At 72.4% G+C, this 176,864-nt stretch carries 163 protein-coding genes; 95 read left to right on the plus strand and 68 right to left on the minus strand.

Translation table 11 applies throughout. From position 1 onward, the window contains the following. The 6 genes from VT52_RS16235 to VT52_RS16260 all read left to right on the plus strand — a co-directional run. Window positions 1–1,269: sensor histidine kinase (locus VT52_RS16235; RefSeq protein ID WP_240509774.1), on the plus strand; the 1,269-nt coding region annotated here is incomplete at its 5' end. A 19-nt stretch (window positions 1,270–1,288) separates the two neighbouring features. Next, a complete protein-coding gene (locus VT52_RS16240; protein WP_046425237.1) occupies window positions 1,289–2,044 on the plus strand; it encodes a response regulator transcription factor in 756 nt (251 codons plus the stop codon). Between the two features lie 125 nt (window positions 2,045–2,169). Next, window positions 2,170–2,367 carry a Flp family type IVb pilin gene (locus VT52_RS16245; RefSeq protein WP_037664603.1) on the plus strand — a complete coding sequence of 66 codons (198 nt, stop codon included), beginning with the start codon at window positions 2,170–2,172 and terminating at the stop codon, window positions 2,365–2,367. Further along, complete coding sequence (locus tag VT52_RS16250; protein ID WP_046425240.1) at window positions 2,364–2,981, plus strand: pilus assembly protein TadG-related protein; 618 nt, start codon at window positions 2,364–2,366, stop codon at window positions 2,979–2,981. The genes VT52_RS16245 and VT52_RS16250 overlap by 4 nt, the downstream gene beginning before the upstream one ends. A gap of 29 nt (window positions 2,982–3,010) precedes the next feature. Next, a complete protein-coding gene (locus VT52_RS16255; RefSeq protein WP_071387453.1) occupies window positions 3,011–3,586 on the plus strand; it encodes a hypothetical protein in 576 nt (191 codons plus the stop codon). Between the two features lie 8 nt (window positions 3,587–3,594). Further along, window positions 3,595–4,218, plus strand: a complete 624-nt coding sequence (locus VT52_RS16260) for an OmpA family protein (RefSeq protein ID WP_071387454.1) — start codon at window positions 3,595–3,597, stop codon at window positions 4,216–4,218. Between the two features lie 16 nt (window positions 4,219–4,234). On the opposite strand, the gene VT52_RS16265 is transcribed toward VT52_RS16260, so the two are convergent. Next, entirely contained in the window at window positions 4,235–4,618 is a 384-nt protein-coding gene (locus VT52_RS16265; protein WP_071387455.1) for a DUF192 domain-containing protein, read from the minus strand. Between the two features lie 169 nt (window positions 4,619–4,787). On the opposite strand from VT52_RS16265, the gene VT52_RS16270 reads away from it, so the two are divergent. The 5 genes from VT52_RS16270 to VT52_RS16290 all read left to right on the plus strand — a co-directional run bounded on the left by VT52_RS16270 (window position 4,788) and on the right by VT52_RS16290 (window position 11,458). Then, window positions 4,788–5,573 carry a class I SAM-dependent methyltransferase gene (locus tag VT52_RS16270; RefSeq protein WP_071387456.1) on the plus strand — a complete coding sequence of 262 codons (786 nt, stop codon included), beginning with the start codon at window positions 4,788–4,790 and terminating at the stop codon, window positions 5,571–5,573. A gap of 808 nt (window positions 5,574–6,381) precedes the next feature. After that, entirely contained in the window at window positions 6,382–7,155 is a 774-nt protein-coding gene (locus tag VT52_RS16275; RefSeq protein WP_046423451.1) for an isoprenyl transferase, read from the plus strand. Window positions 7,156–7,515: 360 nt separating this feature from the next. After that, window positions 7,516–8,841, plus strand: coding sequence for a PhoH family protein (locus VT52_RS16280; RefSeq protein ID WP_046423453.1), 1,326 nt, complete (start codon window positions 7,516–7,518; stop codon window positions 8,839–8,841). Between the two features lie 399 nt (window positions 8,842–9,240). Then, the gene (locus tag VT52_RS16285; RefSeq protein WP_206306527.1) at window positions 9,241–9,933 is read left to right on the plus strand and encodes an aggregation-promoting factor C-terminal-like domain-containing protein; all 693 of its coding nucleotides are present in this window, start codon (window positions 9,241–9,243) and stop codon (window positions 9,931–9,933) included. A gap of 142 nt (window positions 9,934–10,075) precedes the next feature. After that, window positions 10,076–11,458, plus strand: a complete 1,383-nt coding sequence (locus VT52_RS16290) for an AI-2E family transporter (protein ID WP_046423505.1) — start codon at window positions 10,076–10,078, stop codon at window positions 11,456–11,458. 30 nt (window positions 11,459–11,488) lie between these two features. Here VT52_RS16290 and VT52_RS16295 read toward each other — a convergent pair whose 3' ends face one another. Together VT52_RS16295 and VT52_RS16300 are read right to left on the minus strand one after the other, a co-directional pair. Then, window positions 11,489–12,022, minus strand: a complete 534-nt coding sequence (locus VT52_RS16295; RefSeq protein ID WP_046423457.1) for an alkyl hydroperoxide reductase — start codon at window positions 12,020–12,022, stop codon at window positions 11,489–11,491. 3 nt (window positions 12,023–12,025) lie between these two features. Beyond that, window positions 12,026–12,580: a peroxiredoxin gene (locus VT52_RS16300; RefSeq protein ID WP_046423459.1), complete on the minus strand. Its 555-nt coding sequence runs from the start codon at window positions 12,578–12,580 to the stop codon at window positions 12,026–12,028. Between the two features lie 133 nt (window positions 12,581–12,713). Here VT52_RS16300 and VT52_RS16305 point away from each other — a divergent pair, with 133 nt between their 5' ends. After that, a complete protein-coding gene (locus VT52_RS16305; RefSeq protein ID WP_046423460.1) occupies window positions 12,714–13,718 on the plus strand; it encodes a LysR substrate-binding domain-containing protein in 1,005 nt (334 codons plus the stop codon). A 65-nt stretch (window positions 13,719–13,783) separates the two neighbouring features. Here VT52_RS16305 and VT52_RS16310 read toward each other — a convergent pair whose 3' ends face one another. Genes VT52_RS16310 through VT52_RS16320 form a run of 3 tightly spaced genes read right to left on the minus strand, consistent with a single transcriptional unit; the run spans window position 13,784 to window position 17,327 of the window. Next, window positions 13,784–16,120, minus strand: coding sequence for an ABC transporter permease (locus tag VT52_RS16310; protein ID WP_046423462.1), 2,337 nt, complete (start codon window positions 16,118–16,120; stop codon window positions 13,784–13,786). Continuing rightward, complete coding sequence (locus VT52_RS16315; RefSeq protein WP_046423464.1) at window positions 16,117–16,806, minus strand: ABC transporter ATP-binding protein; 690 nt, start codon at window positions 16,804–16,806, stop codon at window positions 16,117–16,119. The genes VT52_RS16310 and VT52_RS16315 overlap by 4 nt, the downstream gene beginning before the upstream one ends. Further along, window positions 16,803–17,327, minus strand: coding sequence for a PadR family transcriptional regulator (locus VT52_RS16320; protein WP_046423466.1), 525 nt, complete (start codon window positions 17,325–17,327; stop codon window positions 16,803–16,805). The genes VT52_RS16315 and VT52_RS16320 overlap by 4 nt, the downstream gene beginning before the upstream one ends. 224 nt (window positions 17,328–17,551) lie before the next feature. On the opposite strand from VT52_RS16320, the gene VT52_RS16325 reads away from it, so the two are divergent. Beyond that, window positions 17,552–19,924 (plus strand): transglycosylase domain-containing protein, encoded by a 2,373-nt coding sequence (locus tag VT52_RS16325; RefSeq protein WP_046423468.1) that lies wholly within the window; start codon window positions 17,552–17,554, stop codon window positions 19,922–19,924. A gap of 58 nt (window positions 19,925–19,982) precedes the next feature. Here the strand turns inward: VT52_RS16325 and VT52_RS16330 are convergent, their stop codons facing one another. The 4 genes from VT52_RS16330 to VT52_RS16345 form a co-directional block, all read right to left on the minus strand. After that, window positions 19,983–22,079 (minus strand): ATP-binding SpoIIE family protein phosphatase, encoded by a 2,097-nt coding sequence (locus tag VT52_RS16330; protein ID WP_046423469.1) that lies wholly within the window; start codon window positions 22,077–22,079, stop codon window positions 19,983–19,985. A 296-nt stretch (window positions 22,080–22,375) separates the two neighbouring features. Further along, a complete protein-coding gene (fomD, locus tag VT52_RS16335) occupies window positions 22,376–23,065 on the minus strand; it encodes a cytidylyl-2-hydroxypropylphosphonate hydrolase (RefSeq protein ID WP_206306528.1) in 690 nt (229 codons plus the stop codon). Window positions 23,066–23,161: 96 nt separating this feature from the next. Further along, a complete protein-coding gene (locus tag VT52_RS16340) occupies window positions 23,162–24,547 on the minus strand; it encodes a class II fumarate hydratase (protein WP_046423471.1) in 1,386 nt (461 codons plus the stop codon). Window positions 24,548–24,622: 75 nt separating this feature from the next. After that, window positions 24,623–26,293, minus strand: a complete 1,671-nt coding sequence (locus VT52_RS16345; RefSeq protein ID WP_046423472.1) for a fumarate hydratase — start codon at window positions 26,291–26,293, stop codon at window positions 24,623–24,625. 156 nt (window positions 26,294–26,449) lie between these two features. Here VT52_RS16345 and VT52_RS16350 point away from each other — a divergent pair, with 156 nt between their 5' ends. Both VT52_RS16350 and VT52_RS16355 read left to right on the plus strand, forming a co-directional pair. Continuing rightward, window positions 26,450–27,148, plus strand: a complete 699-nt coding sequence (locus VT52_RS16350; RefSeq protein WP_046423474.1) for a DUF1707 SHOCT-like domain-containing protein — start codon at window positions 26,450–26,452, stop codon at window positions 27,146–27,148. Between the two features lie 120 nt (window positions 27,149–27,268). Then, complete coding sequence (locus VT52_RS16355) at window positions 27,269–27,643, plus strand: WhiB family transcriptional regulator (RefSeq protein ID WP_046423476.1); 375 nt, start codon at window positions 27,269–27,271, stop codon at window positions 27,641–27,643. Window positions 27,644–27,777: 134 nt separating this feature from the next. On the opposite strand, the gene glpX is transcribed toward VT52_RS16355, so the two are convergent. Then, a complete protein-coding gene (gene glpX, locus VT52_RS16360; RefSeq protein WP_046423478.1) occupies window positions 27,778–28,812 on the minus strand; it encodes a class II fructose-bisphosphatase in 1,035 nt (344 codons plus the stop codon). Window positions 28,813–28,938: 126 nt separating this feature from the next. Between glpX and VT52_RS16365 the strand changes: the two genes are divergently transcribed. Further along, complete coding sequence (locus VT52_RS16365; protein ID WP_079175074.1) at window positions 28,939–29,481, plus strand: DUF4245 domain-containing protein; 543 nt, start codon at window positions 28,939–28,941, stop codon at window positions 29,479–29,481. Window positions 29,482–29,545: 64 nt separating this feature from the next. Here the strand turns inward: VT52_RS16365 and VT52_RS16370 are convergent, their stop codons facing one another. The 3 genes from VT52_RS16370 to xseA form a co-directional block, all read right to left on the minus strand. Beyond that, window positions 29,546–30,136, minus strand: coding sequence for a malonic semialdehyde reductase (locus tag VT52_RS16370; protein ID WP_046423480.1), 591 nt, complete (start codon window positions 30,134–30,136; stop codon window positions 29,546–29,548). A 129-nt stretch (window positions 30,137–30,265) separates the two neighbouring features. Next, window positions 30,266–30,505: an exodeoxyribonuclease VII small subunit gene (locus tag VT52_RS16375; RefSeq protein ID WP_046423482.1), complete on the minus strand. Its 240-nt coding sequence runs from the start codon at window positions 30,503–30,505 to the stop codon at window positions 30,266–30,268. Then, a complete protein-coding gene (gene xseA, locus VT52_RS16380) occupies window positions 30,502–31,710 on the minus strand; it encodes an exodeoxyribonuclease VII large subunit (protein ID WP_046423484.1) in 1,209 nt (402 codons plus the stop codon). Before xseA ends, VT52_RS16375 begins: the two co-directional genes overlap by 4 nt. Before the next feature lie 92 nt (window positions 31,711–31,802). On the opposite strand from xseA, the gene VT52_RS16385 reads away from it, so the two are divergent. Next, window positions 31,803–32,810: a 4-hydroxy-3-methylbut-2-enyl diphosphate reductase gene (locus VT52_RS16385; RefSeq protein ID WP_046423486.1), complete on the plus strand. Its 1,008-nt coding sequence runs from the start codon at window positions 31,803–31,805 to the stop codon at window positions 32,808–32,810. Window positions 32,811–32,859: 49 nt separating this feature from the next. Further along, window positions 32,860–33,606 (plus strand): polyphosphate--glucose phosphotransferase, encoded by a 747-nt coding sequence (ppgK, locus tag VT52_RS16390; RefSeq protein WP_046423488.1) that lies wholly within the window; start codon window positions 32,860–32,862, stop codon window positions 33,604–33,606. Window positions 33,607–33,678: 72 nt separating this feature from the next. On the opposite strand, the gene VT52_RS16395 is transcribed toward ppgK, so the two are convergent. Further along, window positions 33,679–34,218 carry a DUF6542 domain-containing protein gene (locus tag VT52_RS16395; RefSeq protein ID WP_206306529.1) on the minus strand — a complete coding sequence of 180 codons (540 nt, stop codon included), beginning with the start codon at window positions 34,216–34,218 and terminating at the stop codon, window positions 33,679–33,681. Window positions 34,219–34,405: 187 nt separating this feature from the next. Between VT52_RS16395 and ychF the strand changes: the two genes are divergently transcribed. Continuing rightward, complete coding sequence (ychF, locus tag VT52_RS16400; protein ID WP_046423490.1) at window positions 34,406–35,494, plus strand: redox-regulated ATPase YchF; 1,089 nt, start codon at window positions 34,406–34,408, stop codon at window positions 35,492–35,494. Between the two features lie 84 nt (window positions 35,495–35,578). On the opposite strand, the gene VT52_RS16405 is transcribed toward ychF, so the two are convergent. The 4 genes from VT52_RS16405 to VT52_RS16420 form a co-directional block, all read right to left on the minus strand. Continuing rightward, window positions 35,579–35,842 carry a type II toxin-antitoxin system RelE family toxin gene (locus VT52_RS16405; protein ID WP_030207783.1) on the minus strand — a complete coding sequence of 88 codons (264 nt, stop codon included), beginning with the start codon at window positions 35,840–35,842 and terminating at the stop codon, window positions 35,579–35,581. After that, window positions 35,835–36,104, minus strand: a complete 270-nt coding sequence (locus VT52_RS16410) for a type II toxin-antitoxin system Phd/YefM family antitoxin (RefSeq protein ID WP_046423493.1) — start codon at window positions 36,102–36,104, stop codon at window positions 35,835–35,837. Before VT52_RS16410 ends, VT52_RS16405 begins: the two co-directional genes overlap by 8 nt. A gap of 486 nt (window positions 36,105–36,590) precedes the next feature. Beyond that, entirely contained in the window at window positions 36,591–36,983 is a 393-nt protein-coding gene (locus VT52_RS16415; RefSeq protein WP_046423494.1) for a type II toxin-antitoxin system VapC family toxin, read from the minus strand. After that, window positions 36,983–37,234 carry a hypothetical protein gene (locus tag VT52_RS16420; protein WP_046423495.1) on the minus strand — a complete coding sequence of 84 codons (252 nt, stop codon included), beginning with the start codon at window positions 37,232–37,234 and terminating at the stop codon, window positions 36,983–36,985. The genes VT52_RS16415 and VT52_RS16420 overlap by 1 nt, the downstream gene beginning before the upstream one ends. Window positions 37,235–37,380: 146 nt before the next feature. On the opposite strand from VT52_RS16420, the gene VT52_RS16425 reads away from it, so the two are divergent. Beyond that, complete coding sequence (locus VT52_RS16425; protein WP_206306530.1) at window positions 37,381–39,561, plus strand: DEAD/DEAH box helicase; 2,181 nt, start codon at window positions 37,381–37,383, stop codon at window positions 39,559–39,561. 477 nt (window positions 39,562–40,038) lie between these two features. Here the strand turns inward: VT52_RS16425 and VT52_RS16430 are convergent, their stop codons facing one another. Then, entirely contained in the window at window positions 40,039–40,596 is a 558-nt protein-coding gene (locus tag VT52_RS16430; RefSeq protein WP_046423498.1) for a hypothetical protein, read from the minus strand. A gap of 276 nt (window positions 40,597–40,872) precedes the next feature. Between VT52_RS16430 and VT52_RS16435 the strand changes: the two genes are divergently transcribed. The 6 genes from VT52_RS16435 to VT52_RS16460 are packed head-to-tail and all read left to right on the plus strand — an operon-like array spanning window position 40,873 to window position 47,044. Then, window positions 40,873–42,186 (plus strand): NAD(P)/FAD-dependent oxidoreductase, encoded by a 1,314-nt coding sequence (locus VT52_RS16435; protein WP_046423499.1) that lies wholly within the window; start codon window positions 40,873–40,875, stop codon window positions 42,184–42,186. Next, window positions 42,180–42,917 carry a DUF1365 domain-containing protein gene (locus VT52_RS16440; protein ID WP_046423500.1) on the plus strand — a complete coding sequence of 246 codons (738 nt, stop codon included), beginning with the start codon at window positions 42,180–42,182 and terminating at the stop codon, window positions 42,915–42,917. Before VT52_RS16435 ends, VT52_RS16440 begins: the two co-directional genes overlap by 7 nt. Further along, complete coding sequence (locus VT52_RS16445) at window positions 42,914–44,239, plus strand: class I SAM-dependent methyltransferase (protein ID WP_079175076.1); 1,326 nt, start codon at window positions 42,914–42,916, stop codon at window positions 44,237–44,239. The genes VT52_RS16440 and VT52_RS16445 overlap by 4 nt, the downstream gene beginning before the upstream one ends. Then, on the plus strand, window positions 44,236–45,549 hold the full coding sequence (locus tag VT52_RS16450; protein WP_046423502.1) for an SAM-dependent methyltransferase: 1,314 nt from the start codon (window positions 44,236–44,238) through the stop codon (window positions 45,547–45,549). Before VT52_RS16445 ends, VT52_RS16450 begins: the two co-directional genes overlap by 4 nt. Then, window positions 45,546–46,349 (plus strand): DUF1295 domain-containing protein, encoded by an 804-nt coding sequence (locus VT52_RS16455; RefSeq protein WP_046423503.1) that lies wholly within the window; start codon window positions 45,546–45,548, stop codon window positions 46,347–46,349. Before VT52_RS16450 ends, VT52_RS16455 begins: the two co-directional genes overlap by 4 nt. Before the next feature lie 11 nt (window positions 46,350–46,360). Next, entirely contained in the window at window positions 46,361–47,044 is a 684-nt protein-coding gene (locus VT52_RS16460) for an alpha/beta family hydrolase (RefSeq protein ID WP_046423510.1), read from the plus strand. Here VT52_RS16460 and VT52_RS16465 read toward each other — a convergent pair. The 7 genes from VT52_RS16465 to VT52_RS16490 all read right to left on the minus strand — a co-directional run bounded on the left by VT52_RS16465 (window position 47,014) and on the right by VT52_RS16490 (window position 52,801). After that, complete coding sequence (locus tag VT52_RS16465) at window positions 47,014–48,009, minus strand: YihY/virulence factor BrkB family protein (RefSeq protein WP_071387457.1); 996 nt, start codon at window positions 48,007–48,009, stop codon at window positions 47,014–47,016. The genes VT52_RS16460 and VT52_RS16465 overlap by 31 nt on opposite strands. Further along, window positions 47,999–48,598, minus strand: coding sequence for a hypothetical protein (locus tag VT52_RS36995; protein ID WP_046425908.1), 600 nt, complete (start codon window positions 48,596–48,598; stop codon window positions 47,999–48,001). The genes VT52_RS16465 and VT52_RS36995 overlap by 11 nt, the downstream gene beginning before the upstream one ends. Beyond that, window positions 48,598–49,554, minus strand: a complete 957-nt coding sequence (locus tag VT52_RS16475) for a DUF6286 domain-containing Asp23/Gls24 family envelope stress response protein (RefSeq protein ID WP_046425910.1) — start codon at window positions 49,552–49,554, stop codon at window positions 48,598–48,600. Before VT52_RS16475 ends, VT52_RS36995 begins: the two co-directional genes overlap by 1 nt. Next, window positions 49,551–49,712, minus strand: a complete 162-nt coding sequence (locus VT52_RS37995; RefSeq protein ID WP_167377707.1) for a hypothetical protein — start codon at window positions 49,710–49,712, stop codon at window positions 49,551–49,553. Before VT52_RS37995 ends, VT52_RS16475 begins: the two co-directional genes overlap by 4 nt. A 74-nt stretch (window positions 49,713–49,786) precedes the next feature. After that, window positions 49,787–50,290 (minus strand): Asp23/Gls24 family envelope stress response protein, encoded by a 504-nt coding sequence (locus tag VT52_RS16480; protein WP_046425912.1) that lies wholly within the window; start codon window positions 50,288–50,290, stop codon window positions 49,787–49,789. 155 nt (window positions 50,291–50,445) lie between these two features. Continuing rightward, a complete protein-coding gene (locus VT52_RS16485) occupies window positions 50,446–51,105 on the minus strand; it encodes a fasciclin domain-containing protein (protein ID WP_046425913.1) in 660 nt (219 codons plus the stop codon). 70 nt (window positions 51,106–51,175) lie between these two features. After that, window positions 51,176–52,801: a molybdopterin-dependent oxidoreductase gene (locus tag VT52_RS16490; protein ID WP_046425916.1), complete on the minus strand. Its 1,626-nt coding sequence runs from the start codon at window positions 52,799–52,801 to the stop codon at window positions 51,176–51,178. A gap of 215 nt (window positions 52,802–53,016) precedes the next feature. Between VT52_RS16490 and VT52_RS16495 the strand changes: the two genes are divergently transcribed. From VT52_RS16495 to VT52_RS16505, 3 genes are read left to right on the plus strand one after another with little or no spacing between them, the layout of a single operon-like run. Next, window positions 53,017–53,601 carry an RNA polymerase sigma factor gene (locus VT52_RS16495; RefSeq protein WP_046425919.1) on the plus strand — a complete coding sequence of 195 codons (585 nt, stop codon included), beginning with the start codon at window positions 53,017–53,019 and terminating at the stop codon, window positions 53,599–53,601. Continuing rightward, window positions 53,598–54,206, plus strand: a complete 609-nt coding sequence (locus tag VT52_RS16500; protein WP_046425921.1) for a hypothetical protein — start codon at window positions 53,598–53,600, stop codon at window positions 54,204–54,206. The genes VT52_RS16495 and VT52_RS16500 overlap by 4 nt, the downstream gene beginning before the upstream one ends. Then, window positions 54,203–54,559 carry a hypothetical protein gene (locus tag VT52_RS16505; RefSeq protein WP_046425924.1) on the plus strand — a complete coding sequence of 119 codons (357 nt, stop codon included), beginning with the start codon at window positions 54,203–54,205 and terminating at the stop codon, window positions 54,557–54,559. Before VT52_RS16500 ends, VT52_RS16505 begins: the two co-directional genes overlap by 4 nt. Window positions 54,560–54,603: 44 nt before the next feature. Here the strand turns inward: VT52_RS16505 and VT52_RS16510 are convergent, their stop codons facing one another. The 3 genes from VT52_RS16510 to VT52_RS16520 all read right to left on the minus strand — a co-directional run bounded on the left by VT52_RS16510 (window position 54,604) and on the right by VT52_RS16520 (window position 57,405). Further along, window positions 54,604–55,335, minus strand: a complete 732-nt coding sequence (locus VT52_RS16510; protein WP_046425996.1) for an anti-sigma factor — start codon at window positions 55,333–55,335, stop codon at window positions 54,604–54,606. A gap of 23 nt (window positions 55,336–55,358) precedes the next feature. Then, window positions 55,359–55,943 (minus strand): sigma-70 family RNA polymerase sigma factor, encoded by a 585-nt coding sequence (locus tag VT52_RS16515; RefSeq protein WP_046425926.1) that lies wholly within the window; start codon window positions 55,941–55,943, stop codon window positions 55,359–55,361. 229 nt (window positions 55,944–56,172) lie between these two features. Further along, on the minus strand, window positions 56,173–57,405 hold the full coding sequence (locus tag VT52_RS16520; protein ID WP_046425928.1) for a serpin family protein: 1,233 nt from the start codon (window positions 57,403–57,405) through the stop codon (window positions 56,173–56,175). A 260-nt stretch (window positions 57,406–57,665) separates the two neighbouring features. On the opposite strand from VT52_RS16520, the gene VT52_RS16525 reads away from it, so the two are divergent. The 5 genes from VT52_RS16525 to VT52_RS16545 all read left to right on the plus strand — a co-directional run bounded on the left by VT52_RS16525 (window position 57,666) and on the right by VT52_RS16545 (window position 63,060). After that, complete coding sequence (locus VT52_RS16525; RefSeq protein ID WP_046425930.1) at window positions 57,666–58,418, plus strand: GntR family transcriptional regulator; 753 nt, start codon at window positions 57,666–57,668, stop codon at window positions 58,416–58,418. 380 nt (window positions 58,419–58,798) lie between these two features. Then, window positions 58,799–58,990: an SPOR domain-containing protein gene (locus VT52_RS16530; protein ID WP_206306532.1), complete on the plus strand. Its 192-nt coding sequence runs from the start codon at window positions 58,799–58,801 to the stop codon at window positions 58,988–58,990. Between the two features lie 93 nt (window positions 58,991–59,083). Further along, window positions 59,084–59,494, plus strand: a complete 411-nt coding sequence (locus VT52_RS16535) for a (deoxy)nucleoside triphosphate pyrophosphohydrolase (protein ID WP_046425932.1) — start codon at window positions 59,084–59,086, stop codon at window positions 59,492–59,494. A gap of 251 nt (window positions 59,495–59,745) precedes the next feature. Next, a complete protein-coding gene (locus VT52_RS16540; RefSeq protein ID WP_046425934.1) occupies window positions 59,746–60,153 on the plus strand; it encodes an ATP-binding protein in 408 nt (135 codons plus the stop codon). Window positions 60,154–60,471: 318 nt separating this feature from the next. Next, the gene (locus tag VT52_RS16545) at window positions 60,472–63,060 is read left to right on the plus strand and encodes a SpoIIE family protein phosphatase (protein ID WP_046425936.1); all 2,589 of its coding nucleotides are present in this window, start codon (window positions 60,472–60,474) and stop codon (window positions 63,058–63,060) included. A gap of 91 nt (window positions 63,061–63,151) precedes the next feature. Here the strand turns inward: VT52_RS16545 and VT52_RS16550 are convergent, their stop codons facing one another. Then, window positions 63,152–64,828 carry a hypothetical protein gene (locus VT52_RS16550; RefSeq protein ID WP_046425938.1) on the minus strand — a complete coding sequence of 559 codons (1,677 nt, stop codon included), beginning with the start codon at window positions 64,826–64,828 and terminating at the stop codon, window positions 63,152–63,154. A gap of 80 nt (window positions 64,829–64,908) precedes the next feature. Here VT52_RS16550 and VT52_RS16555 point away from each other — a divergent pair, with 80 nt between their 5' ends. Continuing rightward, window positions 64,909–66,135: a glycoside hydrolase family 18 protein gene (locus tag VT52_RS16555; RefSeq protein WP_046425940.1), complete on the plus strand. Its 1,227-nt coding sequence runs from the start codon at window positions 64,909–64,911 to the stop codon at window positions 66,133–66,135. A 6-nt stretch (window positions 66,136–66,141) separates the two neighbouring features. On the opposite strand, the gene VT52_RS16560 is transcribed toward VT52_RS16555, so the two are convergent. From VT52_RS16560 to VT52_RS16575, 4 genes are read right to left on the minus strand one after another with little or no spacing between them, the layout of a single operon-like run. Next, on the minus strand, window positions 66,142–66,912 hold the full coding sequence (locus VT52_RS16560) for a succinate dehydrogenase/fumarate reductase iron-sulfur subunit (RefSeq protein WP_046425942.1): 771 nt from the start codon (window positions 66,910–66,912) through the stop codon (window positions 66,142–66,144). After that, window positions 66,909–68,894, minus strand: a complete 1,986-nt coding sequence (locus VT52_RS16565; RefSeq protein ID WP_046425944.1) for a fumarate reductase/succinate dehydrogenase flavoprotein subunit — start codon at window positions 68,892–68,894, stop codon at window positions 66,909–66,911. Before VT52_RS16565 ends, VT52_RS16560 begins: the two co-directional genes overlap by 4 nt. Next, window positions 68,894–69,715, minus strand: a complete 822-nt coding sequence (locus tag VT52_RS16570) for a hypothetical protein (RefSeq protein ID WP_046425946.1) — start codon at window positions 69,713–69,715, stop codon at window positions 68,894–68,896. The genes VT52_RS16565 and VT52_RS16570 overlap by 1 nt, the downstream gene beginning before the upstream one ends. Window positions 69,716–69,751: 36 nt before the next feature. Continuing rightward, window positions 69,752–70,039, minus strand: a complete 288-nt coding sequence (locus VT52_RS16575) for a hypothetical protein (protein ID WP_046425948.1) — start codon at window positions 70,037–70,039, stop codon at window positions 69,752–69,754. A gap of 288 nt (window positions 70,040–70,327) precedes the next feature. On the opposite strand from VT52_RS16575, the gene VT52_RS16580 reads away from it, so the two are divergent. The 7 genes from VT52_RS16580 (at window position 70,328) to VT52_RS16610 (ending at window position 81,284) form a co-directional block, all read left to right on the plus strand. Then, window positions 70,328–72,448: an ABC transporter family substrate-binding protein gene (locus tag VT52_RS16580; RefSeq protein ID WP_046425950.1), complete on the plus strand. Its 2,121-nt coding sequence runs from the start codon at window positions 70,328–70,330 to the stop codon at window positions 72,446–72,448. Between the two features lie 141 nt (window positions 72,449–72,589). Further along, entirely contained in the window at window positions 72,590–74,497 is a 1,908-nt protein-coding gene (gene typA, locus VT52_RS16585) for a translational GTPase TypA (RefSeq protein WP_046425952.1), read from the plus strand. Between the two features lie 546 nt (window positions 74,498–75,043). Further along, the gene (locus VT52_RS16590; protein WP_046425954.1) at window positions 75,044–76,072 is read left to right on the plus strand and encodes an ABC transporter permease; all 1,029 of its coding nucleotides are present in this window, start codon (window positions 75,044–75,046) and stop codon (window positions 76,070–76,072) included. A 155-nt stretch (window positions 76,073–76,227) separates the two neighbouring features. Then, window positions 76,228–78,036: an ABC transporter substrate-binding protein gene (locus VT52_RS16595; protein ID WP_046425957.1), complete on the plus strand. Its 1,809-nt coding sequence runs from the start codon at window positions 76,228–76,230 to the stop codon at window positions 78,034–78,036. Between the two features lie 83 nt (window positions 78,037–78,119). Further along, window positions 78,120–79,100: an ABC transporter permease gene (locus VT52_RS16600; RefSeq protein WP_046425959.1), complete on the plus strand. Its 981-nt coding sequence runs from the start codon at window positions 78,120–78,122 to the stop codon at window positions 79,098–79,100. A gap of 13 nt (window positions 79,101–79,113) precedes the next feature. Continuing rightward, window positions 79,114–80,136 carry an ABC transporter ATP-binding protein gene (locus tag VT52_RS16605; RefSeq protein ID WP_046425962.1) on the plus strand — a complete coding sequence of 341 codons (1,023 nt, stop codon included), beginning with the start codon at window positions 79,114–79,116 and terminating at the stop codon, window positions 80,134–80,136. An 8-nt stretch (window positions 80,137–80,144) separates the two neighbouring features. Continuing rightward, window positions 80,145–81,284, plus strand: a complete 1,140-nt coding sequence (locus VT52_RS16610; RefSeq protein WP_046425964.1) for an ABC transporter ATP-binding protein — start codon at window positions 80,145–80,147, stop codon at window positions 81,282–81,284. A gap of 36 nt (window positions 81,285–81,320) precedes the next feature. Here the strand turns inward: VT52_RS16610 and VT52_RS16615 are convergent, their stop codons facing one another. Next, window positions 81,321–82,064 (minus strand): class I SAM-dependent methyltransferase, encoded by a 744-nt coding sequence (locus VT52_RS16615; RefSeq protein WP_046425967.1) that lies wholly within the window; start codon window positions 82,062–82,064, stop codon window positions 81,321–81,323. A gap of 79 nt (window positions 82,065–82,143) precedes the next feature. Here VT52_RS16615 and VT52_RS16620 point away from each other — a divergent pair, with 79 nt between their 5' ends. Further along, window positions 82,144–82,527 (plus strand): VOC family protein, encoded by a 384-nt coding sequence (locus tag VT52_RS16620; protein ID WP_046425969.1) that lies wholly within the window; start codon window positions 82,144–82,146, stop codon window positions 82,525–82,527. A gap of 146 nt (window positions 82,528–82,673) precedes the next feature. Here VT52_RS16620 and VT52_RS16625 read toward each other — a convergent pair whose 3' ends face one another. The 5 genes from VT52_RS16625 to VT52_RS16645 all read right to left on the minus strand — a co-directional run bounded on the left by VT52_RS16625 (window position 82,674) and on the right by VT52_RS16645 (window position 88,774). Further along, on the minus strand, window positions 82,674–83,717 hold the full coding sequence (locus tag VT52_RS16625) for an ABC transporter ATP-binding protein (protein ID WP_046425972.1): 1,044 nt from the start codon (window positions 83,715–83,717) through the stop codon (window positions 82,674–82,676). Window positions 83,718–83,742: 25 nt separating this feature from the next. Then, the gene (locus tag VT52_RS16630; RefSeq protein ID WP_046425974.1) at window positions 83,743–84,780 is read right to left on the minus strand and encodes an ABC transporter ATP-binding protein; all 1,038 of its coding nucleotides are present in this window, start codon (window positions 84,778–84,780) and stop codon (window positions 83,743–83,745) included. 47 nt (window positions 84,781–84,827) lie between these two features. Beyond that, window positions 84,828–85,808, minus strand: a complete 981-nt coding sequence (locus VT52_RS16635; protein ID WP_046425976.1) for an ABC transporter permease — start codon at window positions 85,806–85,808, stop codon at window positions 84,828–84,830. A 99-nt stretch (window positions 85,809–85,907) separates the two neighbouring features. Continuing rightward, window positions 85,908–87,665, minus strand: coding sequence for an ABC transporter substrate-binding protein (locus VT52_RS16640; RefSeq protein WP_046425978.1), 1,758 nt, complete (start codon window positions 87,663–87,665; stop codon window positions 85,908–85,910). Between the two features lie 80 nt (window positions 87,666–87,745). After that, the gene (locus VT52_RS16645) at window positions 87,746–88,774 is read right to left on the minus strand and encodes an ABC transporter permease (protein WP_206306534.1); all 1,029 of its coding nucleotides are present in this window, start codon (window positions 88,772–88,774) and stop codon (window positions 87,746–87,748) included. A gap of 474 nt (window positions 88,775–89,248) precedes the next feature. Here VT52_RS16645 and VT52_RS16650 point away from each other — a divergent pair, with 474 nt between their 5' ends. The 5 genes from VT52_RS16650 to VT52_RS16670 are packed head-to-tail and all read left to right on the plus strand — an operon-like array spanning window position 89,249 to window position 94,815. After that, window positions 89,249–90,868, plus strand: a complete 1,620-nt coding sequence (locus VT52_RS16650) for a peptide ABC transporter substrate-binding protein (RefSeq protein WP_046425982.1) — start codon at window positions 89,249–89,251, stop codon at window positions 90,866–90,868. A gap of 5 nt (window positions 90,869–90,873) precedes the next feature. Continuing rightward, window positions 90,874–91,797: an ABC transporter permease gene (locus tag VT52_RS16655; RefSeq protein ID WP_046425985.1), complete on the plus strand. Its 924-nt coding sequence runs from the start codon at window positions 90,874–90,876 to the stop codon at window positions 91,795–91,797. After that, complete coding sequence (locus VT52_RS16660; protein WP_046425987.1) at window positions 91,790–92,770, plus strand: ABC transporter permease; 981 nt, start codon at window positions 91,790–91,792, stop codon at window positions 92,768–92,770. The genes VT52_RS16655 and VT52_RS16660 overlap by 8 nt, the downstream gene beginning before the upstream one ends. 7 nt (window positions 92,771–92,777) lie before the next feature. Beyond that, window positions 92,778–93,761, plus strand: coding sequence for an ABC transporter ATP-binding protein (locus VT52_RS16665; protein ID WP_046425989.1), 984 nt, complete (start codon window positions 92,778–92,780; stop codon window positions 93,759–93,761). Further along, window positions 93,745–94,815, plus strand: a complete 1,071-nt coding sequence (locus VT52_RS16670) for an ABC transporter ATP-binding protein (RefSeq protein ID WP_046425991.1) — start codon at window positions 93,745–93,747, stop codon at window positions 94,813–94,815. Before VT52_RS16665 ends, VT52_RS16670 begins: the two co-directional genes overlap by 17 nt. Before the next feature lie 128 nt (window positions 94,816–94,943). On the opposite strand, the gene VT52_RS16675 is transcribed toward VT52_RS16670, so the two are convergent. Continuing rightward, window positions 94,944–97,058, minus strand: a complete 2,115-nt coding sequence (locus VT52_RS16675; protein WP_046425992.1) for a S9 family peptidase — start codon at window positions 97,056–97,058, stop codon at window positions 94,944–94,946. 177 nt (window positions 97,059–97,235) lie between these two features. Here VT52_RS16675 and VT52_RS16680 point away from each other — a divergent pair, with 177 nt between their 5' ends. The 8 genes from VT52_RS16680 (at window position 97,236) to VT52_RS16720 (ending at window position 105,046) form a co-directional block, all read left to right on the plus strand. Beyond that, window positions 97,236–97,430 (plus strand): hypothetical protein, encoded by a 195-nt coding sequence (locus VT52_RS16680; protein ID WP_037659963.1) that lies wholly within the window; start codon window positions 97,236–97,238, stop codon window positions 97,428–97,430. Window positions 97,431–97,470: 40 nt separating this feature from the next. Beyond that, entirely contained in the window at window positions 97,471–98,349 is an 879-nt protein-coding gene (mshB, locus tag VT52_RS16685) for an N-acetyl-1-D-myo-inositol-2-amino-2-deoxy-alpha-D-glucopyranoside deacetylase (RefSeq protein WP_046425993.1), read from the plus strand. Beyond that, window positions 98,346–98,777, plus strand: a complete 432-nt coding sequence (locus VT52_RS16690) for a DUF6113 family protein (RefSeq protein ID WP_046425994.1) — start codon at window positions 98,346–98,348, stop codon at window positions 98,775–98,777. Before mshB ends, VT52_RS16690 begins: the two co-directional genes overlap by 4 nt. A gap of 198 nt (window positions 98,778–98,975) precedes the next feature. After that, a complete protein-coding gene (locus VT52_RS16695) occupies window positions 98,976–101,192 on the plus strand; it encodes a TrbL/VirB6 family protein (RefSeq protein ID WP_071387458.1) in 2,217 nt (738 codons plus the stop codon). A 377-nt stretch (window positions 101,193–101,569) separates the two neighbouring features. Then, window positions 101,570–102,502: an ABC transporter ATP-binding protein gene (locus VT52_RS16705; protein WP_206306535.1), complete on the plus strand. Its 933-nt coding sequence runs from the start codon at window positions 101,570–101,572 to the stop codon at window positions 102,500–102,502. After that, window positions 102,499–103,236 (plus strand): ABC transporter permease, encoded by a 738-nt coding sequence (locus VT52_RS16710; RefSeq protein ID WP_046428564.1) that lies wholly within the window; start codon window positions 102,499–102,501, stop codon window positions 103,234–103,236. The genes VT52_RS16705 and VT52_RS16710 overlap by 4 nt, the downstream gene beginning before the upstream one ends. 5 nt (window positions 103,237–103,241) lie before the next feature. Further along, window positions 103,242–104,435 carry a sensor histidine kinase gene (locus tag VT52_RS16715; protein WP_046428575.1) on the plus strand — a complete coding sequence of 398 codons (1,194 nt, stop codon included), beginning with the start codon at window positions 103,242–103,244 and terminating at the stop codon, window positions 104,433–104,435. Continuing rightward, complete coding sequence (locus VT52_RS16720; protein WP_046428561.1) at window positions 104,432–105,046, plus strand: response regulator transcription factor; 615 nt, start codon at window positions 104,432–104,434, stop codon at window positions 105,044–105,046. Before VT52_RS16715 ends, VT52_RS16720 begins: the two co-directional genes overlap by 4 nt. A gap of 17 nt (window positions 105,047–105,063) precedes the next feature. Here the strand turns inward: VT52_RS16720 and VT52_RS16725 are convergent, their stop codons facing one another. Then, window positions 105,064–105,930 (minus strand): SirB1 family protein, encoded by an 867-nt coding sequence (locus VT52_RS16725; RefSeq protein ID WP_046428558.1) that lies wholly within the window; start codon window positions 105,928–105,930, stop codon window positions 105,064–105,066. Window positions 105,931–105,969: 39 nt separating this feature from the next. Next, the gene (locus tag VT52_RS16730; protein ID WP_079175079.1) at window positions 105,970–106,989 is read right to left on the minus strand and encodes a GNAT family N-acetyltransferase; all 1,020 of its coding nucleotides are present in this window, start codon (window positions 106,987–106,989) and stop codon (window positions 105,970–105,972) included. A gap of 140 nt (window positions 106,990–107,129) precedes the next feature. Here VT52_RS16730 and fdxA point away from each other — a divergent pair, with 140 nt between their 5' ends. Together fdxA and VT52_RS16740 are read left to right on the plus strand one after the other, a co-directional pair. Next, window positions 107,130–107,450, plus strand: a complete 321-nt coding sequence (fdxA, locus tag VT52_RS16735) for a ferredoxin (protein WP_030746389.1) — start codon at window positions 107,130–107,132, stop codon at window positions 107,448–107,450. A 122-nt stretch (window positions 107,451–107,572) separates the two neighbouring features. Next, window positions 107,573–108,664: a bifunctional succinyldiaminopimelate transaminase/glutamate-prephenate aminotransferase gene (locus tag VT52_RS16740; protein ID WP_046428553.1), complete on the plus strand. Its 1,092-nt coding sequence runs from the start codon at window positions 107,573–107,575 to the stop codon at window positions 108,662–108,664. A 96-nt stretch (window positions 108,665–108,760) separates the two neighbouring features. On the opposite strand, the gene VT52_RS16745 is transcribed toward VT52_RS16740, so the two are convergent. Then, entirely contained in the window at window positions 108,761–109,177 is a 417-nt protein-coding gene (locus VT52_RS16745; RefSeq protein ID WP_046428551.1) for a hypothetical protein, read from the minus strand. A 290-nt stretch (window positions 109,178–109,467) separates the two neighbouring features. Then, on the minus strand, window positions 109,468–110,460 hold the full coding sequence (locus VT52_RS16750) for a VldE C-terminal domain-containing protein (protein WP_206306536.1): 993 nt from the start codon (window positions 110,458–110,460) through the stop codon (window positions 109,468–109,470). A 95-nt stretch (window positions 110,461–110,555) separates the two neighbouring features. Between VT52_RS16750 and dapE the strand changes: the two genes are divergently transcribed. Together dapE and VT52_RS16760 are read left to right on the plus strand one after the other, a co-directional pair. After that, entirely contained in the window at window positions 110,556–111,635 is a 1,080-nt protein-coding gene (gene dapE, locus VT52_RS16755; protein WP_046428547.1) for a succinyl-diaminopimelate desuccinylase, read from the plus strand. Between the two features lie 107 nt (window positions 111,636–111,742). Beyond that, a complete protein-coding gene (locus VT52_RS16760) occupies window positions 111,743–112,501 on the plus strand; it encodes an LOG family protein (protein ID WP_046428544.1) in 759 nt (252 codons plus the stop codon). 169 nt (window positions 112,502–112,670) lie between these two features. Here VT52_RS16760 and folP read toward each other — a convergent pair whose 3' ends face one another. Next, entirely contained in the window at window positions 112,671–113,531 is an 861-nt protein-coding gene (gene folP, locus VT52_RS16765) for a dihydropteroate synthase (protein WP_046428541.1), read from the minus strand. Between the two features lie 137 nt (window positions 113,532–113,668). On the opposite strand from folP, the gene VT52_RS16770 reads away from it, so the two are divergent. Continuing rightward, on the plus strand, window positions 113,669–114,025 hold the full coding sequence (locus VT52_RS16770; protein ID WP_046428538.1) for a DivIVA domain-containing protein: 357 nt from the start codon (window positions 113,669–113,671) through the stop codon (window positions 114,023–114,025). Then, window positions 114,022–114,603: a DNA-3-methyladenine glycosylase I gene (locus VT52_RS16775; RefSeq protein ID WP_046428534.1), complete on the plus strand. Its 582-nt coding sequence runs from the start codon at window positions 114,022–114,024 to the stop codon at window positions 114,601–114,603. Before VT52_RS16770 ends, VT52_RS16775 begins: the two co-directional genes overlap by 4 nt. Before the next feature lie 45 nt (window positions 114,604–114,648). Here VT52_RS16775 and chcB read toward each other — a convergent pair whose 3' ends face one another. Continuing rightward, window positions 114,649–115,452 carry a 2-cyclohexenylcarbonyl CoA isomerase gene (chcB, locus tag VT52_RS16780; protein WP_046428531.1) on the minus strand — a complete coding sequence of 268 codons (804 nt, stop codon included), beginning with the start codon at window positions 115,450–115,452 and terminating at the stop codon, window positions 114,649–114,651. Between the two features lie 372 nt (window positions 115,453–115,824). Between chcB and VT52_RS16785 the strand changes: the two genes are divergently transcribed. Beyond that, window positions 115,825–115,992, plus strand: a complete 168-nt coding sequence (locus tag VT52_RS16785; protein WP_018544333.1) for a DUF3117 domain-containing protein — start codon at window positions 115,825–115,827, stop codon at window positions 115,990–115,992. Window positions 115,993–116,121: 129 nt separating this feature from the next. On the opposite strand, the gene VT52_RS16790 is transcribed toward VT52_RS16785, so the two are convergent. After that, window positions 116,122–116,823, minus strand: coding sequence for an O-methyltransferase (locus VT52_RS16790; RefSeq protein ID WP_240509777.1), 702 nt, complete (start codon window positions 116,821–116,823; stop codon window positions 116,122–116,124). Window positions 116,824–117,056: 233 nt separating this feature from the next. Here VT52_RS16790 and sigE point away from each other — a divergent pair, with 233 nt between their 5' ends. From sigE to VT52_RS16815, 5 genes are all read left to right on the plus strand, one after another. Next, entirely contained in the window at window positions 117,057–117,770 is a 714-nt protein-coding gene (sigE, locus tag VT52_RS16795) for an RNA polymerase sigma factor SigE (protein WP_079175080.1), read from the plus strand. After that, complete coding sequence (locus tag VT52_RS16800) at window positions 117,767–118,840, plus strand: zf-HC2 domain-containing protein (protein WP_071387460.1); 1,074 nt, start codon at window positions 117,767–117,769, stop codon at window positions 118,838–118,840. The genes sigE and VT52_RS16800 overlap by 4 nt, the downstream gene beginning before the upstream one ends. 116 nt (window positions 118,841–118,956) lie before the next feature. After that, entirely contained in the window at window positions 118,957–120,486 is a 1,530-nt protein-coding gene (locus VT52_RS16805; protein ID WP_046423936.1) for a trypsin-like peptidase domain-containing protein, read from the plus strand. An 84-nt stretch (window positions 120,487–120,570) separates the two neighbouring features. Beyond that, window positions 120,571–121,044: a sec-independent translocase gene (locus tag VT52_RS16810; RefSeq protein ID WP_046423938.1), complete on the plus strand. Its 474-nt coding sequence runs from the start codon at window positions 120,571–120,573 to the stop codon at window positions 121,042–121,044. A 274-nt stretch (window positions 121,045–121,318) separates the two neighbouring features. After that, complete coding sequence (locus VT52_RS16815; protein ID WP_046423939.1) at window positions 121,319–121,981, plus strand: hypothetical protein; 663 nt, start codon at window positions 121,319–121,321, stop codon at window positions 121,979–121,981. A gap of 84 nt (window positions 121,982–122,065) precedes the next feature. Here VT52_RS16815 and VT52_RS16820 read toward each other — a convergent pair whose 3' ends face one another. From VT52_RS16820 to VT52_RS16830, 3 genes are read right to left on the minus strand one after another with little or no spacing between them, the layout of a single operon-like run. Further along, window positions 122,066–123,199, minus strand: a complete 1,134-nt coding sequence (locus VT52_RS16820; protein WP_046423940.1) for an Mrp/NBP35 family ATP-binding protein — start codon at window positions 123,197–123,199, stop codon at window positions 122,066–122,068. A gap of 43 nt (window positions 123,200–123,242) precedes the next feature. After that, window positions 123,243–123,839 (minus strand): DUF1003 domain-containing protein, encoded by a 597-nt coding sequence (locus VT52_RS16825; protein WP_046423942.1) that lies wholly within the window; start codon window positions 123,837–123,839, stop codon window positions 123,243–123,245. Further along, entirely contained in the window at window positions 123,829–125,127 is a 1,299-nt protein-coding gene (locus tag VT52_RS16830; RefSeq protein WP_046423945.1) for a magnesium transporter MgtE N-terminal domain-containing protein, read from the minus strand. Before VT52_RS16830 ends, VT52_RS16825 begins: the two co-directional genes overlap by 11 nt. 249 nt (window positions 125,128–125,376) lie before the next feature. On the opposite strand from VT52_RS16830, the gene VT52_RS16835 reads away from it, so the two are divergent. After that, a complete protein-coding gene (locus VT52_RS16835; RefSeq protein WP_206306537.1) occupies window positions 125,377–126,117 on the plus strand; it encodes a hypothetical protein in 741 nt (246 codons plus the stop codon). Window positions 126,118–126,280: 163 nt separating this feature from the next. Here the strand turns inward: VT52_RS16835 and VT52_RS16840 are convergent, their stop codons facing one another. Next, on the minus strand, window positions 126,281–126,796 hold the full coding sequence (locus VT52_RS16840) for a hypothetical protein (RefSeq protein ID WP_046423947.1): 516 nt from the start codon (window positions 126,794–126,796) through the stop codon (window positions 126,281–126,283). Between the two features lie 22 nt (window positions 126,797–126,818). After that, window positions 126,819–127,946, minus strand: a complete 1,128-nt coding sequence (locus VT52_RS16845; protein WP_046423949.1) for a magnesium and cobalt transport protein CorA — start codon at window positions 127,944–127,946, stop codon at window positions 126,819–126,821. Window positions 127,947–128,479: 533 nt separating this feature from the next. Here VT52_RS16845 and VT52_RS16850 point away from each other — a divergent pair. Continuing rightward, entirely contained in the window at window positions 128,480–129,064 is a 585-nt protein-coding gene (locus VT52_RS16850) for a suppressor of fused domain protein (protein WP_046423950.1), read from the plus strand. 21 nt (window positions 129,065–129,085) lie between these two features. Here VT52_RS16850 and VT52_RS16855 read toward each other — a convergent pair whose 3' ends face one another. Further along, a complete protein-coding gene (locus tag VT52_RS16855; protein ID WP_046423952.1) occupies window positions 129,086–130,309 on the minus strand; it encodes an MFS transporter in 1,224 nt (407 codons plus the stop codon). Between the two features lie 160 nt (window positions 130,310–130,469). On the opposite strand from VT52_RS16855, the gene VT52_RS16860 reads away from it, so the two are divergent. The 3 genes from VT52_RS16860 to VT52_RS16870 all read left to right on the plus strand — a co-directional run bounded on the left by VT52_RS16860 (window position 130,470) and on the right by VT52_RS16870 (window position 132,831). After that, a complete protein-coding gene (locus tag VT52_RS16860) occupies window positions 130,470–131,111 on the plus strand; it encodes a DUF6758 family protein (RefSeq protein WP_046423953.1) in 642 nt (213 codons plus the stop codon). A gap of 183 nt (window positions 131,112–131,294) precedes the next feature. Continuing rightward, window positions 131,295–132,152 carry a PHP domain-containing protein gene (locus VT52_RS16865; RefSeq protein ID WP_046423955.1) on the plus strand — a complete coding sequence of 286 codons (858 nt, stop codon included), beginning with the start codon at window positions 131,295–131,297 and terminating at the stop codon, window positions 132,150–132,152. 73 nt (window positions 132,153–132,225) lie between these two features. After that, complete coding sequence (locus VT52_RS16870) at window positions 132,226–132,831, plus strand: MarC family protein (RefSeq protein WP_046423956.1); 606 nt, start codon at window positions 132,226–132,228, stop codon at window positions 132,829–132,831. A gap of 75 nt (window positions 132,832–132,906) precedes the next feature. On the opposite strand, the gene VT52_RS38000 is transcribed toward VT52_RS16870, so the two are convergent. Further along, window positions 132,907–133,059 (minus strand): hypothetical protein, encoded by a 153-nt coding sequence (locus VT52_RS38000; protein WP_086805833.1) that lies wholly within the window; start codon window positions 133,057–133,059, stop codon window positions 132,907–132,909. Window positions 133,060–133,294: 235 nt separating this feature from the next. Between VT52_RS38000 and VT52_RS16875 the strand changes: the two genes are divergently transcribed. Continuing rightward, window positions 133,295–134,191: an NYN domain-containing protein gene (locus VT52_RS16875; protein WP_046423958.1), complete on the plus strand. Its 897-nt coding sequence runs from the start codon at window positions 133,295–133,297 to the stop codon at window positions 134,189–134,191. Here the strand turns inward: VT52_RS16875 and VT52_RS16880 are convergent. Together VT52_RS16880 and VT52_RS16885 are read right to left on the minus strand one after the other, a co-directional pair. Then, window positions 134,188–135,087: an alpha/beta fold hydrolase gene (locus VT52_RS16880; RefSeq protein ID WP_046423960.1), complete on the minus strand. Its 900-nt coding sequence runs from the start codon at window positions 135,085–135,087 to the stop codon at window positions 134,188–134,190. The genes VT52_RS16875 and VT52_RS16880 overlap by 4 nt on opposite strands. A gap of 104 nt (window positions 135,088–135,191) precedes the next feature. Then, window positions 135,192–137,744, minus strand: coding sequence for a DEAD/DEAH box helicase (locus tag VT52_RS16885; RefSeq protein ID WP_071387461.1), 2,553 nt, complete (start codon window positions 137,742–137,744; stop codon window positions 135,192–135,194). Between the two features lie 504 nt (window positions 137,745–138,248). On the opposite strand from VT52_RS16885, the gene VT52_RS16890 reads away from it, so the two are divergent. Continuing rightward, window positions 138,249–138,992 (plus strand): ferritin-like fold-containing protein, encoded by a 744-nt coding sequence (locus VT52_RS16890; RefSeq protein WP_206306538.1) that lies wholly within the window; start codon window positions 138,249–138,251, stop codon window positions 138,990–138,992. 139 nt (window positions 138,993–139,131) lie between these two features. Here VT52_RS16890 and VT52_RS16895 read toward each other — a convergent pair whose 3' ends face one another. From VT52_RS16895 to VT52_RS16910, 4 genes are all read right to left on the minus strand, one after another. Beyond that, window positions 139,132–139,395, minus strand: coding sequence for a hypothetical protein (locus VT52_RS16895; protein ID WP_046421386.1), 264 nt, complete (start codon window positions 139,393–139,395; stop codon window positions 139,132–139,134). Between the two features lie 173 nt (window positions 139,396–139,568). Next, window positions 139,569–139,796, minus strand: a complete 228-nt coding sequence (locus VT52_RS16900; RefSeq protein WP_046421387.1) for a DUF3107 domain-containing protein — start codon at window positions 139,794–139,796, stop codon at window positions 139,569–139,571. Window positions 139,797–139,938: 142 nt separating this feature from the next. Then, the gene (locus tag VT52_RS16905) at window positions 139,939–140,580 is read right to left on the minus strand and encodes a TetR/AcrR family transcriptional regulator (protein WP_046421389.1); all 642 of its coding nucleotides are present in this window, start codon (window positions 140,578–140,580) and stop codon (window positions 139,939–139,941) included. A 132-nt stretch (window positions 140,581–140,712) separates the two neighbouring features. Next, on the minus strand, window positions 140,713–140,937 hold the full coding sequence (locus VT52_RS16910) for a hypothetical protein (protein ID WP_046421390.1): 225 nt from the start codon (window positions 140,935–140,937) through the stop codon (window positions 140,713–140,715). 199 nt (window positions 140,938–141,136) lie between these two features. Here VT52_RS16910 and VT52_RS16915 point away from each other — a divergent pair, with 199 nt between their 5' ends. The 7 genes from VT52_RS16915 to moeZ all read left to right on the plus strand — a co-directional run bounded on the left by VT52_RS16915 (window position 141,137) and on the right by moeZ (window position 150,670). After that, window positions 141,137–142,186 (plus strand): alpha/beta fold hydrolase, encoded by a 1,050-nt coding sequence (locus tag VT52_RS16915; RefSeq protein ID WP_046421391.1) that lies wholly within the window; start codon window positions 141,137–141,139, stop codon window positions 142,184–142,186. Window positions 142,187–142,329: 143 nt separating this feature from the next. Beyond that, window positions 142,330–143,646, plus strand: a complete 1,317-nt coding sequence (locus tag VT52_RS16920) for a DUF3152 domain-containing protein (RefSeq protein WP_420856287.1) — start codon at window positions 142,330–142,332, stop codon at window positions 143,644–143,646. 390 nt (window positions 143,647–144,036) lie between these two features. Further along, window positions 144,037–145,680 (plus strand): DUF3492 domain-containing protein, encoded by a 1,644-nt coding sequence (locus tag VT52_RS16925; RefSeq protein ID WP_079175083.1) that lies wholly within the window; start codon window positions 144,037–144,039, stop codon window positions 145,678–145,680. Between the two features lie 779 nt (window positions 145,681–146,459). Beyond that, a complete protein-coding gene (locus VT52_RS16930) occupies window positions 146,460–147,596 on the plus strand; it encodes a hypothetical protein (RefSeq protein ID WP_046421425.1) in 1,137 nt (378 codons plus the stop codon). A 108-nt stretch (window positions 147,597–147,704) separates the two neighbouring features. Further along, entirely contained in the window at window positions 147,705–148,664 is a 960-nt protein-coding gene (locus VT52_RS16935; protein ID WP_046421394.1) for an NAD-dependent epimerase/dehydratase family protein, read from the plus strand. Beyond that, window positions 148,652–149,428, plus strand: a complete 777-nt coding sequence (locus tag VT52_RS16940; RefSeq protein ID WP_046421395.1) for a spherulation-specific family 4 protein — start codon at window positions 148,652–148,654, stop codon at window positions 149,426–149,428. Before VT52_RS16935 ends, VT52_RS16940 begins: the two co-directional genes overlap by 13 nt. 63 nt (window positions 149,429–149,491) lie before the next feature. Further along, window positions 149,492–150,670: an adenylyltransferase/sulfurtransferase MoeZ gene (gene moeZ, locus VT52_RS16945; protein WP_046421397.1), complete on the plus strand. Its 1,179-nt coding sequence runs from the start codon at window positions 149,492–149,494 to the stop codon at window positions 150,668–150,670. Window positions 150,671–150,757: 87 nt separating this feature from the next. Here moeZ and VT52_RS16950 read toward each other — a convergent pair whose 3' ends face one another. Next, window positions 150,758–151,225, minus strand: coding sequence for a MarR family winged helix-turn-helix transcriptional regulator (locus VT52_RS16950; RefSeq protein WP_046421398.1), 468 nt, complete (start codon window positions 151,223–151,225; stop codon window positions 150,758–150,760). 164 nt (window positions 151,226–151,389) lie between these two features. On the opposite strand from VT52_RS16950, the gene VT52_RS16955 reads away from it, so the two are divergent. Then, on the plus strand, window positions 151,390–152,364 hold the full coding sequence (locus VT52_RS16955) for an alpha/beta hydrolase (RefSeq protein ID WP_046421400.1): 975 nt from the start codon (window positions 151,390–151,392) through the stop codon (window positions 152,362–152,364). 21 nt (window positions 152,365–152,385) lie between these two features. On the opposite strand, the gene VT52_RS16960 is transcribed toward VT52_RS16955, so the two are convergent. Beyond that, complete coding sequence (locus VT52_RS16960; RefSeq protein ID WP_046421401.1) at window positions 152,386–153,975, minus strand: alpha/beta hydrolase; 1,590 nt, start codon at window positions 153,973–153,975, stop codon at window positions 152,386–152,388. A 130-nt stretch (window positions 153,976–154,105) separates the two neighbouring features. Then, on the minus strand, window positions 154,106–157,006 hold the full coding sequence (locus tag VT52_RS16965; protein ID WP_046421403.1) for a lysylphosphatidylglycerol synthase domain-containing protein: 2,901 nt from the start codon (window positions 157,004–157,006) through the stop codon (window positions 154,106–154,108). A gap of 186 nt (window positions 157,007–157,192) precedes the next feature. Between VT52_RS16965 and VT52_RS16970 the strand changes: the two genes are divergently transcribed. The 5 genes from VT52_RS16970 to nudC all read left to right on the plus strand — a co-directional run bounded on the left by VT52_RS16970 (window position 157,193) and on the right by nudC (window position 167,345). Next, window positions 157,193–157,576 (plus strand): MGMT family protein, encoded by a 384-nt coding sequence (locus tag VT52_RS16970; RefSeq protein WP_046421404.1) that lies wholly within the window; start codon window positions 157,193–157,195, stop codon window positions 157,574–157,576. A 206-nt stretch (window positions 157,577–157,782) separates the two neighbouring features. Continuing rightward, window positions 157,783–161,124: an ATP-dependent helicase gene (locus VT52_RS16975; protein WP_079175084.1), complete on the plus strand. Its 3,342-nt coding sequence runs from the start codon at window positions 157,783–157,785 to the stop codon at window positions 161,122–161,124. Window positions 161,125–161,217: 93 nt separating this feature from the next. Further along, window positions 161,218–164,793, plus strand: coding sequence for an ATP-dependent DNA helicase (locus VT52_RS16980; protein WP_046421407.1), 3,576 nt, complete (start codon window positions 161,218–161,220; stop codon window positions 164,791–164,793). Between the two features lie 47 nt (window positions 164,794–164,840). Continuing rightward, window positions 164,841–166,244, plus strand: a complete 1,404-nt coding sequence (locus tag VT52_RS16985) for a dipeptidase (protein ID WP_046421409.1) — start codon at window positions 164,841–164,843, stop codon at window positions 166,242–166,244. A gap of 156 nt (window positions 166,245–166,400) precedes the next feature. Further along, window positions 166,401–167,345, plus strand: coding sequence for an NAD(+) diphosphatase (nudC, locus tag VT52_RS16990; RefSeq protein WP_046421410.1), 945 nt, complete (start codon window positions 166,401–166,403; stop codon window positions 167,343–167,345). Between the two features lie 150 nt (window positions 167,346–167,495). Here nudC and VT52_RS16995 read toward each other — a convergent pair whose 3' ends face one another. Beyond that, window positions 167,496–167,738 carry a mycoredoxin gene (locus VT52_RS16995; protein WP_046421411.1) on the minus strand — a complete coding sequence of 81 codons (243 nt, stop codon included), beginning with the start codon at window positions 167,736–167,738 and terminating at the stop codon, window positions 167,496–167,498. A 240-nt stretch (window positions 167,739–167,978) separates the two neighbouring features. Here VT52_RS16995 and VT52_RS17000 point away from each other — a divergent pair, with 240 nt between their 5' ends. The 5 genes from VT52_RS17000 (at window position 167,979) to VT52_RS37570 (ending at window position 171,889) form a co-directional block, all read left to right on the plus strand. After that, window positions 167,979–170,183, plus strand: a complete 2,205-nt coding sequence (locus tag VT52_RS17000; protein ID WP_206306539.1) for an ATP-dependent DNA helicase UvrD2 — start codon at window positions 167,979–167,981, stop codon at window positions 170,181–170,183. A gap of 163 nt (window positions 170,184–170,346) precedes the next feature. Then, entirely contained in the window at window positions 170,347–170,670 is a 324-nt protein-coding gene (locus tag VT52_RS35695; RefSeq protein ID WP_079175085.1) for a hypothetical protein, read from the plus strand. A gap of 170 nt (window positions 170,671–170,840) precedes the next feature. Next, on the plus strand, window positions 170,841–171,209 hold the full coding sequence (locus tag VT52_RS17005; RefSeq protein ID WP_046421414.1) for a WhiB family transcriptional regulator: 369 nt from the start codon (window positions 170,841–170,843) through the stop codon (window positions 171,207–171,209). Then, window positions 171,206–171,529 (plus strand): hypothetical protein, encoded by a 324-nt coding sequence (locus tag VT52_RS17010; RefSeq protein WP_046421415.1) that lies wholly within the window; start codon window positions 171,206–171,208, stop codon window positions 171,527–171,529. The genes VT52_RS17005 and VT52_RS17010 overlap by 4 nt, the downstream gene beginning before the upstream one ends. Window positions 171,530–171,676: 147 nt before the next feature. Then, window positions 171,677–171,889, plus strand: coding sequence for a hypothetical protein (locus tag VT52_RS37570; protein WP_046421417.1), 213 nt, complete (start codon window positions 171,677–171,679; stop codon window positions 171,887–171,889). 406 nt (window positions 171,890–172,295) lie between these two features. Here the strand turns inward: VT52_RS37570 and VT52_RS17020 are convergent, their stop codons facing one another. Next, window positions 172,296–173,702, minus strand: a complete 1,407-nt coding sequence (locus VT52_RS17020) for an ABC1 kinase family protein (RefSeq protein ID WP_046421418.1) — start codon at window positions 173,700–173,702, stop codon at window positions 172,296–172,298. Next, a complete protein-coding gene (locus VT52_RS17025; RefSeq protein WP_046421419.1) occupies window positions 173,695–174,924 on the minus strand; it encodes a TOMM precursor leader peptide-binding protein in 1,230 nt (409 codons plus the stop codon). The genes VT52_RS17020 and VT52_RS17025 overlap by 8 nt, the downstream gene beginning before the upstream one ends. Before the next feature lie 328 nt (window positions 174,925–175,252). Here VT52_RS17025 and VT52_RS17030 point away from each other — a divergent pair, with 328 nt between their 5' ends. Both VT52_RS17030 and VT52_RS17035 read left to right on the plus strand, forming a co-directional pair. After that, a complete protein-coding gene (locus tag VT52_RS17030; protein ID WP_079175087.1) occupies window positions 175,253–175,825 on the plus strand; it encodes a M48 metallopeptidase family protein in 573 nt (190 codons plus the stop codon). Window positions 175,826–175,972: 147 nt separating this feature from the next. Then, the coding region (locus VT52_RS17035) for a TerD family protein (protein ID WP_206306540.1) at window positions 175,973–176,864 on the plus strand (892 nt) is incomplete at its 3' end.

Here is a 176,864-nt window from a genome sequence, read left to right on the forward strand (position 1 = left end):
GTCCCGTCCTTCGCCACTCCCGGTGCGGACCCCTCCCCCGAACCCCCCTCCGAGCAGCTCCAGATCCGCGCTCTCCAGGCCATGTGCAGGCAGGTCTTCGGGTTCCGGCTGGCCATGACCGTCGTAGCGGCGCCCGCCGCCCTGTTGAACGCCGCGCCCGGGGTCGGCGTGCGGCTCGTCGGGGTGGCCGTCGTCGTCACGGTCATGGTGTCGTACGTCCTGTTCCGGGACTGGGAGCGGTTCGGGCCGCTTCTGTTGCGCCACCCCGCGCTGCTCGCCGCCGACACCCTCGTCGGGTCGCTCCTACTGGTGTCGGCCGGGCCGGACACCACGCTCGCCTACGTCGGAGTCTGCACCCCGCTGCTCGCCGGACTGCTCTACAGCTGGCGCGGGGCGGCCTGCTTCGCCTCGCTCCAGGCGCTCATCCTGTTCGTCGTCCACCTCACCCTGAAGTCCGGCCGGTCCGCCCCTGTGGCGGAGGCCCTGCTGCTGCCCGGTCTGTGCGTCGTCGTGGGCGCCATGGGGTCGACCCTGCGCGGCCTGATGCTCCGCTTCGGTGCCGCCACCGAGGCGCTGACGGCGGTCCGCGCGCGGCTCGCGGCGGCCGAAGCCGTGAGCGCCGAACGCGCCCGGCTGGCCCGGGAGATGCACGATTCCGTCGCCAAGACCCTCTACGGCGTCGCCCTCGCCGCCGACGGCCTCGCGGCCACCGCCTCGGCCACCGCCCCCGACCCGGCCCGCATCCGCGAACAGGCCGGACTGGTCTCCCGCTCGGCCCGCCGCGCGGCGGCCGAGTCCCGGGAGCTGCTCGTGGACCTGCGAGACGAACAGCCCGAGCGGGGCAGGCCGTTCTGGTCCGGGCTCGCCGACTCCGTACGGGACTTCGCCGCCCGTACCGCACTCGACGTCACCTGCGCCTGCCCGGACCCACCGGCCACGCTGCCGCCGCTGCCCGCCGCCCCGGCCCGCGCCCTCCTCGCCATTGCCACGGAGGCACTGGAGAACGCCCACCGGCACGCCGAGGCGACCCGCGTGGACGTACGGCTCTGCGTCGACGGCACCCTGCTGCGCCTGACGATCCACGACGACGGCCGCGGTCTGCCACCCGGCACCACCCTCGAACAGCTGCGGGCCCGAGGCCACTTCGGGCTGCTCGGCATGGTCGAACGCGCCGCACAGGCGGGTGCCCGCATCCGCATCGGCCGCGGCACCCACCCCCGTGGCACCGAGGTGCGGGTCGAACTCCCCCTGCGAATCCCGGAGCCCTGAAAGGAGGCACGGCACGCCCATGCGGCAGCACACGAACGACCCCGGCATACCGGCCTTCCGGCCGCCCACCCGATTGAGGCTGCTGGTGGCCGACGACAACCCTGTGGTGCGGGCCGGCCTCACCGCGCTGCTCACGGACCGCGCGGACACCACCGTGGTGGCGCAGGCGGCGGACGGTCGCGAGGCGTACGAGGCAGCGCTCCGGCACCGTCCGGACGTCATCCTCCTCGACGTCCGCATGCCCGGTGCGGACGGCATCTCGGCATTGCCCCACCTGGTGCGCCTCGCGCCCGTCATGATGCTCACCTACAGCCATGAGGCCGAGACGGTGCGGGAGGCGCTGCGGCTGGGGGCGGGGGGATACCTGGTGCACGGCGAGTTCACGGCCGAGCAGCTGGGACGGGCCGTACGTGACGTCCACGAGGGCCGGCCGCATGTGACGCCGGGGGCGACGCGGGCGTTACTGGCCGAGTTACAGAGGAGTGCACCTGCACACAGAGAATCCCAACTCGCCCCAATGGTAGGCCAAAATACCTCCCTCGTGCCTTCACAACTGCAATCCACTGTGGGACAGTCGATCCGCTCGCGGTTCCGGCTGAGTGCCAGGGAGGCGGAGATCATGGACCTTATCGCGTCCGGTATGACCAACCAGCAGATCGCCGCCGTCTGCTTCATCAGCGAGAAGACCGTCAAGAACCACATCAACCGCATCTTCGCCAAGCTCCAGACCGCCACCAGGTCCCAGGCCACGGCGAAATGGCTGGGGGTGGCGTGAGATGCCGGAGCGGACCGGCGCCGACGCCGTTAAATGGGCCCGGGGTTGGGTCCTGGGACCCTCGGCCGATCGGGTGGTCGCCTCGTACGGTGCCCCGATCGGACGCGCAGCTGGAGGGGACAACCGTGAGCAAATGGTTCAACACCACCGTCACGTACCTGATGACCCGTGCCGCGCGCAACGACCGGGGGCAGACCGCGGTGGAGTACCTCGGCATCATCGCGGTGGTGGTGGCGATCGTGCTGGCGATCACCGGGACGAGCATCGGACAGACGATCTACGACGCGATCACCTCGAAGATCTCCGAGGTCACCGGCGGCTGACCCGGCCGGTCCGTGACGCAGGGCAGGCCTTCCCCATCTATCTCACGGTGGTGGCGGGCCTGCTCTTTCTTGCGCTCGCCTACCTCGCGGTCGGCCAGGCGGCGGTGAACCGGGGCGGCGCCCAGACGGCCGCTGACGCCGCGGCGCTCGCGGCTGCCCAGGACGTGCGGGACCAGCTCACCGCCCAGTGGCTGAAGGTGCTGCTCGACCCGGCCAAGTGGCAGGCCGTCCTCGACGGCGACGCGCCCCTCGACGGCGACCCCTGCGCACGGGCCGGGGAACTGGCCGGACGGAACGACGCCCGGCTGACCGGGTGCGGCCCGGACGGGCTGCTCAGGTACCGGGCCGAGGTGCGGACCGACAAGTCCGTCGGCCGCTCCGTCGTACCCGGTACGGAGAAGTTCCGATCGACGGCCTCCGCCACCGCCGAGATCGAGCCCCTGTGCACCTTCGAGCTGCCGCCGAAGGGCGCCGGGGGCGGTGCGGCGCGGGGCGCCGCGAAGGCGGATCTGCCCCGGCTCACCTGCAAGGACAAGGTGTGGGACCTGAATCCGGACGACCCGTCGGGGCTTCCCGGGCCCGAGGACCTCTTCGATGTGCATCTGGCCGACTGACGAACGATGAGTGACGAAGGAAGCGGACTATGACCATGCGGTTCACCGCGAAGACCCGCAGAGGGGTGGCCGCCCTGGCCGCCCTGGCCGCCCTGGCCGCCGGAGCGGCCGGGTGCGGCAGAGGCGGCGACGACGGCAAGCGGCCGGCGAAGACGGCATCCGCTTCCGGGACGGCCGGGGCCGGGCCCAGCACCCAGGAGGGGCAGTCGGACAAACCGCTGGCCGAACTGCGGGGCTCCGACGGCCTGAGCCTGCGGATCACCTCCGCGCAGCGGGACTCCGGCGGGTTCGTCACCGTCAACGGCACCCTGAAGAACGACGGCGCCCAGAGCGTCGTCATCCCCTCCGCGCTCAGCGGCAACGAGACCGAGATCATCAAGAACGGCAGGTCCCTGGGCGGGGCCACGCTGGTCGACCCGAAGGGCAAGAAGCGGTACTACGTACTGCGGGACACCGAGGGCCGGCCGCTGACCACGACGGGCTTCTCGACCCTGCGGGCCGGCGACACGCTCGCGGTCTTCATGCAGTTCCCGGCGCCTCCCACGAACCAGGTGGAGTTCCAGCTGCCGACCTTCTCCTCCGCCACCCTCCCCATCTCCGGCTGAGGCCCCCCGTGACCACCCGACCCCGTCTCGCGCTGACCCTCACCTCCGCCGCGTTCCTGCTGGCCGCCACGCTCACCTCCGCGCACGCCGACGGCACGGACCCCAACGGGCCCCCCGACACGGCGCCGTCGGCCGCCGCGCCCGTGAAGATCGACGCCAGGGACCCGGACCTCAAGCTGCCCGAGGGGGCCACGCTCGCCCAGCCCAAGGTGCTCGACATCAAGTCGGTCGTGGAGGACCAGAGCGGGGACGAGCGCCGCGAGGACACCAACGCGGACGTCACCTTCGCCCTCCAGGCAGAGGTCCTCTTCGGCAAGGACAGCGCGAAACTCGGCGCCGACGCCAAGGCCCGCATCGCCGCCATCGCCGGGGAGATCAGGAAGCAGCACGCCACCCAGGTCCGCGTCTTCGGCTTCACCGACGACCTCGGCTCCTCCAGCCACGGCGTCCTCCTCTCCCGGCAGCGTGCCAACGCCGTCCAGGCGGTCCTCGGCCAGGACCTCGACAGTCCCGACATCACCTTCGAGGTGCGCGGCTACGGCGAGCAGTACCCCATCGCCGACAACTCCACGGAGGAGGGCCGCAAGAAGAACCGCCGGGTGGAGGTGTCCTTCCCGCGCACCGCGGACTGACGGCCCGACCGACGGCTCACCCGGCCCCGCCCCCGTTCCCGTCCACCTCCACCCGCACCCCGGCCCGCAGCCCCCATTCCGCCATCGTTCCCGCCTCCGCCTCCAGCACATGCCGGGCCCGCGGGCGGGGCAGGCCCAGGCGGCCCGGCCGCATGGTGCGGACGGCGCGGACCGTCAGCCGGCGGTCCAGGTACGCGACGTCGATGGGGACGCGCATCCCGAAGGTGTGGATGCTGTTGGCCGGGGACAGGAGCAGCGCGCCGTCGATACCGGTGCGGCCGAGCAGGCCCCTGGTGCGGGCCCGGTAGGAGGCCGCGATCTCCAGGGGGATCTCCACCGCCCGGGTCTCCCCGGGGACGCGCAGCACTCCCCGGCCGTCCCGCCACCGTCGTCGCGCCATCGTTCCTCCACCGTCAACGGGCCTGCCCCGAAAAGCGTTCGTCCCCCTTCCCATCCCCCGCGCGGGGGGCGCCCATGACTCCACTCGGCGGGTGTTCCCGCCGGAGCCCGCGAAGCCCCGGGGCGGAAAAGGGGAGGACCGGGGCGCCGGAGCCCGCCATCATGGGGGCATGACTGCAGCGCGCCGGTCCTTCGCCGACCTCGTCGCCGAGGGCGCCGCGGTGCCCACCGAGGGGTGGGACTTCTCCTGGTTCGAGGGGCGGGCCACCGAGGCGCGGCCCTCCTGGGGGTACGCGCGCTCGGCAGGGGAGCGGCTGGCCGGTGCCGAGGCCGCGCTGGACATCCAGACCGGGGGCGGGGAGGTGCTGGCCTTCAGCCTCGGCGCGGCCGCCCCGGCCAGGCCCCGGCTGGTCGCCGCCACCGAGGGCTGGGCGCCGAACACGGCCAAGGCCACCGCCCTGCTGCGACCGCAGGGCGTGGTGGTCGTCGCCGCCCCGGACGACGCGCCGCTGCCGTTCGCCGACGGGGCCTTCGACCTGGTGCTCAGCCGGCATCCGGTGGTGCCGCACTGGGACGAGATCGCGCGGGTGCTCCGGCCCGGCGGCACGTACTTCGCCCAGCATGTCGGGCCCGCCAGCGTCTTCGAACTGGTCGAGTACTTCATCGGTCCGCAGCCGGAGGCCGTGCGCCGCGCGCGGGACCCGCGGCGGGAGCGGGCCGCGGCCGAGGCGGCGGGCCTGGAGATCGCCGCGCTGCCGGCGGAGCGGCTGCGGATGGAGTTCCGCGACATCGCCGCCGTTGTCCACTTCCTGCGCAAGGTCGTCTGGATGGTGCCCGGGTTCACCGTCGAGGCGTACGAGCCCCAACTCCGGGCGCTGCACGAGCGGATCGAGCGGGAGGGGCCGTTCGTCGCCCACAGCTCCCGGCACCTCTTCGACGCCCGTAAGCCCCTCTAGTGCCGCAACAGGCGACGTCCGCCCCGTCGCGACGCCCTGCACGCACTCTCGCCGCACCGAGAGCACGCACCGGACGCCGCTCCTTGACGGGCGAACGTTGCCTGCCGCGGCACTAGACCCCTCGGGGAGTCCGCAGTGTCCACATCGTTATCGGACACTGTTCACAACAGCCCCACCCGTCACGTAAGTTCAGACCAACGCAAATCGCGCAAGCAAAGCAGCGCGGGTGGTACCGCGCAGTGGAGGGGGCTGCGCGGTGCCGTGAAACGGGGAGATCGCCCCGTGGGTGCGCGCGCGGGCCGTCAAGCCGTCGTTCGCCGGACGAGTAGTCCGTCGGGGGGATCCAGGGGCAACACGCCGATGCGGCCCCGGATGGCGGCAAGTCTTCGAATTCCTTAGGTTTTCATCGCTTCCGGCCGAGTTTGCCTGGGATTCTCCGGTGGATCCCCCGAATGGACCCCCTGAATCCATCGTTCCACATTCATCAGGGCGTTCCCGGGCGACTCCGGAGAGTAGTTGTGGCACGCCGATGCCCCCATCCGCCCTTACGAAGGGTTATGGTGGAAACCCCCCCTCGGGCCGGTCCGTCTCCCCCCCACGGACCGGCCCGTTTTTTCTTGGCCACGCGAGAGGTCCCGACCGGGAACCGGTCACCGCCCGGCGTGCGTCCCTACGGAGGGGGCCGGATCCCCGATCCCGCCCCGCCCCGCCCCTCGTCCCCGCCGCACCAGGGCCGGACCAGGGCCCAGGCAGCGGTAGGCTCGACGGGCCCGGCAACGTACCCCGCGCCAACCCTCCGGAGGGCCACGTGAACCTGCGCGACAAACTGCGCGGCCTGCTGGTCAGGCTCTACGCACGCCGGGTGGAAGGCCACCTCGACCACGACCAGGTGCCCAAGCACATCGGCGTCATCATGGACGGCAACCGCCGCTGGGCGAAGGCGTCGGGTTCCACCGCGGTGCACGGTCACCGGGCCGGCGCGGACAAGATCGAGGAGTTCCTCGGCTGGTGCTCCGAGACCGATGTCGAGGTCGTCACCCTGTGGCTGCTGTCCACGGACAACTTCGACCGCCCGCAGGACGAACTCGGCCCGCTGCTCGGCATCATCGAGGACGTCGTGCGCACCCTCGCCGCCGACGGCCGCTGGCGGGTGCACCACGTGGGCGCCATGGACCTGCTCCCCGCGGGCATGCAGGCCACCCTCAAGGAGGCCGAGGAGACCACCGCCCACACCGAGGGCATAGTGGTCAACGTGGCCATCGGCTACGGCGGCCGGCAGGAGATCGCCGACGCCGTGCGCTCCATGCTGTTCGAGGCCCACGACGAGGGCGTCGCGATGGCGGACCTCGCCGAGTCCGTCGACATCGACATGATCGGCCGTCACCTCTACACGAGTGACCAGCCCGACCCGGACCTCGTCATCCGCACCAGCGGGGAGCAGCGGCTGTCCGGATTCATGCTGTGGCAGACGGCCCACTCCGAGTACTACTTCTGCGACGTCTACTGGCCCGCCTTCCGCAAGGTCGACTTCCTGCGCGCGCTGCGCGACTACGCCGCACGTCACCGGCGGTTCGGCGGCTGAGACACGCATGAGGGCCCCGTCGGTGCGAGCACCGGCGGGGCCCTCGCGCGTCCCCGTTCGAACTGCCGTCACCAGGAGTTCACGGCCGTGGCGGTGGCCGCTTTTGCATGGCGGCGCCCGTTCGAGGGCATAACCCAGGCAGGTCGACGCCCGAACCCCGGGCGTCGGATCTCAGCGGGCGGCAGGGGCCGTCCGCCCGGGAGGTCCTTTGCACCAGCACGACCGTGCGACAGCGCCGCGGAGGTCCGGCCCCGGGCCCGCCGTGTGCAGGGGCCGTCGGCCGTTCCGGTCCGCCCCGCCCTCCCGGCCCGGCTTCCACTTCGTCGCTCCCCGACCTCATCCGAGGGGGTACGTCCTTCCGTGGTGACCAGCACAAAGCGCCGCAAGCCCGACCGGCGCACCTATGTTCTCGACACCAGCGTCCTGCTGGCCGACCCGAGCGCCCTGACCCGCTTCGAGGAGCACGAGGTGGTGCTCCCCATCGTGGTGGTCACGGAACTGGAGGCCAAGCGGCACCATCCCGAACTCGGGTACTTCGCCCGCCAGGCCCTGCGCCTGCTGGACGACTACCGGGTGCGGTGCGGCCGTCTCGACTCCCCCATCCCGATCGGGGATCTGGGCGGGACCATGCGTGTCGAGCTCAACCACTCGGACCCCAGCGTGCTGCCCACCGGCTACCGCCTGGGGGACAACGACTCCCGCATCCTCGCGGTGGCCCGCAACCTCCAGGCCGAGGGGTTCGACGTCACCGTCGTGTCGAAGGACCTGCCGCTGCGCATCAAGGCCTCGTCCGTCGGGCTCCTCGCCGAGGAGTACCGGGCGGAGCTGGCCATCACGGAGAACTCGGGCTGGACCGGGATGACCGAACTGACGCTCCCCGGCGAGCAGGTGGACGTCCTCTTCGAGGCCGGGCACGTCTATGTGCCACAGGCGTCCGAGCTCCCCGTGCACACCGGTCTGACCATCCAGTCGGAGCGCGGCAAGGCGCTCGGCCGGATCACCGCGGAGGGCAACGTCCGGCTGGTGCGCGGCGACCGGGAGGCGTTCGGCATCAAGGGCCGCAGTGCCGAGCAGCGCATCGCCCTCGATCTGCTGCTCGACCCGGACGTCGGGATCGTCTCGATGGGCGGCCGGGCCGGCACCGGCAAGTCGGCGCTGGCGCTGTGCGCGGGCCTGGAGGCGGTCCTGGAGCGCCGCCAGCACCAGAAGGTCATGGTGTTCCGGCCGCTGTACGCGGTCGGCGGGCAGGAGTTGGGCTATCTGCCGGGCACCGAGGCGGAGAAGATGAGCCCCTGGGCGCAGGCCGTGTTCGACACGCTGTCGGCGGTCACCAGCCGGGAGGTCATCGAGGAGGTCACCGCGCGCGGCATGCTGGAGGTCCTGCCGCTCACCCACATCCGCGGCCGTTCGCTGCACGACGCGTTCGTCATCGTGGACGAGGCGCAGTCGCTGGAGCGCAATGTGCTGCTGACGGTGCTGTCCCGGATCGGCGCCAACTCCCGGGTGGTACTGACCCATGACGTGGCACAGCGGGACAATCTGCGCGTCGGGCGGTACGACGGCGTGGTCGCCGTGGTGGAGAAGCTGAAGGGGCATCCGCTGTTCGCGCATGTCACCCTGACCCGGTCCGAGAGATCCCAGATCGCCGCCCTTGTGACCGAAATGCTCGAAGACGGCCATATCTGAGCCGATCCAGCCCGGTTGGCGCCGTCCGGCAAAGGCATCAGAGCCTAGTCGGGCGGCGCCTTCGCGTGTGCGGGTTTCCGGAAATCCCCTGGGCCAAACGGGATGTGAGCTTTCACACTCAACTCGGAATTGCCTCCCGGCGTCCGGTTACGGCAGAGTCTCAGTCCTGTCAGGCCCCGCATACGACACAGCTGCACCCCCAGCGGTGCGGAACAACAGGAAGTGCACCAACTCCATAGCGTTCGTCGTATGCCGCCCGCGCACCACGCGGCGCTTCCCGCACGGGGAGTTGCCCACCGGGCCCGTGCCTCCCGTGACCCCGCAGTTGGGAGGCCAGTGCCAGGGGCACGATTGCGTCCGCCAGGGTCACCGAAGCGGGCGATGCTGGAAGGAAACCGTGTGAGCCGGATTTCGGTCCGGGGATTCGCAGTGGCGTCGGCCACCGCGGTCACCGCCGTCGGAAGCGTCGTCGGAGTTGCCTCGGGCAGCGTCGCGCAGAACAACGACGTCGAGCCGACGGCAGCAGCCGACACCACGCTCCTCGCGGACATACCGACGGGTCAGCAGGCCCAGGTCCAGTCCGCGACCCTGACGCAGCAGGCCGACTCCCAGGCCATCGCCGCGGACGCGAGCGCCAAGAAGGACGCCGAGGCAGCAGCCCGCAAGGCCGCCGCCGAGACCGCGGTCGCGAAGAAGGCTGCCGCCCAGAAGGCGGCCGAGGAGGCCAAGCAGCGCGCGGAGACCAAGGCCGCCGCCAGCCGTGGCGACGCCAATGCCAGCTTCCCCGTGCAGACCTCGTACACGGTCGCCCAGATCCAGGCGATGGCGCGCCAGATCGTGCCGTCCGGCCAGTACCAGTGTTTCAGCAACATCGTGAGCCACGAGTCCAGCTGGAACTACCGTGCGGTCAACGCCTCCTCGGGCGCCTACGGACTCGTCCAGGCGCTGCCCGGCGGCAAGATGGCCTCCGCGGGCGCCGACTGGCAGACCAACCCGGCCACGCAGATCAAGTGGGGCCTCAACTACATGAACCAGCGTTACGGCAGCCCCTGTGACGCCTGGACCTACTGGCAGGCCAACGGCAACTACTGAGTTCCGGCCACGCCACGCTCGACCCCGCGCAGCCCCTTCCCGTACTCAGGGAAGGGGCTTTCGCACTGTACGGTCGTAACCGCACGGCTCCTTGGGGGGAGTGGTGGCGAGCACCCGTGGACACGGGGGAAGAGGACGGATGATGTCGCGAGTGCCAGGGTGGCTCGGCAAGCTGGGCGCGAGTCTCACCGAGATGAGCGAACGGCTCGACGCCCGCCAGGCGGAGGTGGCCGAGGAGGACGCCGCGCCCGCGTCCGAGACGGTGCGCCCGGAGCCGGCCACGGCCGGTACCGCGCCCGGCACCGCGGGCGATGCCGTGGCCGCCGCCGAACCCGTCGCCGACGCACTGCCGCACGCCCGCCGTCCCCCCGTGTCCTCCCCGCCCGTCCCGCGCCCCGATCCCGCCCAGGCCGTGCCCTGGGGTGTACGGGTGGCGGCCGAGGCCGGCTGGCGGCTGCTCGTCCTCGCCGGCACCGTCTGGGTGCTGATGCGGGTCATCAGCGCCGTCCAGCTGGTGGTCTTCGCCTTCGTCATCGCCCTGTTGATCACCGCGCTGCTCCAGCCGACGGTCGCCCGGCTCACCCGCCGCGGGGTGCCGCGCGGCCCGGCCACGGCGCTCACCGCGATCAGCGGCTTCGTGGTGATCGGTCTGATGGGCTGGTTCGTGACCTGGCAGGTCATGGAGAACATCGACACGCTCTCCAACCAGATCCAGTCCGGCATCGACGATCTGCGCAACTGGCTGCTGAAGAGCCCCTTCCACGTCACCGACAAGCAGATCAACCAGATCGCCAAGAACCTGCGCGAGGCCATCGGCGCCAACGCCGACCAGATAACGTCGGCGGGCCTGGAGGGCGTCCAGGTCATAGTGGAGGCGCTGACCAGCATCCTGCTGGTGTTCTTCTCCACGCTCTTCCTGCTCTACGACGGCAAGCGCATCTGGAGCTGGTTCCTGAGGCTCGTGCCCTCCGCGGCCCGGGAGGGCGTGGCCGGCGCCGGCCCGCGCGCCTGGCGCACCCTGACCGCGTACGTCCGCGGCACCGTGCTGGTCGCCCTGATAGACGCGACCTTCATCGGCATCGGGATCTACTTCCTCGATGTGCCGATGGCGGTCCCGCTGGCCGTCTTCATCTTCCTGTTCTCCTTCATCCCGCTGGTCGGCGCGGTGGCCTCCGGCGCGCTCGCGGTGATCGTGGCCCTGGTGACCCAGGGTGTGTTCACCGCGGTGATGACCCTGGCCGTGGTGCTCGCCGTCCAGCAGATCGAGGGGCATGTGCTCCAGCCGTTCATCCTGGGCCGGGCGGTGCGGGTGCACCCCCTCGCGGTGGTGCTGACCGTGGCGGCCGGCGGCATGGTGGCCGGCATCGGCGGCGCGGTGGTCGCCGTACCGCTGGTGGCCGTGACGAACACGGTGGTCGGCTATCTGCGGCAGTACTCCGAGGAGGCGCACTGGTCGGCCGCCGTCGCCCCGGTGCCGGAGGAGACCGTGGCGGTGAACGCGGAGGACCCCGCCCACCAGGGGTGAGCGGGGTCCTCCGTCGAAGCGGCGCCGGCCTTACTCGGCGAGCACGGCCTCGGCCTCCAGGGTGGCGCCGACCGCCTGCACGACGGCAGCGATCTTGAAGGCCTCCTGGACGGTGTCGCGCTCCATGCCGGCCTTGCGCAGCACCTGCTCGTGCGAGTCCAGGCACAGACCGCAGCCGTTGATCGCGGAGACCGCGAACGACCACAGCTCGAAGTCGACCTTCTCCACGCCCGGGTTGCCGATGACGTTCATCCGCAGCCCGGCGCGCAGGGTGCCGTACTCGTGGTCGGACAGCAGGTGCCGGGTGCGGTAGAAGACGTTGTTCATCGCCATGATGGCGGCCGCGGACTTGGCCGCGGTGTACGCCTCCGGCGAGAGGTTCGCCTTCGCCTCCGGCTCCAGCTCACGCAGCACGATCGGGGAGCGGGAGGCGATCGCGGTCGCGAGCACCGTGCCCCACAGCTGCTGGGCCGGAAGGTCGGAGTTGCCGATGACCGAGCCCAGGTTGAGCTTGAGGTCCTTGGCGTAGTCCGGGACCCGGGACTTCAGCGAGTCGAGCGACATGGGTCACTCACCAGCCAGCAGCGCGACCGGGTCGAGGGTCTCGTCGCCCTTGCTCCAGTTGCACGGGCACAGCTCGTCGGTCTGGAGGGCGTCCAGGACCCGCAGGACCTCCTTGGGGTTACGGCCCACGGAACCGGCGGTCACCATCGTGAACTGGATCTCGTGGTTCGGGTCCACGATGAACACGGCGCGCTGTGCGAAGCCGTCCTCGCCCTCGATGCCCAGGTCACGCATGAGCTCGTGCTTGGAGTCGGCCATCATCGGGAAGGGCAGCCCGGTCAGGTCCGGGTGGTCCTTGCGCCAGGCGTGGTGCACGAACTCGGAGTCACCGGAGAAGCCGAGGATCTGGGCGTCGCGGTCGGCGAACTCGTCGTTCAGCTTGCCGAACGCGGCGATCTCGGTCGGGCAGACGAAGGTGAAGTCCTTCGGCCAGGCGAACACGACCAGCCACTTGCCCTCGTAGGACTTGTGGTTGAGCTGCTCGAACTCCTTGCCCTTCTCCAGCGAGACGCAAGCGGTCAGGTCGAACTCGGGGAACTTGTCACCGACAGTGAGCACAGGCTCTCCTTGCAGCGAAGAACCACCCCTTTTGAGGGTGATTCCCATGGGTTGGACTGTGTCGATGTTGGCATAGGGTGCATTGATTAAAGAAATAGCTACACTCGGTCAGGTTGATCGGAGGTGTCTATCAGTGACCATCAGTAACGGTAAGCGGAGGCAGCCGAGCCTCGCGCAGCTGCGCGCCTTCGCCGCCGTGGCCGAGTATCTGCACTTCAGGGACGCGGCGGCGGCCATCGGCATGAGCCAGCCCGCCCTGTCCGGCGCGGTCTCGGCGCTGGAGGAGACGCTGGGAGTGACCCTCCTCGAGCGTACGACGCGCAAGGTACTGCTCTCGCCCGCGGGGGAGCGGCTCGCGGTGCGGGCCAAGGCGGTGCTGGACGCGGTCGGCGAACTGCTGGAGGAGGCGGAGGCGGTCCGTGCCCCCTTCACCGGCACGCTGCGCCTCGGGGTGATCCCCACCGTGGCGCCGTATCTGCTGCCGACCGTGCTGCGGCTCGTCCATGACCGCTACCCGGACCTCGACCTCCAGGTGCACGAGGAGCAGACCTCCAGCCTGATCGACGGCCTCGGCACCGGCCGTCTGGACCTGCTGCTGCTCGCCGTCCCGCTCGGTGTCCCCGGCATCGCCGAACTTCCGCTGTTCGACGAGGACTTCGTGCTCGTCACCCCGCTCGACCACTGGCTCGGCGGCCGGGAGGGCATCCCGCGCGAGGCGCTGAAGGAGCTGAACCTGCTGCTGCTGGACGAGGGGCACTGCCTGCGCGACCAGGCCCTCGACATCTGCCGGGAGGCGGGGCGCGGACTGACCGGTGCGGGGCGGGGGCCCGCGGTGCAGGACGGTGGCGGGCGACGGGCGGCCGCCCCGGTCACCACCACGGCCGCCGGGCTGTCCACGCTGGTCCAGTTGGTCGCGGGCGGCCTCGGCTGCACCCTGCTGCCGCGCACCGCGCTCAAGCTGGAGACCACCCGCAGCAGCCAGTTGCTCACCGGCTACTTCGCCGATCCGGCCCCGAGCCGCCGGGTCGCCCTCGCGATGCGCGCGGGGTCGGCACGCGGTGCCGAGTACGAGGAGCTGGCGGGGGCGCTGCGGGAGGCGATGCGGATGCTGCCGGTGCGGATGGTCGACGGCGGCTGAGGGGCCCGCGCATGAACGCCGAGGGCCCCTCCCGGCCACGGGAAGGGCCCTGTGCCGTCAGGGAGTCACTCGGTCCGCAGCCCCTCCGGGCGCATCAGCCGCAGCAGCGGCGGCAGACTCAGCGCGGTGACCACGAGGACCACCGCCGCGCCGGCGCCGGTCATCGACAGCACGCTCCGCCAGTCCACGCCCAGCGGTGAGCCCACCATCTTCAGCAGCACCGCGCCGAGCGTCAGTCCGACGACCGAGGCCAGCAGCAGGCCGAGCGCGACCGGGATGGCGGTCTGCCAGAACACCGAGAGGCTCAGCGTGCGCCGCCGGGTGCCGAAGGCCATCAGCGAGGACAGCAGCTTCCGCCGCTCGCGCAGCTGTTCCAGCTGGGTCACCAGCAGGCTGGCGCCGATCAGCGCCAGGACGCACAGCGCGCCGACGTACAGACCGGTGCGGATGGAGGTGAAGTTCCTGGACTCCTCGGTGGTCGACCACACCATGACATCGGCGAACGGGTCGACCTTCGCCGCCGTGTTGCGGGTGTACTCGGACACGTCGGGCACGCCCTTGTCGAACATGACGTACACCGTGCCGTCCAGCAGCCGGTCCACCCGGTCCGGCACCGCCGCCGGGGTCAACAGGACGGCGCTGCTCCTGGTGCCGTTGGGGCTGGTGATCGCGTGGGCCGGCTTCAGGCCCGCCGGCACGGTCCAGCGCACGTCCGGGCCCTTTCCCGCCCCGTGATCGGCGTCGAGATGGAGCACCCGGCCCGGCCGGGCGAGCTTCGTGACGGCGGCGTCGTCCTCCCCGCCCGTCACCACGAAGGCATCCCCGTCGCGGCAGGACGGCAGCCGGGCCGTCTCACGCAGCGAGGCACAGGTGCCGGAGACCAGCAGGGTCGTGTCCCCGGGCCCGTTCTTCCAGTCCTTCTCGCCGAGGGAGGCGCTGCCGAGCGAGACCGCCTTGCGCACCCCCTTGGTCGTGCGGAACTGGTCTGCGGCCGTGCGGAACGGGGTGCCGTCCGACAGGTTGATCTGCATCTGCGCCCGGGTGACGTCCTGGCCGGTCCGCTTGGTGTAGTCGCCCTGGACCCCGGCGAACAGCATCTGGAGCGCGACCGCGCCGGCCACCGCGACGGCGATGCCGTTCACCATCCGGGCCGCCGAACCGCTGCTCAACTGGAGCCTTCGGACCGCCAGTTGCCAGGCCACCGAGCCGCGGTGCAGCCGGGCCACCACCGCCTCCACGGCCCAGGGCAGCAGCGCGGTGACACCGACGAGCAGCAGCAGCACACCGCCGGTCACCAGGTACTGGTTGAACTGGCCGTCCGAGCCGCCCTGGCCGATCATCGGAGCGAGCAGCGCGATACCGCCCAGCGGCAGCAGCAGCCGCCACCACAGCCGGCGGCGCGCAGGCTTGGCCGTACGCACCACGCCCAGCGGCTCGATGACCACCCCGCGCAGCGCGAACAGCGTGACCAGCACCGCCGCCGCGGGCACGGCGAGGGCGACCAGCGCGGCCAGCGTGGGCGAGGGGTTCAGATAGTCGGGGAACACGCTGATGCCCACGACCTCCATCGAGCCCGCGAACTGCCGGCCCAGCAGGAAGAAGGCGGTGCCGAAGACCAGTCCGACCAGCGATCCGGCCAGCGCCTCACCGGCCGCGATCCGCCGGGTCATCCGGCTGTCGGAGCCCACCAGGCGCAGTGCGGCCAGTCTGCGGTCGCGGCGCTCGCCGCCGAACCGCACGGCGGTGGCGATGAACACCGCCACCGGCATCAGCAGCACCACGAAGACCACCAGCACCAGCAGGATCAGGATCGGGTCCGCATGGCTCTGCGGGGGTGTGCCCGTCAACCCGTACATGTCGATCCGGGCGGTCCGGGAGCCGTCGATCTTCGGGGCCAGGTTCTTCGCCCCGGCGTAGTAGGCGAGTTCACGCGAGCCCACCAGCCCGTCCTCGGTGATCGTGCCGGTGATCCGGTACGGCAGCCGGGCCCGCAGCAGCCGGCCCTCGCTGGAGCCGAGCAGCTCCCTCAGGGCGGGGGAGACGACCATGTCGCCGGTCGCCGGGTACGCGGTCAGGCCCGGCGGGACCGGCGCCTCGGGGCCCTCCGGCTCCACCAGCCGGCCGCGCACGTCGTGGCCGTGGAACTCGGTGTCGGTGTCCGAGATCACCAGGGTGTTCGCGGCCTTCGGCCGTACCGGGCCATAGGTGTGGTCCGCGCGGTCGTTGTCCCGGGCGTGCCGGACCGAGAGCGCGTTCGGTATCGCGGTGGTGAGCAGCAGCAGCGCCACGCCGAGGCCGACCCCGACCGCCGTCAGCAGCACCCGGATCCAGCCCTCGCGCCCCCCGGTGAAGGCGAACCGGAAGCCCAGGCCGAGGTCCCTGCCCCACTCGCGGGTGCTCATACGGCGCGCTCCATGTCCCGGGACCTGCCGTCGCGTACGACGATCTCCCGGTCGGAGTAGGCGGCGACCCGGGCCTCGTGCGTGACCAGCACGACGGCCGCGTTGGTGGAGCGGGCCGCGTCGGTGAGCAGCTCCATCACGCGCTCGCCGTTGAGGGAGTCGAGCGCGCCGGTCGGCTCGTCCGCGAACACCATCCTGGGCGCGGTGACCAGTGCCCGCGCCACCGCGACCCGCTGCCCCTGGCCGCCGGAGACCTCGCCGGGCCGCTTGCCGCCCAGGTCGTCCACCTCCAGCCGCTCCAGCCAGGTCAGCGCGGCGCGCTCGGCCTTCTTGCGCGGGGTGCCGCTCAGCCGCAGCGGCAGGGCCACGTTCTCCACACAGGTCAGCTCCGGGACCAGCTGGCCGAACTGGAAGACGAACCCGAACTCGCCACGCCGCAGCGCGCTGCGCTCGGCGTCGCTCATGCCGGACAGCTCCCGGCCGTCGTACATGATCGACCCGGAGTCGGGCGGCACGATGCCGGCCAGGCAGTGCAGCAGCGTCGACTTGCCGGAGCCCGAGGGGCCCATGACGGCGACGACCTCGCCGGGGTGGATGGAGAACTCGGCGCCGTCCAGCGCGACCGTCGGGCCGTACGCCTTGCGGAGGTCCCGGGCGGTGAGCAGGGAACCGGGGGGAGGAGTCATGCGGCGACCTCCGCGCGCAGCTTGTCCAGACGGGCGGTGGCCAGTTCCAGCCAGCGCAGATCGGCCTCCAGATGGAACAGGGCGTGGTCGCAGATCAGCTGGTCGGCGAGGTCGCCCTTGCGCTTGCGGTCGGTCAGGATGCGCATGCTGCGCAGATGCTCGGAGCGCTGGACGTCGAGGACGCCGGCGGCGTCGCGGTGGGTGAGGAGGGCGAGGACGACCTTGGTGTACAGGGTCGACTGGAGGTACTCCTCCGGCTTCTCCGGGGTGGCGAGCCAGCGCTGCACGTCGGTGACGCCGGCCTCGGTGATGGCGTAGCGCTTGCGCTCGGGGCCGCCGCCGGTCTCGATGCCGTCGACCTCCACGAGGCCGTGCTTCAGCAGCCGGGACATCGTCGAGTAGACCTGGCCGTAGTGCAGGGGCCGGTCCTGACCGAACTTCTCGTCGAAGGCCCGCTTGAGGTCGTAGCCGTGGCGCGGGCCGGACTCCAGGAGTCCTAGGAGGGTGTGACCGATGGACATGCCCCGCACTCTACACACTGTGTATACCTGCTGTGTATACACGCCGGGTGCAGCTCGACGACTTCGGGACGCGGAGCAACCTTGGACCCCTGGTAACCGTCGGTTCCCTTGGGACGGGTGCTGATTCTCACGTCCGTAAAAGAGCGGATCGGTTGCCCTTTGTCATATAGGCGGGTGTTAGCTTTCGGAGCTGACCATCGAGACGGAAGCGGAGCGAAGGACCCATGGGACGAGCGGAAGAGAGACGCGCGCGACAGCGCGGCGGCCACCGCGCGGCGCCCCAGCGCCGCCGCTCGATATCCGGGACCGACGAGGGACCGGCGGGTCTCGCGTCCGGGGGCAAGCCCCGCAAGAGTCTGCTGCGCCGGATGTTCACGTGGAAGAAGGTCCTCGGCACGTTCTTCGGGCTGTGCCTGCTGTGCATAGGCGGCTTCGCGGCCGCGTACATGCTGGTGGACATCCCGGCGGGCAACGCCGACGCCCAGCTGCAGAGCAACATCTACAAGTACAGCGACGGCACGATGCTCGCCCGCACCGGCCAGCTCAACCGTGAGAGCGTCGACCTCTCCGAGGTCCCCAAGGACGTCCAGCTCACCTTCGTCGCGGCCGAGAACAAGAGCTTCTACCACGACTCCGGCGTCGACCTGCGGGGCACCGCCCGCGGTGTGCTCAACACCGTCATGGGGCGCGGTACGCAGGGCGGTTCGACGATCACCCAGCAGTACGTCAAGAACTACTACCTCGACCAGAACCAGACCGTCTCGCGCAAGCTGAAGGAACTGGTCATCTCGCTGAAGCTGGACCGCCAGAAGTCCAAGGAGTACATCCTCGCGGGCTACATCAACACCAGCTACTACGGTCGCGGCGCCTACGGCATCCAGGCCGCGGCGCAGGCGTACTACCACAAGGACGCGAAGAACCTCACGGTCGAGGAGGGCGCCTACCTCGCCGCGCTGCTCCAGGCGCCGAACGAGTACGACTGGGCGCTGGCGTCCCCCACCGGCAAGCGGCTGGCCCAGGCGCGCTGGAACTACGTCCTGGACAACATGGTCAAGCAGCACTGGCTGGACGCCGGCAAGCGCCGGGCCATGCACTTCGAGAAGCCGAAGGCGCCCAAGGCGGCGCCCGGCATGAAGGGCCAGAACGGCTACCTGGTGGACGCGGCCAACGCGTCCCTGGAGCGGCGACTGGTCGCCCAGGGCAGCGCCGCCACGATCGGGGACGCCGAGGCGCTGGTGAAGAAGGGTGGCTGGACCATCACCCTCAACATCGACAAGGGCAAGCAGCACCAGCTGGAGCAGGCCGTCAAGGAGCAGCTGACCAGCAAGCTCGACGCGAAGAAGCGCCCTGTCGACGGCGACGTCCAGCCCGGTGCCGTGTCCGTCGACCCGAAGACGGGCCGGGTCCTCGCCATGTACGGCGGCGCGGACTACTTCAAGCACTTCAGGAACAACGCCACCCGCACCGACTACCAGCCCGCCTCCACCTTCAAGCCGGTGATCCTCGCCGCGGCGCTCCAGCAGGGCTCCGTCACCCAGGACGGCAAGCCGATCAACGCCGACACGGTGTACGACGGCACCAGCGGCCGCCAGGCCGTCGACCACGGCGTCAAGGTCGGCTTCGGGCCGCCCAACGAGGACAACGCCAACTACGGCGACATCACCGTCCAGAAGGCCATGGACGACTCCGTCAACTCCGTCTTCGCGCAGATGGGCGTCGACGTGGGCATGGACAAGGTGATGAGCACGGCCAAGCAGCTCGGCATGGACACCACCGGCATGCAGGCGGTCCCCGCCCAGACGCTGGGCTCCATGGGCGCGAGCCCGCTGGAGATGGCCGGCATCTACGCGACGCTCGACAACCACGGCAAGAAGGTCACCCCGGCGATCATCAAGTCGGTCGAGCACAAGGACCGCGATGTCACGCTCCCCGACCCGATCGGCGACCAGGTGATCAGCAGGACGGCCGCCGACACGGTCACCTCCGTGCTCACCGGCGTGGTCGACGACGGTACGGCCAGGGTGTCGGTGGCGGCCAACTCGGCGCGTGACGGGCAGCAGGTGGCCGGCAAGACGGGTACGTCCGACAACAACAAGTCGGCCTGGTTCACCGGATACACGCCCGGTCTGGTCACCTCGGTCGGGCTGTTCGGCGAGAGCGCCAAGACCCACGCGCAGGTTCCCATGACGGGCGCCACCGGCCTGCTCCCGGGCACCGGCCGGGTCAACGGCGGCGGGTACCCGGCGGAGATCTGGGCCGCCTACACCTTCGACGCGATGGACGGCGTCAGCAAGTTCGACCTGGACACCTCCCAGGGCGCCGCCGTCGAGACGCCGAAGCCGTCGACCAGCGCCACCCGGAGCCCGACCCAGTCGCCCTCGCAGTCGCCGTCGGGTACGCCGTCGTCGTCCGGCTCCCCGACCCAGTCGCCCACCCAGTCGCCGACGCAGAGCCCGACGCAGTCGCCGACGCAGAGCCCGACCCAGTCGCCGACCACCGAGCCGCCGACCGGCGACCCCAGCCCGGACAACCCGCTCGAACAGCTCGGGGGACAGCGGGGGCAGGCGGGACAGCAGCAGCGGCAGAACCAGCCGTAGACGGAACCGAGGGAGGGCGCCCGGTACTCACCGGGCGCCCTCCCTCATGCGTGCCGCCTCAGCCGCGGTGCAGCTCGAACCACACCACCTTGCCGGTGCTCAGCCGCGTCGCACCCCACCGCCGGGCCAGCTTGTTGACGAGGTACAGCCCCCGGCCGCCCTCGTCCGTCGCGCGCGCCTGCCGCAGCCGCGGCAGCTGCGGCACGTCGTCGCCGACCTCGCAGCGCAGCACATGCGTGCGCAGCAGCCGCAGCGTCACCGGCCGGGACGCGTACCGCACGGCGTTCGTCACGACCTCGCTGACCAGCAGCTCCACCGAGTCGGTGAGGTCCTCCATGTCCCAGCGGGCGAGCGCCCGCCGGGCCAGCCGGCGGGCCTGGCCCGGGGCCGAGTCCTCCGGCTCCAGCGTCCAGTACGCCACATCGCTCGGCGCGATCCCGTCGAAGCGGGCCGCGAGCAGCGCGATGTCGTCGTCCCGGTCGCCGGGCCCGAGCATGTCGAGGACCTCGTCGCACAGGGCTTCCAGCGGCGGCGGATGGTCCGGACCGGTCAGCTGCGCGGTGGCGGCGAGGCGCTCGCGCAGCTGCTCTATGCCGGTCCACACGTCCCGCAGCCGGGACTCCACCAGACCGTCGGTGTACAGCAGCAGCGTGGCCCCGGCCGGCGCGTCCAGCTCGACCGCCTCGAAGTCCACCCCGCCGACGCCGATCGGCGCGCCCGGCGGCACCCGCAACACCTCGGCCCGCCCGCCCAGGTGCAGCAGCACCGGCGGCGGATGACCGGCGTTGGCGATGGTGATGCGATGGGTGACCGGGTCGTAGACGGCGTACAGGCAGGTCGCCATGCGGTCGGTGCCGAGCCGCTGCGCCTGCTCGTCCAGGTGGTGCAGCACCTCCTGCGGCGGCAGGTCGAGCCCGGCCAGGGTCTGCGCGGTGGTGCGCAGCTGGCCCATGATCGCCGCCGACGTCATGGAGTGGCCCATGACGTCGCCGACCACCAGCGCGACCCGGCTGCCGGGCAGCGGAATCGCGTCGTACCAGTCGCCGCCCACCCGCGCGGTCTCCGCGGCCGGCAGGTACCGGGAGGCCAGCCGCACGCCGGTCGGGCGGGGCAGCGTCTCGGGCAGCATGGTGCGCTGCAGCTCGTCGGCGATGTACGCCTCGCGGCCGTACAGCACCGCCTTGTCGATGCCGAGCGCGCTGTGCGTGGCCAGCTGGGCGGCCACCAGCAGATCGTCCGTCTCGAACGCGAGGCGCTCGGGCCGGCGCAGGAACAGGGCGGCGCCGATCACCCGGCGCCGGCCGCGCAGGGGCGCGAGGATCGCGTGCTGTCCGGACGGCACGAGCGCCTCCGCGCCGTCGCCGAGCAGTTCGGGCAGCGCGGCTCGGGCGGCCGGCGCGTCCGCGAACACCGGGCGCACCCCGCGCAGCACCTCGTTCAGCGAGCCGCCGGGGCGCACCTCGCACAGCTCGGTCGTCAGCGAGGACAGTTCCGCGAGCGCGACCGGCTCGGGCTCCGGCTCGAACGCGCCGGGCAGCAGGACGCCGTCGGTGTCCCGCTCCTCCGGGATGCGGTCGGTGCGGCGCAACCGCAGTACGACGGGGCCGGTGGGCCGCTCGTCGCCGACCGGCAGCGGGTCGCGCAGATAGACGAGGATCGCGTCCGAGAACGTCGGCACCGTGGCCCGGCACAGACCCATCACGATCTCGTCCAGGTCGAGGCCGCGGGCGATCCGCCGGGTGGCCGCGCCGACGAACCTGAGCCGGTCGCCGTCACGCCGCATGGGCATCGGCCGCCCCGGCGGCAGACCCTGCCCGGTGCGGCGCTCCGGACCGCCCGGCGCCCTGTCCTGGTCGGCGCCGCCTGGCTGCGGCGGAATGGCCTCCGCGGGACGTGGGCGGTGGGCCGCGCCGGCGTCCGCGGTGGCGGGCTGGGAGTGCTCCGGGCCGTTGACTGGGGGCTCCTTCCCCTTGCCGTCCAGTGGCTGGCCACACGAGGTGGCCGTCCCGGGCCCGGAGGGCGCTCCGTCCGCCCGTGCCTGCACGGGTAAGACGGGGGTGCCGACCGGTTCCGGGGCATGCGTCAGGGCCCCGCGGCCGTCCGCGGGGTCGGCGCCCGTCTCGGGGCGCTCGAAGGAGGTGGGCTGCTCCGTCACGCGTGTCGCATCCATCCGTCCGGGGCTGCGCGCCGGGCGCGCAGTCGGTCCCGCAGAAGTCCCGATACCCGCAATACGTGCCCCGGGAACGGATTTTCCGCGTGCCCGGAGGAAGTTCCCGTGCCACCGGCGTGGGCCGCGCGCCCGACGGTGCTCCCCTGATACCCCTCGTTCACGTCCCTGCCGCCCCTCGGTGACGATCGGTCAAGCCCGGCGCAAGCCGCGGAAGTTGTCGCTCCGAAGCGCCCTTGCGGAGGACGATCCTACGTTTCCTGCCCGGGGGCGCATCAAGAGTCTCATGAGGACACGTGCGCGGGCGTACGGTCCCAGTCCTCGGGGAGTGACGGTACCGTCCAGGACGCGTCAGGGCGCCACCCCGGCCAGCCTTCCGAGAACGGCGGTCCCCAGGCCGCGATCGCCTCCAGGGCCGCCTGCCCGGCCGCACGGACCCGTTCGGCGGTCCCGGCGGGCATCAGGCCGTCCCGCTGGGCCTGTGCGAACTCGTCCTCGTCACGCCATCGCCAGCTGCGGTCCGGATGCACGTCGATGTCCAGGAAGTGGTCCTCGGAGTCCACCCCGCCCGCCCAGCGGACCAGCGGCTCCTCCAGGTTGACGTACCAGTTCTTGAACCGCCAGCCCGGTTCCCAGAACAGCCACACCGACCAGGGCACGCCCGGCTGGGCCAGCTTCAGGACGCCGGTGCCGAGCCAGCGGTCCCGCCGCACCGTGCGCGGCTTGGTGTAGCGGGACTCCAGCGGCTCGCGGTGCACCGGCGTGCCGTCGGCCAGGGCCGGTTTCACGCACTCGGTGCCGGGTGCCAGCCAGACGGCGAGCAGTTCGGCGTCGTCGCGTACGACGGTGACGGGCCGCACGATGTGGAACCTCGCGCCGCCGTTCTCCCGGTAACGCCACAGGATCTGTGTCCCCGGCGCCCAGTACGCCGCAGGTCCCGCCGCCGCTTGCCGCATCGTTCCGTCGTCCGTCATGGACAGATATTAGGTGCCGGGCGGGGCGGGCGCTGCGGCGCGGGTCACGGTTCCCCCGTGCGCCCGCGGGGTGGCCGAAATGGTTCGCTCGGGGGGTTACGGGTGTGTCATCCGCAGCACGTCCAGCGCCTCGTCCAGCTGATCCGCGGTCAGCTCGCCGCGCTCCACGTACCCGCCGTCCAGCACCACCTGACGGATCGTCCTGTGCTCGGCGAGCGCCTTCTTGGCGACCTTCGCGGCCTCCTCGTAGCCGATGTACTTGTTGAGCGGGGTGACGACGGACGGCGACGACTCGGCGTACTCGCGGGCGCGTTCGCGGTCGGCGGTGATGCCGTCGACGGTGCGGTCCGCCAGCAGCCGGGTCACGTTGGCCAGCAGCCGGATCGATTCCAGGACGTTCTTGGCGATGACCGGGAGCATCACGTTCAGCTCGAAGTTGCCGGCGGCGCCCGCGGTGGCGATGGTCGCGTCGTTGCCGACCACCTGGGCGGCGACCATCAGCACGGCCTCCGGCACCACCGGGTTGACCTTGCCCGGCATGATCGAGGAGCCCGGCTGGAGGTCGGGCAGCCGGATCTCGGCGAGGCCGGTGCGCGGGCCCGAGGACATCCAGCGCAGATCATTGGCGATCTTCGTCAGCCCGACCGCGATGGTCCGCAGCTGCCCGCTGGTCTCCACGACGCCGTCCCGGGCGCCCTGCGCCTCGAAGTGGTCGCGGGCCTCGGTCAGCGGCAGCCCGGTCGCGCGGGCCACCTCCTCGATGACGGCCGCGGAGAACCCGGGCGGGGTGTTGATGCCGGTGCCCACCGCGGTGCCGCCCAGCGGCAGCTCGGCCAGCCGGGGCAGCGAGGCGCGCAGCCGCTCGACGCCGTAGCGGATCTGCGCCGCGTAGCCGCCGAACTCCTGGCCCAGCGTCACGGGCGTCGCGTCCATCAGATGCGTGCGGCCCGACTTCACCACGTCGGCGAACTCGGCGCTCTTGCGCTGCAGCGCGGCGGCGAGGTGGTCGAGGGCCGGGATCAGGTCATGGGTGACGGCGGTGGTGGCGGCGATGTGGATCGAGGAGGGGAAGACGTCGTTGGACGACTGCGAGGCGTTGACGTGGTCGTTCGGATGCACCGGGCGCCCGAGCCGCTCGCTCGCCAGGGTCGCGAGGACCTCGTTGGCGTTCATGTTGGACGAGGTGCCCGAACCGGTCTGGAAGACGTCGACGGGGAAGTGCTCGTCCCAGTCGCCCCGGGCCACCTCCCCGGCCGCCTCCTGGATCGCCTGCGCGACGTCCTCGTCCAGTACCCCGAGTTCCGCGTTCACCTTCGCCGCGGCCGCCTTGACCCGTGCGAGCGCCTCGATGTGCGCCCGCTCGATCCGCTGCCCGGACACCGGGAAGTTCTCCACGGCCCGCTGCGTCTGCGCCCGCCACTTGGCACCCGCCGGTACCCGGACCTCGCCCATGGAGTCGTGCTCGATGCGGTATTCGCTCATACCGGGTACAGCGGGCGGGGGCCCGTGGATGTTCCGGGGGCCGGGCCGTCGGCCGTGGCCCAGCCCCCGTACGGGTCAGGCCGGACCGGGGCCGCGCACCGGAATGGAGGTGAACGTCGGCTGGGGGGCCGGGTCCTGGAAGAAGTCGTTGCCCTTGTCGTCCACGACGATGAACGCCGGGAAGTCCTCGACCTCGATCTTCCAGACGGCCTCCATGCCCAGCTCCTCGTACTCCAGGACCTCCACCTTCTTGATGCAGTCCTGGGCGAGGCGGGCCGCGGGCCCGCCGATGGAGCCGAGGTAGAAGCCGCCGTGGGCGTCGCACGCGTCGGTGACCTGCTTGCTGCGGTTGCCCTTGGCGAGCATCACCTTGGAGCCGCCGGCCGCCTGGAACTGTGCCACGTAGGAGTCCATCCGGCCGGCCGTGGTCGGCCCGAAGGAGCCGGACGCGTAGCCCTCGGGCGTCTTGGCCGGGCCGGCGTAGTACACCGGGTGGTCCTTCAGGTACTGCGGCATCTCCTCGCCGGCGTCCAGGCGCTCCTTGATCTTGGCGTGCGCGATGTCGCGGGCCACGACCAGCGGACCGGTCAGCGACAGCCGGGTCTTGACCGGGTACTTGGTCAGCTCGGCGAGGATCGTGTCCATCGGCTGGTTGAGGTCGATCTCGACGACGTCGCCCTCGGTCCGCAGGTGCTCGTCCGTCGTCTCCGGCAGGAACCGGGCCGGGTCCCGCTCCAGCTGCTCCAGGAAGACGCCCTCGGCGGTGATCTTCGCGACGGCCTGGCGGTCGGCCGAGCAGGACACGGCGATGGCGACCGGGCAGGACGCGCCGTGCCGGGGCAGCCGGACCACGCGGACGTCGTGGCAGAAGTACTTGCCGCCGAACTGCGCGCCGATGCCGATCTTCTGGGTCAGCTCGAAGACCTTCTCCTCCAGGTCCTTGTCCCGGAAGCCGTGGCCGAGCGGCGAACCCTCGGTGGGCGCGTCGTCCAGGTAGTGCGCGGAGGCGTACTTCGCGGTCTTGAGCGCGTACTCCGCGCTGGTGCCGCCGACGACGATCGCCAGGTGGTACGGCGGGCACGCGGCCGTACCGAGCGAACGGATCTTCTCCTCCAGGAACTTCATCATGGAGGCCTCGTTCAGGACGGCCTTGGTCTCCTGGTACAGGAAGGACTTGTTGGCCGAGCCGCCGCCCTTCGCCATGAACAGGAACTTGTAGGCGCCGCCGTCCGTCGCGTACAGCTCGATCTGCGCGGGCAGGTTGGAGCCGGTGTTCTTCTCCTCCCACATGGTGAGCGGAGCCATCTGCGAGTAGCGCAGGTTCAGCTTGGTGTAGGCGTCGTAGATGCCGTGCGAGAGGTGCTTCTCGTCCGTGCCCTCGGTGAGGACGTCCTGGCCGCGCTTGCCCATGACGATTGCCGTGCCGGTGTCCTGGCACATCGGCAGCACGCCCGCCGCCGCGATGTTCGCGTTCTTCAGCAGGTCCAGGGCGACGAACTTGTCGTTCGCGGACGCCTCGGGGTCGTCGATGATGCGGCGCAGCTGGGCGAGGTGGGCCGGGCGCAGGTAGTGCTGGATGTCGTGGATGGCCTCCGCGGCCAGCGCCCGCAGTGCCCCGGGCTCCACCTTGAGGAACGTCCGTCCGTCCGGGCCCTCGACGGTGGACACGCCCTCGGACGTGACCAGCCGGTAGGGGGTGGTGTCCTCTCCCTGGGGGAGCAGATCGGTGTACGCGAACTCAGGCATCTCAGCCCATTCCTCACTCTGACGGACGGCGCCCGTCGACGCCGGCGGGCCCGTCCAGCGTAGAACCTGCCGCCGACGGCGGACTTGTGAGGTAAGGCTCAGTCGAGTCATCCACACCCCTAGTCGCGATCTATCGCGTTTCGGTACGCTGCTGCCGTGGACCTTCAGAAGCCCGCCCGTACCCAGGACGCCACCCCGAGCGTCTCCGCCCTGCGTGCCTCGGACGCCGACCGCGACCGGGTCGCCGACATCCTCCGCGAGGCCCTCGCCGAGGGCCGGCTCACCGCCGACGAGCACGCCGAGCGCGTGGACGGCGTGCTGAACGCGAAGACGGTCGGCGAACTGGAGGTCTTCATCCAGGACCTGCCCGCCGCCCACGAGCACCCGTCCCGTGCCGCCTTCACCCCCGCCCCGCCGCGCCCCACGGACGAGATACCCGGCGAGTCCGACGCCAACGTGGTGGCGGTCCTCAGCAGCGCCGTCCGCCGGGGCCGCTGGCGCGCCGGGCGCCGGCTGCACGCGTACTCGGTCTTCGGCAGCGTCGAGATCGACCTCAGCGAGGCGATCTTCGAGTACCAGCAGGTCGTGATCAAGGCCGTCTCGGTCTTCGGCGACATCCAGATCCGCGTCCCGGAGAACGTGTCGCTGCGCGGCACCGGCGGCGGCGTCCTCGGCAACTTCGACGTGGCGACCCTGGACTCGACCGAGACGGACGCGCCGGTCGTCTACGTCGACGGCTGGGCCGTCCTCGGCAACGTGGAGGCGCGGCCCAGGCGCGGCAAACTCGTCTCGGACATCCTGGAGCGGGTTCAGGACAAGGTCGAGCGGAAGCTGCGCAAGCGCCTCGACCGCTGACGGCCGCGAACTCCCCGGCGACCGCCCCGCCTTCGGGAACGCAGTGCATAGGCGCGCGTACAGCGGGTAGGGCTTGCTGCATCGTCTCTCGCTCGCGAAGCCGTCGTCAGGAGTAGACCCGTGCTGCAACCGCCGCATTCGTCCCTGCAGGTAGCTGCCGTACCGGCCCAGCGGGTGCCAGCGCGGGAGCGGGACCAGGAGGCACCCTGGCACACCGAGGCCGTGTGCCGGCGCGACGAGGCGGGGCTGTTCTTCGCCCCGTCCAAGGAGCCGACCGCCGCCCGGCTGTCCCGCGAGGAGGCGGCCAAGCGCGTCTGCGCCCGCTGCCCGGTCATGGTCGAGTGCCGCGAACACGCCCTCCTCCAGCCCGAGCCCTACGGCGTCTGGGGCGGTCTGACGGCGGCCGAGCGCCGCGTGGTCCTGGCGCGGCGCCGCCGCCGCGAACTGGACCTGAAGAAGACGGCCCGTGTGACGACGGACCGCATAGCCGGCTAGGGCCTCTCGTCTGGATCAGGTCGGCTCCGGGCGGCGGCACCTCGCCGCCGCTCCGGGACCCCGGCGAGATCCGGAGGAGAGGCCCTGGCGGACGAAGCGCCCCCTTTGCACAGGGGGCGCTCCCGCCGCTCTGCCTACTTGGCCCGCTCGAAGTCGATCGCGCTGTAGGCCCGCAGCTTGCTGAGCCGGTGCTCGGAGTCGATCCGGCGCACCGTGCCCGACTTCGAGCGCATCACGATCGACTCGGTGAGCGCGGTCTCCGACCGGTACCGCACACCGCGCAGCAGCTCACCGTCGGTGATGCCGGTGGCCACGAAGAACACGTTCTCCCCGGAGACCAGGTCGTCCGTCGTGAGCACCCGGTCGAGATCGTGCCCGGCGTCGACGGCCCGCTGCCGCTCCTCGTCGTCCTTGGGCCAGAGCTTGCCCTGGATCGTGCCGCCCAGGCACTTCACGGCGCACGCGGAGATGATGCCCTCGGGCGTACCGCCGATGCCGAGCAGCAGGTCGACGCCCGTGCCCTCGCGCAGCGCGTAGACGGACCCGGCGACATCGCCGTCGGAGATCAGCTTGATGCGGGCGCCGGCCTCCCGGACCTCCTTGATCAGGCCCTCGTGCCGGGGCCGGTCCAGGATGACGACGGTGACGTCCTCCGGGGTCGCCTTCTTCGCCTTGGCGATCCGCCGGATGTTGACGGCGACGGGCGCGTCGATGTCCACGAAGTCCGCGGCCTCGGGGCCGGTGACCAGCTTGTCCATGTAGAACACGGCGGACGGGTCGAACATGGCGCCGCGCTCGGCGGCGGCCAGCACCGCGATGGCGTTCGGCATGCCCTTGGCGGTCAGCGTGGTGCCGTCGATCGGGTCGACGGCGATGTCCACCTCGGGGCCGGTGCCGTCGCCGATGTGCTCCCCGTTGAAGAGCATCGGGGCTTCGTCCTTCTCGCCCTCGCCGATGACGACGACGCCGTTCATCGAGACGGTGGAGACGAGGGACCGCATGGCGCGCACCGCGGCACCGTCGGCGCCGTTCTTGTCACCGCGCCCGACCCAGCGGCCGGCGGCCATGGCCGCGGCTTCGGTCACCCGGACGAGTTCCAGGGCGAGGTTGCGGTCGGGAGCCTCGGCGGGAACATCGAGTTCGGAGGGCAGGTGATGATTTTCGGTCATCGGGGCGCACCTTTCTGATACGGCGACGGCCGGATGAGGGTCTGGGCCATGACTCTATCGTTAGGCAGACAAAATGAGCAGGGGACCCCACGTTTGAGCGCATGAGGCACCTGCGACGATAGGGGCGTGGCAGGTTCGAAAGGCAAGCAGAAGACGGCCCGGGACATGATTCTCTCCCTGGCCCTGATCGGTATCGCGGCGGCGGTCGTCTACCTCTTCGCCATCCCGCACGACAATCACGCTCCGGACCTCAAGCGGGTCGACTACCGGGTCGAGCTGATCACGGCCCGCAGGGCGGCGAGCTACCCGGTGGCGGGGCCCGAGGGCCTGTCCGACGCCTGGAAGGCCACCTCCGTGAGCTACGACGGCGCGAACGGCGACTACTGGCACCTGGGTTTCCAGACCCCGGATGCCCAGTATGTCCAGATCGAGCAGTCGGCGCAGAAGCGGGCCGACTTCATCGGCCAGGCCACCCAGGGCGCGAAGGCCACCAAGAGCACCGAGCGGATCGACGGCCGCACCTGGACCCGCTACACCGGCGGCCGCTACGACGCCCTCGTCCTGGAGGACACGCCCGGCTCGACCACGGTGGTCGCCGGCACGGCCTCCTTCACCGAACTGACGAAGATGGCGTCCGTGCTCCGGATGGAGAAGACGTCCGCGTCCTGACCGACCGGACACCGACGGAGAGGCCCCCGGCGATGCCGGGGGCCTCTCCGTCGTGCGGGGCGGCTCAGACGGTCGTGACGACGTCCTCGTACGCGAGCCGCGGGGAGCGCGGGTGCGACGCGTCCGGGCCCGGCCTGCCGATGTTGACGACCATCAGCGGGGTGTGGTCGTCGTCCAGGAACTCCTTGCGCACGCCCTCGGAGTCGAACCCGGTCATCGGGCCCGCGGCGAGGCCGGCGGCGCGCACGCCGACGATGAAGTAGGCGGCCTGGAGCGCGGCGTTCAGGGCGGCGGAGCGCTCGCGCACCGGGCGCTCGGCGAAGAAGGCGTCCTTGGCGGCCGGGAAGGCCGGGAACAGGGCCGGCAGCTCCTCGTGGAACTCGTTGTCCGCGGAGAGGATCGCGACCAGCGGGGCGGTGGCGGTCTTCGGCCGGTTGCCCTCGGCCATGTGCGCCACCAGGCGCTCGCGGGCCTCGGGGGAGCGGACCAGGGTGACGCGCAGCGGGGTCTGGTTGAAGGCGGTGGGGCCGTACTTGACCAGGTCGTAGATCGCCCGGACCTGCTCCTCGGTCACCGGCTCGTCGGTGAAGGCGTTCGCGGTGCGGGCCTCGCGGAACAGCAGGTCCTGGGCGGCGGGGTCGAGAACGAGAGACATCGTGACTTCCTCGGTGATGCGTACGGTCCGCTCCGGACCGCTGCTGACCGTACGACCCTACGGCAGTCGAGGTTTAACGTTCAACAATAATGAGGGTCGAGTGGTCCACCCCACAGTCCCGGGCGGGCCCTACTCGCCCTCCGCGCCCTCTTCCTCCTCCGCGAGCGCTGCGTCCAGGCGGGCGCGCGCCCCCTCCAGCCAGCGCCGGCACACCTTGGCCAGCTCCTCCCCGCGCTCCCACAGCGCCAGGGAGTCCTCCAGCGAGGCGCCACCCGCCTCCAGCCGCCGTACGACCTCGATCAGTTCGTCCCGCGCCTGCTCGTACGAGAGCGTCTCTCCCGCCCCGCCGGTCTCCGTCTTGCCGGTCATTCGCCCACCTTCACCGTGAATTCGCCGTCGGCGACGCGCGCTCGCAGCGCCTCGCCCTCACTCACCTCGCCCGCGGCGCGCACCACGTGCCCGTCGGAGCGTTGCAGTACCGCGTAGCCGCGCTTCAGCGTGGCCGCGGGGGACAGGGCCACCACACGCGCGTGCGTGTGCGCCAGCTCCGAGTCCGCCCGGTCCAGCAGATGGCCGAGGGTGCGCCGGCTCCGCCCGGCCAGGGAGGCCACATGGTCGGCCCGCTCGTCGAGCATCCGGTGCGGGTCCTCCATCGCGGGCCGGGCCAGCGCGTGCGCCAGCCCCCGCTCCTCGCGCTCCAGCAGCGTGTGCGCACAGCGCCGGGCGCGATCCCGCAGCATCCGCACCCGCTCCAGCTCCTCGCCCACGTCCGGTACGACCTTCTTGGCCGCGTCGGTCGGGGTGGAGGCGCGCAGATCGGCGACCAGGTCGAGCAGCGGACTGTCCGGCTCGTGCCCGATCGCGGACACGACCGGGGTACGGCACCCCGCCACCGCCCGTACCAGCTGCTCGTCGGAGAACGGCAGCAGATCCTCCACGCTGCCGCCGCCCCGGGCGACGACGATGACGTCCACGTCCTCGATCGCGTCCAGCTCCTCGACCGCCCGCACGACCTGCGGGACTGCGTGCACCCCCTGCACGGGGACGTTGCGCACCTCGAAGCGGACCGCGGGCCAGCGATGCCGCGCGTTCTCCAGCACGTCCCGCTCCGCCGCGGAGGCCCGCCCGCAGACCAGGCCGATCAGCTGCGGCAGGAACGGCAACGGCTTCTTGCGCTCCGCCGCGAACAGTCCCTCCGCCGCGAGCGACTTCTTCAGCCGCTCCAGCCGGGCCAGCAGCTCGCCGACCCCGACCGGCCTCATCTCGGCCGCGCGCAGCGAGAGCTGGCCCCGCGGCGCGTACCACTCCGGCTTGGCGAGCACCAGGACGCGGGCGCCCTCGCCGACGACGTCCGCCACGGCGTCGAACACCTGCCGGAAGCAGGTCACGCTGACCGAGATGTCGTACGACGGGTCGCGCAGCGTCAGGAACACGACGCCGGCGCCCGGCCGCCGCGACAGCTGGGTGATCTGCCCCTCGACCCACACCGCGCCCAACCGGTCGATCCATCCCCCGATCAGCCGGGAGACCTCACCGACCGGCAGGGGCGCCTCAGGGGTCGTCTTCAAAACCATGCGCCGAGCGTAATGGCCGCCACCGACAGGGAGGTCCGGACGAGCGCGGGCGGCTGATCCCGGTGCGGTCGCGCGCCCCCTACGATGGACCCATGACCGCTTCGCCTCGCCGCCGTGTCCTGCTCGCCGCCCCCCGAGGCTACTGCGCCGGCGTGGACCGCGCCGTGATCGCCGTCGAGAAGGCCCTGGAACAGTACGGCGCGCCGATCTACGTCCGGCACGAGATCGTCCACAACAAGTACGTCGTGCAGACCCTGGAGAAGAAGGGCGCCGTCTTCGTCGAGCGCACGGACGAGGTGCCCGAGGGCAACATCGTCATGTTCTCGGCCCACGGCGTGGCCCCCGTCGTCCACGAGGAGGCCGCCCGCGGCCGCCTCGCCACCATCGACGCCACCTGCCCCCTGGTCACCAAGGTCCACAAGGAAGCCGTCCGGTACGCGGGCGAGGACTACGACATCCTGCTGATCGGCCACGAGGGCCACGAGGAGGTCATCGGCACCTCCGGCGAGGCCCCCGACCACATCCAGCTGGTCGACGGCCCCGAGGACGTCGCCAAGATCGAGGTCCGCGACCCCGAGCGCGTCGTGTGGCTGTCGCAGACCACCCTCTCCGTGGACGAGACCATGGAGACCGTCGACGCCCTGAAGACCAAGTTCCCTGGCCTGGTCTCCCCACCCAGCGACGACATCTGCTACGCCACGCAGAACCGCCAGACCGCCGTGAAGCAGATGGGCGCAGACTCCGACCTGGTCATCGTCGTCGGCTCCCGCAACTCCTCCAACTCCAAGCGCCTGGTCGAGGTCGCGAAGCTCGCCGGTGCCCGCGAGGCGTACCTGGTGGACTACGCCGACGAGATCGACGAGACCTGGCTGGAGGGCGTGAGCACCGTCGGCGTCACCTCCGGCGCCTCCGTCCCCGAGGTGCTGGTCGAGCAGGTCCTGGAGTGGCTCGCCGAGCGCGGCTACGCGGACGTGGAGATCGTCAAGACCGCCGAGGAGTCCATCACCTTCTCGCTGCCCAAGGAACTCCGCCGCGACCTGCGCGAGGAGGCGGCCAACCTGGTGGCCGAGCGCGGCGGATCGGGCGCTTCCCAGGAGTGATCACGGCCGGGCGGACGTGACTGTCGGTGGCCCGTCGTAACGTGGAGCCATGCAGATCTTCGGCGTGGACATCGGCGGATCCGGGATCAAGGGCGCCCCTGTGGACCTCGACAGGGGCGACCTCGCCCAGGAGCGCTGCAAGGTGCTCACCCCCCACCCGGCGACGCCCGACGGCGTGGCCGACGGGGTCAAGCAGGTGATCGACCACTTCGGCTGGACCGGCCCGGTGGGCCTGACCTTCCCCGGAGTGGTCACCGGCGGCGCGACGGTCCGTACGGCGGCCAACGTCGACAGGAGCTGGGTCGACACCGACGCGCGCGCCCTGTTCGGCAGCAGACTGGGCGGCCTGCCGGTGACCGTGGTCAACGACGCGGACGCGGCGGGCGTCGCCGAGATGCAGTTCGGCGCGGGCCGGGGCCGCGGGGGCACGGTCATCCTGCTCACCTTCGGCACCGGCATCGGCAGCGCCGTCTTCGCGGACGGCGTCCTGGTCCCCAACACCGAGCTGGGCCACCTGGAGCTGGGCGGCCACGACGCCGAGCACAAGGCGTCCAGCAAGGCCAAGGAGGACCACGACCTGAGCTGGGAGCAGTGGGCGCGCCGCGTCCAGAAGTACCTGGCGCACGTGGAGATGCTGTTCTCGCCCGAGGTGTTCATCATCGGCGGCGGGGTCAGCCGCAAGGCCGACAAGTTCCTGCACCACATCGAGGGCATCAAGGCCGACATCGTCCCCGCGCAGCTCCAGAACAACGCGGGGATCGTGGGGGCGGCGATGCGGGCGGCGCAGCTGTCGTGACGGACGCGACGCGCGGGAGCGCGTCACCAGGCACCGCGTCCTGATCCCCTCCTCCGCGGGCGTTCGCCGCCCTCAGCGCTGCCGCCTCCGCCGCCGTACCCACCGCACCCGTCGTACGAGCACGATCACCCCGGCGGCCAGCGTCCCCCCGTACAGCCAGCCGGCCTGGGTGGCCAGCCCGGTCGCCAGGCCCATCAGGCGGCCGAGCATCCCCTCGCGCCCGTCGGAGACCACGAGCAGCCCGGTGGCGAAGGCGATGGGCACGGCGACGGGCGCGGTCAGCACGTCCCCGGGGCGCACCCACAGCGCGGTCAGCACGCACACGGGCAGGAACAGCGCGCCGTACACCGGCAGCGAGCCGTCGAGGAGCAGCTGGTCCAGGCAGCCCAGGAGGAACATCGTGGCGACGCAGAACAGCCCGCCGCCGAGCCCGGTGAGCCGGGGGCCCGGCAGTCTCGCACCCGGCACCGGCCGGGCCGGCCACGGCTGTCCCGGGCCGCGCCCCGCCTCCGGGCCCGGCGGGCGGCGCCGGGCCTGCGGCGGCAGCTGGGCGCGGGGCTGAGGGCCGCGTCGCCGTCCGTCGTTCGGGGGTCGCGTTCTGTGCTGCTCCATTGGACCAACTTAGGTCTGCTTATGTGCCCGATCGGCTCCCAGACACGCCGATGCGCGGACCTTGGCCGGGAGGGCGGCGCTCCCGGGAGAGGGGCGCGCGGAACGCCGTAGACTGGTGGATCGGCCAGTGTCCTCCGAGGGCCTGGCAGCCCCAGCTCCTGGCCCTCTCACCACGGGAAGTCGCAACGTGTCGCTCACGATCGGAATCGTCGGCCTGCCCAACGTCGGCAAGTCGACCCTGTTCAACGCCCTGACCAAGAACGACGTGCTGGCGGCCAACTACCCGTTCGCCACGATCGAGCCCAACGTCGGCGTGGTCGGCGTGCCCGACGGCCGGCTGGCCCAGCTGGCCTCGATCTTCAGCTCGGAGCGCATCCTCCCGGCGACGGTCGACTTCGTGGACATCGCCGGCATCGTGCGCGGCGCGTCCGAGGGCGAGGGCCTGGGCAACAAGTTCCTCGCGAACATCCGCGAGTCGGACGCGATCTGCCAGGTCATCCGCGCCTTCAAGGACGAGAACGTCGTCCATGTCGACGGCAAGGTCTCGCCCAAGGACGACATCGAGACGATCAACACCGAGCTGATCCTCGCCGACCTCCAGACCATCGAGAAGGTCCTGCCGCGGCTCCAGAAGGAGTCCCGGATCAAGAAGGACGTCGCGCCGAAGGTCAAGGCGGTCGAGGAGGCCAAGGAGATCCTGGAGAAGGGCGACACGCTCTTCGCGCACGGCATCCTCCAGGGCACCGAGCGGGCCGAGCTGCTGCACGACCTGCACCTGCTGACCACCAAGCCGTTCCTCTACGTCTTCAACGTGGACGAGGACGAGCTCACGGACGAGGACTTCAAGGACGAGCAGCGCGCGCTGGTCGCCCCCGCCGAGGCGATCTTCCTGAACGCCAAGCTGGAGGCCGACCTCGCCGAGCTGGACGAGGACGAGGCCCTCGAACTCCTCCAGTCCGTCGGCCAGGAGGAGCCCGGCCTCGCCACCCTGGCCCGCGTCGGCTTCAACACCCTCGGCCTCCAGACCTACCTCACGGCCGGCCCCAAGGAATCCCGCGCCTGGACCATCAAGAAGGGCGCCACCGCACCGGAGGCGGCCGGTGTCATCCACACCGACTTCCAGAAGGGCTTCATCAAGGCCGAGGTCATCTCCTTCGCCGACCTCGTCGCCACCGGCTCCGTGGCCGAGGCCCGCGCCAAGGGGAAGGCGCGGATGGAGGGGAAGGACTATGTGATGCAGGACGGGGATGTGGTGGAGTTCCGCTTCAACGTCTGATTTGACGTGCAGAAACGACCTGACCTGCGAGAACGTGGGTCAGGCCGTTGTGCTGTCCGTAGCGGTCCACGGAACCTGGAGCAGCTACGTGTCGTAGACCGTGGAGCGGTGTCCGACGTGTACGACCCACACCACCAGCTCCCCGTTGTCGATCGTGTAGACGACACGGTAGTCACCGACCCGAAGGCGGCGGCGCTCAGGCTGGGACACGAGTGCGGTGGTGTTGAAGCCGAAGGGGTCGCTCTCCAGCTCTGTCAGTTTGGCCAGGATGCGAAGCGCCATGTCACGCGGGATCTTGCGCAGCTCCGCCTGGGCCTCGGGCCGGAACACCGTGCGGTAGTCACTCACTGCGTTCCAGCGTCTCCCTCATCACGTCCTCGATCGGGACGCCGACGGCCGGCCTCGCCATGCGCTCGTCGATGATGCGGTTGATCTCGCGCTCCTCCCACTCCTGGTACTTGCGCAGCACGTCGATCGAGACCACGGCGGCGACCTGCTTGCCGCGACGGGTGATGACAGTGGGCACGTCGTCGCGGTCGGCCCGTTCGACGACTTCGGCCAAGTGGGCGCGTACGTCGCGGATGGACTCTATGGGCAGTGGCTGAGTCATGCTTCAAGGGTACCGAGTGTGCCATGTGTACACAACGTTTACGGGTCCCGACCGGGTGTCGGGGGTCAGCGGTAGCAGTATGCGGGGATATGGCGAGAGCAGGACACCACGGGCCGCGCGGAGTGTTACGGCTTCCATCTGACCGTGAAGGGCACGCCTGCTTCGATCGAGCTCGACGCCCGTGCCGCCCGGCTCCTGGGCGAGCGAGGGTTCGCCAGTCCCGCAGACGGTCCGCAGGATGCTCGTACCCGCCCGTCGGAGGTCAACGCGACCAAACGGTGAAATGCCTGGTCAGAGGCTCCGGTGGGACTCCATCGCTGGTCAGGATCGGCTCGCAGGCATTCCGCTTCAACGACTGACGCTATGTCAATACTTTTGCCCGACGCGCCTGTTGGCGAGTCGGGCGCAAGCGTGTGTCCGCGGTGAGCCCTCGATCCCGCGATGCGGTGACAGCGTTTGGCCGGGCGGCGTTGCCGCGACGCGGTCTCAGACCTTGACGACCTCCACGGAAGGGCCGCACAGGAGTGTCAGGTCCTCGGGGTCGGAGGTGAGGACGGTGACCGGCTGGGGCGCGCTGCGGGCGATGGCGGCGAGAACGGCATCGATGGCGTACTTGTGACCGTGAAGGTGATGGGTGCGAAGGAGGACGGCGGCCCGGTCGGTGATCTCCTTGGTGACGTCGTGAACGTCGACGCGGGAGAGGACCCACTTGATGCGGGCCGGGTGGATGCGCTCGTAGTCGGCCTCAAGCGTGGTCATGGCGCTGGCGGCGACGCGTACGCCCTCCTCCGACGCCGCCTGGACCAGAGCCACGACGGTGCGGTCCTTGCGGTAGAGCTTCGAGAGTCCTTCGCTGTCGAGCAGGAGGGTGCCGGGCATCAGGCGGCGGCCCCGCCGGCCTGCCGGTGGTCGTGGCGCAGCAGCGCCCGGGCGGCCTCGATCTCCTCGCGGGTGAGAGCTTCGTTGTCGGTCTCGAAGTCGGCGACGATCTCCCGCAGCTTGTCCATGGCGACCCTCTGTTCGAGGGCCTCGGCGACGTAGGCGGAGAAACCGCCGGGCCCGACATGGGCGCGTACGGCCTCGGCGAGATCTTCGGGCAGGCTGATCGAATACTTCCTGCTACCGCTCATGGTGCTGATCCTACCGGTAGTCGTAAGTCTGAGGGTGTGAATGACTGCCCCGAGTTTCGGTCCACCCGCAGGGAGCCGCGAACGTCTGTCGAGGCCCCGTGGGAGCGGTGGGAGGATGCGAGGAGGGTCAGAGAGGGGCGGGGAGCGTGGGGCGTGGGGAGCGGGACACGGTCGCGAGGGGAGCGCGACTGCATGAGGCGGCTCAGGCAGTGGTCGGTGACCACGGAAGGGCAGTGGAGGCGGTACGGGCGGCACTGAAGCCGATCCACGATGCGGCGGTGAAGCGGGAGCTCGACACCATTCCCGTCGCCCGGCTGCAGGACGTCACCGAAGGACGGCTGCGGCTGGGGAGCGTCGAGAAGAGCGGACTGCGCACCCTGGGCAGTGTTCTCGAAGCGGGCCCCTACCGGTTGCGGCAGATTCCCGGTGTCGGGCAGCGCACCGTCGACCAGATGCTCGCCGCCGCCCGCAGGCTCTCCGAGGCTGTGTACGAGACCGTGGCCGTCCACATCGACGTGGACCAGCCGGAGCCGCGCACCACCGCGCTCGTCATGGCCCTGCACGTCCTGGTGGAGGCCGGCCCGGACGCCCGGCGTGCGGTCGACAAGGCCACCGCCCTGGCGGAACGGCTCGGTCCGTTGCTGGCCGACGCGAGGCCCGCCGCCGGAAGGGTCAGGATGCTTCTGGCCGGCCGGGAGAAGAAGGTTCGCGCGTGGGCGGCGGTCGCCGAGATCCGGTCGCTGGTGGACGAGGCGGAGCGGGCCGGTCTGCCCGAGCTGCTCGCCCAGGCGTCCGTGGACCTGCTCCGGGGGCTCTCGTCCGACGTCGCGGCCTGGGTGGACTTCGAACTCCGCTCCGCGGAGTACTACAGCCTGCTCGCCGAGATCTCCGGGCGGCTGCCGGACGCGGCTGCCGCGGAGGGCTTTCTGCCGGACGAGATCGCGGAGCGGGTACGGACCCAGCACCTCGACGACACGCACCGGCGGGTCTCCCTGCGCGGATACCAGGCGTTCGGCGCACGGTTCGCGCTTGCGCAGCGCAAGGTGATACTCGGCGACGAGATGGGCCTCGGGAAGACCATCCAGGCGATCGCCGTCCTCGCCCACCTGGCTGCCGAGGGACAGAGTCACTTCATGGTCGTCTGCCCGGCGAGCGTCCTCGTGAACTGGACTCGGGAGATCGAGGACCGCAGCGCCCTGCGCGTCATGGTGCTCCACGGTCCTGACCGGCACTACGCGTTCGCCGACTGGAAGGGGCGGGGCGGGGTGGGGGTGACCACGTTCGACGCACTGCGCGGATTTCCGGCGCCGGGCGGCGGGGAGGTCGGACTCCTTGTCGTCGACGAAGCGCACTCCGTGAAGAACCCGAAGACCAAGCGGTCTCAGTCGGTCGCCCTGTGGACGGAGCGTTGTGAGCGCAGCCTCTTCATGACCGGGACCCCGATGGAGAACCGGGTCGTGGAGTTCCGCAACTTGGTCCAGATGCTCGACGGCGACGTCGCGGACTCCCTCGGTGAACGGGACGCGTTGGCCGGATCGGTCGCCTTCCGCAAGGCTGTGGCCCCGGTCTACCTGCGGCGCAACCAGGAGGACGTGCTGACGGAACTCCCGAGCCTTCAACAGACCGACGAGTGGGAGGAGCTGAGCGCTTCGGACGAGGAGGCGTACCGCGACGCCGTGCGCGCGGGCAACTTCATGGCCATGCGCAGGGCCGCCTACATGCGCCCTGAGAAGTCGGCCAAGTTGGACCGGCTCCGGGAGATACTCCAGGAGGCCGGCGAGAACGGGCAGAAGACGGTGGTCTTCTCCAACTTCAAGGACGTACTGGGCGTGGTGAAGGAGGCGCTCGCGGCCGGAACCGCCGGGGCCACTCCGGTGTTCGGTCCGCTGACCGGCGGCGTCCCGGCCCAGCGTCGCCAGGAGATCGTCGACGACTTCGCCGGTGTCCAGGGCCCGGCTGTGCTCCTAGGGCAGATCCAGGCAGCGGGCGTCGGCCTCAACATGCAGGCCGCCTCCGTCGTCGTCATCTGCGAACCCCAGATCAAGCCGACCATCGAACATCAGGCGGTGGCCCGGGCCCACCGTATGGGCCAGGTCAGGCCGGTTCGCGTGCACCGTATCCTCGCCGCCGGAGGCGTCGACGAACGCATGGTGAAGATGCTGGAGACCAAGACGCGCCTGTTCGATGCCTATGCCCGCCGCAGCGCCGTGGCCGAAGCCACCCCGGACGCGGTCGACGTGTCGGACACCGAGCTGGCACGTCGCATCGTCGAGGAGGAACAGGCACGTCTGGGTATGACGGACGAGAGGCCCCCGTCGTCCGAGTGAGGGTGTCCTCCGGTCCGCAGGCAGTCCGCAGGACACCCGTAAAAGGCTGTCGGAAGCCAACGCACGCCAACCAGGAAACCCCAGGTCAAAGCCCTGCGCGGGGCTCCGCCGCAGGTCTGGATCAGATCGCAGGTATTCCGCTTCAACGTGTAGCGGGTGACGTCGCACCTCGTCGACGATCTGGCGGGCATACAGGCCAGAAAGGGCCCGGCTCTTCGGAGCCGGGCTCTTTGCCTTTCCGCGCCGGATGGTGCTGGGACGGCATGAAACGCCCGTCGGGTCACGGGTCGCGGTCCTCGGCCGCCCAGTCCTCGAAGGAGGCGCGCGTCAGGTCGAGCCATGTTCGCGCCGTCGCCCATGGCCGGGCGGCGGGCTTCGCTGTCCGGGCGCCGCGGCCGGTTCGCGGCCGGTTCGCGGGACACCCGTGAACGGTTGTCGGGAGCCGAGGCGTGCCGGCGAGGCCGCCGGCCACCGGGGTCAGGGCCGGCTTCGCCGTGCGGGGCCGGTCGGGAACAGGGGTTCGTAGGGCAGGTGGTCGTCGTCCGGCACGCGCGGCACGTAGTCCGGGGCCGTGCGTGCGGCAACGGCCAGCAGGCGGGCGGCAGCCTCCTCCTCGGAGACGGAGGCAAGCCCGAGGGCGTGCAGAAGGTGGTCGCGCTCGGCGTCGAAGTCCGGGTGCTCCTCACGGAGTTCCTCGCCGAGTTCGCTGATCGTGAAGCCCTTCGCCAGGTCGCGCCAGAAGGGCAGCACGACGATGAGCGTGAGCGCCTCGACGAGGTCGGCGCCGATCAGTGTCGCCCGGCCCTCGGAGTCGGCGTACAGGACGGGCCGCTCCCCGGCCCCGGCTTCCCCGCAGAGGAAGTACGTGCCGCCCGCGCCGCATCCGGCTATCGGGTGCAGCGTGCCGCCGGACGGGAGTACGAGGTCCTCGACGGGGTCCCGGCGGTCGACGTCGAAGTCGCCGGGCCAGGCCAGCGTGGCAGCCGACGACGAGTCCTGTTCGAGGCGGCGGAGCAGAGTGTCCGATGCGGTCATGGGCGGGAAGGTAACAGCACCCTCCGACAGGGGGCCGACCGCTTCGGCCCGCGGCTTTGGCCGCTGAGGCCGTGACCGCCTTCGCTCGCAGGCGTGTGCGTGTGCGTGTGCGTGTGCGTGTGCGCGTCCCGGCCTGGATCCCGGTACGGGGCAGGTGGGCGTGCGGTCGGCCGGGTCACCGCTTCCGTGCCGATTGAACGGCGATATGGCCAATCCGCCGCCCGAGCCGCTCCGGATTACGCGCGGACCCTGATCACCGAGGGTGGGAGGAAGGCGATGGAGCGGACGTCGGCAGGTGCCGGGCACGATACGGGGGGCTCGGCCGGCCAGCGGCGCGGCACGGCCGTGGTGGGCTCCGGGGTGGCGGGGCTGACCGCCGCGTACGTCCTGGGCCGAACCCGTCGTGTCACCTTGTACGAGGCCGACGACCGGCTCGGCGGACACGCGCACACGCATGAACTGGTGTCCCCGTACGACGGTCGGGTGCACCGCGTCGACTCCGGGTTCATCGTGCACAACCGCCGTACCTATCCGAACCTGCTGCGGCTGTTCGGCGAACTGGGCGTCGCCACGCAGGAGTCGGAGATGAGCATGTCGGTGCGGTGCGAGGGCTGCGGTCTGCAGTACGCCGGTGCCCGCGGCCCGGCCGGACTGCTCGCCGGCCCCCGCAACCTGCTGCGCGGCAGCTATCTGCGGCTGCTGGCGGAGGTGCCCGCCTTCCACCGTGCGGCCCGCCGGCTGCTGGCAGGAGGGGGCGAACAGGGTCTCACCCTCGGCGGATTCCTCGACCGGGAGGGCTTCTCCCCTTATTTCCGCAGCCACTTCATGGCCCCCGTGGTCTCGGCGGTGTGGTCCTGCGACGCCGTCACCGCCGAGCACTACCCGGCCGCCTACCTGTTCCGGTTCCTCGCGCACCACGGGATGCTGTCGGTGAGCGGCTCCCCGACGTGGCGCACGGTCACCGGCGGTTCGCGGGAGTACGTCGACCGGATCGCCAAGCAGATCGCCGAGGTCCGCACCGGCTCACCCGTACGGGCCGTCCGGCGGCACGCCGACGGGGCCGACGTCACCACCGAGGACGGCACGACCGAGTCGTACGACGCCGTCGTGATCGCCGTCCACCCGGACCAGGCGCTACGGCTGCTCGCCGACCCGACCGAGCGGGAGCGCGAGGTGCTCGGCGCCTTCCGCTACTCCCGCAACACCACCCTCCTGCACACCGACACCCGGCTGCTGCCGCCCGCCCGCGGGGCCCGCGCCTCCTGGAACTACCTGATGCCCTCGTGCGCGGCCGCCGCCGACCGGGTGCGGGTCAGCTACGACATGAACCGGCTCCAACGCCTCGACGCCGCCGAGACGTTCGTGGTCACCCTGGGCGGCGAGGACCGCGTCGACCCCGGCCGGGTACTGGCCCGCATGGTCTATGAACACCCCGTCTACACGACCGAGTCGGTGGCCGCGCAGCGACGGCTGCCCGAACTGGACGGTCCCGTCTGCGCGTTCGCGGGCGCCTACCACGGCTGGGGGTTCCACGAGGACGGCTGCCGTTCCGGCGTCGAGGCCGCCGCGGCGCTGGGAGAGCGATGGTGACGACCGTACCCGCGCTCTATCCGTGCACCATCGCGCACGTGCGCACCCGCCCCCGGCGGTACGCGCTGCGCCACCGCACGTACCTGTGGCTCGTCGACCTCGACCGTCTGCCCCGACTTCCGTCCCTTCTGCGGCCGTTGGCCCGCTTCGACGCACGCGACCACTTCACCGGCGACCGGCCCTCGATCCGGGCCGGCCTGGAGGACTTCCTCGCCGCGCACGGTGTGTCCCTGGACGGCGGACACGTCCTGATGCTCACCCACGCCCGGGTGTTCGGGTACGTCTTCAACCCGCTCACCCTGTACTGGTGCCACGGCCCCGACGGCGACCCGCGCTGTGTGGTCGCCGAGGTCCACAACACGTACGGCGGCCGCCACTGCTATCTGCTGACCCCGGACGCGACCGGGAGCGCGCGTACCGACAAGGAGTTCTACGTCTCGCCGTTCTTCCCGGTGGACGGCCACTACCGCATGCGCCTGCCCCGCCCCGGCGAGCGGCTCGATCTCACCGTGCACCTGGACCGCGAGGGCGGACGGGCCTTCACGGCGACGGTGCGCGGCGGCCGGCGGGCGGCCACGGCCCGCGCGCTGCTGCGGCAGGCGCTGCGCCACCCCTGGTCCACCCTCGTCGTGTCGGCCGCGATCCGCGCCCACGGCATACGGCTCTACCTGCGGCGACTGCCCGTCCAGCGCCGCCCCGACAACCACCGCACCCCGGAGAAAACGACATGAGGACAGCTCAAGCCCGCCCCGAAGTCCCCGCGCCCGCCGTCGCCGTGGACCCCGGCTCCGGTCCCCGCGCCGTGGACCCCGGCTGCGCACCCCTCGCCGTGGACCCCGTCCGCTGGCCGGACGTCGCCGTGGTGCCGCCCGCGTCGTGGGCACGCAGGACGGCGACCGAGACCGTCGTCGGGCGGGCCCTGCGCGGGCTGCCGGTGCGGGCCCGGTTCGCCGGCGGCGACACCCTGGGGCTGGGCGGGCCGCTGCTGGAGGTGCGCGATCCGGCCGCCTTCCACGCGCGGATCGGGGCCGGCGGCCTGGTCGGGTTCGGCGAGTCCTACATGGCCGGTGAGTGGGACGCCCCCGATCCGGTCGCCGTCCTGACGGTGCTGGCCGAGCACGCCGCCGACCTGGTGCCCGCCCCGCTGCAGCGGCTGCGCCGGCTGTGGGCGCCGCGCCACCCGCGGGACGAGCGCAACACACCCGACGGGTCCCGCTCCAACATCAGCCGCCACTACGACCTGTCCAACGACCTGTTCGCGCTCTTCCTCGACAGCACCCTCACCTACTCCTCGGCCGTCTTCCGGGGCTTCCCGGCGAGCTGGGACCGGCTCCCCGCCGCTCAGCACCGCAAGATCGACCGGCTGCTCGACCTGGCCGGCGTCGGCGCGGGCACCCGGCTGCTGGAGATCGGCACCGGCTGGGGCGAACTCGCCCTGCGGGCCGCCGCCCGCGGCGCCCGCGTCACCTCGCTCACGCTCTCCCGCGAGCAGCGCGCCCTGGCCCTGGAGCGGGTGCGAGCGGCGGGACTCGACGACCGGGTCTCGATCGAGCTGTGCGACTACCGCGAGGCCCGCGGCACGTACGACGCCGTGGTCAGCGTGGAGATGATCGAGGCGGTCGGCGCGGAGTTCTGGCCGACGTACTTCCGCACGCTCGACGAACGGCTGGCACCGGGCGGCCGGGTCGCGCTCCAGGCCATCACCATGCCGCACGAGCGGATGCTCGCCTCCCGGCACACCTTCACCTGGATCCACAAGTACGTCTTCCCCGGCGGCCTCATCCCCTCCACGCGGGCGATCGAGGAGACCGCACGCGAGCACACCCGCCTCGGCCTGACCCGCCGGGACGCGTTCGGCGCCCACTACGCCGAGACCCTGCGCCTGTGGCGGGAGCGTTTCACCGAACGCGCCGCGGACGTCGGGGCCCTGGGCTTCGACGAGACCTTCCGGCGCCTGTGGACCTTCTACCTGGCCTATTCCGAGGCCGGCTTCCGGGCCGGCTATCTCGACGTCCAGCAGTACCTCTTCACGAAGGAGAACCCCGGCCGATGAGCACCACCGCGCCGACCGAGGCCCCCGGCGCCGCCCACCGGCTCGCCGCCCTCGCCGAGGACCTGCTCGGCGGGCCGCTGCCGGTGCGGCTGCGCGCCTGGGACGGCAGCGAGACCGGTCCGGCGGACGCCCCGGTGGCCGTCCTGCGTTCCCGGCGCGCGCTGCGCCGCCTGCTGTGGCAGCCCGGCGAGCTGGGCCTGGCACAGGCGTACGTCACCGGTGAACTCGACGTGGAGGGCGATCTCGCGCAGGGCCTGCGCACGGCGTGGGCCGCCCGGCGCGAGCGGGGGCCGCACCGGCCCAGGCCGGCCCCCGCCGACCTGGTACGTGCCCTCGCCACCGCCGCACGGCTCGGCGCGGTCGGCCCCCGCCCCGCCGCCCCCGCCTCCCAGGCGCGGCTGCGCGGCGGCCTGCACAGCCGGGCCCGCGACCGGGCCGCCATCAGCCACCACTACGACCTCTCCAACGACTTCTACGCCCTCCTGCTCGACGAGACGATGGCCTACTCCTGCGGCTACTGGGCGGGCGACGACCCCGGCCTCACGCCCGCCGGCGCCCAGCGGGCCAAGCTGGAGCTGATCTGCCGCAAGCTCGCTCTGAAGCCCGGCGCCCGGCTGCTGGACATCGGCTGCGGCTGGGGCTCGCTCACCCTGCACGCGGCCGAACGGCACGGAGCGATGGTCACCGCCGTGACGCTGGCCCGGGAGCAGGCGGCGTACGTGCGAGAGCGGGTGCGCGAACGCGGGCTGGCCGAACGGGTGGAGGTGGTGTGCCAGGACTACCGGGACATCGAGGGCGGCGGCTTCGACGCCGTCTCCTCCGTGGAGATGGGCGAGCACGTCGGCGACGCCGGGTACCCGGCCTTCGCCGTCGCGCTGCACCGCCTCGTGCGGCCGTGCGGACGGGTGCTGGTGCAGCAGATGTCACGCGGCCCGGACAACCCCGGCGGCGGTCCCTTCATCGAGGCGTACATCGCCCCCGACATGCACATGCGCCCGCTCGGCGAGACCGTGGCCCTGCTCGCGCGGGCCGGCCTGGAGGTCCGGCACACCGAGTCGCTGCGCGAGCACTACGTCCGCACCATCGCCGCCTGGCACCGCACCCTGGAGGAGCGCTGGGAGTCGTTCGTCCGCATGGTGGGCGAGGAGACCGCGCGGGTGTGGCGGCTCTACCTGGTCGGCGGGGCGCTGGCCTTCGAGGAGGGGCGCATGGGCGTCGACCAGATCCTCGGCGTCCGGCCGGGTACCGGCGGTGACAGCGGCATGCCGGCGACGACGAGCCAGTGGTACGAGGGGCTGGAGCGGGCGTGAGCGGCTTCGCGTGGGGCGCGTTCGCGCTCAACCTCGCCTGGGCCGCCGGCGCGGCGCTCGTGGTCATGCTGGTCACCTTCGCCGTCGCGGTGCGCTCGGGCCTGCATCGGATCGTGGACATCGCCTGGGGGATCGGTTTCACCGCCGTGGCCGTGGTGTCCTTCGCCGCGTCCGCCGGGCAGGGCGATCTGCCGCGACGGCTGCTGGTGACCGCGCTGACCGCCGTGTGGGGGCTGCGGCTCGCCACGCACATCGCGCGCCGGGGGCGGGGCCACGGCGAGGACCCGCGCTACGACGCGCTGCTCGCGAAGGCACCCGGCAACCGGAACACGTACGCCCTGCGGATGGTCTACCTGCTGCAGGGTGCCCTGGTGTGGCTGGTGTCGTTGCCCGTCCAGGCCGCGCAGTACGTGCCGGGCCCGCTGTCCGCGGTCGCCTGGTCCGGCACCGTGCTCTGGGCGGTCGGCCTCGGCTTCGAGGCGGTCGGCGACGCCCAACTCGCCCGTTTCAGGGCCGATCCCGCCAACAAGGGAAGGATCATGGACCGCGGCCTGTGGTCCTGGACCCGGCATCCCAACTACTTCGGCGACTTCTGTGTCTGGTGGGGCCTGTTCCTGCTCGCCTGCGACGCCCCGGCGGCGGCCGCCGTGTCCGTGGTCTCCCCGGTGGTGATGAGCCTCCTGCTGATCAAGGGCAGCGGAAAGCGGCTGCTGGAACGGCACATGGCCGGCCGGCCGGGCTACGCCGGGTACGTGGCGCGCACCAGCGGCTTCTTCCCCCGCCCGCCGAGGCACCGGTGAGGCCCGCCACGGTGTCCGCCACCAGCGCGCTCGTGCCGCTTCGGCTCCCGGCCCGTCCCCGGGCTGCCGTACTGGTGCTGCCCGGCGGGCGGGCGCACGGCCTTCGCCCGTCGCGTCCCTGGCACCTCGCCGTCCTGCGGATGCGCCCCTTCCACCGGGCCATCGCGGCCGCGCTGCCCCACGAGGACGTCCTGCTCGCCCAGGTGCGCTACCGGGTCCGAGGGTGGAACGACGGCCGTGCCGACCCGGTGCCGGACACCCTGGAGGCGCTGCGGCGGCTCGGGGAACTCGCCGGGCCCGTGCCCACCGTGCTCGTCGGCCACTCCATGGGAGGCAGGGCTGCCCTGCGCGCCGTCGGCCACCCCCAGGTCCGCGCGCTGCTCGCCCTGGCGCCCTGGTGGCCCCCGGACGAACCGTGGCAGCCCCTGGCGGGACGCCGACTCGTCGTCCTGCACGGCGAACGGGACCGGATCACCGCGCCCGCCGACTCGGCCGGCCTCGTGTGCCGTGCGCGCGGCACCGCGGACCGTTCGGCCATGGCCCTGGTCCGCGGCGGTGACCACGCGATGGTGCGTCGGCACCGGTTCTGGCACGAGACCGCGGCGGCCGTGGTGGCCCACTTCCTCGACCCCGGCACCCGTCCGGACCCCCTGCCGCCGGAGTGCTACGACGCGGGGCCGGCCCCGGTGCTGTGAGCGATGGAGCCCTTCCCCGGTCCCCTCCCCGGTCCCCTCCCCGGTCCCCTCCCCGGTCCCCTCCCCGATCCCTTCACCGTCTCCTTCTCCTTCCCCAGCTCCGCCGTGAACTGCGCCCCGGCCAGCAGCGCCAGGTTGGACAGCCACAGCCAGATCAGGAAGACGACGGCGCCGGCCAGGGAGCCGTAGAGCCTGCTGTACGCGCTCAGGGTGGAGGCGTACAGCGCGAAGCCGGTGGAGACGGCCAGCCACAGCAGGGCGGCCAGGACGCCGCCGGGCAGACTGTGGGCGCGCCGCCGGGCCCCGGCCGGGCCGGTGTGGAAGACGACGACGACCAGGAGCGCCACCAGGCACAGCAGCAGCGGCCAGCGCAGCACGCTCCAGCCCCAGGCCGCCGTGGCGCCGAGCCCCAGCACCCGGCCGAGGTCCTCGGCCAGCGGCCCGGTCAGCAGCAGGGCGAGGGAGCCGGTCACCAGCAGGAACAGCAGCACGAGTGCGGTGAGCACGATGCGGTGGGCCCGGCGCCAGGGAGAACGTCTGTCCTCGACCCGGTGCATGCGGTGCAGGGCGCGGCGGAAGACGGCGAGATAGCTGGAGGCGGACCACAGCGCGCTCACGGTACCGGCCACCAGCAGCGGCCACGCGCCGCTGTCGGCGCCCAGCATCCGGGACAGGACGGCGTGCAGGTCGCCCGCCGACTCGGCGGGCGCGTACGCGGTGACATGGGTGACGAACTCCTGCGCGGTGCCCGGACTGATCAGGCCGAACGCCAGGACCGTCACCAGCAGCGCGGGCAGCACGGAGAGGATGGCGTAGTACGTCAGGGCCGCCGCGTAGTCCGAGATGTCGTCCTTCCAGAGCGACACCGGGGTGCGGCGCAGCGCCGGCCACCAGGTGGCCGGCGGCCGGGCACGCACGACGGGGGAGACGGGGCGGGTGTCCCCGGGGTGCGGGTCAGCGGACATGCGGCACGCGGTGTGATCCGGCGCTGATGCGCAGACGGGTGTGCGCGCTGTACGGCGCGGCGGCCGCCTCGGCCTCGGCGGCCACCGCGCACAGGGCGGGCAGTACCGCCTGCGGGGAGGTGTCCGGCCGGAGCCAGACCCGCAGCCGCACCTCCAGACGGCGCCGGGAGCGGGGCAGGACGCGGGCGCGGCCGCGGGCGACGCCGGGCACGGCGCTCGCGCGGCCGGCCAGCGCCTCCGCCAGCGCCTGTGCCCGGACGGTGCCGCCCGGTGCGGCCAGCGGCAGCTGCCGGGCGGCACCGGAACGGAACTGCGCGAGGAACCAGCACGCGAAGAGCAGGCTCAGCGTGATCGCGGCGGCCGTGACGGAGGGCGTCCACCAGCCCTCGCCGCGCAGCCGGGACAGCCGGTCCGCGTCCAGCAGGACGCGGTGTCCGGCGGCCGGCTCGGGCCACCACGACGGCCACCACGCAGGCGGCCGGTCCTCGGGGTGGACGCCGCCGGTCGCGAGCCACCCGCCCGCGAGCAGGAGCACCAGACCGGTGCAGCCGAGGGCGAACCGGTTGACGGCGGTACGGGACTGCCGCATCAAGCCTCTCCTTCCGGGAGGGCGCCGAGGCCGGGAGCGGCCGGTCGTGGTGCGGTCGCCGCGTCCGGCGCCGGAGGCTGCCGGACGGCCGAGGGGGTGACGCGCACCCGCGGCCTGTGGGGCTGCCGCAGGCCGCAGGACGCCAGTGCTCCGCCGGCCGCGGCGGTGACGTCGGCCCGGACCCCCGCGCGGTCACCGAACAGGAGCCCGGCCCGTACCGAGACCCGGTGGCGGCGGACGCGCACCCGCACCGCGCCGACACCGGCCACCTCGCCCACCGCGTCCCGGACCAGGGCTTCGACGGCCGGGCGGTCCACCGCGACGACGACCCGCGCGGCGTGGGAGCGCACGGTCACTCGTCGGCGCAGTCCCGGGGTGACGGCGAGCACGATCATCCACAGGCCGAGCAGCGCCGCCAGACCACCCCCGACGGCCACCGGCCGGTCGCCAGGACCGTGCTCCGACAGCCAGTGCGCGGCCGCGACCCGCCAGCCGGCCGCCGGGCGGTGCGCGGCGTGCACCATGACCAGGTCCAGGGCGAGGGCGCCGCAGACCGCGGCGGCCAGGGCGGCCTGCGCGGCGGCCGGAACGCGACGCCGGGACCACAGGCGCCTGGGCGTACGGCCGGCGGGGGGAGCCGGACACGTCCCGGCCTCCCCGGTCCCGCCCGCCACGGGGGCGAGCGAGGTCACCCTGATCCGTGCGGCGGGCACGTCGAGGCCGGTCAGCTCCCTTGTGCGCGCCACGACATGTTCCCGCAGCCCGCGGACCGTCTCGGTCAGCGGCGCCGGGTAGGGGAGCGTCACGTCGAGGGCCACCCGGGCCCGATGCCCGTCCACGGACGCCGCCGCCTTCGACGTCCGCCCCGCCAGGGTCTCCTCGGCCGCCCGCTCGGCGATCCTGCGCACGGCCCGGTCCGTGACCGTGGTGGTGCCCCGCTGCGCGGCAGTGGTCATCGGCGGCTCCGCTCGCACGCGTCCCGTACGTCCCGGACGCCGCCGCCCTCGACCCAGCGGCCCGCCGCCCAGCCGAGGCCGCCGAGCGCCGCCACCAGCAGGAACGCGCCGAAGCCGCCGAAATACCCGGCGAACGCCAGGGCCATTCCCGTGATCATCCCTACGAACGGTGCGCGCACGCCCGTCCACCTCCCACCTGGATCCGCTGTCGTCCGCTCACGCGGGGGAACCGCTACTCCACGCGGGCCTCGGCGCCGGCGGAGGGCTCGTCCTCGTCGGGCAGCCGGACGTCGTTGACGGTGATGTTCACCTCGACGACCTCCAGGCCGGTGACCCGTTCCACCGCGGAGATCACGTTCTCCCGCACGTCCCGGGACACGTCGGTGATGGGCACGCCGTACTCCACGACCAGGTCGAGGTCGATGGCCGTCTGCCGTTCGCCCACCTCGACCTTCACCCCGCGCCCCACGTTGGGCCGGCCGCCGGGGACGCGGTCGCGGACGGCGCCGATGGTGCGGGAGAGGCCGCCGCCCATGTCGTACACGCCCGGGATCTCCCGGGCGGCGATGCCCGCCACCTTCACGACGACGAGGTCGGCGATCGACGTCCGGCCGCGGTCCGCGGCCGGCTGGTCCGCTCCGCCGGCGCCGCCGGAGACGGTCGTGGTGCCCTCGGTCCTGCCACCGGTCCGGTGCGCGGGGACCTCCTTGGCGGCTACCGCGGTCTGCGTGGTCATGGTGGTGTCCTTCCTGCCGTGACTCGTCCGTGAGGTGCCTGTACTCGTTTCGACCCGCCGTGGCCGCCGCTGTGACGCGGATGCCCGGAAAAAGTCCGGGGGAACACCGACGGGGGCCGCGACCGCGAAGGTCCCGGCCCCCGTGCGGTGTGCCGTCAGGAGCTCGGCATCAGCACCGTGTCGACGATGTAGACGTTGGCGTTGGCGGTCTTGACGTTGCCGCAGACGACCTTCGAGTCGCCGTCGACGGTGTAGGACTCGCCCGAGCCGGAGGTGGTGAGCTTCGACTTCTCCAGGGTGGCGAAGGAGCCGTGCTCCAGGTCCTTCGGCGTGAGCTTCTTGCCGACGACGTGGTAGGTCAGGATCTTCGTCAGCTGGGCCTTGTCGTTCAGCACCTTGTCCAGCGTCGCCTTCGGGATCTTGGCGAAGGCGTCGTTGGTCGGAGCGAACACGGTGATGTCCCGGGCGTTGTTGAGGGTGTCGACCAGACCGGCCTTCTTCACCGCGCTCACCAGGGTGGACAGGGCCGGGTTGTTGGAGGCGGCGGTGGCGACCGGGTCCTGGGCCATGCCGTCGAAGGAACCGGCACCGCTCGCGGGCACCGCCGAACAGGCGGAACCGAACGGCCGGTCCGCCGCGGCGGTGCTGCCGGAGCCCGTCATGCCGTCGTCCGAGGCGGAGGCGGACGCGGACGCCTTCGACCGGGAATCCGACGTGCCGGAGTCGCTGCCGCTGCCTGAGCAGGCGCTCAGGGCCATCGGCAGGACGGCCGCGGCGGCCACGGTCAGAGCGATGCGGCGGGCAGGGGTGTTCATGGATTTCTCCTGTCATGTCGTGGCAGCGGGTGCTGCCTTCGCGGGGGAAGGGGGAAAGAGGTCTCGGGGGTCAGTCGACGGTGACGACCACGGAGTGCCACCCGCTCGCGCCGTCGGGGATCGTGCGGGCGCGTCTCTCGGTCTGCACCGCGCCCGTGCGGTCGGTGGCCCGGACCGTGAGGGAGTGCCCGCCCCTGGTGGCCTGCCAGGGGAAGGACCACTGGCGCCAGGTGTCGCGGGTGTCCTCGGCGGCGAGCCGTGCCTCCTGCCAGGGGCCGTCGTCGACACGGATCTCGACCCTGTCGACGCCGCGGTGCTGGGCCCAGGCGACACCGGCGACCATGACCGTGCCGGCCTCGGGGCGGGCGAACGGCTTCGGTGTGTCGATCCGCGACCCGGTCTTGACCGGCGCCCGGCGGGCCCAGCCGCGCCTGACCCAGTACGGGTCGTAGGCGTCGAAGGTGGTGAGTTCGATGTCCTGGATCCACTTGCAGGCGGAGACGAACCCGTACAGGCCGGGTACGACCATGCGGACCGGGAAGCCGTGGTCGAAGGGCAGCGGTTCGCCGTTCATGCCGAGCGCGAGCAGGGCGTCGCGGCCGTCCATGACGTCCTCGACCGGGCTGCCGATCGTCATGCCGTCCACGGAGCGGGCCACGAGCTGATCGGCCGGCCCGCCCCGGGAGGGCGGCTTCACCCCGCACTCGGTCAGCAGGTCCGCCAGTCGCACGCCGATCCAGCGGGCGTTGCCCACGTAGGGGCCGCCGACCTCGTTGGAGACGCAGGTGAGGGTGATGTCGCGCTCGATCAGCTCGCGTCCCAGCAGGTCGTCGAAGGAGAGGGTGAGCGGACGGGTGACGCCCCTGCCGTGGACGCGCAGCCGCCAGGTCGTGGCGTCCACCTTCGGCACCACCAGCGCGGTGTCCACCCGGTAGAACGAGCCGTTCGGGGTGAGGAAGGGCACGGCACCGGGAATCCCCGGCCCGACGCCCGGGGGACCGGCGGGTGCGGGTGCGGGGGAGGCGGGCGCCGGCAGGACCAGCCGGTCGCGGGAGGCGACCGCGCCCCGGCCGCTCGAACCGCTCAGGGACCGGCCCAGGACGCCGGCTCCCGTGGAGGCCAGGGCGGCGGCGGAGGCCACGGCGATGAAACCGCGCCGGTCCCAGTCGCCTGCCGGCTCACCGGCCGTCGCGGCCGTCGTGGGCGTCGCGGCCGTCGCGGGCCGACGCCGTTCCAGGCGGCCCGCCAGGACGTACAGCAGGACCGCCCCGACGCCGGCGCCCACGAGTGACGGGAGCGTGTCGGTGAAGCCCCGCGTGTCGGGACGCGTGGCGGCGGCGGCCGCCCCGACCGCGCCGAACACCAGCACCCCGGCCGCTCCGGCGCGCCGGAACCGCAGCACCGCGATTCCCAGCGCCACCGCGAAAAATGCGAGTACCGCGAGAATTCCGAGCTGGAGAACGAATTTGTCGCCGGTGCCGAAATTCCGTACCGCCCAGTCCTTCACCGCGGCCGGAGTGCGGTCGATCGCCGCGCCGCCCACCGCGACCACCGGGCCGGCCTGTGGGCGGACCGCCGTCGACACCAGCTCGGCCACGGCGATCGCGGCGAATCCGCTCACCAGTCCGGCGAGGGCACCCGCGGCGAGCCGGACCGGGCCGGCCGGCCCGCGTGCTTTCTTGTCGTCGTCGGTCACGGGGGGAATCCGATTCCGGACCCGGGTCGGATTGGTCGTCCCCTCGATCGGGTGAATTTTCTTCCGCACCAATCCATGCGCTCTTCGGCTACGGATCAAAAGCAAAACTGACAGCCCGAAAAGGACCCGGCCGCCTTCGTCCCGGCCAAGTGTCGCGTCACAGGCACGGCACGCGCGTGTCCAACCCGAAGAGACCGGACGAGAGGAGCCGCCCAGTGGCGGGGGCCCGCAGACCGACCGCACCACCGGACACCGGGGAGGACACCGGTGACACCCTGCTGGTGGTCCGGGCCGCGGAGGGCGACGAGGATGCCTTCGCGGCGCTCGTGCGAGCCCACGCACCGGCGCTGATCCGGCTGGCCACCCGGCTGCTGGGCACCCCGGCGGAAGCGGAGGACGCGGTGCAGGAAGCTTTCCTGAGCGCATGGCGCCGGCTGCCGGAGTTCCACGGCCAGGCGTCCTTCGGCACCTGGATGTACCGCATCGTCACCAACCGCTGTCTGAACGTCCTGCGGGCCCGCAGACCGGTGGCTCCCCTGGAGTCGGCGGGGGAGGTGCCGGCCGCCGAGCACACCACCTCGCCGGCCCGCATCACCGAGGCCCGCGACGCCGTCCGTGAGCTGCGCGAGGCCCTCGACCTGCTCTCGGCCGAGCAGCGCGCCTGCTGGGTGCTGCGCGAACTGGACGGCCGGTCCTACGAGTTCGTCGCGGACGCGGTCGGCATCAGCCAGGACGCGGTCCGCGCCCGCGTCTTCCGCGCACGCCGCTGTCTGACACGAGCACTGGGGGCCTGGCGATGACCACCCACACCGACCCGCCCGAGGGCGCCCACGCCGACGGGGACGACGAGCGGCTGCCGTGCGGACGGCCGCTGTCCCAGGTCTGGGACGACCGGGAGCGGCGGACGGACACCCCGCACCTGGCCGGCTGCCCGCACTGCCAGGGTGCCGTGCGCGACCTCGAACAGCTGGAGACCGCCGTGCGCGGCCTGCGCGAGGAGACCCGGGAGACGTCCGCGTACGACGCCGAGCCGCTGACCCGTCGGGTCATGGACCTCGTCCGCCTCGAACTGCGGCCCGGCTGCCCGGTGCCCCTGGGCGATCCCGCCGAGGACCTGTGGATCATGGAGACGGTCGCCGCGCGTGCCCTGCGCTCGGCGGCCGAGACGGTCGAGGGGGTCCGCGCGGGTTCCTGCCGCGTCGTGGACGCCGCCGGCGCCGTGGCGGTCCGGCTCGACATCCACGCGCCCGCGAACGCCGGCCTGCGGCAGCTCGCGGAGCGGGTACGGCAGCGGGTGCGGGAGGCCGCCGACCGGGAACTGGGCATGGTCACGGCGTCCGTGGACATCCGCGTCACCGATCTCGTCGACACCCGGGCCGAGGGCCGGGAAGGGGACACCGCATGACCGCGCACACGCCGTCCGCCGCGCAGGCCGGGCTCGTCGAGGACGTCGCCCGGGTCGTGGAGGGCGTGCCGGGCGTCGCCTTCCTGAAGCCCGGACTGGCCGCCCGGCTCCGCTCGGCGCTGTCCCGGCCGGATGCCGGCACCGGCCGGGCGTCGATCGCCGGGGTACGGCTGACACCCGGCCCGGACGGCACCGCCGGCCGGCACGTCGACGTCCAGGTGGTCGTGGTGCGCGGGGTCAGGGCGGTCGACGTGGCCCGTGCCGTGCGTTCCGCGGTCGAGGAGCACTTGGCCGTCCGTTTCCCCGGAGGGCCGGGCTGCCGGGTGACGGTGACGATCAGCGGTCGGGTCTGAGCCGCTGTCCGTACGTCCCTCTCCCGGCCCTGCTCCCGCCCCCCTCAGGCCGGAAAGCCCAGCAGGGCGACCGGCGTGGAGGTGGGCTTCTTCGAGCCGCCGGCCGGTTCCACGGTGACCCCCATGCCCGAGGCCCCGTGGACCGCGCCGCGCAGCAGAACGGCCTGGTCGGTGCGGCCGGGATCCATCAGACCGGCGGAGCGCATGGTGCCGTCGTCGTCGAACCAGAGCTGATAGACCTTGCCCGCGGCGGGGCGGGCCATCCCGGAGACGAGGAACACGGCCCTGTCCCGGTCCCGGGAGACCACGACCGTGCCGGTGGCGCCGCCGCCCAGCGCGGCGGTGCGGGTCCTGGCGTCCGGCGAGGTCAGCACGGCCGCGATCGCCGCGCTGCCGCTCTGCGCGCGGTGCGCCTGGCGCAGGGCGTCCTCGGCCCGCTGATGCTGCCAGACGGTCGTGCCCCCGAGAGCGGCCGCCGCGGCGAGGCAGGCGGCCAGTGCCCACCGGGACAGCAGCAGCCGGGTACGCAGGGAGGCGCGCTCCGTGCGTACCGTCGTCAGCCCGCCCGGCGACTCCTGCCGGACGGACGAGACGCGCCGCAGCACCCGCTCGCGCATGGCCGCCGGAGGCGTCACGGTGGCGGCCAGCCCCAGCCGGGCCGCGGTGGCCGACAACTCGGCGGCCTCCTGCGCACACGGCTCGCAGCCCGCCAGGTGGCGCTCGAACATGACCAGCTCGTCCCCGGACAGGGCGTGCAGGGCGTAGGCCCCGGTCATGCGGTGCAGATCGGACGAGGTCGTCACGCGGTCACCCCCAGGCAGTCGCGCAGGCGGATCAGCCCGTCCCGCAGCCGGGTCTTGGCCGTCCCAAGCGGAAGTGTGAGCGCCTCGGCCACCTGACTGTAGGTCAGCCCGCGGTAGTAGGCGAGCGTGACGGCCTGGCGCTGGATCTCGGTCAGCGTGCGCAGGCACCGCCGCACCTGTTCCCGCTCCAGCCTGGCCTCGACCTGCTCGGTCACCTCGTCGAACTCGGGTGTCCGCGCCAGCAGCGCGGCCTTGTGGTCGCGGGCGGCCGCGGCCTCCACGGAGCGGACCCGGTCCACCGCGCGGCGGTGCGCCAGGGTGAGGATCCAGTTGACCGCCGTCCCGCGGTCGGGCCGGTAACGGGGGGCGGTCCGCCACACCTCCAACAGCACCTCCTGGGCCACCTCCTCCGACTGCGCCTGATCACGCAGCACGGCCCGCACGACCCCCAGGACGGAACCGGCCATGGCGTCGTAGACGGAGGCGAACGCCTCCTCGTCACCCAGAGCCACGCGGCCCACCAGCTCCTCGAAGTCCGGTTCCGACGCAGGATTTCTGCCGATATGCACGGCTTCTTTCACAGGGGCCTCCGCTTTCGAAACATCTCCGGACGTAATCCGGTCCCGATGCGGCCGCGGATTGGTCCCGACGGTGAGGAGACCGTACGCGTCCCGGTGGCGTCAGGGGCGGGCCCACCTGCCGGGGGCGGCGCGGAGCGGGGCGGCCGGTGGGCCTTCGACCGGTACGACCCGGCGGCTCCTCATCGGTGGCGAGCCGCCCGCGCCGGGGCCGGAGGGGTCCTCACGGACGTCACGGGCCGGGGCGCCCCGCGCTGCCCGCGTATCCCTGGGCCGGGTAGGGGGACGGGTCGGTCACCCAGCCGGAGAGCAGGGTCAGCCGGGAGTCGCGGTCGACGGCGAGGAAGGCGAAGGGGCGGTCGAAGGCGACGTGGACGACGGTGGTCTCGTAGCGGTACTGGGGCGGGGGGCCGCCGTACGTCTCGGCCGCGGCCGTCACCGCGGCCGCGCGGAAGCCGAGGGCGCCGAAGCGGGTCACGGCCGACTGGCGGGCCTCCGAGACGGCCAGGGGGTGGGCGCTCACGCCGGGGAAGTGACCGAAGCGGGGGTCCGTCGCGGAGCGGAGGCCGAAGAGGTCGGGCTGGGCCAGCAGATCGTGGTCCGCGCGGACCTCGTACGCCACCGTCCGCACGTCCAGCGAGGTCGGCTCCGGGGTCACGGCCCGCTCCCGTTCCACCCGCAGTCCGGGCCCGACCTCGCCGTACGGCAGGGCGCCGCCGGGCGTGAGCGCGAGCGCGCGCTCCACCACGGCCACGCCCGCGGCGATGACCTGGCCCGGCGTCATGCGCTCCTCGCCGAGGACGAGATGGACGTCGACGCCGTTGTCGCCGGGGACCGTCAGCGCGGTGACGAAGCCGTCCGGGGTGCCCGCCACGCCGACCCGGTCCGGGCGCACGCTCCGCCGGTGCAGTCCGCGCAGGGTGCGGCCCCGCCAGGGGCCCGCCGACGGGGTGAGCGGCTGTTCCGTGAAGGGCTGGCGCCAGGTGGTGTGCAGGGCGAGCGCGCCCGCCAGCACCATCCGGGTCTGCCGGTTCAGGGCCACCGGCATCCGCTCGACCAGTCCGCCGGTGTGCTCGGCCGCCCAGCGGTCCAGCCGTTCCTGCGCGGTGACCAGGTCGTCCCCGAACGAGCCGTGCGCGGCCGCCGGCAGCTTGGCCAGCCACTCCTCGCGCAGCGGCAGTTCCGCTTGCGTCCACAGGCCGAGCGCCGCGTCCAGGCCCGACACCGAACCCAGGGCCGCCGTCAACTCCCGTGCGGTGGCCGCCGCCCGGTCCGCGGGTACGCCGAGCGCGTCGGCCAGCTCCTGCCGGGCGGGACCCGCCGCGCCGTCCGCGAGGAGGGCCAGCAGGGGCCAGACCCCGGCCGCGGAGAAGGCCGTGCCGCCCCGCGCGGTGGCGCCCCACCGCGCGGTGAGTCCGTTCACCGTGCGTACGACGGCGCCGCCGACCCGGCTCTCCACCTTCAATTCCGCCCCCCGTGTCCCGCTTACCTGCGACAAGTCGTAAGAGGCACGGTACCGGGGTTCCCGGACTGCCGTTCGGGCGGCCGGAGTTGTCCGGGGCGCCCGGCAGGTGTGAAGGGGGGCGCGAGCGGGGGAGAAAGTGCTGGGTGGGGGCCTGACCGACCGAAGGTAATCACTTCGAGTGATTCTCTGGCCTTTACTTGCACGGCTCAACCCACGGTTGCCACGCTGTTGCTGTCTGTACAACCTGATGGGAGCGGCCAGTGACATTCGGTGAGCAGCCGGCGTACCTGCGTGTCGCGGGTGATCTCCGCAAGAAGATCGTCGACGGTTCACTGCCGCCCCACACCCGGCTCCCCTCGCAGGCCCGCATCCGCGAGGAGTACGGCGTCTCGGACACCGTCGCCCTGGAGGCCCGCAAGGTCCTGATGGCCGAGGGCCTGGTCGAGGGCCGCTCCGGCTCGGGTACGTATGTGCGCGAACGGCCCGTGCCGCGCCGGGTGTCCCGCTCCGGCTACCGCCCCAGCGGCGGCGCCACGCCGTTCCGGCAGGAGCAGGCCGACGCCGCGGTGCGCGGCACCTGGGAGTCCAGCAGCCGGCAGGCCGAGGCCGGTGCCGCGATCGCCGAGCGGCTCGGGATCGAGATCGGCGAGCGGGTGATGCGCACCAAGTACCTGTTCCGTGAGGCCGGTGAGCCGATGATGCTCTCCACCTCCTGGGAGCCCCTCGCCGTCACCGGCCGCACCCCGGTGATGCTGCCCGAGGAGGGGCCGCTCGGCGGGATGGGCGTGGTCGAGCGCATGGCGGCCATCGACGTGATCGTGGACAACGTCACCGAGGAGGTCGGCGCCCGCCCCGGCCTGGCCGAGGAACTGCACATCCTCGGGGGCGTCCCCGGCCATGTGGTGCTGGTCGTCCAGCGCACGTACTACGCCTCCGGGCGCCCGGTGGAGACCGCGGACGTGGTCGTTCCGGCGGACCGCTACCGGGTGGCGTACCACCTGCCGGTGCGGTGAGGGCCGTGCGCCGCGCACGGGTAGCGGAGTGAGCTAGCGCACACCGTTACCTCGCGCGGGAGGCGGACGCGCCGGTGGCGGGGTTCCGCGCGTCGTGCGGCCCGCGCCGTGGTCCCGGTGTTTTCGCAGGTGGGCGCCGATCCCCAGGCAATGCGTCCGGCTGTCGCGCCCAGGGCGCACTCGTTCTTGTGCGCCCCCGCCGGTCTGACTGGTTGCGTACCTCTTTGTGAAAAGGCGTATTCGCTGAGTAAAGGTTGGGCGTACGCTCGGGCATATGCGTAGTGCGGTTTCCTTAGGCGGGGCCCGACAGGGGCCCGGGGCGGGATGGGGGTCCCGTGGTGCCGGAAAGGGTGAAGGGCGCGATGGGGGCGGAGCGGACCATGAGTGAGGGCACGGCTTCCCTGCCCTGGATCGTCATACGGCAGGACGACAACGGCAACCGTTACCGGGTCGGCCGGTACGCGACCCAGGCCGAGGCGCAGAAGATCGCCGACAGCTTCGAGGATGGGGGGCACAAGCAGCTCTACATGGTCGAGCGCCTCGCGCAGAACGGGGACGGCGGGCGCGGCTGACCGGCCGCGTTCGCACCGGGCGGGCGGCCGTCGCGGCCGACCGGTGCCGAGGCGCGCCCCGGCGCCTCCCGTAGGCTCCGCTCCATGACGCCCATGACGGAACGCACGGTGGTGGTCGGCGCCGCCCTGCTCGACGGCGGCCGCCTGCTCGCCGCGCGCCGCAGCGCGCCCGCCGACCTGGCCGGACGCTGGGAGCTGCCCGGCGGCAAGGTCGAGCACGGGGAGCGGCCCGAGGACGCCCTGGTGCGCGAACTGCGCGAGGAACTCGGCGTGGACGCCGAGACCGTGGAGCGGGTGCCCGGCGAGTGGCCCCTGCGGGAGCCGTACGTCCTGTGGGTGTGGACCGCCCGGCTGCGCCCCGGTTCACCCGCGCCCCGGCCCCTCCAGGACCACGACGAGCTGTGCTGGTTGACCCCGGCGCGGCTGTGGGACGTGCCGTGGCTGGAGCAGGACGTGCCGGCGGTGCGGGAGGTCGGGGGGCGGATGGGGGCCGGGGCGCGCTGAGGTCCGGCACGTTCCGTGCCTTCCGGCGGGCGGCGTTCCGCGGTGTGCGGCGGTCGTGCGCCGGCCGTCCCCTCGCGCGGCCGTCCGGTGCCCCGTCGGACGCGTCCGCGCGGTGCCGCGGTCCGGTTCCGCCCTCCCGGCCCCGGGTACGCCGTTCGACCCACACTGCGACGATCCGGGCGGTATTGGCCATCACTTATGGGGTATGGGCCAATTAACCCCACGAAACCGGACAGCTTGCGGCCTGGGAAGTGATCGGCGTGATCGACACCGATGGCGACTGCGCCGAGTGGACCTTTCCCGCGGAACCGGGCGCCGTACGGACCGCCCGGACCGCGGTCCGCGGCCAGTTGCACGGCTGGGACCTCGACTGTGTCGCCGACCTCGCCGCGCTGCTGGTGAGCGAGCTGGTCACCAACGCGCTGCGCTACGCCACCGGCCCCATCGGCGTACGGCTCGTACGGCCGGTCGGTGCCCATGACTCACTGCTGGTGGAGGTCTCCGACCCGCTCCCCGATCCGCCGCGCGAGCGGGTCGCCCGGCCCGAGGACGAGAGCGGGCGCGGACTCCAACTGCTCGCGGGGTCCTCGCGTCGCTGGGGCACCCGGCCCGGCGCGAGCGGAAAGACCGTCTGGTTCGAGCTGGCCGTGCCCGGATGACGGTGCCGGGGGCGCATCGGGGTGGCGCGGGGGTGTCCGGGGTGAGGCAGGGGCGCCCGAGGGGGCGGAGGGGGTGTACGTCGACCGTCGTGCGGTTCACCGTGTGACCCCGGCTCGCGGACGGGCCCGGAGTGTGTGATTCGAGGCCGTGTTCCCTGGTTAGAAGAGTGGAAGTGTTGTCGCGGAGCGGTCCGAAAAACGTCTGGACCGAGCTGTGATCGTGAACACCGTGTCGCGTGGCGCCGTAGTGCTGGATACTGCGGGCAGCCGCCCCCGGTGACTGGTGCCGGGCGCGGTGAGCTGGAGGGGACGGTTCGCGTGAGCGAGATACCAGCGAAGGCCACGGAGTCCGAGGACCCGTCGGACGGCGCGAGGGACCAGACCGCCGCGGGTGCGGCGGCGGCCGGTGGCGCCCTGTGGCAGACCAGTCCGCCCGGCTCCATGTACGACTACATAAAGGTGGCCTCCTTCTCCATCGGCCCCGGCGGCCTGGTGGACCAGTGGAGCCTGCGTGCCGAGCAGCTCTTCGGCATTCCGGCCGCGCGCGCCGTCGGCATGGATCCCATCGAGGCGTTCATAGACCCCGACCTGCGGGAACAGGGCCAGCGCAAGATGGCGGAGATCCTCGACGGGCGCGAGTGGACCGGAGTCGTGCCCTTCCGGACGCCGGACCCGCCGGAGGGCGGGCGCGGCACGGACGGCCTGGCCGAGGTCTATGTGATGCCGACCCGGACCGCCGAGGGCGAGAAGGCCGCCGTCTGCATCGTCGTGGACGTGCGCACCCTGCGCACGATCGAGACCGATCTCGCCGCGTCCCAGGCGATATTCGGACAATCCCCCTTCGGTTTCCTGCTGCTCGACTTCGACCTGCGGGTGCGCCGCGTCAACCAGCGGTTCGCCAATGTCTTCGGCGGCAGCCCGGAAGACCACCGGGGCAAGGGCGTGTTCGACTATCTGCCGCGCGGCGAGGCCGAGCGGGTGTCGGCGACGCTGCGGCGGGTGCTGCAGAGCGGCGATCCCATCACCGACATGCACGTCACCGGGCATGTCCCGGGGGCCGAGGAGCGCCGTCACTGGTCGGTCAACCTCTATCGCGTGCACAGCGGCAGCGGCCGGCCCATCGGCGTGGCCTGGCTCGCCACCGACGTCACCTCCCGTCGCGCCGCCGCCCGGGAGGCGGCCGCGGCCCGGCGCAACCTGGCGCTGCTCAACGAGGCCGGGGCGCGGATCGGCAACTCGCTCGACCTGGAGACCACGGCGCGCGAACTCCTCGACGTAGTCGTCCCCGGATTCTGCGACCTCGCCACCGTCGACCTCTACCAGGGGCTGCTGACCGGCGACGAGACCCCGCCCGGGATGGCCGACGGCAGCGCCGAGCTGCGCCGGGTCGCCATCGCCAGCGCGGTCGCGGACGCGCCCGTGGGCCGGGTCACCGAGACCGTCAAGGTCGGTGCGGTCCACCACTTCCCCTTCAACTCCCCCTGCGCGGACGCCCTGCGCACCGCGCGGCCGCGGGCGGTGCCGGCCGAGGAGGGGAGCCTCGTGCAGTCCACGCTCGCCGTGCCGATGGTCGCGCACGACACGGTGGTGGGGCTGGTGCGGTTCGCACGCACCAAGGGCAGCGAGCCGTTCGGGGAACGGGACCGGGACCTCGCGGTGGAGCTGGCCGCGCGGGCCGCGGTCTGCATCGACAACGCGCGGCTGTACCGCCGGGAGCACGAGCGGGCGCTGATCCTCCAGCGCTCGCTGCTGCCGCCGGGCGACCCCGAGGCGTCCGGGCTGGACATCGCCTGCCGCTACCTGCCCGGCAACGCGGCGACCGAGGTCGGCGGTGACTGGTTCGACGTCATCGAACTGCCCGGCCACCGTACGGCGTTGGTGGTGGGCGACGTGATGGGCCGTGGGCTGCGGGCGGCGGTCGCGATGGGCGAACTGCGGACCGCCGTACGGACGCTGGCGCTGCTCGACCTCGAACCCGCCGAGGTGCTCTCCGCGTTGGACGAGATCGCGCGGGGGCTCGGCACGCCGGGGGGCGTGCAGCAGGCGACCCGTACGGCGCGCCAGCCCAGGGACGCGGACCTGTCGGAGGTGTACCTCGCGACGTGCGTGTACGCCGTGTACGACTCGGTGACCCGGCGGTGCACGTTCGCCAACGCCGGGCATCTGCCGCCGGTGCTGGTCGAACCCGGTGAGCCCGCGCTGATGCTGGACGTGCCGCCCGGGATGCCGCTCGGAGTGGGCGGCGAGCCCTTCGAGGAGGTGGAGGTCGAACTCCCCGAGGGCGCGCTGCTCGCGCTGTACACGGACGGTCTGGTGGAGTCCCGGGACCATCCGCTGGACGAGGGGCTGCACGCGTTCGTCGGCGCGCTCACCGATCCGGCGCAGCCGCTGGAGGACGTGTGCGACCACGTGCTCAACACCCTCGACACGCACCACGGCGAGGACGACATCGCGCTGCTGATGGCCCGGGTGCAGGGCCTGCCGGCGGAGTCCGTCGGCGACTGGACGCTGCCGCGGGAGCCGCGCAGTGTGGGACGGGCGCGGGAGTACGCCCGTACGCAACTGCTCGGATGGGGGCTGGAGACGCTGGTCGACACGACGGAGCTGCTGGTCAGCGAGCTGGTCACCAACGCGCTGCGGTACGGCGAGGGCGAGATCAGACTGCGGCTGCTGCTGGACCGGACGCTGGTGTGCGAGGTGTGGGACGGCGGGCTCGTGCAGCCCCGGCGCCGGCGGGCCCGGGACACCGACGAGGGCGGGCGGGGCCTGCAGCTGGTGCAGTTGCTCAGCGCGGCGTGGGGATCCCGGCGTACGCCCCGGGGGAAGACGGTGTGGTTCGAGTTGCCGCTGCCGGGGGCGGAGGCGGTCCTCACGGACCCGGCGGAGGCGCTGCTGAGCCTGTTCTGACGGCTCCCTCCCGCCCGCCCGCCGTACCCGGCCGGCTGGGCGGCTCCCGCGTCCCCGGCGCACGGCTCCGGGAGGATCCCGGCGGGCGGCCTCACGCGGGCGCGCGCAGGTGTCTTCGCCCCCGTGTCGCCGGGCCGCCGAACGCGGCCGGGGGGCCGCCGTCGGGGTCCTCGGCGAGGAGGACGCCGCCGAGGACGGCGCCGGGAAGGCCGGCCGTGGTGGCGTCGGGACAGGGGGTGCCGTGGGCGCGGACGTCGCGTTCGGCGAGGTCGCGGGCCTCGCGGGCGGCGGTGTCGGCCTCGAAGGCGGTACTGGTGCCGGCGGTCAGGGTGCGCGCCGCCTCCGCCAGCAGGGCGCGGGCCCGCGGGCCGACGGCGCCGCGGTGCACCGTGACGAAGTCGTCGGCCGAGTCCAGCGCGGTGCGGGCGACGAGGAGCGCGGCCGTGTCCAGGACACCGGAGCGGCCCACCTCCAGGCGGTCGACGGCGCGGGTGATCCGGCGCAGGGCGTCCAGCGGGTCGTACGGGAGGGCGCCGGTCAACTCGTCCCGTACAGCGGCCAGTACGCCGTCCGCGTGGGCCAGCCGGGCGTTCAGCTCGCCGGTGGCCAGGGGGACGCGGGAACGCCCGTGCCGGGCCGCCGTCAGCTCGGCCTCCGCACCGGTCAGCGCCGCCGGTACCAGTGCCGCGGCCTCCCGCAGCCGGGCGGTGAGCCGTTCCACGCCGGTCACCAGGACCTCGGCCTGGGCCACGGCGCCCTCGGCGGCGCGCAGGCTCCGGGCCGCCCCGTCGCCCTCGCCCGCGTCGATGGACCGGCGGGTCGCGCCGAGGTGTGCGGTGGCGAACAGGAGCCGGTCCTCGGCCTGTTCGACCGAGCCGGTGACCGGGTCCGTGGCCGGGGCCGCGTACCGCTCGCGCAGCGCGGCCAGGGTTCCGTGGGCCGCCACGGTGCGCACCGCCAGCCCCCGGACCCTGCCCTCCGCCACGTCCAGTGCCGCGCCGGCCCCCGGTCCCTCCAGCCCCCGCACCTGGTCCAGGGCCGCGGCCTCCGCGTCCAGCCGCCGTCCCGCCTCCGCGCACCGCCCGACCACCCCGGCCAGCGCCTGCCGCCGCGCCCCCGCTTCCCCGGGCGATCCCTGTTCGTAGCGCCGCCAGACCGCGAACGCCGCCGCCAACTCGGCCTCGGCGCCGCCCAGGGCACGGACGAAGGCCGCGGTCGCCGCCTCCGCTCCGTGCCCTTCTCCTGCCGTGCCCGTCTTCGCACCGGCTCCCGCCGCCCCGGCCGCCGGTGCCGCTGCGGTCCGCGTCCCGCCCTTGCCCATCCCGAACCTCTCCCGCACGAAGCCCAGTTCCTCGCGGCTCGTCCGTACGCAGTCGTCGGCCAGGACCAGCGCGATCCGGGCCTGGCGTTCCGCGTCGGCGAGGGTGGAGGGCGCCGGGCGTCCCGGCAGCGGCTTCCCCGGCGTCGTACGGGTCCGGGCGCGGCGGACGCGGCGCAGCCAGCCGTAGGCCGCCAGCACCGCCGCCGCGGCCACGGCGACGAGCGGGACCACGTAGTCCGCCGCGGAGGCGCCGCCCGCGCCCGGTGCCGCCGCCTCGGCCGGCGTTCCGGGAGGGACGGCGGGAACCGGACGGCGCGCGGCCACCGTCATCAACGGCAACATCAGCCACCCCGCCCCCACCAGGGCACCCAGCACGGCATGCGTCACCCGCACCCGTATGTGCGCCTTGGCACACCGGGGGCGGCCCCGGAACAGGGAGGACGTCACATTTCGGAGCGTATGGGGGAGCGGACCGCACCGCGAGCGGGGCGGATACGGGTGGGGGACCAGACGGACAGGGGGACGCAATGGACGCGGAATCCGAGCCGGAGAAGGTTCCGGGGACCGATCCGACGACTTCGACCGGTCCGACGGCCTCGAACGATCCGGCAGCCGGGACCGACCCCGCACCCGGGACCGACCCCGCACCCGGGACCGACCCCGCAGCCGGGACCGTCCCCGCACCCGGGACCGATCCGGCACCCCTGCCCCCGGAACCCCTCGCCGAGGACCGCCCCCGCCGCCCACGCCGTCTCCTCCGCCGCACCCTCACCGCCCTCTCCCTGACCCTTCTCCTCCTCGTGCTCGCCCTCCTCACCGCCGAGGGCGCCCTCCGCGTCGACTACTCCGGCGACCCCGCTCCGGGCACCCGTACCCGCGACCGGGACGCGCTCTGGCTGGGGCACGCCTGGGTGGACGGGCGGAAGACGCAGGCCGATGTCGAGGCGCTGGCACGGCGGTTGCGGGGGACCGGGGTCAGGGATCTGTACGTGCACTCCGGACCCCTGGAGGACGACGGGACGCTGCCCGACACCGAGTACCCCGACGCGCGCCGGCTGATCGGCGCCCTGCACAAGGAGCTGCCCGGTGTCCGGGTGCAGGCATGGCTCGGGGACGTGCTCGCGAGCGAGGGTCCCGAGGGGATGCGCCTGGAGCGCCCGGCGACCCGGTCCGCGATCCTCGCCTCCACCCGGCGGGTCCTCGCCGCCGGCTTCCAGGGCGTCCACTTCGACCTGGAGCCCCTGCACTCCGGCGACCGCGACTATCTGGGCCTCCTCGACGACCTGCGCGCCCTCACCCGAGCCCGCCACGCGCTGCTCTCCGTCGCCGCCCACCAGATCGACCCCCTGCCGGGATTCCACTCCTTCTGGGGCGCGACCACCGGCCACCCCAAGTGGTGGTCGCAGGCGTACTTCGGGCAGGTGGCCCGCCGGGTGGACCAGATCGCCGTGATGTCGTACGACACCATGCAGCCGCTGCCGAGCCTGTACGGCGGCTACGTCGCCCAGCAGACCAGCCTCGCCCTGGAGGTGACCCCGAAGTCCACCCACCTCCTCATGGGCCTGCCCTTCTACCACGAGAACCGGTTCGGGCACCGGGCCCGCGCGGAGACCGTCCCGGCCGCGGTACGGGGCGTACGCCTCGGGCTGTCCCGCACGGATGCCCGCCGCGCCCGCTTCGGTGTGGCCCTGTACGTCGACTTCGCAGCCACGGAAGCGGACTGGCGGGCGTACCGGGAGGGATGGGTGGGGTGAGCGGCGCTAGGAGGAGCGCCTTTTGATCTTCGAGCCCAGCCACACCAGCGGGTCGTACCGGCGGTCCACGACCCGTTCCTTCAGCGGGATCAGGGCGTTGTCCGTGATCCGGATGCCTTCCGGGCAGACCTCGGTGCAGCACTTGGTGATGTTGCAGTAGCCGAGGCCGTGTTCGTCCTGGGCGGTGCGCCTGCGGTCCAGCCCGGACCGCTCGGCCGCGTCCAGCGGGTGCATGTCCAGTTCCGCGACGCGCATCAGGAAGCGCGGGCCCGCGAACGCCCGCTTGTTCTCCTCGTGGTCGCGGACCACATGGCAGGTGTCCTGGCACAGGAAGCACTCGATGCACTTGCGGAACTCCTGCGAGCGGTCCACGTCCCGCTGGAACATCCGGTACTCGCCGGGGGCCAGCTCCGGGGGCGGCACGAACGCCGGGATCCCCCGCGCCTTCTCGTAGTTGAAGCTCACGTCCGTCACCAGGTCCCGGATCACCGGGAAGGCGCGCAGCGGGGTGATCGTGACGGTCTCCGCGCGGTCGAAGACCGACATCCGGGTCATGCACATCAGCCGGGGGCGGCCGTTGACCTCTGCCGAGCACGAACCGCACTTGCCCGCCTTGCAGTTCCAGCGCACCGCCAGATCCGGGGCCTGGGTCGCCTGGAGCCGGTGGACGATGTCGAGGACCACCTCGCCCTCGTTGACCGCGACCGTGAAGTCCCGCAGCTCGCCGCCGTGTTCGTCGCCCCGCCACACTCTGAATCGGGCCTCGTAGCCGCTCATTCGGACAGCTCCTCTTCCAGCTCCTCGTCGGTGAGGTACTTGGCCAACTCCTCCTTCTCGAAAAGGGCGAGCAGATCGGGGCGGATCGGGGGAGTGGTCTCCCTGGTCAGACGGATCCGGCCGGCGGCCGGATCGGTCAGTGCGCAGAGCAGGTTGACGTTGCGCCACTCCCGCTCCATCGCCGGGCAGTCCTCCCGGGTATGGCCCCCGCGCGACTCCGTACGCTCCCGTGCCGCCCGTGCCACGCACTCGCTGACCAGCAGCATGTTCCGCAGGTCCAGTGCGAGATGCCAGCCGGGATTGAACTGCCGGTGACCCTCGACGCCGGCCCGGCCCGCGCGCTCGCGCAGTTCGGCGAGCCTGGTCAGGGCCTGCTCCATCTCGCCCGCGCGCCGGATGATGCCGACCAGGTCGTTCATGGTCTGCTGGAGATCCTGGTGCAGGGTGTACGGGTTCTCCGGGCCGCCCCCGACGTCCCCGGCCGTCCCGACGTCCCCGGCCGTCCCGGCGCCCTCGGCCGTCCCGACGTCCCCGGCGGCCCCACCCTCGGCCCCGCGGGAGAACGGGCGCAGCGCCTCCGCCGAGGCCGCGCCGATCTGGTCGTCGTCCACGCGCGGCCGCTCGCTCGCGAGCGAGCGCGCGTACTCGGCCGCGTGCCATCCCGCGCGCCGCCCGAACACCAGCAGGTCGGAGAGGGAGTTGCCGCCGAGCCGGTTGGAGCCGTGCATGCCGCCCGCCACCTCGCCGGCCGCGTACAGCCCCGGCACCCCGCGGGCCGCCGCCGTGTCGGAGTCGACGGCGACACCGCCCATCACGTAGTGGCAGGTCGGCCCGACCTCCATCGGCTCGGTCGTGATGTCGACGTCCGCCAGCTCCTTGAACTGGTGGTACATGGACGGCAGCCGGCGCCGGATCACCTCCGCCGGCATCCGCGTGGAGACGTCCAGGAAGACCCCGCCGTGCGGGGAGCCGCGGCCCGCCTTCACCTCGGCGTTGATGGCGCGGGCGACCTCGTCGCGGGGGAGCAGTTCGGGCGGGCGGCGGTGGTGCTCGGGGTCGTCGTACCAGCCGTCGGCCTCCTGCTCCGACTCGGCGTACTTCTCCTTGAACACGTCCGGGACGTAGTCGAACATGAACCGCCGGCCCCCGGAGTCGCGCAGCACCCCGCCGTCGCCGCGCACCGACTCGGTGACGAGGATGCCCTTGACCGACGGCGGCCAGACCATGCCGGTCGGATGGAACTGCACGAACTCCATGTTCAGCAGCGGCGCCCCGGCGAGCAGCGCCAGCGCGTGGCCGTCGCCGGTGTACTCCCAGGAGTTGGACGTCACCTTGAAGGACTTGCCGATGCCGCCGGTCGCGAGCACCACGGCGGGGGCCTGGAGGACGAAGAACCGGCCGGTCTCGCGGTCGTAGGCGAAGACGCCGCAGACGCGGGAGCCGTCCTTCAGCACCCGGGTGACGGTGCACTCCTGGTAGACCTTCAGACCGGACTCGTGGTCCCCGGTCCGCGCGTGGTCCTCCTGCTGCAGCGCGACGATCCGCTGCTGGAGGGTGCGGATCAGTTCGAGCCCGGTGCGGTCGCCGACATGGGCGAGGCGCGGGTACTCGTGGCCGCCGAAGTTGCGCTGGGATATCCGGCCGTCCTCCGTGCGGTCGAACAGCGCGCCCCAGGTCTCCAGTTCCCACACCCGCTGCGGTGCCTCCCGGGCGTGCAGCTCGGCCATCCGCCACTGGTTGAGGAACTTGCCGCCGCGCAGGGTGTCCCGGAAGTGCGTCTGCCAGGTGTCGTGCTCGTTGGCGTTGGCCATCGCCGCCGCGATGCCGCCCTCGGCCATCACCGTGTGCGCCTTGCCGAACAGGGACTTGCAGATCACCGCCGTACGGGCGCCCCGCTCGCGCGCCTCGATCGCGGCCCGCAGCCCGGCGCCCCCGGCCCCGACCACGACGACGTCCCACTCCTGGCGGTCCACCACGGGCATCAGAAGAACCTCGGATCGTCGAAGACACCGGACGCGAGCAGATAGACGTAGAGGTCGGCGAGCGCAACGCCGAGCAGCGACGCCCACGCCAGCTGCATGTGCCGGGCGTTGAGCCGGCCCACGAAGCGCCAGGCCCGGTAGCGCACCGGGTGCCGGGAGAAGTGCTTGAGCTGGCCGCCGACGATGTGCCGGCAGGAGTGGCAGGAGAGGGTGTACGACCAGATCAGCGCGATGTTGGCCAGGAAGACCAGGGTGCCGAGGCCCATGTGGCCCCACTGGTGGTGCGCGTCGCGGAAGGTCAGGGCGGTGTCGTAGGTCAGCACGCCCGCGACGAGCAGGGCCGCGTAGAAGAAGTAGCGGTGGAGGTTCTGGAGGATCAGCGGGAACCGGGTCTCGCCGGTGTACCCGCGGTGCGGTTCGGCCACCGCGCAGGCGGGCGGGGAAGCCCAGAAGCCGCGGTAGTACGCCTTGCGGTAGTAGTAGCAGGTCAGCCGGAAGCCCAGCGGGAAGACCAGGATGATCACGGCGGGGGAGATGCCCCACCAGCTCCCGAGGAGGTCCGCGTTGGGACCGCCGCGCATGGACTGGCAGTCGTGCGCCAGGCAGGGGGAGTAGAACGGCGAGACGTACGGCGACGCGTAGTAGTCGGCGTTCGCGAAGGCCCGCCAGGTCGAGTAGACGACGAAGGCCAGCAGACCGGCCGCCGTGCCGGCGGGCGCCAGCCACCAGCGGTCGGTCCGTAAGTGGGCGGCGGTGATCGCGGCGCGCCCGGGGGCACGCACGCCGCCGACGTTGTGTCGGTGTTCCGTACCAGTGGCCAAGACAGCGCTCCGCTCGGCTCGGGGAACAGGGGCGTATCAGGGGGCGTGCCGGTCACGGGCGCCCAGGCCCTCGTCGTCCGAGTCCGTCCACAGGCTGATGTCGTACGGCGTGTCGGAGATGGTGACGAGGTCGGGCCGGGTGGCCGGGCCCTGGGTGGCGGCGGCCTCGCGCAGCAGCGCCACGCTCTCGCGCAGATGGTCGGCGTCCAGCCGGGCCCGGCGCATCTCCGGGCCGCCACCGAGTTGCCGCTCCAGCCGCCCCAGCGACCGCCGCAGGTCGTCGAGGCTGCGCTGGACCATGGTCAGGTCGTCGTGCACGGACATGATGTGCCCTCACTTCCGCGGATGCTGCGGGTCCCGGGCGGCATTGCTCATGCGCCTGAGAGTGTCGCGCGTCACACCCCGCGCTGTGAAGGGATCTGCGCCGATTGGACAGGCGTGCGGGCGCTCGGCCCGGTGTGTTTGCGCCGCACGGGTGGGCTTGCCGCCCGTCGCCGCCGTGTCGCTCGCGGTCGGCGGATCCTTTCCTCTTCAGTAGCCGCATAGATCTGATCAGCTCCAAATACCGCCAAACGTGATCATATCGCTCCCGGCTTCCCGGAGGTAGCAGAGATGTCCCACCACGGCGTCGGCCTGCGCGCGGTCCTGCGCTCGGCCGCCTTCCTCACCGCGGGCGCCCTCGCCGTACCGCTGATCGCGGGCTGCGGCTCGGACGACGACGTGGCCAAGCCCCTCGCCGCCCAGGACATCGCACTGGTCGCCCGCAGCCAGGTGGCCGACGGCGGCACCCTGAAATGGGCCGTGGACGACCTCCCGGAGACGCTGAACACCTACCAGGCCGACGCGGACACCGGGACCACTCGCGTCGCCCAGGCCACGCTGCCCTCGATGTTCCGGATGGACGCCACCGGCCGGCCGGCCGTCAACCCCGCCTACCTGGAGTCCGCCAAGGTCATCGAGACCGAGCCGCGACAGGTGGTGCTGTACAAGCTGAACCAGCAGGCCGTGTGGAGCGACGGCCGGGAGATCGGCGCCGCCGACTTCGTCGCCCAGTGGCGCGCCCTGTCCGGCAAGGACAGCGCCTACTGGACCGCGCGCAACGCCGGGTACGACCGCATCGAGAAGATCGAGCGCGGCGCCAACGACCTCCAGGTCCGGGTCACCTTCTCCCGCCCCTACGCCGACTGGAAGTCGCTCTTCTCGCCGCTGTACCCGAAGGACGTCATGGGCACCCCGGACGCCTTCAACGACGGTGCCCGCCGCAAGCTGGCCGTCAGCGCGGGTCCCTTCAAGGTGGACAAGGTCGACACCATCGCCCAGGACATCGTCCTCACCCGCAACCCCCGCTGGTGGGGCAAGCCGGCGAAGCTCGACCAGATCGTGCTGCACACCGTGCCGCGCGACAAGCGGGTCGGCGCGCTCGCCGACGGCACCGCGGACCTCGCCGACCTCGACCCGGCCGACGCCGAACGGATCGGGCTCGCCGCGAGCGGCAAGGGCGGCTCCTCCCCGCTCCGGGGCGGTGGCAGGACGTCCCTGTCGACGCTGCGCTCCTGGGCGCGCGCGCACGGGCTCGACCCCGCCGACGTCAAGGCGGGCCGCACCGAGCTCGCCAAGGCGATCACCGAGTACCTGGCCCAGCAGACGGCCCTCAAGTCCTACGGCGTCCGCAAGTCCCTGGAGCCCTCCTACACCCAGCTCGCCCTGAACGGCGCCTCCGGGCCGCTCGCCGACGAGCGGGTCCGCCGGGCCGTCGCGCGCGCCCTGGACCGCAAGGAGATCGCCCGCCTGGTGCTCACCCCGCTGGGGCTGCCCGCCGTACCCGTCGGCAGCCATCTCGCGCTGTCCGGGCAGCCGGCGTACGCCGACGACAGCGGGGCGCTGGGCGCGCAGGACACCAAGGCGGCGCAGGCGCTGCTCGCGGACGCCGGCTGGGTGGCCGGCGGCCCGGTCAAGGAGGAGAAGAAGGGGCAGAAGGCGGCGGGACCGCAGAGCGACCAGGAGGAGAAGTCGGACGGCGGCCACGACGGCGAGTACATCGTCGGCGAGGACAACAAGGGCGACGCCGGCGGCAAGCACCTCGCGGAGGAGGGCCGGCACGGAGGAGCGGCGGGCGCCTACGCCCCCAAGGGCACGGCGGCGCCGGCCGGGGCCAAGGCAGGGCCGCTCGCCAAGGACGGCAAGGCGCTCACCCTCCGCTTCGTGCTGCCCTCCGGGCCCGGCTCGGACACGCTGAACACCGTCGCCACGCGGATCTCGGCGATGCTGGACCGGATCGGGATCGTCACGACGATCACCAAGGTGTCCGACGAGAGCTACTTCAAGGACCACATCGCCGCGGGTGACTTCGATCTCGCGCTGTACTCCTGGCCGTCCTCCGCCTTCCCCGCGACGGACGCCCGGCCGATCTACGCCAAGCCGCTGCCCGGCGCGGACGGCTCGGTGAACGTCGAGCAGAACTACACGCGGGTCGGCACCGACAAGGTCGACCAGCTCTTCGAGCAGGCGGCGACGACGCTGGACGAGGGTGAGGAGAAGTCCCTGATCCGGGAGGCCGACACCCGTATCTGGGCCGCCGCCGGCTCGATCCCGCTCTACCAGCGCCCGCAGCTGGTGGGGGCTCGGAAGAACCTGGTCAACGCGGGGGCGTTCGGCTTCCAGACACCGGTGTACGAGGACATGGGATTCCTGAAGAAGGGGGCCAGGGTCTCGGCGAGCCCGTCCCAGGGCTGAGGGGGGACGGAGGCCCTGCGGAGGACGGCCCGGCCGGGGCCACGTACCATGGGGTGAGGCCGTGGCGTGTCAAGCCCGGCAGGCCCGCGTCACGGACGTACGCAGCAGGGCCTTCTCACCACTTCGGGAGTACGCCGCACTATGGCCACGCGCCACGACATCCGCAACGTCGCCATCGTCGCCCACGTCGACCACGGCAAGACCACCATCGTCGACGGCATGCTGAAGCAGGCCGGCGCGTTCGCCGCCCACCAGCTCGACCAGGTCGACGACCGGGTCATGGACTCGAACGACCTGGAGCGTGAGAAGGGCATCACGATCCTCGCCAAGAACACGGCGGTGAAGTACCACCCCAAGGACGGCGGGGAGCCCATCACCATCAACATCATCGACACCCCCGGCCACGCCGACTTCGGTGGCGAGGTCGAGCGCGGTCTGTCGATGGTCGACGGCGTGGTGCTGCTGGTGGACGCCTCCGAGGGTCCGCTGCCGCAGACCCGGTTCGTGCTGCGCAAGGCGCTCCAGCAGCGTCTGCCCGTCATCCTGTGCATCAACAAGACGGACCGCCCGGACGCCCGCATCGACGAGGTCGTCAACGAGACGTACGACCTCTTCCTCGACCTGGACGCGGACGAGGAGCAGATCGAGTTCCCGATCGTCTACGCCTGCGGCCGTGACGGCGTCGCGTCGCTGACCAAGCCGCAGGACGGCACCGTCCCGGCGGACAGCGACAGCCTGGAGCCGTTCTTCTCCACGATCCTGGAGCACATCCCGGCTCCGGCGTACGAGGAGGGCGCGCCGCTCCAGGCCCACGTCACCAACCTCGACGCCGACAACTTCCTCGGCCGTATCGCGCTGCTCCGCGTCGAGCAGGGCGAGCTGCGCAAGGGCCAGACCGTGGCCTGGATCAAGCGCGACGGCTCGATCGGCAACGTGCGCATCACCGAGCTGATGATGACCGAGGCGCTCACCCGCAAGCCCGCCGAGGTGGCCGGCCCCGGTGACATCTGCGCCGTCGCCGGTATCCCGGACATCATGATCGGCGAGACCCTGGCCGACCCGGAGAACCCGGTAGCGCTGCCGCTGATCACGGTGGACGAGCCGGCGATCTCCATGGTCATCGGCACCAACACCTCGCCGCTGGTCGGCCGCGGCGGCACCGGCAAGGGCGCCGACGCGAAGGCGGCCGTCAAGGACCGCAAGGTCACCGCCCGCCAGGTCAAGGACCGCCTGGACCGCGAGCTGATCGGTAACGTCTCGCTGCGTGTCCTGGACACCGAGCGCCCCGACGCCTGGGAGGTGCAGGGCCGCGGTGAGCTGGCGCTGGCCATCCTGGTCGAGCAGATGCGCCGCGAGGGCTACGAGCTGACCGTCGGCAAGCCCCAGGTCGTCACCCGGGAGATCGACGGCAAGGTCCACGAGCCGGTCGAGCGCATGACCATCGACGTGCCCGAGGAGCACATGGGTGCCGTCACCCAGCTCATGGGCGTTCGCAAGGGCCGCATGGACAACATGTCGAACCACGGCTCCGGCTGGGTGCGCATGGAGTTCGTGGTCCCCTCCCGCGGTCTGATCGGTTTCCGCACCGAGTTCCTGACCCAGACCCGCGGTACCGGCATCGGCCACTCCATCCACGAGGGCCACGAGCCCTGGTTCGGCACCCTCACGACCCGCAACAACGGTTCGCTGGTGGCCGACCGCTCCGGCGCCGTCACCGCGTTCGCGATGACGAACCTCCAGGAGCGCGGCGTGCTCTTCGTGGACCCGGGCACCGAGGTGTACGAGGGCATGATCGTCGGTGAGAACTCGCGCGCCGACGACATGGACGTGAACATCACCAAGGAGAAGAAGCTCACGAACATGCGGTCCTCGTCGGCCGACTCGTTCGAGGCGATCGTCCCGCCGCGCAAGCTGTCGCTGGAGCAGTCGCTGGAGTTCTGCCGCGACGACGAGTGCGTCGAGGTGACCCCGGAGGCCGTTCGCATCCGCAAGGTGAACCTCGACCAGCGTGAGCGCGCCCGCGCCGCGAGCCGCGCCAAGCACGGCTGATCCAGGGCCACTTGAACCCGGGTTCCCCCATGGTGGGGGGACCCGGGTTTTTTGCAACCCGTTTTCCAGTGGTGTATGTCCGACATGCGGAGATCGTTGCCCGATACCCATGTAACAAGTCCGTTTCGCGCCTTCTTCGGGCAGACGCTTTGTCCAGATTTTGAAAGGTCTGGGCGACAGCTGTGACTGAATCGAGATCTACGGGCAGTGGTCGCTGGTTCCGCCCATGGCAGATAGTTAGCCGCGTAGCGCTCGGGTCAATGGGTCACGCGCTGTGGGGACAGTTGCGTCGACTCACGAGCATCAAGGGGTGCCTGAGCCTCCGTCAGGGGTGTCGGAGGCAAGGCCGGAACCCCCTCCTGTAGGTGAACGCGTGCAGTCGTGAGGAGGAACACCCATGTGCGGTGTCATGAGCAGCAGCTGGATCGGTTCTTCGCTTCCCGTCGTGTGACCAGGTCTTTGAACTACGCGCGTCCGCCTTTGGGTTCGCGCGTCCTAGGAGTACCCGGGCACCACTCACACCCATAACTGTGAAACGGACGAACCGTGACAAGTCCTATCGATATGGGGGGCGGCGGAACCACGGTCGTCTCCGGCGAACCAGGGCCGAAGGCGACGGGCGGGGCCCCGCTGACGGGCCGGTCCCCCGGCCAGCTGATGTGGACGCGCTTCAAGCGTGACCGCACCGGCGTGATATCGGCCTACGTGGTGGGCTTCTTCTTCCTGGTCGGCCTGCTCGCGCCGCTGATCTCGAAGCTGTACGGCAAGAACCCGTACACGGTCTACGCGGACGAGCGCCCGGACCTCTTCGACAGCGCCGGCGTGCCGGTGCACCCCAACGGCGGAATCAGTGGCCAGTTCTGGTTCGGTCTCGAACCCGGCAACGGCTACGACGTCTTCACCAAGCTCGTCTACGGCATCCGCACCTCGCTGATGATCTCCGTCGCCGTCACCGTCGCGGTCGTCGTCACCGGCATCCTGCTCGGTGTCGCGGCCGGCTACCTCGGCGGCCGGACCGACTACTTCATCGGCCGGGTCATCGACTTCCTGCTCGCCTTCCCCGCGCAGCTGTTCTTCATCGCGAGCATGCCGGTCGTGGTCTCCCTGTTCGTCAGCCCGCGCGACGAGACGCCGACCTACGTCCGGGTGGTCGCGCTGATCATCGTCCAGTGGTTCCTGGGCTGGATGGGCCTCGGCCGGATCCTGCGCGGCACCGCACTCGCCCTGCGCGAACGGGAGTTCATCGAGGCGGCGAAGGTCAGCGGGGCCTCGCCCTGGCGGATCATCCGCAAGGAGATCCTGCCGAACATCGTCACCCCGCTGCTGGTGCAGGCGACGTATCTGCTGCCCAACTTCGTGACCGCCGAGGCCGGTCTGTCGTATCTGGGCGTGGGCATCGTCGAACCGACGCCGGACTGGGGGCAGATGTTCTCCAAGGCGTCCACCGAACTGGTGATGCAGAACGACATCACCTACATGTTCTTCCCGGGCATCTCGATGATCGTCTTCGTCGTGGCCTTCAACCTGCTCGGCGACTCGGTCCGCGACGCGTTCGACCCCAAGACCGCGCGCTGACCCACGGCCGAAGCCGCCGACGGGGAACGGGCCCGTTCGGCAACTCCTCAGTACCGCACGGCACTTCAGCACTCCTCGTACCACGCCAGAGTCCTTTTCGTACCGGTGGGGCACAGAACGCACTGGTGACACACAGATGGGTGGGAATCCTCGTGATGAGTAGGGGCGGACGCCACGCATACGGCGCACTCTCCGTGCTCGCGGCCGGAGCTCTTGTGCTCACCGGTTGCAGCAAGGGCGGCAGCGACGCGGGCGACAACAAGAAGCAGGACGAGCAGAACGCGCAGCGCCAGCAGGCCTCCATCAAGTTCGGCGACGCGGCCGACTCCACCGGGCCCGCCCCCGCCGTGCCCGGCGCCAAGAACGGCGGCAGCATGGAGGTCCTCCAGCGCGACAGCTACGCGCACCTGGACCCCGCGCAGATCTACGTCAACGACGAGATGACGGTGGCCCAGCTGATCCACCGCGGCCTCACCGGCTACAAGGCGACCAGCAACGACGGCAAGCAGCACGAGGTGGTCGGCGACCTCGCCACCGACTCCGGCACCACCACCGACGGCGGCAAGACCTGGAAGTACACGCTCAAGGACGGCATCAAGTTCGCCGACGGCACACCGATCACCTCCAAGGACGTCCGCCAGACCTTCGAGCGGCTCTTCGCCCCGTTCATCAACCAGGGCCCGACGTACATCCAGCAGTGGCTCGCGGACACCACCGGCACCGGCTACCGCAAGCTGCTGCCCGACGGTCCCTACAAGGGCAAGCACCTGCCCGACAGCGTCCTGTCCACGCCGGACGACAAGACCATCGTCTTCCACTTCCAGAAGCCCCACCCGGACCTGCCGTACGCCCTGGCCATGGCCGGCTACTCCGTCGTCTCCGCCAAGGGCGACACCAAGGAGAAGTACGACAAGAAGCCGGTCACCAGCGGCCCGTACAAGATCCAGTCGTTCAAGTCCGGCAAGTCGATGGTGCTGGTCAAGAACCCCGACTGGGACCCGAAGACGGACCCGATCCGCCACCAGTACGTGGACCGGTTCAACATCACCTTCAACCAGCAGTTCGAGGCGTCCACCAAGGCGCTGCTCGCCGACAGCGGACCCGACAGGACCGGCATCAGCTGGAACAACCAGGTCGACGCGGGCAACCTGTCCGAGGTGCTGCGGGACCCGAAGCTCAAGTCCCGGGTGGTCTCCGGCTACCAGCCGTACGTGGGCCAGATGAACATCAACATGAGCAAGCCCGAGATGAAGGACATCCGGGTCCGCCAGGCCATCGCGTACGCCCTGCCGGTCACCCCCTTCGTCCGGGCCTACGGCGGCACCGACGCCATGGAAGTCGCCGGCGGCCTGATCAGCCCGACCGTCAGCGGCTACGACCCCAAGTTCGACCCCTACGGCAAGAAGAAGAAGCCCGCGGGCGACCCCGCCAAGGCGCACGCCCTGCTCAAGGCGGCCGGCAAGCTCAACATGAAGCTGACCTTCGGCTACATCAACACCCCCGAGGGCCAGCAGTACTCCACCGCCATGGCGGCCGGTCTGAAGAAGGCCGGCTTCGACGTCCAGCGCCAGGAGATCCCGGCCGAGACCTTCTACGACCAGGTCTCCAAGCTGAACAACACCTACGACATCTTCCACACCGCCTGGGGCGCCGACTGGCCGTCCGCCTCCACGGTCCTGCCCCCGCTGTACGACGGCCGGCAGATCGCCGACGGCGCGGCGAACTACTCGCAGGTCAACGACCCGCACGTGAACAGCGAGATCGACCGCATCAACACCATCACCGACCCGGTGAAGTCCGCGGCCGAGTGGGAGAAGCTCGACAAGTACCTCCTGACCAAGGTCATCAACGAGGTGCCGACCGCCTACTACAAGCAGACCCAGATCGCCGGCTCCAAGGTCGGCGGCCTCGTCTACGACGACGTGATCGGCGGCGTCGACCCGCGTCGCCTCTACATCAAGTAACCGTCCTCCGCCGGTACCGGCGCGCCCCACCGCGGGGCGCGCCGGTACCGACCGGACCGCCGACGTCTGAGAGCTGCCCTGTCATGCTGCGCTTCCTCGTCCGCCGGATCATCGGTGCCGTCGTCATTCTGTTTCTGCTGAGCATCGTCACGTTCGTGCTGTTCTTCGGGGTGCCCCGGGACCCGGCGCTGCTGATGTGCGGCAAGACCTGCAACCCGGACAGCATCGCGAACATCCACCATGTGCTCGGCCTGGACAAACCCATCACCGAGCAGTACTGGATCTTCCTGCACAACCTTGTCGCGGGCAGCGACCAGTTCGCCCAAGGGCCCTGCCCCGCCCCCTGTTTCGGATACTCGTACCACACCAACGACCTGGTCTGGTCCACCCTGATGGACCGGTTGCCCACCACCGTCTCGCTCACCCTCGGCGCGGCCGTCTGCTTCCTGGTCGTCGGACTCGGCACCGGCCTGCTCGCGGCGTGGCGCCGCGGCACGCTGGTCGACAAGACGGCCACCGCGGGCGCCATGGTCATCAGTTCGCTCCAGATCTACTTCATCGGCCCGCTCGCCCTCGCGATCCTCGTCTACCAGACCCACTGGTTCGACAAGCCCGCCTACAACGAGTTCACCGGCGACCCGCTGAGCTGGTTCACCGGGCTGATCATCCCCTGGGTGGTGCTGTCCACGATCTTCGCCGCGCAGTACACCCGTATGGCGCGCTCCGCGATGATCGAGCAGCTCCAGGAGGAACACGTACGCACCGCACGCGCCAAGGGCATGTCCCGGAGTTACGTCTTCTTCCGCTACGCCTGGCGCGGCTCGCTGATCCCGATCGTCACCATCTTCGGCATCGACCTCGGCTCCCTGCTCGGCGGCGCCATCATCACCGAGTACACCTTCGGCCTGCCGGGTCTCGGCCAACTCGCCGTGCAGTCCGTGTTCTTCAGCGACCTGCCGCTGCTGCTCGGGGTGATGCTGTTCGCCGCCACCATGATCCTGGTCTTCAACATCGTCGTCGACGCCACGTACGCCTTCATCGACCCGCGCGTGCGGCTGTCCTAGAGGAGAGACACCCATGAGCACCCCTCTCCTGTCCGTGCGGGACCTGCACGTCAGCTTCAAGACCGAGGACGGCGTGGTGCGGGCCGTGGACCGGCTCTCCTTCGACCTGGATCGGGGCAGGACGCTCGGCATCGTGGGCGAGTCCGGCTCGGGCAAGTCGGTGACGAACCTGACCGTCCTCGGCCTGCACAACCCGATGTTCACCACCGTCGAGGGCGAGATCCTGCTGGACGGGCAGGAGCTCACCACCGCCCGCGAGTCCGAACTGGAGAAGCTGCGCGGCAACAAGGTCGCCATGATCTTCCAGGACCCGCTCACCGCGCTCTCCCCGTACTACACCGTGGGCCGGCAGATCGCCGAGCCGTACATGAAGCACAACGGCGCCACCAAGAAGGACGCCTGGGAACGCGCCGTCGAGATGCTCGGCAAGGTCGGCATCCCCAATCCCCGCCAGCGGGCGAAGGACTACCCGCACCAGTTCTCCGGGGGCATGCGCCAGCGCGCCATGATCGCCATGGCCCTGATCTGCGACCCCGACCTGCTCATCGCGGACGAACCGACCACCGCGCTCGACGTGACCGTGCAGGCGCAGATTCTCGACCTGTTGAAGGACCTGCAACGGGAGTTCGGATCGGGCATCATCTTCATCACCCACGACTTGGGGGTGATCGCCGACATGGCCGACGACATCATGGTGATGTACGCGGGCAGCGCGGTCGAGCGGGGCACCACCGCACAGGTGCTGCGCTCGCCCCGGCACCCGTACACCTGGGGTCTGCTGAACTCCATGCCGCGCCTGGACTCCGACACCGGCGTGCGGCTGTCCCCGATCCTGGGCACTCCGCCCTCCCTGCTCACCCCGCCGTCCGGCTGCCGTTTCCATCCGCGCTGCGCCTTCGCGGACCGGGTGGCGGGAGCGGGCCGCTGCACCACCGAACGCCCACCGCCGGCCACCGACCGGGCCTCCGCCTGCCATCTGACCGCAGACCAGAAGCGCACCATCTTCATCGAGGAGATCAAGCCCCGCCTGGGCTAGGAGGACACATGAAAGAGGACCTGGTCCTCCCGGCCCAGCGCACGCAGGGCCCCGGTACGGACGGGGAGCGGCTGCTGGAGGTCAAGGGACTGACCAAGCACTTCCCGGTCAAGGGCGGCTTCCCGATCCGCCGCACCGTCGGGCAGGTGCAGGCCGTGGACGGCATCGACCTGACCGTGCACACCGGCGAGAGCTTCGGGCTCGTCGGCGAGTCGGGCTGCGGCAAGTCGACCACGGGCCGGCTGATCACCCGGCTCATGGAGCCGACCGCCGGCACCGTCACCTATCGCGGCCGGGACATCAGCCACGCCTCGCGCAAGCAGCTGGCGCCGATCCGCTCCGAGATCCAGATGATCTTCCAGGACCCGTACTCGTCGCTGAACCCGCGGCAGACCGTCGGCTCCATCATCTCCGGGCCGATGGAGATCAACGGCATCGATCCGCAGGGCGGCCGCGAGAAGCGGGTCCGTGAGCTCCTGGAGATCGTCGGGCTCAACCCCGAGCACTACAACCGCTTCCCGCACGAGTTCTCCGGCGGCCAGCGCCAGCGCATCGGCGTCGCCCGCGCGCTCGCTCTGGAGCCGAAGCTGATCGTGGCGGACGAGCCGGTCTCCGCGCTGGACGTCTCCATCCAGGCACAGGTCGTCAACCTGCTCCAGCAGGTGCAGAACGACCTGGGCATCGCCTTCCTCTTCATCGCCCACGACCTCGCGATCGTGCGGCACTTCTCGCAGCGGGTCGCGGTGATGTACCTCGGCAAGATCATCGAGGTGGGCGACCGCGACTCCATCTACACCCGGCCCCGCCACCCCTACACGCACGCCCTGCTGTCCGCTGTGCCCGAGGTCAGCCTCACGGACGAGGAGACGGGCGGCCGCGAGCGCATCCGCCTCGCCGGTGACGTGCCCTCGCCCATCTCCCCGCCCTCCGGCTGCCGTTTCCGCACCCGCTGCTGGAAGGCGCGGGACCAGTGCGCGACGGAGGAGCCGGCGCTGGTGCGGATCTCCGGCAACCACGAGGGCCACCTGACGGCGTGCCACTTCCCGGAGGAGCCGACGACCGAGGGCCGGCAGGAGGACATCGTGCTGGATCCGGCGCTGGCGGCCCTGGAGGAGGCGGCGTCCGACGACGGGGAGGAACGGGCGTGACGACGGGGGGCGGGCCCGTCCGTGTGACCTTCGCGGTCAGGCGGCGGGCGTCGCCACGGTGATGATCTCGGGGGCGGCGGGCGTCAGCGGCCGGCCGTCCCAGTCGCCGTACTGCTCCACGACGGCGAGCCCCGCCGCCGCGAGGAAGCCGGCCAGCGAGCCGGGGTCCAGGAAGCGCAGCACGCTGCGGCTGACGCGGGGGACGGGCCAGCGGTCGCTCTCGTAGGTCTCCGTGAACCGCACCCGGTCACCCTGCGGGCCGCCGTCCAGCACCTCGTGCGTGACCCGTACGGGGGTCCCGTCGGCGGCGACGGCCTCGTACGCCCGGTCAGGCGTCCAGCGCTCCCAGGCCCGCGCGGCGGGGTTCCTGACCTCGAACACGAACCGCCCGCCGGGGCGCAGCGCCTCGCGCACGGCCCGCAGGCAGCCGCGGATCTCCTCGTCCCCGACCAGCGCCTGGAAGGCGTGCCCGGTCATCACGACGAGGTCGAACTCCGGGTCCCACCGGCGCACCCGGGTGTCCCCGAGCACCCACTCCACGTCCTGCCCGGCCGCGCGGGCCTGCACGAGCATGGCGGCGGCCGGATCCAGCCCCATCAGCCGCCCTCGGTGCCCCTCGGCCCGAGCCCTGCGCAGCAACTGCCCGGTACCGCAACCGATATCGAGCACATCGCCCGCCCGCCGGACGAGCCCCAGATAGAAGTCGTCGCCCGGCCCCCAGGGGTTGAGGCTGTCGTACAACGCGGCGAGCGAAAGATCAGCGAACGAGTGATCCACCACCGCGGCAGTGTGCCATACCTTGCTGGACGGCACACGTGAATTGGAGCGATGTGCCCTGAGGGGGGAGGGGAGTTGGGGCATGCTGCACCACGTCGAGCTGTGGGTTCCGGATCTGGACCGGGCGGTCGTCTCCTGGGGGTGGCTGCTGGGCTCCCTCGGCTGGGAGCCGTACCAGGAATGGCCCGCCGGCCGCAGCTGGCGGCTGGGGGAGACCTATCTCGTGGTCGAGCGGTCGCCCGCGCTGCGGCCCGGCGCCGGGCACGACCGGATGCGGCCGGGACTCAACCATCTGGCCTTCCGGGCCCCGGGGAGGGGGGCCGTCGACGCCCTCGCCGACCAGGCGCCCGCGCACGGCTGGACCCCGCTGTTCCCCGAGCGGCATCCCTACGCCGGAGGTCCCGGGCACTACGCCGTCTATCTGGAGGACGCGGACGGGTTCGAGGCGGAGGTCGTCGCCGGCTGAGCACCGGGGGGCCGGGTACGGCGAAGGCCCGCGTCTTGGGGAGACGCGGGCCTTCTGTTCCCGTGGAGCGGACGTTCGGGTGGCTCGGGTCAATGGGCCGGTGAAGTCCGTTCCGGCGAGGGAGCGGCCGACGGAAAAGGGGTGTGTCAGGCCGCCGCCTCGGGGTCCTTGGCAAGACGCGGAGCCGGGATGGTCTCCGGCGCCTCAGGATAGTGGCACGCCGTGAGGTGGCCGGGCTTGTTGCCCTCGACCTGGACCAGCGGCGGCGCGTCCGTCGCGCACTTCTCGGTCGCCTTCCAGCAGCGGGTGCGGAAGCGGCAGCCGGAGGGCGGGTTGATGGGCGAGGGCACGTCGCCGACCAGGCGGATGCGCTCGCGCGGCTCCTCGTCCACCGTCGCCTCGGGCACCGCGGACAGCAGCGCCCGGGTGTAGGGGTGACGCGGGTTGTCGTACAGGTCCTCGCGGTCGGCGATCTCCATGATCTTGCCGAGGTACATCACCGCGACGCGCTGCGAGAAGTGCCGCACGATCGCGAGGTCGTGGGCGATGAAGACGAAGGCGATGCCCAGCTCCCGCTGGACCTTCTGGAGCAGGTTGACGACCTGCGCCTGGATGGAGACGTCCAGCGCGGAGACCGGCTCGTCCGCCACGATCAGCTTCGGCTCCAGAGCGAGCGCGCGGGCGACGCCGATGCGCTGGCGCTGGCCGCCGGAGAACTCGTGCGGGAAGCGGTTGTAGTGCTCGGGGTTGAGCCCGACGATCTCCAGGAGCTCACGGACCCGCTTCTCGCGGCCGCCCTGCGGATCGATGCCGTTGATCTCCATCGGCCCGGAGATGATGGAGCCGACGGTCTGCCGCGGGTTCAGCGAGGCGTACGGGTCCTGGAAGATCATCTGGATCTCGGACCTGATCGGCGCCAGCTGCTTGCGGCCCGCGTGCGTGATGTCCTGGCCCTGGTACTTGATCGTGCCGGCGGTCGGCTCCATGAGCCGGGTGATCAGCCGGCCCGTGGTCGACTTGCCACAGCCCGACTCGCCGACGAGGCCCAGGCTCTCGCCCGCGGAGACCTGGAAGTCCAGCCCGTCCACGGCCTGCACGGCGCCGACGGTCCGCCGGATCGGGAAGCCGCCCTTGATGGGGAAGTGCTTCGTCAGCCCGGAGACGTCCAGGAGGGGGTTCGTGTTGCTCATGATCGTGAAGTCCCGTCTGCGTCCGTCAGTTGTGCCGGGTCGCGGCGAAGTCGGCGAAGAGTTCCTGCTTCTGCTCGGTGGTGAGGTGGCAGGCCGAACCCCGGCCGTCCACGATCTCCAGCAGAGGGCGCTCGCTTGAGCACTTGCCGCCCGACACCTTCTCGGCGAAGGCGCAGCGCGGGTGGAAGCGACAGCCGGACGGCGGGTTGAGCAGCGACGGCGGCGCACCCGGGATCGGCGTCAGCGGCACGTCGACCGGGCCGGTCAGGCTCGGCATCGAGTTCAGCAGGCCCAGCGTGTAGGGGTGCTGCGGGTCCCGCAGGACCTCCTTCTTGGTGCCGCGCTCCACGCACCGGCCGCCGTACATCACCAGCACGTCGTCGGCGATGTCCGCGATCACGCCCAGGTCGTGGGTGATGAAGATGATCGCGGTACCGAACTCCTGCTGGAGATCCTTGAGCAGGTCCATGATCTGCGCCTGCACGGTCACGTCGAGGGCCGTGGTCGGCTCGTCGGCGATCAGCAGCTCGGGGTCGCAGACCAGCGCCATGGCGATCATCGCGCGCTGGCGCATACCGCCGGAGAACTGGTGCGGGTAGTCGTCCACCCGCATGTCCGGCTGCGGGATCCCGACCCGGCGCAGCATCTCGATGGCGCGCTTGCGGGCCTCGGCCTTGCCGCAGCCCGTGTGCTTCCGGTAGGTCTCGGCGATCTGGATGCCGACCGTGTGGTACGGCGACAGCGAGGCCAGCGCGTCCTGGAAGATCATGGACATCTTGTTGCCGCGCAGCCGCTCCATCTCACGCTCGGTGGCGGTGAGCAGCTCCTGGCCGTCGAGGAGGATCTCGCCCTCGATCGACGTGCGGGCCGGGTCGTGCAGGCCGAGGATGGTCAGGTTGGTGACCGACTTGCCGGAGCCCGACTCGCCCACGATGCCGAGCGTCTGACCCTTAATCAGGTCGAAGCTGAGACCGTCGACGGCCTTGACGACGCCGTCCTCGGTCGAGAAGTGGACCTTTAGGTCCTTGATCGAGAGGAACGGCTGCTGATCGGTGCTCGTCACGGGGACGCTCCTGGGGGTGATGCGAGGGGTCGGGAATGGGGCGGAGGTCAGGCGAGCCGGATCCGCGGGTCGATAAGGGCGTAGACGGCGTCCACGATGATGTTGAAGACCACGATCGCACTGGCGGACAGCAGCGTGACACCGAGCACCATGGGCAGGTCGCTCTGGTCCACCGCCTTCAGCGCGAGCCGGCCCACACCCTGGAGGCTGAAGACGGTCTCGGTGATGATCGCGCCGCCGATGAGTGTGGCGAGGTCGATACCGAAGATGGTGACGATCGGACCCATCGCGCCGCGCCAGGCGAACCGGAAGAAGACACTGCGACGGGACAGACCCTTGGCGCGGGCCGTGCGCACGTAGTCCTCGCTCAGCGTCTCCACCAGCTGGGAGCGCGACATACGCGTGTAGTTGGCGGTCCAGATCAGCGCCAGCACCAGCCAGGGCAGCAGCAGGCCGGAGGCCCACTCGGCCGGGTTGTCGGTGAGCGGAGTGTACGACGGGTTGTTCAGGATGCCGAGCTTCGCGACGAGGAAGTACATCGCGATGTAGCCGACGAAGTAGATCTGCAGCGAGGAGGCGATCAGCGAGCCGGAGCTGGCGACCTTGTCCTGCCACTTACCCTGCTTGACGGCGGCGATCATGCCCGCGCCCACGCCGAAGATGATGAAGACGACGGCGGAACCGAAGGCCAGCGAGAGCGTCAGCGGCAGCCGGTCCAGGATGGTGCCGAGGACGGGCTGGCGGTTGGCGAACGAGTAGCCGAGGCAGGGCGCGGGGCAGTTGCCGAAGTCGCCGTAGCTGCGGCCGACGAAGATGCCCTTCAGCCAGTACCAGTACTGGACCGGGACCGGGTGGTCGATGCCCAGGTTGTGCCGGACCTGCTTGAGCATGTCGGGCGTGCAGTTCTTGCCGCACGACATCATGGCGGGGTCACGCGGAATGGCGTAGAAGAGCCAGAAGGTGACGGCGCTGATGACCAGCAGGATGACCAGCGCGCCGAGGGTTCGGCGAACAAGGAAGCGGAGCATGGGGCGTGACTTTCCGGACGGGGCGCCGTCGCCGGGATAGGGGGGTGGGCCGTAGGGGGGCGGCCAGATCGTGGCCGCCCCCCGGTGGGTACTGCGCGGTTACTTCATCGCGTACAGCTTGGTGAGCATGAGGCAGGTGTTGCCCGGGTCGTAGACGGCGCCGCCGACCTTGGAGCCGTGCATCCAGTTACGGATGGAGTGGTAGTCCGGGACCACCGGCGCGAGCTCCATGATCTGGCGGTCGACCTCGCCCCAGGCCTTGTTGGCCTGCGTGACGTCCGTGAGCTTCGCCGCGGCGTCGATCGCCTTGTTGACGCCCGGGTCGTTGAGCTGGGCGTAGTTGCTGCGGCCGTCACCGATGTTCTTGCCGTCCCAGCAGGGGTAGAACACGGAGTAGCCGTTCGGCCAGTCCGGGCTCCAGCCGGCGGCGAAGAGGTCGAACGTGTTGTCGACCTTGCCGATCTGGGTGTAGAAGGTCGACTTGTCGACCTGCTTGTTGACGACCTGGAAGCCGGCCGCCTCCAGCGCGTTCTTGATGGCGACGGCGCTCTTCACCGCGGTGTCCGAGGCCTGGTAGGCGATGACCAGCTTCTGGCCGACCTTGCCGGCCTCCTTCAGCAGGGCCTTCGCCTTGACCGGGTCGCCACCGGGCTTCTTCTCGGTGCCGTAGAGGTCGAAGTGCTCGTAGCCGGGGGTGACCGGGCTGAGGATCGTGGTCGCGAGCGCGCTGCTGGCCGCGCCGCCGCGGATGGTCTGGAGCTGCTGGTGCGGCCAGGCGTAGTTGATGGCCTGGCGGACCTTGAGGTCCTTGATCCGGGTCATGTTGATCGGCCAGTAGTAGGTGACCGTGTCGATCTGGGTCAGGACGCGCTTCTTCAGCGTGGCGTTGGTCATGACCTGCGCCATGCGCTCGGGCGCGACCTCGTTGAAGATCGACATCGCGTACTGGTCGTTGCCCTTGTCCGCGATGTAGCGGTCGGTGGAGGCGACGAGCTCGAAGCCGAACTGGAAGACGTACTTGTCCGGGTAGGCGTTGCGGATCGGGTCCGTCTTCGGGTCCCAGTGCTCGTTGCGCACGTAGGTCAGCGACTTGCCGATGTCACGGTTGCCGATCCGGTACGGACCGAGCGCGAACGGCTGCTTGTCGTACTTCTCCTTCGTGTCCTTCTTCTTGTTCACGAAGCTGTAGCCCGGCATGGCGAGCGTGTAGTTGAAGTCCGTGCGGGCCTCGGTCAGGTTGAAGGTGACCGTGTTGCCGGAGATCTCGAGCGAGTCGAGGTGCTTGCCGTCGTAGGGGCCCTTGTACTTGTCGCCGCCGACCAGCCACTGCTGCACGTAGCGCGGGCCCTCGGTCACGAAGGACGCGAAGAGGCGCTCGAAGGTGTGGCGGACGTCGTCCATGGAGAGGGCGGAACCGTCCTCCCACTTGATGCCGTCCTTGATGGTGAACGTCCAGGTCTTGCCGCCGTTCTTCATGGTGCCGGCGTCCGTGGCGACGTCACCGACGAGGACGGCGGCGCCCTTGTCGTCCACCTTGTAGCCGGTCAGTCCACGCAGGATCGGGCGGCTGATGGCGCCCTCGGTCGAGACGTAGACCTGCGCCGGGTCCATGTGGTCCATGTCGAACTGGTCGAGCGAGTAGAGCGTGCCGCCCTTGACCGCGCCCTTGACCTCGGGGGCCGGACCCGTCGAGTCGGCCTTGGTGCCGACCGGGATGTTCACGGTCTTGGCCTGGCTCATCGACGGGACGTTCTTGTCGGTGGAGCCCTTGTCGCCGCTGCTGCAGGCGCTCAGCACGGTCGTGGAGGCTGCGGCCACACCGGTGGCGATCAGGAAGTTTCTACGTGAAAAAGACATGCTGAGCCTGCCTATAGGGTTCGATTCGGACGGTCGTAACCAGCCGGACGCCATCGAGCCGGGCCGGGTGGAAGGAAGTGCTACCGCTTGGACTTGGGGTCGAGCGCGTCGCGCACGGAGTCGCCGAGCAGGTTGAAGGCGACCACGAAGAGCACCATCGAGATGCCCGGGAAGAGCATGAACGTGAGGTCCTGCGAGTAGAACGCGGCTCCTCGGGCGATCATCACGCCCCAGTCCGGGGTCGGGTCGATGATGCCGACGCCGAGGAAGGACAGGCCCGCCTCCGCGGTCACGAGCGTCGGGAGCAGCAGCGTGCCCTGGATGATGATCGGTGTCCACAGGTTGGGCAGCAGTTCCTTGAACACGATGCGCATCGGAGACGCGCCCGTGACCTTCGCCGCCTCCACGAACTCGCGTTCACGCAGACCGAGGACCTGGCCGCGCAGCAGACGCGCGATGGTGGCCCAGCCGAACGCGGTCAGCACCACGATGAGGGCGAGGGCGCGCAGCCATGTCGGGATGTTGTCGTCGGGGGCGACGAAGATGCCGTAGACGACCGGCATGAACGCGATGAAGAACAGGGTGGACGGGAACGACAGCAGGATGTCGATGACCCGGCTGACGATGTAGTCGGTCTTCCCGCCCAGGTAGCCGGCGGTGATGCCGACCACGACGCCGACGACCACGGTGAGGATCGTGGCGGCCACGGCGATGCCCAGCGACGTCCGGATGCCGTACAGCAGGAACGTGAAGACGTCCCGGCCGAGCTGCGGCTCGACGCCGAACCAGAACTGCGAGCTCATGCCGCCGTTCGGGCCGGACGGGTACGAGAACGCGTCCAGCAGGCTCGGGTCCTGGCTGGCGTACGTCGTGTACGGGTTCTTGCCGTAGAGCTTGGCGATCAACGGCGCCGCTATCGCGATCACGAAGAAGAAGATCACGACATAGGCGGATATGACGCCCGTCTTGTCGCGCTTGAAACGCTTCCAAGCGAGCCGGCCCGGGGAACGGCTCTCACTGCCCTTCGGACCGTTCGAAGTGGTCGACTTCGTGACGGTCTCGTCGGTCACCTCAAGCGGGGTGGCCGCGGATGGAGTTGGGGAGGTCATGGTGCTCCTGGCCCAAGGGAGGGTCTGATGACTCCGCAGGGCGCTCCCCTACGGGCTACGCCGGACTTTTTCAACGCAATTCATTCAAGGTCAATAAATTCTCGGCCGACTTGGGCTTGTCTTTACCTTCTTTGCTCCTGCTTGGTGGAACTGTAGCTACGCGGGTAGCGCGATGTAATCAATCCGTGCTTCACATTGGACTAATTGGACTAATCGGGCAAGAAGTTCGTTATGCGGACGCTCGAGTGTCGAAATACGTACATCGACCGCTTCGAATCCAACGTTTCGGCAACGTTACGCGGAGATCCGTTGCGTGTGCCGCACAAGATCAACCGGCACCCCGCGCGGGCTGCCTGCATTCGGCCGACGTGTCCCTCTAAAGGTCCCTCAATCCGGTAATGAGCATGCGGTATGTGTCGTATGAGCCGATATTGACCGGTAATGAATCCGGTGATCACGACGAGGGAGGCGCCCATGCGGGGACCGACGCGCGCCGGACGGGCCGCCTGTGCGATCGGCGCCGCGCTGATGATGGCCGGATGCGGTGGTGGCGGCGGCTTCGGAGGGGCGGGAGTGCTCACCTCGTCCTGGGGTGATCCGCAGAACCCGCTGGAGCCGGCCGACACCAACGAGGTCCAGGGCGGCAAGGTGCTGGACATGATCTTCCGGGGCCTGAAGAAGTACGACCCCCGCACCGGCCGGGCCGTGAACATGCTCGCCGAGCGCATCAGCACCCCGGACTCGCGCACCTTCACCGTCACCGTCAAGGACGGCTGGCGCTTCAGCAACGGGGAGCCGGTCACCGCCCGGTCCTTCGTGGACGCCTGGAACTACGGCGCGAGCCTGCGGAACAACCAGAGGAACGCGTACTTCTTCGGCTACATCGACGGCTACGACAAGGTCCACCCCGGCAGCGGCCGGCAGAGCGCCGACACCCTGTCCGGGCTCCGGGTGACCGGGCCGCGGACCTTCACCGTCCGCCTGGACCAGAAGTTCGCCGGCTTCCCCGACACCCTCGGGTACGCCGCCTACGCGCCCCTGCCGCGCGCCTTCTTCACCGACCACGCCGGCTGGCTGCGCAAGCCGATCGGCAACGGGCCGTACCAGATCGCGTCGTACAGCAAGGGCTCCGCGATGACCCTGAAGAAGTGGAACGGCTACCCGGGCCCCGACCCGGCCCGCAACGAGGGCGTGACCCTGCTCGTCTACACGGACAGCAACACCGCGTACACCGATGTGCTGGCCGGCAACCTGGACCTCGTCGACGACGTGCCGGCCACCCAGCTCAAGAACGTCCGCACCGACCTGGACGGCCGCTACATCAACACCCCGGCCGGCATCCTCCAGACCCTCGCCTTCCCCTACTACGACCCGAAGTGGAACACGGAGGGGGCGCGCAAGGTCCGCACCGGGCTGTCCATGGCGATCGACCGGGCGCAGATCACCGAGACCATCTTCCGCCGCACCCGCACCCCGGCCACCGACTGGACCTCCCCGGTGCTCGGCACGGCGGGCGGCTTCCAGGCCGGGCTGTGCGGACACGCCTGCGACTACGACCCGGCGGGCGCCCGCAGGCTCATCCGGGAGGGCGGCGGCATCCCCGGGGGCCGGCTGAAGATCACCTACAACGCGGACACCGGCTCCCACAAGCAGTGGGTGGACGCCGTGTGCAACTCCATCAACAACGCCCTCGGCAACGACAAGGCGTGCGTCGGCAACCCGGTCGGCACCTTCGCCGACTTCCGCAACCAGATCGGGCAGCACAGGATGAGCGGACCCTTCCGGGCCGGCTGGCAGATGGACTACCCCCTGATCCAGAACTTCCTCCAGCCGCTGTACTACACGGACGCCTCCTCCAACGACGGCAAGTGGTCGAACAAGCGGTTCGACCGGCTCGTGGACCAGGCCAACGCCGAGACCGACCGGGCGGCCTCCGTGCGGCTCTTCCAGGAGGCCGAGAAGGTCGTCCGCGACAACATGGCGGCCATCCCGCTCTGGTACCAGAACGGCAGCGCCGGCTACACCGCCCGGCTCTCCCACGTGGCGCTCAACCCGTTCAGCGTCCCGGTCTACAACGAGATCAAGGTCGGCTGAGCCGCATGGGCCGCTACGTGGCGAGGCGACTGCTCCAGATGGTCCCCGTCTTCATCGGGGCCACCCTGCTGATCTTCCTCATGGTGAACGTGATGGGCGACCCGATCGCGGGCCTGTGCGGCGAGCGCGCCTGCGACCCGGCGACCGCCGCCCAGCTCAAGCGGGAGTTCGGCCTCGACCAGCCGCTGTGGCGCCAGTACGTCACCTATATGGGGAACGTCTTCACCGGCAACTTCGGTACGGCGTTCAACGGGCAGCCCGTCACGGAACTGATGGCGGCCGCCTTCCCGGTCACCGTCCGGCTCACCGTCGTGGCCATCCTCTTCGAGATCGTCGTCGGCATCGCGCTCGGCGTCGTCACCGGCCTGCGGCGCGGCCACCCCGTCGACACGGGCGTGCTGCTGGCCACCCTGGTGGTCATCTCCGTGCCCACCTTCGTCACCGGCCTGCTGCTGCAACTGCTGCTCGGCGTCTCCTGGGGCTGGATCAGACCGTCCGTCTCACCGGCCGCCGGCTTCGGCGAGCTGATCGTGCCGGGACTCGTCCTCGCCTCCGTCTCCCTCGCCTACGTCACCCGGCTCACCCGCACCACCATCGCGGAGAACAAGCGCGCCGACTACGTGCGCACCGCGACCGCCAAGGGCCTGCCCCGGCGCCGCGTCATCACCCGGCATCTGCTGCGCAACTCGCTGATCCCCGTCGTCACCTTCATCGGCACCGACATCGGGGCGCTGATGGGCGGCGCGATCGTCACCGAGCGGATCTTCAACATCCACGGCGTCGGCTACCAGCTCTACCAGGGCATCCTGCGACAGAACACCCAGACGGTCGTCGGCTTCGTGACCGTCCTGGTGCTGGTCTTCCTGCTCGCCAACCTCCTCGTCGACCTCCTGTACGCCGTACTCGACCCGAGGATCCGCTATGCCTGAACAGCCGTACGAGCCCGAGGGCGCCATCGCCGGGACCGGCATGGGCGGCGCCATGGACCTCGGCGCGAGCGAGGCCACCACCCTGGAGAGGGGCCCCGGCGCACCGAGCGGCGGCGGGCCCGCAGGCCGGCCCCGCTCGCTGGGGTCGGACGCGTGGCGGGACCTGCGCCGCAACCCCGTCTTCCTGCTGTCCGCCCTGGTCATCCTCTTCCTGGTGTTCATCTCGCTGTGGCCCTCGGCGATCGCCCCCGGCTCCCCGCTGAGCTGCGACCTCGCCAAGTCCCAGGACGGCCCGGGGCCCGGCGCGCCCTTCGGGTACGACGGGCAGGGCTGCAACGTCTACACACGCACCGTCTACGGGGCCCGTACGTCCGTCACGGTCGGCGTCCTGGCCACCCTGGGGGTCGGCGTCCTCGGGTCCGTCCTGGGCGGTCTGGCGGGCTATTTCGGCGGATGGCCGGACGCGCTGCTGTCCCGCACCACCGACATCTTCTTCGCCATCCCCGTCGTCCTCGGCGGCCTCGTGCTGCTGTCCGTGGTCACCAGCAACACGGTCTGGCCGGTGATCGGCTTCATGGTGCTGCTCGGCTGGCCGCAGATCTCCCGCATCGCGCGCGGTTCGGTCATCGGCGCCCGCCAGCACGACTACGTCCAGGCGGCCCGCGCCCTCGGCGCCTCCGACTCCCGCATCCTGCTGCGCCACATCGCGCCGAACGCCGTCGCCCCGGTGATCGTGGTGGCGACCATCGCGCTCGGCACCTACATCTCCCTGGAGGCGACCCTGTCCTACCTGGGGGTGGGCCTCAAGCCGCCCAGCGTCTCCTGGGGCATCGACATCTCCGCCGCCTCCCCCTACGTCCGCAACGCCCCGCACGCCCTGCTGTGGCCCTCCGGCGCCCTCGCGGTCACCGTCCTGGCCTTCATCATGCTCGGCGACGCGGTGCGCGACGCCCTCGACCCCAAGCTGAGGTGACGGCGCCTTGCTGCTCGAAGTCCGTGATCTGCACGTGGAGTTCAGGACCCGGGACGGGATCGCCCGTGCCGTCAACGGGGTGTCGTACGCCGTCGGCGAGGGGGAGACGCTGGCCGTGCTCGGCGAGTCCGGGTCGGGCAAGTCGGTGACCGCGCAGGCCGTGATGGGCATTCTCGACACGCCGCCGGGCCGGATCACCGGCGGCGAGATCCTCTTCGGGGGCCGTGATCTGCTGCGGATGAAGGAGGAGGAACGGCGCGAGCTGCGGGGCGCCCGGATGGCGATGATCTTCCAGGACGCGCTGTCGGCACTCAACCCGGTGCTCTCCGTGGGCGATCAGCTCGGCGAGCTGTTCGTGGTGCACCGGGGGATGTCGCGCAAGGCCGCGCGGGCCAGGGCCGTCGAGCTGATGGACCGGGTGCGCATCCCGGGGGCCGCGCAGCGGGTGCGCGACTACCCCCACCAGTTCTCCGGCGGGATGCGCCAGCGGATCATGATCGCCATGGCGCTGGCCCTGGAGCCGGCCCTGGTCATCGCCGACGAGCCCACCACCGCCCTGGACGTCACCGTGCAGGCGCAGGTCATGGACCTGCTCGCCGAGTTGCAGCGCGAGTACCGCATGGGGCTCGTCCTCATCACCCACGACCTCGGGGTGGTGGCGGACGTGGCCGACCGGATCGCCGTGATGTACGCCGGGCGGATCGTCGAGTCGGCGCCGGTGCACGACATCTACAAGGCGCCCGCCCACCCCTACACCCGGGGCCTGCTCGACTCCATCCCGCGCCTGGACCTCAAGGGACAGGAGCTGTACGCCATCAAGGGCCTGCCGCCGAACCTGACGCGGGTGCCCCCGGGCTGCTCCTTCCATCCGCGCTGTCCGATGGCCCGGGGCGTCTGCCGCGCCGAGGTGCCCCCGCTGTACGAGGTGTCCGAGGTCCGCGGCAGCGCCTGCCACTTCTGGAGGGAGTGCCTGGATGGCGACGGGCGGTGAACCGGTCCTGGAGGTCAGCGGGCTCGTCAAGCACTACCCGCTGACCCGGGGCGTCCTGTTCAAGAAGCAGATCGGCGCGGTCCGGGCGGTCGACGGCGTCGACTTCACCCTCGGCCGGGGCGAGACCCTGGGCATCGTCGGCGAGTCGGGCTGCGGCAAGTCGACGGTCGCCAAGCTGCTGTGCAGCCTGGAGCGGCCGACCGCCGGGTCCATCCGGTTCAAGGGCGAGGACATCACCCGGCTGTCCGGGCGCGCCCTGAAGGCGGTGCGCCGCAACATCCAGATGGTCTTCCAGGACCCCTACACCTCCCTCAACCCCCGGATGACCGTGGGGGACATCGTGGGGGAGCCGTTCGAGATCCACCCCGAGGCGGCCCCCAAGGGCGACCGGCGCCGCCGGGTGCGGGAACTGCTGGACGTGGTGGGGCTCGACCCGGACTTCGTCAACCGCTATCCGCACCAGTTCTCCGGCGGCCAGCGCCAGCGCATCGGCATCGCGCGGGGGCTCGCGCTGCGCCCGGAGGTGATCGTCGCCGACGAGCCCGTCTCGGCGCTCGACGTGTCGGTGCAGGCACAGGTGATCAACCTGCTGGACCGGCTCCAGGCGGAGTTCGAGCTCTCCTACGTGTTCATCGCGCACGACCTGTCGATCGTGCGGCACATCTCGGACCGGGTCGGGGTCATGTACCTCGGCCGGATCGTGGAGATCGGCCGGGACGCGGAGATCTACGAGCATCCGACGCACCCCTACACCCAGGCGCTGCTGTCCGCCGTGCCGGTCCCGGACCCCGAGGCGCGGGAGGACCGCGAGCGGATCATCCTCAGCGGGGACGTGCCCTCCCCCGCGGACATCCCCTCCGGGTGCCGCTTCCGCACCCGGTGCTGGAAGGCGCGGGAGCGGTGCGCGGTGGAGGTGCCGGCGCTCGCGGTGCCGGCCGTCTTCCTGGAACGGCCGGCCGGGCCGGCCGCCCACGACTCGGCGTGCCACTTCGCGCAGGAGGGGCGGGTGGTGCCGCCGGAGTCCAGCCGGGCGAACGGCGACGGGCCGGGGTGACATGGTGCACCCCGGCCCGTCCACGGCACCCGCACGGCCGTACACCGTGCAGCCTGCCGTGTCCGTATATCGGTACCGCTTCCGTCAAGTTGCCCGGCTGTTAACGCGGTTGACGGATGCCGTCCGCCTCACCCCAGGGACCGCCGCAGGAAGTCCAGCTGGAGGTTGAGGAGGTTCTCCGCGACCGTCTCCTGCGGGGTCATGTGGGTCACCCCGGACAGCGGCAGCACCTCGTGCGGGCGGCCCGCGGCCAGCAGCGCCGAGGACAGCCGCAGCGAGTGCGCGACCACCACGTTGTCGTCCGCCAGGCCGTGGATGACCATCATCGGGCGGTGCGGCTCGGCCGCGTCGACCAGACCGGCGTCGTCGATCAGCGAGTTGCGGCGGTAGACGTCCGGCCGCTCGTTCGGGTCGCCCAGGTAACGCTCCTGGTAGTGGGTGTCGTAGAGCCGCAGATCGGTGACGGGGGCGCCGACCACGGCCGCGTGGAAGACGTCCGGGCGGCGCAGCACCGCGAGGGCGGACAGGTAGCCGCCGAAGGACCAGCCCCTGATCGCCACCCGGCCCAGGTCCAGCGGGAACCGCTCGGCGAGCGACCGGAGCGCGTCGACCTGGTCCTGGAGGACGATCTCGGCGAGGTCGTCCTTGATCTCCTTCTCCCAGGCGGGCGAGCGGCCCGGGGTGCCCCGGCCGTCGGCGACCACCACGGCGAAGCCCTGGTCGGCGAACCACTGGGAGGTGAGGTGGGCGTTGTGCGCGGCGACCACCCGCTGACCGTGCGGACCACCGTAGGGGTCCAGCAGAACCGGCAGGGGAGTGTCACCGTGGTAGTCCCGTGGCATAAGCACGGCGCACGGAATTCGGCGTGCGCCCCCCTCGGTGAGCGTGACCCGGGGGGACAAACCGGGGTCTTCGGCGTACGAGCGGACAGTCGCCGTCGGTTTCCCGTCAGTCAGCACCTGTGCACGTGTGCCCGGAGTGTCCGGAGTTGCGGACACCAGCACCGTCACGCCCCCGGCGCGCACCGCCGAGTGCACGCCGGGTTCCCGGGACACGCGCTCCACGCCCAGTTCGCTCACCCGGTACACATGGATCTCGCCGACCTCGGACGCCTCCGCGTCGGCTCCCGTGGAGGCCGAGACCAGCGTGTCGTCCGCACCCACGTCCAGAACCGCACGGATGTGCAACTGGCCGCTGGTCAGCGGACGTTCGCCCACGGCGAGGACTCGGGCGCCACCCTCGTCCGCGATCCGGACCAACTGCCCGGAAGGGCTCCAGCACGGCGCCCCGGCGAACAGTTCCAGCCAAATTGGGTCCTCGTCGGCGTGCACCATCCGGGTCGCCCCGGTGTCCGGGTCCACGGCCAGGTACAGCAGGCCGCGCTGGTCCCGGGACTGCACGAGGACCAGTGGCGCACCCGCCTCTGACCAGTGCACTCGGGCCAGGTACGGGTAGCGGTCGCGGTCCCAGAGCACCTCCGTGCGCTCCCCGTCGAGGCCCAGGACGAACAGCCGCACGTCCGCGTTAGGGGTGCCCGCCGCAGGGTACGCGACACTGTTCGGCTCGCGGTCGGGGTGGGCCGGATCGGAGATCCACCACCTGGTCACCGGCGTGTCGTCCGCGCGGGCCACCAGCAACCGGTCGGCGCCCGGCGCCCACCAGAATCCGCGGGTACGGCTCATCTCCTCGGCCGCGATGAACTCCGCCAGCCCGTAGGTGACCTGTTCCGTCTCCGGTTCGGCGAGCGCGCGGTCGCCCTCGCCGCCTGCGCCCACCACCCGCAGGGCACCCTGCGAGACGTACGCGATGTGCCGGCCGTCGGGGGCCGGGCGCGGGTCGATCACCGGGCCCGGCACGGCGAGTTCGCGGGTCTCCCCGGTCGTCAGGCTCGCCGTGAAAAGCCGCCCTGACAAGGTGAAAGACGCCAACTCCACGGCGGCGTCGGTGGCGTAGCCGACGATGCCGGCCCCGCCCTCCCTGCTGCGCTCCCGGCGGGCCCGTTCCTCGGGCGAGAGCTGTTCACGGGCGCCGCCCAGCAGGGCGCCCGGGTCGGCGGCGAGGCGTTCGGCGCCGTCCGGAAGGTCCAGCACCCAGAGGGAGTTGGCCCGGTCGGTTCCGGAGCTCGAACGGAGGAATGCGACACGTGCGCCGTCGGGCGCCACGGTGAACCCGCGCGGCGCGCCGAGGGTGAAGCGCTGGGTCCTGGCGTGTCTGCGGGGGAAGGAGTCGGACTCGGTCGTCATACCCCGACCATATTGGCCATGCGCCCCCTTGTGCGGCCGTGCGCCGAGCGATGCGCGAGCACGGATAGTTATGATCACTACCGCTGCGTGGGTATGAACCTGCCGGTGTCCGCATGGACTTGCTCTACCGATCTTTCCGAACAGCCGTGTCCCTGGGATCTTTGGAGGTGAGCCGCCGTGGCACTCTCGATTTCGGCGGTGGTGCTGCTGGCGATCATCGTCTTCCTGCTGATGAAGAAGTCGGGACTGAAGGGCGGCCACGCGGTCGTCTGCATGCTGCTCGGCTTCTACCTCGCCTCCTCGACCATCGCGCCCACGATCAGCCAGCTGACGACGAACGTGGCGAGCATGATCGGCAGCATCAAGTTCTGACGGCCGGGCGGCCGGCCCCGGGCCTGCGTAGGGTGGTGGCATGACGGAACTGTCCTCCTCCGGCCCGCGCGCCGCCCGGCGGCTGTTGCTGGTGCACGCGCACCCGGACGACGAGTCGATCAACAACGGCGCCACCATGGCCAAGTACGTGGCCGAGGGTGCCCATGTGACCCTGGTCACCTGCACCCTGGGGGAGCGGGGCGAGTCCATCCCGCCCGAGCTGCGGCATCTGACCGGCGCCGCGCTCGGCGCGTACCGGCGCGGCGAGCTGGACGCCGCCCTCGGCGAGCTGGGTGTCACCGACGCCCGGCTGCTCGGCGGCGTCGGCCGCTACGGCGACTCCGGGATGATGGGCATCGCCGACAACGAGGACCCCGGCTGCTTCTGGCAGGCCGATGTGGACGAGGCCGCGGGACACCTCGTCGAGGTGATCCTGGAGATCCGCCCCCAGGTGCTCGTCACCTACGACGACAACGGCGGCTACGGGCACCCGGACCACATCCAGGCCCACCGCGTCGCCATGCGCGCCGCCGATCTCGCTGCCGGGCGCGGGCACACGATCGACAAGATCTACTGGATCCGCACCCCGCGCTCCGTCGCCGAGGACGCCTTCGCCCGGCTCCAGGACGAGCTGCCGTCCCTGCCCTTCGAGAAGAGCGCGGCCCTGGACGACGTGCCCGGCGTGGTGGACGACGCGCGGGTCACCACCGCCGTCGACGGTACCGCCCACGCCGCCGCCAAGGCCGCCGCGATGCGCGCCCACGCCACCCAGGTCGAGGTCGCCGAGCCCTGGTTCGCGCTCTCGAACGAGCTGGCCCAGCCGCTGTTCACCACCGAGTACTACGAGTTGGTGCGCGGCACCGCCGTCCCCGGCGAGACCGACCTGTTCGCCGGGATCGCCGTCGGGGAGACGCCGTGAGCGGCGCCCAGGGAGGCACCGGCACCCCGGGCCCGCTGCTCGCCCAGCCGCTGCGCCCGCCGACCCCCGGCCGGGCCCTCGCCCACATCGGACTCTTCCTGCTCGGTGCGCTCATCGCGATCGCCGGCGCCCTGGTACAGGCCGCCTGGTTCCCCGGCGGGCTGCTGCTCGCCCTCGCGGGCGCCGTCGGGGCGTTCCTCGGCGGTGCCTACGCCACCCGGTCCCGGGGTGGCGCGATGGCCCCGGCGGCGGGCTGGATCGTCACCGTCATCCTGCTCACCACCTCCCGCCCCGAGGGCGACTTCCTCTTCGGCGCGGGCGGCGGCTCCTATCTCTTCCTGTTCGGCGGCATGGCCCTCGCTGTGATCTGTGCCACCCTCGGCGCGGTGCGGCAACCGCGCCCCGGCTCCGCCCGACTTGGGAAGTGACGTACCGCTTTCCGGTGCGGCCCACGTGCGAGTTGGGTGTGGGTTTCCTCAGCGGTCAGGGGATGTACGCCAGAAGCGGCCAGTATGGTGGTGCGCGCCGCCGAGCCTCCCCCGCGCTCTCGACCTCGTTCGAGTTGGGGGGACCGCCGAAGCAGTGAGGTCAGTGTCGGGCGGCGGAGCCAACTGGGAGAACCTGCCTTGAGTCGTGAAACTGACACTCCGTCCTCCGGGCCCAACGGGCGCGGCGGAGCCGCGTACCCGTCCGGCACCCCGCCGTACGGAACCCCCATGGCTTCCGACGACGGTGCGGACGCGGGCCGTTCGGGCGCGCGGTCCGAGGAACGCAAGACCGAGACCACGCTGACGACCCGGATCCGGATCAACATCCCCGGATCCCGGCCCATCCCGCCGGTCGTCGTGCGCAAGCCCGTCGCGGACGGCGAGTCCGCCGACGGCGAGCGGGACGACGCTCCCGCCGCCGAGGTGAGCGCCCCGGCCGCGCCGGCGCCCGCCCCCGAGGCCGCCGCGGCGCCCGCGGCCCCGGCCGAGGAGAAGACCAGCGACTGGTTCGCGCCCCGCAAGGCGGGCGCGCCCGCCAAGGGCGGCGCGAGCGCCAACGGGGCCGGGAACCCCGGCGGTTCCGGCGCCCCCGCCGGCGCGCCGGGCGCCCGCCCGGGTGCCCAGGGAACCGGGAACACGGCCGGTGGCACCGGCGCCCGCCCCGGTGGCGTGGTCGGCTCCATGAGTGTGCCCGGCCGCAACTCCGGCAAGACGAACGGCTCCGGCCTGCCCGGCGCCACCGGCGGCCCGGTGGCCCCCGGGCACGGCGGCGGCACCGGCTCCTTCGACGTCACCGAGGCGCTGGCCGCGGGCCCGCTCGGCGGCGGCTCCCGTTCCCCCGACGCGAGCGGCGGCGAGCCGCGCCGCGACGACCTCCCGTACTTCACGGAGAACGGCACCGCGGGCGGCCAGGACCCGTTCGGCACCGCGGGAGCGGGCGGCGCGAACGGCATGGGCGGGCAGGGCGGCCAGGGCGGCCGGGGCGGCTCGCGGGGGCCCGCCGGGCCGACCGGCGGCCCGGTCACCGGCGACAGCCCGCTGCGGCCGGGCGCCGAGGGCCCCTTCGGGCATCAGGGCGCCGAGCGCGGCGCGCTCACGGGCATCGCCGACCTCGACGGGCCGGCCGGGGTGCCGGGCGCCGGGCTCGGCCCCGGTGGCGGGCTCAGCGACGACACCGCGATCCTCACCCCGCAGAAACCGGCCCCCGAACCGGGCACGCCCGGCTACCGGGCCCCCGACAACGTCTCCGGACACACCGTCACCAGCGGTATCCCGGTGGTCCCGGCCGGGAACGGCGCCCCGTTCGGCACCGGTGCTCCCGGCGGCCCCGGGGGCCCGGCCGCTCCGGCGGCGCCGAAGCCCGAGCCGGCCGCGGCCGCGCCCAAGGAGGCGGCCAAGCCGAAGAAGAAGGGCCGCAGCAAGCTGGTCCTGCTCTGCGTCGGCCTGGTCGTGCTCGCGGGCGGTGTCTACGGCGCCGGCCTGCTGATGAACCACACCGATGTCCCCAAGGGCACCACCGTGCTCGGCGTCGACGTCGGCGGCGGCACCCGCGACGACGCGGTCAAGAAGCTGGACGACGTGTTCGGCTCCCGGGTCACCAAGCCGCTGAAGCTCTCCGTGGGCGGCCGTACGGTCATGCTCACCCCGGCCAACGCCGGTCTCCAGTTCGACTTCCAGGCCACCGCGAGCGCGGCGGCCAAGAGCGACTACAACCCGGTCTCCGTGGTCGGCACGCTCTTCGGGCAACAGCGCGTGGTCGAGCCGGTCATGCCGGTGGACGAGGAGAAGCTCCAGGCCGCGCTCCAGCAGGCGGGCGGCGGCTCCGGCTCGGGCGCGGTGGTCGACGGCGGCATCACCTTCGAGGCGGGCAAGGCCGTGGCCGTGCACGGCAAGGCGGGTACGGCCATCGACGCGGCCCGCTCGACGCAGACGATCGAACAGGCCTTCCGTACCGAGGTGGAGACGGGCGAGGCCGCGACGGTCACCGTGCCCACCGTCAAGCGGCAGCCGACGGTCTCCGACGCCGAGGTCGACCGCGAGATGAAGGAGTTCGCGGAGCCGGCGATGTCGGCCAAGGTGACCGTGATGACGGACTCCGCGCACGCGGTCGCGATGAGTCCGCAGAACTCGCTGTGGAAGTTCCTCCGTGTGACGGCTGTCAACGGCAAACTGGTCGACAAGCCCGATCTGGCCGCTCTGAAGCAGTTGTACGGCAAGACCTTCGACGGCGTCCTCATCGCCCGCGGCAACGGCCAGAAGACGCCGGTCACGCCGCAGGACGTCTACGGCGCCCTGCGCCAGGCGCTGACGAGCAGGACCAACCGGGTCGCGGTCATCTCCACGAACCCGAACTGACCCCCTCCCGCCCGGACGCCCGACGCGTGCGGGCCCGCCCCAGGACGGGGCGGGCCCGCACCGTCTCACGCGGTCGGGGACGCGTGACGCAGTACAGGGCCAGGCAGCCCCTGACGCTCTGGACGGAGACGGCGCCCGACGACGTGGTCCGGCGCGACGGGGCCGCCCGCGCCGGGGCGGCGGACACGAGACCGGTGAGGGCGACCGCGGCGGTGGCGGCACCGGCGCCGCCGTGCCACCGGATTCGCGCCGGGCCGCCGGAGCCGGCCGGCACCGGGCGACGGGTCCGGGCAGGCACCTGACATGACAACTGTCATGTGTCTCCCAGGACCTCCGACACTGCCTGGCACCCTCCCCCTACCGGCACGATGGACGGCATGACGACGACAGCGGTACCGGCCACCTCCACCGCCGAGGTGGTCGGGTTCGACCAGGTGACCAAGACGTACGGGACGGTGCGGGCCGTCGACGGGCTCTCGCTGCGGCTGCACCCCGGGGAGACCGTGGCCCTGCTCGGCCCGAACGGCGCGGGCAAGTCCACCACGCTCGACCTGCTCCTCGGCCTCAAGCAGCCCGACGCCGGCACGGTGTCCGTGTTCGGCACCAGCCCGCGCGAGGCGATCGTGGCCGGGCGGGTCGGGGCCATGCTGCAGAGCGGCGGCCTGATGGACGACGTCACGGTGGCCGAGCTGGTCAGGCTGTCCTGCTCCCTGCACCCGCGGCCGTACAAGGCGACCGACGTGATGGCCCGCGCCGGCATCGCGCAGATCGCCGACCGCAAGGTCAACAAGCTCTCCGGCGGCCAGGCCCAGCGCGTCCGCTTCGCCCTCGCCACCGCGGGTGACAGCGACCTGATCATCCTGGACGAGCCGACCACCGGCATGGACGTCTCCGCCCGCCAGGCCTTCTGGTCCACCATGCGCGAGCAGGCCGACCAGGGCCGCACCGTCCTGTTCGCCACGCACTACCTCGAAGAGGCCGACGCCATCGCCGACCGGGTCCTGGTGCTGCACCGCGGCCGGCTCCTCGCCGACGGCACCGCCGCCGAGATCAAGGCCCGCGCGGGCGCCCGGCGGATCGCCTTCGACCTGGAGGGCGCCTTCGACGCCGCCGCCCTGCGCGCCCTGCCCTTCCTGACCGGCATCGACGTGTCCGGGCAGACCGTGCGCATCCAGTCCTCCGACGCCGACGCCACCGTGCACGCCCTGTACGGCCTCGGCGTCTACCCCCGCAACCTCGAGGTCGCCGGCCTCGGCCTGGAACAGGCGTTCGTCGCCATCACGGAGGCCGAGGAGGCCAAGCAGTCATGAACTCCCTCATCAAGCTCGAACTGATCCGCGCCCTGCGGAACAAGAAGTTCCTGTTCTTCTCGGTGATCTACCCGGCGGTCCTCTTCCTGATCATCGCGGGCAACGCCGACGACACCAAGATCGACGGCACCGGGCTGACCCTGGCGACGTACATGATGGTCTCCATGGCCTCCTTCGGCGCCCTGACCGCCGTACTGATGGGCAACAGCGAGCGCATCGCCAAGGAACGGGAGAGCGGCTGGGTACGGCAGCTGCGGCTGACCCCGCTGCCCGGACGCGGCTACGTCCTCGCCAAGACCGCCGGCGCCGCCGTGGTGAGCCTGCCGTCCATCGTGGTGGTCTTCCTGGCCGCCGCCGTGATCAAGGACGTACGGCTGGACGCCTGGCAGTGGCTCGCGCTCACCGGGGTCATCTGGGCCGGCAGCCTGGTCTTCGCCGCGCTCGGCGTGGCCATCGGCTACCTCGCCTCCGGGGACGCGGTCCGTCCCATCACCATGATCGTGTACTTCGGCCTGTCGATCCTCGGCGGCCTGTGGATGCCCTCGACCACCTTCCCGCAGTTCCTCCAGGACATCGCCAAGTGGCTGCCCACCCACGCGTACGCGGCGCTGGGCCGGGCGGTCGAGCAGAGCCAGGCCCCGCACACCACGGACATCGCCCTCCTCGCCGTGTACTTCGTCCTCTTCGCGGGCGGCGCGGCCTGGCTGTACCGGAAGGACACGCTGAAGGCGTGAGCACCATGACGGAAGACCCGAAGGCGGCCGGGGCGCGGCCGGAGACGCAGGTGCGGATCGGACAGGGCGTGCAGGGCCGGCGCGAGCTGCTGGTGAAGGGGCTGTGGATCTGCGTCTGGCTGGTCTTCCTCAGCTCCCCGATCCAGGACCTGACCGGCGGCCGGCACACCACGGCCGGCACCGTGGCGGGCGCGGTCGGCCTCACCGTCTTCGTGGGCGCGTACCTGACACTGGTCTTCCGGCAGATGGGGCGGCCCTTCTCGCCGTGGGCCGTGGCGCTGCTGCTCGGCACCCTCCTCGTGCTCGCGCCCGCCCTGACCTACGGCCTCGGCACCCGGTGGAGCGGGCTGTTCGTCTACCTGTCGGTGGCCTGCGGGGCGACCCTGCCGCTGCGCCTGGCGTACTGGGCGATCCCGGGTTCCGCCGTCGCGATGTACCTGGTCGGACTGCGCTGGGGCGTCTACTCGGTCGACAACGACATGCTGATGGTCGTGCTCATCGGGTTCGCCATGGTCGGCGTGAGCCAACTGGTGCGCACCACGATCGAGTTGCGCAAGGCACGGGCCACCGTCGCCCAGCTCGCCGCCAACGAGGAGCGGCTGCGTCTCGCCCGCGACCTGCACGACCTGCTGGGCCACTCGCTCTCCCTGATCACGCTCAAGAGCGAGCTGGCCGGGCGGATGCTGCCCGATCACCCCGACAGGGCCGCCCAGCAGGTCGGCGACATCGAACAGGTCAGCCGCCAGGCCCTGGTGGACGTCCGGGAGGCCGTCACCGGCTACCGGCGCCCCCGGCTCGTCGTCGAGCTGGCCGGCACCCAGGTGGCCCTCACGGCCGCGGGCGTGGCGGCCGAGCTGCCGCCCGAGCCCGACCTCTCCGGGGTGCCCGAGGAGGCCGAGTCGGCGCTCGCCTGGGCGCTGCGCGAGGCGGTCACCAACGTGGTGCGGCACAGCGGCGCCGACCGGTGCGCCGTACGGCTCACGCACCGCCAGACGCTGGACGGGCCGATGCTCGAACTCGCCGTCGAGGACAACGGATCGGGCACCGGCAACGGCGGCTTCGGCAACGGCCTGACCGGGCTGACCGAACGCCTGGAGAAGGCCGGCGGGACGCTGGAGGCGGGCCGGGCCAGGCATGGCTTCCGGCTGGTCGCCCGCGTGCCCGCGGGCCCCGCGGGGGACGTAGGATCCGGGGCATGACGAGCACGATCAGGGTCCTGCTGGCCGAGGACCAGTCCATGGTCCGCGAGGCGCTGGCCGCGCTGCTCGGACTGGAGGACGACATCGAGGTCGTCGCCCAGGTCGCCCGCGGGGACGAGGTGCTCGCCGCGGTCGGGGCGCACGACGTGGACGTGGCCCTGCTGGACATCGAGATGCCGGGCCGCACCGGCATCGAGGCCGCGGCCGAGGTCCACCGGGACTTCCCCCGGGTCAAGCTGGTGGTGCTGACCACCTTCGGGCGGCCCGGCTATCTGCGCGGCGCCATGGAGGCCGGCGCCGACGCCTTCCTCGTCAAGGACGCACCGGCGGCCCAACTCGCCGCCGCCGTGCGCAAGGTGCTCGCCGGGGAGCGGGTCATCGACCCCACGCTGGCCGCCGCCGCGCTCGCCGAGGGCGCGAACCCGCTCACCGAACGCGAGCGCGAGGTGCTGCGCGCCGCGGCCGACGGCTCCACCAACGCCGAACTGGCCAGGGCCCTGCACCTGTCCCAGGGCACGGTCCGCAACTACCTCTCCACGGCCATCCAGAAGCTCGCCGTCCGCAACCGGGCGGAGGCGGTGCGCACCGCGCGGGAGAAGGGCTGGCTGTAGGCCACCCGCGGGGAAGGTCAGTTGAGCTTGGCGCGCGCGGTGCGGGCCTGGTGCCGCACCTGTTCGGCGGCCGGCTCGTCCACGACCTCGATCAGCTCGGCGTACGCGTCCAGTTCGTCCGCCCCGGCCGTGAACTGGCCGCGCTGCACCAGCAGTTGCCCGCGCTCGTAGCGCAGCCGGGCCGGGTGGGCCGGGATCAGCAGCGACAGCTCCACGGCGCGCAGCGCCACGTCCGAGCGCTCGGGACGGGCCGCGGCCCACGCGCGGACGTTGTTCAGGATGCGCCGGACGACCTCCAGCGGGGGAGCGGGCTCCAGCATCCCGGGGGCGGGCGGGGCGCCGGTCGCCCCGACCACGAGCAGCTCGGCGTCCGGCCCGGTGAGCACCCGCCCGCCCTCGAAGGGGTCGGCCAGCACCTGCTCCCCGGCCGGGCCGAAACCGACCACGAAGTGTCCCGGCAGCGCGACCCCGTGCACCGGGGCGCCGGCCCGCCGGGCCACCTCCAGCCACACCACCGACAGCAGGATCGGCAGGCCGCGCCGGCGCCGCAGCACCTCGTGCAGCAGCGAGGACTCCAGCCGCTGGTAGTCGCCGGGCGTGCCGTGGAACCCGTAGCGCCCGCCGAGCAGCCGCCGTACCGCCTCGGCCCAGGCGTGCGGTCCGCCGGGCCGGTACGGCAGCTCGCCCGCGAGCCGGTCCAGTTCCGCCTGCGCGGCGTCGGTCCCGGCCTCGTCCAGCGAGCCGTCCGTCTCCGCGCCGATCAGCAGGCACAGTGCCGCGAGGTCCGGCCGCTCCGACCGGGCCTCTTCGGCGAACCGCGCCCGCACCTCGGCGGACCGCTCGGGCGGGGGCGGGTACGGGGGCGGCAGGTACGGGTGGGGCATGGCGGGTTCTCGCCCTTCCGGGAAGGTGTCCACGACTGTCTACGACCGGCCGTCGGCGGGCTGTTCCCGCGGCTCCCGGAAGTGGTGGTAGGTGTGGTGCCGGGAGAAGCCCAGAGCGGCGTACAGCGCCCTCGCCGGCTCGTTGTCGCTCTCCACCTGGAGCCAGCCGGCCGAGGCGCCCTCGGTCAGCGCCCGGCGGGCGAGCGCGGCCATCACCGCGGTGGCGAGACCCTGCCGCCGCCTGGCGGGGTCCACCTCGACGGCGGCGAAACCGGCCCAGCGCCCGTCCACGACACACCGGCCGATCGCCGCCGGGGGCGCGCCTGGTTCGCCCGGCACGGTGGCGAACCACACCGAGGGCCCGCCCGTGAGCACCCGCAGGGCCGTCTCGCTCACCCCCTTGCGCCGGTACCGTGCGAGCCACGCCTCGTCCGCGTCGCGGGTGAGGACCACGTCCGCGTCCTCGGGCCGGTCCGCGAGCGGGGCCAGCGCGCCGATCCACATCTCGGCACTCACCTCCCGCACCCAGCCGCGCCGCTCCAGCTCGGCGCCGAGCAGCTCCTGCGTGCCCTCGGCGCCCGTCGCGGTCTGCACGTAGGCGGGCAGCCCGCGCTCGCCGTACCAGCGTCGTACGGCCGTCAGGGCCGTGTCGAGCGGGCACCCGGGATCACCCAGCGGCAGCACGCTGTTGGCGCGCCGCGTATACCCTCCGGCGGCCCTCAGCTCCCACTCGCCGAGCCGCTCGCTCTCCACCGGGAGCCAGCCGCGCGAGGCGACCCGCGCCAGCTCCTCGTAGCCCGCCGCCGGACCCCTGCGGCGCGCCGGTGCGGCCGGTACGATCTTTCCCGCCACGAGCGAGGTTTCCGGAAAACGGACACTCGTACCACCCCGCTGTGTGATCATGAGCACGCCATGATCCCAAGATGTGAGAACGCCCACCGTGTCGGTGAACTTCTCCCGCGCCGCACCGGGTTCGCTCAACCGCCGTACGGAGACGCGTTTTCCCACGTCAGCGGGGGTGATTCGGACTTCCAGGCGCCCTTGTGCCGAGATTTCCACCGGTCAGTTCACCCCTCCTGTTCGGATCATGCTCCGGAACGGAGATACTAGGGGCGGGCATCGACGACGCCGCGCTCCCGCGCGCCAGGCGGCGGAGCCTGGAGAGGCCCGCCAGCGCCCTATCGAGGAGGAACGACAGCGTGACCTACGTCATCGCGCAGCCTTGTGTCGACGTCAAGGACAAGGCGTGCATCGAGGAGTGCCCGGTCGACTGCATCTACGAGGGCCAGCGGTCCTTGTACATCCACCCGGACGAATGCGTCGACTGTGGTGCCTGTGAGCCGGTCTGCCCGGTCGAGGCGATCTTCTACGAGGACGACACTCCGGAGGAGTGGAAGGACTACTACAAGGCGAACGTCGAGTTCTTCGACGAGCTGGGCTCGCCCGGCGGCGCCAGCAAGCTGGGGCTGATCGAGCGCGACCACCCCTTCGTCGCCGCGCTGCCGCCGCAGGGCGAGTGACCGTTTAGCGCCCACGCGGCCCGCGAACGCGCCGCCTCGGTCCCGTACGGCCCCGATCGCCCTGATCACCGCCGTACGGGACCGAGGCGTTCGCCGCACCAGACGAAAGTGAGCCACTGATCGTGTCCGCAGTCTCCGACCGGCTTCCCACCTTCCCCTGGGACAAGCTGGAGCCGTACAAGAAGACGGCCGCGGCCCATCCGGACGGCATCGTCGACCTCTCCGTCGGCACCCCGGTCGACCCGGTCCCCGAGCTCGTCCAGAAGGCCCTGGTCGACGCGGCCGACTCGCCGGGCTATCCGACCGTCTGGGGCACGCCCGCGCTGCGGGACGCGATCTGCGGGTGGCTGGAGCGGCGCCTGGGCGCGCGCGAGGTGACCCACCGGCACGTGCTGCCGGTCGTCGGCTCCAAGGAACTGGTGGCCTGGCTGCCGACCCAGCTGGGCCTCGGCCCCGGCGACCGGGTGGCCTACCCGCGCCTCGCGTACCCGACGTACGAGGTCGGCGCGCGGCTCGCCCGCGCGGAGTACGAGACGTACGACGACCCGCGCGACCTCGACCCGGCCGGGCTGAAGCTGCTCTGGCTCAACTCCCCGTCCAACCCGACGGGCAAGGTGCTCCGCGCGCAAGAGCTGGCCGGCATCGTCGCCTGGGCCCGCGCCCACGGCGTCCTGGTCGTCTCCGACGAGTGCTACCTGGAGCTGGGCTGGGAGGCCGACCCGGTCTCGGTGCTGCACCCGGACGTCAACGGCGGCTCCCACGAGGGCATCGTGGCCGTCCACTCGCTCTCCAAGCGTTCCAACCTGGCGGGCTACCGCGCCGCCTTCGTCGCGGGCGACCCGGCCGTCCTGGGCCCGCTCCTGGAGATCCGCAAGCACGGCGGCATGATGACGTCCGCGCCGACCCAGGCCGCCGTCGTGGCCGCGCTGGGCGACGACGCGCACGTCCACGAACAGCGGGCCCGCTACGCCGCCCGCCGCGAGGCGCTGCGCTCGGCCCTGCTGTCCCACGGCTTCCGCATCGAGCACAGCGAGGCCAGCCTCTACCTCTGGGCCACCCGCGACGAGCCCTGCTGGACCACCGTCGCGCACCTCGCCGACCTGGGCATCCTGGTCGCGCCCGGCGACTTCTACGGCCCGGCCGGCGGGAACTTCGTCCGTGTGGCGCTGACGGCGACGGACGAACGCGTCCGGGCTGCGGTCTCGCGGCTGTAGCCTCCGCCCGCGCGAGGCGCGTCCCGCGCCCCGTGAACGCCGAACGGGGCCCAGGAGGGACATCCCCCCGGACCCCGTTCACCGGGCCGTGCCGGCTCAGGTGAGGGGCAGGCCCTGCATCGGCAGGTTGGTGGTCGGCAGGCCGCCCTTCGTGGCACCGGCGGCCGCGTCGCCCAGGGCGTTGCCCGCCGCGCCGGCGACGCCGCCGGCGGCCTGCTGGGCGGCGGGGGCGGTCTTCTTCACGGCACCGCCGGCCGTCTTGCCCGCGGCCGGCGCGGCCGACTTCACCGCGTTGCCGCCCGCGTTGCCCGCCAGCGAGGTGACGTGCTCCGCGGCACCGTCGACGGTGTCGCCGGCGTGCGCCGCGTCCAGCGCGGTCAGGCCGCCCAGGTTCGCGGTGGCCGGCAGGTTCGTGGCCGCACCGGCGGAGCCGGCCGCACCGACCCCGGCGGCCGCTCCCGCTGCGACGAGCAGCGCGGCACGGGCGATCCGGCGGGTCAGGGGGAGGGACATGATGCTCCATTCGACGGGAGAAGAACGATCTCTGTCGTCCGGACCCGGCTCCGGGCTCGGACGCCATGACTACCGCTCGAAGCCCCCGAAGGTTGCGGACGCCCCAGGTAAAGAACCGATAACGCATCGCATTATCAGGTGTGGATAAAAACGGGCAAAGGGCGTCCGTGAGAACGCCCGGCAGAATCCTTACGCCCCTTGAACCCCAAGGGCTCCCGGCCGTTTTCCGCCCCTCGCCCGTTCGGCCGCGTGTGAAACGCCGACGCCACCCGTCGGCGCGACGCCCCGTACTACTGTCCGGTCACGATCCGGACAACGCCCACGGACTTCTCCGCCCCCGCGGCCCCCTGCGAGCGCACCTGCTGCCACGCCCCGCCGTCGCTCCCGGCGGTCCACACCCGCCCCGCGTACGTCACCCGGTGGATGTGCAGCGCCGAGGAGTTGGCGACCGCCCAGTGCGCGAGCTGCCACCCCCGCTCCCGCTCGTCGCGCCCACTCGCGTCCGTGCGCGTCCCGAGCGGCACCGGCACGGTCACCGTCCGCCCGCTCGCCGTCGCCGTCACGCTCGGCGAGGGGGACGGCGACGGCACCGGGGCTCCGCCCACCTCGGCCCCGGTCTCCTGGAGTGCGTCCCGCCCGAAGTCCCGCACCAGCGCGGCCCGCACCACGTCCGGACCGATCGCCGTGGCCGTCGTGTCGAAGCGCCCGTCACAGGTCAGCGTGGCCGCCGCCCGCCCGGTCAGCGCCGCCGACAGCAGCTCGGCGTCCGGCTCGTGCTTGGCGTACGCCTCCGGGTAGCCGCTGCGCTGCACCTTCTGCGCGGCCACGGTGAGCGGCAGATCCGTGTAGTCGGGCACCTCGGCGAGATGGGCGTAGAAGATCCCGGCCGCGTACGTGGGGTCCATGATCTGCCGTTCGGTGCCCCAGCCCTGCGAGGGCCGCTGCTGGAACAGGCCGAGGGAATCCCGGTCGCCGTGCTCGATGTTGCGCAGCCCCGACTCCTGGAGCGCGGTGGCGAGCGCGATCGTCACGGCCCGCTCGGGCATGTTCCGGCCGGTGCCGACGGCGGCGATCGTCGCCGCGTTCGCCGCCTGCTCGGGCGTGAAGTCGTACGACGTCCCGGCGCCGGTGGCCGAGACCACCTTGCAGCCGTGCGAACCGCCGCCTCCGGTGACGTACTGCACCACGAGGTAGGCGGCGACGCCGCACAGGACCAACAGGGCCGCGCAGAACCGGAGAAGACGGCCGCGGCGCTTGGGACGGGTGGGGGACGGCTGTGACACGCGTACAAGGTACTGGAGCGATCACCACCGCACGCCAGGGGTCCGCCGCCGCGCGGGAACCCGGCGGCCGGCGGCGGCGCGCTAGGGTCGAGGCCATGGCCGACACCTCGCTTGACCTCACGCTGGACGCCGCCACGCTCACCGCGCGGCTCGTGGACTTCGCCTCCGAGAGCGGGACCGAGGAGCCGCTGGCGGACGCGATCGAGACCGCGCTGCGGGCCCTGCCGCACCTGACGGTGGACCGCTACGGCAACAACGTGGTGGCCCGTACGAACCTGGGCCGCGCCGAGCGGGTCGTCCTGGCCGGGCACATCGACACCGTGCCGATCGCGGACAACGTGCCCTCGCGCCTGGACGAGGACGGCGTGCTGTGGGGCTGCGGCACCTGTGACATGAAGTCGGGCGTGGCGGTCCAGCTGCGCGTCGCCGCCACGGTCCCGGCCCCCAACCGCGACCTGACCTTCGTGTTCTACGACAACGAGGAGGTCGCCGCCCACCTCAACGGCCTGCGCCATGTCGCCGAGGCCCGTCCCGAGTGGCTGGAGGGCGACTTCGCGGTGCTCCTGGAGCCCTCCGACGGCGAGGTCGAGGGCGGCTGCCAGGGCACCCTGCGGATGCTGCTGCGCACCGAGGGCGAGCGGGCGCACTCGGCGCGCTCCTGGATGGGCGCCAACGCCATCCACGCGGCCGCGCCGATCCTGGCCCGCCTGGCGGCCTACGAGCCCCGCTACCCGGTGATCGACGGCCTGGAGTACCGCGAGGGCCTGAACGCCGTGCGTATCGGCGGCGGGGTCGCGGGCAACGTCATCCCCGACGAGTGCGTGGTCACCGTCAACTTCCGCTACGCCCCCGACCGCACCGAGGAGGAGGCGGTCGCGCACGTCCGCGAGGTGTTCGCGGACTGCGGGGTGGCCGAGTTCGTGGTCGACGACCACAGCGGCGGCGCGCTCCCCGGGCTCTCCCACCCGGCCGCGGCGGCCTTCATCGAGGCGGTCGGCGGCATCCCGCGCCCCAAGTACGGCTGGACGGACGTCTCCCGCTTCGCCGCGCTCGGCATCCCCGCGGTCAACTACGGTCCCGGCAACCCGCACCTGGCGCACAAGCGGGACGAGCGGGTGGAGACGGCCAAGATCCTCAAGGCCGAGGAGCGGCTGCGTGACTGGCTGACCGCGTAGCGTCCGCCGCGCGCGGCGCACGCCTGGCGGACACGCGTATGTCCCCCCTGCTTAACCCGCGTAGATCTAGGCTGATGGCGAACCACCGGCAAGCGGAGGGAGCGCACATGCCTACCGGGAACCCCGAGGGGAAGAAGCAGCCGCCGGACGAGCAGCGGCTCGGGCCGGTCCTGCGCAGGCGGGGCCAGGTGACGCCGAGCACGACCGATCAGCGGCTGCTGGACGCGGGCGGTCCCTCCGACTGGGTCCACACCGATCCCTGGCGGGTGCTGCGCATCCAGTCGGAATTCATCGAGGGCTTCGGCACGCTGGCCGAACTCCCGCCCGCGATCAGCGTGTTCGGTTCGGCCCGCACCCCCGTGGACTCGCCCGAGTACGACGCGGGGGTGCGGCTCGGCCGCAGCCTCGCGCAGGGCGGCTGGGCGGTGATCACCGGCGGCGGTCCCGGCGCGATGGAGGCCGCCAACCGGGGCGCGTGCGAGGCGGGCGGCGTCTCCGTCGGGCTCGGTATCGAGCTGCCCTTCGAGCAGGGGCTGAACCCCTACGTCGACATCGGGCTGAACTTCCGGTACTTCTTCGTCCGGAAAATGATGTTCGTGAAGTACGCCCAAGGGTTCGTGGTGCTGCCCGGCGGCCTCGGCACCCTGGACGAGCTCTTCGAGGCCCTGACCCTGGTGCAGACGCAGAAGGTCACCCGCTTCCCGATCGTCCTCTTCGGCAGCGAGTACTGGGGCGGCCTGGTCGACTGGCTCAGGAACACCCTGGTGGCCAGCGGCAAGGCCGCGGAGAAGGACCTCCTGCTCTTCCACGTCACCGACGAGGTGGAGGAGGCGGTGGCCCTGGTCTCCAAGGAGGCCGCCCGCTAGTGCCGCGGCAGACAGCGTTCGCCCGTCAAGGAGCGGCGTCCGGTGCGTGCTCTCGGCGTGCCGGACGGAAGCCCTCGTACCGGACGTACTCGGGCTTTCGGCCGGTGCGGCGAGAGTGCGTGCAGGGCGTCGCGACGGGGCGGACGTCGCCTGTTGCGGCACCAGGACCTCAGGCCAGACCGCGTCGGGCCACCGCGGGGGGACGGTGGCCCGCGATGGACGAGACCATGTCGAGGACCTGGCGGGTCTCGGCGACCTCGTGCACGCGGTAGACCATCGCCCCGAGCCAGGAGGACACCGCCGTCGTCGCCAGGGTGCCGATCAGCCGCTCCTTGACCGGCCGGTCCAGGGTCTCCCCGACGAAGTCCTTGTTGGACAGCGACACCAGCACCGGCCAGCCCGCGGCGACCATCTCGTCCAGGCGCCGCGTCGCCTCCAGGCTGTGCCGGGTGTTCTTGCCGAAGTCGTGCCCGGGATCGATCAGGACCGACTCCCGCGGCACCCCGAGCGCCACCGCGCGCTCCGCGAGGCCCACGGTCACGTCCAGGACGTCCGCCATCACGTCGTCGTACGTCACCCGGTGCGGGCGGGTGCGCGGCTCGGCGCCGCCCGCGTGCGTGCACACCAGGCCCACCCGGTGCCGCGCCGCGACCTGCGCGAGGCCGGGGTCCGCGCCGCCCCACGCGTCGTTCAGCAGGTCGGCGCCGGCCTCGCACACCGCCTCGCCGACCTCGGCCCGCCAGGTGTCCACGCTGATCACCACGTCCGGGAACCGGCGCCGCACCTCGGCCACGAAGCCCACCGTGCGCCGCGCCTCCTCCTCGGCGGAGACCTCCTCGCCGGGGCCCGCCTTCACCCCGCCGATGTCGATGATCGCGGCGCCCTCGGCCACCGCCTGCTCGACGCGTGCCAGGGCCGGCTCGTCGCGGAACGTCGCCCCGCCGTCGTAGAAGGAGTCGGGGGTCCGGTTCACGATCGCCATGATCACTCGTTCGTGCGGTCCGAATTCCCGCCTGCCCAGCCTGAGCATCCGCTGTGACCTCTTCCTCGTGCGTCCGGCACTGCGACCGCCAGTGACCCTAACCGCCGGACGCGCATGGCACGATCGGAGCTGACAGATTCCGCGTCCGGCACAGCGCCGGCACCCGAGCTGGGGGCCTCCAGACGATGGTGATGTTCCTGTTCCTGGTCATCGCGCTGGCCGTCGTGGTCGCCGCGGTGACCCTGGCCGTGGTGGGCGGCGGCGAGAGCGGCCCGCTGCCCGACGTCGCGCCCGAGCGGCTCCAGGACCCGCTGCCCGACGACCGGCCGGTGGGCCGCGAGGACGTGGAGAGCCTGCGCTTCCCGCTCGCCGTGCGCGGCTATCGCATGTCCGACGTCGACGACGCCCTCGGCCGCCTCGGCGCCGAACTCGCCGAGCGCGACGCCCGGATCGCGGGCCTGGAGTCCGCGCTGGCCGGCGCCCGCGCCGCCGCCGCACGCCCCGCCCCGGACAAGTCCCGGCACCCGGAGGACCAGCAGTGACCGCCGCCGTCCCGGGCCCGGACGGCGCACCGCGCTGCCCCTGGGCCCTGTCCACCGACGACTACGTGACGTACCACGACGAGGAGTGGGGCCGCCCGGTCCACGGCGACGACGCCCTCTTCGAGCGGCTCAGCCTGGAGGCCTTCCAGTCGGGTCTGTCCTGGATCACCATCCTGCGCCGCCGGCCGGGCTTCCGTACCGCCTTCGCGGGCTTTCGCGTGGAGAAGGTCGCCGCCTTCACCGACGAGGACCGCGAGCGCCTGCTGGCCGACCCGGGCATCATCCGCAACCGCGCCAAGATCGACGCCACCCTCGCCAACGCCCGCGTCCTCGCCGGCTGGCCGGCCGGCGACCTGGACGACCTGATCTGGTCCCACGCCCCCGACCCGGCCGGCCGTCCGGTCCCCAGGACCCTGGCCGACGTCCCGGCGGTCACCCCGCAATCCACGGCTCTGTCCAAGGAGTTGAAGAAGCGGGGCCTGAAGTTCGTCGGCCCGACGACGGCGTACGCACTGATGCAGGCGTGCGGGCTGGTGAACGACCACCTGGAGACCTGCGTGGCGAGGAACAGAGGTTAGGGACGGGGGCCGGGGCAGCGGTCTCGGACGGCGGTCAGGGGGGCGTCACCGCCCCAGGTACTCCGGCTTCTCCTTGTCGACGAACGCCCGCACCGCGATCGCGTGGTCCTCGGACCGCCCCGCCCGCGTCTGCAGTTCGTCCTCCTTGCGGAGGGTCTCCTCCAGCGAGTGCGTCAGCCCGAAGGCCACCGCCTCCTTGATCGCCGCGTAGGCGACCGTCGGCCCCGAGGCCAGCTGGCGCGCCACCTTCCCGGCCTCGGCCCGCAGCTCGGCCGCGGGTACGACCCGGTTGGCGATGCCCAGCTCCAGCGCGTCCTGTGCGCCGATGCTGCGCGGGAACAGCAGCAGGTCCTGCGCGCGGCTCGGCCCGACCACCCGGGGCAGGGTCCAGGAGATCCCGGAGTCCCCGGTCAGGGCGACGCCCACGAAAGAGCTGTTGAAGGACGCGGTGTCGGCGACGATCCGGTAGTCCGCCGCGAGCGCGAACCCGAAGCCCGCTCCCGCCGCGACGCCGTTCACCGCGGCGACCACCGGCTTGGCCGCGCCCGCCAGCGCCCGCACGATCGGGTTGTAGTGCTCGCTGACCGTGCTCATGGTCTGCCCGGACCCGGTCTCCCGGTCCTGGGCCAGCAGCCCGATGTGCTCCTTGAGGTCCTGGCCCACGCAGAACGCGCGCTCCCCGGCGGCGGTCAGCAGGATCGCCCGTACGGCCGTGTCCCGGGCCGCTTCCTCGGCCGCCTCCCGCAGCGCGACCTTGGTCGCCACGTTCAGCGCGTTCATCGCCTCGGGGCGGTTCAGCGTGATCGTCGCGAGCCCGTCGCTCACCTCGTAGAGCACGGTGTCGGCCATGGCGCATCCCCTCCGGTTCGCGGTGGTGACGTACCGCTCGGTACGTCCCTGTCCGATCACAGCATGGCGGAGATCGCCGGCCAAGGGCCCGCGGGCGGGTGTGAGCTGCGTCAAAGAAAAACCGGCCCCTGGTGGCCGGGGGGCGTCCGTGCGGTGGCGAAGTATCGCAGCCACATCCCCGAATTGAGTGGTTTTGCTCGCGCGCGTTGCCCAAGCGATGCCTACCGATGTTGGTCATCGGGTCCTGAGATGCGGGATAATGGCTTGGAAGCAATGTGTTCGATGCCGGTGTCGCGTGTCCGGTTCGGTCCCGCGGGTGCCCGCAGGGTGCCATCGGCAGACGATGAGCTGGTTTCAGGAAGGGGAACGAGCATGGCGGCCATGAAGCCGCGGACGGGCGATGGTCCGCTCGAGGTGACCAAGGAGGGGCGGGGCATCGTCATGCGCGTTCCGCTCGAAGGCGGCGGTCGACTCGTCGTCGAGCTGACCCCTGACGAGGCCGAGGCGCTCGGCGACGCGCTCAAGAAGGTCGTCGTCTGACGCGCGCACGAGTCAGTCCTTACGGCTGCCCCGGCATCGAACGCGGTGCCGGGGCAGCCGTGTTCCCGGACACCGCGCGGCCGCCGGCGTCCGTCGGGGCGCCCGCCGCGGTGACGCCCCGCACCGCCGTCACCGCTTGACGGCGCACAGCAGCCCGTCGCCGACCGGCAGCAGCGAGGGGACCAGTTCCTGGCTCTCGCGCACCGTGCGCAGCAGCTCCCGCAGCCGCAGCACCTCCGAGGGCTGCGGCCCCGAGTCGACCGTACGGCCGCTCGCGAAGACGCCCTCGAAGACCACCAGGCCGCCGACCCGCAGCAGCCGCAGCGACTCGGCGAGGTACTCCGGGTACTCCTGCCGGTCCCCGTCGCAGAACACGAGGTCGTAGCCCGCGTCCGCGAGCCGGGGCAGCACCTCCAGGGCACGGCCGGGGATGAAGCGGGCCCGGTTGCTGGCGAAGCCGCAGGCGCGGAACGCCTGCCGGGCGAACTGCTGGTGCTCCGGCTCCGGATCGACCGTGGTCAGCACGCCGTCCGGGCGCATGCCGTGCAGCAGATGGATTCCGGACACCCCGCAGCCCGTGCCGATCTCCGCGACCGCCTTCGCGTCCACGGAGGCGGCGAGCAGGCGCAGCGCGGAACCCGTGCCGGGCGACACCGAGCGCAGTCCTGCTTCGAGGGCGCGGTCGCGGGCCCACAGCAGTGCTTCGTCCTCGGCGGCAAAGGCGTCGGCGAAAGCCGAGCTCGTCTGCCTGTTGCCGGTAATGACCCTCTCCTGTCGTCCCCATGGATGCCTCGGCGTGACTGTATCCGTTGGCGTCGGGAACCCGCAGATGGGACCGGGCGTTTACTGGGAAGAGACAGCTCGGGGGACGCTTCGGGGGGCGAGAGGTGGAGCAGGGCACCGCACAACTGCTGACGCAGCGGCACGAGCCGCGCCAGCGAGTATCAAATTCTCGTAAAAACGCTTATCCGGAGCTAACGGGCGAGGTGGCTATGGTAGGGGCTCCACTGGACACCACCAGAGCCGACAGGGGAGGTGCGGCTGCGCCCGAGGACCGGGGCGGAGTGCTACGGCGCTTCCTCGGATCGGCGGGCAGGCCGAAATCCGTGACCGACACCGCTGCTGACAGCCACGCCACCGGCATCGCCGGGCGCGACACCCAGACCGCGACCTTCACCAGTGACGCGGACGGGCAGGCGTGGACTCCGCCCAGCTGGGACGAGATCGTCAGCACCCACAGCGCCCGCGTCTACCGCCTGGCCTACCGCCTCACCGGCAACCAGCACGACGCCGAGGATCTCACCCAGGAAGTCTTCGTCCGCGTCTTCCGCTCCCTGTCGACGTACTCGCCGGGCACCTTCGAGGGCTGGCTGCACCGCATCACCACGAACCTGTTCCTGGACATGGTCCGGCGCAAGCAGCGCATCCGCTTCGACGCCCTCGGCGAGGACGCGGCCGACCGCCTGGCCAGCCGCGAGCCCACCCCGCAGCAGCTCTTCAACGACGCGCACTTCGACGCCGACGTCCAGCAGGCCCTGGACACCCTGGCGCCCGAGTTCCGCGCCGCCGTCGTCCTGTGCGACATCGAGGGGCTGTCGTACGAGGAGATCGCCGCGACCCTCGGCGTGAAGCTCGGCACCGTCCGCTCCCGTATCCACCGCGGCCGCTCCCAGCTCCGCAAGGCGCTCGCGCACCGTTCACCGGAGGCCCGCGCGGCCGAGCGGCGCTCGTTCATGGCCCGGGTCCCCGCACTGGGGGGAGGGGGCGCGACGGCGTGAGCGGATCACGGCAGAAACCGGTCGGGGCACACCTCGCCGAGCAGCATCTGGGAGACCGGCTCTCCGCCCTGGTGGACGGAGAGCTCGGTCATGACACGCGTGAACGCGTCCTCGCCCACCTGGCCACCTGCGCCCGCTGCAAGGCGGAGGCGGACGCCCAGCGCGCGCTGAAGAGCGTGTTCGCGACCGCGGCCCCACCCCCGCCCTCCGCGAGCCTGCTGGCCCGCCTCCAGGGCCTCCCCGGTGGCGGTGACGGCGACGCCGGCACCCCGCCCGAACCGCTCGGCGACGGCCCCGGGTCCCGGGCCCCCGGCGACCCGGGCACCTTCGGTATGCGCCGGGGCTTCTCCTTCGGCTACGTCCCCGCGCGCCCGCCGGGCCCCGGCCCCGAGCGGACCGGCTTCCACGGGGAGTCCGGCTTCGGCGGACCGGCCGGCCCGCTCGGCGGGGGCGGCTTCCGCGTCCATCCCGTCGGCCGCCCGGAGGACGCCCGCCCCGCCTCCCGCGGGCTGCGCTTCGCCTTCGCCGCCGCCGGCGCGGTCTCGCTGGCCGCGGTCGCCCTCGGCGGCGTGACCACCGCCATCCCCGGCTACCCGGCCGCGGACGCCCGGGGCACCGGCAGCAACGTGATCCCGGCCCGCACCGCCGGCACCGGCGGGGGCGGCGGCGTGACGACGTCCGCCGAGTCGCAGCGCCGCCGGCAGGGCCCGCTGACGGCCCAGGGCGGCGGGGCTCCGCTCGGGCGTACGACACCGTCGCCGACCGCCGTGACCGCGCCCCTGGTGCCGGGCGCGTCGGACGCCGTGGACGGGCAGCCCCAGGACGCCGGCGCGCGGCCTACGACAGGCCCGCTGATGGCGGGCGTGAACGCCGTGACCCCGCTGATACGCCCGCTGGACAAGGCCATGGACCTGCCGCTGGGCAAGTGGTCCACGGCGCCCATGGTCCCGGGCATGCTGTCCGACACCGGACCCGATCCGGCCCCGCACAACCCCATGCGCCCCGCCGCGTCCTCGACCCCTCTGGTGTCGCCCCCGGTGGTTCCGGCGACCCCCCGCCGGACGCCCTGACCCCGGCGCCGCGACGGGCCCTGCGCCGGGGCCCGCGACCTGGTTGAATCCGGGCAGGTAGCCGACGTTCCGGGGCCGCCGCCGAAGCGCGGGGCCGCGGTCAGCCTGGGGAGAGCATGGACGAGGGGAACGGCGTTCCGCCGGGGGCGGAGCCGGAGGGAGCGGCGGGAGCCGGACCGATACCGGACGGCGACTTCGAACTGGCCGGGCCGCGCCCCGGTCCGCTGCACGAACCGGACCCCTACAGCACCCCGCCCTACGGCGAACCGGGCCCCTGGGCCCCGGCCCCACCGGTCCAGCACCCGGCCGCGGCACCGGTCCACGGAGCGGTCACGGCAGCGCCGGCGGTGGGCGCCGTACCCCCGCGGCCCGCATCGCCACCCGCCACACCCGTGCCCGCACCCGTCGTACCCCCGGCGCCCGCCGCCGCACCCCTGCCCGCCCGGCAGCCCCCGGCGGACCCGTGGGGGCGCCACGCCCCCTGGGCCGCGGGACCGCTCCCGGTGCCCGGTGCCGTCCCGGTGCACGGGGGACGGCCCCGGCGGCGGCGCGTCGCCGCCGGCTGGACACTCGCCGTCGCCCTGGTCGCGGCCGGGACCGGCGGGCTCGTCGGCGGCTATGCCGAGCGCGCGGGGGCCGGGAGCGACGTGCGGCCGCCGCGGGCCGGGAGCGTGCCCGCCGGGCGCGCGCCGGACAGCGTGGCCGGGATCGCGGCCCGCGCCCTGCCCGGTGTCGTCACCCTGCATGTCTCCGGCTCCGGCGAGGAGGCCACCGGCACCGGCTTCGTGCTGGACGACCGCGGCCACATCCTCACCAACAACCATGTCGTGGCGGCCGCCGCGTCCGGCGGCGGGATATCCGCGACGTTCACCGACGGGACCTCCGCCAAGGCCACGGTCGTCGGCCGGGACAGCGGCTACGACCTCGCCGTGATCCAGGTCGGCGGGGTGCACGGGCTCACCCCGCTGCCCCTCGGCGACTCCGACGACGTCCGGGTCGGTGACCCCGTCGTAGCCATCGGCGCCCCCTTCGACCTGGCCGGCACCGTCACCTCCGGCATCATCAGCGCCAAGGACCGGCCCGTCACCGCGGGCGGCGAGAAGAGCGACGGCAGCGACGTGTCGTACGTGGACGCCCTCCAGACCGACGCGCCGATCAACCCGGGCAACTCGGGCGGTCCGCTGCTCGACTCCCGGGCCCGGGTCATCGGCATCAACTCCGCCATCCGATCCGCCGACAGCGGCTCGGCGACCGGGAGCGGGCAGGCGGGCTCCATCGGCCTGGGCTTCGCCATACCGGTCAACCAGGCGAAGCGCGTCGCCGAGCAGCTGATCGCCGACGGCCATGCCACCCACCCGGTCATCGGGGTCCGTCTCGACATGGGCTACACCGGCGACGGCGCCCGCGTCGGCGGTGCGGCCCCGGGCGGCGGCCCCGCCGTCGTCAAGGGCGGGCCGGGTGAGCGGGCCGGGCTCAGGCCGGGCGATCTGATCACCGGGGCCGACGGCGAGCCGGTGCACACCGGGGCGGAGCTGATCGTCAGGATCCGCGCCCACGAGCCGGGCGACCGGATGCGGCTGACGGTCCGGCGGGGCGGGACCGAGCGGGAGGTCTCACTCGTCCTGGGCACCGCGGAGCAGAACTGACACAAGTCTCACCTCGGGACGGTACCGGTCGGACCAGAACGCCGGGTACCGTTGAGCGACCGAGGACATCGCAAGGAGCGTCAGGTGTTCAATGACATAGGGCCAATGGAGCTACTGACGATCATCGTCATCGCGGTGCTCGTGTTCGGTCCGGACAAGCTCCCCAAGGTCATCCAGGACATCACCCGGACGATCCGGAAGATCCGCGAGTTCTCGGAGAGCGCGAAGCAGGACATCCGCAGCGAGCTGGGGCCCGAGTTCAAGGACTTCGACTTCGAGGACCTCAACCCCAAGACGTTCCTGCGCAAGCAGCTCGGCAACGACGAGCTGGGGCTCCAGGAGATCCGCAACGGCTTCGACCTGAAGAAGGAGATGGCCGAGCTCACCGACGCGGTGAACGGCCATGACACGGCGTCCTCGTCCTCTTCCTCGTCGTCCTCCGGCTCCGCGGGCTCCCCGCCGGCCGCGCCGTCCGCGGGCGGGAAGATCGACATGACCAAGCAGCCGGAGGAGTCCGAGAAGGACGACCGGCCGCCGTTCGACTTCGACGCCACCTGAGCCGCTCCCGGCGTCCGTCGGGGCGGCCGGGCACCGCGTGGGCGCCGGGTGCCGCGCACCGCGTGCCGACACGCGCACGTGACGCGCGTCATAGCGGGCGCCCGTCCCGAACGGCCTGAACAGGCCGTTGGCGCGACTTTGGCGACCGGCGCCTGCCCGGCGGTTCTCAGCGGTGTGGATATGCTGCCGAGTTGTTGTGCGGACCGGACGAGTACGCCCGAAGGGGGGCGGGCCGCCGCTTCGGTCCGACGAGCGCGAGGAGGCGTCCGGGCAGATGGAGACGACGAGTCGGGTGGGCGCGGCAGCGCCGGCCACGGAGGGCGGACAGGGTCTCGCCGCCGACCGGGGCACGGTCGACGGATACCTGCGGGCGCCCTTCCCCTGGTACGGGCTCGACGAGGCGTTCACGGGGCCGCGCTGGCTGATGCAGGTCGGCATGGCGTCCGACGGTGCCGTGGAGCACGGGTCGATCGGGCACGGCGACACACCGTCCGTGCTGCACGAGGGCGTCGTCGCCGAGCACCGGGAGAAGTTCGCGGCCGTGGTGACCGTCGCGGCGCATCCGTCCCGGCGGGTGGCCGACGGTTCGGGGCTGCTGGAGGCGACGTCCGTGTCGTCGGCGGCGTGGCTCGCGGGCGTGGGACTGCTGTCCTTCACCTGGCCCGGACAGATGGACCACACCCGGCGCGACGACTGGCTGGAGCAGCAGACCGAGACCGCCTGGGAACTGGCCGACGATCTCGACGGGCCGGAGTGGTCCAGGCTCTCGCTCCCGGTGGACGGGGCGGCCGCGTCCTTCCACTACCGCGAGTCGGAGTTCGGCTGGGTGCTGGCCGGCTCCACGGAGGCGGGGGTGCATCTCGGCGCGTACGGACGGGGGATGAGCGCCTACGGGCTGGGGTTCGCCGTGGTGAAGGACGTCTCCGCGTACGTGTGACCCGAGGGGCGCCGGATGGTTCCGGCGCCCCTTTCCCGTGCCGTACGGGTCAGGACGTGAGGTGCGGGGAACGCGCGGCGGGCCTCAGAACTTGTTCTTGGGGGTCAGCCCCAGCGACATGCCCGACAGACCGCGCTGGCGGCCGCCGAGCTTGCCCGCGATGGAGCGCAGGGCGTTGCCGGCCGGGGAGTCGGGGTCGGTCAGCACGACCGGCCTGCCCTCGTCGCCGCCCTCGCGCAGCCGCACGTCGATGGGGATGGAGCCGAGGACCGGGACGTTCGTACCCGTCGTACGGGTGAGGCCGTCGGCGACCAGCTGGCCGCCACCGGTGCCGAAGACGTCGACCATCTCGTCGCAGTGCGGGCAGGGCAGGCCCGACATGTTCTCGACCACGCCGACGATCTTCTGGTGGGTCTGCACCGCGATGGAGCCCGCGCGCTCGGCCACCTCGGCGGCCGCCTGCTGCGGGGTGGTGACGACCAGGATCTCGGCGTTCGGGACCAGCTGGGCCACGGAGATCGCGATGTCACCGGTGCCGGGCGGCAGGTCCAGGAGCAGGACGTCCAGGTCGCCCCAGTACACGTCGGCCAGGAACTGCTGGAGGGCTCGGTGCAGCATGGGGCCGCGCCAGACGACCGGCGCGTTGCCCGGGGTGAACATGCCGATCGAGATGACCTTCACACCGTTCGCCGACGGCGGCATGATCATGTTCTCCACCTGGGTGGGACGCCCCTGCGCGCCCAGCATGCGCGGCACCGAGTGGCCGTAGATGTCGGCGTCCACGACGCCCACCTTGAGGCCGTCGGCCGCCATCGCCGCCGCGAGGTTCACCGTGACCGAGGACTTGCCGACGCCGCCCTTGCCGGAGGCGACCGCGTAGACCCGGGTGAGGTTGCCCGGCTTGGCGAACGGGACCTCGCGCTCGGCCTGGCCGTCCCGCAGGGCCGCCGCCAGTTCCTTGCGCTGCTCGTCGCTCATCACGTCGAGCGTGACGTCCACGCCGGTGACGCCCTCGACGCGCGAGACCGCCTCGGTGACCCGCTGGGTGATGGTGTCGCGCATGGGGCAGCCGGAGACCGTCAGGTACACGGTGACCGCGACCGTGCCGTCCTCCCCGATCTCCACCGATTTGACCATCCCCAGTTCGGTGATGGGGCGGTTGATCTCGGGGTCGTTCACCGTCGCCAGTGCCTCGCGCACCGCGTCTTCCGTAGCCATAAGGACGATGGTACGGCGCGCCGAGGGCCCTCCGGGTAGCCCCTCAGCGGTCGTCTGCGTCACGTCCCGGCGGGCGTTCCGTCCGTTCCGCCGGGAATACGACCGGACCGCCGTGACCGCGCCGTTCCTCCATCTCCTTGAGCATGTCCTGGAGCTCGGCCCGGATCCAGTCGCGGGTGGCGACCTCGCCGAGGCCCATGCGCAGCGCGGCGATCTCCCGGGTCAGGTACTCCGTGTCGGCGATGGACCGTTCGTTCTGCTTGCGGTCCTGTTCCAGGTTGACCCGGTCGCGGTCGTCCTGCCGGTTCTGCGCGAGCAGGATCAGCGGGGCCGCGTAGGACGCCTGGAGGGACAGGGCCAGGGTCAGGAAGATGAACGGGTACTCGTCGAACCGCAGATGCCGGGGCACGCTCACGTTCCACAGCACCCAGACGATGATGACCACCGTCATCCAGACGATGAAGCGTCCCGTGCCGAGGAACCGGGCGATCCGTTCCGACAGCCGGCCGAAGGCCTCCGGGTCCCACTCGGGCAGGAAGCGGCGCCGGGGCGGTCGCGGCTGGTCGAGCCGGGGCGTGCGCGGGCGGCCGGCGGCCGTGGCACCGGTGGGCGTGCGCTCGCGCTCACGCTCAGAAGGCATGGCCGGCCCCCTTGCCGCCCTCGGGGCTCTCCTCCAGGTGGAACTCGGTCTCACGCCAGTCGTCGGGCAGCATGTGGTCCAGTACGTCGTCGACGGTCACCGCGCCCAGCAGCGACCCGGCCTCGTCCACCACGGGCGCGGCCACCATGTCGTAGGTGGCGAAGAACCCGGCGATCAGCGGGAGCGAGGCGTCCGGGGACAGCGGCTGGAGATCGTCGTCCAGGAGCGAGCTGACCAGGGTGTACGGGGGGTCGCGCAGCAGCCGCTGGAAGTGGGCCGTGCCGAGGTACTTGCCGGTCGGGGTCTCGTCAGGCGGGCGGCAGACGTAGACCTGGGCGGCGAGCGCGGGGGAGAGGTCGGGGTTGCGCACGCGGGCGAGGGCGTCGGCGACGGTGGCGTCCGGGCGCAGCACGATCGGCTCGGTGGTCATCAGACCGCCGGCCGTGTGCTCCTCGTACGACATCAGGCGCCGCATGTCGGCCGCGTCGCCGGGCTGCATCAGGCTCAGCAGCCGTTCCTTGTCCTCCTCCGGCAGCTCGGAGAGCAGGTCGGCCGCATCGTCCGGGTCCATGGCCTCCAGGACGTCGGCGGCGCGCTCCTCCTGGAGCTTGCCGAGGATCTCGATCTGGTCGTCCTCCGGCAGCTCCTCCAGGACGTCGGCGAGCCGGTCGTCGTCCAGGGCGGCGGCGACCTCGGCGCGCCGCTTGGGGGAGAGGTGGTGCAGCACGTTGGCGAGGTCGGCGGGGCGCAGCTGCTCGAAGGTGGCGAGCAGGTTCTCGGCGCCCTGCCCGTGCTCCTCCAGGGAGAAGCCGGAGACGCCCGCCCAGTCCACGGTCAGCGTCTCGCCCTTGACCCGGCGGAACGCGCTGCCCTTGCGGCCCTTGCGGACGAAGACGCGGTCGATCTCCCAGTCCCGGCGTGCGGGCAGCTGCTGCACGGACATGTCGAGGACGGTGGCCTCCTCGCGGGTCTCCACCAGGGTGACCCGCCGGTCCAGCAGCTCGCCGAAGACCAGCCGCTCGGTGGGCCGCTGCTCGAAGCGGCGCACGTTCATGACACCGGTGCTGATGACCTGCCCGGACTCGATGCCGCTGATCCGGGTCATGGGCAGGAAGATGCGGCGCCGGGTGGACAGTTCGACGACGAGGCCGAGCACGCGCGGGGGTCTCCTGCCCACGCGCAGCATCACGACGAGATCGCGTACCCGCCCCACCTGGTCGCCGTTCGGATCGAAGACGGGGACCCCGGCGAGGTGCGAGACGAAGATCCGGGGGGCGCCGGCTGCCATGGTTCTGCTTCCTTGTCAGGGGCGTGCGTACGAGGTCTGCATCGAGGTCTGCGCGAAGTGGTGTGCGACCGGGATTGCGTTTGTCGGTGAATTGCTCGGATTTGCCCGCACGGTTGCGCTTCAGGCTAGCCCGTACCGCCCGGATACGCCCTGGTGGGGGGTCCGGACGGACTGGCTCCGCCGGACGGCCGGGGCACCGGTACGCTGCGGTACGCCGCTGAAGGAACCGTCGGAAAGGCGACCTCACCTGTGACTGCGATTCCCCCCGGCCGTACCCGCCCGGTGACCGCGCTGTGCGCGCTGGCCGTGACGGGCGCGGCGGTGCTGAGCGGATGCGGCGGCGATCCGGACGCGGGCACGAACGGGGTCGGCAAGCTGTCCGCCGACAAGATCCAGGCGCGGACGCGGTCCGCGGCGCAGAGGGCCTCGGCGGTCCGGCTGTCCGGGACCGTGGTGACCAGCGGCCGCACGTACCGGCTCGACATGCGCCTCAAGGACGACGGCGGGACCGGCTCGGTGACCTCGGGCGCCGACACCTTCAAGCTGCTGCGGGTCGGCACCCAGCTGTACCTGAAGGCCGACGCGGACTTCTGGGCGCGGTCGGACGGCAAGGGCGGCGACGGGAACGGGGCGGCGGCCAAGCTCGACGGGAAGTACGTGAAGGTGCCGCAGGGGGACCCCGCGTACAAGAAGTTCAGCGGCTTCACGGACAAGGACGTCCTCCTCTCGGGTCTGCTCACACTGCACGGCTCGCTGGCGACCGACGGGCGGCACACCCGGGCGAGTACCCCGACGATCCGCATCACGGGCGACCACGGCTCTGGCGGCACCCTCGACGTCTCCCTCAAGGGCGCCCCCTACCCGCTCGCGCTCACCCGCGCGGGCGACGCGGGCACGCTCCGCTTCTCCGACTGGGGCGCCAACTTCACCGTCCGTGAACCCGAGGACTCGGAGACGGTGGACTACGGGCGGCAGCTGCCCACGTCGTAGCGGGGGAGGCGCCGGGACCACGGGCACCGGCGCACACCGGCACCGCGGTACACCGGTACCGGCTCGCACCGGCGCTTCGGGCAACGACGGCCCCGCCGTCCGCCGCGGCGGTGAGACTCGGCGGTGGTGCCCGGCGGCGCCGGGCGCTGCCCGCGCCCGGCGGTCACCGCCCCTTGCGGCGCCTCGCGAGGAGCTTCGGCAGGGCCGCCGGCACCGGTCGGCGCGTGGTCGCCGGGGTCGGCACCGGTCTCTGTGCCAGGTCGCCGTCGGGCAGCGCGGCCACCGCACCCGTCGGCGTCAGACGCAGCACCCGGCACTCACGCGCCCAGCGGTCCGTCATCAGCTCGGCGTCGGGGGCGTTCAGCCGCTTGCCCTTGAGCTCGGCGACCGCCGCCGCCCACTCCGGAGTGCCGGCCGTCAGCTCGTTCACCGCGGCCGCGAAGGAGACCAGCCGGCCCCCCTTGTCCTTGCCGCGCGCGGTCACCTCGGCGCCGCCCCCGTCGGCCAGCCCCGTCAGCGGCTGCTCCCCGGGCCCGTCGCCGACCAGGCACACCGCGCCCTCGTGCCACACATGCCACACGGCACGCGCGGCGGACGCCTCCGCGCCCCGCACCCACAGCAGGCCGGACTTCTTCGCGGCCTCCTCGATGAGAGCCCGCTCGAGCAGCTCGGTTGTCATACGTCCACCCTATCCACGCCGCTCACAGCCATCCGTTGCGCTTCAGCGTCCGGTGGATGCCCAGGCACAGCACGACCGTGATGCCCATGATCACCGGGTAGCCGTACTTCCAGTGGAGCTCGGGCATGTACTTGAAGTTCATGCCGTACACCCCGCACACCATGGTCGGCACGGCGATGATCGCGGCCCACGCGGTGATCTTCCGCATGTCCTCGTTCTGCGCGACCGACGCCTGCGCGAGGTTGGCCTGGAGGATGGAGTTGAGCAGTTCGTCGAAGCCGACGACCTGCTCGTGGACGCGGGCGACATGGTCGGCGACGTCCCGGAAGTACTTCTGGATGTCCGGGTCGATCAGCCGCATCGGACGCTCGCTGAGCAGCTGCATGGGTCGCAGCAGGGGCGCCACCGCCCGCTTGAACTCCATGACCTCGCGCTTGAGTTGGTAGATCCGCGCGGAGTCCACACCGCGCGAGACCCCGCCCCGCCCCGGCGAGAAGACCTCGGTCTCCACCTCGTCGATGTCGTCCTGCACCGCGTCGGCGACCGCGATGTACCCGTCCACCACATGGTCGGCGATCGCGTGCAGCACCGCCGAGGGGCCCTTGGCCAGCAGCTCCGGGTCGTCCTGGAGCCGGTGCCGCAGCGCCCGCAGCGAGCCCTGGCCGCCGTGCCGCACGGTGATGAAGAAGTCCCGGCCGGTGAAGCACATCACCTCGCCGGCCTCCACGACCTCGCTGGTCGCGGTCAGCTGGTCGTGCTCGATGTAGTGGATCGTCTTGAAGACGGTGAAGAGCGAGTCGTCGTAGCGCTCCAGCTTCGGCCGCTGATGCGCCTGCACCGCGTCCTCCACGGCCAGCGGGTGCAGCCCGAACTCGCCCGCGATACCGGCGAATTCGGCCTCCGTCGGCTCGTGCAGCCCGATCCAGACGAACCCGCCGTCGCGCCGCACCTGCCGCATCGCCTCCTGCGGCGTCAGCGGCTTCGCGCTCGCGAGGCGCCGGCCGTCGCGGTAGACGGCGCAGTCGACCACGGCCGAGGGGGTGGCCGGGTCGCGCGTGGTGTCGTACGAGGCGGAAGGCGCGCTGGTGGCCTTGCGCGGCGAGACACGGGAGGGACGGACCACGGCGCGCAGGTCGCGGATCATCGACATGGGCAGGCTCCTTCGCGACAGGCAGCGAAAGACCGCCGAGGACGGGTGGAACTACCCGGAATGAGGACGTCCTGAAGAAATTTCCCCGGCCGGGGCAGGGGAAGGGGTTTGGCTCGTCCACAAAGCGGGGAGCACCGCACCGTTGCGGTGGCGATTTCGCTGCTGATGCAGAACTGACGCAGATCAGGCAAGGCGAGACGAAGTGCTCTTCCGAACAGTGACGCGCACAGGGAGGCGGTAGCCGGCCAGAACGGAAACCGGTCAGTGGCTACGACAGCCAGTGACTACATTCAGCGGGCGGAAGAGCGAGTGGTACTACCAGGTCGACTTCGATCCATGACAGCCCCACCTCCTCCGGCCGGTCCCTCGTAAGGGAGTTCCCAGGGTTTCGGGACTCGACAGCGCGCCCCCAGAGCCTCGAAGGCCTGGAGGCAATCCTGGCGTGCCGCCCCGAACCGCTGGCTCAGAGTACCAGCCGCCCTTGCTGTCAAGGTGCCGCTTTGCCCGCCACTGACGAGTTCTATGCTCACCGCATGGTTGATGTTCTTCCTCTGGTCGAGGCACGGTTGACCACCGCGCTGGGCGCCCCGGACGCGCGCGCGGCCGTCACCTTCCTCGGCACGGACCGCATCGAGGTGCTCCGCTTCACCGAGGGGGACGTCGTCCGCTACGCGACCCTCGGCATGTCCGCGCACCCCATGAGCGATCCCACCGCGCTGGTCGCCGATCCCGTCAAGGGCCCCCGCGCCGAACTCGTGCTGTCCGTGCGCGCGGGTGTCGCCGACACCGACAAGGTGCTCCGCCCGCTCGCCGTGCTCGCGGCTTCTCCGCAGGTCGAGGGGCTGATCGTGACCCCGGGCGCGTCACTGGACGTGGGCGGTCCGCTGTGGCCCGGAGCCCCCTTCACCTCGGTCCTGGTGGGCGAGGGCGGCGGACTGGTCGAGGATCTGGAGCTGGACGACCCGCTGGACCCCGTGCGGTTCCTGCCGCTGCTGCCGATGACCCCGAACGAGGCCGCCTTCAAGCGGGTGCAGGGCGCCCAGGTCCTCCAGGAACGCTGGCTGGCACACGGAACGGACCTGCGGGATCCCGTCCGCAGGTCCGTACCGCTCGGGTGAGCGAACTCACTCGGGTCCGGGTCAGCCGGCGAAGACCGTGACCCCGTCCTCGGTGGCGTGCCGCGGCGCCAGTTCCTCGGCCTCGTGGGCGAGGGCGCGGCGCCGTACGACGACCACCACGGCGCCCAGCAGCGCGGTGACCGCGGCCACCACGAACGGGATGTGGATGTCGGTCCACTCCTCGATCTTCGGGGCGAAGTAGGGCGCGGCCGCCGCCGCGAACCACCGGACGAAGTTGTAGCCCGCGCTCGCCACCGGGCGCGGGGCGTCCGAGACGCCGAGCGCCAGTTCGGTGTAGACGGTGTTGTTCACGCCGATGAAGGCGCCGGACAGGATGGTGCAGACGATCGCGGCGGTGTGGCCGCCGTAGCCGAGCACCAGGACGTCGGCCGCGAGCAGCACCAGCGAGCCGCCGAGCACCTTCAGCGAGCCGAACCGCTCCTGCATGCGCGGGGCGACGAGCACCGAGAAGACCGCGAGCAGCACGCCCCAGGCGAAGAACACCGCGCCGGAGCGGTACGGGGTCATGTCCAGCACGAACGGCGTGAAGGCCAGCACGGTGAAGAACGTGTAGTTGTAGAAGAACGCCGAGACCGCCGCCGAGGCCAGACCGCCGTGGCCGAGCGCCTTGAGCGGGTCCAGGATCGAGGTCCTGCGGGCCGGCTTCGGCTGCTCCTTCAGGAACACCGTGATGCACAGGAAGCCGATCGCCATCAGCGTGGCCGTGCCGAAGAAGGGGTAGCGCCAGCTGATGTTGCCCAGGACCGCGCCGAGCAGCGGGCCGCAGGCCATGCCGAGGCCGAGCGCGGACTCGTAGAGCAGGATGGCCGCCGCGCTGCCGCCGGCCGCGGCGCCGACGATGACGGCGAGCGCGGTGGAGACGAACAGCGCGTTGCCGAGGCCCCAGCCCGCCCGGAAGCCGACCAGCCGGCCGACCGTGTCCGAGGTGCCGGCGAGACCGGCGAAGACGACCACGAAGGCGAGGCCGAGCAGCAGCGTCCTCTTGCCGCCGATCCGGCTGGAGACGAAGCCGGTGAGCAGCATCGCGACCGCGGTGATCAGGAAGTACGAGGTGAAGAGCAGGGACACCTGACTGGGTGTGGCGTCCAGGCCCCGCGCGATCGAGGGCAGGATCGGGTCGACCAGGCCGATGCCCATGAAGGCGACGACGGAGGCGCCGGCCGTGGCCCAGACCGCCTTGGGCTGTCGCAGGATGCTGCCGGCGCCCGCGTCCAGGGGATCCATGTGCTTCTCCCGTTCTGCTGGATAGCGTAGATGGTTGGCTTATACACATACTAAGTTAGCTGCACTAATTAATGCAACATGCACTCACTTGGTCGGGCCGACGCGCCCGGACGGTGATCGTCCTTGACGTGGGCGGGCCCGGGTAGGACCGTGGAGCCCTATGAGGGGCGAACCCAGTTGCCCGCGGTGTGGTGGCCGGGTCAGGGCTCCCGGTCTCTTCGCCGACACGTGGCAGTGCGATGCCCACGGGGCGGTGTTTCCGCTGCAGCCCGTGATCCCGCCCAGCGTCGAGGCCCTCGGCGCGGTGGCGCGGCGGACGCATGTCCCGTTGTGGATGCCGTGGCCGCTGCCGGTCGGCTGGCTCTTCACGGGCGTGGCCTACGCGGGCGACGACCGCAGCGGCGGCCGTGCGAGCGCCGTCGCCTGCTCCGGACCCGGCCCGCTCGGCGGCCCCGGGGAGCTGATCCTGGTCGCCGAGGAGATGGGCGTCGGCCTCGGCGCGCGGTACGCGGGCATCGACGGCCCGGACCCCGGGCCGTACATGAACGTCGAGAAACCGCCCCAGGCCAAGGTGCTCGCCGCCGGCCGCCCCACCCCCCTCTGGCACGTCTACCGCACCCCGGACGACCGCGCCGTCTTCGCCGGCGAGGCGCTCGGCATGTGGCTGTGGGCGGTGTTGTGGCCCGAGCAGGCGGGCCTGCTGCTGTACGACGACCTGGTCCTGACCGATCTGCGCGAGGCGGGCGCGGAACTGGAGCTGGTGCCCTGCGGAGCGCTCTCACCCCGGCTGCTGCGCCCCTGAGCGGAGCCGGCCCGGTCCGGAAGGAAGGCCCCAGGGGCCGTGGGCGTGCGCCGGGCTGCCGGGTGGCGTGCGTGGCGCGGGCGGCTGTAGGGGGCGTACCCCTGGATCGGTCGTGACAAAGCGGGTGTCCGGGGCGGTTATCCTGAGGTGTCCTCTTCCGTCCTGGGCCCGTCTGGAGTCACCGTGCGCATCGATCTGCACTGTCACTCCACGGCGTCCGACGGCACGGACACCCCCGCCGAGCTGATGCGGGGTGCCGCCGCGGCCGGCCTGGACGTCGTCGCGCTGACCGACCACGACACCACCCGCGGTGTTGCCGAGGCCGTCGCCGCGCTGCCCGCCGGGCTCACCCTGGTCCCCGGCGCCGAGCTGTCCTGCCGTATCGACGGCATCTCGATGCACCTGCTGGCCTACCTCTTCGACCCCGAGGAGCCCGCCCTGCTCGCCGAGCGCGAGCTGGTCCGGGACGACCGGGTGCCGCGGGCCAAGGGCATGGTCGCGAAGCTGAACGCGCTGGGCGTGCCGGTCACCTGGGAGCAGGTCGAGCGGATCGCCGCCGGCGGCTCGGTGGGGCGCCCGCACGTGGCGTCCGCGCTGGTCGAGCTGGGCGTCGTGGAGACGGTGAGCGACGCGTTCACCGAGGAGTGGCTCGCCGACGGCGGCCGCGCCTACGCGCCGAAGCACGAGACCGACCCGTTCGAGGCGATCCGGCTGGTCAAGGCCGCGGGCGGGGTCTGCGTGTTCGCGCACCCGGCCGCCGCCAAGCGGGGCCGCACGGTCCCCGAGTCCGCGATCGCCGAGATGGCCGCGGCCGGCCTGGACGGCATCGAGGTCGACCACATGGACCACGACGACGCCGCCAAGGACCGGCTGCGCGGACTGGCGAAGGAGCTCGGCCTGCTGGTCACTGGCTCCTCGGACTACCACGGCAGCCGCAAGACCGTCGCACTCGGCGACTACACCACCGACCCCGAGGTGTACGGGGAGATCACCCGCCGGGCGACCGGCGCGTTCCCGGTCCCGGGGGCCGGCGGAGCCTGAGGCCGCCAGCCCGGCGGCCGACGCGCGCTCACACCCTCAGTTCTTCTTCTTTCAGCAAGGCCAGTACTTCCGCATGTTCGACATCGCCGTCTTCGGCTCTCTGTTCCTGACCCTTTTTGTCATCATGGATCCCCCTGGGATCACCCCGATCTTCCTCGCCCTGACCGCCGGCCGGCCGGCGAAGGTGCAGAAGCGGATGGCCTTCCAGGCCGTCTGCGTCGCGTTCGGGGTCATCGCCGTCTTCGGCGTCCTCGGGCACCAGATCCTCGACTACCTGCATGTGTCCGTGCCCGCCCTGATGATCGCGGGCGGGCTGCTGCTCCTGCTGATCGCGCTCGATCTGCTCACCGGCAAGAACGACGAGCCGAAGGCGACCAAGGACGTCAATGTGGCCCTCGTGCCGCTCGGCATGCCGCTGCTCGCGGGGCCCGGCGCGATCGTGTCCGTCATCCTGGCCGTGCAGAAGGCCGGCAGCGTGAGCACGCAGGTCTCCGTCTGGGTCGCGATCCTCGCGATCCATGTGGTGCTGTGGCTGGTGATGCGCTACTCGCTGCTGATCATCCGGATCATCAAGGACGGCGGGGTGGTCCTGGTGACGCGGCTCGCGGGCATGATGCTCTCCGCGATCGCGGTACAGCAGATCATCAACGGGATCACCCAGGTGATCCACGGAGGCTGACGCTCAGGTGATCCGGGGGGACCGGGCCGTCGTACGCGGCTCGGCTCCCCCCGGAAGGCTTGAGCGGGAACCCCGTTACGAGGCCGGGGTCTCGGCCGGGCGGATCCACAGGCGCTGCCCCACTGCCGCGGCCTGCTGAACGATCCGGTTGACGGAGGCGGCGTCCACGACGGTGCTGTCCACGGTGGTGCCGTCGACCTCGTCGAGTCGCATGATCTCGAAGCGCACAGGCTTCTCCCTTCGTCTGGTCATCCTCCTGCGGAGAACTACTTGGCGCGCCGGATGTGCATCCGGCGTCGTACTAGTCAACGTGCTGCGTGTTACGAACATTCCCTACGCTAAAGAAATTTTTCGAACGTCTAAATACTGACCGGTAAGTAGTCGCCGGTGACCGTGTGAGATCGCCTGGGACTGACCGGGAGCAGTTGTGTTCACACTGTGACGACCGGGAGAATGGGAGGCGATGAACGACGACCTGGCGCATCTCGCCGCCCGCATCAACCGTACGAACGAGCTGCTGGAACGCATGCTCGCCGAGGTGGCGAAGACACCCTCGACCCACGCGATCTTCGTGGACGCCGGGTATCTGTACGCGGCCGCGGGCCGCCTGGTCGCCGGGACGGAGGACCGCCGCGCCTTCGACCTCGACGCCGAGGGCCTGATCGACGCGTTGATCGACCGCGCCCGCACCGTCTTCGCGGACAGCAGGCTGCTGCGCGTCTACTGGTACGACGGCGCCCGGCGCCGCATCCACACCGCCGAGCAGCAGTCCATCGCCGAGCTCCCCGACGTCAAGGTCCGCCTCGGCAACCTCAACGCCAACAACCAGCAGAAGGGCGTCGACTCACTGATCCGCACGGATCTGGAGTCGCTGGCCCGGCACCGCGCCATCAGCGACGCCGCCCTGCTCGGCGGCGACGAGGACCTGGTCTCCGCGGTCGAGGCCGCCCAGGGCTACGGCGCCCGGGTCCACCTGTGGGGCATCGAGGCGCCCGAGGGCCGCAACCAGGCCGAGCCGCTGCTCTGGGAGGTCGACAGCCAGCGCACCCTGGACCTGGAGTTCTTCAAGCCGTACGTCTCCAGGCGCACGGCCGCCGCCTACGAGGCCGGTGCCGGGGTCCGGCCCACCCGCGAGGACGTCCGCTTCGTCGGCGCCCAGATCGCGGCGAAGTGGCTGGCCTCCCGGGGCCGCGACGCCCTGGTCGAGCTGCTGCCGGGGCACCCCTATCTGCCCGGCTCCGTCGACCAGGACCTGCTGGTCGAGGCCGAGGGCCTGCTCCAGTACTCCCTGCGCGGCCAGGCCGATCTGCGCCGGGCCCTCAGGGACGGGTTCTGGGACCACCTGCAGGCCCAGTACTAGCGGGCTGCGCCGGCCTCGCCCGCGAGGTCCGTCCGGTCCCAGAAGTCGGCGAGGGCCCGAGCGGTCTCCAGGGGACGCTCGGTGTTGGGGGAGTGCTCGGTGCCGTCGACGATCGTGCGGCGCGCGCCGAGCCGTACCGCCATGTCGTCCAGCAGCGGCACCGGCCAGGTGTCGTCGTACGCACCCGACACGACGTGGAACGGCAGTGCCGCGGCGGCCAGTTCCGCTACCCGGTCCGGCTCGGCGCACAACTGGCGTCCGGCGGCGAGGAGCTGGGCGGGCTTCGTACCCATCCAGCGGCGCCGCATGTCCTCCAGGACGTCCGGGGCGTCGCCCGGCTCGGGCGCCCCGGTCTGCTCGGGCGCGTCCATCTGCCGCATCGCGTCCCACACCTGCGCCATGGTCATCACGGCGAGCGCGTCCCGCAGCAGCCGCACCCGCTCCTGCTGGGACTCCGAGATCCGCGCCGGTCCCGACGCCATCAGGGTCAGCGACCGGAAGGGCGCCCGGTCCAGCAGGACGGCGGCGCGGGCCACCTGGCCGCCGAAGGAATGGCCCAGCAGATGCACCGGCTCGCCGAGCGCCGCGGCCTGCGCCAGCACGTCCGCCGCCAACTCGGCCTGCAGGTAAGCGGATTCGTCGGCATCGGGGCCGTCCGACTCGAACTGCCCGCGCCCGTCCACGGCGACGGTCCGGTACCCGCGCTCGGCCAGCGGCACGTGCAGCGGGTTGAAGTCCTCCTTGCTGCCGGTGAACCCGGGCAGCAGCAGTACGACGCCCTTCGCCTCGGCCCCCTCGGCCACCGGGGCGTCGACGACGGCGAACTCCCCGCGCGCGGTACGCAGCGCGTACGCACGGGTGCCGGGTGGCGGTACGAAGGTGTCGGGCCTGCTCATGGGGAGAGGGTAGCCCGAGGGCTCCCGGTGGACGCCGACGGCCCGGTCCACCGAGGTGGACCGGGCCGTCGGGGCCGTGGTGCCGCCGCGCGGGCGGCACCGGATCAGGCTTCCGGGGCCTCCACGGCGGCCGTGGCCTTGCGGGTGCGGCGGCGCGGCTTGGCCTCCGGCTCGCCGGTGGCCTGCGCCGGGATCTCCGCGGCGGCCGTCTCGGCGACGGCCTTACGGGTCCGCCGCGCCTTCGGAGCGGCGGACTCGACCCCGTCGGCCGTCTCCTCGGCGGCGGTGGTCTTCCGCGTACGGCGCGGCTTGGTCTCCGTGGCCTCGGCGGTGTCCGTCGTGGTCTCGGCCTTCGTCGCGGTCTTGCGGGTGCGGCGGGGCTTGGCCTCGGCCTCTGCCTCGGGGGTGTCGGCCTCGGGCTTGGTGGCGGCGGTCTTGCGGGTGCGGCGGGGCTTGGGTTCGGCCTCGGTGGCGTCCGTCTCCGCGGCGGTCGCCTTGCGGGTGCGGCGCGCCTTGGGTTCGGCCTCGGCGGCCTCGGTCTCGGCGACCGGCTCCGCGGCCTTGCGCGTACGACGACGCGGCGCGGCCTCGACGGCCTCGGTCTCCTCGGCGGCGGTGGTCTTCCGCGTACGGCGCGGCTTGGTCTCCGTGGCCTCGGCGGTGTCCGTCGTGGTCTCGGCCTTCGTCGCGGTCTTGCGGGTGCGGCGGGGCTTGGCCTCGGCCTCTGCCTCGGGGGTGTCGGCCTCGGGCTTGGTGGCGGCGGTCTTGCGGGTGCGGCGGGGCTTGGGTTCGGCCTCGGTGGCGTCCGTCTCCGCGGCGGTCGCCTTGCGGGTGCGGCGCGCCTTGGGTTCGGCCTCGGCGGCCTCGGTCTCGGCGACCGGCTCCGCGGCCTTGCGCGTACGACGACGCGGCTTGGCCTCCTCCACCGTCTCCACCGCGGCCTCGGCGACCGGCTCGGCCGCCTTGCGCGTACGGCGGCGCGGCTTGGCCTCCGCCTCGGGCTCCGCGACGACGGCCGGGGCCGGCACCGGGGTCTCCACGACGGCGGTCTCCACCGCCTCCGCCACCACCGGCTCCACGGCCTTGCGGGTACGACGGCGACGCGGCTTCTCCGCGGCCTCCGCGACCTCCGCCACGGCGGGGACCGGCGCGGCCACGGGCGCCTCCTGCGGCGTCCCGGTGACCATCTCGACGGCCGGCGTCACCGCGGCCGGAGCCTGCGCGCCGCCACGGGTGCGGCGCCGGCGGCGCGGGGTCCGCGTCGCCGACTCCTCCACGGAAGCGGACTCGGTGGCCGGTGCCTGCGTGGCCGCGTCCAGCGGGGCGCCGCCACGGGTGCGACGGCGACGGCGCGGGGTGCGCGCCGGGCGCTCCTGCTCGGCCGCGGGGGCCTCGGCACGGTCACGGCGGTCGTTGCGACCACCGCGGCCGCGGTCACGGTCGCGGCCACGGGCGCCGCGTCCGCCGGTCTCGCCCAGGTCCTCCAGCACCTCCGCGTCCAGACCGGCACGGGTCCGCTCCGAGCGGGGCAGGATGCCCTTGGTGCCCGCGGGGATGTTGAGGTCGGAGAACAGGTGCGGGGACGTGGAGTACGTCTCCACCGGGTCGTTGAAGTCCAGCTCCAGCGCCTTGTTGATCAGCTGCCAGCGCGGGATGTCGTCCCAGTCCACGAACGTGATCGCCGTACCCTTGGCGCCCGCGCGGCCGGTGCGGCCGACGCGGTGCAGGTACGTCTTCTCGTCCTCGGGGGACTGGTAGTTGACGACGTGGGTGACGCCCTCGACGTCGATACCGCGCGCGGCGACGTCGGTGCAGACCAGGACGTCGACCTTGCCGTTGCGGAACGCGCGCAGCGCCTGCTCGCGGGCGCCCTGGCCGAGGTCGCCGTGGACCGCGCCGGAGGCGAAACCGCGGCGCTGGAGCTGCTCGGCGATGTCGGCGGCCGTGCGCTTGGTGCGGCAGAAGATCATCGCGAGGCCGCGGCCCTCCGCCTGGAGGATGCGGGCGACCATCTCCGGCTTGTCCATGGAGTGGCCGCGGTAGACGAACTGCTTGATGTTCGCGACCGTCGCGCCCTCGTCGTCCGGCGCGGTGGCGCGGATGTGGGTGGGACGGGACATGTAGCGGCGGGCGAGGCCGATGACCGCGCCCGGCATGGTCGCCGAGAACAGCATGGTCTGGCGCTTGACCGGGAGCATGTCGATGATCTTCTCGACGTCGGGCAGGAAGCCCAGGTCGAGCATCTCGTCGGCCTCGTCGAGGACCAGGCACTTGACGTGCTTGAGGTCGAGCTTCCGCTGGCCCGCGAGGTCGAGCAGGCGGCCCGGGGTGCCGACGACGACATCGACGCCCTTCTTCAGGGCCTCGACCTGGGGCTCGTAGGCGCGGCCGCCGTAGATGGCCAGCACGCGCACGTTGCGGACCTTGCCGGCCGTCTGGAGGTCGTTGGTGACCTGCGTGCACAGCTCGCGGGTGGGGACGACGACCAGCGCCTGCGGGGCGTCGGTGAGTTCGTCGGGGGTGGCGCGTCCGGCCTCGACGTCGGCGGGGACGGTCACGCGCTCCAGGAGGGGGAGGCCGAAGCCCAGCGTCTTGCCGGTGCCGGTCTTGGCCTGGCCGATCACGTCCGTGCCGGAAAGGGCGACGGGGAGCGTCATCTCCTGGATGGGGAAGGGATTGACGATGCCGACGGCCTCCAGGGCCTCGGCGGTCTCGGGGAGGATCCCAAGGTCTCGAAACGTCGTAGTCAGGGTGCTGCCTCTTCTGTGTGGCGCGGTGCGAGGCGAGCGAGGGGGTCATGGCTGACCGTGCCGGGGACGTCGGCTGCCGTACGGGCGAACCTGTCAAGGCTAGCCGTATAGCACGGGACCTCTGCCGACGCTCTAGCGCTCGAACCGCTGAGGGTGTCCCTCCGGTCGTCGTACGTACTGCGCCGTACGGCCACGGAGGTCTGTCGGGTCGGAGCCGATCGGGCCACCGACCGGGCATCCTCATGCGTGCGCCCTGTCGGAACACGTCGAACACCGTCGACGCACTCCCAGGCGCATTACCACCATACCCCGGATTCGCGCACATGCGATGGCCGAATCGGTCACGTAGTCGCGGTCACACTGATCGCCCGGGGGCTCGCGGGGGGCACCGAGCGGGCTATTGTGCGCCTCATGACTAGCTCTGACAAGCCTGAGAACGCGTCCGCCGCCCCCGTACCGACCGGTGTCGCCGCGCAGGACTGGGCGCAGGCCGCAGCCGAGCCGCACTACCGCGCCGCCGTCGTGGATCTGCTCGGAGCACTCGCCTACGGAGAGCTCGCGGCGTTCGAGCGGCTCGCGGAGGACGCGAAGCTGGCACCGACCCTCGGGGACAAGGCCGAGCTGGCGAAGATGGCGTCGGCCGAGTTCCACCACTTCGAGCGGCTGCGGGACCGGCTGACGGAGATCGGCGAGGAGCCGACGGCCGCGATGGACCCGTTCGTCGCCGCGCTGGACGGCTTCCACCGACAGACGGCGCCCTCGGACTGGCTGGAGGGCCTGGTCAAGGCGTACGTGGGCGACTCGATCGCGAGCGACTTCTACCGGGAGGTGGCGGCGCGGCTCGACGCCGACACAAGGGAGCTGGTGCTCGCGGTGCTCGACGACACCGGGCACGCGGAGTTCGCGGTGGAGAAGGTGCGCGCCGCGATCGACGCCGACCCGCGGGTCGGCGGCCGGCTCGCGCTCTGGGCGCGACGGCTGATGGGCGAGGCGCTGTCGCAGTCGCAGCGGGTGGTGGCGGACCGGGACGCGCTGTCCACGATGCTGGTGGGCGGGGTCGCGGACGGGTTCGATCTGGCCGAAGTGGGGCGGATGTTCACGCGGATCACCGAGGCGCACACGAAGCGGATGGCCGCGCTGGGCCTCGCGGCGTAGCGCCTGGTTGTGGTGGGGGGCGGGTCGTCGCGCGGCCGGCGGGCGGGCCCTGGCCGGGCGCGCGCGGTTCCCCGCGCCCCCTTCGGGCCGCTCGGACCCGGCCCCCGGAAGAGGGACTCCCGTGGAAAAGGGGCTCCCGTCATGCCGTCAGGGAACGGCGGGCGCGTGACGGTCGCAGCAGCAGGGACAGGGAAGCCGCCGAGATGATCGCCGCGCCCAGGAAGGGGACCACGGTGAAGCCCGAGCCCAGGGCGCTGTGGGTGACGAAGTCGCCGAGGAGGGCGCCCGCGATGCCGGTCGAGTAGACCAGGGGGCGGTTCGGCAGGCGGTGGGCGAGGCGGACGGTCGCCGCCCAGGCGAGCAGGAGACCGAGCGCGGCGGTGCCGAGTGCTTCCAGGATCATGACGGGGGGTCCCTCCCACGGCCGGTCTGCCTTGAACGGTCGTAGCCCGTCATACCCCTGACCTGCGGACTGCAATCCTCCGCTATGGGGGAGTTGTGTCGTCCCTGTGTGCGAATCCGCTCAGCGCAAGGGCCCGGCGGCCGAGTGCCGCCGGGCCCTTGTCGTCGCCTTGATCACAGAGCGCCGAAGCCCACCTTGCGCACGGTCGGCGCGCCGAGCTCCACGTACGCCAGCCGGTCCGTCGGCACCATGACCTTGCGGCCCTTCTCGTCCTCAAGGGTCAGCAGCTGCGTCTTCCCGGCGAGCGCGTCGGACACCAGGCGCTCGACCTCCTCGACGCTCTGACCGCTCTCCAGAACGATCTCGCGGGGCGCGTGCTGCACGCCGATCTTGACCTCCACGGCTTTGTCCCTCCGACGGTCAGTCATGTGCGCGATCTTCCGCGCCGTACCTGCACACATTAGCCCGGTGAGGGCACGTGCACGCCGCCGGCCGGGAACGCCAACAGCGAACACGGTCCGGGAATGAACACCGTGACGTGACTCAGTGGTGCTCGTTGCCGTGCAGCGGGAAGCCCGCGATGCCGCGCCAGGCCAGCGAGGCGAGGAGCTGCACCGCGTTGTCGCGCGGCACACTGCGGTCGCTGTGCAGCCAGGAACGGGCCACCACCTGGGCGAGTCCGCCGAGACCGGAGGCGAGCAGCATGGACTCCGCGCGCGAGAGGCCGGTGTCCTCCGCGATCACCTCGCAGATCGCCTCGGCGCACTCGGTCGTCACCTTGTCGACGCGCTCGCGCACGGCGGGCTCGTTCGTCAGGTCCGACTCGAAGACCAGCCGGAAGGCACCGCCGTCGTCCTCCACATAGGCGAAGTAGGCGTCCATGGTCGCCCGCACGCGCTGCTTGTTGTCGGTCGTCGACGCCAGCGCGCCGCGCACCGACTGGATCAGTGCCTCGCAGTGCTGGTCCAGCAGCGCGAGATAGAGGTCGAGCTTGCCCGGGAAGTGCTGGTAGAGCACCGGCTTGCTGACGCCGGCCCGCTCGGCGATGTCGTCCATCGCCGCGGCGTGGTAGCCCTGTGCGACGAAGACCTCCTGGGCCGCGCCCAGCAACTGGTTCCGTCGGGCTCGGCGCGGCAGCCGGGTGCCGCGCGGGCGTGCTGCCTCTGTTTGCTCGATGGCTGTCACGCCGCCTCCCAATGTCGTCCACATGCGGTGTCGACCGCGCGGCCATCGTACTTTTGGGTAACCGTGGTGTGCGCGGTGCGAACGCAGAATTTCACGTACCGGACGGCGGCGAAAGCCGAGTCGCGCGGGCGATCAGCGGTAGTCGTCCTCGTCGAGCGAGACCACGCGCGCCTGTTCGAGCAGGTCGGCCTCGTTCGCCCGGTCCTTCTTCTCCGCCGTCGGAGTGTCGTCGTGCTCGGGCCGGACGTCGGCCTGCTGCTCGACGGCGTCCACCTCCGGGTCCTCGACGCCCAGCTCGGGGGCCGTCTCGTCGTCCAGTTCCTCGATGGTGTCGGGCTCGGTCGGATCCTGGGCCATGATGGGCTCCCTTCCTACGGACGTCCCTGGGCACGGCAGGGGCCGCACGCGGGTGCCCTCTGTACGAGCCTAGGAGACGGCGGATTCGGGCGCCATGCCGTGCGCGCCCGTGCGCCCACCGGCCGCCCCCGGCGGAGGGGCCGGTTCTGTGACGGCGAACACACGAACCCGGGTGTGATCACCTCGTAACATTGCCCGCATGTCTTCCACCGAGTCGCCCTCCGCGCCGGCCGCCAGCGTCCTGCCCCGGGTGGCGCCCGTCCGGGTCGGCGAGGGGGAGCGGCTGCGGACGGTGGGTCTGCCGGGGGTCACCCTGTCGGTGCGCTACCGGCCGCCCGCGCGCGAGGACCTGCCGCGCGCCCTGTACGTGCACGGGCTCGGCGGCTCCTCGCAGAACTGGTCGGACCTGATGGCCGAGCTGGACGGCGTGGTGGCCGGCGAGGCGGTCGACCTGCCGGGCTTCGGCGACTCCCCGCCCCCGGACGACGGCGACTACTCCGTCACCGGGCACGCGCGGGCCGTCATCCGCTACCTGGACGCGGCCGGACACGGCCCCGTCCACCTCTTCGGCAACTCGCTCGGCGGCGCGGTCGCCACGCGGGTGGCCGCCGTACGCCCCGATCTGGTGCGCACTCTCACGCTGATCTCACCCGCGCTGCCGGAGCTGCGGATCCAGCGCAGCGCGGTGCCGACCGGACTGCTCGGCGTGCCCGGCATCGCGGCCCTGTTCACCCGGATGAGCAAGGAGTGGACGGCCGAGCAGCGGGTGCGCGGGGTCATGGGGCTCTGTTACGGCGATCCCGGGCGGGTGACGCCGGAGGCGTTCCGGCAGGCCGTCGAGGAACTGGAGCGGCGGTTGCAGCTGCCGTACTTCTGGGACGCGATGGCCCGCTCGGCGCGCGGCATCGTCAACGCCTACACGCTCGGCGGGCAGCACGGGCTGTGGCGGCAGGCCGAGCGGGTGCTCGCGCCGACCCTGCTCGTCTACGGCGGCCGGGACCAGCTCGTCGGCTACCGCATGGCCCGCAAGGCCGCCCGTTCCTTCCGCGACTCCCGGCTGCTGTCCCTGCCGGACGCCGGGCACGTGGCGATGATGGAGTACCCGGGCGTGGTCGCGGGGGCCTTCCGGGAGCTGCTTGCGCGGGCCGAGGGCGACGGCGGCGCGGGCGACGGAGACGACGGCGGCCGGGACGACAGCACGGAGACGGGCGGCCGGGGAGCCGCCGACGGTACGGAAGCGGGGAGCTGAAGGACACCGTGGGACGCCACAGCCGCAAGGGGCCGGCCAAGCCGGCCGCGAAGGACGAGGGTCCGGAGATAGCGGCGAAGAGTGAGCGGGGGGCGGCGGGCCGCGGCACGCCGAGGCTGCCGGACGGGACGCCGGGACACGGAGTGCCGAGATCCCCGGAAGGAGCGGCGGGGCGTGGCGCGCCGCGCGGACCAGAGGGGGCGGCGGGGCGTGGCGCCGCGCGCGGGCCAGAGGGGACACCGGCCCGTGGTGTTCCGCGGCTGCCCGGGGGTACGCCCGCCCGGGGTGTTCCGAAGTCCCCCGACGGCACGCCCGCGCACGGCGAGCCGCGCGGTCCCGGCGGGGGTGCCGCCCGCGGCGGGCATCCCGAGCAGCGAGAACCCGGCGGCGGCTGGGGGGAGTTCCCGGCGCGGGCCGCGCCCGGGACCGATGCGCACGGGGTCGTGCTGCCCCGGCAGCGGCAGACGGGGCCGGCCGGTCCCGCCGGCCCGGCCGGGCATGGGCCCCGGCAGGATTATCTGGACGCCTTCGACGGCGGTGCCGTCGGCGCCGGCGGCGATGGGAAGTCCGGAGGCGTCCGCGCGAAGGAGCGGCCGGCCGGGGAGCCGGGGCCGGAAGCGGGGCCGCGGGCCCAGGCGCCCGTCGCCGGCGTGGACGGGGCGGCGCCGCCCGCACAGCGCGGGAACATGGGGCGGGCCTTCACCGGTATCGCCGCGGCCGCCGTCACCACCGTGCTCGCGGTGGTCGTCGCCGGGCAGGTGACCGAGGGACGCGACACCGGCGCGCGGACCGGGCACTCCGCGCCGGACCAGGGCGCCGACGCGCACGCCGGGTCCACCGCGACGCCGAGCGCGGCGCCGCTCACGTACGAGCAGAAGATGGACCGCACGTATCCGGTGAGCGCCACTCTCAAGGCGTCCGGGAAGTTCGACACCGTACCCGGGTTCGACAAGGCGCCCGGCACCGGTCGGAAGTACCGCTACCGGGTCGACGTCGAGCAGGGTCTCGGCCTGGACGGCGCGCTGTTCGCCGAGGCCGTGCAGAAGACGCTGAACGACGACCGCAGCTGGGGGCACGGCGGCACCCGTACCTTCGAACGGATCTCCTCCGGCGAACCCGACTTCGTGATCACCCTGGCCAGTCCCGGCACCACCGCCACCTGGTGCGCCAAGTCCGGCCTGGACACCGCCGAGGAAAACGTCTCCTGCGACTCGGCCGCCACCCGGCGCGTGATGATCAACGCGTACCGCTGGGCCCAGGGGAGCAAGACGTACGGCGACAAGATCCATATGTACCGGCAGATGCTGATCAACCACGAGGTCGGTCACCGGCTCGGCCACAACCACGTCACCTGCGAGAAGAACGGCGAACTGGCGCCGGTCATGCAGCAGCAGACCAAGTTCCTCGACCACGACGGCATCCACTGCCTGCCCAACGCCTGGCCCTACCCCAGCAGTTGACAGCCCGCGCTCATGTCGCACCGGCATGAGGAGCACGCCCACCGCGGGCCGGAGCCGTCACCGGGCCGGACCCGTCACCGGGGCGAGCCGCGCACCGGGTCGAACCCCGCCGTCCGGACGGCCCGCCAGGACCCTGTTTCCCCTCGGGCATCGCCGCGGCGCGGGCGAGTCCGCCGCCGGCCCGCCCCGCACGGCGTGACGCCCGGTACCCGCGCGAGTGCCTAGCGCGACGAAACGCGGTTCGCGCGGGAAAGTTACGCGCGTTCACCCCTTCTGGTGGTGCGACGGACAACCGTCCGTCGCACCACCCTCTTGTCCGCTTACGTTCGTCCCGCTGTGAGCCGCCGGGACCAACGGCGGCCGACCAGAAGGAAGATCGGGGGTGCACGCGTGCGCACGGGACTGCTGACAGAAGGCGGCTATCCGTTCGTGAACGGTGACGCCGGCCTCTGGTGCGACCGGCTGGTGCGCGGGCTCGGGCAGCACGAGTTCGACCTCTACGCGCTCAGCCGCAGCAGGCACCAGGAGGAACAGGGCCTGCTCCCACTGCCGCCCCAGGTGACCCGGGTCCGTACGGCACCGCTGTGGACGGCCGAGGGCGACGGCGGGGCGGTCGGGTACGGACGGCGCGCGCGCCGGCGCTTCACCGAACACTACGGCGAACTGGCCGGCGCGGTGTGCGCGGCGGCGGACCGCAGCGCCCCCGCGGCCGTGGCGGACCGTTTCGCCAACGGTCTGTACGGGCTCGCCGAACTCGCCCGCGAGGAGGGCGGACTCGGCGCGGCGCTCCGCTCCGACCTCGGCGTCCGCACCCTGGAGCGCGCCTGCCGCGCGCCCGGCGCGCCGGGCACGGCGCGCGAGGCGCGCGTAGCCGATCTGCTCACCGTCACCGGTCACCTCGAACGCGCCCTGCGCCCCCTCTCCCTGGACTGGTACGGCGACGACGCGCTCGGCGCGGCCGACCTCTGCCACGCCACGTCCGGCGGGCCCGCCGCCCTCCCCGGGCTGCTCGCCCGGCACTTCGGCGGGGTGCCGCTGCTGGTCACCGAGTACGGCGTCCATCTGCGCGCCCACTACCTGGACCGGGGGGCCGGGGCGGCGCCCGCGGTGCGGGCCCTGCTCGCCGCGTTCCACGGACGGCTGGCCACCGAGATCTACCGGCGCGCCGAGATCCTCACCCCGGGCAACGCGCACGCCCGCCGCTGGCAGGAGCGGTGCGGGGCGGACCGGGCCAGGATCCGCACCGTGTACCCCGGCATGGCGGCCGGCGGCTTCACCGAGGCCGGCGAGTCACCGGACCGCGCGGACCCGGACACCCTGGTCTGGGTCGGGCGCGTCGAACCCGCCAAGGACCTGGTCTCCCTGCTGCACGCCTTCGCGGAGGTACGCAGGCGGGAGCCCGGGGCCCGGCTCCGCGTCGTCGGCTCGCCGGCCGGACCCGAGGGCGCGGCGTATCTCGGGCACTGCCGGGCGCTCGCGGCCCAGCTCTTCCCGGACGAGGCGGAGGGGGCGCACGCGGTCGGCTGCAACCCGGTCTCCTTCGACGAGATCGGCAGCCCGGACGCCCCCACGCTGCCCGAGGTGTACGCCTCCGGTGCCGTCGTCGTGCTCTCCAGCGTCGTGGAGGGGTTCCCGACCGGACTCATCGAGGCCATGCTCTGCGGCCGGGCGACCGTTTCGACGGACGCCGGCGCGGTGGTCGAGGTGATCGGCGGCACGGGACTGGTCGTACCCCCGCGCAATCCGCGGGCGCTCGCCGATGCGTGTGTGGCGCTGCTGCGCGACCCCGAGCGCCGTGCGCGTCTCGGTGCGGCGGCGCGCGCTCGGGCGCTGGAGCTGTTCACCGTCGAGCAGAACGTCAGGGCGTTCCACGGCATCTACCTGGAGATCGTCTCCCACTGCCCGGTCCGCCGCGACCTCCTCGACGCGTCCGGCGCGCCGCTTCCCTTCGCGGCCCCCGCCGAATCCCACGTCCCCGCCCACTGGCCCGCCACCCCTACCTGGGCCCTCCCGACCACGGAGCCCGCCCGATGAGCGACACACCGAGAATGCCGAGCGGCGGGGTGCCCTGGGGGGCGGGCGGCGACGGGCACAGACCCTCGTCCGGAACGGATCCGGGGCCGCGGGAGGGGACCTCGGCCCGAGTGACTCCGGCAGCGGGGGAGTGGCCGCGGCCGACGGCCGGGGCGGACCGGGCCGTCTCCGCCGGAGGGCGGCACGGCGGCGAGATCTCCGTGAACTGGCCGGACGCCCCGGACGACTCGCCCTCCGCACCCGTCGCCGGGATCCTCGCCGTCGACCACCCCGCCGCCGCTCCGGGTCCGGCCGGAACCTTCCCTGCCGGGGGGCCGCGTGCGGGCGAGAGCCCCGTGCGCCAGCCGGGTGCCGCGTGTGACCTGCCCCCCGTACCCGGCGCGCGGGATCTCCCCGCGGGCTTCTCCGCCCACGCGCCCGGCCCGGCCGGAATCTCCTCCGTCGGGGAACCGCGTGCCGGCGAGCCTGCGACGAGCCGTCCGGACGTCTCGCCCGCCGCGCGCTTCGTGCCCGGTGCCGGGGTTTTCACCGCCGGTGCGCGGGCTCTCCCCGCCGGCCTCCCCGGTCACGTTCCCGGTCCGGCCGGAACGTCCTCCGTCGGGGGACCGTGTGCGGCAGAGTCCTCCGCGGGCCGGCCGGACGCGTCGGCGGTCCCGCGTTCCGTGTCCGCGTCCTCCGGTTCCGGGGTGATCCTCTCCAAGTCCCGTGCCGGTGGGCGCCGTACATCCGCGATCCCCGCCGACGGCCCGCCCGCCCCCGCGAGCCGGCCACCGGCCCCCATGCCCGCCGCCAACCGCGGGGCCGTCCCCCGCCGCCCCTCCGGTGACCCCGTCAAAGCGTTGCTCCACCGCCACCGCGACCTGTGCGAGCGGGCCGTCGACGCCCTGGAGATCGCGGCCGGGCTGGAGGCGCAGGGGATCACCGACCGGACGGCGGCGCGGTTTCGGCACCGGGACGTCTTCTCGCTGGCCGAGGAGCTCTACGCGAGGGTGCCGCGTGCCGGGGAGCCCCGGGCGGAGCCCACGCCTGCCCTGCCCGTGCCCCGGGTCGGGGCGGCGTGGGCGCTGTCGAGCCCGCTGCCCGGGATCGCCGGGGCGGGCACCGTGGCCGCCATGCGGCTCACGCAGGGGCAGCCGCGGCTGCTCGTGGCCGTGGCCGGGATCGCCCTCCTGGCCCTCGCGACCCGCGCGGCGCTGCGCACCGGACCCCTGGCCGCGCGAAACGGCCCCCGCCGCGGCCGTGCCCGGCGGGGAATCCTCGCCCCGTGGACGCTCTGGCTGCTCGGATACGCGCTGTTCGGGGACGGCCTGCTGCACAACGTGCTCACCGGCGGCCCCGACACGCTGCCCGACGGCGCGCCCGGCGGCGCCTGGCCCACCGCCACCGCGCCCGCGCTCGCGCTCACCCTGGCCCTCGTGCCGGCGGCCTGGTGCGCGTACCTCCTCACCGCGGGCGCCCGGCGCAGACTCGCCGGCAGCCGGGGCCTCGGAGACTTCACGGCCGCCGCGCGACCACTGCTGCTCGGCACGTTCGCCCTCTTCCTCGGCGCGCTCGCCGCGCTGCTCCTGGGGTGCGCGACGGTCCTCGGCGAACCCGCGGCCTACCCGCAGACGCTCACCCTCGGCGCCCTGCTCCTGCTCGCCCGCCTGCTCGTCGCGCACGGGCACCGGCACGCCCCCGCGCTCGTCCTCGGCGCCGCCGCGGTCACGGAGGCGGTGGCCCTCGCCCTGCCCCTGGCCGGCCGGCTGCCCCACTGCGGCCTGCTCGCGCTTCCCGTCCGGACCCTGACGGACGCTGTGGGCGAGCCCGCCGTACCGGCCCTCGCCTGCGGCACCGCCGCGCTGGCCCTGCTGCTGCACGCCGGTCGCACGCTCACCCGCGCCTCCGCACACGCACCCACCGGAACGACCGGGTGAGCGCCGGCTCGCGCCCCTGAACCGACAGCACCACCCCCTTGAAGGAGACCTCCAGATGTCCACCTCCCACCAGGGAGCCCCCGAACCCCTCACCCAGGGAGCCGCCCGATGAGGGTCCTGCTGATCGGAGCCAATGGTTACCTCGGCCGGTTCGTCGCCGAGCGGCTGCTCGCCGACCCCGCCGTACAGCTCACCGCGCTCGGACGGGGCGACGACGCGGACGTCCGGTTCGACCTCGCCACCGGCAGCCCCGGCGCGCTCACCCGGTTCCTGGGGGCGGTGCACCCCGGGGTCGTCATCAACTGCGCCGGCGCCACCCGCGGCGGCGCCCGGGAGCTGACCCGGCACAACACCGTCGCCGTGGCCACCGTGTGCGAGGCGCTGCGGCGCAGCGGCTGCGGCGCGCGGCTCGTGCAGATCGGCTGCGGCGCGGAGTACGGTCCCAGCCAGCCCGGTTCGTCCACGGCCGAGGACGCCGTACCGCGGCCCGGCGGCCCCTACGGCGTCAGCAAGCTCGCCGCCACCGAACTCGTCCTCGGCTCCGGCCTGGACGCCGTTGTGCTGCGCGTCTTCTCGCCCTGCGGCCCCGGCACCCCGGCGGGCTCCCCGCTCGGCCGGCTCGCCGAGGCGATGCGCCGAGCGATGCAGTCGGGCGACGGGGAGCTGAAGCTCGCCGGGCTCGGCGTGCAGCGCGACTTCGTGGACGTACGCGATGTCGCCCGCGCCGTGCACGCCGCCTCGCTCTCCGCCGCGCAGGGTGTGATCAACATCGGCTCGGGCCGCGCCGTGCGGCTGCGCGACGCCGCCGGGATCCTCGCCCGCGTGGCCGGATACGGCGGCGCGCTGCACGAACTCGACGCTCCGTCCGGCCCGTTGCGCGGCGGCCTCGGCCACCCCCGGGCCGAGGCCGAGCACACGGCCCCGGCGGCCTTCCCCTACCCGGACGGCTGCGGCGGCTGGCAGCAGGCCGATGTGCGCACCGCGCGCGACCGGCTCGGCTGGCGGCCGCGCATCAACCTCGAAGAGTCCCTGGCCGACATCTGGATGGAGGCGGCATGCCGCATCTGACCAGCGCCGAGGGCGCCACCGGCGCGTCCGGCACCATCGGGGGCGCGACCGGGACCGCCGCACGCACCGCCCTCGGCGTCCCCGGTTTCGCCCACCCCCTCGTCGCCCCCGCCCAGTGGGCCGCGCTCGCCCGCCCCGGCACCCCGCTGGACTGGGTGGTGCTCGATGTGGCCGGCGGCCCCGGCGCCCGCCCCGACCCGCACTGCCTGGCGGCCGCGGACCCGCTGCACCACGCGGGGGTGCGCGTCCTCGGCCGCCTCGACCTGGCGCAGGGCGTCCGCGCCCACGCCGATCTGATCCGCGACGCCCACCGCTACCTCGACTGGTACCGGGTCGACGGCTTCCTGCTGGACCGCTGCCCCGTCGGCCGGGGTGAACTCGACGGGGTCCGCCGGGTGCTCGGTGACCTGCGGGCGATCACCGACACCGCCCATCTCGTCCTCGGCCACGGCACCCATCCGCACCCGGACTACGCGGAGCACGCCGACCAGCTGGTGACCTTCTCGGGCCCCTGGTCCGACTACCGCTGGTCGCAGGTGGCGGAGTGGACGGCCGACCATCCCCCCGAGCGGTTCTGCCACTTCGTGCACGGCGTGCCGCGCGGGCATCTGGAGGAGGCGCTGCGTGTCGCGCGCTGGCAGGGCGCGGCCACGGTCTACTTCACGGACCGCACCGCGGGCCGGGGCTCCGGGGACCCCTGGGAGGCGATGCCCGGCTACTGGGACGAAATCGTCTCGCACCTCGGAACAGGTGTCTCGGAATGAAGAAGGGCGTGGCAGTGTTACCACCAGAACAAACGTAGTGATCGACCGACCAACGGAGTCCCCGTGTCGCTGCCACCCCTGGTCGAGCCCGCTTCCGAGCTCACCGTAGACGAGGTCCGCAGGTACTCCCGCCACCTGATCATCCCCGATGTGGGCATGGACGGGCAGAAGCGGCTGAAGAACGCCAAGGTGCTGTGCGTGGGCGCCGGCGGCCTGGGCTCGCCCGCGCTGATGTACCTGGCCGCGGCGGGCGTCGGCACGCTCGGCATCGTGGAGTTCGACGAGGTCGACGAGTCGAACCTGCAGCGCCAGATCATCCACAGCCAGTCCGACATCGGCCGCTCCAAGGCCGAGTCCGCGCGTGACACCGTCAAGGGCATCAACCCCTATGTGAACGTGGTCCTTCACGAGGAGCGGCTCGAAGCCGAGAACGTGATGGACATCTTCAGCCAGTACGACCTGATCGTGGACGGCACGGACAACTTCGCCACCCGCTACCTGGTCAACGACGCCTGTGTGCTGCTGAACAAGCCGTACATCTGGGGTTCGATCTACCGCTTCGACGGCCAGGCCTCGGTCTTCTGGTCCGAGCACGGCCCCTGCTACCGCTGCCTCTACCCGGAGCCCCCGCCCCCGGGCATGGTCCCCTCCTGTGCCGAGGGCGGCGTGCTCGGCGTGCTGTGCGCGTCGATCGGCTCCATCCAGGTCAACGAGGCCATCAAGCTCCTCGCGGGCATCGGCGACCCGCTGGTCGGCCGTCTGATGATCTACGACGCCCTGGAGATGCAGTACCGCCAGGTCAAGATCCGCAAGGACCCGAACTGCGCGGTCTGCGGCGAGAACCCGACCGTCACCGAGCTCATCGACTACGAGGCCTTCTGCGGCGTCGTCTCCGAGGAGGCGCAGGAGGCGGCCGCCGGTTCGACGATCACTCCCAAGCAGCTCAAGGAGTGGATCGACGACGGCGAGAACATCGAGATCATCGACGTCCGCGAGCCGAACGAGTACGAGATCGTCTCCATCCCGGGCGCCACGCTGATCCCGAAGAACGAGTTCCTCATGGGCACCGCCCTGGAGTCGCTGCCCCAGGACAAGAAGATCGTCTTGCATTGCAAGACGGGTGTCCGCAGTGCGGAAGTCCTCGCGGTCCTGAAGTCCGCGGGCTTCTCCGACGCCGTCCATGTCGGCGGCGGCGTCATCGGCTGGGTCAACCAGATCGAGCCGCACAAGCCGGTCTACTGACCGACTCCGACCGCTGCCGGGAGGCCCGGGGCCCTGAACCGAGTTCAGGGCCCCGGGCCTCCCGCGTTGTCCGGCCGTTCCGTCCCTCTATCCGGCCGTCACGTTCGTCGTGAGCAGCCGCAGCAGGTGTTTGGCCGCGGCGTTCTGCTCCGGGGTGAGGCCCATGGCGTCGCCGATGGCCAAGGGGACCGCGTGGGCCTTCGCGCGCAGGGCGGTGCCGGGTCCGGTGAGGCGGACGGTGACGGAGCGTTCGTCCTCGGGGCGGCGCTCGCGGCGCACGAGACCGGCCGCCTCCAGGCGCTTGAGCAGCGGGGAGAGCGTGCTGGACTCCAGCTGGAGCGCGCTGCCCAGGTCGCCGACGGAGAGTGCGTCCCGCTCCCAGAGGGCCAGCATCACCAGGTACTGCGGATAGGTCAGGCCCAGCTCGTCCAGCAGGGGGCGGTAGCGCGCGGTGACCGCGCGCGAGGCCGTGTACAGGGCGAAGCAGAGCTGATCCCGCAGCAGGAGCGAGCCCTGTGCGGGGGTGCCCGGTCCGGGCTGCGTTTCCTGGGCCATGGCCGCGGCCCTCCCTTGTGAAGGAAAAGTCCTATTTTAGCAGTGACCTGACGGCCGCTATTGGATCGTGCACAACTTAGTTGCGCACGATCTAATCGGGCAGTATCTTTCTCCGTGTAACAGCCGGCCGGACCCACCGCCGGCCCGACACCCGGGAGCCCCGCATGTCCGAGACCACCGAGACCACCGCCCGCCCGGTGCTGGAGCCGGCCGCCGCCGCCTTCGCCGAGGCCACCGCGAACCCGCCGTACCTCTTCGACCTCGGTCCGGCCGAGGGCCGCAAGGCCGTCGACGAGGTGCAGTCCGGGGAGATCGAGAAGCCGGCCGTCGACGAGGAGTGGGTGAACGTGCAGGGCGGGCCCACCGGTTCCGTCCGCGCCCGCGTCGTGCGCCCGGCCGGAGCCACCGGCACCCTCCCGGTGATCGTCTACATCCACGGCGCCGGCTGGGTGTTCGGCAACGCGCACACCCACGACCGCCTGGTCCGAGAACTGGCCGTCGGCGCCCGCGCGGCCGTCGTCTTCCCCGAGTACGACCTCGCGCCCGAGGCCCGCTACCCGGTCGCCGTCGAGCAGAACTACGCCGTCGCCCAGTGGGTCGTCCGCGAGGGTGCCGCGCACGGCCTGGACGCCACCCGGATCGCGGTCGCCGGCGACTCCGTCGGCGGCAACATGTCGGCCGCGCTCACCCTGATGGCCAAGGATCGCGGTGACGTCCCGCTGGTCCAGCAGGTGCTGTTCTACCCGGTCACCGACGCGTCCTTCGACACCCCGTCGTACCACCAGTTCGCCGAGGGCTACTTCCTGCGCCGCGACGCCATGCGGTGGTTCTGGGACCAGTACACGACGGACGAGGGACAGCGCGCCGAGATCACCGCGTCGCCGCTGCGCGCCACCACCGAGCAGCTCACCGGCCTGCCCCCGGCGCTGGTCATCACCGGTGAGGCCGATGTGCTGCGGGACGAGGGCGAGGCCTACGCCGCCCGGCTCCGCGCCGCCGGGGTGCCGGTGACCGCCGTGCGCTACCAGGGCGTCATCCACGACTTCGTGATGCTCGACGCGCTGCGCGGGACCCAGGCCGCCGGGGCCGCCATCGCCCAGGCCGTCGCCGTCCTGCGCACCGCGCTCGGCACGGTGTGACCCGGCGGGCCCGCGCGCGGCTCAGCCGCAGACCGAACCCGCCTTCGGGGTCGTCCCGTGCAGCAGGTACGCGTTCACCTTGCTCTGCACGCACGGGTCCTTGCTGTCGTACGCGCCGTGCCCCTGGCCCTTGAACGTCAGCTGGACGCCGACACCCTTGCCGAGGGCCTCCGCCATCCGCCGCGCGCCCTCGTAGGGGGTGGCCGGGTCGCCGGTGTTGCCGACGACCAGGATCGGCGCCGAACCGGGGGCGCTGACGTCCGGGTGGTCGGTGGCGCCGGGGACGGCCCAGTCGGTGCAGCCCACCATGCCCCAGGCGAGGAAGTCCCCGAACAGCGGCGAGGCGGCGTGGAACTCGGGGAGCACGCGGCGGACGTCGGCGACGGTGTAACGGGGCTTCTCGTCCGCGCAGTTGATCGCCACGTTCGCCGAGGCGATGTTGCTGTAGTGGCCGTTCTCGTCCCGGCCGTTCATCGCGTCGGACAGCACCATCAGAACCTTGCCGTCACCGTCGTACGCCTGCTCAAGGCCCTCGGTGAGGTACTCCCAGAAGTCCTTCGAGTACAGGGACTGCGCGATGCCGTTGGTCGCCGCGGTCTGGGTGAGCACGCGCGGGGCGATCGCCGGGATCGGCTTCTTCTCCAGGTCGGCCAGGAGTTTCGCGATACGGCTCTCGACGTCCTGCCGGGTGTCCCCGATCGGACAGCCCTCCGGCTTGGAGACGCAGTCCTCGGCGAAGTTGTCGAGGGCCAGCTGGAAGCCCTTCGCCTGGCCGAGCGCGCTCTGCTCGGGGTTCTCCGTGGGATCCACCACTCCGTCGAACACCGCCCGCCCGACGTGTGCGGGGAACAAGTGGGCGTAGACACCGCCGAGCTGGGTGCCGTACGAGATGCCGAAGTAGTGCAGCTTGGCGTCGCCGAGCACGCGCCGCATCAGATCGATGTCACGGGCCGCGTCGGTGGTGCGCACGTACGGCAGCACCTCCCCGGACTTGTTCTCGCAGCCCGCGTTGAAGTTCTTGGTGCGCTGGACCAGTCGGGCGCGCTCGGCGGCGTTGTCCGGGGTCGCGTCCTGCTGGAAGTACGTGTCGAGCTGGGCGTCGGTCCTGCACGTCACCGGCGCGCTGCGGCCCACCCCGCGCGGATCGAAGCTGACCAGGTCGTAGCGGGTGCGCAGGGTCGCGTAGTCCTGGGCGAACGCGGGCAGCGCGGTGACCCCGCTGCCGCCGGGGCCGCCGAAGTTGAAGACGAGCGAGCCGATCCGCTCGCTCGCGGGCCCGCTGGCCCTGGCCCGGATCAGGGCGATGCCGATGGTGGACCCCTGCGGCCTGCTCCAGTCCAGGGGCGCCCGCATGGTGGCGCACTCCCACCCGGCGCCGTTCGGCAGCGCGGACGGCGCGCTCCCGCCGCCCTCCGCCTCGTCCGGGGCCGGGCAGGCCGTCCAGTCCAGCGTCTGCGACGTCAGGGACGCGTACGACGCGGTGGCGCCGGTGCCGGCGTCGTCGTCGCCGCAACCGGCCAGCAGGGCGGCCAGCAGCACGGCGGTCGTCGTCAGGGCGGTGGTACGCGGCCAGGGGTGAGCGGCGGCTCGCAGCCGGGGGGGAGAGGCCATGTCCCCATCCTGCGGGCCCGCGCGCCGGGCCGCGCGGGGCACGGGCCGTACGAGGTACGAGGGTCGCGGGGCCGGTCGCACGGGGACTCCGGAGGGTTTCCCCGCCCGGGTCGGCCGGGGAACCGCGGGGCTACAGGGCTCCCTTGCGGGTCAGGTGGTTGAACGCCAGCCAGCCCGGCAGCACCGGCAGCCACAGCGTCATCAGCCGGAACAGCAGTACGGCGGGGGCCGCGACCTCCTTGGGCAGACCGAAGGCGATCAGGCCGAGGGTGAGGCTCGCCTCGATCGCGCCGACGCCGCCAGGGGTGGGCGCGGCCGAGCCGAGCGCGTTGCCGGCGAGGAAGACGACCGCGACGCTGGCGATGCTCAGGGTGGTCATGCCGTGCCCGAAGGCGCGCACCGCGGCATCGAGGCACATCACGTTGCACGCGGTCAGCAGCAGCATGCCGCCGATGCCGGTGACCAGCTTCTGCGGCCGCTGGAGCACATCGAGCATGCGGGGCACCACACCGGCGAACAGCGACCTGACCCGGGTGACCACGAACTTCCGCAGGAACGGCACCGAGGTCACCACCAGCACCAGCACCGCGACGGTCAGCAGACCCGCGATCACGGTGCGGGACGGTGACAGCGAGGGCGTCTTCTCGGTGCCGGTCAGATAGCCGAAGGACAGCAGCATCAGGATGTGGCAGCCGAGCCCGAACAGCTGCGAGGCGCCGACGCTCGCCACCGCGAGCCCCGGGCGCACGCCCGCGCGCTGGAGGAAGCGCGTGTTCAGTGCCACGCCGCCGACCGCCGCCGGCGCCACGATCTTCACGAAGGAACCGGCGACCTGCGCCGCCACCGTCCGCGGGAACGGCACCCGCTCCGGCACGAAGCCCAGCAGCGCCATCGCCGCCGCCACGTAGCTGAGCGCCGAGAACAGTGCCGCCGCGATCACCCAGCTCCACTGGGCCTGCGCGAACAGCGTGCCGAACTGGATGTGGGTGAGCTGCGTCAGCAGGAAGTACGCGCCGATCGCGCCGGCGATGAAGCTGATCAGCGTGCGCGGGCGCACCCGCTCCAGACGGGCCGGCTGCACCGGGGCCTGCGGCCTGATCCGCAGTACCTGGTGCCGGATCTGGGTGAGCAGGTCCTCCTCGCGGGCCTCCTCCAACGCTTCGTCGATCGCCCGCCGCTCGGCCCGCTGTTCCGCTCGTACGACCTTCTTGTCGGACTTCTCCAGTTTGTTGAGCCTGTCGAGCTGCTCGTCGGCGTCCGCGCCCTCGTCGAGGGTCGTCCCGTTCGCCTCCGCGGCCTCCCGCAGCCGGGCCAGCTTGGCCTGCCGGGACGCCTCCAGGACCGCGTCCCGCTCCCGCTGGGCACGCTCGCGGCCCAGCCTGCGCAGCGTGTTGCGGGTGGAACGGGTGAGCGCGATCGGCTGGAGCATCGGCAGGCAGTCGGCCACCGTGTCCGGCCCGAGCACCTCGACCGCCGAGGCCACCGCGCGCTCCGCGCCGACCCGCAGGCCCAGCGTGGTCAGCAGCTGGGCGACGTCCATGCGCAGCAGCAGCTCACCGGCCGCGATCTCGCCGCCGCGCAGCTCGGCCAGGATCACCTTGCCGGACCCGTCGACCAGGATCGCGTCCCCGGCCAGCCTGCGGTGCGCGATGCGCCGCGACTGGAGAGCGCGCACCTGGGACCAGGTGCCGCGCAGCAGATCGTCGGTGATCTCCTCGTCGGTCAGCGCGTCCAGCGTGCGCCCGCCGGTGTGCTCGTAGACCAGCATCACCGCGTCCGGGCCCAGCTCCGAGGTGGCGATCAGCTTCGGCGCGTTGGCGCCCGCCGCGATCGCCGCGTAGGCCAGCAGCGCCTCCTGCTCCAGCGCCTGGCGCAGCGACTGGAGGCTGGAGCGGGTGGCGAAGCCGCGCAGGGTGAGGTTGCGCCACGCCCGGTAGAAGAAGCCCTGGGCCTGCTGTTCCCGGTCCACGACCGTGACGTCCAGCGGCGGGCCGTCCTCCAGGGTGACGAAGTAACGCCGGCCCCGGTCGCCGTTCTCGCTCTCCACGACCTCCTCGCGGGCCGCGCCGACCGGGCGGAAGCCGACGTGGCGCAGGCCCGCCAGCAGGGTCCGGCCGGTGGGGCGGACGTTGGGCGAGCCGACCGCGTACAGCGTGCCGTAGGCCACCGACCAGCCGATCAGCACCGTCAGGACGATGGAGAAGGCGGTCGTGTAGCCGGTGACGAGCATGGAGAACGCGTCCAGCAGCAGCACGATCCACAGCACCGAGCGCCAGCGGGGTCTGCGGGACATGCCGACGGCCGTCATGTAGGCGATGACGGGTGCCAGGTAGCCGTGCACGGGGTCGGTCAGGGCGTGCACGTCGACCGGCGACGGCTGGGTCAGGGCGTCCTGGATCGAGCTCGGGGCGGCCCGCGCGACCCACAGGTCGGTGGCGAGCGTCACCCCGTGCGCGAGAACGGCCGCCAGGACGCCGTCGGCGATGCGCAGCCCGTCACGTTTGATCAGCCGCTCGATCGCGAAGGCGACCGGGACCAGCAGGATCGCGATGCTGGACGCCAGCCCCGCGAATCTGATCAGCAGGTCGGGGGCCTGCCCGGTGCCCTTGTTGATGTCCTGTTCGAGGCCTGAGGTGGTGCCGTGCGCGAACGCGGCGACGGCGAGCAGCACCACGATGGCGAGCAGGCCGACCAGGAGCCGCATCAGATCGGAGGGCCGGTGCACCCGGGCGGGGAGCAGGGGCTCGTCGCCCTCCACCGGGTCCGGGTGGTCCGGGTCCGGCCGGTCGGCGTGCGGTTCCGTGTGCGGATCGCCGTCGTCCGCGTCGTCCGCGGAGCCGCTCCGGCCGGTCGGCGGGTTCTGCGGGATGTGCGCCCCCTCGGTGCGTTCCGCCTCGGTGCGTTCCGTGTCCGCGGGGTGCGGCTCCCGGTGGGCGTCCTGGCCGCCCTCGCCCGTACGGCCTGTGTCCGGGCGTGCGCCGGCGTCAGGGGTGCCCGACCCGCCCTCGGGGTGCACTCCCTGCTGTTTCATGATCTCTTCTTGGTCTCGTATCACCGGTCACCGCCCGCACGATGGTGGCATGTCCCACCGACACACGCGGGCGCCAGGGTGTGATTGTGCGGTCGTACAGTCTGCCGGAAGCGCCGCCCGGGGGCGAGAGAGCGTTCGCTCCCGCGGGCTCCCGCGATGTCGGCCGGGTGCGGCAGGATGGGGCGAATGAGCGAGCAGAGCCCCGGCACTGAGCCGCGCGAGACGCATCCGGACGACCTGCCCGAGTACGCCGAGCGGGTCCTCGCGGTCGCCGAGCTGATCCCGCCGGGACGGGTCATGACGTACGGCGATGTCGCCGAATGGCTGGAGGAGGGCGGCCCGCGCCAGGTCGGCCGGGTGATGTCCCTGTACGGCGGCGCCGTGCCGTGGTGGCGCGTCGTACGCTCCGACGGGGCGCTGCTGCCGGGCCACGAACTGCGCGCGCTCGCGCACTACCGCGCCGAGGCCACACCGCTGCGCGAGGCGGGCAGGAGTACCGAGGGCCACCTGCCGCGGCTCGACATGCGGCGGGCCCGGTGGGACGGCGGTGCGGACGCGGGTCACACCTGACAGCTTCCGCCATAGGAGGCGGTCGGCGGCAACCTGTAGTCCGAACGGGTGATACCCGGGACGTCCGTGGCATGCCGTACGTTCGAGAGTCGGCGGTGTCGCGCCGGCGGCCCGTGCGCACCTCACCCGGAGCTCACCGCCCCGCGCGCGCGAGCGCCCGCTCGCCCGCACGACCAGCAGTACGACCACCAGGACCGGCCAACCACGTGAGCTCCTCCTCCTCCCCCGGACACCCGCCGCACCCCGAGGCGCGGCGGGGTAGCCGCGGCGCGTACCGCCTGGTCCGTACCCCGCCGTCCCGGACGGCTCCTCCTGTTCTGGACGCCGCCCAGCGCGCCGTGGTTGACCACCGCGCCGGACCCCTGCTCGTGCTCGCGGGGCCCGGCACCGGCAAGACGACCACCCTGGTCGAGTCGGTGGCCGCGCGGATCGCCCGGGGTGCCGATCCCGACCGCGTCCTGGTGCTCACGTTCAGCCGCCGGGCCGCCGTCGACCTGCGCGACCGGATGGCCCTGCGCATCGGCGCGGCCCGCGCCCCCCGGGCGACCACCTTCCACTCGTACAGCTACGCCCTGGTCCGCGCCCACCAGGACAGCGGGCTGTTCGTCGAGCCGCTGCGGCTGCTCTCCGGCCCCGAGCAGGACGTCACCGTCCGCGAGCTGCTGGCCGGGCAGCCCGAGCTGGAGCGGCTGGGGCTGACCCATGTGCGCTGGCCGGACGAGCTGCGCGCCTGCCTGACCACGCGCGGCTTCGCCGACGAGGTGCGCGCCGTCCTCGCCCGCAGCCGTGAGCTGGGCCTCGCCCCGGACGCCCTGGACGCGTTCGCCCGCCGCATCGGCCGGCCCGACTGGCGCGCGGCCGCCGCCTTCCTCGCCGAGTACCTGGACGTGCTCGACCTCCAGGGCGTGATCGACTACGCCGAGCTGGTGCACCGCGCGGTCCTGCTCGCCCGCCGCCCGGAGGTCGCCGCGGGCCTCGCCGCGCGGTACGACGCCGTGTACGTGGACGAGTACCAGGACACCGACCCCGCCCAGGTACGGCTCCTGCGCGCGCTGGCCGGCGGGGGCCGCACCCTGGTCGCCCTCGGCGACCCCGACCAGTCGATCTACACCTTCCGGGGCGCCGACGTGAACGGCATCCTCGGCTTCCCGGAGGCATTCCCGCGCACCGACGGCGCACCGGCACCCGTCCAGGTGCTGCGCACCAACCGCCGCTCCGGCGCGACCCTGCTGGCCGCGACCCGGCTGATCACCCGGCGGATGCCGCTGCCCCGGCTGCCCGCCGACAAGGTGCGCGCCCACCGGGAGCCGGCCGCGGCCCGAGACGGCGGCCGGGTCGAGGTCCACACGTACCCGACCCCGGGCACCGAGCTGGACAACATCGCGGACATCCTGCGCCGCGCCCACCTGGAGGACGGCCTCCCCTGGCGCGAGATGGCCGTCCTGGTCCGCGCCGGAGCCCGCTCCCTGCCGACCCTGCGCCGCGCCCTGACCGCGGCGGGCGTCCCCCTGGACATCGACGGCGACGACCTCCCCCTGCGCCACGAGCCCGCGGTGGCCCCGCTGCTGACGGCGCTGCGCGCGGTGGCGAGGGCGGAGGCGCGGGGGACGGGCGAGGCGGGCGAAGCGGCCGCCGGCCAGGAGGAGCGGGGGTCCGGCCGCGCCGAGCGACCCCGCTGGCTCGACACCGAGACCGCGCTCACCCTGCTCGCCTCGCCCCTCGCCGGCATGGACGCCGCCGATCTGCGCCGGCTGGGGCGGGCCCTGCGGGAGGAGGAGCGGGCCGGCGGCAACATGGTGCCGCCGCCCTCGGACGAACTGCTCACACGAGCGCTCGCCGAGCCGGAGCGGCTGGCGGTGCACGACCCGGCGTACGCCCGCGGAGCCCAGCGTCTCGGCGCGCTCCTGCGCACGGCCCGCGAGCGTCTCGCGGACGGCGGTACCGCCGAGGAGGCGCTGTGGGACCTGTGGAACGGCACGCCCTGGCCCGGCCGCCTGGAGCGGGCCGCCCGGCGCGGCGGCGCGGCCGGCCGCAACGCCGACCGGGACCTGGACGCCGTCTGCGCCCTGTTCGCCACCGCGGCGCGCGCCGAGGAGCGCACCGGCGGCCGTGGCGCCCTGAACTTCCTGGCCGAGATCGAGGCCGAGGACATCGCCGCCGACACGCTGACCCGCCGCGCCGTACGGCCCGACGCCGTCCGCCTGATGACCGCGCACCGCGCCAAGGGCCTGGAGTGGCGCCTGGTCGTCGTCGCCGGCGTCCAGGAGGGCCTGTGGCCGGACCTCAGACGCCGTGGCTCGCTCCTGGAGGCCGACCGCATCGGCCGCGACGGACTCGCCGAACCGCTCACCCCAGGCGCGCTGCTCGCCGAGGAGCGCCGGCTCTTCTACGCCGCCGCCACCCGCGCGCGCGACCGCCTGGTCGTCACAGCCGTGAAGGCACCCGCCGAGGACGGCGACCAGCCCTCCCGGTTCCTGACCGAGCTGGGCGTCGAGCCGAAGGACGTCACCGGCCGCCCCCGCCGCCCGCTGGCCGTCGCGGCGCTGGTGGCCGAGCTGCGCGCCACCACCGTCGACCCGGCCGCCTCCGACGCCCTGCGCGAGGCCGCCGCCCGCCGCCTGGCCCGGCTCGCCGCGCTCACCGACGAGGACGACCGCCCCCTCGTACCGGCCGCCCACCCCTCCCGCTGGTGGGGCATGTTCGAGCCGACCGAGAGCAAGGTGCCGCTGCGCCACCGCGACCAGCCCGTCGTGCTGTCCGGCAGCGCCCTCGACCAGCTCGCCAACACCTGCGCCCTCCAGTGGTTCCTGGGCCGCGAGGTGAAGGCCGACGCGCCCGCCACCACCGCCCAGGGCTTCGGCAACGTCGTGCACGTCCTTGCCGACGAGGTCGCCTCCGGGCGGACCCCGGCCGACCTGGACGTCCTCATGGAGCGCCTGGACTCGGTGTGGAACGCGCTCGCCTTCGACGCGCCCTGGAAGTCGCGCCAGGAGAAGGACAACGCCCGCGCGGCACTCGAACGCTTCCTCAACTGGCATGTCCTGAACCGCTCCGCCCGGACTTCCGTCGCCAGCGAGCAGGACTTCGACGTCACCCTGGAGGCGGGCGACTACCAGGTCCGCATCCGGGGCCAGATGGACCGGGTCGAGACGGACGCCGAGGGCCGCGCCTACGTGGTCGACTTCAAGACCGGCAAACAGGCGCCCACCGCGCGCGAGGTGCAGCGCCACCCCCAGCTGGCCGTCTACCAGCTCGCCGTCCGCGAGGGCGCCGTCGACACCGCCCTCGGCGGGGAGCACCCCGAGCCCGGCGGCGCCGAACTGGTGCACCTGAGGCAGGGCGCCGCCAAACGCGACGGCGGCGAGACCCTGCCCAAGGTGCAGACCCAGGAGCCGCTCACCGGGGAGTGGGTCGGCGAGCTGCTGGCCACCGCCGCCGGGAAGGTCCTGGACGAGCGGTTCGGCCCGAGCGCCGGCCAGCACTGCGCCCACTGCGACTTCCGCGCCTCCTGCAGCGCACGCCCCGAGGGACGGCACGTGGTGGAGTGACGAACCGCACCCCGCGCCTCTGACCTGCGCCTGTCCCGCTCCCGGGGACGGGCCGGTACGGGATTGTCAGTGCCCCCGGCTACCTTTTTGGACATGCCCGCCCATCTCACCGATCCCGAGCAGCTCAAGGAGCTCCTCGGCATCCCCTTCACCCCGGAGCAGACGGCCTGCATCACCGCGCCGCCCGCCCCGCAGGTGATCGTGGCCGGCGCCGGTTCGGGCAAGACGACCGTGATGGCGGCCCGGGTGGTCTGGCTGGTCGGCACCGGGCAGGTCGCCCCCGAGCAGGTCCTCGGGCTGACCTTCACCAACAAGGCCGCGGGCGAACTGGCCGAACGGGTCCGCAAGGCCCTCGTCAGGGCCGGCGTCACCGACCCGGACCCCCTCCCGCCGGCCGGCCACCGCCCCTCGGCCACGGAGCTTCCCGCCGCCCCGTCCTGGTGGGACCCGGACAACCCGCCGGGCGAGCCGGTCATCTCCACGTACCACTCCTTCGCCGGCCGTCTCCTCACCGACCACGGCCTGCGCATCGGTCTGGAGCCCGCCTCCCGCCTCCTCGCCGACGCCACCCGGTACCAGCTCGCCGCCCGCGTGCTGCGCGAGGCCCCCGGCCCCTACCCGGCCCTCACCCGCTCCTTCGCCGACCTCGTCGGCGACCTGCTCGCCCTGGACTCCGAACTCAGCGAACACCTGGTGGAACCCGGCCGGTTGCGCGCCTGGGACGCGGAGCTGCTGACCACACTCCAGGACGCCGCGCTCAGCAACGCCGAACTGCGCAAGGTCCCCGAGACCGCGACCGCCCGCCGCGAACTCGCCGAACTGGTCCAGCGCTACCGGGCCGCCAAACACGAACGCGACCTGCTCGACTTCGGCGACCAGATCGCCCTGTCCGCCCGCCTCGGGACGCTGCCCGAGGTGGGCCGCCTGCTGCGCGAGGAGTTCCGGGTGGTCCTCCTGGACGAGTACCAGGACACCTCCGTCGCCCAACGCGTGCTGCTCGCGGGCCTGTTCGGCGCCGGCACCGGCCACCCGGTGACCGCGGTGGGCGACCCCTGCCAGGCCATCTACGGCTGGCGCGGCGCCTCCGTCGCCAACCTGGAGGACTTCCCCGACCACTTCCGCCACGCCGACGGGAGCCCCGCCACCCGCCAGGCGCTCAGCGAGAACCGCCGCAGCGGCGGCCGCCTCCTCGACCTCGCCAACGGACTCGCCGCCCCCCTGCGCGCCATGCACGCCGGGGTGGAGGCCCTGCGCCCGGCCCCGGGCGCCGAGCGCGACGGCCTGGTCCGCTGCGCCCTGCTGCCCACCCACGCCGAGGAACTCAACTGGCTCGCCGACTCCGTCGCCCACCTCGTGCGCACCGGCACCGCGCCCGGCGAGATCGCCGTCCTGTGCCGCACGGCCGCCGACTTCGGCGCGATCCAGGGCGCCCTGGTCGCCCGGGAGGTCCCCGTGGAGGTGGTCGGCCTGTCCGGGCTGCTGTACCTGCCCGAGGTCGCCGACCTGGTCGCCGTCTGCGAGGTTCTCCAGGACCCCGGCGCCAACGCGAGCCTGGTACGGCTGCTGACCGGCCCCCGCTGGCGCATCGGCCCCCGCGACCTCGCCCTCCTCGGCCGCCGCGCCCGCCTGCTGGTCGCCCACGCGGGTCCCGGCGACACCGACGACCCGGACCGCCGGCTCGCCGCCGCGGTGGAGGGCACCGACCCGGCCGAGGTGATATCGCTCGCCGACGCCCTGGACACCTTCCTGGACGCCCGCGGCGGGGACCAGGACGGGCTGCCCTTCTCCCCGGACGCCCGCGTGCGCTTCGCCCGCCTCGCCACCGAGCTGCGCGACCTGCGCCGCGCGTTGTCCGACCCGCTGATGGACGTCCTGCACCGCGTCCTCGCCGTCACCGGCCTGGAGGTGGAGCTGTCGGCGTCCCCGGGCGCCCTGGCCGCCCGCCGCCGCGAGACCCTCGCCAACTTCCTCGACGTCGCCGCCGCCTTCGCCGCGAACGACGGCGAGGCCACCCTGCTCGCCTTCCTGGGCTTCCTGCGCACCGCCGCCCAGTACGAGAAGGGCCTCGACAACGCCCTGCCCGGCGGCGAGAACACCGTCAAGGTGCTCACCGCGCACAAGTCCAAGGGCCTGGAGTGGGACGTCGTGGCCGTGCCCGGACTGGTCACCGGCACCTTCCCCAGCGCCCAGGGCCGCGACAAGTGGACCGCGCAGGCCAAGGTGCTGCCGCACGCCCTGCGCGGCGACGCCGCCACCCTGCCCGACGTCGACGGCTGGGACGCGCGCGGCATGAAGGCGTTCCACGAGGCCATGAAGGAGCACCAGCACACCGAGGAACTCCGCCTCGGCTACGTCACCTTCACCCGCCCCCGCTCCCTGCTGCTCGGCTCCGGCCACTGGTGGGGCCCCAGCCAGAAGAAGAAGCGCGGCCCCTCCGACTTCCTCCAGGAGCTGTACGCGCACTGCGCCGCCGGGCACGGCGAGATCGAGGTCTGGGCCGAGGAGCCCGCCGACGACGAGGAGAACCCGGCCCTGCGGGAGTCCGACGCCGACCTGGCCTGGCCGCTGCCCCTGGACGCCGGCGCCCTCGCCCGCCGCCGTGCCGCCGCTCAGACGGTCCTCGCCCACCTCGACACCCTGGCCGTCGCCGGCCCGGCCACCCACGAGGACCCGGACTGGCCGGCACCGCCGGAGGAACCGCCGTGGGACGAGCCGTACGGGGAACCGCCCTACGACGGGGCCGACGCCGAGCCGCCGCGCGAAGAGCTGTACGAGGACCGGTACGACGCCGAGCCGCCGCCCGAAGGCCCGTACGAGGACCCGTACGACGCCGGGTCGCGCCACGAGCCGCGCGGCGACGCCCCGTACGCCGGCGCGCCCGCCATCCCCCACCAGGCCTCCGCCCCCGCCGAGCCGGGCGCCCGCCCGGACCTCACCCCCGAGGAGTCCCGCCTGGTCGCCTCCTGGGACCGCGACCTGGACGCGCTCGCCGGGGAACTGCTGCTCGCCCGCCGTGCCGTCACGGACGTACCGCTGCCGGCGACGCTGACCGCCACCCAGCTGCTGCGGCTGGCCGAGGACCCGGACGGGCTCGCGCGGGAACTCGCGCGCCCCATGCCGCGCCCGCCGCAGCCCGCCGCGCGCCGGGGCACCCGCTTCCACGCCTGGGTGGAATCGCGCTACGAGGAACTGGAGCTGCCCCTGCTGGAGCCCGACGAGCTGCCCGGCACCGACGCCGAGATCGCCGACGAACGGGACCTGGAGGCCCTCAAGGAGGCTTTCGAGCGCACCGAGTACGCCCGGCGCACGCCCTACCGCGTGGAGGAGCCGGTCCAGCTCGTCCTCGCCGGGCGGGTCGTACGCGGCCGCATCGACGCCGTCTACCGGGAGGGCGAGGGCGCGACGGCGACGTACGAGATCGTGGACTGGAAGACCGGCCGGGAGCACACCGCCGACCCGCTCCAGCTCGCCGTGTACCGGCTGGCCTGGGCCGAACAGCAGGGCGTCCCGCTCGACGCGGTCACCGCCACGTTCCTGTACGTGCGCACCGGGGAGGCCGTACGCCCCCGGGACCTGCCCGGCCGGGCCGCGCTGGAACGGCTGCTCACCGGCGGGCCCGGGGCGGCGGGCGGCGAGGACGGCGTGATCCAGCGCGCCCCCCGGGTGTGACGAACCGCCCGCCGAGGATGCGGTCGCGGGCCGATAGGCTCGTGAGCATGAGCCTGACCCCGGACAGCGCCGTCCGCACGTACATCGACCAGCACCGCGCCGCCTTCCTCGACGACCTCACCGCATGGCTGCGCATCCCCTCCGTGTCGGCCCAGCCCGACCACGCGTCCGACGTGCGGCGCAGCGCCGACTGGCTCGCCGCGAAACTGACGGAGACCGGTTTCGCGACCGTGGAGGTCTGGCCCACCGAGGGCGCCCCGGCCGTCTTCGCCGAGTGGCCCTCCGGCGACCCCGAAGCGCCGACCGTGCTGGTCTACGGCCACCATGACGTGCAGCCCGCCGCCCGCGAGGACGGCTGGGACAGCGAGCCCTTCGAGCCCGTCGTCCGCGGGAACCGCCTCTACGCGCGCGGCGCCGCCGACGACAAGGGCCAGGTCTTCTTCCACACCCTCGGCGTCCGCGCCCACCTCGCCGCCACCGGCCGCACCGCCCCCGCCGTCAATCTCAAGCTGCTGATCGAGGGCGAGGAGGAGTCCGGCTCCCCGCACTTCCGGGCCCTGGTGGAGGAGCGGGCCGAGCGCCTGGCGGCCGACGCCGTGATCGTCTCCGACACCGGTATGTGGGCCGAGGACACCCCGACGGTGTGCACCGGCATGCGCGGCCTCGCCGAGTGCGAGATCCGGCTGTACGGACCCGACCAGGACATCCACTCCGGCTCCTTCGGCGGCGCCGTGCCCAACCCGGCCACCGCCCTCGCCCGCATGGTCGCCGCCCTGCACGACGAGCGGGGGCAGGTGGCCGTCCCCGGCTTCTACGACGGTGTCGTGCCGCTGACCGACCGCGAGCGCGAGCTCTTCGCCGAGCTGCCCTTCGACGAGGAGCGCTGGCTGCGCACCGCCAAGTCCCGCGCCACCTGCGGCGAGGCCGGACACACCACCCTGGAGCGCGTCTGGGCCCGCCCGACCGCCGAGGTCAACGGCATCGGCGGCGGCTACCAGGGCGCCGGCAGCAAGACGATCATCCCGTCCTCGGCCGTGGTGAAGCTGTCCTTCCGGCTGGTCGCCGGGCAGGACCCCGACCACGTCGAGAAGGCGGTCCGCGCCTGGGCCGCCGAGCGGGTGCCCGCCGGGATCCGCTGCGAGATCGACTTCGGCCCGGCCACCCGCCCCTGCCTGACCCCGCTCGACCACCCGGCCCTCCAGGCCGTGGCCCGCGCGATGGGCCGCGCCTTCGAGGGCCCGGTCCGCTTCACCCGCGAGGGCGGCTCCGGACCCGCCGCCGATCTCCAGGAGGTCCTCGGCGCCCCCGTCCTCTTCCTGGGGATCTCCGTCCCCTCCGACGGCTGGCACGCGCCCGACGAGAAGGTGGAACTGGACCTCCTCCTCAAGGGCGTCGAGACCAGCGCCTACCTGTGGGCCGACCTGGCCGAGAACTGGCGGCCCGCGCCCTGACCAGCGGCACCGTGGGGAAGGGCGCCACGGGCGAGAGGCACACTTGAGACACCGCCCCGCCCGCGCCCGACCCGGTGCGTCCCGTACGCCGTGCCGTACGTCCGCCCGAACCGATCGCCGAACCGAACCGCCGTACTGGGGGAGTTGGAAGCACCCGTGACCACCTGGACCGACGACACAGCCGACCGACCCATCTCGCTGACCGCCCCCTGCGGCGTCGACCGCGCCGCCCACCACCGGCTGGACGAGGCCTGGCTCGCGGCGGCGTGGAGCCACCCCTCGACCCGCTGTTTCGTGGTCTCCGGCGGCCAGGTGCTCATCGACGAGACGGCCGACGGCCGGACCGAACTCGTCATGACCCCGTCCTTCGAGGCCCCGCTCACCGAGGCGCACCGCTACTTCCTCGGCATCGACGAGGACGGCGTCGCCTACTTCGCGCTCCAGAAGGACGCGCTGCCCGGCCGCATCGACCAGTCCGCGCGCCCGGCGGGCCTGCGCGAGGCGGGCCTGCTGCTGTCGCCGCGCGACACCGCGCTCATGGTGCACGCGGTCGGCCTGGAGAACTGGCAGCGCACCCACCGCTTCTGCTCCCGCTGCGGCGAGCGGACCGTGATCGCCGCGGCCGGCCACATCCGCCGCTGCCAGGCATGCGGCGCCGAGCACTACCCGCGCACCGACCCCGCCGTGATCATGGCCGTGACCGACGCGGACGACCGCATCCTGCTCGGCCGCCAGGTGCACTGGCCCGAGGGCCGCTTCTCCACGCTGGCCGGCTTCGTGGAGCCCGGCGAGTCCATCGAGCACGCGGTGCGCCGCGAGGTCGCCGAGGAGGTCGGCGTCACCGTCGGCGACGTCGAGTACGTGGCGAGCCAGCCCTGGCCCTTCCCGTCCAGCCTGATGCTCGGCTTCATGGCGCGCGCCACCACCACCGAGATCGACGTCGACGGCGACGAGATCTCCGAGGCCCGCTGGTTCTCCCGCCAGGAACTGCACGACGCCTTCGAGGCCGGTACGGTCCTGCCGCCCTTCGGCATCTCCATCGCCGCCCGCCTGATCGAGATGTGGTACGGCAAGCCGCTGCCGACGCGCAGCTTCGTCTGAGGCGCCCCGGGCGGACCGGGACCGGACCCCGTACCGGAACCACGAAGTCCACCACCGGGCCGTGCCGGCCGCCGTCCCCCGGCTGCCGCACGCAACGGCGGTTCCCGAGCCGCTCTCGGCCCGGGAACCGCCGTCCGCCCGCTCGAGCCGTTACGCCGCGAGCTTCTGCTTGACCTGGGCCAGCGAAGGGTTCGTCAGGGTGCTGCCGTCCGCGAAGAGCACGGTGGGGACCGTCTGGTTTCCGCCATTCGCCTTCTCCACGAACGCCGCGGACTCGGGGTCCTGCTCGATGTTGATCTCGGTGTAGGCGATGCCCTCCCGCTCCATCTGACTCTTCAGCCGACGGCAGTAGCCGCACCAAGTCGTGCTGTACATCGTCACAGTGCCCTGCATGTCTCTCGTGCTCCTCAGGCAGCTCGGAAAGGTCGTCGGAGAGGGAACGCGGGGAAACGCCGCGCCATTCCCGCCGGGGGTATACCCGAGGTGCGCCCGCTCCCACCGGGGCGTCCCCGCCTCGGGAGCGCGCCCGGTCCGGGCCCTGCCGCTGTGACACCGGACGCATCCGTACGACTATGAGATCCCGCCTGTGGACAACCGCCGCGGCCGTCCCGGGCGACCTGGCAGCATGGCTGTGTGACAGCAGCAACGCACTCCACCCTCTTCCCGCAGGTACCGGACGTCCCGGACTCGGCCGACGCGGTGCTCGAAGGGCTCGACCCCGAGCAGCGCGAGGTGGCCACCGCCCTGCGCGGCCCGGTGTGCGTGCTGGCCGGCGCGGGCACCGGCAAGACCCGGGCGATCACCCACCGCATCGCCTACGGGGTGCGCTCCGGCATCCTCCAGCCCGCCAGCGTGCTCGCCGTCACCTTCACCAACCGCGCCGCGGGCGAGATGCGCGGCCGGCTGCGCCAGCTCGGCGCCCAGGGCGTCCAGGCCCGCACCTTCCACTCCGCGGCCCTGCGTCAGCTCCAGTACTTCTGGCCGAAAGCAGTCGGTGGCAGTCTGCCCCGGCTGGTCGACCGCAAGATCCAGCTCGTCGCCGACGCGGCCGCCGCCCTCGGCACCCGGCTCGACCGCGGCGAGCTGCGCGACGTCACCGGCGAGATCGAATGGTGCAAGGTCACCCAGACCGTTCCCGCCGATTACCCGTACGCGGCCGCGAAGGCCGGCCGTGAGGCCCCCCGCGACCCCGCCGAGATCGCGCACCTGTACGCGGCCTACGAGGACCTCAAACGCGACCGCGCGGTGATCGACTTCGAGGACGTCCTGCTGCTCACCGTCGCCGTCCTCCAGGACCGCCAGGACATCGCCGAACAGGTGCGCGCCCAGTACCAGCACTTCGTGGTGGACGAGTACCAGGACGTCAGCCCCCTCCAGCAGCGGCTGCTCGATCTGTGGCTCGGCGACCGCGACGACCTGTGCGTGGTCGGCGACGCCAGCCAGACCATCTATTCGTTCACCGGAGCAACCCCCGACCATCTGCTCGACTTCCGCGCCCGCCACCCCGGCGCCACCGTCGTCAAGCTCGTCCGCGACTACCGCTCCACCCCCCAGGTCGTCCGCCTCGCCAACGGACTGCTCGCCCAGGCCCGCGGCCGCGCCGCCGACCACCGGCTGGAACTCGTCTCCCAGCGCCCCTCCGGCCCCGAACCCGGCTACACCGAGTACACCGACGAGCCCGCCGAGGCCGAGGGCGCCGCCCGGCGCATCCGTGAGCTGATCGACGCCGGCGTCCCGGCCGCCGAGATCGCCGTCCTGTTCCGCACCAACTCCCAGTCCGAGACCTACGAGCAGGCACTCGCCGACGCCGGCGTGCCCTATCAGCTGCGCGGCGCCGAGCGCTTCTTCGACCGGCCCGAGGTGCGCAAGGCCGGCCTCGCCCTGCGCGGCGCCGCCCGCTTCGGGGGCAACGACTCCCTCCTGGACGACGCCGTGGACCTGCCCTCCCAGGTGCGTGCCGTGCTGTCCGGCGAGGGCTGGACCACCCAGCCCCCGGCCGGCTCCGGCGCGGTCAGGGAGCGCTGGGAGTCCCTCGCCGCCCTGGTCAACCTCGCCCAGGACCTCTCCGCCGCCCGTCCCGGCGCCACCCTCGCCGACTTCGTCGCCGAACTGGACGAGCGGGCGGGCGCCCAGCACGCCCCCACCGTCCAGGGCGTCACCCTCGCCTCCCTGCACGCGGCCAAGGGCCTGGAATGGGACGCCGTGTTCCTGGTGGGCGTCGCCGAGGGCATGCTGCCCATCAGTTATGCCAGGACCGACGAGCAGATCGAGGAGGAGCGCCGCCTGCTGTACGTCGGCGTCACCCGCGCGCGCGAACGCCTCCATGTCTCCTGGTCCCTGTCCCGCTCGCCCGGCGGCCGTCACAGCCGCAGGGCCAGCCGCTTCCTCGACGGACTGCGCCCCGGCACCACCGCCACCGTCGGCCGCGGCGCCGGGTCCGCCGGGGGCGTCGAGCGCGGCGTCCGGGGCGCGGACACCACCGCGGTGCCCCGGCGCGCCCAGCGCAGTCCGGCCCGCTGCCGGGTCTGTGGCCGCACCCTCACCGACGCCGGCGAGATGAAGCTGATGCGCTGCGAGGACTGCCCCTCCGACATGGACGAGGGGCTCTACGAGCGGCTGCGCGAATGGCGCGCTGTCCAGGCCGCCAACAGCGGGCAGCCGGACTTCTGCGTCTTCACCGACCGCACCCTGATGGCCATCGCCGAGACCCGCCCGGACAGCTCCGCCGAGCTCTCCCGCATCCCCGGCGTCCTCAGCCGCAAGCTGCGCAGCTACGGAGCCGAAGTCCTGGCCATCTGCGCAGGTCAGGAGCTTGATGGCGAGATCGCGGGGGACTGATACGAACTCGTCGCAAAAATAGTTTGCGCACGCGCCGGGAATCCCCATAGGTTCTAGGCACGGAAGCAGCGGCCTTCTCCAAGGCCCGCCCTCCGTGATGTACTTGCACATACGAAACGGACCGGTTCACCGGTCCCTGAGACGCCGAGAGGAGGCGAGTCCAGTGATCAGCATCAACGTCAGCGACATCCGCACGGCCAAACTGACCGATCGCTCGGCCGTCTCCCTGTGCCTGCTCGGCGCCTCCGACCGGGGCACCGGTCTGTCCGGCATTTGTGCCGCTCACCCGGAGTCCTTCCTGCCCGTCGCGGGCCTTCCCGTCCGCGACGAGCGCAATGAGCGACCGACCAAGGCACTGGGAGCAGTAGCGGCACAGGCAGATGCCTATGCCTTTACGGCGACTGGTGCCGGATTCCGGAAGCAGACGACGCAGCACCACCAGATGTGGGCCTTCCGTGGGCCAGAACCCTGGAGTTATCCAGCCTGATCCGATCAGGCCGGCGCCTTCAGGGCCGCGGAACCCCATCCGGGATCCGCGGCCCTTCAGTTTTTCCCGAACGGGAAGGACGACGCGAAGGAGCCTCGGGACAGGAAAAGAACCCGGTACCAGCCGACACCCGGTCAACCGGCCGGACGACCAGACGAGGAAAACCACCCGTGCAACTCGAAGCGCACGCCCCGTCCGTACCGCCTTCGCAAACGATCCCCCCGCCCGGCCTCACGGAGGACTCCACCTTGATCCCGCTCACCGCGCTCACCGCGCTCGACGACGCCATCGAGAACCTCGGCGTACCCGTCCCGTGCCGCTCCTACGACCCGGAGGTCTTCTTCGCCGAGTCGCCCACGGACGTGGAGTACGCCAAGTCCCTCTGCCGCACCTGCCCCCTGATGGAGGCCTGCCTCGCCGGGGCGAAGGAGCGGCGTGAGCCCTGGGGCGTCTGGGGCGGCGAGCTGTTCGTCCAGGGTGTCGTCGTCGCCCGGAAGCGGCCGCGCGGCCGCCCGCGGAAGAACCCGGTCACGGCATGAACACCGCAGGAACAATCGACCGTCCCCTCACGCACGACCCCAAGAAGCAGGCCCCGATGAAGCCGTCCACCAGCGAGCCCGCAGGCTCCGCGACCCCAGACTCCACCACCTCCGGCGCTACCGAAGCCCGCCAGAACAGGACCCGTGAGATGCAACTCATGCAAGAAGCCCTGGCCCGTGCGCATATGCACGACCGCCTCCATGACGCCCACCGGCAACGCCAGGCCACCCGCCTGGCCGTCGCCCTGCGCATGCAGCGCCGCGCCGAACGCGCTTCGCTGCGTGCCCGCCGTGCGCTCGCCATGGCCGTCATGCAGTAAATCCCGCACACGACAAGGGTGCTTCCCCGCGAGAGGGAGGACCCGAGCGATGCGGTGACTCCTCGCGGGGGCCGGTCCGGCCGAACGGACCGGCCCCCGCGGTGCGTTCTGCGTGCCGCCCATCGGTCACGGAGTTATCGTCGCCTGATGACGAGTCTTCCCCGAGGAAGCGATCAGGGTGGCCCTGGGGAGCGCCCGGCGCCGCTCGTGTGCGCCCGCTGCGGTGTCCCCGCCCCCGCCCCCCACCCCGCCACCTGGACCTGCTCCGTGGAGGACGGCGCTCCCCGCTACTTCTGCGCCGCCTGCTCCCGCGACAACCTTCGCGCCATCGAGGGCCGCCTGGACTCGAACTGGTGGTGACGCGCCACCCGCCCGCCGCGCCTCACCCGCCGCCCGGTCCCCGGCCCCGGGCGAGCCCCTCGGCGAGCAGCGGTGTCAGCATGATGCCGTGGTGCCGCCCACCGCGAGGCACATGATCACAAAGACGGCCCTACCCCGGGCATGCGGCGCGCGCCGGCAGCGCCGCCGCCTCGGCCGCGCCAGGCCGTGCGACCCCTGCGCGAACCGTCCCGCACACGGACCGGCCCGCACACGGACCGGCTCGATACGGCCCGAGGGCACCGGCGACCCACCCGGTGCCAGCCGGCCGCGGTCACCCCCCGGTTCTCCATTGGAGCACGCGGCCCGGCCACGGGGCCTGGGCTTTTCCGGGACGCCCGGGTCACGCCTCCGCGGCGGATCCCTCGGTGAGTTCCTCCTCCAGGATTTACTCCGCCAGGAGTTCCTCCGTCCCCTCCGCTTCCGCCGTCTCCTCCAGGACTTCCAGCTCCCCGGCATCGTCCGTGCGGAAGAAGCCCGGGAGCCACGACTCCAGCTCCTCGCGGAGGCGGACCGTGGCGCCCAGTTGGCACAGGACGCCGATGGTGCTGAGGGTGACGCGGTGGATGAGCAGGTAGGCAGGGGGGAGGTTGAGCTGCTTGCCGAGTTGGTAGGCGGGGGAACGGGGGTCGGCGATGCGCGCGGCCTGGCTGCGCATCCAGGAGCGGGTGAAGGTGAACGCGTCGACGCGGGCCGGCTCGATGATCGGCAGCAGATAGTCGAGGACCGCGTCGGGATCCAGCTCTATGGATTCCTTGACGAACCCCTCCTCGCAGAGCAGCTCGTAGACCGTCTCCGCGTCGCCGTCCAGGGTCATCCGCAGGGAGGTCCCGATCGGCGCGGGCAGCCCCCCGGGGAGCCGGTCGACGGTGCCGAAGTCCAGGACCCCGAGCCGCCAGTCGTCCTCGCCGTCCGGGCCGCCCGGCAGCAGCCGGAAGTTGCCCGGGTGCGGGTCGGCGTGCAGCAGCCCGGTGCGGGCCGGACCCGAGAACAGGAAGCGGGCGAGCAGCTGCCCGGCACGGTCGCGCTGCTCCGGCGTGCCGTCCGCGATGATCTCCGACAGCGGGATGCCGTCGATCCACTCCGTCACCAGCACCTGCTCGCACTGGTGCACCACCGCCGGGACCACCACGTCCGGATCGCCCGCGAACTCCTGTGCGTGCGCGTTCTGGGCGGCGGCCTCCAGGTCGTAGTCCAGCTCCTCGGAGACCCGGTCCCGCATCTCCGCGATCAGCGGCTTTATGTCCATGCCCGGGATGAGCGGCCCCAACAACCGTGCGAACCGGCCCAGTTGGATCAGGTCGGACAGCAGGGCCTCGCCGGCGCCCGGGTACTGCACCTTGACCGCGACCTCGCGGCCGTCGTGCCACACGGCCCGGTGCACCTGGCCGATCGAGGCCGCCGCCGCGGGCTTGTCCTCGAACTCCTCGAACAGCTCGCGCCAGTTCTGCCCGAGCCGCTCCGTCAGTACCGCGTGCACCGTGCGGGTCGGCATCGGCGGTGCCGCCTCCTGGAGCTTGGTCAGGGCCACCCGATAGGGCCCCGCGACCTCCTCGGGCAGCGCGGACTCGAAGACGGACAGGGCCTGCCCGAACTTCATGGCCCCGCCCTTCAGCTCGCCCAGCACCTTGAAGAGCTGCTCCGCCGTGCGCTGTTGCAGCTCCCGGCCGACGATCTCCGCGGACTCGCCCACGATCCGCTTGCCCAGTCCCCAGGTCGCCCGGCCGGCGAAGCCGAGCGGGAGTGCGGCGAGCTTGGCGGTCCGGGTGACCGCCTTCCGGGGAAGATCAGACATGCGCCCTCCAAGTCCCTGTCGGCCGTGCCGCGCCCGCTTCGCGTGCCCGCTCCGTCGACCGCCGTTGCACCGCCATTGTCGCGCGTGACCGCGCCGGGGTTGAGGAGTGTTCCCCGTCGGCTTTCTCACCTGGCCTTTCGGCCGCGCCGCAGCGGCAGGCCGGGTGCGGCACGACCGGGCGGGAACGCCAGTTCAGACCGGGTAGGGACACCTCCCAGCGGGCGCCCTCGCCGGACGGCGACACGCCGTCCAGGAAGGCCAGGGCGTGGGCCGCGGCCAGTCCGGCGACCGTCGTGGAGAGGGCCAGGTCACAGGCCCCGACCGGGCGGGTTCCGGTGCCGGAGCGCCACTGGGCGAGCAGTCGGGGCCAGGTGGGATCCCGGTCCGTGCGGGACTCGTGCAGGCAGCCGGCGCAGGCCGTCTCGCCCGGCAGCACCAGCGGGCCCACGACTCCTGTGCCCTCCACCACACCCGCGTACAGATGCGGGGTGCCCGAGGCCAGCAGCGGCTGCGCGGCGCCCGGATCGGGGGCGTGCACGGCCACCTCGTCCCTGGGCGTGAGGATCACCAGGGAGAGCCCGGGTTCCCCGGCGGCGGACCCGGGGGAGCGGGCGTGGCGGGGCGGGCGGTCCGGAGCGGCCCGGCGGACGGCCGCCGCTGCCGCCGTGTCCCGGCGCTCACCGACCGACTCGGGCGGCAGCCCGCCCGGCGCCACGTCCCAGGGCCGCACCCGCCCCTCGTCGCGCACCGCCACCTCCCCGACGCCCGCGCCCGACAGCACGGCGGCCACCAGGGCACCCACCCGCCCCGCGCCGAGCACCCGGACCCGCAGCGCGCGGCGGGCGGCGAGCCGGGCCGGCGCGCCGCCCGGCTCGGGGGAGGTCAGCGAGAGCGAGGCCAGGTCGGGGCGCAGCCGCCGCAGCACCTCCGGCTTCCCGCGCAGCGCGCCCGCGGCCGGTCCGCCACCGCACGCGTCGTCCACGAGGCCCGCGCGGGCCAGCCGGTCCACCAGCGCGTCCACCCGGCCGTCCGGCAGTTTCAGTCGGCGGCCCTCCGCGCGCAGGAGCGGCAGCCCCCGGGTGCCGTTGAGCAGGTCGAGGAAGCCGCTCGTGGCGGCGTCCAGCGGACCCAGCGTCAGCGCGTGCGCGGGAGTCATCCCGAACTGCGCCGTGCCGAGATCACGCCAGCCGCGCCGCAGCGCCGGTTTCACCATCGGATGCATGACGGACCCCCGAATTCGTGTGCCGGTGTATCCACGTGAATGTCGCTGTTGCCCTGCTCGGCGGACGATCGGCCGAATTGGCCGCTCTCCGTCGACGCCTGCCAGCATGCCCGCTCGGTCCGGCGGGCGGGGAAAGTTATCCACAGACGGCGGATGTTCCTCATATGAATCGACGAATACCTCAGAAGGGATGAAAGATTCATAACTTAAAATATGTTGCATATACGGCATAGGGGGCGGTCGTACAAATCAAACGCACGGTGGGGGATCCGTACACAACCGTCCGGGAGCCGGGACTTTGCCCCTGCCCAGCGGGTAACGTCGGGGCGTGTCCGCCGACCCACTTCAGCACCGCGCCGGAAAGACAGAACGCAGCGCGACGAGCGCGATCGAGGTCCGCAGGAGTGCCCGACGCCGCCGGACGGTCTCCGCGTATCGCGAGGGCGATCGCACTGTCGTACTGATCCCCGCCCGGATGTCGAAGGCGGAGGAGCAACGCTGGGTGACCGTCATGCTCGACAAGCTCGCGGCCCAGGAGAGCCGGCGGGTGCTCGGCGACGCCGAACTGGCCGAGCGCGCCGAGCGGCTGTCGGCGCAGTTCTTCGACGGCAGCGCACGCCCGGCCTCCGTGCGCTGGGTCACCAACCAGAACACCCGCTGGGGCTCGTGCACCCCGGCCGAGGGCAGCATCCGCCTCTCCCACCGGCTCCAGGGCATGCCCGAGTACGTCATCGACTACGTGCTCTGCCACGAGCTGGCGCACCTCCTGGTGCCCGGTCACGGTCCCGACTTCTGGCGGCTGCTGGAGGCGTATCCGCGGACCGAGCGGGCCCGCGGCTACCTGGAGGGCGTGGTCGCCGCCGCCCGGCTGCCGCACGTCCCCGACACGCGGGGCGAGTGACCCCGCCCCGCGCGGCCGCCGTGTGTGTGGCCGGAATCGGTTCTGTACCGGGTCTGTACCGACGGGGACCGGCCGGGCTGGTTGACGGCCCCAGCCGTTAGCCTGGCGCGACGCACTCGTATTCGGGATGGGGGACGGTCGTATCGCATGGCCAGGGAATTCCAACGCGGCCACAAGGCCAGGATCAGTGACCTGACGGCAGGCACCGATCTGTACGTAGGCGTGCAGATCGACTGCCCCGGACTGACCTTCGACATCAGCTGCTTCGGCCTGGACTCCGAGGAACGGCTGTCGGACGACCGGTACTTCGTCTTCTTCAACCAGCCGAAGTCGCCGGAGGAGTCCATCCAGCTGCTCGGTGCCCAGGCGGGCGACACGGAGTCGTTCCGGGTCACGCTCGACCGGATCCCGGAGCGGGTCCGCAAGCTGTCCTTCACGGCGACCATCGACGGCGCCGGGCAGATGTCGCAGATCGGCCCCGGCTACCTGCGGATCGTCGCGGGTGGCGAGGAGGTCGCCCGGTACTCCTTCACCGGCGCGGAGTTCTCCACCGAGCGGGCCGTCATGCTCGGTGACATCTACTTCAAGGACGGCTGGCGGTTCGCCGCGGTCGGACAGGGCTTCGACGGCGGCCTGGAGGCGCTGCTGAAGAACTTCGGCGGCGAGGTGCTGGAGGAGGAGGCGCCCGTCGCCCCGGAGCAGCAGCCGCAGTCCGGCGCCGCCCCCGGCTTCGCCCCGCCCGCGTTCGCCCCGCCCGGCGAGTCGGCCACCCCGCCCGCCTTCGCCGCCCCGGCCCCGCCCCCGGCCCCCGCGGCACCCCGCCCAGCCCCCCAGGGTTACGCCCCACCGGCCGGCAGCACGCTCCCGCAGGGCTTCGCACCGGGTTCCACGCCTCCGCAAGGCTTCCCGGTCCTCGGCGACACGCCCCCGCAGGGCTTCCCGGCCCCCGGCAACACGCCTCGGCAGGGCTACACGCCCCCCGGCCAGACGCCGCCCCCGGTCCCCGCCCCGGGCGCGCCCGACGTGCACGGCGCGCCGA

It is taken from the genome of Streptomyces malaysiense, from assembly GCF_000980885.2.
Classification (GTDB): domain Bacteria; phylum Actinomycetota; class Actinomycetes; order Streptomycetales; family Streptomycetaceae; genus Streptomyces; species Streptomyces malaysiense.

Bases quoted from the DNA above. Each gene is read 5' to 3' on its own strand.
- VT52_RS16240 (WP_046425237.1), top strand. From the start codon at position 1,289: ATGCGGCAGCACACGAACGACCCCGGCATACCGGCCTTCCGGCCGCCC.
- VT52_RS16255 (WP_071387453.1), top strand. From the start codon at position 3,011: ATGACCATGCGGTTCACCGCGAAGACCCGCAGAGGGGTGGCCGCCCTG.
- VT52_RS16265 (WP_071387455.1), bottom strand. From the start codon at position 4,618: ATGGCGCGACGACGGTGGCGGGACGGCCGGGGAGTGCTGCGCGTCCCC.
- VT52_RS16270 (WP_071387456.1), top strand. From the start codon at position 4,788: ATGACTGCAGCGCGCCGGTCCTTCGCCGACCTCGTCGCCGAGGGCGCC.
- VT52_RS16290 (WP_046423505.1), top strand. From the start codon at position 10,076: ATGTCGCGAGTGCCAGGGTGGCTCGGCAAGCTGGGCGCGAGTCTCACC.
- VT52_RS16295 (WP_046423457.1), bottom strand. From the start codon at position 12,022: ATGTCGCTCGACTCGCTGAAGTCCCGGGTCCCGGACTACGCCAAGGAC.
- VT52_RS16310 (WP_046423462.1), bottom strand. From the start codon at position 16,120: ATGAGCACCCGCGAGTGGGGCAGGGACCTCGGCCTGGGCTTCCGGTTC.
- VT52_RS16315 (WP_046423464.1), bottom strand. From the start codon at position 16,806: ATGACTCCTCCCCCCGGTTCCCTGCTCACCGCCCGGGACCTCCGCAAG.
- VT52_RS16320 (WP_046423466.1), bottom strand. From the start codon at position 17,327: ATGTCCATCGGTCACACCCTCCTAGGACTCCTGGAGTCCGGCCCGCGC.
- VT52_RS16325 (WP_046423468.1), top strand. From the start codon at position 17,552: ATGGGACGAGCGGAAGAGAGACGCGCGCGACAGCGCGGCGGCCACCGC.
- fomD (WP_206306528.1), bottom strand. From the start codon at position 23,065: ATGACGGACGACGGAACGATGCGGCAAGCGGCGGCGGGACCTGCGGCG.
- VT52_RS16340 (WP_046423471.1), bottom strand. From the start codon at position 24,547: ATGAGCGAATACCGCATCGAGCACGACTCCATGGGCGAGGTCCGGGTA.
- VT52_RS16345 (WP_046423472.1), bottom strand. From the start codon at position 26,293: ATGCCTGAGTTCGCGTACACCGATCTGCTCCCCCAGGGAGAGGACACC.
- glpX (WP_046423478.1), bottom strand. From the start codon at position 28,812: ATGACCGAAAATCATCACCTGCCCTCCGAACTCGATGTTCCCGCCGAG.
- VT52_RS16370 (WP_046423480.1), bottom strand. From the start codon at position 30,136: ATGTCTCTCGTTCTCGACCCCGCCGCCCAGGACCTGCTGTTCCGCGAG.
- VT52_RS16375 (WP_046423482.1), bottom strand. From the start codon at position 30,505: ATGACCGGCAAGACGGAGACCGGCGGGGCGGGAGAGACGCTCTCGTAC.
- xseA (WP_046423484.1), bottom strand. From the start codon at position 31,710: ATGGTTTTGAAGACGACCCCTGAGGCGCCCCTGCCGGTCGGTGAGGTC.
- VT52_RS16385 (WP_046423486.1), top strand. From the start codon at position 31,803: ATGACCGCTTCGCCTCGCCGCCGTGTCCTGCTCGCCGCCCCCCGAGGC.
- ppgK (WP_046423488.1), top strand. From the start codon at position 32,860: ATGCAGATCTTCGGCGTGGACATCGGCGGATCCGGGATCAAGGGCGCC.
- VT52_RS16395 (WP_206306529.1), bottom strand. From the start codon at position 34,218: ATGGAGCAGCACAGAACGCGACCCCCGAACGACGGACGGCGACGCGGC.
- VT52_RS16410 (WP_046423493.1), bottom strand. From the start codon at position 36,104: ATGACTCAGCCACTGCCCATAGAGTCCATCCGCGACGTACGCGCCCAC.
- VT52_RS16415 (WP_046423494.1), bottom strand. From the start codon at position 36,983: ATGCCCGGCACCCTCCTGCTCGACAGCGAAGGACTCTCGAAGCTCTAC.
- VT52_RS16420 (WP_046423495.1), bottom strand. From the start codon at position 37,234: ATGAGCGGTAGCAGGAAGTATTCGATCAGCCTGCCCGAAGATCTCGCC.
- VT52_RS16430 (WP_046423498.1), bottom strand. From the start codon at position 40,596: ATGACCGCATCGGACACTCTGCTCCGCCGCCTCGAACAGGACTCGTCG.
- VT52_RS16435 (WP_046423499.1), top strand. From the start codon at position 40,873: ATGGAGCGGACGTCGGCAGGTGCCGGGCACGATACGGGGGGCTCGGCC.
- VT52_RS16440 (WP_046423500.1), top strand. From the start codon at position 42,180: ATGGTGACGACCGTACCCGCGCTCTATCCGTGCACCATCGCGCACGTG.
- VT52_RS16445 (WP_079175076.1), top strand. From the start codon at position 42,914: ATGAGGACAGCTCAAGCCCGCCCCGAAGTCCCCGCGCCCGCCGTCGCC.
- VT52_RS16450 (WP_046423502.1), top strand. From the start codon at position 44,236: ATGAGCACCACCGCGCCGACCGAGGCCCCCGGCGCCGCCCACCGGCTC.
- VT52_RS16465 (WP_071387457.1), bottom strand. From the start codon at position 48,009: ATGTCCGCTGACCCGCACCCCGGGGACACCCGCCCCGTCTCCCCCGTC.
- VT52_RS36995 (WP_046425908.1), bottom strand. From the start codon at position 48,598: ATGCGGCAGTCCCGTACCGCCGTCAACCGGTTCGCCCTCGGCTGCACC.
- VT52_RS16475 (WP_046425910.1), bottom strand. From the start codon at position 49,554: ATGACCACTGCCGCGCAGCGGGGCACCACCACGGTCACGGACCGGGCC.
- VT52_RS37995 (WP_167377707.1), bottom strand. From the start codon at position 49,712: ATGATCACGGGAATGGCCCTGGCGTTCGCCGGGTATTTCGGCGGCTTC.
- VT52_RS16480 (WP_046425912.1), bottom strand. From the start codon at position 50,290: ATGACCACGCAGACCGCGGTAGCCGCCAAGGAGGTCCCCGCGCACCGG.
- VT52_RS16485 (WP_046425913.1), bottom strand. From the start codon at position 51,105: ATGAACACCCCTGCCCGCCGCATCGCTCTGACCGTGGCCGCCGCGGCC.
- VT52_RS16500 (WP_046425921.1), top strand. From the start codon at position 53,598: ATGACCACCCACACCGACCCGCCCGAGGGCGCCCACGCCGACGGGGAC.
- VT52_RS16505 (WP_046425924.1), top strand. From the start codon at position 54,203: ATGACCGCGCACACGCCGTCCGCCGCGCAGGCCGGGCTCGTCGAGGAC.
- VT52_RS16510 (WP_046425996.1), bottom strand. From the start codon at position 55,335: ATGACCGGGGCCTACGCCCTGCACGCCCTGTCCGGGGACGAGCTGGTC.
- VT52_RS16530 (WP_206306532.1), top strand. From the start codon at position 58,799: ATGAGTGAGGGCACGGCTTCCCTGCCCTGGATCGTCATACGGCAGGAC.
- VT52_RS16535 (WP_046425932.1), top strand. From the start codon at position 59,084: ATGACGGAACGCACGGTGGTGGTCGGCGCCGCCCTGCTCGACGGCGGC.
- VT52_RS16555 (WP_046425940.1), top strand. From the start codon at position 64,909: ATGGACGCGGAATCCGAGCCGGAGAAGGTTCCGGGGACCGATCCGACG.
- VT52_RS16560 (WP_046425942.1), bottom strand. From the start codon at position 66,912: ATGAGCGGCTACGAGGCCCGATTCAGAGTGTGGCGGGGCGACGAACAC.
- VT52_RS16565 (WP_046425944.1), bottom strand. From the start codon at position 68,894: ATGCCCGTGGTGGACCGCCAGGAGTGGGACGTCGTCGTGGTCGGGGCC.
- VT52_RS16575 (WP_046425948.1), bottom strand. From the start codon at position 70,039: ATGTCCGTGCACGACGACCTGACCATGGTCCAGCGCAGCCTCGACGAC.
- VT52_RS16580 (WP_046425950.1), top strand. From the start codon at position 70,328: ATGTCCCACCACGGCGTCGGCCTGCGCGCGGTCCTGCGCTCGGCCGCC.
- typA (WP_046425952.1), top strand. From the start codon at position 72,590: ATGGCCACGCGCCACGACATCCGCAACGTCGCCATCGTCGCCCACGTC.
- VT52_RS16595 (WP_046425957.1), top strand. From the start codon at position 76,228: ATGAGTAGGGGCGGACGCCACGCATACGGCGCACTCTCCGTGCTCGCG.
- VT52_RS16600 (WP_046425959.1), top strand. From the start codon at position 78,120: ATGCTGCGCTTCCTCGTCCGCCGGATCATCGGTGCCGTCGTCATTCTG.
- VT52_RS16605 (WP_046425962.1), top strand. From the start codon at position 79,114: ATGAGCACCCCTCTCCTGTCCGTGCGGGACCTGCACGTCAGCTTCAAG.
- VT52_RS16610 (WP_046425964.1), top strand. From the start codon at position 80,145: ATGAAAGAGGACCTGGTCCTCCCGGCCCAGCGCACGCAGGGCCCCGGT.
- VT52_RS16620 (WP_046425969.1), top strand. From the start codon at position 82,144: ATGCTGCACCACGTCGAGCTGTGGGTTCCGGATCTGGACCGGGCGGTC.
- VT52_RS16625 (WP_046425972.1), bottom strand. From the start codon at position 83,717: ATGAGCAACACGAACCCCCTCCTGGACGTCTCCGGGCTGACGAAGCAC.
- VT52_RS16635 (WP_046425976.1), bottom strand. From the start codon at position 85,808: ATGCTCCGCTTCCTTGTTCGCCGAACCCTCGGCGCGCTGGTCATCCTG.
- VT52_RS16640 (WP_046425978.1), bottom strand. From the start codon at position 87,665: ATGTCTTTTTCACGTAGAAACTTCCTGATCGCCACCGGTGTGGCCGCA.
- VT52_RS16645 (WP_206306534.1), bottom strand. From the start codon at position 88,774: ATGACCTCCCCAACTCCATCCGCGGCCACCCCGCTTGAGGTGACCGAC.
- VT52_RS16650 (WP_046425982.1), top strand. From the start codon at position 89,249: ATGCGGGGACCGACGCGCGCCGGACGGGCCGCCTGTGCGATCGGCGCC.
- VT52_RS16655 (WP_046425985.1), top strand. From the start codon at position 90,874: ATGGGCCGCTACGTGGCGAGGCGACTGCTCCAGATGGTCCCCGTCTTC.
- VT52_RS16660 (WP_046425987.1), top strand. From the start codon at position 91,790: ATGCCTGAACAGCCGTACGAGCCCGAGGGCGCCATCGCCGGGACCGGC.
- VT52_RS16670 (WP_046425991.1), top strand. From the start codon at position 93,745: ATGGCGACGGGCGGTGAACCGGTCCTGGAGGTCAGCGGGCTCGTCAAG.
- VT52_RS16675 (WP_046425992.1), bottom strand. From the start codon at position 97,058: ATGACGACCGAGTCCGACTCCTTCCCCCGCAGACACGCCAGGACCCAG.
- mshB (WP_046425993.1), top strand. From the start codon at position 97,471: ATGACGGAACTGTCCTCCTCCGGCCCGCGCGCCGCCCGGCGGCTGTTG.
- VT52_RS16705 (WP_206306535.1), top strand. From the start codon at position 101,570: ATGACGACGACAGCGGTACCGGCCACCTCCACCGCCGAGGTGGTCGGG.
- VT52_RS16710 (WP_046428564.1), top strand. From the start codon at position 102,499: ATGAACTCCCTCATCAAGCTCGAACTGATCCGCGCCCTGCGGAACAAG.
- VT52_RS16715 (WP_046428575.1), top strand. From the start codon at position 103,242: ATGACGGAAGACCCGAAGGCGGCCGGGGCGCGGCCGGAGACGCAGGTG.
- VT52_RS16720 (WP_046428561.1), top strand. From the start codon at position 104,432: ATGACGAGCACGATCAGGGTCCTGCTGGCCGAGGACCAGTCCATGGTC.
- VT52_RS16725 (WP_046428558.1), bottom strand. From the start codon at position 105,930: ATGCCCCACCCGTACCTGCCGCCCCCGTACCCGCCCCCGCCCGAGCGG.
- VT52_RS16745 (WP_046428551.1), bottom strand. From the start codon at position 109,177: ATGTCCCTCCCCCTGACCCGCCGGATCGCCCGTGCCGCGCTGCTCGTC.
- dapE (WP_046428547.1), top strand. From the start codon at position 110,556: ATGGCCGACACCTCGCTTGACCTCACGCTGGACGCCGCCACGCTCACC.
- VT52_RS16760 (WP_046428544.1), top strand. From the start codon at position 111,743: ATGCCTACCGGGAACCCCGAGGGGAAGAAGCAGCCGCCGGACGAGCAG.
- folP (WP_046428541.1), bottom strand. From the start codon at position 113,531: ATGCTCAGGCTGGGCAGGCGGGAATTCGGACCGCACGAACGAGTGATC.
- VT52_RS16770 (WP_046428538.1), top strand. From the start codon at position 113,669: ATGGTGATGTTCCTGTTCCTGGTCATCGCGCTGGCCGTCGTGGTCGCC.
- chcB (WP_046428531.1), bottom strand. From the start codon at position 115,452: ATGGCCGACACCGTGCTCTACGAGGTGAGCGACGGGCTCGCGACGATC.
- VT52_RS16785 (WP_018544333.1), top strand. From the start codon at position 115,825: ATGGCGGCCATGAAGCCGCGGACGGGCGATGGTCCGCTCGAGGTGACC.
- VT52_RS16805 (WP_046423936.1), top strand. From the start codon at position 118,957: ATGGACGAGGGGAACGGCGTTCCGCCGGGGGCGGAGCCGGAGGGAGCG.
- VT52_RS16815 (WP_046423939.1), top strand. From the start codon at position 121,319: ATGGAGACGACGAGTCGGGTGGGCGCGGCAGCGCCGGCCACGGAGGGC.
- VT52_RS16820 (WP_046423940.1), bottom strand. From the start codon at position 123,199: ATGGCTACGGAAGACGCGGTGCGCGAGGCACTGGCGACGGTGAACGAC.
- VT52_RS16825 (WP_046423942.1), bottom strand. From the start codon at position 123,839: ATGCCTTCTGAGCGTGAGCGCGAGCGCACGCCCACCGGTGCCACGGCC.
- VT52_RS16830 (WP_046423945.1), bottom strand. From the start codon at position 125,127: ATGGCAGCCGGCGCCCCCCGGATCTTCGTCTCGCACCTCGCCGGGGTC.
- VT52_RS16840 (WP_046423947.1), bottom strand. From the start codon at position 126,796: ATGACAACCGAGCTGCTCGAGCGGGCTCTCATCGAGGAGGCCGCGAAG.
- VT52_RS16845 (WP_046423949.1), bottom strand. From the start codon at position 127,946: ATGTCGATGATCCGCGACCTGCGCGCCGTGGTCCGTCCCTCCCGTGTC.
- VT52_RS16850 (WP_046423950.1), top strand. From the start codon at position 128,480: ATGGTTGATGTTCTTCCTCTGGTCGAGGCACGGTTGACCACCGCGCTG.
- VT52_RS16855 (WP_046423952.1), bottom strand. From the start codon at position 130,309: ATGGATCCCCTGGACGCGGGCGCCGGCAGCATCCTGCGACAGCCCAAG.
- VT52_RS16860 (WP_046423953.1), top strand. From the start codon at position 130,470: ATGAGGGGCGAACCCAGTTGCCCGCGGTGTGGTGGCCGGGTCAGGGCT.
- VT52_RS16870 (WP_046423956.1), top strand. From the start codon at position 132,226: ATGTTCGACATCGCCGTCTTCGGCTCTCTGTTCCTGACCCTTTTTGTC.
- VT52_RS16875 (WP_046423958.1), top strand. From the start codon at position 133,295: ATGAACGACGACCTGGCGCATCTCGCCGCCCGCATCAACCGTACGAAC.
- VT52_RS16880 (WP_046423960.1), bottom strand. From the start codon at position 135,087: ATGAGCAGGCCCGACACCTTCGTACCGCCACCCGGCACCCGTGCGTAC.
- VT52_RS16885 (WP_071387461.1), bottom strand. From the start codon at position 137,744: ATGACGCTCCCCGTCGCCCTTTCCGGCACGGACGTGATCGGCCAGGCC.
- VT52_RS16890 (WP_206306538.1), top strand. From the start codon at position 138,249: ATGACTAGCTCTGACAAGCCTGAGAACGCGTCCGCCGCCCCCGTACCG.
- VT52_RS16895 (WP_046421386.1), bottom strand. From the start codon at position 139,395: ATGATCCTGGAAGCACTCGGCACCGCCGCGCTCGGTCTCCTGCTCGCC.
- VT52_RS16910 (WP_046421390.1), bottom strand. From the start codon at position 140,937: ATGGCCCAGGATCCGACCGAGCCCGACACCATCGAGGAACTGGACGAC.
- VT52_RS16915 (WP_046421391.1), top strand. From the start codon at position 141,137: ATGTCTTCCACCGAGTCGCCCTCCGCGCCGGCCGCCAGCGTCCTGCCC.
- VT52_RS16930 (WP_046421425.1), top strand. From the start codon at position 146,460: ATGCCCGCCGCCAACCGCGGGGCCGTCCCCCGCCGCCCCTCCGGTGAC.
- VT52_RS16935 (WP_046421394.1), top strand. From the start codon at position 147,705: ATGAGGGTCCTGCTGATCGGAGCCAATGGTTACCTCGGCCGGTTCGTC.
- VT52_RS16940 (WP_046421395.1), top strand. From the start codon at position 148,652: ATGCCGCATCTGACCAGCGCCGAGGGCGCCACCGGCGCGTCCGGCACC.
- VT52_RS16950 (WP_046421398.1), bottom strand. From the start codon at position 151,225: ATGGCCCAGGAAACGCAGCCCGGACCGGGCACCCCCGCACAGGGCTCG.
- VT52_RS16955 (WP_046421400.1), top strand. From the start codon at position 151,390: ATGTCCGAGACCACCGAGACCACCGCCCGCCCGGTGCTGGAGCCGGCC.
- VT52_RS16960 (WP_046421401.1), bottom strand. From the start codon at position 153,975: ATGGCCTCTCCCCCCCGGCTGCGAGCCGCCGCTCACCCCTGGCCGCGT.
- VT52_RS16965 (WP_046421403.1), bottom strand. From the start codon at position 157,006: ATGAAACAGCAGGGAGTGCACCCCGAGGGCGGGTCGGGCACCCCTGAC.
- VT52_RS16970 (WP_046421404.1), top strand. From the start codon at position 157,193: ATGAGCGAGCAGAGCCCCGGCACTGAGCCGCGCGAGACGCATCCGGAC.
- VT52_RS16980 (WP_046421407.1), top strand. From the start codon at position 161,218: ATGCCCGCCCATCTCACCGATCCCGAGCAGCTCAAGGAGCTCCTCGGC.
- VT52_RS16985 (WP_046421409.1), top strand. From the start codon at position 164,841: ATGAGCCTGACCCCGGACAGCGCCGTCCGCACGTACATCGACCAGCAC.
- VT52_RS16995 (WP_046421411.1), bottom strand. From the start codon at position 167,738: ATGCAGGGCACTGTGACGATGTACAGCACGACTTGGTGCGGCTACTGC.
- VT52_RS17010 (WP_046421415.1), top strand. From the start codon at position 171,206: ATGAACACCGCAGGAACAATCGACCGTCCCCTCACGCACGACCCCAAG.
- VT52_RS37570 (WP_046421417.1), top strand. From the start codon at position 171,677: ATGACGAGTCTTCCCCGAGGAAGCGATCAGGGTGGCCCTGGGGAGCGC.
- VT52_RS17020 (WP_046421418.1), bottom strand. From the start codon at position 173,702: ATGTCTGATCTTCCCCGGAAGGCGGTCACCCGGACCGCCAAGCTCGCC.
- VT52_RS17025 (WP_046421419.1), bottom strand. From the start codon at position 174,924: ATGCATCCGATGGTGAAACCGGCGCTGCGGCGCGGCTGGCGTGATCTC.